General features: G+C 40.4%; 214 protein-coding genes, 5 tRNA genes and 9 pseudogenes (1 of these 228 cut by a window edge). 52 read left to right on the top strand and 176 right to left on the bottom strand.

Annotated features, from left to right (window positions below):
* A protein-coding gene (locus NST85_RS07840; RefSeq protein WP_307394315.1) for a glucose-6-phosphate isomerase crosses the window boundary here: on the bottom strand, positions 1 to 50 show its 5' portion. Its footprint begins 1,306 nt before the window's first position; the window shows 50 of its 1,356 coding nt (coding positions 1–50); its start codon is at positions 48 to 50; its stop codon lies off the left edge, out of view.
* A 168-nt stretch (positions 51 to 218) separates the two neighbouring features.
* Between NST85_RS07840 and NST85_RS07835 the strand changes: the two genes are divergently transcribed.
* Positions 219 to 1,115: an NAD(P)-dependent oxidoreductase gene (locus NST85_RS07835; RefSeq protein ID WP_127194938.1), complete on the top strand. Its 897-nt coding sequence runs from the start codon at positions 219 to 221 to the stop codon at positions 1,113 to 1,115.
* 99 nt (positions 1,116 to 1,214) lie between these two features.
* Here NST85_RS07835 and ppnP read toward each other — a convergent pair whose 3' ends face one another.
* The 12 genes from ppnP to NST85_RS07775 form a co-directional block, all read right to left on the bottom strand.
* Positions 1,215 to 1,535, bottom strand: coding sequence for a pyrimidine/purine nucleoside phosphorylase (gene ppnP, locus NST85_RS07830; RefSeq protein WP_127194937.1), 321 nt, complete (start codon positions 1,533 to 1,535; stop codon positions 1,215 to 1,217).
* Positions 1,536 to 1,556: 21 nt separating this feature from the next.
* Positions 1,557 to 3,581: a transketolase gene (gene tkt, locus NST85_RS07825; protein WP_127194936.1), complete on the bottom strand. Its 2,025-nt coding sequence runs from the start codon at positions 3,579 to 3,581 to the stop codon at positions 1,557 to 1,559.
* A gap of 693 nt (positions 3,582 to 4,274) precedes the next feature.
* A complete protein-coding gene (locus tag NST85_RS07820; RefSeq protein ID WP_341189022.1) occupies positions 4,275 to 7,181 on the bottom strand; it encodes a VWA domain-containing protein in 2,907 nt (968 codons plus the stop codon).
* Entirely contained in the window at positions 7,165 to 9,162 is a 1,998-nt protein-coding gene (locus tag NST85_RS07815; protein ID WP_341189021.1) for a vWA domain-containing protein, read from the bottom strand. The genes NST85_RS07820 and NST85_RS07815 overlap by 17 nt, the downstream gene beginning before the upstream one ends.
* A gap of 25 nt (positions 9,163 to 9,187) precedes the next feature.
* On the bottom strand, positions 9,188 to 10,123 hold the full coding sequence (locus tag NST85_RS07810) for a DUF58 domain-containing protein (RefSeq protein WP_341189020.1): 936 nt from the start codon (positions 10,121 to 10,123) through the stop codon (positions 9,188 to 9,190).
* Positions 10,120 to 11,109, bottom strand: a complete 990-nt coding sequence (locus NST85_RS07805; protein WP_341189019.1) for an AAA family ATPase — start codon at positions 11,107 to 11,109, stop codon at positions 10,120 to 10,122. Before NST85_RS07805 ends, NST85_RS07810 begins: the two co-directional genes overlap by 4 nt.
* Positions 11,110 to 11,136: 27 nt before the next feature.
* Positions 11,137 to 12,846: a phage tail tape measure protein gene (locus NST85_RS07800; protein ID WP_341189018.1), complete on the bottom strand. Its 1,710-nt coding sequence runs from the start codon at positions 12,844 to 12,846 to the stop codon at positions 11,137 to 11,139.
* Between the two features lie 41 nt (positions 12,847 to 12,887).
* The gene (locus tag NST85_RS07795) at positions 12,888 to 13,802 is read right to left on the bottom strand and encodes an ABC transporter permease (protein WP_127194930.1); all 915 of its coding nucleotides are present in this window, start codon (positions 13,800 to 13,802) and stop codon (positions 12,888 to 12,890) included.
* Positions 13,789 to 14,730: an ABC transporter ATP-binding protein gene (locus tag NST85_RS07790; protein ID WP_127194929.1), complete on the bottom strand. Its 942-nt coding sequence runs from the start codon at positions 14,728 to 14,730 to the stop codon at positions 13,789 to 13,791. The genes NST85_RS07795 and NST85_RS07790 overlap by 14 nt, the downstream gene beginning before the upstream one ends.
* Positions 14,731 to 14,733: 3 nt before the next feature.
* Entirely contained in the window at positions 14,734 to 17,151 is a 2,418-nt protein-coding gene (locus tag NST85_RS07785; RefSeq protein ID WP_341189017.1) for a DUF7408 domain-containing protein, read from the bottom strand.
* Positions 17,152 to 17,278: 127 nt separating this feature from the next.
* Entirely contained in the window at positions 17,279 to 18,178 is a 900-nt protein-coding gene (gene purU / locus NST85_RS07780) for a formyltetrahydrofolate deformylase (RefSeq protein ID WP_127191949.1), read from the bottom strand.
* A gap of 49 nt (positions 18,179 to 18,227) precedes the next feature.
* Positions 18,228 to 19,340 carry a deoxyribonuclease IV gene (locus NST85_RS07775; protein ID WP_127191950.1) on the bottom strand — a complete coding sequence of 371 codons (1,113 nt, stop codon included), beginning with the start codon at positions 19,338 to 19,340 and terminating at the stop codon, positions 18,228 to 18,230.
* Between the two features lie 598 nt (positions 19,341 to 19,938).
* Here NST85_RS07775 and NST85_RS07770 point away from each other — a divergent pair.
* The 3 genes from NST85_RS07770 to NST85_RS07760 all read left to right on the top strand — a co-directional run bounded on the left by NST85_RS07770 (position 19,939) and on the right by NST85_RS07760 (position 23,414).
* Positions 19,939 to 21,390, top strand: coding sequence for an IS1182 family transposase (locus NST85_RS07770; RefSeq protein WP_127195312.1), 1,452 nt, complete (start codon positions 19,939 to 19,941; stop codon positions 21,388 to 21,390).
* Between the two features lie 539 nt (positions 21,391 to 21,929).
* A complete protein-coding gene (locus NST85_RS07765) occupies positions 21,930 to 22,397 on the top strand; it encodes a DUF2621 domain-containing protein (protein ID WP_127191951.1) in 468 nt (155 codons plus the stop codon).
* A 105-nt stretch (positions 22,398 to 22,502) separates the two neighbouring features.
* Positions 22,503 to 23,414: a TIGR01777 family oxidoreductase gene (locus tag NST85_RS07760; RefSeq protein WP_341189016.1), complete on the top strand. Its 912-nt coding sequence runs from the start codon at positions 22,503 to 22,505 to the stop codon at positions 23,412 to 23,414.
* 42 nt (positions 23,415 to 23,456) lie between these two features.
* Here the strand turns inward: NST85_RS07760 and NST85_RS07755 are convergent, their stop codons facing one another.
* The 34 genes and pseudogenes from NST85_RS07755 to NST85_RS07590 all read right to left on the bottom strand — a co-directional run bounded on the left by NST85_RS07755 (position 23,457) and on the right by NST85_RS07590 (position 54,540).
* Positions 23,457 to 25,217 carry a DUF6382 domain-containing protein gene (locus tag NST85_RS07755; RefSeq protein WP_341189015.1) on the bottom strand — a complete coding sequence of 587 codons (1,761 nt, stop codon included), beginning with the start codon at positions 25,215 to 25,217 and terminating at the stop codon, positions 23,457 to 23,459.
* Positions 25,218 to 25,234: 17 nt separating this feature from the next.
* On the bottom strand, positions 25,235 to 25,741 hold the full coding sequence (locus NST85_RS07750; RefSeq protein WP_246054035.1) for an A24 family peptidase: 507 nt from the start codon (positions 25,739 to 25,741) through the stop codon (positions 25,235 to 25,237).
* Positions 25,742 to 25,849: 108 nt separating this feature from the next.
* Positions 25,850 to 26,824 (bottom strand): pilus assembly protein, encoded by a 975-nt coding sequence (locus NST85_RS07745; protein WP_341189014.1) that lies wholly within the window; start codon positions 26,822 to 26,824, stop codon positions 25,850 to 25,852.
* A complete protein-coding gene (locus tag NST85_RS07740; protein WP_341189013.1) occupies positions 26,793 to 29,018 on the bottom strand; it encodes a hypothetical protein in 2,226 nt (741 codons plus the stop codon). The genes NST85_RS07745 and NST85_RS07740 overlap by 32 nt, the downstream gene beginning before the upstream one ends.
* A gap of 45 nt (positions 29,019 to 29,063) precedes the next feature.
* The gene (locus tag NST85_RS07735; protein WP_341189012.1) at positions 29,064 to 29,717 is read right to left on the bottom strand and encodes a TadE/TadG family type IV pilus assembly protein; all 654 of its coding nucleotides are present in this window, start codon (positions 29,715 to 29,717) and stop codon (positions 29,064 to 29,066) included.
* On the bottom strand, positions 29,718 to 29,912 hold the full coding sequence (locus NST85_RS07730) for a Flp1 family type IVb pilin (protein WP_127191956.1): 195 nt from the start codon (positions 29,910 to 29,912) through the stop codon (positions 29,718 to 29,720). It abuts the gene before it with no gap.
* A 55-nt stretch (positions 29,913 to 29,967) separates the two neighbouring features.
* Complete coding sequence (locus NST85_RS07725; protein WP_341189011.1) at positions 29,968 to 30,843, bottom strand: type II secretion system F family protein; 876 nt, start codon at positions 30,841 to 30,843, stop codon at positions 29,968 to 29,970.
* A gap of 15 nt (positions 30,844 to 30,858) precedes the next feature.
* Positions 30,859 to 31,659, bottom strand: coding sequence for a type II secretion system F family protein (locus NST85_RS07720; protein WP_341189010.1), 801 nt, complete (start codon positions 31,657 to 31,659; stop codon positions 30,859 to 30,861).
* 10 nt (positions 31,660 to 31,669) lie between these two features.
* Positions 31,670 to 32,065: pseudogene (locus NST85_RS07715) on the bottom strand (ATPase, T2SS/T4P/T4SS family); the annotation flags it as partial.
* A 94-nt stretch (positions 32,066 to 32,159) separates the two neighbouring features.
* Positions 32,160 to 32,477, bottom strand: a complete 318-nt coding sequence (locus NST85_RS07710) for a hypothetical protein (protein ID WP_341189009.1) — start codon at positions 32,475 to 32,477, stop codon at positions 32,160 to 32,162.
* 105 nt (positions 32,478 to 32,582) lie between these two features.
* Positions 32,583 to 33,767, bottom strand: a complete 1,185-nt coding sequence (locus NST85_RS07705; protein ID WP_341189008.1) for an IS256 family transposase — start codon at positions 33,765 to 33,767, stop codon at positions 32,583 to 32,585.
* Positions 33,768 to 33,844: 77 nt separating this feature from the next.
* Positions 33,845 to 35,554, bottom strand: coding sequence for a caspase family protein (locus tag NST85_RS07700; protein WP_341189007.1), 1,710 nt, complete (start codon positions 35,552 to 35,554; stop codon positions 33,845 to 33,847).
* Positions 35,555 to 35,602: 48 nt separating this feature from the next.
* A complete protein-coding gene (locus NST85_RS07695; protein ID WP_341189006.1) occupies positions 35,603 to 37,387 on the bottom strand; it encodes a recombinase family protein in 1,785 nt (594 codons plus the stop codon).
* 447 nt (positions 37,388 to 37,834) lie between these two features.
* Positions 37,835 to 38,251 (bottom strand): hypothetical protein, encoded by a 417-nt coding sequence (locus NST85_RS07690; protein ID WP_341189005.1) that lies wholly within the window; start codon positions 38,249 to 38,251, stop codon positions 37,835 to 37,837.
* 134 nt (positions 38,252 to 38,385) lie between these two features.
* Positions 38,386 to 38,508 (bottom strand): annotated as a pseudogene (locus tag NST85_RS07685) (transposase); the annotation flags it as partial.
* 40 nt (positions 38,509 to 38,548) lie between these two features.
* The gene (locus NST85_RS07680) at positions 38,549 to 39,055 is read right to left on the bottom strand and encodes a hypothetical protein (RefSeq protein ID WP_341189004.1); all 507 of its coding nucleotides are present in this window, start codon (positions 39,053 to 39,055) and stop codon (positions 38,549 to 38,551) included.
* A gap of 5 nt (positions 39,056 to 39,060) precedes the next feature.
* Positions 39,061 to 39,675, bottom strand: a complete 615-nt coding sequence (locus NST85_RS07675; RefSeq protein WP_341189003.1) for a recombinase family protein — start codon at positions 39,673 to 39,675, stop codon at positions 39,061 to 39,063.
* 269 nt (positions 39,676 to 39,944) lie between these two features.
* Entirely contained in the window at positions 39,945 to 40,799 is an 855-nt protein-coding gene (locus tag NST85_RS07670) for a restriction endonuclease (RefSeq protein ID WP_341189002.1), read from the bottom strand.
* Positions 40,800 to 41,283: 484 nt separating this feature from the next.
* On the bottom strand, positions 41,284 to 41,916 hold the full coding sequence (locus tag NST85_RS07665; protein WP_341189001.1) for a hypothetical protein: 633 nt from the start codon (positions 41,914 to 41,916) through the stop codon (positions 41,284 to 41,286).
* Positions 41,917 to 41,965: 49 nt separating this feature from the next.
* Positions 41,966 to 42,205 carry a hypothetical protein gene (locus tag NST85_RS07660; RefSeq protein ID WP_341189000.1) on the bottom strand — a complete coding sequence of 80 codons (240 nt, stop codon included), beginning with the start codon at positions 42,203 to 42,205 and terminating at the stop codon, positions 41,966 to 41,968.
* A gap of 360 nt (positions 42,206 to 42,565) precedes the next feature.
* Positions 42,566 to 44,662 (bottom strand): AAA family ATPase, encoded by a 2,097-nt coding sequence (locus NST85_RS07655; protein WP_341188999.1) that lies wholly within the window; start codon positions 44,660 to 44,662, stop codon positions 42,566 to 42,568.
* A gap of 37 nt (positions 44,663 to 44,699) precedes the next feature.
* Entirely contained in the window at positions 44,700 to 44,951 is a 252-nt protein-coding gene (locus tag NST85_RS07650; RefSeq protein ID WP_341188998.1) for a YolD-like family protein, read from the bottom strand.
* 96 nt (positions 44,952 to 45,047) lie between these two features.
* Positions 45,048 to 45,443, bottom strand: coding sequence for a tetratricopeptide repeat protein (locus NST85_RS07645; RefSeq protein WP_341188997.1), 396 nt, complete (start codon positions 45,441 to 45,443; stop codon positions 45,048 to 45,050).
* 36 nt (positions 45,444 to 45,479) lie between these two features.
* The gene (locus NST85_RS07640; protein WP_341188996.1) at positions 45,480 to 46,172 is read right to left on the bottom strand and encodes a hypothetical protein; all 693 of its coding nucleotides are present in this window, start codon (positions 46,170 to 46,172) and stop codon (positions 45,480 to 45,482) included.
* Between the two features lie 34 nt (positions 46,173 to 46,206).
* Positions 46,207 to 46,653 carry a hypothetical protein gene (locus NST85_RS07635; RefSeq protein ID WP_341188995.1) on the bottom strand — a complete coding sequence of 149 codons (447 nt, stop codon included), beginning with the start codon at positions 46,651 to 46,653 and terminating at the stop codon, positions 46,207 to 46,209.
* A 37-nt stretch (positions 46,654 to 46,690) separates the two neighbouring features.
* Complete coding sequence (locus NST85_RS07630) at positions 46,691 to 47,194, bottom strand: hypothetical protein (protein WP_341188994.1); 504 nt, start codon at positions 47,192 to 47,194, stop codon at positions 46,691 to 46,693.
* A 47-nt stretch (positions 47,195 to 47,241) separates the two neighbouring features.
* On the bottom strand, positions 47,242 to 47,517 hold the full coding sequence (locus NST85_RS07625) for a hypothetical protein (RefSeq protein ID WP_341188993.1): 276 nt from the start codon (positions 47,515 to 47,517) through the stop codon (positions 47,242 to 47,244).
* Positions 47,518 to 47,564: 47 nt separating this feature from the next.
* Positions 47,565 to 48,023 (bottom strand): hypothetical protein, encoded by a 459-nt coding sequence (locus NST85_RS07620; protein ID WP_341188992.1) that lies wholly within the window; start codon positions 48,021 to 48,023, stop codon positions 47,565 to 47,567.
* A gap of 43 nt (positions 48,024 to 48,066) precedes the next feature.
* Positions 48,067 to 48,525, bottom strand: coding sequence for a GIY-YIG nuclease family protein (locus tag NST85_RS07615; protein WP_341188991.1), 459 nt, complete (start codon positions 48,523 to 48,525; stop codon positions 48,067 to 48,069).
* Positions 48,526 to 48,957: 432 nt separating this feature from the next.
* Positions 48,958 to 51,303 carry a hypothetical protein gene (locus tag NST85_RS07610; RefSeq protein WP_341188990.1) on the bottom strand — a complete coding sequence of 782 codons (2,346 nt, stop codon included), beginning with the start codon at positions 51,301 to 51,303 and terminating at the stop codon, positions 48,958 to 48,960.
* 73 nt (positions 51,304 to 51,376) lie between these two features.
* Positions 51,377 to 51,595, bottom strand: coding sequence for a hypothetical protein (locus NST85_RS07605; protein ID WP_341188989.1), 219 nt, complete (start codon positions 51,593 to 51,595; stop codon positions 51,377 to 51,379).
* A gap of 12 nt (positions 51,596 to 51,607) precedes the next feature.
* Entirely contained in the window at positions 51,608 to 52,567 is a 960-nt protein-coding gene (locus NST85_RS07600) for a hypothetical protein (RefSeq protein ID WP_341188988.1), read from the bottom strand.
* Positions 52,568 to 52,675: 108 nt separating this feature from the next.
* Positions 52,676 to 53,491, bottom strand: a complete 816-nt coding sequence (locus NST85_RS07595; RefSeq protein ID WP_341188987.1) for a hypothetical protein — start codon at positions 53,489 to 53,491, stop codon at positions 52,676 to 52,678.
* Positions 53,492 to 54,111: 620 nt separating this feature from the next.
* The gene (locus NST85_RS07590; RefSeq protein ID WP_341188986.1) at positions 54,112 to 54,540 is read right to left on the bottom strand and encodes a hypothetical protein; all 429 of its coding nucleotides are present in this window, start codon (positions 54,538 to 54,540) and stop codon (positions 54,112 to 54,114) included.
* Positions 54,541 to 54,715: 175 nt separating this feature from the next.
* Here NST85_RS07590 and NST85_RS07585 point away from each other — a divergent pair, with 175 nt between their 5' ends.
* Positions 54,716 to 54,937: a helix-turn-helix domain-containing protein gene (locus NST85_RS07585; RefSeq protein WP_341188985.1), complete on the top strand. Its 222-nt coding sequence runs from the start codon at positions 54,716 to 54,718 to the stop codon at positions 54,935 to 54,937.
* 62 nt (positions 54,938 to 54,999) lie between these two features.
* Here the strand turns inward: NST85_RS07585 and NST85_RS07580 are convergent, their stop codons facing one another.
* Both NST85_RS07580 and NST85_RS07575 read right to left on the bottom strand, forming a co-directional pair.
* The gene (locus tag NST85_RS07580) at positions 55,000 to 55,203 is read right to left on the bottom strand and encodes a hypothetical protein (RefSeq protein WP_341188984.1); all 204 of its coding nucleotides are present in this window, start codon (positions 55,201 to 55,203) and stop codon (positions 55,000 to 55,002) included.
* 49 nt (positions 55,204 to 55,252) lie between these two features.
* A complete protein-coding gene (locus NST85_RS07575; RefSeq protein ID WP_341188983.1) occupies positions 55,253 to 55,801 on the bottom strand; it encodes a hypothetical protein in 549 nt (182 codons plus the stop codon).
* Between the two features lie 70 nt (positions 55,802 to 55,871).
* On the opposite strand from NST85_RS07575, the gene NST85_RS07570 reads away from it, so the two are divergent.
* On the top strand, positions 55,872 to 56,123 hold the full coding sequence (locus tag NST85_RS07570; RefSeq protein WP_341188982.1) for a hypothetical protein: 252 nt from the start codon (positions 55,872 to 55,874) through the stop codon (positions 56,121 to 56,123).
* Positions 56,124 to 56,753: 630 nt separating this feature from the next.
* Here the strand turns inward: NST85_RS07570 and NST85_RS07565 are convergent.
* The 5 genes and pseudogenes from NST85_RS07565 to NST85_RS07545 all read right to left on the bottom strand — a co-directional run bounded on the left by NST85_RS07565 (position 56,754) and on the right by NST85_RS07545 (position 60,002).
* Positions 56,754 to 56,966 carry a hypothetical protein gene (locus tag NST85_RS07565; RefSeq protein WP_341188981.1) on the bottom strand — a complete coding sequence of 71 codons (213 nt, stop codon included), beginning with the start codon at positions 56,964 to 56,966 and terminating at the stop codon, positions 56,754 to 56,756.
* 52 nt (positions 56,967 to 57,018) lie between these two features.
* Positions 57,019 to 57,882, bottom strand: a pseudogene (locus tag NST85_RS07560) (CpaF family protein); the annotation flags it as partial.
* Positions 57,872 to 59,026 carry an AAA family ATPase gene (locus NST85_RS07555; RefSeq protein ID WP_341188980.1) on the bottom strand — a complete coding sequence of 385 codons (1,155 nt, stop codon included), beginning with the start codon at positions 59,024 to 59,026 and terminating at the stop codon, positions 57,872 to 57,874. The pseudogene NST85_RS07560 and the gene NST85_RS07555, both read right to left, overlap by 11 nt.
* Positions 59,027 to 59,188: 162 nt before the next feature.
* Positions 59,189 to 59,605, bottom strand: a complete 417-nt coding sequence (locus tag NST85_RS07550) for a thiol-disulfide oxidoreductase DCC family protein (RefSeq protein WP_307394929.1) — start codon at positions 59,603 to 59,605, stop codon at positions 59,189 to 59,191.
* 118 nt (positions 59,606 to 59,723) lie between these two features.
* A complete protein-coding gene (locus tag NST85_RS07545) occupies positions 59,724 to 60,002 on the bottom strand; it encodes a hypothetical protein (RefSeq protein ID WP_127191962.1) in 279 nt (92 codons plus the stop codon).
* Between the two features lie 226 nt (positions 60,003 to 60,228).
* Between NST85_RS07545 and NST85_RS07540 the strand changes: the two genes are divergently transcribed.
* Positions 60,229 to 61,578 (top strand): Nramp family divalent metal transporter, encoded by a 1,350-nt coding sequence (locus tag NST85_RS07540; RefSeq protein ID WP_127191963.1) that lies wholly within the window; start codon positions 60,229 to 60,231, stop codon positions 61,576 to 61,578.
* 66 nt (positions 61,579 to 61,644) lie between these two features.
* Here the strand turns inward: NST85_RS07540 and NST85_RS07535 are convergent, their stop codons facing one another.
* The 6 genes from NST85_RS07535 to NST85_RS07510 form a co-directional block, all read right to left on the bottom strand.
* Positions 61,645 to 62,505 (bottom strand): hypothetical protein, encoded by an 861-nt coding sequence (locus NST85_RS07535; RefSeq protein ID WP_341188979.1) that lies wholly within the window; start codon positions 62,503 to 62,505, stop codon positions 61,645 to 61,647.
* Positions 62,506 to 62,518: 13 nt separating this feature from the next.
* Entirely contained in the window at positions 62,519 to 63,742 is a 1,224-nt protein-coding gene (locus NST85_RS07530) for an ABC transporter permease (RefSeq protein WP_341188978.1), read from the bottom strand.
* The gene (locus NST85_RS07525; protein ID WP_307394368.1) at positions 63,714 to 64,421 is read right to left on the bottom strand and encodes an ABC transporter ATP-binding protein; all 708 of its coding nucleotides are present in this window, start codon (positions 64,419 to 64,421) and stop codon (positions 63,714 to 63,716) included. Before NST85_RS07525 ends, NST85_RS07530 begins: the two co-directional genes overlap by 29 nt.
* A 91-nt stretch (positions 64,422 to 64,512) precedes the next feature.
* Entirely contained in the window at positions 64,513 to 66,231 is a 1,719-nt protein-coding gene (locus NST85_RS07520; protein ID WP_341188977.1) for an alkaline phosphatase, read from the bottom strand.
* Between the two features lie 191 nt (positions 66,232 to 66,422).
* Positions 66,423 to 66,505, bottom strand: a tRNA-Leu gene (locus NST85_RS07515).
* Between the two features lie 62 nt (positions 66,506 to 66,567).
* On the bottom strand, positions 66,568 to 66,870 hold the full coding sequence (locus tag NST85_RS07510; protein ID WP_445671151.1) for a helix-turn-helix domain-containing protein: 303 nt from the start codon (positions 66,868 to 66,870) through the stop codon (positions 66,568 to 66,570).
* Positions 66,871 to 67,112: 242 nt separating this feature from the next.
* Between NST85_RS07510 and NST85_RS07505 the strand changes: the two genes are divergently transcribed.
* Entirely contained in the window at positions 67,113 to 67,424 is a 312-nt protein-coding gene (locus NST85_RS07505) for a hypothetical protein (protein ID WP_341188975.1), read from the top strand.
* A 276-nt stretch (positions 67,425 to 67,700) separates the two neighbouring features.
* On the opposite strand, the gene NST85_RS07500 is transcribed toward NST85_RS07505, so the two are convergent.
* From NST85_RS07500 to NST85_RS07445, 12 genes are all read right to left on the bottom strand, one after another.
* Positions 67,701 to 67,844 carry a hypothetical protein gene (locus NST85_RS07500; RefSeq protein ID WP_341188974.1) on the bottom strand — a complete coding sequence of 48 codons (144 nt, stop codon included), beginning with the start codon at positions 67,842 to 67,844 and terminating at the stop codon, positions 67,701 to 67,703.
* Between the two features lie 96 nt (positions 67,845 to 67,940).
* Entirely contained in the window at positions 67,941 to 69,677 is a 1,737-nt protein-coding gene (locus NST85_RS07495) for a cache domain-containing sensor histidine kinase (RefSeq protein WP_341188973.1), read from the bottom strand.
* Positions 69,678 to 69,688: 11 nt separating this feature from the next.
* Positions 69,689 to 71,260 carry a response regulator transcription factor gene (locus NST85_RS07490; protein ID WP_341188972.1) on the bottom strand — a complete coding sequence of 524 codons (1,572 nt, stop codon included), beginning with the start codon at positions 71,258 to 71,260 and terminating at the stop codon, positions 69,689 to 69,691.
* Between the two features lie 76 nt (positions 71,261 to 71,336).
* The gene (locus NST85_RS07485; RefSeq protein WP_341188971.1) at positions 71,337 to 73,052 is read right to left on the bottom strand and encodes an extracellular solute-binding protein; all 1,716 of its coding nucleotides are present in this window, start codon (positions 73,050 to 73,052) and stop codon (positions 71,337 to 71,339) included.
* 77 nt (positions 73,053 to 73,129) lie between these two features.
* Positions 73,130 to 74,017: a carbohydrate ABC transporter permease gene (locus NST85_RS07480; RefSeq protein ID WP_341191090.1), complete on the bottom strand. Its 888-nt coding sequence runs from the start codon at positions 74,015 to 74,017 to the stop codon at positions 73,130 to 73,132.
* A 33-nt stretch (positions 74,018 to 74,050) separates the two neighbouring features.
* On the bottom strand, positions 74,051 to 74,989 hold the full coding sequence (locus NST85_RS07475; RefSeq protein ID WP_246054049.1) for an ABC transporter permease: 939 nt from the start codon (positions 74,987 to 74,989) through the stop codon (positions 74,051 to 74,053).
* 310 nt (positions 74,990 to 75,299) lie between these two features.
* Positions 75,300 to 75,382: transfer RNA gene (locus tag NST85_RS07470), tRNA-Leu, on the bottom strand.
* Between the two features lie 31 nt (positions 75,383 to 75,413).
* Positions 75,414 to 75,488, bottom strand: a tRNA-Glu gene (locus NST85_RS07465).
* A 157-nt stretch (positions 75,489 to 75,645) separates the two neighbouring features.
* Positions 75,646 to 75,734: transfer RNA gene (locus tag NST85_RS07460), tRNA-Ser, on the bottom strand.
* Positions 75,735 to 75,740: 6 nt separating this feature from the next.
* A tRNA-Asn gene (locus tag NST85_RS07455) sits at positions 75,741 to 75,816 on the bottom strand.
* Positions 75,817 to 75,868: 52 nt separating this feature from the next.
* On the bottom strand, positions 75,869 to 76,105 hold the full coding sequence (locus NST85_RS07450; RefSeq protein ID WP_127191972.1) for a hypothetical protein: 237 nt from the start codon (positions 76,103 to 76,105) through the stop codon (positions 75,869 to 75,871).
* Positions 76,106 to 76,185: 80 nt separating this feature from the next.
* Positions 76,186 to 76,647 (bottom strand): SprT family protein, encoded by a 462-nt coding sequence (locus tag NST85_RS07445; RefSeq protein WP_307394379.1) that lies wholly within the window; start codon positions 76,645 to 76,647, stop codon positions 76,186 to 76,188.
* Between the two features lie 128 nt (positions 76,648 to 76,775).
* On the opposite strand from NST85_RS07445, the gene NST85_RS07440 reads away from it, so the two are divergent.
* Both NST85_RS07440 and cmpA read left to right on the top strand, forming a co-directional pair.
* Positions 76,776 to 77,129 carry a hydrolase/acyltransferase gene (locus NST85_RS07440; RefSeq protein WP_127191974.1) on the top strand — a complete coding sequence of 118 codons (354 nt, stop codon included), beginning with the start codon at positions 76,776 to 76,778 and terminating at the stop codon, positions 77,127 to 77,129.
* Positions 77,130 to 77,248: 119 nt separating this feature from the next.
* Positions 77,249 to 77,392, top strand: a complete 144-nt coding sequence (gene cmpA, locus NST85_RS07435; protein WP_127191975.1) for a cortex morphogenetic protein CmpA — start codon at positions 77,249 to 77,251, stop codon at positions 77,390 to 77,392.
* 99 nt (positions 77,393 to 77,491) lie between these two features.
* Here the strand turns inward: cmpA and NST85_RS07430 are convergent, their stop codons facing one another.
* The 15 genes from NST85_RS07430 to NST85_RS07360 form a co-directional block, all read right to left on the bottom strand.
* Positions 77,492 to 78,358 carry an IS3 family transposase gene (locus tag NST85_RS07430; protein WP_170220213.1) on the bottom strand — a complete coding sequence of 289 codons (867 nt, stop codon included), beginning with the start codon at positions 78,356 to 78,358 and terminating at the stop codon, positions 77,492 to 77,494.
* Positions 78,307 to 78,657, bottom strand: a complete 351-nt coding sequence (locus NST85_RS07425) for a helix-turn-helix domain-containing protein (protein WP_127193234.1) — start codon at positions 78,655 to 78,657, stop codon at positions 78,307 to 78,309. The genes NST85_RS07430 and NST85_RS07425 overlap by 52 nt, the downstream gene beginning before the upstream one ends.
* A 103-nt stretch (positions 78,658 to 78,760) precedes the next feature.
* A complete protein-coding gene (locus NST85_RS07420) occupies positions 78,761 to 80,959 on the bottom strand; it encodes a Tex family protein (RefSeq protein ID WP_445671173.1) in 2,199 nt (732 codons plus the stop codon).
* Between the two features lie 153 nt (positions 80,960 to 81,112).
* The gene (locus NST85_RS07415) at positions 81,113 to 81,469 is read right to left on the bottom strand and encodes a DUF4190 domain-containing protein (RefSeq protein WP_127191977.1); all 357 of its coding nucleotides are present in this window, start codon (positions 81,467 to 81,469) and stop codon (positions 81,113 to 81,115) included.
* Positions 81,470 to 81,697: 228 nt separating this feature from the next.
* Positions 81,698 to 82,048 (bottom strand): type II toxin-antitoxin system PemK/MazF family toxin, encoded by a 351-nt coding sequence (locus tag NST85_RS07410; RefSeq protein ID WP_127191978.1) that lies wholly within the window; start codon positions 82,046 to 82,048, stop codon positions 81,698 to 81,700.
* A gap of 3 nt (positions 82,049 to 82,051) precedes the next feature.
* On the bottom strand, positions 82,052 to 82,333 hold the full coding sequence (locus NST85_RS07405) for a CopG family ribbon-helix-helix protein (RefSeq protein ID WP_127191979.1): 282 nt from the start codon (positions 82,331 to 82,333) through the stop codon (positions 82,052 to 82,054).
* A 245-nt stretch (positions 82,334 to 82,578) separates the two neighbouring features.
* Positions 82,579 to 83,763 (bottom strand): alanine racemase, encoded by a 1,185-nt coding sequence (gene alr, locus NST85_RS07400; RefSeq protein WP_341188969.1) that lies wholly within the window; start codon positions 83,761 to 83,763, stop codon positions 82,579 to 82,581.
* A gap of 178 nt (positions 83,764 to 83,941) precedes the next feature.
* On the bottom strand, positions 83,942 to 85,048 hold the full coding sequence (locus NST85_RS07395; RefSeq protein ID WP_246054037.1) for a DUF4367 domain-containing protein: 1,107 nt from the start codon (positions 85,046 to 85,048) through the stop codon (positions 83,942 to 83,944).
* Between the two features lie 223 nt (positions 85,049 to 85,271).
* On the bottom strand, positions 85,272 to 86,303 hold the full coding sequence (locus NST85_RS07390; protein ID WP_127191982.1) for a serine hydrolase domain-containing protein: 1,032 nt from the start codon (positions 86,301 to 86,303) through the stop codon (positions 85,272 to 85,274).
* A 103-nt stretch (positions 86,304 to 86,406) separates the two neighbouring features.
* Complete coding sequence (locus NST85_RS07385; RefSeq protein ID WP_341191089.1) at positions 86,407 to 86,682, bottom strand: hypothetical protein; 276 nt, start codon at positions 86,680 to 86,682, stop codon at positions 86,407 to 86,409.
* Between the two features lie 74 nt (positions 86,683 to 86,756).
* Positions 86,757 to 87,662 carry a GNAT family N-acetyltransferase gene (locus NST85_RS07380; protein WP_246054038.1) on the bottom strand — a complete coding sequence of 302 codons (906 nt, stop codon included), beginning with the start codon at positions 87,660 to 87,662 and terminating at the stop codon, positions 86,757 to 86,759.
* Entirely contained in the window at positions 87,646 to 88,521 is an 876-nt protein-coding gene (locus tag NST85_RS07375) for a TrmH family RNA methyltransferase (RefSeq protein WP_127191985.1), read from the bottom strand. Before NST85_RS07375 ends, NST85_RS07380 begins: the two co-directional genes overlap by 17 nt.
* 153 nt (positions 88,522 to 88,674) lie before the next feature.
* The gene (locus tag NST85_RS07370; protein WP_127191986.1) at positions 88,675 to 88,941 is read right to left on the bottom strand and encodes a CD3324 family protein; all 267 of its coding nucleotides are present in this window, start codon (positions 88,939 to 88,941) and stop codon (positions 88,675 to 88,677) included.
* Between the two features lie 272 nt (positions 88,942 to 89,213).
* Entirely contained in the window at positions 89,214 to 90,437 is a 1,224-nt protein-coding gene (locus tag NST85_RS07365; RefSeq protein ID WP_127191987.1) for an MDR family MFS transporter, read from the bottom strand.
* Between the two features lie 43 nt (positions 90,438 to 90,480).
* Positions 90,481 to 91,494, bottom strand: coding sequence for a hypothetical protein (locus tag NST85_RS07360; RefSeq protein ID WP_127191988.1), 1,014 nt, complete (start codon positions 91,492 to 91,494; stop codon positions 90,481 to 90,483).
* 236 nt (positions 91,495 to 91,730) lie between these two features.
* Between NST85_RS07360 and NST85_RS07355 the strand changes: the two genes are divergently transcribed.
* Both NST85_RS07355 and NST85_RS07350 read left to right on the top strand, forming a co-directional pair.
* Positions 91,731 to 93,077 (top strand): amino acid permease, encoded by a 1,347-nt coding sequence (locus tag NST85_RS07355; protein ID WP_127191989.1) that lies wholly within the window; start codon positions 91,731 to 91,733, stop codon positions 93,075 to 93,077.
* Positions 93,078 to 93,145: 68 nt separating this feature from the next.
* On the top strand, positions 93,146 to 95,395 hold the full coding sequence (locus tag NST85_RS07350; RefSeq protein ID WP_127191990.1) for a poly(ethylene terephthalate) hydrolase family protein: 2,250 nt from the start codon (positions 93,146 to 93,148) through the stop codon (positions 95,393 to 95,395).
* Between the two features lie 51 nt (positions 95,396 to 95,446).
* Here NST85_RS07350 and NST85_RS07345 read toward each other — a convergent pair whose 3' ends face one another.
* The 6 genes from NST85_RS07345 to NST85_RS07320 form a co-directional block, all read right to left on the bottom strand.
* Entirely contained in the window at positions 95,447 to 96,310 is an 864-nt protein-coding gene (locus NST85_RS07345) for a carbohydrate ABC transporter permease (RefSeq protein WP_127191991.1), read from the bottom strand.
* 2 nt (positions 96,311 to 96,312) lie between these two features.
* Positions 96,313 to 97,188 carry a carbohydrate ABC transporter permease gene (locus tag NST85_RS07340; RefSeq protein WP_127191992.1) on the bottom strand — a complete coding sequence of 292 codons (876 nt, stop codon included), beginning with the start codon at positions 97,186 to 97,188 and terminating at the stop codon, positions 96,313 to 96,315.
* Between the two features lie 76 nt (positions 97,189 to 97,264).
* On the bottom strand, positions 97,265 to 98,575 hold the full coding sequence (locus tag NST85_RS07335; protein WP_127191993.1) for an ABC transporter substrate-binding protein: 1,311 nt from the start codon (positions 98,573 to 98,575) through the stop codon (positions 97,265 to 97,267).
* Between the two features lie 114 nt (positions 98,576 to 98,689).
* Entirely contained in the window at positions 98,690 to 100,348 is a 1,659-nt protein-coding gene (locus NST85_RS07330; protein ID WP_127191994.1) for a response regulator transcription factor, read from the bottom strand.
* Between the two features lie 54 nt (positions 100,349 to 100,402).
* Entirely contained in the window at positions 100,403 to 102,205 is a 1,803-nt protein-coding gene (locus tag NST85_RS07325) for a cache domain-containing sensor histidine kinase (RefSeq protein WP_127191995.1), read from the bottom strand.
* Between the two features lie 295 nt (positions 102,206 to 102,500).
* Positions 102,501 to 103,049, bottom strand: a complete 549-nt coding sequence (locus tag NST85_RS07320) for a GbsR/MarR family transcriptional regulator (protein WP_127191996.1) — start codon at positions 103,047 to 103,049, stop codon at positions 102,501 to 102,503.
* Between the two features lie 306 nt (positions 103,050 to 103,355).
* On the opposite strand from NST85_RS07320, the gene NST85_RS07315 reads away from it, so the two are divergent.
* Together NST85_RS07315 and NST85_RS07310 are read left to right on the top strand one after the other, a co-directional pair.
* Positions 103,356 to 104,498 carry a quaternary amine ABC transporter ATP-binding protein gene (locus NST85_RS07315; RefSeq protein ID WP_127192140.1) on the top strand — a complete coding sequence of 381 codons (1,143 nt, stop codon included), beginning with the start codon at positions 103,356 to 103,358 and terminating at the stop codon, positions 104,496 to 104,498.
* Positions 104,495 to 106,270, top strand: coding sequence for a glycine betaine ABC transporter substrate-binding protein (locus NST85_RS07310; protein ID WP_127191997.1), 1,776 nt, complete (start codon positions 104,495 to 104,497; stop codon positions 106,268 to 106,270). The genes NST85_RS07315 and NST85_RS07310 overlap by 4 nt, the downstream gene beginning before the upstream one ends.
* A 217-nt stretch (positions 106,271 to 106,487) precedes the next feature.
* On the opposite strand, the gene NST85_RS07305 is transcribed toward NST85_RS07310, so the two are convergent.
* The 4 genes from NST85_RS07305 to NST85_RS07290 form a co-directional block, all read right to left on the bottom strand.
* Positions 106,488 to 111,020, bottom strand: a complete 4,533-nt coding sequence (locus tag NST85_RS07305) for a SpaA isopeptide-forming pilin-related protein (RefSeq protein ID WP_127191998.1) — start codon at positions 111,018 to 111,020, stop codon at positions 106,488 to 106,490.
* Positions 111,021 to 111,354: 334 nt separating this feature from the next.
* Positions 111,355 to 112,008, bottom strand: a complete 654-nt coding sequence (locus NST85_RS07300; RefSeq protein WP_127191999.1) for a class D sortase — start codon at positions 112,006 to 112,008, stop codon at positions 111,355 to 111,357.
* Between the two features lie 34 nt (positions 112,009 to 112,042).
* Positions 112,043 to 113,188, bottom strand: a complete 1,146-nt coding sequence (locus NST85_RS07295; protein WP_341188968.1) for a response regulator — start codon at positions 113,186 to 113,188, stop codon at positions 112,043 to 112,045.
* A gap of 166 nt (positions 113,189 to 113,354) precedes the next feature.
* Positions 113,355 to 113,615 (bottom strand): hypothetical protein, encoded by a 261-nt coding sequence (locus NST85_RS07290; protein WP_127192000.1) that lies wholly within the window; start codon positions 113,613 to 113,615, stop codon positions 113,355 to 113,357.
* A 202-nt stretch (positions 113,616 to 113,817) separates the two neighbouring features.
* Between NST85_RS07290 and NST85_RS07285 the strand changes: the two genes are divergently transcribed.
* Both NST85_RS07285 and NST85_RS07280 read left to right on the top strand, forming a co-directional pair.
* Positions 113,818 to 114,954, top strand: a complete 1,137-nt coding sequence (locus tag NST85_RS07285) for a membrane lipoprotein lipid attachment site-containing protein (RefSeq protein ID WP_341188967.1) — start codon at positions 113,818 to 113,820, stop codon at positions 114,952 to 114,954.
* A gap of 329 nt (positions 114,955 to 115,283) precedes the next feature.
* Positions 115,284 to 115,823: an NADPH-dependent FMN reductase gene (locus NST85_RS07280; protein ID WP_127192002.1), complete on the top strand. Its 540-nt coding sequence runs from the start codon at positions 115,284 to 115,286 to the stop codon at positions 115,821 to 115,823.
* A gap of 85 nt (positions 115,824 to 115,908) precedes the next feature.
* Here NST85_RS07280 and NST85_RS07275 read toward each other — a convergent pair whose 3' ends face one another.
* The 9 genes from NST85_RS07275 to NST85_RS07235 all read right to left on the bottom strand — a co-directional run bounded on the left by NST85_RS07275 (position 115,909) and on the right by NST85_RS07235 (position 128,307).
* Positions 115,909 to 116,520: a hypothetical protein gene (locus NST85_RS07275; protein WP_341188966.1), complete on the bottom strand. Its 612-nt coding sequence runs from the start codon at positions 116,518 to 116,520 to the stop codon at positions 115,909 to 115,911.
* Positions 116,521 to 116,700: 180 nt separating this feature from the next.
* The gene (locus NST85_RS07270) at positions 116,701 to 118,449 is read right to left on the bottom strand and encodes a glycoside hydrolase family 35 protein (RefSeq protein WP_341188965.1); all 1,749 of its coding nucleotides are present in this window, start codon (positions 118,447 to 118,449) and stop codon (positions 116,701 to 116,703) included.
* Positions 118,450 to 118,480: 31 nt separating this feature from the next.
* Positions 118,481 to 120,115 (bottom strand): DUF4091 domain-containing protein, encoded by a 1,635-nt coding sequence (locus NST85_RS07265; RefSeq protein WP_341191088.1) that lies wholly within the window; start codon positions 120,113 to 120,115, stop codon positions 118,481 to 118,483.
* Positions 120,116 to 120,145: 30 nt separating this feature from the next.
* Entirely contained in the window at positions 120,146 to 121,423 is a 1,278-nt protein-coding gene (locus tag NST85_RS07260; protein ID WP_127192006.1) for a Gfo/Idh/MocA family protein, read from the bottom strand.
* 52 nt (positions 121,424 to 121,475) lie between these two features.
* Positions 121,476 to 122,366: a carbohydrate ABC transporter permease gene (locus NST85_RS07255; RefSeq protein WP_211350078.1), complete on the bottom strand. Its 891-nt coding sequence runs from the start codon at positions 122,364 to 122,366 to the stop codon at positions 121,476 to 121,478.
* 16 nt (positions 122,367 to 122,382) lie between these two features.
* A complete protein-coding gene (locus tag NST85_RS07250) occupies positions 122,383 to 123,273 on the bottom strand; it encodes an ABC transporter permease (protein WP_127192007.1) in 891 nt (296 codons plus the stop codon).
* Between the two features lie 90 nt (positions 123,274 to 123,363).
* Positions 123,364 to 125,097 carry an extracellular solute-binding protein gene (locus tag NST85_RS07245; RefSeq protein ID WP_341188964.1) on the bottom strand — a complete coding sequence of 578 codons (1,734 nt, stop codon included), beginning with the start codon at positions 125,095 to 125,097 and terminating at the stop codon, positions 123,364 to 123,366.
* 124 nt (positions 125,098 to 125,221) lie between these two features.
* Positions 125,222 to 126,562, bottom strand: coding sequence for a helix-turn-helix domain-containing protein (locus NST85_RS07240; protein ID WP_307394445.1), 1,341 nt, complete (start codon positions 126,560 to 126,562; stop codon positions 125,222 to 125,224).
* Between the two features lie 2 nt (positions 126,563 to 126,564).
* Entirely contained in the window at positions 126,565 to 128,307 is a 1,743-nt protein-coding gene (locus NST85_RS07235) for a sensor histidine kinase (protein WP_341188963.1), read from the bottom strand.
* A gap of 274 nt (positions 128,308 to 128,581) precedes the next feature.
* Here NST85_RS07235 and NST85_RS07230 point away from each other — a divergent pair, with 274 nt between their 5' ends.
* Positions 128,582 to 129,292: a 4'-phosphopantetheinyl transferase family protein gene (locus NST85_RS07230; RefSeq protein ID WP_341188962.1), complete on the top strand. Its 711-nt coding sequence runs from the start codon at positions 128,582 to 128,584 to the stop codon at positions 129,290 to 129,292.
* Positions 129,293 to 129,528: 236 nt separating this feature from the next.
* Here NST85_RS07230 and NST85_RS07225 read toward each other — a convergent pair whose 3' ends face one another.
* The 10 genes from NST85_RS07225 to NST85_RS07180 all read right to left on the bottom strand — a co-directional run bounded on the left by NST85_RS07225 (position 129,529) and on the right by NST85_RS07180 (position 141,673).
* Complete coding sequence (locus tag NST85_RS07225; protein WP_341188961.1) at positions 129,529 to 131,856, bottom strand: glycoside hydrolase family 66 protein; 2,328 nt, start codon at positions 131,854 to 131,856, stop codon at positions 129,529 to 129,531.
* A gap of 62 nt (positions 131,857 to 131,918) precedes the next feature.
* A complete protein-coding gene (locus NST85_RS07220) occupies positions 131,919 to 133,562 on the bottom strand; it encodes a glycoside hydrolase family 13 protein (protein WP_127192143.1) in 1,644 nt (547 codons plus the stop codon).
* Positions 133,563 to 133,570: 8 nt separating this feature from the next.
* A complete protein-coding gene (locus NST85_RS07215; RefSeq protein ID WP_127192013.1) occupies positions 133,571 to 134,404 on the bottom strand; it encodes a carbohydrate ABC transporter permease in 834 nt (277 codons plus the stop codon).
* 16 nt (positions 134,405 to 134,420) lie between these two features.
* A complete protein-coding gene (locus tag NST85_RS07210; protein WP_127192014.1) occupies positions 134,421 to 135,365 on the bottom strand; it encodes a carbohydrate ABC transporter permease in 945 nt (314 codons plus the stop codon).
* Between the two features lie 33 nt (positions 135,366 to 135,398).
* The gene (locus NST85_RS07205) at positions 135,399 to 136,670 is read right to left on the bottom strand and encodes an extracellular solute-binding protein (RefSeq protein WP_170220170.1); all 1,272 of its coding nucleotides are present in this window, start codon (positions 136,668 to 136,670) and stop codon (positions 135,399 to 135,401) included.
* A gap of 205 nt (positions 136,671 to 136,875) precedes the next feature.
* Entirely contained in the window at positions 136,876 to 137,880 is a 1,005-nt protein-coding gene (locus tag NST85_RS07200; protein WP_127192016.1) for a LacI family DNA-binding transcriptional regulator, read from the bottom strand.
* A gap of 299 nt (positions 137,881 to 138,179) precedes the next feature.
* A complete protein-coding gene (gene phnE / locus NST85_RS07195) occupies positions 138,180 to 138,986 on the bottom strand; it encodes a phosphonate ABC transporter, permease protein PhnE (protein WP_127192144.1) in 807 nt (268 codons plus the stop codon).
* Positions 138,987 to 138,997: 11 nt separating this feature from the next.
* On the bottom strand, positions 138,998 to 139,813 hold the full coding sequence (gene phnE / locus NST85_RS07190; protein WP_127192017.1) for a phosphonate ABC transporter, permease protein PhnE: 816 nt from the start codon (positions 139,811 to 139,813) through the stop codon (positions 138,998 to 139,000).
* Entirely contained in the window at positions 139,788 to 140,573 is a 786-nt protein-coding gene (gene phnC / locus NST85_RS07185; RefSeq protein ID WP_341188960.1) for a phosphonate ABC transporter ATP-binding protein, read from the bottom strand. Before phnC ends, phnE (NST85_RS07190) begins: the two co-directional genes overlap by 26 nt.
* Before the next feature lie 77 nt (positions 140,574 to 140,650).
* Entirely contained in the window at positions 140,651 to 141,673 is a 1,023-nt protein-coding gene (locus tag NST85_RS07180; protein WP_341188959.1) for a phosphate/phosphite/phosphonate ABC transporter substrate-binding protein, read from the bottom strand.
* A gap of 134 nt (positions 141,674 to 141,807) precedes the next feature.
* On the opposite strand from NST85_RS07180, the gene NST85_RS07175 reads away from it, so the two are divergent.
* Complete coding sequence (locus tag NST85_RS07175; RefSeq protein ID WP_246054041.1) at positions 141,808 to 143,364, top strand: bifunctional metallophosphatase/5'-nucleotidase; 1,557 nt, start codon at positions 141,808 to 141,810, stop codon at positions 143,362 to 143,364.
* Between the two features lie 85 nt (positions 143,365 to 143,449).
* Here NST85_RS07175 and NST85_RS07170 read toward each other — a convergent pair whose 3' ends face one another.
* On the bottom strand, positions 143,450 to 144,859 hold the full coding sequence (locus NST85_RS07170) for a glycoside hydrolase family 1 protein (protein WP_127192019.1): 1,410 nt from the start codon (positions 144,857 to 144,859) through the stop codon (positions 143,450 to 143,452).
* Positions 144,860 to 145,019: 160 nt separating this feature from the next.
* Between NST85_RS07170 and NST85_RS07165 the strand changes: the two are divergent.
* A pseudogene (locus NST85_RS07165) lies at positions 145,020 to 145,311 on the top strand (VOC family protein).
* 409 nt (positions 145,312 to 145,720) lie between these two features.
* Here NST85_RS07165 and NST85_RS07160 read toward each other — a convergent pair.
* Positions 145,721 to 146,446 (bottom strand): hypothetical protein, encoded by a 726-nt coding sequence (locus tag NST85_RS07160; protein ID WP_127192020.1) that lies wholly within the window; start codon positions 146,444 to 146,446, stop codon positions 145,721 to 145,723.
* Between the two features lie 108 nt (positions 146,447 to 146,554).
* On the opposite strand from NST85_RS07160, the gene NST85_RS07155 reads away from it, so the two are divergent.
* Positions 146,555 to 146,803 carry a hypothetical protein gene (locus tag NST85_RS07155; protein ID WP_341188958.1) on the top strand — a complete coding sequence of 83 codons (249 nt, stop codon included), beginning with the start codon at positions 146,555 to 146,557 and terminating at the stop codon, positions 146,801 to 146,803.
* Between the two features lie 250 nt (positions 146,804 to 147,053).
* Entirely contained in the window at positions 147,054 to 147,203 is a 150-nt protein-coding gene (locus tag NST85_RS07150) for a hypothetical protein (RefSeq protein WP_170220171.1), read from the top strand.
* 182 nt (positions 147,204 to 147,385) lie between these two features.
* Here NST85_RS07150 and NST85_RS07145 read toward each other — a convergent pair whose 3' ends face one another.
* Both NST85_RS07145 and NST85_RS07140 read right to left on the bottom strand, forming a co-directional pair.
* Positions 147,386 to 148,291: an IS3 family transposase gene (locus NST85_RS07145; RefSeq protein ID WP_246054466.1), complete on the bottom strand. Its 906-nt coding sequence runs from the start codon at positions 148,289 to 148,291 to the stop codon at positions 147,386 to 147,388.
* A complete protein-coding gene (locus NST85_RS07140) occupies positions 148,288 to 148,704 on the bottom strand; it encodes an HTH domain-containing protein (protein WP_246054465.1) in 417 nt (138 codons plus the stop codon). Before NST85_RS07140 ends, NST85_RS07145 begins: the two co-directional genes overlap by 4 nt.
* Positions 148,705 to 148,946: 242 nt before the next feature.
* Here NST85_RS07140 and NST85_RS07135 point away from each other — a divergent pair, with 242 nt between their 5' ends.
* A complete protein-coding gene (locus NST85_RS07135) occupies positions 148,947 to 149,138 on the top strand; it encodes a hypothetical protein (RefSeq protein ID WP_445671150.1) in 192 nt (63 codons plus the stop codon).
* A 138-nt stretch (positions 149,139 to 149,276) separates the two neighbouring features.
* Here the strand turns inward: NST85_RS07135 and NST85_RS29280 are convergent.
* The 3 genes and pseudogenes from NST85_RS29280 to NST85_RS07125 form a co-directional block, all read right to left on the bottom strand.
* Positions 149,277 to 149,414: pseudogene (locus NST85_RS29280) on the bottom strand (IS256 family transposase); the annotation flags it as partial.
* 234 nt (positions 149,415 to 149,648) lie between these two features.
* A complete protein-coding gene (locus NST85_RS07130) occupies positions 149,649 to 149,777 on the bottom strand; it encodes a hypothetical protein (RefSeq protein ID WP_341188957.1) in 129 nt (42 codons plus the stop codon).
* Between the two features lie 219 nt (positions 149,778 to 149,996).
* A complete protein-coding gene (locus NST85_RS07125) occupies positions 149,997 to 150,809 on the bottom strand; it encodes an MBL fold metallo-hydrolase (protein WP_127192022.1) in 813 nt (270 codons plus the stop codon).
* A gap of 565 nt (positions 150,810 to 151,374) precedes the next feature.
* Between NST85_RS07125 and NST85_RS07120 the strand changes: the two genes are divergently transcribed.
* The gene (locus NST85_RS07120) at positions 151,375 to 152,016 is read left to right on the top strand and encodes a lysoplasmalogenase (protein ID WP_341188956.1); all 642 of its coding nucleotides are present in this window, start codon (positions 151,375 to 151,377) and stop codon (positions 152,014 to 152,016) included.
* Between the two features lie 82 nt (positions 152,017 to 152,098).
* Here NST85_RS07120 and NST85_RS07115 read toward each other — a convergent pair whose 3' ends face one another.
* Together NST85_RS07115 and NST85_RS07110 are read right to left on the bottom strand one after the other, a co-directional pair.
* Entirely contained in the window at positions 152,099 to 153,307 is a 1,209-nt protein-coding gene (locus NST85_RS07115) for an MFS transporter (protein ID WP_341188955.1), read from the bottom strand.
* A 263-nt stretch (positions 153,308 to 153,570) separates the two neighbouring features.
* Positions 153,571 to 153,726: pseudogene (locus NST85_RS07110) on the bottom strand (DinB family protein); the annotation flags it as partial.
* Between the two features lie 184 nt (positions 153,727 to 153,910).
* Here NST85_RS07110 and NST85_RS07105 point away from each other — a divergent pair.
* The 4 genes from NST85_RS07105 to NST85_RS07090 all read left to right on the top strand — a co-directional run bounded on the left by NST85_RS07105 (position 153,911) and on the right by NST85_RS07090 (position 156,587).
* The gene (locus tag NST85_RS07105) at positions 153,911 to 154,888 is read left to right on the top strand and encodes a tRNA dihydrouridine synthase (protein WP_127192026.1); all 978 of its coding nucleotides are present in this window, start codon (positions 153,911 to 153,913) and stop codon (positions 154,886 to 154,888) included.
* A 522-nt stretch (positions 154,889 to 155,410) separates the two neighbouring features.
* Positions 155,411 to 155,713 (top strand): helix-turn-helix domain-containing protein, encoded by a 303-nt coding sequence (locus NST85_RS07100; protein ID WP_341188954.1) that lies wholly within the window; start codon positions 155,411 to 155,413, stop codon positions 155,711 to 155,713.
* Positions 155,683 to 156,165 carry an IS3 family transposase gene (locus tag NST85_RS07095; RefSeq protein ID WP_127192028.1) on the top strand — a complete coding sequence of 161 codons (483 nt, stop codon included), beginning with the start codon at positions 155,683 to 155,685 and terminating at the stop codon, positions 156,163 to 156,165. The genes NST85_RS07100 and NST85_RS07095 overlap by 31 nt, the downstream gene beginning before the upstream one ends.
* A complete protein-coding gene (locus NST85_RS07090; protein ID WP_341191087.1) occupies positions 156,054 to 156,587 on the top strand; it encodes an IS3 family transposase in 534 nt (177 codons plus the stop codon). Before NST85_RS07095 ends, NST85_RS07090 begins: the two co-directional genes overlap by 112 nt.
* Positions 156,588 to 156,667: 80 nt before the next feature.
* Here the strand turns inward: NST85_RS07090 and NST85_RS07085 are convergent, their stop codons facing one another.
* Positions 156,668 to 157,027, bottom strand: a complete 360-nt coding sequence (locus tag NST85_RS07085; protein ID WP_127192029.1) for a winged helix-turn-helix transcriptional regulator — start codon at positions 157,025 to 157,027, stop codon at positions 156,668 to 156,670.
* 153 nt (positions 157,028 to 157,180) lie between these two features.
* On the opposite strand from NST85_RS07085, the gene NST85_RS07080 reads away from it, so the two are divergent.
* Entirely contained in the window at positions 157,181 to 157,912 is a 732-nt protein-coding gene (locus NST85_RS07080) for an NADPH-dependent F420 reductase (protein WP_341188953.1), read from the top strand.
* A 183-nt stretch (positions 157,913 to 158,095) separates the two neighbouring features.
* On the opposite strand, the gene NST85_RS07075 is transcribed toward NST85_RS07080, so the two are convergent.
* Entirely contained in the window at positions 158,096 to 158,230 is a 135-nt protein-coding gene (locus NST85_RS07075) for a hypothetical protein (RefSeq protein ID WP_281278189.1), read from the bottom strand.
* Between the two features lie 589 nt (positions 158,231 to 158,819).
* On the opposite strand from NST85_RS07075, the gene NST85_RS07070 reads away from it, so the two are divergent.
* The gene (locus tag NST85_RS07070; protein ID WP_127192031.1) at positions 158,820 to 159,080 is read left to right on the top strand and encodes a hypothetical protein; all 261 of its coding nucleotides are present in this window, start codon (positions 158,820 to 158,822) and stop codon (positions 159,078 to 159,080) included.
* 255 nt (positions 159,081 to 159,335) lie between these two features.
* Here NST85_RS07070 and groEL read toward each other — a convergent pair.
* The 9 genes and pseudogenes from groEL to NST85_RS07030 form a co-directional block, all read right to left on the bottom strand.
* A pseudogene (gene groEL / locus NST85_RS07065) lies at positions 159,336 to 159,503 on the bottom strand (chaperonin GroEL); the annotation flags it as partial.
* Positions 159,504 to 159,714: 211 nt separating this feature from the next.
* Positions 159,715 to 159,885: pseudogene (locus NST85_RS07060) on the bottom strand (GMP synthase (glutamine-hydrolyzing)); the annotation flags it as partial.
* Positions 159,886 to 160,011: 126 nt separating this feature from the next.
* A complete protein-coding gene (locus NST85_RS07055) occupies positions 160,012 to 160,623 on the bottom strand; it encodes a hypothetical protein (protein ID WP_341188952.1) in 612 nt (203 codons plus the stop codon).
* A gap of 41 nt (positions 160,624 to 160,664) precedes the next feature.
* On the bottom strand, positions 160,665 to 162,476 hold the full coding sequence (locus NST85_RS07050) for a hypothetical protein (RefSeq protein ID WP_341188951.1): 1,812 nt from the start codon (positions 162,474 to 162,476) through the stop codon (positions 160,665 to 160,667).
* A 118-nt stretch (positions 162,477 to 162,594) separates the two neighbouring features.
* Positions 162,595 to 162,717 carry a hypothetical protein gene (locus NST85_RS29275; protein WP_445671149.1) on the bottom strand — a complete coding sequence of 41 codons (123 nt, stop codon included), beginning with the start codon at positions 162,715 to 162,717 and terminating at the stop codon, positions 162,595 to 162,597.
* A 605-nt stretch (positions 162,718 to 163,322) separates the two neighbouring features.
* Positions 163,323 to 164,087, bottom strand: a complete 765-nt coding sequence (locus tag NST85_RS07045; protein WP_341188950.1) for a hypothetical protein — start codon at positions 164,085 to 164,087, stop codon at positions 163,323 to 163,325.
* A gap of 223 nt (positions 164,088 to 164,310) precedes the next feature.
* On the bottom strand, positions 164,311 to 165,471 hold the full coding sequence (locus NST85_RS07040) for a hypothetical protein (RefSeq protein ID WP_341188949.1): 1,161 nt from the start codon (positions 165,469 to 165,471) through the stop codon (positions 164,311 to 164,313).
* A 139-nt stretch (positions 165,472 to 165,610) separates the two neighbouring features.
* Positions 165,611 to 166,021: a hypothetical protein gene (locus NST85_RS07035; protein ID WP_341188948.1), complete on the bottom strand. Its 411-nt coding sequence runs from the start codon at positions 166,019 to 166,021 to the stop codon at positions 165,611 to 165,613.
* 198 nt (positions 166,022 to 166,219) lie between these two features.
* The gene (locus NST85_RS07030) at positions 166,220 to 167,143 is read right to left on the bottom strand and encodes an HNH endonuclease (RefSeq protein WP_341188947.1); all 924 of its coding nucleotides are present in this window, start codon (positions 167,141 to 167,143) and stop codon (positions 166,220 to 166,222) included.
* A gap of 578 nt (positions 167,144 to 167,721) precedes the next feature.
* Here NST85_RS07030 and NST85_RS07025 point away from each other — a divergent pair.
* Positions 167,722 to 167,805, top strand: a complete 84-nt coding sequence (locus NST85_RS07025; RefSeq protein WP_341191086.1) for a putative holin-like toxin — start codon at positions 167,722 to 167,724, stop codon at positions 167,803 to 167,805.
* Positions 167,806 to 168,099: 294 nt separating this feature from the next.
* Here NST85_RS07025 and NST85_RS07020 read toward each other — a convergent pair whose 3' ends face one another.
* Positions 168,100 to 169,227 carry a Fic family protein gene (locus NST85_RS07020; protein ID WP_341188946.1) on the bottom strand — a complete coding sequence of 376 codons (1,128 nt, stop codon included), beginning with the start codon at positions 169,225 to 169,227 and terminating at the stop codon, positions 168,100 to 168,102.
* 891 nt (positions 169,228 to 170,118) lie between these two features.
* On the opposite strand from NST85_RS07020, the gene NST85_RS07015 reads away from it, so the two are divergent.
* Positions 170,119 to 170,991, top strand: coding sequence for a tyrosine-type recombinase/integrase (locus tag NST85_RS07015; protein ID WP_341188945.1), 873 nt, complete (start codon positions 170,119 to 170,121; stop codon positions 170,989 to 170,991).
* Positions 170,992 to 171,099: 108 nt separating this feature from the next.
* Here the strand turns inward: NST85_RS07015 and NST85_RS07010 are convergent, their stop codons facing one another.
* Complete coding sequence (locus NST85_RS07010; RefSeq protein ID WP_341188944.1) at positions 171,100 to 171,960, bottom strand: HNH endonuclease; 861 nt, start codon at positions 171,958 to 171,960, stop codon at positions 171,100 to 171,102.
* Positions 171,957 to 174,005: a DUF4062 domain-containing protein gene (locus NST85_RS07005; protein ID WP_341188943.1), complete on the bottom strand. Its 2,049-nt coding sequence runs from the start codon at positions 174,003 to 174,005 to the stop codon at positions 171,957 to 171,959. The genes NST85_RS07010 and NST85_RS07005 overlap by 4 nt, the downstream gene beginning before the upstream one ends.
* A gap of 309 nt (positions 174,006 to 174,314) precedes the next feature.
* Between NST85_RS07005 and NST85_RS07000 the strand changes: the two genes are divergently transcribed.
* Entirely contained in the window at positions 174,315 to 174,731 is a 417-nt protein-coding gene (locus tag NST85_RS07000; protein WP_341188942.1) for a hypothetical protein, read from the top strand.
* A 525-nt stretch (positions 174,732 to 175,256) separates the two neighbouring features.
* On the opposite strand, the gene NST85_RS06995 is transcribed toward NST85_RS07000, so the two are convergent.
* The 14 genes from NST85_RS06995 to NST85_RS06930 all read right to left on the bottom strand — a co-directional run bounded on the left by NST85_RS06995 (position 175,257) and on the right by NST85_RS06930 (position 185,414).
* Positions 175,257 to 176,246: a hypothetical protein gene (locus NST85_RS06995; RefSeq protein WP_341188941.1), complete on the bottom strand. Its 990-nt coding sequence runs from the start codon at positions 176,244 to 176,246 to the stop codon at positions 175,257 to 175,259.
* A 58-nt stretch (positions 176,247 to 176,304) separates the two neighbouring features.
* A complete protein-coding gene (locus NST85_RS06990) occupies positions 176,305 to 176,514 on the bottom strand; it encodes a hypothetical protein (RefSeq protein WP_341188940.1) in 210 nt (69 codons plus the stop codon).
* 84 nt (positions 176,515 to 176,598) lie between these two features.
* Positions 176,599 to 177,438, bottom strand: coding sequence for a hypothetical protein (locus tag NST85_RS06985; RefSeq protein WP_341188939.1), 840 nt, complete (start codon positions 177,436 to 177,438; stop codon positions 176,599 to 176,601).
* A gap of 110 nt (positions 177,439 to 177,548) precedes the next feature.
* Complete coding sequence (locus NST85_RS06980) at positions 177,549 to 178,013, bottom strand: hypothetical protein (protein WP_341188938.1); 465 nt, start codon at positions 178,011 to 178,013, stop codon at positions 177,549 to 177,551.
* Position 178,014: 1 nt separating this feature from the next.
* Complete coding sequence (locus tag NST85_RS06975) at positions 178,015 to 178,623, bottom strand: hypothetical protein (protein ID WP_341188937.1); 609 nt, start codon at positions 178,621 to 178,623, stop codon at positions 178,015 to 178,017.
* Complete coding sequence (locus tag NST85_RS06970) at positions 178,620 to 178,829, bottom strand: helix-turn-helix domain-containing protein (protein ID WP_341188936.1); 210 nt, start codon at positions 178,827 to 178,829, stop codon at positions 178,620 to 178,622. Before NST85_RS06970 ends, NST85_RS06975 begins: the two co-directional genes overlap by 4 nt.
* 378 nt (positions 178,830 to 179,207) lie before the next feature.
* Entirely contained in the window at positions 179,208 to 180,119 is a 912-nt protein-coding gene (locus NST85_RS06965; protein WP_341188935.1) for a tyrosine-type recombinase/integrase, read from the bottom strand.
* 148 nt (positions 180,120 to 180,267) lie between these two features.
* Entirely contained in the window at positions 180,268 to 181,896 is a 1,629-nt protein-coding gene (gene groL / locus NST85_RS06960) for a chaperonin GroEL (RefSeq protein ID WP_127192032.1), read from the bottom strand.
* Positions 181,897 to 181,934: 38 nt separating this feature from the next.
* The gene (groES, locus tag NST85_RS06955) at positions 181,935 to 182,216 is read right to left on the bottom strand and encodes a co-chaperone GroES (RefSeq protein WP_127192033.1); all 282 of its coding nucleotides are present in this window, start codon (positions 182,214 to 182,216) and stop codon (positions 181,935 to 181,937) included.
* 264 nt (positions 182,217 to 182,480) lie between these two features.
* Entirely contained in the window at positions 182,481 to 183,239 is a 759-nt protein-coding gene (tatC, locus tag NST85_RS06950) for a twin-arginine translocase subunit TatC (protein ID WP_127192034.1), read from the bottom strand.
* Positions 183,240 to 183,333: 94 nt separating this feature from the next.
* The gene (gene tatA / locus NST85_RS06945) at positions 183,334 to 183,555 is read right to left on the bottom strand and encodes a twin-arginine translocase TatA/TatE family subunit (protein WP_307394484.1); all 222 of its coding nucleotides are present in this window, start codon (positions 183,553 to 183,555) and stop codon (positions 183,334 to 183,336) included.
* Between the two features lie 188 nt (positions 183,556 to 183,743).
* Positions 183,744 to 184,229, bottom strand: a complete 486-nt coding sequence (locus NST85_RS06940) for a MogA/MoaB family molybdenum cofactor biosynthesis protein (protein ID WP_127192036.1) — start codon at positions 184,227 to 184,229, stop codon at positions 183,744 to 183,746.
* Between the two features lie 59 nt (positions 184,230 to 184,288).
* Positions 184,289 to 184,780, bottom strand: a complete 492-nt coding sequence (gene moaC, locus NST85_RS06935; RefSeq protein WP_127192147.1) for a cyclic pyranopterin monophosphate synthase MoaC — start codon at positions 184,778 to 184,780, stop codon at positions 184,289 to 184,291.
* Between the two features lie 4 nt (positions 184,781 to 184,784).
* Entirely contained in the window at positions 184,785 to 185,414 is a 630-nt protein-coding gene (locus NST85_RS06930; protein ID WP_341188934.1) for a 5-formyltetrahydrofolate cyclo-ligase, read from the bottom strand.
* Between the two features lie 256 nt (positions 185,415 to 185,670).
* On the opposite strand from NST85_RS06930, the gene NST85_RS06925 reads away from it, so the two are divergent.
* Positions 185,671 to 187,632 carry an ABC-F family ATP-binding cassette domain-containing protein gene (locus NST85_RS06925; RefSeq protein WP_341188933.1) on the top strand — a complete coding sequence of 654 codons (1,962 nt, stop codon included), beginning with the start codon at positions 185,671 to 185,673 and terminating at the stop codon, positions 187,630 to 187,632.
* A 476-nt stretch (positions 187,633 to 188,108) separates the two neighbouring features.
* Here the strand turns inward: NST85_RS06925 and NST85_RS06920 are convergent, their stop codons facing one another.
* The gene (locus tag NST85_RS06920; RefSeq protein ID WP_307394491.1) at positions 188,109 to 188,618 is read right to left on the bottom strand and encodes a hypothetical protein; all 510 of its coding nucleotides are present in this window, start codon (positions 188,616 to 188,618) and stop codon (positions 188,109 to 188,111) included.
* Entirely contained in the window at positions 188,605 to 189,111 is a 507-nt protein-coding gene (locus tag NST85_RS06915) for a hypothetical protein (protein WP_341188932.1), read from the bottom strand. Before NST85_RS06915 ends, NST85_RS06920 begins: the two co-directional genes overlap by 14 nt.
* A gap of 212 nt (positions 189,112 to 189,323) precedes the next feature.
* Here NST85_RS06915 and cysK point away from each other — a divergent pair, with 212 nt between their 5' ends.
* Together cysK and NST85_RS06905 are read left to right on the top strand one after the other, a co-directional pair.
* Positions 189,324 to 190,247, top strand: coding sequence for a cysteine synthase A (gene cysK / locus NST85_RS06910; protein WP_341188931.1), 924 nt, complete (start codon positions 189,324 to 189,326; stop codon positions 190,245 to 190,247).
* Between the two features lie 61 nt (positions 190,248 to 190,308).
* A complete protein-coding gene (locus tag NST85_RS06905; protein ID WP_341188930.1) occupies positions 190,309 to 190,686 on the top strand; it encodes a rhodanese-like domain-containing protein in 378 nt (125 codons plus the stop codon).
* A 99-nt stretch (positions 190,687 to 190,785) separates the two neighbouring features.
* Here NST85_RS06905 and NST85_RS06900 read toward each other — a convergent pair whose 3' ends face one another.
* Together NST85_RS06900 and NST85_RS06895 are read right to left on the bottom strand one after the other, a co-directional pair.
* Positions 190,786 to 191,604, bottom strand: a complete 819-nt coding sequence (locus NST85_RS06900) for a VanW family protein (protein WP_341188929.1) — start codon at positions 191,602 to 191,604, stop codon at positions 190,786 to 190,788.
* Positions 191,605 to 191,721: 117 nt separating this feature from the next.
* Complete coding sequence (locus tag NST85_RS06895) at positions 191,722 to 192,810, bottom strand: ParM/StbA family protein (RefSeq protein ID WP_341188928.1); 1,089 nt, start codon at positions 192,808 to 192,810, stop codon at positions 191,722 to 191,724.
* A 249-nt stretch (positions 192,811 to 193,059) separates the two neighbouring features.
* Here NST85_RS06895 and NST85_RS06890 point away from each other — a divergent pair, with 249 nt between their 5' ends.
* Complete coding sequence (locus NST85_RS06890; protein WP_341188927.1) at positions 193,060 to 194,085, top strand: M23 family metallopeptidase; 1,026 nt, start codon at positions 193,060 to 193,062, stop codon at positions 194,083 to 194,085.
* Positions 194,085 to 194,561 carry a bactofilin family protein gene (locus NST85_RS06885; RefSeq protein WP_341188926.1) on the top strand — a complete coding sequence of 159 codons (477 nt, stop codon included), beginning with the start codon at positions 194,085 to 194,087 and terminating at the stop codon, positions 194,559 to 194,561. Before NST85_RS06890 ends, NST85_RS06885 begins: the two co-directional genes overlap by 1 nt.
* Before the next feature lie 128 nt (positions 194,562 to 194,689).
* Here NST85_RS06885 and tsaD read toward each other — a convergent pair whose 3' ends face one another.
* Genes tsaD through tsaE form a run of 4 tightly spaced genes read right to left on the bottom strand, consistent with a single transcriptional unit; the run spans position 194,690 to position 197,606 of the window.
* Positions 194,690 to 195,754 carry a tRNA (adenosine(37)-N6)-threonylcarbamoyltransferase complex transferase subunit TsaD gene (tsaD, locus tag NST85_RS06880; RefSeq protein ID WP_341191085.1) on the bottom strand — a complete coding sequence of 355 codons (1,065 nt, stop codon included), beginning with the start codon at positions 195,752 to 195,754 and terminating at the stop codon, positions 194,690 to 194,692.
* Positions 195,754 to 196,269 (bottom strand): ribosomal protein S18-alanine N-acetyltransferase, encoded by a 516-nt coding sequence (gene rimI, locus NST85_RS06875; protein ID WP_341188925.1) that lies wholly within the window; start codon positions 196,267 to 196,269, stop codon positions 195,754 to 195,756. Before rimI ends, tsaD begins: the two co-directional genes overlap by 1 nt.
* A 14-nt stretch (positions 196,270 to 196,283) precedes the next feature.
* The gene (gene tsaB / locus NST85_RS06870) at positions 196,284 to 197,114 is read right to left on the bottom strand and encodes a tRNA (adenosine(37)-N6)-threonylcarbamoyltransferase complex dimerization subunit type 1 TsaB (protein WP_341188924.1); all 831 of its coding nucleotides are present in this window, start codon (positions 197,112 to 197,114) and stop codon (positions 196,284 to 196,286) included.
* A 6-nt stretch (positions 197,115 to 197,120) separates the two neighbouring features.
* On the bottom strand, positions 197,121 to 197,606 hold the full coding sequence (gene tsaE / locus NST85_RS06865) for a tRNA (adenosine(37)-N6)-threonylcarbamoyltransferase complex ATPase subunit type 1 TsaE (protein ID WP_127192048.1): 486 nt from the start codon (positions 197,604 to 197,606) through the stop codon (positions 197,121 to 197,123).
* A 243-nt stretch (positions 197,607 to 197,849) separates the two neighbouring features.
* On the opposite strand from tsaE, the gene ku reads away from it, so the two are divergent.
* Positions 197,850 to 198,773 carry a non-homologous end joining protein Ku gene (gene ku, locus NST85_RS06860; RefSeq protein ID WP_127192049.1) on the top strand — a complete coding sequence of 308 codons (924 nt, stop codon included), beginning with the start codon at positions 197,850 to 197,852 and terminating at the stop codon, positions 198,771 to 198,773.
* Between the two features lie 7 nt (positions 198,774 to 198,780).
* Here the strand turns inward: ku and NST85_RS06855 are convergent, their stop codons facing one another.
* A complete protein-coding gene (locus tag NST85_RS06855; RefSeq protein WP_127192050.1) occupies positions 198,781 to 199,728 on the bottom strand; it encodes an ATP-dependent DNA ligase in 948 nt (315 codons plus the stop codon).
* Between the two features lie 183 nt (positions 199,729 to 199,911).
* Here NST85_RS06855 and ligD point away from each other — a divergent pair, with 183 nt between their 5' ends.
* Positions 199,912 to 200,811 (top strand): non-homologous end-joining DNA ligase, encoded by a 900-nt coding sequence (gene ligD, locus NST85_RS06850; RefSeq protein ID WP_341188923.1) that lies wholly within the window; start codon positions 199,912 to 199,914, stop codon positions 200,809 to 200,811.
* A gap of 16 nt (positions 200,812 to 200,827) precedes the next feature.
* Here ligD and cls read toward each other — a convergent pair whose 3' ends face one another.
* Complete coding sequence (cls, locus tag NST85_RS06845; RefSeq protein ID WP_127192052.1) at positions 200,828 to 202,258, bottom strand: cardiolipin synthase; 1,431 nt, start codon at positions 202,256 to 202,258, stop codon at positions 200,828 to 200,830.
* A 158-nt stretch (positions 202,259 to 202,416) separates the two neighbouring features.
* Between cls and NST85_RS06840 the strand changes: the two genes are divergently transcribed.
* Together NST85_RS06840 and NST85_RS06835 are read left to right on the top strand one after the other, a co-directional pair.
* Entirely contained in the window at positions 202,417 to 203,394 is a 978-nt protein-coding gene (locus NST85_RS06840; protein ID WP_341188922.1) for a peptidoglycan DD-metalloendopeptidase family protein, read from the top strand.
* A gap of 29 nt (positions 203,395 to 203,423) precedes the next feature.
* Complete coding sequence (locus tag NST85_RS06835) at positions 203,424 to 203,831, top strand: bactofilin family protein (protein WP_127192054.1); 408 nt, start codon at positions 203,424 to 203,426, stop codon at positions 203,829 to 203,831.
* A 54-nt stretch (positions 203,832 to 203,885) separates the two neighbouring features.
* On the opposite strand, the gene NST85_RS06830 is transcribed toward NST85_RS06835, so the two are convergent.
* The 5 genes from NST85_RS06830 to NST85_RS06810 all read right to left on the bottom strand — a co-directional run bounded on the left by NST85_RS06830 (position 203,886) and on the right by NST85_RS06810 (position 213,435).
* Positions 203,886 to 204,677, bottom strand: coding sequence for an ABC transporter permease (locus tag NST85_RS06830; protein WP_341188921.1), 792 nt, complete (start codon positions 204,675 to 204,677; stop codon positions 203,886 to 203,888).
* The gene (locus NST85_RS06825) at positions 204,661 to 205,569 is read right to left on the bottom strand and encodes an ABC transporter ATP-binding protein (protein WP_341188920.1); all 909 of its coding nucleotides are present in this window, start codon (positions 205,567 to 205,569) and stop codon (positions 204,661 to 204,663) included. The genes NST85_RS06830 and NST85_RS06825 overlap by 17 nt, the downstream gene beginning before the upstream one ends.
* Before the next feature lie 192 nt (positions 205,570 to 205,761).
* Positions 205,762 to 210,357, bottom strand: a complete 4,596-nt coding sequence (gene gltB, locus NST85_RS06820; RefSeq protein ID WP_341188919.1) for a glutamate synthase large subunit — start codon at positions 210,355 to 210,357, stop codon at positions 205,762 to 205,764.
* 234 nt (positions 210,358 to 210,591) lie between these two features.
* The gene (locus NST85_RS06815; RefSeq protein WP_341188918.1) at positions 210,592 to 212,775 is read right to left on the bottom strand and encodes a YhgE/Pip domain-containing protein; all 2,184 of its coding nucleotides are present in this window, start codon (positions 212,773 to 212,775) and stop codon (positions 210,592 to 210,594) included.
* Positions 212,776 to 212,856: 81 nt separating this feature from the next.
* Positions 212,857 to 213,435, bottom strand: a complete 579-nt coding sequence (locus NST85_RS06810; protein WP_127192059.1) for a TetR/AcrR family transcriptional regulator — start codon at positions 213,433 to 213,435, stop codon at positions 212,857 to 212,859.
* Positions 213,436 to 213,768: 333 nt separating this feature from the next.
* Here NST85_RS06810 and NST85_RS06805 point away from each other — a divergent pair, with 333 nt between their 5' ends.
* Entirely contained in the window at positions 213,769 to 214,944 is a 1,176-nt protein-coding gene (locus NST85_RS06805) for an MGDG synthase family glycosyltransferase (RefSeq protein WP_341188917.1), read from the top strand.
* Between the two features lie 174 nt (positions 214,945 to 215,118).
* Positions 215,119 to 216,813, top strand: coding sequence for a methyl-accepting chemotaxis protein (locus tag NST85_RS06800; protein ID WP_341188916.1), 1,695 nt, complete (start codon positions 215,119 to 215,121; stop codon positions 216,811 to 216,813).
* A gap of 65 nt (positions 216,814 to 216,878) precedes the next feature.
* Here the strand turns inward: NST85_RS06800 and NST85_RS06795 are convergent, their stop codons facing one another.
* From NST85_RS06795 to tatA (NST85_RS06785), 3 genes are all read right to left on the bottom strand, one after another.
* Positions 216,879 to 217,343 (bottom strand): Dps family protein, encoded by a 465-nt coding sequence (locus NST85_RS06795; protein WP_127192062.1) that lies wholly within the window; start codon positions 217,341 to 217,343, stop codon positions 216,879 to 216,881.
* Positions 217,344 to 217,597: 254 nt separating this feature from the next.
* Positions 217,598 to 217,978, bottom strand: coding sequence for a DivIVA domain-containing protein (locus tag NST85_RS06790; RefSeq protein ID WP_307394556.1), 381 nt, complete (start codon positions 217,976 to 217,978; stop codon positions 217,598 to 217,600).
* Between the two features lie 183 nt (positions 217,979 to 218,161).
* Positions 218,162 to 218,359 carry a twin-arginine translocase TatA/TatE family subunit gene (tatA, locus tag NST85_RS06785; protein WP_127192064.1) on the bottom strand — a complete coding sequence of 66 codons (198 nt, stop codon included), beginning with the start codon at positions 218,357 to 218,359 and terminating at the stop codon, positions 218,162 to 218,164.
* A gap of 145 nt (positions 218,360 to 218,504) precedes the next feature.
* Here tatA (NST85_RS06785) and ytaF point away from each other — a divergent pair, with 145 nt between their 5' ends.
* A complete protein-coding gene (gene ytaF, locus NST85_RS06780; RefSeq protein ID WP_127192065.1) occupies positions 218,505 to 219,122 on the top strand; it encodes a sporulation membrane protein YtaF in 618 nt (205 codons plus the stop codon).
* A 39-nt stretch (positions 219,123 to 219,161) separates the two neighbouring features.
* Here ytaF and NST85_RS06775 read toward each other — a convergent pair.
* Positions 219,162 to 219,245, bottom strand: a pseudogene (locus tag NST85_RS06775) (short-chain dehydrogenase); the annotation flags it as partial.
* A gap of 97 nt (positions 219,246 to 219,342) precedes the next feature.
* Between NST85_RS06775 and NST85_RS06770 the strand changes: the two are divergent.
* Together NST85_RS06770 and NST85_RS06765 are read left to right on the top strand one after the other, a co-directional pair.
* A complete protein-coding gene (locus NST85_RS06770) occupies positions 219,343 to 220,284 on the top strand; it encodes a hypothetical protein (RefSeq protein ID WP_341188915.1) in 942 nt (313 codons plus the stop codon).
* 77 nt (positions 220,285 to 220,361) lie between these two features.
* Positions 220,362 to 220,607 (top strand): NHLP leader peptide family RiPP precursor, encoded by a 246-nt coding sequence (locus tag NST85_RS06765; protein ID WP_307394563.1) that lies wholly within the window; start codon positions 220,362 to 220,364, stop codon positions 220,605 to 220,607.
* 55 nt (positions 220,608 to 220,662) lie between these two features.
* On the opposite strand, the gene NST85_RS06760 is transcribed toward NST85_RS06765, so the two are convergent.
* On the bottom strand, positions 220,663 to 222,561 hold the full coding sequence (locus NST85_RS06760) for an ATP-binding protein (RefSeq protein WP_341188914.1): 1,899 nt from the start codon (positions 222,559 to 222,561) through the stop codon (positions 220,663 to 220,665).
* A gap of 368 nt (positions 222,562 to 222,929) precedes the next feature.
* On the opposite strand from NST85_RS06760, the gene NST85_RS06755 reads away from it, so the two are divergent.
* Entirely contained in the window at positions 222,930 to 223,244 is a 315-nt protein-coding gene (locus NST85_RS06755) for a hypothetical protein (protein ID WP_341188913.1), read from the top strand.
* An 82-nt stretch (positions 223,245 to 223,326) separates the two neighbouring features.
* On the opposite strand, the gene NST85_RS06750 is transcribed toward NST85_RS06755, so the two are convergent.
* Both NST85_RS06750 and NST85_RS06745 read right to left on the bottom strand, forming a co-directional pair.
* The gene (locus NST85_RS06750) at positions 223,327 to 225,309 is read right to left on the bottom strand and encodes a methyl-accepting chemotaxis protein (protein WP_341188912.1); all 1,983 of its coding nucleotides are present in this window, start codon (positions 225,307 to 225,309) and stop codon (positions 223,327 to 223,329) included.
* A 185-nt stretch (positions 225,310 to 225,494) separates the two neighbouring features.
* Entirely contained in the window at positions 225,495 to 226,568 is a 1,074-nt protein-coding gene (locus NST85_RS06745; RefSeq protein WP_341188911.1) for a GGDEF domain-containing protein, read from the bottom strand.
* A gap of 215 nt (positions 226,569 to 226,783) precedes the next feature.
* Between NST85_RS06745 and NST85_RS06740 the strand changes: the two genes are divergently transcribed.
* The 3 genes from NST85_RS06740 to NST85_RS06730 all read left to right on the top strand — a co-directional run bounded on the left by NST85_RS06740 (position 226,784) and on the right by NST85_RS06730 (position 228,415).
* The gene (locus tag NST85_RS06740) at positions 226,784 to 227,122 is read left to right on the top strand and encodes a L,D-transpeptidase (RefSeq protein ID WP_341191084.1); all 339 of its coding nucleotides are present in this window, start codon (positions 226,784 to 226,786) and stop codon (positions 227,120 to 227,122) included.
* A gap of 65 nt (positions 227,123 to 227,187) precedes the next feature.
* Positions 227,188 to 227,946: a threonine/serine exporter family protein gene (locus NST85_RS06735; protein WP_341188910.1), complete on the top strand. Its 759-nt coding sequence runs from the start codon at positions 227,188 to 227,190 to the stop codon at positions 227,944 to 227,946.
* 25 nt (positions 227,947 to 227,971) lie between these two features.
* Positions 227,972 to 228,415: a threonine/serine exporter family protein gene (locus NST85_RS06730; protein WP_127192074.1), complete on the top strand. Its 444-nt coding sequence runs from the start codon at positions 227,972 to 227,974 to the stop codon at positions 228,413 to 228,415.
* Between the two features lie 91 nt (positions 228,416 to 228,506).
* Here the strand turns inward: NST85_RS06730 and NST85_RS06725 are convergent, their stop codons facing one another.
* Positions 228,507 to 228,704: a hypothetical protein gene (locus tag NST85_RS06725; protein ID WP_341188909.1), complete on the bottom strand. Its 198-nt coding sequence runs from the start codon at positions 228,702 to 228,704 to the stop codon at positions 228,507 to 228,509.
* Between the two features lie 394 nt (positions 228,705 to 229,098).
* Between NST85_RS06725 and NST85_RS06720 the strand changes: the two genes are divergently transcribed.
* Positions 229,099 to 229,737 carry a LemA family protein gene (locus NST85_RS06720; RefSeq protein ID WP_341188908.1) on the top strand — a complete coding sequence of 213 codons (639 nt, stop codon included), beginning with the start codon at positions 229,099 to 229,101 and terminating at the stop codon, positions 229,735 to 229,737.
* A gap of 74 nt (positions 229,738 to 229,811) precedes the next feature.
* On the top strand, positions 229,812 to 230,567 hold the full coding sequence (locus NST85_RS06715; protein WP_341188907.1) for a TPM domain-containing protein: 756 nt from the start codon (positions 229,812 to 229,814) through the stop codon (positions 230,565 to 230,567).
* Positions 230,568 to 230,686: the final 119 nt, after the last annotated feature.

Raw genomic sequence — 230,686 nt, 5'->3', positions numbered from 1 at the left:
CCAACAAATTGCAGGGCTTTGCTGTAATCAAAAGTTACTGTTTTAGACATTACAATAAAAACCTCCATCTATTTATATTTATATGATCTCACTGCCTATCCTCGTTAGAACTAGAATACTGTAATTTTGAGGTGAAGACAAGGGCACAATATACACTATCTTTCCCCTTATGCTAAAATAAATAAATGCTGTTTAATTCCTAATAGAAGGTGACTATCATGAAAAAAATCGGATTTATTGGACTAGGCACCATGGGCGCCCCTATGGCTGCCAATCTCCTGAAACAAGGTTATGAAGTAATTGTGTATAATCGTACCTCCGCCAAAAGTGAAGCCTTAGCCGAGCAAGGCGCGACTATAGCTACTACACCAAGAGATGCTGCAAATGCTGTTGATACTGTCATCACCATGGTTAGTGACGACGCTTCAATTGCCGCTGTATACGAAGGCAAGGACGGTCTCCTTGCAGGACTCCAAGCTGGAACCACGGTCATCGACTGCAGTACCATTTCACCAGCGCTTGTGAAGCAGCTTGCGGAAAGTATTAAGTCCCTTGGATGCACCTTCCTTGATGCTCCTGTAACAGGAAGCTCTCCAGCCGCGATCAGTGGCACCTTAGTGTTCATGGTAGGCGGAGATGCTGAGGTATTAGCTGCTCAGACGGACATCTTCGATACCCTGGGTAAAAAGATCCTACATATGGGACCTAACGGTAGCGGGGCTGTTGCTAAGCTTGCGCATAATACGATTGTTGGTATTAACAATCTAGCGCTTGCCGAAGGATTCGCCATCGCTGCAAAATCTGGCCTACCTGCTGATGCATTTCTAGAGCTTGTTCAGCTCGGATCTGCAGGCAGCAAAGCTGCCGAACTTAAAGGACGTAAAATTATCGAACATGATTTCACCAATCAGTTCTCACTCGCACTAATGCTGAAGGACCTCAAACTTGCTTCTTCACTTACGGACGAATCCAGTATTCCATCCCCCATGCTGAATATGGCAAAGAGTTTGTTCCAAGCAGGACAAGCCGAAGGATTTGGTGACGAGGATCTCTCAGCCGTTGTGAAACTGTATGAGTCCTGGATTGGTAAAAAGATGGGCGACCCATCCATTTAAAGAGCTACCACTAAAATTTTAATAAAAAGGCAGATATAACGCTCATCCGCGGATATCTGCCTCTTTTTATGTTACTTGATATTCAACCTATAGTACGTTCTAAATTTCTGTGCTATAGGAGCAGCAATAATCAGTCACACTGCGTACTTCCAGCTTGAAGGAAGTGTGAGCGGGAACAGTGAAGGTTCCCTGGCCGCTAATCTCGATCCATTCTGTCTGTTCAGGAAGTAATACTTTCAAATCACCCGATAGAATTTCCATCACTTCCACCGTATCCGTACCAAACTCGTACTCCCCAGGAAGCATGATTCCAAGGGTAATCTTATTTCCATCCTGAAGCCAGACACTTCGGCTTGTTACCTTGCCATCAAAATAAATGTTGGCGGCCTTCTCCACTGTTACATTACTTAATTGCGTCACCGTCTCCACTCCCCTCAGAGCTTATTTCAATTGTTCTTTAACGTGATTCACAACATTTTCTACCGTAAAGCCGTACTCTTCAATGACCTTATCGCCAGGCGCAGAAGCTCCGAAGATATCGATTCCGATAACGGAACCTTTCTCACCAGCATAACGCTCCCAACCAAATGGATGTGCCATTTCTACAGCAACGCGAGCTTTAACACTTGGTAGAATAACGGAATCTTTATAAGCTTGATCTTGTTTATCGAATAGATCCCAGCTTGGTAAGCTTACAACACGAACATGAATGCCTTCTTCCGCTAATGCGGCTTGTGCTTTCACAGCAAGCTGTACTTCAGAACCGGAAGCAATGATTTGTGCTACTGGGTTACCATCCTTCGCATCAGATACTACATATCCGCCGCGTCTCACACCTTCACGAGCAAGTTCTGCACTCTTCTCAAGAATTGGTAGGTTTTGACGAGTCAATACGAGTGCTACTGGGTTGGCTTTATTCTCAACAGCGTATGCCCAAGCAGCAGATGTTTCATTACCATCAGCAGGACGAATAACCGTCAGACCCGGGATAATACGCAAGGAAGCAAGCTGTTCGATCGGTTCATGTGTAGGTCCATCTTCACCCACTGCAATACTATCATGCGTTAGCACGTAGGTTACAGGCAGTTTCATAATGGAAGCTAGACGAATTGCTGGACGAAGATAGTCTGTGAAGACGAAGAACGTTCCTCCGAATATTTTGAGTCCGCTGTGTAGTGCAACACCGTTCATTGCTGCTGCCATTGCGAATTCACGAACGCCATAATACAAGTTGCGTCCATCACGGTTCTCTGCGTTATAAACCGTCAAACCTTTTAGATGTGTCATCGTAGAGCTCTCTAGGTCAGCAGATCCACCTAGTAGTTGTGGTACACGTGCTGCTAATCCATTCAGTGCATTACCAGAAGCAATACGAGTGGATACAGCTTTATCTTCAGCGCTATATTTCGGAAGTTCAGCATCGAAATCTGCAGGAACATCGCCAGCAATAGCCGTTTCAAATTGCGCCGCAAGTTCTGGATACTGAGCTTTGTATTTAGCAAAAGACTCATCCCAGGCTTTGTTAGCTGCGATTCCACGTTCTTTAACTTTAGCGAAATGCTCGCGAACTTCTTCAGGAACGTAGAAATCTTCTTCATATACCCATTTGTAGAAGTCCTTCGTCAACTTAGCTTCTTCTGAACCTAGTGGGGAACCGTGAGTACCACCATGGCCGCCTTTACCTTGTTTGTTCGGGCTTCCGTAACCAATTACGGTTTTTACTTCAATCAATGTTGGACGTGTGGTGTCCGCTTTTGCTTCGGCAATTGCCGCTTCAATCGCAGCCAAATCGTTGCCATCCTCAACACGAAGTGATTGCCAGCCATAAGCTTCAAAACGTTTACCTACATCTTCGGAGAAGCTGAGGTTCAGCTTACCATCAAGTGAGATATCGTTGGAATCATATAGGAAGATCAATTTGCCCAGTTTCAGATGACCTGCAAGGGAAGCAGCCTCACTAGCAACACCTTCCATCAAGTCTCCGTCACCACAAATGCCGTACGTATAATGATCAACAACCTTGAAGTCGTCTTTATTGTAAGTTGCAGCTAGCTGAGTTTCAGCAAGTGCCATCCCAACAGCCATAGCCAATCCTTGGCCCAGAGGACCTGTAGTAGCATCTACACCAGCCGTGTGACCAAACTCTGGATGACCCGGTGTTTTACTTCCCCATTGACGGAATTGTTTGATCTCTTCCATTGGAAGATCGTATCCACTCAAATGTAACAAGCTGTACAGCAACATCGAACCGTGACCAGCAGATAGTACAAAACGGTCCCGATTGATCCAAGTTGGGTGATCCGGATTATGATTCATCGTTTTAGCGAACAATTGGTAACCCATCGGTGCCGAACCCATCGGCATACCAGGGTGACCGGAATTTGCTTTCTCAATAGCATCGATCGCCAACGTACGAATCGTAGTAATCGATAGATTGTCAATGGTGTTGTTGTCTGATAATGGCATGCTAATTTCCTCCTCAATATTGAAAGCTAACTGGTTCTAGATACATATTCACTCATTCATAAATCAAAACATTCAATTTGAATAGATCATTTCGACTTTATCCATTGTACCACTTCATTACCATCATTTCCATACGTTTTTCGATGCGACTTTCCTATCCTTTATTCTTACTTCTACCCCATCTGTATCAAAGTGAACATGATATTCCTTATCTCATACCCTGCCCTGAAAAGAAGTCATTTTATGCATAAGCGCTTAGTTTAGCATTGCAATTTAACTTTGCAATTCATAGATCTGAGATCTTCTATACAACCTTACCAATCCGTTCAATAGTTGTACAAACTACATTTATCTAGAGGGAACACAGGTGAAGTTGAGAAATAGATGTATATAGTGCATTTAAAAAGAACTTATCGGCAAAAAGTGGTAGCTTCATAATCATTAGTTGTACTTGGTGCAATTAAACTGATGCCCTGCATCAGTAGGCCAAATTTAGTTGTATTATGTGCACTTAGCACTTTAATGATCTAAGTTCATCTATGACCTTGGAATAACGTTAGCGCTCTTTCAAGTAATAATCTAGAACTGTCTTGAATGTAAAGAAAAACGCCGATTGGCGTTTTCCCTGATGCAATAGTTATAAAGCGCTGCAATAGCAGCGGCGCAAGACATGGCGGACGCTTACTAGATAGACTAGCGCTTGCCTCGGCGCTTGGCATCCAGCAGGCGGCCAAGCCGCTCTGCCCCCGGCGCGGCTTCCTCCTGCGGAGGGGAAGCCGGTGGCGGGGTCTTCGCTTGCGGCTGCGCAGCGCGCGCGGACCCCGCGAGCTCGCCCGCCGCCCCACCTATTGGTGGGCGGGCGGGCGGTGCCTGCGCCTTCGGCGGAGCGGCGTCCCCGCCCGCGCCGCCGTAGAAGGCAGCGGCGCGGGACTTGCGCGCCGCGAGCCGGGCGAGCCCGGCGTCCGCCTCTGCGGACGCTCCGGGCTGCCCTTGGCCTGCTGCCGCGCGCGAATCCGCGCGGCGACGCCAAGGCATGGCGGCGAGTAACGCCTCCGCCATGCGGCCCCATGGCAACGCTAGACGTCGCACAGCGATGTCGACGAGCCATAGCATCAACGCTGCGACCAGCAGCGCATAGTCCCAATCGCGAAGCGATTTGTACGGCTTGGTCGTAAACTCAAAGACCGCTTGCGGATTCTCCCAAGTCAATACTCTACCGCCCGTAAGCTCGGCAAGCGTCTGAAGCTTCTCTTGTGAATCTTCAGTGCGGAGGTGATATTCCGGTGAATAAGGGATAACAAACCCCGTACCTGTTCCCCCATCGATTGATTCTCCACCACTTTTACCCTGCAAGTTAATCAGGAAAGATCCTGAACTACTAACTTCCATTATTCCAGTGTACACACCCGGAGAGCTCTGAACTAATGGAATTCGCGTCTCCTGAGAATCTTCTCCGGCTACTACCGCTTCCAATTCCTCCGGCACCATGTCCCCTTCTGCCTTTACTTCAAAATGAACCTCGTTACCCTGAACCACGGTATTTACTTCATAAGGTGAAGCCGTAAATTGAGGGAACGTCCATTTCACCATCTCCGTAAACAAGTCAGAGAATTTCGCCCATTCCACCCAATCTCGTGACCATTTCCCCGTTAGATCACTTGTCCAAGCCACGCTTCGCCCCGATCCATATTGCCATCTTGCAAGTAGCGGGTCTGGCTCTGGACTAGCCAGTACGGTCTGTGCCGTGGATTTTGCCGTTGCTGCCACATAACCATAAATTTTCGGTAATCCTCCCGAGAGTAAATCTTGCCAATCTCCCGTTTGCACAAGTGCTGGCACAAATGGTTTGTCCACGATATACGTTCTAGCAATCATCGCCGCTTCTCGGCTAAAGATAGCCGGTAATGTCGTAGCATCCTTAACGAGATAATATCGGCCTTTTGCACCTTTAGCTAGCGTTTGCAGCAACTGCACGTCCGCATCATCACCTACGGCGACAGTGGACATCGTTATTTTCTCCTCATTCATCGTAGTCAAAAGATCGTTATACCCCGAATTTAAAGCAGACTGCCCATCGGTGAGGAGGATAATATGTTTACGCTGTGCCGAAATATCTAATATTTTCTCAGTCGCACTCGCAACTGCTGGATAGATATCCGTTCCTCCCGCGCTCGGAATACTTCCAATCTTCGCGATCACGCTATCTTTATCATCCAATTTCTGCGGTTCCACGACCCACCAAGGCTGATCATCGAACGCCACGACTCCAACCGTATCCTTAGGTCTCAATAATTCAACCGTCCGCATAGCTGATTCCTTAGCAAGCTCTATCTTGTCACCGGACATACTGCCAGAACGGTCAATAACGAGAATAAGTCCCAGCGACGGAATCTCTCTTTTGCCTTCTAGCTCCATAGAGACGGGGAGCAGCTTCTCGATAGGTGTCTTATAATACCCACCCATGCCAAAGCTATCTTCGCCGCCAACCATCATAAATCCAATCCCATAAGAACGAACGGCTCCTTCGATCATCTCCATCTGTTTGCCGCCAACTTGATCACCCGAGACGTTGTTAAAAATAATGCTATCATAGGCTGCGTACTTAGCCATTTCCGAAGGGAGTAACCCCGGATCTATGACAGAATAATCGATTAATCCTGATTGAAGAACATTCTCCAGATTAGAAGAGGTACCACTCTTTCCTTCTACGATCAATACCTTAGGGCTTCCCGACACCCGGGTAAAAGCATAATTTGCATTATTAGCGGACTGCTCATCACCCTCGGCAAAGATTTCCGCCCGATAGCGATGAAGTCCCGGTGCTCGAGCCATCCCCTGCAGTGCAAAGCGATTCTCACCCTGTTCTAACGCTACTGTCTTTCTCCCGATTTCAGTATTATCTTCATACAGCCGAAGTTCTCCAGTCCCAGAATATGTACTACTAATCAATACATCAAAAGTGAAAGATTCAGCCAAATATAATTTCTCTGGTATCTGAAGTGATTCTACCGAAACATCCTTCCGATCGGGTTCGTCGTATGGCAATACATCTACCGTAATTCCTCGTTCCTTCAGTAGCTTAGCACCATTTAGAACTTCGCCTATATTTTCTTCCCCATCTGAAATGAGCACCACATGTCGGTTACCTTGCCCACCAAATAGGCTTGCTGCAAGCTGAAGACCTTTCTCCAAATGAGTAAAACCAGGATTGACCTTGCCACCAAGCGACCCTTCGGTGAGAAGAGATGTGTCCAGATTTTTTTCTACAACCGCATCGAGTCCTAAGGATACTGCCCCAATACTGTCTTTCGGTTCTTTCCCTTCACTAGCTTTCATCATCCACGCTGATACCGAGCTGGATTCTCTCATACTAGCGGACCGATCACTTAAGAAGACGACTTCTTTATCTTTGACTAGCGTGTAAGTACGAAGTCCAGCAAGTAGTAGAATAAGTAGCGTCACGATCGTAATTCGAAGACCTATAGCCCATTTCTTCCGACCACCAAGTAATCTGAAATCAGAGCGATACGCATATCGTGCACCAAAGACTAGAGGAATCAAGAGTAATAACAACAAAGGATGATCAAATTGAACGCCCACGTTGATACACCCCCCACTCCGCTAGAATAACAATCAATGCCAGCCATGCAGCTAAATAAACCAAAGAAAGACGTGATTTCGATGGCTGGATATCCCCCTGCAATTTGTCGCCTACCTCACTATTTCCATTCACTACTTGCTGTGTACCATCAGCACTATTCAGCGGAAGTGGTTCACTTTCATAAATAACTGACTCCATTGAATCCGCAGCTACCTCTACATTAAATCCTGGCAGAACTGCCCCACTCTCATCACGCATTTCAAACTTCCATAATCCTGGTATAGCTGGGGTCTCCTGCTGCGATGCAATATTCTGCCCTACACGCTGCACCGGTATTGAACTCGCCCCTAACGAAACTGCATAACCATCCTTTGGTACCCATGAAGCATCCACTGCTGATGCAGTTACTGGAACATCTATGATCTTTCCGGCGGTCACACGCCCAAGTCCAGTCATGCGTCCTGACTGCAACCACTGCACAGCATTATTCACAAGAATCGGAAATTCGGGCCGTAGCGGTAAATCCCCTTCCGTCAGCGAGAAGAGAAATCTTAAACGTGGAACCCCAGATTCCATTCCGGCATACATCACCGGAAGTCCGTCCATTTTTAGAATTGGCTTAGCCCATGTTGGGACGGTTTCCTTCTGAATCTCTCCAGCCGGTGGCTCTGTTAGAGATAAATACCGGATTACCGGGTGACTTTCCACCTTCATCTCTCCACTGGAAGGTTGAACTCGTTCTCCCTCGCCACCTAATGTCCAGAGCGGTGTCTCCCTGAGTAGTAAGGCCCATTCGTCTTCTTTAAGGAACGCCGGAGTCTCACCATCAACAATGACGATATCTGGGCTCTGTGTTGGCAATTTTCGTGTCTCTGTATTGTCAGTTTGTCCGACACTAGCATGTTCAGAATCGAGATCCATCAAAGTCACGCGCGCTCCAGAGAGTTGCAATGCCTTCTCCAAAAATAAATTTCCAGCAGATAATAGCAAGACATTGGGTACCCCCCCCTGTTCCCGAAATGCAAAGACTTCGTTATCTGGGGCATAGTCATCTTCTGGACTTAGTTTCAGCTTATAGACATCACCGATAGGTAACCCATCGAAGGACACCGTAGTTCTCTTCCCGCCTTCAAGTACTGTTTGCTTGGAAGCAGCTAATTTCCCATCACTATATAAATCTAAGGTCACTTCTATCGGAGAAGTACCATAATTCCGAACGACAGCCACACCAAGACCCTCAGTTGAAGACTCTTCATTCTTAACTCCGAATTGTTCAACACCTACATTTATTGCAGTCCCTTTTCTATCATTCAGAGACACCACCTCTACAGGAACGTCAAAGACGATATCTGCAGATGACTCATTCCATTGTCCATCTGTATAGAGAATTACATTAGCCTTCGGATCATCCTGTGTTAGTGCAGCCGCTAGAGACAAAGTCTCCCTGTAAGCTGCTTTGCCATAATCGACAGATAAAGATTCGATCACTTTCCGCAGTGACTTTCCGTTCGTCTCCCGGGATAGCAATACCTCTGGCTCACTTCCGAGCTTCACGAGTGTTACCTCATTTCCCCGCTCAAGCGAGTCAGCGTATTGGATTAACTGTTCTTTCAATCCATGAAGTCGATTCTCTAGCTTATCGTGTTTGCCTGGACTTGTGGCATCATTCCATCTTGCGCTCATGCTGGCCGACGTATCGACAATGATGACCGTATGACCTTGCGTACTTCCGTGAACCCACACGAAGGGCAGCATCAGCGCAAATACGAGCAGTGCGGCAACTAACAATTGTAACCAAAGCAACAGACGATTCTGAAGTTTTTGCCATGGACGATTCGCCTCGATATTGCGTAAGACTTGATTCCACAACAAATGGCTGGGAACGACCGTGTCGAGATATTTTCGTTTGAACAAATACATCAGTACAATAACCGGAATGGTTAGACCAAACCACAATCCTGCCCAAGACGAAATCCCCATGACGTCCCCTCCTTGTTTATTATTCCTAAGATCCTACTACCCCAGCGCCGCGCAACGTCTCGAAGATTCCCTTCTCGAGTGGCAAATCAGTTGTAGCCTGCACATAACGAATTCCTCGATCACTACAGAAGCGGGCGATCTCTTCTCGATATTGTTCCAGTGCATTACCGTATCTCTCCAGCACTTTACCCGTCAGCGCAATTTCTTTGCCCGTTCCTAGTTCACTATCAAGTAACCGTAAATCTCCACTAAGTTTAGGAAGGATTTCTTCGGGTGATAGCACCTGTACAAGTACTATCTCCTGGCCCGTAGCGAGTAGCCAAGATAGCGTTTCTCCTAAGGAGTCAATCCCGCCTTCCAACCAGAAATCAGAGAAAATCCAGGTCATCCCAGCCTGCCTTGGCATGGATTGAGGACGCCTTAACGCAGTAGCTAAGTCACCTACTCCACCTACCTTGGCATCCTGCAGGAATGTAAACAATCTAGCTGCTGAAGCCTTCCCCCGAATCGGTGGTAGTTTCCCGTCCACTTCACTTGCAAAAAGAGTAGTTTGGACTCGGTCGTATCCCGCTAATGCCATGTAGCCTACAGCAGCAGCCAGCGATTTAGCATAGTGTAATTTATTCTCAGCATGGGGAACTCCGGTTCCTTCCGCTCCAATAGAGCGATTCCCTCCGAAATCCATGGACGCCGAAACATCTAAATAAAGATTGACATGTAATTCTTGCTCATCCCAATATTGCCGGACAAATGGCCTGCCCGTTCGCGCATAAACTCCCCAATCGAAACGCCGGATATCATCTCCTGGTGCATACTCCCGGTAATCGGCGAATTCTAGAGAAGCGCCCAAACGACCCGAGCGGCGTTTCCCCTGCGTTGTTCCTCTAACTCTGCGTTTGGAAGCAATAGATAACCGCTCCAAACGAGGTATGAGAGACGGTGGAAGTAGCGGATCGATCATCTTGAACCCTCCAACGCCGATAAAATATCCTCTACCAATCGATCAGTAGACACGCCCATCGCCTGACCTTCAAAATTAAGAAACAGCCTATGACGCAGCGCAGGGATGGCCACAGCGGCAATATCACCTGTCGATAAATGCATACGTCCCTTGGATATCGCTCTTACTTTCCCTACCGAAATCATCGACTGAATACCGCGAGGCCCCGAACCATATGCAACATATTTACGCACAGATTCCGGCGCAGAAGGATCATCTGGATGGGTCATCATTAAGAGTCGAACTCCATATTCCAGGACATCATCGGATAAGAGTACTTCTTTCGCTATCTGCCGGATTTTCAGCATTTCTTCTGAAGATGCCAGCTTATTAACAGTGGTTGAATTTACTGCCGTAGTGCGACGTACAATCTCCTTCAACTCCTCTGGGGAAGGATAGGTCACATTAATTTTGAGCAAAAACCGATCGAGCTGTGCTTCGGGTAATGGATACGTCCCCTCATTCTCCAATGGGTTCTGCGTCGCCAGTACAAAGAAGGGCTGTGGCAGATTCCGAGTGTCTCCAGCAACCGTTACCGTCTGCTCCTGCATCGCCTCAAGTAAAGCACTCTGAGTTTTTGGAGTGGCTCGGTTAATCTCGTCTGCAAGTACGATGCTGCTAAACACTGGACCTGGTTGAAACACCGTGTCAGCCGCACCTTGCGGTCCGAATCGAATCACATTCGTACCTGTAATATCACTCGGCATCAGATCCGGTGTGAACTGGATACGCGAGAAAGACAGATCTAGCGTATCGGCGATCGTGCGAACCAACATCGTTTTGCCAAGTCCAGGTATCCCCTCCAACAAGGCATGTCCACCTGCAAAGACACACCAGAGTAGTTCTTCTACTACATCTTGCTGCCCCACGATGACACGGGCAATTTCTTCCCGTACCGCTGATATTGTATTTTTGCAATATTCCATCTGCTCTTTTGGATCCAACATCTCTTGTCCTCCTCATCCATTCCTAACTCATGACCCGGGATCAATCTCAGTAAAATAACTTTCTACTAAGCTCTGCATGCTTTGCGGAAGATCTGTCCGCTCCAAGGATCGTTTAGCCTCCGATGCATAATCACTATATACCTCTTCGTAGGGTCGGCTTGCCCCATCAAATACAGGGGAAGTTCCCCCTTTTTGCACACTACCTCCACTAGTTGGACCACCATCATTCTGAATATTTCCATTGCCTTTGTAATCTCTAGGTGTCGTCACTAAGTTCCGTCCCCCAGTACCCAATCCGGCACCCGAACCCGAACCAGCGCCGCTCCCAGATCCTGAACCTGAGGCAGAACCAGATCCACCTCCAGATCCGGAGCCGCTCCCACTACCAGCACCACTCCCAGATCCTGAACCACTGCCTGCACCTTGTCCTTCTCCAGATCCTTGTCCTTCTCCGGCACCTTGACCCTCGCCTTGTCCTGCTCCCTCTCCAGCCTCTCCTTGACCGCTCGCAGGAGTACTCGAAGTAGCTAACTGTTCCGCACTGCCACCCATGCTCCAAGTATTCGATACGGCAAGTCCTGATGCTGCCATATTCTCCGCCAAATCCAATCCTTGTTTGGCAAGAGCAGAAGCTAGCTCCGCAGCATTCTCGGCTTGCTGAGAGCTGCTTCCTGCAGCCTTCGCCGCTTGCTGCAATGCCTCATCCAAGTTCTGAAGCGCCTGCTCCATCCCAGCTTGTTCACCCTTAGCAATAGCTTCTGCAGCTTGCTGTAACGCTTCTGCTAGCTTCTGCGCATCCGGATCATCTATTGGCGCTGTCTCTGCTAGCTGCTTCAACTCATCCGCTAGTCGTTGCCGCTCTTCAGGAGTTGAACTGACCATTTCTTTGCGAAGCGTCTCCATTTGTTCTGTAAGAGATTCGGTATCCTTCTTCTCTAAAGCCTCACTCAATCCCTTGGAGGTCGGATTTGTCTTCCATGATTCAAGCCACTTTGACTGCTCCTGTTGTTTCAACTCAAGCTTGTCTGACATTTCTTTGAGTTGCTTCATGGCTTGCTCCATACTGGCTAGCGCTTCATCAGGTTTAGAGCTATCTTCCAGCGCTTGTCTCAAGCTACTTAGTTCTTTGGCCAACGGATCACTCACAAGCGGTTCCAGGTTACGTTCTTCTAATTCCTTGGCCAGTTTATCCGTATCTTTCTTCTGCTCATCTACCCATTGCTGTTCTAGCTTTTTCTGCGCAATAACCTCATTCATAGGGTTCGGGAGTACAGCAAGCAATATGACTACCAGTAATCCTGCCGCAATAGGAATCCACATCTTACGCTTGAACGGAAAAGGAAGGCGTTCCTTGAGATCACGGATATAAGCCCCACCGTATTCTATTGCCTGGTTTCGCTGTAAGGAAGCAGCCGGGACATCAGCAGCAGCAAATTCTAGTGATGTTGTCATTGCATCCAAACGCTCTACTCCACTTTCCGTACGATCCATCTCACGTGCAACTTCGATATAGGAAATTGGCATAAGTAATCCTCTTACCAGACCAGTGATCGTGAGGATAACGAAACTTCCAAAGGCATACCATAGAAGCCCTTCAACTGGCCACAGTCGTCCGGCCGCAAACCAAAGGATCGCAGCAACCATTCCTACCATCAGGCCGATCCTTGCACCCTTCCATCCTCGGAACCATCGTAACCGCGTACGAACCTTATTGAGTTGGCTATATATCTGCTCCACTTTTCCGCCTCCTTCCCGCAATCATTTAACGTCTACATCCCTTACTCTATTGGGTCCATTATTGGACTCGATTTCACTCTATTCCTTCTAACCGGACGGATATAACGGATGGCTAGCCACAGCGCAATAACGATCACTACACTATATACAATTAAAAACTGTTGCCATAATTCAATCGGCGCATCTGCATTTCCACCGTTCACTTGAAACACCGAATCTGAGAACGACGGCTCTAGTATACTAATCAATGCCCCAGCAGGATTAAGCCCTAGTATATAACCGATCCACGAATAACTAGAATAGCTAGAAGGTCCACCTGAACTATACATTTGCGTCTGCACAATGCCCATTGCAAAAATATAGGCTATCCCTGTTGCAAGAAAAATTACCAGCCCTACACCATATGTCATGATGACGGATACCATCGTTTTTTTGAAAATGGTGGAGAAGAATACGCCTAGCGCTCCCAACAGTAGCATAATGAACAAATAGAACAAGAACACGAAAATTAGCTGCTTTGGAGAAACCCCGCCGTATAGAAAAACAATGCTATAAACTGGCAACGTAGCTAAAATGACTAGTGTCATGAAGCTAAGTGAAGCTGCTAGCTTACTCAGAATAATCGTAGCTGAGCTCTGCTGTGTAGTCAGTAGCATGTTCAACGTCTGCTTCTCTCTTTCGCCGCTGATTACCCCGGCGGTCAACGCCGGCGTCATAAATGCAATCAGCACAAGCTGCGCTAGACTAAGTGCATAGAACATCAGACGACTGGTAGTTGGGTCTAGGCGTCCTCTACTCCCCATCCCGCTCGCTGTCATCACATAAATAATTCCCATACCAAGCAGCCCCATCACTAGAACATATATGAGCACCGAATAAGCTGCCCGGGGAGTCCGCATGCGTAGTACAAATTCTTTATCCAATACAGGATTGATCCATTTTCTACGCCAATTCATCACCGGATGTACCCCCTTTCGTAATTTCCAGGAATACATCTTCTAAATTAGTTTGAGCCTCATTAAAAGATACTACCTGATAACCCGATTCCATTATTCTACCTAATAGCCCCGACTGCTCAGCATCCCCGCCGCTAAAGTGAGCATGTATACCATACGAGTCACTCATAACCTGGCTGACATATGCCTCATCTCGCAATTGTTCAGCTAGTTCCTCCGAACGTTCTAGTACCCGAATATGGAGTACACGCTTGACGCGAAGACTATCTTGAATATCTGCCACCTTGCCTTGAGCTACCATGACCCCATGTTCGATTACACCGATTTCATCCACCATTTCCGCTAGCTCTGGCAAAATATGTGAGGAAATGATAATCGTCTTACCCATCAGTTTCAGTTCTTTCAATATTTCTCTCATTTCAATTCTAGCCCGTGGGTCGAGACCAGAAGCGGGTTCATCCAAAATAAGCACATCGGGATCATGTACGAGACAGCGAGCAAGACAAAGACGTTGTTTCATACCTCGAGATAAACTATCTACGTATGCATCTTTTTTATCATTCAAATTAACGAGTTCTAGCAACTGTGGAATCAGTTTCTCGCGTTCATGTCGCGGGATCCCATAACTGGCCCCATAGAAATGCAAATATTCGGTCGTCTTGAATTGATCATATACGCCAAAGAAGTCCGGCATGTACCCTATTCTTTTACGAACCTCATGTGGTTGTTCCGTCACTTCAAATCCACCAACACTCGCGCTACCTGAAGTAGGTAGAACTAGCGTGGCTAAGATGGACATTGTCGTCGATTTACCGGCCCCATTGGGTCCAACAAAACCAAATACCGTCCCTTTGGCGATAGATAGATTAACCGATTTCAAAGCTTCGAAGCTACCATAGGATTTCGTCAAATTCCTTATCTCGATCATCGGCTATTTCCTTCCTTTCAGGGAGATTTCCGGCAATGCAAAGTTAGACCAATCCGTTGTAGTAATCCGAATTTGCAACATTCCGCCTGCATTAATATAAGAATTAATATTTTCGTTGAACTCTACTTTACCATTGTTCCAGCTTAACACTTCCCACTCTTCACTATCGTTGTTCCAGAACTCCGTTGTCATGGCGCCGTTGATGTCACTTTGCATGATAGCTAGATAGGAATATTCGATACTCTCATCCTTAGGCAAAATATAATCAAAGACTGTCTCACCTTCGGACATTTGAACTCTTCCTGGACCATTTGCACTCAATTCATTAGCTGTTGTACTGCTAGCACTGCCACTGATTAGTCCATAAGGGATGTTCACATTACCATTCGCCTCAAACTTCGGTGATACTGATTGAACCCACATATTCAGGTCTTCCGATGCCACACTTTTTCCATCCACTTTATAATCACTTAATTTATCCTTATTCCATGCGAGAAACACATTATTTACCGTTGCATTGGAGCGTCCAAAATAATTATTTATAATACCTCTTTCCCGTTCCCACTCGTCGATATTACCGTAGCTAACACCGTAAGGAAAAAGAGTCGATCCATAATCACCATAGTTAGGCATACTCGTAGCTGCTGGTATAGACAAGCTCTTATTTTTTGGTAGATCTCCAAGTATAAACACTTTGCCACCTAAAATTAACGCAGCATTACTTAAATCTGATGTTGTATTGTTCGTTATATTACCCATTGGATTTCCCTGATCATCATAGCTAATATCGATATCTACTTTGCCGAACTCCCTAGTTTCTGGAGTATCGAGCCACATCTTAGCCATAGATCGATGGGTCATATCCTTCAATTTCAAAGTGGTTTTCTCATCCTGAACACTAATATATTGTCGATCTGGACCTCCAGTTTGACCCCCACTAAGTAGGCCATCCTCTCGTCCTACTAATAAATGAGTACCTGCTGCAAATTCCAGATTATAATCACCTGCACGAGGTACAAACAGGGCGGATCCAGCTATTCGATTGGCATGCCCTTTTCCATCCAGCTCCATAATACTTATATTATGTGCAAGAATTGATGATTTGCCAGATGTCCCCGCAATATAGATGCCCCCACTCGCAAGCACGGCAATCAAGGGTATGAATAGCCATGCCCATTCCCGCTTATCTAATTTCTTCAGAACATAGTACAAAATGGGTGCTACTAGAATGGCGTAAGCGAGAAGTAACCATACCAATAAAGAGAATGGTGGAAGCGTTAAGGATGGAAAATAATCTAGAATGTAATCCAATCCGGACATAAATCCACTTTGAGAGCCATATATCCCTTGAAGATTAGGTAATATGGAAAGTTTCTGGCCCAGCTCTGTACTCCATACTTCCCCATGACCACTCCATGAGTTCAAAGGCTCCATCGCCACATCATAAGCTGCATAATGAACTTCACCTTTGCCTACTAACCATGAAGCAAATAGCGGATCTTCTTCAGCTTGAAGCGAAACATTCGCTCCTTCTTTGGGTTTGGCTTGTGATATTGGAAACGGAGATTCAAATTTCAACGGCTTATCCCCGCCAATTATCGCTAATTGAGGGAGCGAAGTTACATCCGTTTGACCTATGTATTCAACTGGAGATATGTCTTCTAGTCCCTTAACCGTCTTAGCATAGCCAGAGCCACCTGCCAATACGAGAGTTCCTCCCTTAACCACCCAAGAACGAATTGCTGTAATTTGCTTGGAGCTAAGGCTGTCAGTTGAAAAATTATTAACTACAATAATATCTAAAGGATCCAGCAATGTGCTATCATCAGGAATTTGCTCCCCATTAAGCGGAATCACCGTTAAATCTCGACCCTGACTTTGTTGGTTTAGCGTTTTCAAGAAATTTAGACTGTCCGGATCTTGAGCAAGCACACCGATCAGTGTACTTGCCGTAGCACTTGATGCTAAATATGACTGACCCACTGTAAAAGGAATGTATTCACCTGACTGGGCAGTTCCTTTATAGAATCGGATCGTATTATTTCCTTTGTTAAAAGAAGCACCAGGAATCCCCAGTATCACCTTCTTCGACGTTCCGGCAGGTAGATCTACCTTTTTAACATAAGAACCACTACCATTTATATAGGAATACTCTGTCTGAACAACAATTTCCCCGGATACGTCAACATCACTTTTCAAGGTAATCGTAAGCGGGTTCCACTCACCATCTTTGATATACCCGTTATATCCCATTTCGCTTTGAATACTAATCGCTGGCTGAGCCGCATAAGCCGACTGTGGCAACACCCCAGCAAGAATTATCATGACTGCTAGCCAAAGTGAAACCAAGCTAGTTATCCGTTTTACATGAGGAAGAAACAAGTGATTCTCTCCTTTCTGAATTAAAAGTACCTTTGCCAACTATAACGACTTCTAAATAGGTAAAGTTACATAGATTGCTATTTTCCACAGTAAAACAAAAACCGCCTAGCGAGACAGATGCCTTGCTGTGGCGGTATTTGACTAAGATTTATCTATCTTATTTTAACTAATTAAACACAACCGTTTTGTTCTGATGAACGAGAATCCGATCCTCAATATGCCACTTCACTGCCCGGGCCAATACAACACGTTCAATGGTTCGACCAATCCGCTTCAACTCACTAACATCATCACGGTGACTTACGCGCTGAACGTCCTGCTCAATAATCGGACCGCCGTCTAGCTCTTCCGTCACATAGTGAGCGGTTGCGCCAATAATTTTTACACCGCGTTCATATGCCTGAGCATACGGTTTACCACCCACAAATGCAGGAAGGAAGGAGTGATGAATATTGATAATCCGGTTGCGATACGGTCCAATTAGCGCCGGGGATACGATCTGCATATATCTGGCGAGTACGATGAGATCGACTTTACCATTAACGAGATCAAGTTGTCTTTGCTCCGCTTCTAACTTCGTATTCGCTGTTACCGGGATATGATGATAAGGAATTCCGAAAGACTCTACAAATTCCTTCATATCAGGATGATTACTGATAACCATCGAAATCTCAGCATCCAGATCACCTGCTTGCCATTGCCATAGTAGTTCCACCAAACAATGGTCTTCCTTGGAGACAAAGATGGCCAGTTTCTTCTTGTAACTTAGCTGATGAATATTCCATTTCATCTGAAACTTATCTGCAATTACGGAGAAATCTTTCTCCAATGCGACAAGCTTCTCCCCCAGCAGATCAAGATCGAATTCCACCCGCATGAAGAACATTCCGCCCTCTGGATCCATCGTATACTGATCCGATTGTACAATATTAGCGCCATGTTCATGCAGAAAGTGTGAAACCGCTGCTACAATACCTGGTCCATCCGGACATGAAATTAACATCCGAGCACGATTATTTTCATAAGGTTTGACAGGTCTTCCGCCTGCCTTTATATGCGTATCCATCTTTCTCTCCATTCCCCCTGCATCATTGTGAGTTCTATTACGTTAAATATTAAACTCTAGCAGCCAACCACGCCACCAGAAGTTGATTCACTCGTTCCTCTGAGTGATCTGGGAATAGATTTGCTTCCATCACAAGATCATATAGTCGTTCTAACGGTTCACGTGGATCCGCTTTTTTAGCCTTGGCATCGTTTTTAAGAAGATCCCAAGTATCTAATACAAAGGCACGTTGCTGAAGATCACGCTTAGCAAAGAATTCACTTAGCTGTTCAACTTCTGCCACGAATGTAGCTCCTAGTCGTTCAGCAACTTGTCCTCTAAGAAGCGCGATTTCCACTTCATACATCGGACGTTGAGTCTTAGGATTCTTACCAATCCAAGGTGTCTCTAGAATGAAAGGTCTACCTTGTAGCGCTTCATGATGAACCAAAGCATGGATAGCTTCGAAACCTATCCAACCTGATCCAATTGGTGTATGGCGGTCTTTGCCCGCCCCAACTGGATTTTTGCTGTCATTAATGTGCACTACGGCGATCCGGTTCAGTCCAATAGTCTCATCAAAATGACGCAACACTCCATCCAGATCATTTACAATATCATAGCCCGCATCATGAATATGGCAAGTATCCAAACATACCGTCAATCGTTCATTATGCTCTACCTTATTAATAATCGCAGCAAGCTCTTCAAAGCTTCGGCCTATTTCAGTACCTTTGCCAGCCATTGTCTCTAAGGCAATGTTAACATCGGTTTCATTCGTACCATTTAACACTTGATTCAAACCTGCGGCAATTCTATCGATACCATACTCCGCATCTTTGTCCGTGAATGCACCGGGATGAAGCACAATGTTGCGGACACCAAGTGCGTGCGTACGACGGATTTCTTCCTGCAGGAAGTCAACTGCTAGCTCGTAGGTATTGGTCTTATATGAACCCAGATTGATAATGTATGGTGCATGAACGACGATCTCATCAATTCCTGCAGCCCCCATGGCGGTCTTACCTTCTTCGATAAACATCGACTCTATGGGTTTACGCCGTGTATTCTGCGGTGCTCCAGTATATATCATGAATGAGTTGGAACCGTAAGAAGCAGCCTCTGCTGTTGCGCTTAACAACCCTTTATCTGAGAACGAAACATGTGAACCTATTTTTAACATTTAATCTCCTCCTTCTAAACACCTCTTATTTTATCCTCAATAACGAAAATAATCTAGGTGAGTTGAAAAACGAAGGCATGTAGTCCAAAGTATCTTTCCTCAACTAAAAAATTTTTCACTACTCTTATTGGCTTATCTCTCAATCTATTTACATCCGTTAGCCCGTCCAATCAAAGATGGTTTGAGGATCATAAATTGTATAAAAAAAGGAGGTTATCATTATGTCTTCGAGAAAAAAAGTAATAGTAGTAAGACTCCATCCTGGACAAAAAGCGATTGTTATTTGTAGACATCGAAAGAATCAACGGAACCGGAACAATCGGAACACTCAAAATATTCAACCCATTCAGAATACTCCGAATTTTCCTTGCTAATGAAATGCACGAACGCTCATTTGAGCGTTCTTTTTTTAGTTCTTCTATTCAGGTTAACTAGGGCTTCACTGACTTTATCACTGGAAAAATAAAAAACACCCTCGATTATTCGAGGCCACTGAAAAAGTCCATATTATATAAAAAGCATAATGCTTCTCGAATTTTGAGGAGAATTATGCTTTTTTTCTATATAATTAAGGTACTAATCCGAGTAGGTGAATGTAATGATTAAACAACAACAAACCTTGGCTTTAAGCCCCTATATAGAACTTTATAACTTAGTGATTCCCAAAGATAATATGTTGCGGCAAATCAATGAACTTGTCGACTTTTCTTTTGTTTATGAAGAACTGAAAGAGCGTTACTGCTTAGTTAATGGCCGAAATGCGGTCGACCCGATTCGAATGTTTAAGTATTTGCTCTTAAAAACAATTTTTGAGTTGTCTGACATAGATATCGTCGAGCGTTCGAAGTACGACATGTCATTCAAATATTTTCTAGATATGGCTCCTGAAGATCCAGTGATTGATGCAAGTTCATTAACCAAATTCAGAAAGCTGCGGCTGAAAGACTTGAATTTGCTGGACATGCTCGTAGGCAAAACAGTTGAAATTGCACTCGAAAAGGGCATTATTAAAAGCAAATCCATCATCGTCGATGCAACCCATACAAAAGCACGCTACAACCAGAAATCGCCTCGGGAAATCTTGCTGAATCGTTCCCGAAAGTTGAGAAAGGCGGTCTACAAGGCGGAGGAATCCCTAAAATCCAAGTTCCCGGTCAAGAATACCAGCGATGTACTTGAGGAAGAGATTGACTACTGTCAAAAACTCATTGCCGTGCTTGAAGCCGAAGGTGGCATCTGTGAATTACCCAAAATAAAAGAGCCCTTGAATCTCTTGAAAGAAACGGTCACGGATGACCTGGAGCAACTGAGGATCTCCGAAGATCAGGATGCCAAGATAGGCCACAAGAGCGCAGATTCCTCGTTCTTTGGCTACAAGACCCATATTGCCATGACGGAGGAACGGATCATTACGGCAGCCATTGTCACGACAGGCGAAAAGAATGACGGTAAGCAATTGCAAACGCTGATTGAAAAAAGTAAGGCAGCAGGTATGGAAATTAGATCCATAATCGGAGATACTGCTTACTCCGAAAAGGACAACATTGTTTACACTAAAGACAATGAAATTGAACTTATCGCCAAACTTAATCCTCGTATTACACAAGGCGCTCGCAAGAGAGAAGATGAGTTTCAATTTAATAAAGATGCGGGTATGTACGTGTGTAAGGCCGGGCATATGGCGATCCGAAAAGCGCGCGGAGGAAAGAAAGCCATCGGGAGCAACCAAGTCGATACGTACTACTTTGAAGTAGAGCAATGTAAAAGATGCCCGTTTAAAGAAGGTTGCTATAAAGATGGAGCAAAAAGTAAAACCTACTCGGTGAGTATTAAATCTACCGAACATTCAGAACAAACGACGTTCCAAGAAAGTGAGTACTTTAAAGAGAAAGCAAAGGAACGCTACAAAATAGAAGCAAAGAATAGTGAACTCAAGCACAGACACGGGTATGATGTAGCCACTTCCTCGGGTCTATTAGGGATGGAGCTTCAAGGCGCTATGGCTATATTCACGGTTAATCTAAAACGAATTATGAAGCTGTTGAAGTAAGAAGCTAGCCGTATAGGCCTGCTTAAATAACGCAAAGACGACCTTCACCCCGAAATACGGGAAAAAAGGTCGTCTTTTTATTAGTCTAACTTTAGCAGTTCTGAAAAACTACAAGTTCTTCAGTGGCCTCCGATTATTCAAGCGTGTTCCACTATCTCTGCCCTTTTCCGGGTTGATTATATTCTTATAACATTCGCATCTTGAACCGTAACCCCCGCTGAATACGGTAAGGCCGATTCAAGATGCGCTATAAGTTGCCCTCGTCGCCTGTAATCAAGCTGTACCCATGACATTCATCACTAGATCCTAACTTTGGTCAGGCAATGCTTCCCAAGATGCTCCTTATACCCAGTTCTACGTTTCACTATCTTGAATCGTTTCAAATAAAGTTACTTTTTCTTCCTGCACTATCTCCTCTGGGGTGTATAGTAATAATTGTCATTGACATCCTATATGAACTCTCGAAAATAATCTTGAAATAAGGTATACTTCTTATCAGATTGAGGTGTTATAAGAGTATAGATGAGGTGATAATAACCATGTGGCACTCTACTTTGTACACGCTTACCACGTCTGGACCAAATCGTTGGTTTATGAATTCCATTGTGTTCTGGGGATTTATCATGCTTGGAGCCATGACGATTGGCGGATTCTTTATGTTTCGTAAATTCATAAAGGTGCTTCCTAAGGCTGATGGTATGTCCAAACTCGATTGGCAGAATCATTGGGTAGAGAAAAGTCGTCATTTATGGACGGATGACGCTAAATCCTTCCTCGAATTACTCGTGGCACCTGTTCCGAGTGCGTTCAGAGATATTGCCAAACACTCCATTGCCGCCGAAATCGGCAAAATCGCATTACAAGATAGCGCGGAAGAAGTGACTCGAGACCACTGCATCAAAGGTTATATCGTTGCGACACCTCAGAGAGATAATAAGTTTCTCGTTCGTTTCTTAGAGAAGAATCAAATCGATTATAGTCCTTATCAACATCTGCTGAACAAATAAATTACCGAACTTCCCATCCGGCCCTGACATTCTTGATTCAGTCAGTGGACGGATGTTTTTTTATTATTAATACAATTCGGTCTAGCTCAAGGGAGGAAGATGATATTGAAGATCGTCATTTTCGGAGGAACGGGATTTATTGGTAGTGCATTAATGTCATTTTGGTTGGAAAAGGGATATGAAGTTATCATTGTAACGCGAAAACAAACAAAAAGAATGCTTGCTCAAGAACATCCTGCACTTTCCTACTTAACATGGAATGAGCTTGAGAATAATGTGACTTCCCCACACGATGTGAGCGCAGTGGTTAATCTAGCTGGTGCCACTATCAATCAACGTTGGACTCCTAGCGCCAAGGTGAACATTTTGAAGTCGCGATTGACAGCCACAGAGTCGGTAGCACGCTGGGTTAAATCTTTAGACTGCAAACCGGAGGTTGTTATACAGGGGTCTGCTGTAGGGATTTATGGAACTTCTCTTGAGGAGGAGTTTGACGAGAATTCAAAGACTTCCTCCCATGATTATTTGGCGAATGTGACTAGACAGTGGGAGAATGCTGCAGATCATGGTTTTCAAAACATTCGTCTGGTTAAACTTCGGACAGGTGTTGTACTCGGAAATAACGGCGGTGCCTATCCGCTCATGGCTCTTCCCTATAAAATCGGAATCGGAGGCCGAATAGGAAGCGGAAAGCAATGGATTCCGTGGATTCACCTTTCGGATTTGGTTTCTTTAATCGACTTTTGTATCTCCCACCGTGATGTCGCCGGTCCAGTTAACGCGGTTAGTCCTAATCCCGTCACCAATAATGAATTCGGTAATACTATCAGTTCTGTATACCATAGACCACACTGGCTTCCGCTTCCGGAATTTTTCCTAAAAACTGCGTTAGGGGATATGTCCTCGCTCCTACTAGAAGGCCAGAAAGTGATGCCACATGCCGCACTGCGTTACGGCTTTGAATTTACCTATCCTACATTGCATGAAGCGTTAGTCGATCTGAAAATGAAATCGTAGCCTATTGAAGAATCTCATGCAGAAAATCCATTGGTTTGCTGATTACATTCCTTCTTTGCAACACTTAAAGGAAATATCAGCGATCGAAAATACATCTCCCGCCTCAAGTGGGTAGTCTTTATAGGGAGCAATAAGCTCTCCTTTTAGTTTAGTGCCATTCTTAGAACCCAGATCTTTCAGGCTACAACCCTTTGTCGTAATCATCAGCTCAACATGAGCTCGTGATGCCCCTACTGCTTTCTCCACATACTGAACAATTTCTTCCGACCGACCTATCACAAAACTTCCCGTCTTCAGAGCAATACGCTGAGTTCCTCCTCCTGTGGAGTCATAACGTTCCAAATAGCTAAGCGTCGCTGGCAGAGGCAAAGAATAACTATCCCGATCCTGAACCATAGGTCTCTTCAGTAATACAGTTGCTGGGTTAACAGGGGGACCTATTACTTTTCCTACTACCGAGTCATTGTATTTCTCCTTCGGGGTAGCGTAAGGGATCTGAGTTGGATAAGGTTCTTGGATAGGATTCGATACGTAAGTTGGATAATCAATCTGAGTTGAATAGGCTTCCTGAGTTGGTCGAGGTGATTGCGGTTGCTGTTTATGCGCATTTTCTGGATTCTCTCTTGGAGCATTAGGGAAAGTGACGTCCCCCACGTCATTCCATCTCCACTTCTCATCAAATTCTGCGATGTTCGGCTTGCCCCACTGGCCCTTCTTGCCCTTCCATGTCATCTCTTCCTGCTTCTGATCTTGATCATCAAAATTAGTTGAATTAGATTGAGCTAACTCCTTAGCCAGTCCTTTCACTGGTAGCTGCAGCTTACCCGCCCTTATGAGCAGAACGGCAACACCAAATATAAGAGTCAGTCCCATACATATATATAAATTCAAGCTTACAGGGTGATCTAAGTATAGAAGCTTCCAGCATAATGCATCGATAAGTATTGCTCCAACTATGTAATAAAAAAGCTTGGGAGAGCCCAAACCACTTTCATCTGAATCCGCAAGTGTATCATTATCATCAGAATGAAATAATTGCGGAGACTTCCATATTGGAGACTCGTTAGATTCATTTCTCCTCAGGGAGCTATACTCTAATCCAACTCTCTCACTAGCAACTGCCGATTGGGAATACGATGGTAAATATTCTTTTATTACGGCTCTAGATTCCTCATATTTACTTTGCATCTGTAACTCATGGCTAGATTTATGGCGCACTGTTGGTTCATCATCAGCCAGTAACTCAATTAGCATCCTCTTCAATGCCGGAATAGAGAATAAGTCATCCCGACAAAAGGATAATATTTTCTGGATTCCATTACCCTCCATATGCGAGATACTGGTCATGAGTCTTGTGATCAAACCCAACAGCATGATATGAACCGGATCTACAATTAAAGGTTCCTTCAATGGAACATAGGTGAGATAGAGTATACCGCTAGTTAAGGGTTCTTCTACAAAAATAAACTCCTCTTCCAAAATGTAATTTCCCGGAGATAACATATATCCTTTACTATCATCCAACACAGTAATGATCTGGAGAAGGAGGCTGTAAAACTCCGGCATACTCATCTTATCGCTCTTCAAACATTGAGATAACATTCTTCTGCCCGTAATATCATAGTGAAGACTAACCTTGTAATCTACTTCTCGAATGTCCAGCCGCAATAATCCAGGTACAGAAATTGACATCAGCATCTCCTTCTGTACCAGATTGATCCGTTGGGGTTCTATATGACCTTCCGCTCTCAAAATCATAAATGTTCCGCCATCCCTGACATAGTCAACATGTAAACCCATCATTAGCTCTCCCCCTTACTTTAGAAATAGTAGAACGCCATGACAGCACCTGGCAGCACAGCAAGCATGAACGGGAACTGCAGATGCCCTTTGGCATTCGCTTGGATCGGCAATAGGCTCTTCAGAATGACGGCTCCAAGCACGCTATTTAGAACTCCACGTACCCTAGTAAACATTTCCCTTCTCCAAATCAAAATGATCAAACCAATACATCCAGCAGCAAAGATAGAGTACATCATCGTGGACAGAGTTAAACTCATACCACACCATGCGCCAACCCCACCGAAAAGCTTCACATCGCCCCCGCCTACAGCTCCTACCCAGTAAAGGATCATCATCAGTCCAAAACCGACACCAAACCCTTTGAGTGCAAAAACAGTTCCCGCACTTCCTTCCAACAATGTATGAACTAAGATTCCAAGAATCATACCGCTCACCGTGATCACATTTGGTATCTTCATTGACCTGATATCAGTTATGAATGCGATAATAAGCAAAAGAAAACAACCCCAAGCCCAATATTCCACATCGTATCCCCCTTAAAGTTTTGTAGCGTTACTTCAAAGATTACGGTTCGTACAAAACTGCCTCGAAAGCATACGCTAAGTTTTGTTAGCGTTACTTCCATGATTACACTATTTGTTGTTTGGACTGACTACGTCAAATACCTCTGTCGTACGTAACCCCTCCTGTGTCTCGAGGACGATCGTCCATGTTCCAGGTGTAGTGTTCCCACCGACCAGCCACTCCCAATCTACGATTCCACTAGCATCTGCCGTTGCTTCCCCAAGATATTTAGCCTTACTGGTACCACTCTTGTAATATACAGTTAGCTTTGCTGTTGTAAAGGGTTCAATTTTTGCAGAGACCTTAGCCTTATGCCCTGCATAGGCAGGATCAGGTTTAGAGAGAATTACGGCATGTTGTCCTTGCTCTACTTCCCCTTCTCCGGCATTTTCATTTAATTCTCCGGTATCTCCAATCCAAAGACGCTCCTCGGCTCTCGATTGAAGTACCAATTTCCGGTTCGTAAAAGGGACTTTGACAGGCAATTCATAACTAATTTCTATTCCAAAATAGGGATTACTCCCTGTCCTTAAATCAGGAACGGTTACACGACTGACATGCAGTCGCTCTTCATGAAGCAATGTTCCTTCAAGAAAAGGGTGCAACAGAGGTTTCATCACCGGATCAAGTACGCTTTCGAGCACACTATTCTTCAAATCCTGAAGTGGTTCGTCTCCTTTAACCGCAGCTTCTCTAATCCATTCATTTAGCGGGGAGGGTAAGTCAGCTGCATATTGATCGGCCCAGTCCACTAATGATAGCTTGGGTATCTTAAGGTTAGATGCATTCTCAGTCTCATTCACATTCTCTTTGGCATGCGCCTCCACTGCTAACGCTACTGGGTAAATATGTGAAGAGACGAGTTTCACTGCATTAGAAGCCAACGTATTCATTTGCGTTGTTAGTAGAGTCATCTGAACCATATAGATAAAGAAAAACACAACGATTATAAATACTGGCATAACCAAGGCAGCCTCAAGCACAATACTCCCCTTTGATCCCACTATCTCTTTAGTACGAGAAGTCCGCTTGTTTATCGACATAATATCGGCTTCCTTCCACTCTCCCATTCAATGCCCCAACCGATCCCATGGCTTTGGCGACACCAGGTAAGAACCACAAAGTCATTGCTGTAGTAACTTCCCCTTTCGCATACGTTGCTCTCTCATCCGGATTAATTCCGGTTTCCATACGAATAATGGAGAGCATACGTGATAACCTCTTATCGCTCCTTCCATGTAAGAAGAGAAAGATTCGTAAATGATCTTTATACGTTAATTCAATCTTCATAAAATCACTAAGTGGGATACTCCCCTTCTGGGCAAGAGTCACCATGTCCTCTATCGCCTTCTCAACCCCATATAGTAGAGCAGAGACCAGAATGAGCAGCGGGTTTCCTTTATTTACGTTCTTAATAAAACCTTCCATTGTTCTGATAGCTAGGCGCATAGTGAAAATCTCCCCATACGCAGCTGCGATATTTCCAGTTGGATTATTGAATCCGTACAGTATGTACTCCACTTCCTGCTTATCATAAGCAAACTGTTCACTTAAAGCTTCCAACTTCCCAGTACCGCTACCCTTCAGCAGCTCATCCAGTGTGCTCACATCAAAATATTGAAAATAATTTGCGATATATTCACTCTGAAAACAACTATCAGACATTCCACTCATAACACCGGATAATCCACCATAAAAGGTGTCCATACTTCCCATAGCATCTTCTCCAGCGTCATATGGATCCTGTGATAATGAAGATCCTTCCGTTCCTTCCGCGGAAGAGGCATCTTGATTAAGTGTTCGATTTTCACTGAAGTAAGATTCCAATTGATCAAATTGCTCCTGATATTGACTCAATTTATTCTTTAGTTCCTTAAGTTGGGTAAGTATGTTGCTCGCGTCCTTTAATTTAGCTCCGGCTTGATTCTCTAGTTGTTTGCGTTCATTATCATATGAACGATATCTCTCAAGTGTTGCTGCATTTTCTTCCAATATATTGCTAGATCCATGATCCACATATTTCTGCAAAAAAACTTCTACTTCTCGACTTGCTGTCACTACAACCGACTTCATCGAGCCACTCGATGATGAGGCCGACATTATGGAGCTCTCTTCAGCAAGCATAGAACTCATCTCACTTTGTAGTTGAGTCAACTGTAAGGCTTGTCCATCAATATCAGATTTAAAATCTGCAATTAAATCATCTGGAAGTAATAACGATCGACTTTGCTCACGTATTTTTGCGATTTCTTGGTTTCCAACAACACTCTCTTTGCCTCCGGTACTCTGCCCTTCAGATACAGAATTATAGCCATCTTGTGCTGATCTTTGCTCTGATTGCTCGATAATCACTTTCATCTGTTCATTAATTTCCGAAACTTCACTCAACAAATTCCTAGCATTCGCCAAGGAATCCCGATGTTTTACTTGCGCATTCATTATGGACCGTCCCGCTTCGCTGAAGATATTTGATGCGCCAAGTTGATAAAATCCTATACTCATACCGTGCACTCGTTCCAACAATTCTCGTTCACGATCTGCTTCAACCATGCTCTGATAATCAGCATATTGCGATGCCAGGTCAGCAGCAGTGCGAGGTATACCACTAACAGACTCATCCGATAGAGAAAGAGAAGGAGAGCGTGGTAACAATGACGAAAATGATTCCACAGTTAACGCTGCCTTCTTTTGATTGTCTAGCAACTCATCAAGCTTTGCTTCTCTTTTGTCATACAGCTTCTGTAATTTACCAAGTAAATCTACCGTATTAGACGTCTCCTTCATTACCTGTGCCATCGGCTTGAATCGATTTATGATATCTATTGCAAAATCGATAGGCGCTTTATACTTCATTTCCTCTCGTATTTGTGATTCAAAAACAGAATATATCCCAAGTGGTCGTAATAATTCAACAGAGGATGAGTCCAATTTTGCTCTCAGTAAGGGTAGATCATCGCTTCGAACCGCAAGATCTAAGTTATCCTGCAGCACTTTAGACATAATATAGTTCTCATCCGTCTCTCCATATGCGAATAGACCGTATTGCTCTACTAGCTCCTTATCAAAAGCTGACAGGAGGGAGCGAGCTGCGGCATGAGTTAGCGCTTCCGTCTTCGTCTGCAGAGCATACATCCGAGCGAAGTCAATGAAGATCGCAACAAATGTAAAAATGGCTGTGAAGGTCACAATTAGAAAAATCGTTACTGCACCATTCTCTGACCTGTCTCTATTAAACATTCTGATTAGATTCCCCCTCCCTTAAGTCAGCACAAATTTATTTGATCATTTGCCAAACATTTCGAGCGCATCACCAGCCTCGTTCTTATCTACATGATCTTTTCCAGAACCTTTGAATTTCGCGCCATAATATCGTGCCAGGTCCACAGTCCGAATCCACTCTACCGGTTCAACAATGTAGGAAGTGGACTGGCCTCTCTGAGTCACATCACCAATCACTCGCTCCAATGGGGCAAAAGGTATAAGTCGGTTCATGGAAACCGTGATTTTACGAAATAATAATTTATTGTCATATCGCATTACTCCATTGACCCCTTGCGGAATTTCGTCACCCGTATGGCTTAACTTCTGTAGGGGCAATGGACCATCAGAATTAACTCCACTAGGTAATTGCAAGATTGAAGGTGAAGATTGACCACCCCATCCAAATAGCGCCTGCATCATCCCATCATCACTCATTCGCCAATATAAGGAATCGCGTTCTTCAATCTGGAAGGCTCCCGTCCGAGGACTACGATGACTGTTATCCCAGGTGTAAGCACTCCGTTCTGCCGCTACGGTTGCCATATGACCAAGCAGCACATTCTGATATAAATACAAACAGAAGAACAACATTATCAATATGAAGGTGAAGATAGTCGGGAATACTAGTGAGGCTTCCAACGTGAAACTTCCTTCCCGATTTCGAAATAGATTCATCTAGTTCCCGTCCATAAATTCATCTGTCTTACTCGACGCCTTACCAAGTAAATTTTCAACAATCTCTTTCAACTGATCTCTGAATATAACCGCGATGATCACAATCACCGCAATAATCAATATCATTTCTAACATCCCAAGCCCATCTTCATTACGCCATAATCCCTTGGCCTTTACACGAATCATTTCCAACATTAGATACCCCTCCTAAATAGATAAAATAAATGAATAGTGACCCTCTTCTCTCAAATTACAAGTCCATGATCATAAACGCTGGGGCGCCTACTAATACAATGATGACTAAAAATAGTAACATCATCGGGAACATAAGCTTCGAAGATGCATGTTCTCCCAGCGTCCGACTAACCACCTTACGCTTCTCCCATAGTGTGTGGGACAATTCATGTAATGCCAGAGCAAGATCATTACCCCCACGACGAAAATTAAGTAACACCGAAGTAGTAAATGCAGACACCTCCTGGATCCCGCAACGTTTACTGAATCCCTCTAATGCTTGTTGAAAAGGATCCCCACTCTCCCACTCCCGTTGCATTTGAAATAGTTCACGGTACAAAGGGTGACTCTCTTCCCCACGTTTTCGTTCAAGACATTGTTTGATCGCCTGCTGAACCGTGGATCCAGCCCCGACTAGCAGTATGATTTTATTTAGTAGTTCCGGTAACTCCAGAATTACCTCATGCTCTCTTTTAACTACTTTTCGATGAAGATCATTCAAAAGAGCGGCCGGAAGCAGAACAGCAAGTGCAGTTCCCATTATGAGCACAGTATTATCCCCACCCATGAGCAAAGAGAATAAACATCCCGAGGTTAGCAGTAACCAGCTATAAGTGAGCATTTCGGCTAGAAATAGCAGTGTGAATTCACCACTACGGCGGTCTCCGCAGATTTTCTGTACGGATCGTTGTATTTTGTAGAAAAAAATGGGACACCTGCGTGACAAAGAGATCAACATAAGCAAATACAACATGGGCGGTGCTAATTTTTGAAGTCTCAGTCCTTCCATAACCATTCCAGCACTATCGCCATATTGCCCAATTGAGCGTATGAATAAGAGTCCCCATCCCGATATCATCACGAGCAAGAGGCCTCCCGTGAACCACATCATTTATATCCACTCCTTTCACACTTTGATGTCCATAATCTTCATCATTAGCCAGGCACATAAAGCAAAAACTATCAACGCTACAGCCGAGATCACCAATCCTATGCCACTATGCATCGGTGACATATAATCTGGAGAAGACATATCCATAAATACAAGAAAGAACAACGGAGAAACCATCATTACCTTGGATTCAAATCGTTTCTGAGCAATCATGACGCCGATCTCCTGACTAATCTCCAGCTTCTCGCTAATAATGGCCGAGGTCCTTCTAATGATCTCTACGAGATCCCCTCCCGAACGCTTACACGTTGTAAATACATCTGCAAAATTTCCTATGTCCTCACTCCCCGCTCGGTCACTGAAATCCTGTAGTGCTACTTCAATTGGTTGGCCGTATTCCAACCTCGTACAAATAATCCCGAGTTCCATCATTAAATCGTTGTCCCCACCCGGATACAAAAGCCTTAAATCCTCAATCGCATCCCGGAATCCATTCTCCACCGAGCGCCCTGCCGCGAGTGAAGAGGATAGTGAATAGAGTGCCTGTTTAAAGTTCAGACTGAGTGCATCCCTTCTTCGGCTCAGCAAATATTGACTCCAATATTTTGGTATAAAGGCCGCACCCCCCGTCATGACTAGCGCGAACCAAAATGAATGAAAAAAAACGTAGCCTATACAGTAGAGCCCTATGCCACTGGCTAGCAAGCATGCCCACTTCTGCCTCACAGAAAGAACATAAACTTTATAATCTGGCAGCTTCCCCAGGGAACTAGCTACGCTTGTCCCCTGTCGCCTTAACAATGCCTTCATACCCATCCTCCTCCCCTCAGATGCTGCCAGAAGTCATCCCCGCCATCCGCAGCTTATCGTCATGCAGCAGTCTATTGCCCGTTTCAGTCAATCGACCGACAATTTTACCCTCGATCTCCGCTTCCTCTTTGAAAACATAAAGATGATTAAGTATCACCTCCCCACCCTGGATACCAGCTACTTCAGAGATTTCCGTCACCCGTCTAGAACGATCACGAAGTCTAGATAAATGAACAAAGATATCGATCGCCGACGCAATCTGTCCACGAACAACCGCCAGCGGCAATTCCGCCCCACTTAATACCATCGTCTCCAACCTACTGATCATGTCTGCAGTCCCGTTTGCATGCCCAGTAGATAGAGATCCATCATGTCCAGTATTCATCGCCTGTAGCATGTCAATTAAATAGGACAACAAAAAAAGGGCTATTCCCATTGTAGATAAAACTACTTTTGGGATAGTCCCTTTTTTGTTTAATAAATTTATATTTTGATAATAAATATTATTACTTCCATACTAATATTTTCCCCGTTTCTGTTACCCCAGCCAAGCAAGTATTATCATGATTTATAGAAGTGCTTACAAATCTACTTTCAGTATGATATAAAGCTCTTTCACCTGTATGAATATTACCAACATAAAAGTACATCTTATCTTTATGATTATATTCTTTACTATATTCAATTACTATTTGATTTTCTATCATATTACCAGATTGGTCATTAATAGAATACCCTTCATCCAACATTCCCACAGTGTAAGTATTATCACGATCTTGTATATTAACTAGTTTATATTTTGTATCTTTTTTAGAGATAATCAAATTATTATCTATTATTTCTATATATCCTTCATTTATAAGAGTTTCTTTTTGGGAGCGTCAAGAATTTTGTGTAAATGAAAATATACCTCTCTTGTAGAAGTTCGTTTAGTTTTTGTTAGAGAACATTGCTAGCAGTTCTGATCGAGCTTGATCGAAGCCAATATGACAACGGGTAGCAAAGCGTTGGTTATAGCTTTCAAACTGTGAAACCAAGAATTTTTCTAGTGCCTCTTCATGGGGAAATTGTTCTTTACGATTAGTGTATTTCTTAATCTGTTTGTTAAAGGATTCTATTAAATTCGTTGAATAAATGCTTCTCCAGATCGGCTTAGGAAAGCTGTAAAACGTGAAGATATAGGGATTTTCTCGCAGGGATTTAGTGACCTTAGGATATGCTGTTTTCCATTTATCACAGAAGGTTGCCAGCGCCGCTTTACCAGCTGCTTCATCGTCAGATCGATAGACGGATTTGAAGTCTTCACAGATCTCTGCTCGATCTGAGACACGAACTTTATGGGCAATATTACGTGCTAAATGAACACAGCATGTTTGGTACTTCGCCTGCGGGTAGATCTCCTGAATCGCATTCACAATACCTGTGAGTCCATCGGAGATAAACAGAAGGATTTGTTCCGTGCCACGCTGTTTCACGTCCTGAAGGAGTTCTTTCCAAATGTAAGCTGATTCGGTCGGTGCAACGGCGTACGTAAGAACTTCCTTGGAGCCATCCTCACGAATTCCCACGGCAATGTAGACCGCTTCCTTAGATACCGTTTCACGTTTAACGGCGATATAGGTCGCATCAATATAGACGCACACATAGCGCTCCTCAAGAGGTCGTTTCATAAACGCATCGACATGCTCTACCATCACTTTTGTCATGTTCGATATGGTTTGTGGTGTGTAGTGGTGACCGTACATTCTCTCGATTAGGTCGGCAATCTCCGTCATCGTGACACCCTTTTGAAACATGTGGATGACAAAGGATTCTAGCGTATCATTCGAGCGTTTGTACGGTGCTACAGTCTGTTGCTTAAACTCTCCGTTACGATCTCGAGGAATGTTGAGTTGCAGGTCCCCATACTCGGTATGAAGCGTTCGGCAGTAGCCACCGTTTCGAGAATTCCCTGAATTCATACCTATACGGTCATATTTTTCATAGTCTAGGAATGCAGTAAGCTCCGTCTCTAACAGGTGATTCATAGCACACTCTAAGTGACTGCGAAATACTTCCGTTACATCTTGTTTTGTGACTAGAGCTTGGACTAAATCTGTTGTAAAATGATTCATAGGGAAGACCTCTCTTTGAATTGTTGTGTGGTAACTCAATTCTACAAGAAAAGGTCTTCCTTTTTCTATTTATCTATTTACACAAAATATTTTACGCTCTCTTCTTTTTTCTGAAGAACAAATTGCTTATCATAAGTGAATAAAAAATTATCTAAATAGACTAATATGTCTTCATTTAATTCCTTAATAAGGGGTATTCCTTTTTTCAAAAACGATCTTTTGAATTCAATAGTCTTCTTTAAATTCTCAGATATCAATGTCATACTTTTGTGATTATATAATATTAAAAATTCATCAGACTTAGAAAGATAAATATTCCCCATTTCACCAACAGTTTCAATTATTTTTGACTCCCCATCAGATTCATGATAAGACCATTCCAATTTATGGTCATAATAACTTAATATAATTAATGAATCTTTGGTAAAACAATATTTTACTTGCGTGATATCTCTATTTTCTTGATCTTTAAGTCTGAAAGAAGATATACAACTTATTGAATCCATGTCCCATTTACTAACTCTTAAATTGTCATCAATAGCCACAAGAATATTTTTATCTTCAGCAAACTTATTCCAAATGTACTTTGCGCCATTTTCAGTAGGTAACTCTAATTGATGATTTCTCGAATGTATCCCCATTAATTCAATACTTTCTTCTTTAATGTAAATTTCAGCCTTTTTGATCCGAATGTCATTGTTACAAAGAAAGAGCATAATTGATACAGTAAGCTCTTTATTATTGATCATTTCATATACCAGTTCAGCCTGTCGTCTCGTTAATATAGCCGTATAAGACGTAAAAGGAGCGATATTCGAATCCATTACCCAGTTGAACCACTCAATATTCAAAAAGAAGACATTATCATTAATGATATGTTTTTCTATTTTCTTAATCTTTCCTGCATGCAGAAAAATTTCAAGATACTCTTGAACTCCTTTAATAAAATGTTCATTATCTATATAGTTTCTTCTATTAAAAAATTTATTTAAAATTTCTATTTGTTGTCTGTTACCTCTAGATAGAGAATGCATTTCGCTTCTTTTTGCAATATCTGAATTTGTTGCTTTTAACTTCAAGACTAATCTACCTTCCAATGATGCTTTTAAACATGGAATTTGCTTATATTGAGCATCCTCCATATCACGTACTACGGAGGAATAAAGCTCGGTTATATCAATTTCATCTCTTATTTGATTATCAATAAAATCTTGCAGTTGATTAACTAAAATAGAGGTAAATATTCCATTGCTATTATCAGAAAGATTGTACGCCGCATTTATATCATTTGTTGCTGTAATTATAACTTTTCCCTTTCCGTTTATATCTAACTCTTTATTCATAACCTTAGAAATATCATTCTGGTTTCTTGCTAGAATACCACTATAACAACAATCAACTATGAATAATACTGATTTTGCATTGCACTCTTGAATCCATTCATTTAAATCTTGCATAGATATTTTATCGTTTGCATTTGAATAAGTGGAATTATATGTAATTAAATATCCTCTGTTGTCAATAATATCACCATGTCCTGCCCAGTATAAAACTAGGGTATCACTAGTGCCACAATTCATAAAAAAGTCCCTTAATTTCACATCTACTTTTACGCTATTCACATCTTCGCCCAAAAATATACTAATCTGAGCATCAAAATTCTGATCAAAAATATCCTTCATTGCTGTTATATCTTCTTCTACACTTACTAAATTTGAATATTCTGAATTATTCTTGTAAACAGATGCACCGATTAAAAGTACATTAATTTTTGTTCCCACACTCATTATCTTCCTCTTTCTAAATACGTATATTTTAGAGAAGCATATCAATGATTAAAGCAACGGAAGACCTATACCCTTCTCAATTTCCCTATCTTTTAGGTAATCCTCTATTGCCATTTCTTCCGGATAGTCATTCATTACTTTAAAAAATAAATCCCTCGAAATATCCCCCTCCGAAACACCCATAAAGTTCCAATATATCTCTTTTTTATATGGCTCAAAATAATTTCCATGAATGAAAGATATATGATCTTCTTCTTCATATGTCGTACATTCAATTTTATCAATAATCCTTCTCAAAACAACATTTGATAAGTTATCGGTATCTATATCATTTAAAAATTTCAAAAATTCTTCATACTTGTCTCTTAGATTTTTCAATTCACGCTCTATATTAACTAACTGGTCTAACTTTGACTCAGTATCACGGTAATCGTCATTAATGCGCTTATGACGGCTTTCAAATTCTTTCTCGCTAAAAATGTTTCTTGTATAGAATTTAAAATTAGCGTCCCTTTCGATCCCTAAATCGTTCAATTTTTTTTTAAAAATATCTATTTTTTGATCAAGATTATTCATGTCATATTTAGTCTTAATAATGTTATTGAGATTATTTTTATGTCCCCGATTATTTTTCTTATACTTTTCAACTTCTGCCTTAACCCAAGCTATTAGTTCTCCTTCTGTTTGTCTGTTACGATATGAACAAACAAGTTTCCCCATTGAATCATTGTTACGACACACCCAATAAATATGAGATTGTTTATTTGTTTTCTGCACCTTTCTTCTTAAGCTCCCGCCGCAGTTTCCACACTTAAGTATATTAGAAAAGATATGTACAGATGAATACCTACCATTCGCACGATTAATCTTTCTAACCTTCTTCTCCACAATATTTCCTTCCACATCTTCAAATTGGTTTTCAGTATAAGAAAATTGACCAAACTGAACTAATCGCTTCTCTTTCTCAATTTGTACAAGTCTAAAAGTTTCATCATCAATAAGCCTTAGAGTTTCATCTTGTTTAACTATCTGATCTTCTAAAGGTATCTTTTTGATAGTCCCTCTATTTATGTCCGTTTTTTGTGTTCTATGTAACCGTATTTCACCAGTATAGATTCCATTTTTAAGAACTTTACTTATCAAGCTCTTATCCCAGGCTTTTATTCTCAATTTGGTTGGAACCCTTTTCTCAGTTAGTACTTTCGCAATTTGTCCTAAACCTTTACCTTCATGTAAGTAAAGTCTAAAGATTTCTTTAACTATTTCCGCCTCTTCTTCATTAACCATTAACTTTCCGTTATTTATATTATATCCATAAGGTTCTCTTCCACCCCAAATCCCCTTTTCATATCCTTGTTTTTTTCCAAACTGCACGCTATCTGACTTTGCCCTAGACTCCTCTTCAGCGAGAGCAGCAAATATTGTAATTTTAATGTCATCCGTCCTATCTAAGGTGTTTATGTTCACATCTTCAAAATATACTCCTATACCCAACTCTCTTAAGTCTGCGATATATCTAAGAATTTCTTGAACATTACGACCAAAACGACTGATATTCTTTGTGAATATGATGTCAAATTTTTTTGCCTTTGCATCTCTAATCATTTGTTGAAAGGCTTTTCTATATCTTGCAGATTTAGCTCCAGAAAAGCCCTCATCAATGTATCCCTTTCTTGGTCTTATCGAACCATCACGTTTACAAAAAACTCCACAGTCAGCAAATTGATATTCCTTCTTCACAATATACTCCTCAAAAAAGGAAACCTGATTATCTATTGAATTTTTTTGTTCATCTGTATCGGTTGAACACCTAGCATAGAAAGTAGCTCTCATATAATATCCCCCCAAATTATGTATATCACATCTATTATAGAGGTTATCATTCGAATACTCTTGATGCAACAAAAATAGCCGTATATCTGCCTCCCCATACGACTACTTTTCAAGCAATTTTGAATTACTCTAATTATTAATCACAAATTTATAACCTCTCCCTGTGGCTAGATGTGAAGCGGGCCTCACCGAATAGTGGAATCATTTTTCAGATTTAAACCTACCCCCACTATCTTCTCTTAAATCTTCCTCACACTCTGCATGAAATGCAGTTTTCATAGCCTCTAATACTGAAAATAAAGAAGGCATATCATTACCCTAGCAAATACACCAAGGAAACAGGATACCTTCTCATTTTATTGTCTATTATGTAGATTTGATGTTTAGATTTGATGCTATGTTATGTTATAGTGAACCCTTACCACCAACTATTCCCCTATTAATCTATTATGCTTTTCCTGCCTCCCAATTATGACCACACTTCAAACAGGTAATTTTTACTTTTTTACTTCCAACGATGCCACCAAGCAAACCAACTGGCCCAAGTATCAAGCCTCCAACGGCTGCCTTGCCTAATCCAAATCCTTTGTTTCCAGCGGTTATTTGAGTTGATTTGCACTTAGGACATTTTATTAGGTCTTCTTCTTCAACATTATTAGTCATTATATTAACACTGATTGTTTCATTACCTTTGTCAAGCACCTTAATTTCTGTAGAAGAGTTTCCACAACGACAACTTACCACAGAATTAATACTATATCCATTTAAAGACTCTTCACAATCATTTTTTGAAACCGCTTGTCTTTTACCGCAAACTCTACAACGAACAAAATAATAATTATCATCCTCAATAACGTATAGCATATCATATGCACCACCCTATTTTTTCCATAATTCTAACATTATCGCCAAAATAGGTCTATGGCATTAGAAAGAATTATTTACTAATGGTCATAAGCTACTAGGGAGGTCACCCTGTGAGAGGTGTTTCAGCTCTTTTAAAGTCTATCCATCTTCTCTAGCATCTTCTGCTTACTTGGATTTGTGTACATCAAAGTTGTATGGATGTTACTGTGTCCAGCTTGATTTGCTACTTCATGAACTGACATATCATTTTCTATCTAATTTTTTTATGGGTCAGATTTTCATCTGGTTATGTATTTATTTAAGTAGTCTTAAAAAGATAGAGTTCATCCAATAAAAGTTGACAACCTTTGTGGTAAACTCTAATTCTCTTGATTCTTGTTTTAATATAAATCTAAATTCATCATTTGTTATTATCTTATCATTGTATCTATCAACCAGATCCAATAAATTCTCTAGAAAAGTTCTATGTTTATTATTAAAAACTGTCTTTTTATTTTCAATCAACAAGTCTCTAATTTTCACTAACCTTTCATTGGGTATTTGTTTCTTAAATTCCGCAAATACTTGGAACCTATCTACTTCATTCTTTATTGAAGTTAATGCATCCACTTCGAGAGAGCCCTTAATTTTAAAGATTGTCAATAATATCAATTGATATAAAGTATAGGCAAAAACATACTGTCTCAATATTTCCAACAAACCAACCTTAAAGCTAATTACTCCATTAATCCCCCAAACTATGAGGGTTGTAACAAGAAACATTTCAAAAAAGTAAAGTAATACATGCCTTGTTAATTTCATAGAGCTTAGCCTACTTTCTGTACCTCATATTCTTTAACTCTTCTATAAAATGTATTAGGTTTCATGTCTACCCGTTTCATTGCTTCAACTGCCGTGATATTCCCATTCTTCCATTCCGTATATACTTGTATAAACTCTTCGTTTATAGTTTTCTTTGGTCTACCGAACACTACACCATTGTTTAATGCTGTTGCTATTCCTTCCTTTTGTCTTCCGTTTATTTTCTCTCTCTCACGTTCTGCCATGTATGATAATAGTTCAAGCACAATACTTGATATAAGCTTTTCTAATCCATTCTGATACTGTCTAGTATCAAGGATAGGCATATCAAGTATGACTATGTGGGCGCCTATACCCTCTGTGATTTCTTGCCACTCCCGTTTTATATCCTGTGCATTACGTCCTAGCCGATCAAGTTCCTTAATGAATAAGATATCCCCTTTTCTAAGTCCATTTTTCATAGATTGGTATCCAAATCTATTCGTGTCCTTACCGCTCTGCTTATCTATGTACATATCACGGTCTAGTATCCCTAAGTCTTTCATAGCTTCCAATTGTCTAGCTTCGTTCTGGTCTTTACTGGATACTCTTATGTAACCAAAGTGTCTAATATCACCCATGTTCTATCACTCTTTCTTTGTATGTCATAATAATATTATACTTTATCCATGTCAAAATGTATATACGTTTTATGACACATTTCAATGATTATTTTGTATATTTTGACACGTCTCATAATATATAGTTCAATAATTATGACACATAATTCAAATAGTATACTTTTCGACATAGAAAAACTCTCCATTTAAAATTACTGGAGAGTTCCATCACATATATCAATGGGTGTAATGTTGTTTTGCTAATAGATGAGTAGACTCTAATGGAACAACTAAAACAATTCACTGATATCCTTATAGCAGTTACCTTCTTCAGCTAGGCACCTTATTTTCAATTCTAATACTGTTTTAAAATCAGTTTTTCTTTCTAACATAAATGCCAACTCTTTGCCATCCATTAAAACAATGTGTACTTTTCTACCAGAATTAAATGTTTCAACCGCTTGCGGAGAATAGCCATTATGACTAATAAATAAGCCTCTTGTATAAGCTGATTTAGAGCTTACCTTTTCATTAAAAATAACCAAATCATTTTTATTTGTTTGGGAAGACTGCCATTTTGCTTCTAACAAATAAATTTCATTATTAAGGCAAAAGCTCCCATCAATTTGTTCCCCATGGATTTTAAAACTTTCTCGGGGTTCTAAATTATTCTGCTTAAACAGATTATATAGATACTTCTCAAACTCATATCCTCTTTGCTGAGCATTCTTATTAGTTAATATTTTGAAATAAGAATTAAAGCTTTCATCAAAGTCAAAATTAAATTTATCTGTTATTGGTACAGATTTTACTTTCGGTAACATACTTTTCCCCATCAACCTTTTGCTGATTTCCACACATTTGAAAAATAACGCCTTTTCATCATCTAAAATTTTCATATGTAATTTTTTGTAATCTAGAAGTTGCAAAAATAACTTTCCCACGCGCACATTGTCGTACTCTTCGATAATTTTCCTAAGAATTTTCGCCTTTGATAAACTACCATATTTATTATATATATCTATCTCTAATGAATCTTGTATAAATCTTCTAAAAGATTCATTAGAAAAATTTAATACGTACCCTCCCTCCATATCCAATATCTCCTCAATAAATTTTTGTTCATTAAAGTTTAGTTTTGACATGCACACTCACCTCAAGTTGTTTTCTGCTCCTCTTCAGAGTTTTGCATCACGTATTCTAATATTTCTCTCATTTTTAACTCCCTTCAAAAAAAGTATATCGTAAAGCCCTTTATTTTCAACGTTTTCTGCTTTTTGGCTAATTCCCGCCGCCAGATGAAGCATAAAAATCCATTGATAGAAAAGGGATTTTAACCAACCATAAAAAAAGTAAAAATACCAAAAAGTTAATCGTAATGTATATCGTATAAGCTCAATGATTTCAAGGCTTTGTTGATAATTTACATATTATGTAATAAAAAACCATTTAAAATCCCTTGATAAATAAGGCTTTTTTAATTTAATAATTTGTGCAAAAAAATGGTTATCGAATCGTATAGTAACACTACCATCTATTTCAATGTGTTAAATAGATAATCACCCATATAGAATTTACTCACAACAAAAAAGAAACTTTCATCCCCTCTGTTTAAAACTTTGCGTTTCATCAAGAATCCTCATCATCTTCATAATCTCTTAGTTCTCTTTCTTCTTCGTATCGCATCATTCCATAAGTCTCGGCCATGTCGCTCATATAATCATCAACAGTAACTTGATACCTAGCTTCAGCAATTTTAGCCTCAAGGTCTTCAATGTGTAAACCAAAGAACTGAATTGATAATTCATAACCCACTCTTAGTTTGTCGAGTAATTTTAGCATTTCCTCATCTTCAAGTTTAATTTCATAATGCATAAATTCATTGCGTATTTTATTTAAATATTCTATAGAGGCTTCCAATTTAGGTTCAATAGTTAAATTGCATAGATATTTTATTCTACTTATAGACTCGATTAGGGAAACTGTTTTCAATTTTGAATTTACTTCGAATACATTAGTTTCCCCCTCAACTATCATCTTTCTTTTAGCAAGCATATACTTATCCAAATCACTAAAAATGAGATATTCATTTTTATCTTTTAGTATCAACTTCAATAGTATCTCAATACCATGATTTAACGAGAAGACAGCATCTTTAAGTTTATGGTCAATACCTGACTGTAAATTCGGAATTTCTTCCATAATCATATAAGCTGACTTCAGAGAGTCTACGCCATTCTCTAATAAGTTCATTTTTATCATTAATCAACCATCTCCTTTCTGCTATATAACTCTGTGTGATAGAACCATTTCATATAGATTCGGCAGCTAACAACTCTTTAACACGATCAATTTCTTCTTTAGTATGAACGGTTCCACCAGAATTGAATTCGATATACCATTGAAGAACTTCTTTTCTAGTTTGAAGATTATTAATATTCACCCTAATATCATGCGCCATTCTTGGGCTTCCTTCAATTTCCTTGAAATAATATCCGAACACTTCAATTTCATTGTTAACAAATTTTTTAATCGCTGTATATCTTTGCAACCCATCAACACAAACGAAATACTCTGGACTATCACACCTTGTTTGCCAATGATTACTATTTAAATATATGACTCTAGCGTTTTTCCCCCTTTTAAGAAAAATTCGAGATAATCAATTTGTTGCTGCTCAGTCCATACATGACCTCGTTAAAAATCTGGATTTATCTGTAATCCATATTCTCTTTCGTTTCTCTTCAATGAATTTGATAAATGAAGTTATTGAATAGTTACATTCCCATGACCCATGTGTTATAAATTGTGGTATTTCACTCCAATGCATATAAATCATTCCTCCTTTACTTAAAATAAAACAGTCATTTCATGGGCGCTATGAAAATATAGATTCATAACGCCCATGTTTTTATTGAATTTGAATTTTTTCAAATATTTCTTTCCATTTGTCTATAAATTTCTGCTCGATACTAGTTCGATTTTTACTTAATGATGTCTTGGCTCTTTTTGCCAACTCTACCTTCCAACCCTTTTTTAGTTCAATATTATTTATTCTGGCGTATTCTTCAATCTGCGGTAATATTGGAAGATTGTCTTTATAAACGTCTATAAAGTCATCTTCAGTATCTTCAGGTCTCGGAAGAAAATTTGTGGATATCCCCGACAAAAACTGACCCGAAAGTAAGTCTTCAATTTCGGCATTATCAAGTTCTAAAATTTCGTTCATTAACAGAACTCGATCTTCTTGACCTAAATATATATTTTCTTTGAGTTTTTTTGCTAATCCCTGTCCGGATTGATCACCATCCAACATACAGAAGGGGAGTGATTGATTCTTACCCGCCATAATGGATACAACTGCTTGCATACCCTTTATTCCTCCAGATGGTAAGAATACAACTTCACGATTTGGAGTAATTAAACCTTTTCCTATTAGATAGTTTTTTATTGCGCTAAGATATATTTGGTCTGAAGGGCCTTCTACTATAACAGCATAGCACCCCTGTAATAAAGCGTCTGACACTGAAAGACCTAATGCGGCATGAACTGGGTAAATAGATTGTGTTTGGTATGAACTCTTTTCTCCTGCTCTTAGATCAGAAGAAACTGAAGTCGAGCCATTTTCGTCTACATAAACTGCCTTAACCCTGTTTAATTGATTTGAATTGACCATGAATGGGGAGTGAGTTGTATATAATATCTGGTTTGTTGTGGCTAGACTCTCAAAGAAAACAGCTAAATCTCTTTGTGCGATAGGATGCAAAGAGACTCCTGGCTCATCTAATAACAAAACAGAATTCTTATGAGACCCTTGTCCTTCAACAAGAAATACTAAATAAAAACTTAGAAACCATTGCAACCCCGTACTCCGACTTTCCAATTCAATGTCCTCTGGACGCCTGTCGTCTGATACCCATATCCGAAAATAATTACCATCTGCTTGAAACCTAAAACGATAGTTCCCCTGTTTCCACCAATCACGAAACTTTCCTGTCAACTCAGTGCCAGCAGATTGTAAAAGAATGTCTCTCTCTTTTTTATTCTCTGCTACATCTTTGATTTGTTTTTCACTAGGATTGGAACCGAGTTGAAAATCTTCTCCTAATTCTAGGATTTCTTGCGGCTTCAGTCTAACAAAATCAAACAAAACTTTTAACGTTCTCGCTTTGGCTCCTTCTTTTATACCAACGTCTGTTCTAGTCATATTCTCAATTATTTGTGGCAAATAGATTTCAGAATCTAAATTCCCATAATTAGAGTAATAAACGAATTTTGGAAGGCTATCAATTACGATTTCTATTACGTTATCATTTTCTTCAGGTAGTGGCATTTCCAAAAAAGATATTATTTCTTCAAATTTATCAATCACTTGACCAAATCTCGGCACTATTGTTGAGCGCTTCGCTCCTTTGGATAAATCAATATGGTCAAATTCTTTCTTAATTCTTTTTAAGTCTTCAATGCTAACAAATCCTTCAGAGTCTCCTGAGCTAAATCTATCTTGTTTTAACGATAGTATTACTTCATTCTTAATTTGCTCTTCTGCTTTCACGGCGCATTCCAATGATTGGATATCCTGAAGGGCCGAGTTGCAAATTTCAATTATATCTATTGTCTTTGGTCTAATATTTTGTGTTATGTGGGGGAAGTTCAAACGATAATTTCCCGAATAGTCACGACTCACAATAACTTCTGTTAATTCTTCAGTATTTCTGCTTGTCAAATCGGCAATTGTTAAAATCAATTCATCATTTAATCGAAATCTCACCTCTATAAAAGTGGGTTTAGTTTTCATTTCTCTAATTATACCGTATCTATCTCTTGGGTAATCTTGAATTGGATTTATTTCACCATCTTTTGCTGGGTTGAATTTCCATAAAGGCACTAAGAGATTTGTCTTCCCTGATTCATTTGTCCCTATAAATGCAGTGATTTCTTCTGTTTCAATCCAACCGCTATCTTCGACTGATCTAAAATCACGTACTCTGTAGCAAAGCAGTTCCACCTAACTCACTCCCTATAAAATAGTTATCTGATTAAAATTAATCTCTCGGATAATTTACTTGCATGATATCCATAAAAGGAACCTTAGTAATTACACCATTTTGCTTAATATGTATTCTACCTGTTCGGGAGTCCATTTGATCAATCTGCCCTCTAACTGTCTCTTCCCATCCCCACACGGTAAGTTCAATCGCAGATTCCTCTTGGTAAGCTTCTGTAAGTTGATTTCCGAGTTCTTCTAATACAAATTCATCTCTAGTAGGTCTCTTAGCTACCTTTGCTTTTGCCATTGTTAAGATCCTCCTGTTGTCCAAAAATAATAATAACCTGTCATAATGTCCTTCAGCAAATTACCCCTGCCTGTTATACTTAAAATTCACCTTTAATTATAAAAGCTTCGTAGCATTAACTAAGCGTTCTTTGAATTTTGCTAATTTCGGATCACGATCTGAACGTTCTTTACTCACTTTTCCAAACACTCCTATTGCCTCTTCAAGAACTCTGATTTCATCAGCAATCTTACCTTGCTTCCTGTAAATTACACAGAGTCTGTCATATGGATGATTCCCATCAAAACCTTTTTCAACATTCATCTCATAAAGTTCAATCGCTTCTTCAATCCTGCCTCTCTTCTCCAGTTCAATTCCCTTAAGATTACGGTCTACCTTCATATTAAACGAATCTCTTGTTCTATTTCTCTGTTTTGTATTATAATTTTTCTTAGGTGTTTCAACGTTTGTTTGGTTTGAAGAAGTAAACAATTTCTTCAAAAAAGATACCATAGGTATATCTCCTTCCACTTAAAAGTAAACTATCATTCATTTAGAATTAATTACATAATGTTTAGGAAGCCTTTTTCCACTACCTTTTGTGTACGGTTTTATAAAAGTAATCTTTCCATCTTTATAATGCCTAAAGTGTCCACGAACCCCCCATGATTCCTTATGCCTTATGAATGTGCTTCGTTTTGATAAAGCAATAAATTTATCGAACGTATAAATTGTTCGAGAGAAAGAAATCTTTCTACTCTTCCCTTTTCTCCCTCTTGGTTTCTTAGTAATATGCCTACGTTCTTTTGTAACACTAATGACGTTGGGATCTGCTTGGATTTGTTCAATATATGACATAATATAAGAAAAGGAATTTACAATAAATGATAAGGATTGAAAAATTACTTCTTTGCTCTCTTCAATTGATAATTCATCGAATACTCCTTCTCTCGTCATATCTAAACAGTCGATAGACACAGAGCCATTCTCATCAATTAAAAATTCAATCGGTCTATTTATAATTTTAAAAAATATACCATTATCTCTAAAATTAAAGTATAGTTCAATCTTAACCATATCTTCGTTAGGCAATTTTGTATCGAATTCAATTATCGCTTCATTTAAAAATTGCTGAATATCTTGAGACTCCATATCTAGTTTACTTCCCCAATTATTAATTGCTTGGAAAGTATCGAAATCAATAACAATTCTATCAATTTTTAAAAAATCTATTTGTTCCACTTCCTCTCTTTAAATGAAATTCAGGTTTCATTTGCTATTTTATTTTATTGTACTTCTCTATATTGAATTGGTTCAAAATGTCATAATAGCTTATCAGGGAGTCAGGTACAAGATCCCTACCATATTTATAAGCATAGAGTTCACCTTCAAGAATAAACTCATTGGTCGCATCGTCAACATGTATTTCTCTGTATAACTTCCTATTCGGGTTTGCAATGTAATCAAGATGATGTCCTATTTCGTGATAAACTGCTATTTCAAAGAACTCCTCCAATGAAAGATGTATTAATTCAGGAATTTGACTCTTATTAAGTTCGTACATTGGTAAATTATATGCTATAAGTTTTTCGCCCAAGTTATAACCCATAAACATTGTGGTTTTCTCATAGTAGTCATTATCAAGTTTTATTAGAGGCAGACCTGTATGACAATGAACCAACATTTTCATTTTTTCTAGGAACAGTCCATTCAACGATTCCATCTCATCCTCCCAGATAAATCAGCTCTTTCATGTCAATTTAATGCTCGCCGTAAACCTCATAATTCGGCATATTATCCAAAATATTAGTCCAACGCAACCCTGATACCTCTGGCATCACTTGATTAAATAACCCCCAGTTGAGGATATGAACATTGTGCAAATCATGATGAGGGACTGTTTGAAGACTCATTGAATTAAATGCTGGCTTGTGAGCATAAATCAGCAGTCTTTCTGCTAAGTCAATTTCATGCACCCAAATCTCATTAGATGGAGTATTGCTTCCTGCCAATCTACCAACATGAAATTTAATATCGCCATAATTATTTGTGTTTTCCCACTTTTCTTGGAGAATCCTTTTCCCAAACGTTTGATTACCCGTTTTCCCGATATAAAGTAGAACATCTTTCCCGTAAACTGGATGAGTACCATATACCTGATAGATACCTTTTTCTGTTTTACTATCCATAAGCCCCTTAAGCTGATCTAATGAATATGGGCCATCCCAATCTATATGGATAATTAACTGCTGCTGAGTACTCAAATTTAACCTTCTCTCAATAAAACTAGTATTTTTTTATCTTATGTCTACTATAAATTATCCACTTTCTTTACGACTCTAAATTCGTATTTTCTAAGTTCTTCATCAAACTTTGCTTCAACACTTAGGACATAATCTTTATACTCTTCAGTGTTGTATGATTTAAATATCGTTGAATACCTTTTTTCTGGGTAGTGATTGTAGCATATATCAAAATACCATCTTGTATCAGTATCTTCTATGCTCTTTACAAAATCTAAAATTTGATACCAACACTGACAATTGTCCTTAAACTCATCCTTAGTTTTATAAGCTTCCCACATCATTCGCATTTCTCCTTTAAAGGTGATGAAACCAATCTTTCATTGACTATTTATCTTATCCCAAGGTGCTTAAACATAGGTCTAAGAGTTAATAGTGTTTGCTGTAATGGATAATCATTTGTCATCCATACTATATTTGTTGTTAGATGATCTACAATAACAATTGTCAGCGCATCAAGATTAATTATTGCACTTAGAAAATCTTCAATCGAATCATCAGGGATTTCACTTTCATAATTTATGACAGATTCGATATTAAAGCCCCATATGAATTTGTCGCCTTCTAGATAAGCCTTTATGTTTGTTAAAACTGTGTCTTCACTTGTCTTTCCTTTTAGTGGCTCATACAACCAACTCTCACATTTAGCAACGAATATTAATTCCTGCTTACCATCAGGAAATTCAGTAAAATACGGTTGAAATGAATTAACTGGTGCATTCGCAATTTCTTCTCCATAGCTATTCTTAAGCCACCGTTCAAACTTTTTGATGTTAAAGTTGTCTCTCACATTCAATCCTCCAATTTGTATGAAATCTCCGTTTTATCAGAAATCACTTGTGTGATCTCGAATTAGTTTTAGCGTTATAGATGGGTTCATATTTCATAATCAAAAACTCTTCTACCTCTAGTCTTCCGACATGCACTACCGCAAAAGATACGGTTAAAAATTTTGAACAATATTCATTGATTAATGATTCAATACTTGGAGCAAACTTCTTCTTAGAGGTCGCTGGATAATACTCTGAGTGATTGGAGTAGTGATATTTACCAATATTTCTTCTAATAGTATGGTTTTGTGTATTCTTCATATCTTTTTTCATTCTGTCTTTGATATTTGCGGTCTCTCCGACATACACAATTTTTTCTCCATTTCGAATAATGTAAATACCCGCATACGAAGGTAATTCCTTAGTCCAATTATCAGAATATAGACTATATTTCTTCGATTGTAATAATTGATTTTCTATCTCTTCTATCAATCCTTCTAGGGCATCAATCGAATTAATCATCCTCAAATCTCCTCATGAAATCAGTTTTTTATCCGCTTAGCAATTTCCCAACCCAAAACCGTTATTTGACTTTCAGGAATTAAATCCGAAGAGCTTAATGACTTTCTTATGTCTTTCATTCGGGCGTTCACGAACGATTGTTTTTTATTAACTTACAATCTTGAGTTTATGTTAATATCTGAATTATACCATCAACACTTCCGTTATAATCCAAATATTAACACACCAAACTTGCAAAAAGAGTGAGAATTAAATCATCTCACCCTACATTAACTACTTAAATTGTATTTGTCTCTTCCTATTAAAACCGTCAACTAAAATCATGTCGGTAACCACCTCATATCTTTTCATTCTTTTGTCTACTGATATGACCCGTTGAGTGACGATGATTTAGTTGACAGTTAATCAAATAATTAATATTAAACTTAAACTCTAACTACTCTTCAATACATTAGAAACATACTGCCTACTACATTTAACAATACTAGCAATCTTACTATTCGATAAACTTGAATCCTCTGCCTTAAGCCTCTTTATATGAGTAGCCTTGTCCTCAATATGTATAGTATCAATATCCTGTCCAATAATTTGATCTGTGTGATACACGTAACCATTTATGTTTTCAGGAATATCCAATACTCTTCTTAATTCCTTATTAATTCTCGACTTTTTGAGTCCAGAATGATATGTAATTCCAGGCATGTTAATCCTTAGCTTTTTCATTATAAAATTGCGATACCATTTCAACATTTTGCTATCATTGTCTTTAATATGCATTGAATCAATAGCTTCAGACTCTTTCCTTTTTATGTATTTAAATGTATCTTTAAACCCTTGTTTAATATCAAAGTTAGGAATGACAAGATTTTCAGCAATTTCGCTGTCATTTGTCCAGCCTTTTGCTTCTATAAAATAAGTAACGAGTGTCTGTACCTCTTGAGTTATTGACTTATTAATGTCTGATACTTCTTCATCAATCCGATCTGGAAACACTCGATCAGCTTCTTCGCTGCCACAAAGCCTTATTAATTGTTCTCGATTGAATCCTGATAATGTCATGTGTCTTTGATAAAAAAATTCCGCCATTTCTTCAGCTAGTATAAGCCGATCTGTATCTAAACTTACGATCTCATAATACCTAGCTAAGTGTTTATAAAGAGCTACCTTTCCATTCCGCTCTTTATCCTTTTCTTGAAACTCTTTAGCTTTTCTTTGAAGCTCATCAGGTAACTGATCTAATCCAATACAATTTAGTATGTACATAAAAATCATGATAACCGCTTTTGTATTTGCATTGTCTATGTTGTTAAGACCTGATCCTGTATTATTTAATATCTCATTAACCACCATATTCATCGGAGCAAATACAATAGCATTATTCATATCTGCTACTTTGGATAATTGTGGCAACTTACGTCTAGCTAACTCATGAATTTGAATAAGTAATCCCATTGTGCCTTTTGTATCTAGAAACTTAGTTAAATATGGGTAACTCTGACGCAACTCAACATCATATCTAAATCGCTCGATGATGTCTAAATTAATATCAATAAGTTGCTCTTGCTCAATCTGCCAATCAATTTTATTTTCAGCGATATTATATATTTGTTTAAGGTAGTCAAAAGCTTTATGTACTGGAAGACCTGTTAATCTCTCAACAATCTGAATTATGTCATAATGCACACCGCAACTGGAGCTATGACACTTGTAAAAGTATTTATCTTCATGTACATAGATACTTCCACTGCTTGGGTTACTACTTTGATGGAACAGGCAAAAAAATCGTTTTGATTCAAGACCAAGAAAATCCATTAAATTTTGACGTTTTAAATATTGCCGAATATCGGAACGATCAATGTAACATAAATCCTCTTGATGGTTTAAATCTAATCTCATCTTTAGCTCGTTTAAACCTTCAAACCCTTTACTTATTAACGAAATGTTTCCTAATCTAAACGAAGAATAATCAATGCCTTTCCTTGATGGTAATCCCCCGATTTTAGGAATCAGTTTAGACTTATACAAAGGTTTTTTAAGAGGATTTACGAATAGCAACGATTTCTGTTCCTTGTGATCTTGAAGATCACTTAAAGCCGTTATCAGGCTGTCTGGATCATATCTTCTCTCAGGGTTCCATTCCTTTATTTCAATCGTATATGGATCACTTGGATTCTTTAAATGCTGAGTCTCTGGAACTCTCAACAATCTTGCTGGATTTTTAACAGCCAAATCACCATTGAGACAATAAATAAGTAATCCTTCTATCGTTTCAAATTGTTCTTTTTGAGTTCCTGTATTCAAAAAATAATATGCATGAAAACCATTTTTAGTTTCAGTTATAGCGCTCGGCGGAATTCCATTATGTTTTAATGCATTCACTCGATCCATAAAAATCTGTTTATATTTAAGTCTTTCAACATCAGATATGCATTGAAATTTATCTGTCACAAGTTTTTTCAATTCATCATTTTCACCTTTAAAGCCGCTACTGATAATCTCATGCATTATCTCATCCTTAATATCTAGATCGGAAAAACAGGAACGATATTCTGCAATCTCAGTATCTTTATATCCTCCACCGTTTGGAACAAAATAGATTCCATATCCTTTAGAATTCCATTCTTTAAACTCTGAAATAGCCGCCTTACTGTAATACTTCATTTTACTCTTATGAGGAAAGTTACCCACTGATTTCCCTTGCTCATATATGTACTCAAAATTGAGTTTCTGCCCGTTACTAATTGTGTTAAAAAATTCCTTTGTGTTTATCTTATTCAAAAATAGCGTTCCTCCCTATATGAGAAGGAGAGCAGGATCAATGCTCTCCCGCCCGTTTATATAAACAAACTTATTACATGATCCATCTATCAAGTGAATATTTTTTCAATTTCTTCTCAGTTTCCCAAGGGATGACAACGTCAGACAATTCGTTTGAATCCTTGTATTTCCAGTGTTGCTCATTTGTAGATTCATTGAAACCTGTCTCTATGTGTCTATAGCCCTTTGATCTTAAACATTTGACTAACTCCAGATCAGTTATGTATATATAACGTGGATTATCTTGTTTCATAAAAATTGTCTCCTATTCGAATAAGTACTCTTGTCCATTAACCTTAAATTTTCCAATGGAATTAATTTCTATATCCCCATTATTTCTGATGCGGATGAATGAACCGTTATCATGTCCAATTACCACATCACCCGTTTCAGAGCTTAGCTCTACACCCTCATCTTGCATGATCAATCTTCGCTCTCTACCATAATTACTGTTATTGTAAACAAAACTCCACAGGCCGTTAGGCTTATTAATATTGGCGACTCCTGATTTATTGGTGCCATCATGGTTAAGGATGATTCCGTCTCCTTGACCATGCTTCAAATGAGGGAAAGAATCCTCAAGCTTACTAATCACTTTATGGTCAGGGATTGGAGCAGATTTTTCAATTAAACCTTTGTTAGTAAAGGCAACGTAATGCATCGTCCCGCCACAACCTGAATCAGCGGCTTCAGAATAGGCCTTAAGAAAGGTTTTAAAAACGCTATTCTTGTTGGCGTTGCTGTCATTGAGTGCCTTCTGCAATATTGGTTGAGCAATATGTAACCCCTTGCCTATGGCAAAGGTATATACTTCGTCTGTGTCGGCAGAATATATATACGGTTTAAAGGCATTCTCATTATCGAAATAGATGACTCTCCACAATCCATTTTCTCGCACAGGAATTACAAATTGTAGTGTGTGCTTAAAGTCCATAATTGCAGGATTCTTTTTTATATGTTTGGTATATGTTTTTTCTAGTATCTCTAGAATGGAATATGTATGTAGGTACCCTTCTTCTAATTGCAAAACTTGCTCAGCAACTTCTTTGCTCATCTCTGCTTCGCCTGAGCAATAAAAACAGAGTCCCTTACCGTTGCTGTAAAGCTTCTCCATGTCATCTGATATTTGATATTGAATACCGTCAATTACGGTACAAGCCCTTGTATCTGCTGCTATTGCAATCTCCTGGTTGTTGTTAAAAAAAGCTGCGCAAAATAAACTCATTTATAAATTATCCTCTCTAATTATATTAGGAGGGCGGGAAGCAGGTAACTCCCCCGCCCCCAATATGTATTATTATGTATCAGTACTTCAACTAGTTATGTATTACTCTTACTTTCTACCCAATCGTATCCCGCCAGTATTAAAGCTTGAGACTTCATCAACTATTAAATATTCTTGATTCGTATCTAGATTAACTAAGAATCTCTGGTAATGTGTTTCTAATCTATATAGTGGTTTTTCACTTTTATGTAATGCTCCATCTTTACTTTGGAGGATTATTTGTGTGTTATTGCCAACGTCTTGGATGATTCCTTCGTCAATATTTTTAATTAAACTATATGGGATATCACGATCTATGAGTATCTGTTTCAAGTCTTTTTTACTAGGCACATCAACAACTTCAGCGCTACTCATTTGTTTGTTTTTTATAATCCATACTTCGCATGGCTTACTTGCACCCATCAATTTATTCTCGCCTAATGGTTTAACCCTTATGTTCTCCCGTGAATAATGGCCATTAGGATTGATACGATCCACCGAAGGTTTGTCATTAAGGTCACCAGTTTCAAGATAAATATCAACTTGTTTTTTCCAGTCTTCCATCCAATCTTTATTGTGCTCTAAGTAATTCATAAAATCACTTGGACTTTCCCACTCACAAAGTATCTTTTCGTAGGGTGAAACAGTATAATCTGGTTGACCTCGATAATAAGCATTGTGAACTGAGCTATACAATGAATAAATATATGGATCTTCCTTAAACTTCTGTTTTCTCCAATTGGCTAAATAATCATTGCGACATGCTTTACACCAAATATCCTTTCCGTCCTTACTATTTTTTCTGTCTTGAAAACTAGCTAATGGTAACAAATCAATACATTTTGCACATTCTTTCACTTCCGATTTATTGTCCGTATCAATCATCCATTCATCTCCCGATATTTTTTGTAATAGATCTCCTAGTCTAGTCTCATCTCAACTCAGCTATCTATGTAAACACGTATTTAAAAACGTGGAATTTTAATGATTTAGGAACTTGACTTTCATCTAAAATGAACATATAATCCGTATATAATATAATTATACACGGGTTTATGGATACTACTGGTAAATAGATATTCGAATTTAGAAGATTCTGCTTCATCACCAAGATTAAATTAAATAGAAAAGCAAGAATAGATGATAGAGAATCCACCTATTCTTTTCAACCTTATCATTTTGGAATCCAAAAAGTCAAGGTTGTTTTGTGTTTTTAAATATTTTCTCCCTTGTCCATTCTAATTCAAACACCTACTCGCCGTAAAGGCTGCATATTATTTATTCACTTTGTACTAAGTTTACAGTGACCTCTCAGTCCTTAATTCCCTTCTGTTTTTCGTCAATTCTGCCCGAATCTCTATTCGTCTGTCAATGGCTATATCCCTCCTGCAACCTTCCTTTACTAAACAATCCATTCTAACCCTAATGTTACCAATGCTGCCTTTATCAATAAAGTAAGACGTGATTGGACTACTCTTCAAAATTTACCCTCCTATTTCATATAATCAGTTTGATGTTGAAGTATTTAACTTCTCCTCGTAAAGCGCTCTGTTTGCCTTCTCTAAGTCGTCAGAAGAGAATTGCTTTCTATGTAGTGGCTCAGAATTACGACCAGCACAACCCCACTGAAACCATTTAAATGGTAATCCCATTGCTTCAGCCTTCTCCTCAATTAGTATTTGGTGTTGAGGAGTTATTTTCATCACTGGTAGGAAAAAGATACCCAGTTTATCGAATATACCATCAATGATTAGCTTAGCTTCAACATAGATTCCATCGTTTTGCCATGAAACTTCTATAAAGGTTGACTTGCTTTCGATGATTTCCTTCATGTTGAACTCTGTCACTGGAAAATGTGTTGATAGATCATGCTTGATTGCGTTAAATAGATCTTTTGTGGAAACTCGGTTAATGATATTTTGTTGTGTGGTCATTTTGGTTCCTCCTTAAAAATAGGTATAGGAAAGCAAGGAAATATGTGTACATTCCTTTTGAGTGATGTTATAATCTTCTAGTAAATATTATTCGCTAATGCGAATATTTCTTATATTCACTATATTATTCTCTAATGCGAATATTGTCAACCTATTTTTAGGAGGTCTATTTATTATGCTTATATTAAATATCAAACTAAAAGAGGTTTTAAAAAAGAATGGAATGACACAGATGCAATTATCAGAAAAGTCGGGGGTCAATCAAGCGAGAATATCGCAGCTATGCAGCCCTAAAACTAAAAGAAAAGAAGTGAACTTAGAGATGCTTGAGAAAATAGCACTTGCTTTAAATATCAAAGATATTTCTGAGTTAATGCAATTTGAGGAAGTTAATTAATCATTCAGTGTCATGCATTAAGAGCAAAAAAGCCCCTGAGGTATTGTCTCAAGGGCTTAAATTTACATGTATGATTTCACAAAAAAATCCTTCACTGCCTGCATTCCCTCTTTATGTTCTTCAGGATCACCAGACACCTCTATATATATTTTAAAACCTCTTTTGTTCCTCTCTTTCGATATGATTTTCGAACCATCTATATTTTCAACATAATCATAATGTTCCCCATCAAATAAAATAGTGTAAGTTGCACTTTTAGCTTCCATTATACGTTAATTACCTCCGTTAATTTATAATGACATGCAACCATTTATCTTAATTTGATTCTCCGTGGCTTTTTCGATTAACATCATTTCCCTTTCCCAATGACTCCAAAACTATTTGTGGTATTACACATTCATTTAAAATTATTTCTATTGCTGTTTCTGCCAAATCATCTAGATATGTTAAGCTAGGTATAATCATTGTTACTTTTAAGGGGTTCTTCTTAGATTTTTTGGGTTCAGATTCGACTTTATTAATTTGTATCTTGATCATATTTAGTACTTCTAAAGTTTCACCTTGTATACCTACAGCCATCAGGTTTATTCCATTTTGAGTAATAATATTTTCAATTTTTTGTATTTGGAAAGAAAGTAAATTATGGATTTTATCTTCCATTGTGTTATTATTTTTAGCGTCAATATCTGGAATGTTAAGCATATAGATTCTCGAGTAGTCATCTAAAAGAGACTCATGAAAGCTAACGGTTAGATTATATTCATTTCCTTGTTCAAATGCGTCCATTGTGGTCATCATAGCATTATTCAATTTATCTGCGAGAGTCGTATCAAAGATATCTATATCTTGTAAAATGTATTCCATTTAAATCACACTCCACAGTATAAATTTTTACTATACTTTATCATCTTAAAGATTATATTCCAATAATAAATTGATTCATAAAGCAAGTTTAAAAACTATAGCTGAGAATATTGAACGTAGAGGTGAAGCCGAAAGTGACCCAATCAGGAAGGGGAGGATCGCTGGTTTTTTGAAGGAGTATTGGGGAATAAAAAATGGCGGAGATAGAAAATCAGTAGACCATAACGGACTTCTGAAGACAACTTTAGATATTGCTAAATACATAGATGAATCAGTTACGAATACCAGAAGTCTCCTTAAACTTAAACTCCCCAATTCCTGAATTAAAGCTCTCCTTCACGATGCAGGAGACACAGAGGGAATTGCTTAACTTGTAAAGCTGTCCATATAGTCGTATGCAAAGGATGGATAGGATAATGATCGACATGAGTTGCAACGTATTGTCGGAACGTCTGGGACGGTCATAGAACCCTGTAACATATTAGTAGTTATGTATTCATGTTCACGGTTCCCACACTCCATACAGGGCATTTTGAGACACATGTCGATTAGTGTTTGTTTGTCTTCATTGGTCATGGTATCAACTCCTCCTATGAAGTAATTATACCAGCAGGTTTCAACATCAATACACTTACATTTATACAATAATCAATAAATAGAGAATCTATTCTATTCTTTAGTGTAATTTGCTTGGGTGAACATGTTCCTTCTCTTTTTATAAGAAGATATAAAAAAAACTATCCTCTATAGGATGATTATATAGTCTCTGTAACCGTGTAGGGGCTCTTCTTATACGCTTAGAGCCATTTTCCTTGCGTTGATCCTTCAGCGGCCTCTACAGGCTCTCTGAGCGAATATGTGTATGGTTAACTCATCGCATGAGCGACTCTGATCAGCAATTGCACATACTGATTGCTTTGTATGTTGCATTGCTAATAAAGAAACAAATAGCCTATTTATCATCAACCCTCATAAACCCATAAACCTTAATTTGATTAGTTGAGACAAGTTCGAACAGCCCAACCTTTTCCTTAGCCTCTTCACACATTGTGTTAATATTATCTAAATCAGCGTTTATGCTCACTATTGTTGATTTGGTTTGCAATGAAAACTTGCCAGTTCCAACAAGGTACAGAAAACTGTAGCTAACAATTATTTTTATCAAAATAAATATCTCCTAACACATATTTTTTGTGTTTATAAATGTCCTATATAATAGATATCGCCTGTAGCATGTCAAGAGCCTCTCCACCCCGGACTTCACCCACAACGATCCGATTAGGCCGCATCCGAAGAGAAGAACGGATTAAGTCCCTTACGGAAATCTCCCCTTTACCTTCGGTATTCGCGTTACGTGTCTCGAGCGATACCAGATTAGGAACGGTGACTATTTGTAACTCTGCTGAGTCTTCGATTGTAATGATCCGTTCATCGGGTGGTATGTATTGGGAGAGTGCATTGAGGAATGTGGTCTTACCGGACCCCGTACCACCGCTTATAAAAATATTGTATTTGCTTCGAACCAGCGTCTGAAGAAATGCCGCTGCCTCAGTGCTGAGTGAATCCCAAGCAACTAACTGCTCCATCGTCATAGGTCGATCTGGAAATTTACGAATCGTCATAGTCGGCCCCTTTAGTGCAACAGGTGGAAGCACAATGTTGACCCGTGAACCATTCTTTAGTCTCGCATCCACAATGGGTGATGATTCGTTGACTACCCTATTCACTCCTGAAACGATACTTTGAATAATGTCTTCAAGTTTCTCTCTAGATTCAAATTTCGTAGGAAGACGATAGACCTCTCCAGCTCGCTCAACAAAGATTTCCTCATGGCTATTTATCATAATCTCAGTCACAGATCGATCATCTACAAGTGGCTGCAATGCATCCAAACCACGAAATGAATCATATAATCTTCGCACCCATTTCCGTTTATCCGCAGCCGTTAAATCAACCAACTTGTCTTCTTCCAGTACACGCCGTTCGATATAGTCCAGCAATTGATCATCACTTAACGAATAGGTTACATCAAGACCACAGCGAATCTCGCCCCGCAGGTGTGTAAACAAGTCATCTGTCACCCGCTAGCCCTCCCTGACCCACAAACTCTCTATTGTTGAATACATCACGGCATAACCTCAGCACATCACGTTGAAATAGGGGCGAGTGAAGTAAAGCTCCCTGCTGTATGCCTGGGTTCCATGAAGAGATGTGAGAAAGAGTTGCCTCCACGGTCATCCCTTTTCTTGGCAAAGCAGCTGACATCTCCCCAGAATATCGATTTACAGCAAAAAATGTTTTACCCATAATCGAGTTGAATAATGTTGAATTAGACCGCTCCAGATGGGCCAACCAAAGTTCCGTCTTCTGCATACCACTCCAATCATCCGTTAGTAGCCACACTAATTTGTCTGACCTTTCCATCACCGCCCTACTCCTACTGTTTGGAGATGAATCGGTATCCACGATTACAGCATCATAGAGACCACTATCAGCAATGTAATCCATCAACTTGATCGTATCTTGCTCTTCCATCTCAAGAATTTCATTTAGATTATCCACTGGGCCAAATGTATCACTTTGCAAAATTGAATGTTTGAGCGCATAGGTTGAAACCGAAGGCATAACTGTCTGCTGCCTCTGTTCATCTCCCTTAAGGTCATATAGAAGTCGAGCGAGTCCAGCACGCTGACTCCCAGCGCGAGTCTCTCCCTGAAATAGGAGTCCGGCATTCACCGTCTCTAAATTCAAATAAAACATTCGCTTTCCTTGCATTGCCAACTGTTTTGCCATATTCAATGCGACCGTTGTCTTCCCCGAACCACCGAGGGTAGAATATACTCCTATAACAGGACAATTTCCTTCAGTAGGTATTCTCGCTTGTCCTCCTCCTCTGTATAAATCTAGAACGGACGACAACAACGAGTGTAGTGGCTGATACTTCGGTAACTTTCCTATGAAATGTTTCTCTACTCCTTCTTCTCCAAGACAAATCCAAGGAATCTGACGGGCATCCTGACTAGATTTATCTCCTATGAAGTAAGGCTCAGCCAATACAACATGCACAAGATCACCGGACTCTTCCATGTAGCGTAAAAAAGCATCTTGTCTGCTGAACGCTGTTACAACCAATCTCCTTTGAAAATCACTACAAAGAACATAATGCAGGAAGGGCTCAATGTACTGTTCATCTCGAACAGCCAATACGAGTCTGATTGGAACCATGCCATCACTATCCTTTCGAGAACATGCAAAAAAAGCACCGCCCAAAAACCGAATATCGGTTCTTGAACGGTGCTTCCGCTCTCAATTCCTTAAATTTACAGTTAGAATAACATAGTTATTACAGTCAAGCAAGTCCCTTTATTGGATTCCTTCACTCATGCTTTAGCCATCCTTCAAAAAACGTTTACTGAGCTCCTCCGTGGGAACAAGACAAGTCTCATCCTTACCAAACAGCCTATAACGGTTTGCAGCAACTAAGCGGTACACCGCATCCCGAATAAAACGTGGTACGATGATCAATCCATATAACAGCGGCCATGGAAAACGGAGTCTCTTCGCTATACGCAGCGCTCCAGTCGAGCGAATATAGTAGTTGTCTTTTTCTAATACTATGATGGTACCCAAATGTTCCACATGCACACCCTTCTCCTCCAACAGCCGACGCCCGGCCTCAGATTGTAGGGATGCAAAATGGAAACGGCCCGTAGGATCGCGCTTAATCAAGAATTTGACTACACCTTGACATAGGTGGCAAACACCGTCAAACAATATAACAGCATCCGGCTCCGAATGTTCCATATCCATTGACGATAACACCTCCACATAACCATTATAACGAACTCTATAAGTCAATAAAATGTGAAATGAAAAAAGCACGAGGAATATTCCCCGTGCCTATCAGTATTCATTGCCCTGCTTATTCGGCCAATGCTTTGTCGAACCATTGTCCCTCATGCATTTGGCTAGCGATTACTCCCGAAAAATTGTCCATGCATTTGCAGATAAAATCTTTGCGGCAGATAGGACAAGGAGACTGTTGCAGACGGCTAATGTTGGTAAGCCGCCATTCCGGATAACGGCTGTAGAATACACGGCATGCCGTGCCATCAACCATTTTAACGACAAACTCGTACAATCCGTCTTTCTCGTTGCTTCCGGCTTTGGTCACGTTCTCAACACTTGGTCTGTAAGACATGGTCATCACCCGTATTATCAAATTTCAATCGTGTTTTAGTACTTAGACATATTAATTAATTTTCAGTCCTATGTCAACTTGGAAGCACATGACAATTCATAAAAATCATAACTTTCTAACATTAAAGCACTCGTTTTCACGAAAAAGTTTCCCTAGACAAAAAATCTTGCAGGTGTACAATATAAATTAAATCAAATTTTATTCTTCTTCGAATAAGGGTGATAGTATGAAAAACAATCAAGATACTACTGAAACTCCTCAAAAAGGGTGGAGAATGAATGGCGAGCAACCCTCCCTACCGGAAGCTCACCGTTCAATGCGGATCCCTACCAACGGTTCATGGTTCAGAAAATTTCTCGCGTTTGCCGGTCCTGGTTATATGGTGGCGGTCGGTTATATGGATCCTGGTAACTGGGCTACTGATATAGAGGGTGGATCACGCTTCGGCTATACTTTATTATCTGTCGTTCTAATATCCAACCTTATGGCAGTTGTACTACAGGCACTCTCAGGTAAACTTGGGATCGTAACCGGAAAAGATTTGGCACAGGCTTGTCGAGACAATTACTCCAAACCAACCGTCATTGCACTGTGGTTACTCTGCGAATTGGCCATTGCCGCAACTGACCTTGCGGAAGTCATTGGCGCAGCAATAGCCTTAAATTTACTATTTGGTCTCCCGATCATATATGGGGTTATGATTACCGCCGTTGATGTATTACTCATTCTACTATTACAAAATAAGGGATTTCGTTCGCTGGAGATTTTTGTTGTAGTGCTCATTGCTACGATTGGCATTTGCTTCGGTATTGATTTATTTCTCACCAAACCTGATCTCGGTAGTGTAGCCTTGGGATATATTCCAAGTGCACAAATTTTAAGTAATCCGCAAATGCTCTACATCGCTATTGGTATTCTAGGGGCCACTGTTATGCCTCATAATCTATATCTGCACTCTTCCATTGTCCAAACTAGACAATTTGATTTGAGCCCTACTGGGAAGCGGCAGGCGATCAAGTACGCGACATGGGATTCCAGTATTGCGCTAACCTTTGCCCTATTTATCAACTCGGCGATTCTGATCCTCTCGGCAGCGGCATTTCACAAGACAGGGTTAACGCAAGTAGCGGATATCTCGGATGCGTATCATTTACTTACACCGATTGTCGGAACTACACTTGCTAGCGTATTGTTTGCCGTAGCCTTACTCGCTTCTGGGCAAAACTCCACACTAACAGGTACGCTTGCAGGTCAGATTGTAATGGAGGGCTTTGTTAATATCAGGCTGACACCATGGCTCAGACGGTTGATTACCCGATTAATTGCGATCATCCCTGCAGTCATCGTTACAGCCATCTACGGCGAGCGTGGTACGCAAGATCTACTGATTTTCAGCCAGGTTATCCTCTCATTACAACTTCCCTTTGCAGTCATCCCTTTGGTCAAATTTACGTCCAGTAAGGCAAAGATGGGAGAATTCGCCAATAAGACTTGGTTGAACATTTTGGCATGGTTCATCGCCGGAGTCATCGTAATCCTAAACATCTATCTGCTAGTACAAACCATAACTTCATAAATCATTTTATTGCTCCACTACAATCACCCCGTTATCAGCCTAACCAACTGTTATCGGGGTATTCTTCTATTCTTTAATTTCTTTAAAAGAAGCATCATATAACCGGAACATTGTTTTGTAGCCTGATTCATCTATTTTAATACCCACATCTAGACGTCCTGTTATTTGTAATGGCTCTGATTTATATCTAAGCTTTACGTCATCCGGTACGAAAACCATCATTATTTTGTTCCAATAGGTCTCATCCCCGTTATCAAACGGACATTCCGCTCCAGGCTGTGGTATCAATAGAAACCAATGTTTCTCGAAGGATAACACCTCCCCCATAAACCCTTTGATCGTTACTGTGGAATCATCCAAGTCCCAGAATTGATCTGAAGGAGTGGTCTGATCCTCCCCATCAAAAAATTGCGACCAACCGATAGATTCAATTCCACTTTTTACTACATCAGGAGTCTTCTCAGCTACTTTTCTCTCTACTATAACTGGTTTATTGTCCTCTTTAACGATGAGCTCCTGATCTGCTACTAATTCATTTTTTGTAGATTTTGTGTCATTTTTTTTATTCGGATCCTTTTTTATATTTTCGTCAGCTGTTTTTCCTATATTTCCCTTCCCTTCTACCTCCACTTTTTCTACTAACGTTACTTTCTCTTCTACCGTTGCTTTCTCATCTACCTTTTCCTGCTCATTCTGCAGTGATTGTTCCTTATCTCCACTCTCTTCCTTCATATCAGCTACAACAATCAACTTCTTCTCTTCTAAAGTGTTTAGCTTATTCTGGTCTGTATCAGGGGACTCGATCGACTGAGCAGCAAGGCCAAATGAGCCTGCCTCATTTTGTTTCATATCATTTTGCCCACATGCTTGAAGAAGCAGGAGTACTGCAAACATCAAAATGGACAACACTACATTTTTCCTATTCAAAAGAACTACCTCCTTATGCCTTAAATAGGGTTAATGGATCCATTCTATATACCCTAAATGCCGGTCCCATTGAAGCGACGAACCCGATCAGAATCGTCCCACCCGCTATATAAAAATGATCTTGAGTCCAAAGGAACGGATTGATTTGAATCCCCCCGTAGGTGAATAGTAGATCTTTCAAAAAATAACTTCCGACATGACCAACAAGTAAACCTATCAACAGCCCTGAGACCGTAATGATCAATCCCTCGCCTATCAATGTCATCCATACATAGATCTTTGATTTACCAAGCAGACGCAGCAATCCAACATCTTTAGTTCGTTCATTCGCAGCTGCAACAAGGGATAAGAGGATAGATATTGCCGCTAAAATGACGCATAACAGAGTAACGATTTCAATAATCTCTGATCCCCGATCTACGAGATTAACAACATCCGCAACGACCTTACTCGTATAAACAGCCTGAACTTTATTCATCTGATCAAGCTTACTCTGTAACTCATGTGCGCCCAGTAAGGTCTTTGGCTTCACAAGAATTGCTGTAATCTCTCGATCTGCATTCAACTCACCATGAACAAACCATGCATAGTCGAGCGTTGTAAACATAGCGCGATCATCTGGGGTGTTCAGCTCGGGAAGGATCCCCTTGACTGTATAGAGAAAACTCTGATGAGCATTATGCTCGTCATGTTCTGCTCCCTCAGTATCACCCTCCAGTTCTACATCAAGGGCGTCCTTAACCAATCCATGTGCACCGGAAAAGGTGTCTCCTACTTGAAGATGGAGTAATCGTGCTGCATACGACCCAACGACCACTTCACCAGTGTGTCCATATAGCGTTCCTGCACTTAGTTTTCGGTCGCCATACCTAGTCATGAAATACTGCGGATTAATACCCACGATAGGATAGCCATTGTAGTTATCACCTGTTGTCATCGCATAGGCCTGCTCCACACCTTTATCTTGCAGGACCACTTTAAGAGTCTCCTCGGGAATATTCCCGGTAGGAGATCCAACGTGATAGAAAGTATTCAGTACAAGTGTAGTCTCGCTGCCTTCAGCTCCAATCACGACATCAAATGGACCATACCCCTTCTCTGTTCCTTGTTCTACGCTGGCTTTAGATAACGAGAGTATGATGATAAATGCTACTGTCGCTGTTACAGAAAGTAACGTCAGCAAAGATAGAAATTTACGATGAAGAATATTACGAACTAATAAATGGAACAGGCTCATATGACCGACTCCTCGCACTTCTTAATTCGTTAATTTCGTGAATATGAACACATTTTTCAAAACGATCTGCCATATTGAGATCATGAGTGACCACGATTAACGTATGATCTTTGCTGGCACACAAATCGAGCAGTAGCCCCGTAACTTCATCCGCCGTCTCCCAATCTAGGCTTCCTGTAGGCTCATCAGCCAATACTAGCTTCGGTTCATTAATTAACGCCCTAATCATTGCTACACGCTGCTGCTGCCCCCTGGACAGTTGTGATGGTAGATGACGACTCCGATCACTCAGACCAACCTTCTCAAACCAGAAGTCGATAAGTTCCCGCCGTTCTGTCTTACTTCGATTACCTGACATTACAATTTCAACATTCTGCCTAGCCATTAGGGAAGGAATCAGATGAAAGTCCTGTAAAATATATCCGATATTCTCCGCACGAAAGCGATCCCTGACAGACTCACTCATTTGATGGAGGGCCATTTCCCTCATTATGATTTCACCTTTATCTGGCGAGAGAATGCCACTGATCAAATGAAGTAAGGTGCTTTTCCCCGAACCACTCGGTCCGATCATTGCGAGTTTCTCACCTTGACTGACTGTCCATTCCGGGATATTTAGGATTGGAACGTCCTTTCCTGCCACTTGAAAGCCTTTCTTCAATCCTTGAATATGTAACATAGTATCCACACTCCTTTGCGAACCAAAATGCAGAAAAACAGGAGAAGCGACTTCTCCTGTTTATTCTTCCACCTATCGTGGCTTACTTAGCTTATTTCAATTGGATACGTTCAGATAACGAATCCCATTTCAACGTTGTACCCGTCAATTGATTGAAGGCAGCCAGTGGAAGATACAATGTCCCATTATCCAGTTCCACAGTGAAAGATGCCGCCTTACCATTTACCTTAGCAGTGCTTGCGCCGAGGTCTATGGTAATAGTTGCTCCTTTACCACTAAGCGTTGCTATGCTACTACTAGCTTGATATTTACCATTAAGTGCTAGTGTTAAGGCTTTAGCCGGATATAAGACTTCCTTATCACGATTGATTTTGAATTTAGGATATACATATTTTGCTTGCATAGCCGCCGTTACTTTGTCTAAATCGACTCCAATCACCGCAGCAGCAGCCTTCGCAATCTGCGTATTATCGATTTGTCCCTTCACTTTGTCAGCAATGGGGCCATATGCCCAAACCCCAACATCAACTGCAGAGTGACCATGTCCGGACCAACCGACCAACAAGCGCTTAGACACTACAGCGTTATATCCGCCCTCGCGATTGTAGGATGAGCCGTCCCCATCTAGAATAAGTTGAGCTTCTTCATCGCTTAAATCATTAATTCCCGTGTTGTCAGCAACGATCTTTTTCACATCTGCTAATGTTTTAGCATCATTTAAAGATCCGATGAGGTATTCAGAAGAATGCTTCTGTTTATCCCACAGATCAATGTTCATTTCATAAATATTGTCCCGTGATAGGGAAAGACCCCCGGTCTCATGATCCGCTGTAACAATAACAGACGTATTTCCTTGCTTCTTAGCGAAATCAATGGCCGTCTTAAATGCTGCATCGAAATCAAGTGTTTCTTGAACCATCGTTGGCAGATCGTTAGCATGCCCAGCATGGTCAATTCGGCCGCCTTCGATCATCATGACAAATCCATTCTTGTCAGCGGACAAGATTTCTAGAGCTTTAGAAGTCATCTGAGCCAAACTTGGCGTCTCAGCAGTCCGATCCGGTACATAAGCAACATGTGAACTACCGAATAAACCGAGCGCCTTCGTATTTTTAGACGATAGAGCTTTTAAACTCTGCGCCGTTTTAACTACGGTATAACCTTTAGCTTCAAATTCAGGCAGCAGGTTTTTATCTGTTCTCTTCCCCTTTTCTTCCTTCGTAACAAAGAAAGATTCTCCACCACCGAACAATACATCCACTCCACTTGTCAGGTACTGGGAGGCAATGGCACTCTCGTTGTCTCTACTACGGACATGAGAGGCGTATACAGCTGGAGTAGCATGGGTAATACGCGCTGTTGTGACTAAACCCGTAGCTTTCCCACTGACTTCAGCAGCTTCGATTATAGATGCAAAAGGTTTCGAGACATCTTCATTAGATACACTGATACCGGCATTATAAGTTTTATGCCCTGTAGCAAAAGCGGTACCTGCTGATGCCGAGTCAGTGACAACACCTGAAACAACCGTGCCACCGTCTTCTCCGCGATCTGCAAAGGTTGTCGCTTGACCAACATAATAAGGATCCAGGTTCAAATGCGTAATGTTTTTCTCATATTGTTGGAAATAACGTGTAGCTGATACCTGAGCTGGTCCCATGCCATCCCCGATTAGAACAATCAAGTTTTGCGGTTGGGATTTCTTTGTTTCTTTTGCCGAGACCGTATCTTTGGATGTTGCAAAGGATCCCGCCGTCACGACTGTCAGTGCCAGACCGCTAACCGCTAAGCCCTTCCATAACTTCTTCATCTATTTCCCTCCAATTGTATAAGAACTAAGATAAGCTTAGAGGGAGAATATTTGGTAGATGTTAACAGATTATTATTTATAGGTAAAATTTTACTATTCGTCAAGTTTCTCATTTACAAAAGTCTACATTAAAATAACAAAAAAATCCCTTGCAATAGCAAGAGATTTTCTCGGTGACGCTGTTCATTTGATGCGGTCGAGAGGACTCGAACCTCCACGGGGTTGCCCCCACTACCCCCTCAAGGTAGCGTGTCTGCCATTCCACCACGACCGCGTAGTGTTTCTAAAGCGAACATTTAACATTATACCTACGGCGAATCCAAATGTAAAGAAAAACTATTTTTCTTTCTCCGCTTTCTTCCTCCTCAACATTTTTCGATGTTGAGTAAAATGAATATACTCACGAATAAATGCCTTTTCATGGGCAGATAATTTAACCGTCCAATCTATGGATGAAACATCTACCAAATAAACTTCAAGGCGCTCGTGGATTTTCTCTACTTGTCGTTCACGTCCAGTCATAAGCCAATCTAAGCTCACATCAAAATACATGGCGATATCGATTAGTTTATTACTACCCGGAGTCGATTTCCCACGTTTCCAATCTCCTAAATTCCCCGTACTTATTCCAAGATCCATACAAAACTTCTTTTTGGTTATTTTCTTGTTCTTAATTAAGATTTCGATTCTATCATAAATGGACAACGAAATTCCGACCTTTCTTCAACGCACAAGAAAATACGCATTTAAGTTGTTGTACTGTTGTAAGGTAACGCACTTACGTATATAATAAAATTTATGACCTTGCGTGTTATATATACATAAGTATTATATCGTAATTTTTTCCAATTATAATCTTATACTATAGGAGTGCGCTAATCGTGATCGAGATGTCTTCTGTATGGCATGACGCCGTCCATTCATTAAACCAGAGCATAGCTATCATTGCTCCAGACGGCACCCTACAACTCGTTAATCAGAGTTGGGCAACTCAAGCATCCAGACACGGTTTGTCTCCTGATTGGGATCGACCAGGGATCAACCTGCTTCATGTCTTCGCTGCCAATAGGCACAATTCAACCCTCTCTTACAACATCTCCTACAAAACTTTAATAACATATTGCATGGAGATCATCCTTACTTCAAAACAGAATTCTACTGGGACTTACCTCAAGGAAAATCCTGGTTTCTAGCTGAAGTTATTCCCTTTACTAAACAGGGATCGACACAGATCAGAGGTATCACTCTTACATGCTCCGATATCACAGAATTTAAGAACAGTGAATTACAGCTAAAAGAAGTTATTTCCAAAATATCCACTCTAGAAGGACTTCTCCCCATTTGTGCCGTCTGCAAAAAAATTAAAGACGATCATAATGTATGGAACCCCATCGAAAATTATTTAAACCAACATACCTGCGTTGAGTTTACTCACGATATTTGTCCCGATTGCATCCGTTTGCTATATCCTAAGTACTCATCAATCCTTGACCACCCAGATAATTCAGAACAGAATCCCCATAAAACCTGTCTCTGTCACGAACATCCTGATCATCCAAATAATCCATAAATTTCTTCAGTACAAGCTCGATAGATTGTAACATATTTAACAATGAAATACTGTAAATATTCTATGCTTCTTAGCTCATTTTTCAAGCAGCAGCACAAGTAAGCCCCTGTCACCGACAGGGGCTTACTTCATTGAATCATTATCGATTGAATTTAGGGAAACGGATTCGTACAGTTGTCCCCTCCCCAACTGAACTTGTTATGGACACCCCATACGCTTTGCCAAACTGGAGTTTAATCCTCTGATCGACGTTGCGAATTCCATAGCCGACCCCTTTCTCCGAAAGGGTCAATATTTGCTCGATCAATTCTTCTTTCATGCCAATACCGTTGTCTTGCACCTCCATGCAAATCTCATCACCTTCAAAGAATAAGCGAATGACCACATGAATTTCATCATCATACCAGGCATGCTCCAATATATTTTCCACAAATGGTTGAAGGATAAATTTCACTGTCTCGTATTTCAAAGTCTCTTCGCAAACTTCATAATTAACGATAACTCTATCCGCGAATTTTATTCTCTGAATATCGACGTAGGATTGAATAATTTGCAGTTCTTTTTCAATGGAGATAATCATCTCACCTTTATTCAAGGAAAGCCGATAGAATTTGGCCAGTTCACGCACCATCTCATGCATCTTTTCGATTTCTCCCAGCTGCGCCATCCGACTTATAGAAGAAAACGTATTGTAGAGGAAATGAGGATTCATCTGCGAATGAAGTACCTGAAGCTCAACATCCTTTTTCTCTAGCTTGCTTAAATAAACCTCGTCAATTAGCTTCTCCATATTAGAAGCCATGTCGTTAAACGCCTCGCCAATCTGCGAGAATTCATCTTTCCCCTGCACAGGCATCCGCTTTTGGAAATTCCCTTCCTTAAATGTCTTCAGAGATCGAATCAACTTCAATATCCGTTTGGAAAAATATCGCGATATCGTCCAACTGATCAAGGTAAGTACAAGCAAACTTGCTAAGCAGATGAGAATTGTAATATTGCGCACCTTCTGGGAGTTCTCCTGAAATGAGGAATTAGGAATCCAGGCGATAATACTTGCATTCATATTCGATATGGGTTGTTTGATTTGCATGTAGCCTTCCGGCTGGTTAACTGAACTGCCTTGTGCAAATGGTAGAAGTTTCGAATCACTTCGCGAGCTTGTATATAACAGATGATTATTCCCGTCCACGACAAATAACAAGCTATCTTTACCTAGTTTGGTGAAATCCACATCGTAGAATACATCTTGAAGCTTAACGTTAAAATTCATTAACCCAATTGGAGATAACGTATGATAATTGATGATAGGTCGTAATAACGAAATTCTGGCGTTGGTAGCGTCACTATCAATTTGCTTCCACTCTATAGTTTCATAATTCATATACTCATTCATATCTTTATACCACTTGGAGTTAGAAATTCTATCTAAATGAAAAATCGAATACTGGAGGCTATCGCCGGGGTTAACAACCCGATCAAGATAATAAAACTCACTTATATTCGTATTGCTCAAATAGACTGATAACTTAACATCGATGTTCGGTAAATTCGCCGCCGATTCTATCTTTGGCAAAATATATTGTGAAGTGATCGTATATTTTTCATAATCCAAATAATATCCTGATAAAATACCCGATAATGGTTGATCCGCATATATATCCTCCGAACCACGAATAACGTCCGCCAAACGATAATCTACATTGTTACCAATCTGTTTGACAGCAATTTCAAGGTTACTACGAGTATGCTGCTCACTTGAATTCACCGAAGACACATAAGCGAAGCTCCCAATCACGATAACAGGCGTCATGACCATCAACAAATAAGATATAAACAATTTATAGCTCAGGGGGATATAGCTATTTGATTTCTTCATTGGCATTACTATCAACCCTGCTTTCGATAGTCTCCCGGAGTAAACCCATAGTGCTCCCGAAATAACCTACTGAAATATGCCAAGCTCTTATAACCGACCTGATCTGCCACCTCGTAGATTTTATACTTCGGCTCTAGCAGAAGTTCCTTTGCTTTTTCCATCCGATTACGTACCAAATATTCATTAAAGCTCTCACCGGTCTGCTCCTTAAATAAATACCCCATATGATTTGGAGAATAAGAGAACTTATTGGCGATTTCTCTCAAGGTGATATCTTCAGCAAGTCGGCTATGGATATATTGTTCAATGGGTTCAATTAGACGCCGACTCTTGCTCTGTTTTTTCATGAACAAACGCTCGGAAATTTCAAACGATGTCTTGCGAAGCCATGATTTAATATCATCTACCGTTTCGAATTCGCGGATAACGTCTAAATGCTCAAAGCCCCACCCAAGTAAGCTTTCGAATGTTTCATTGACCGTACTAAGATGCGCCTCCAGTTTCGTAGCAATATGAATGGAGAAACTATATACTTTCACTGGATGCTCGAAACCTCTCACATTATCAAATAAGTCATCCATACAATCGCAAATTTTAACGAGATCATATCCCGCAATAGCTACAAACATCGCATCTAAAATACTATTCAAATCTTTGGCATCCTTGACGATCTGAAGCTTGGCTAGTCGAGGGGGAATTACCCTATTCTTGCCAAGAAACATTTTGTTACCTATCAGTTCTTTGGCTTGTATAAAAGATTGGGAAATCTCCTCAGGAAATGCTACAGGGTCCCCATAGCTTGCGGTTATGGTAAACTGTGTATTTCTATGTATATGTTGATTCAGATCAGCTAAAGCATCCTCCAACCGCTCAGGAGTGTCCTGATAAATAAAAGCAAACTGTGAAGTGGATAGCTCGCACCACGCACCTAGCTTTTGTTCTTCTATATAGGAAATAATCAAATCTGAAGCTGTACGTAATTGCTCTTGCCAAGCATCTGGTGCTTGTTTGTTCTTCCATAATACATCATCCAACTCAATGATCACTGCACTCGCGAAGCCAGTTGGAGATGCCAATGGATAACGTTCCAAGAAGGTCGGCAACGTCTCATGATTGATGCTACCTTCTAGCAAATGCTGCACAAAATCTTTTTTTATAAAAGCAAAGGTTTCCGTGAATTGAGACTGCTCCTGAATACTTTTTCGTTCCAACTCAATTTCATTTACTACTTTTTTGAGCAGTTCCACAATTTCATCATCATCGACCGGTTTTAAGAGATATCCGTCTGCCTTGAGGTGGAGTGCCTCTTTAGCATATTCAAAGTCCTGGTAACCACTAATGAAGATAGTCTTCAGATGTGGATTCCTCTCTAGTGCCTTTCTTGACAGCTCCAAACCTGTAAGAACTGGCATTTTGATATCGGTTACAAGAATGTCTATCGAGTGATTATCAATATAGCTTAAGGCTGCAAAAGGTCTACTTTCACTACAAACCACTTCAATCTGCAGATCATTCCATGGAATAAGTTGACGCAAGCCTTCCAGATCATACTTTTCGTCATCTACCAATACAGCTCTATACATAGACATGCGCTCCTTTATGTGGAAAGAGAAGGTACACTAAGTATACCCTCTCTTACAACTCACTTAATATATTTTTTTACTGACCCTTCAGCTTTTGGAGATTCGCTTGCCACACACTCGTTTTCCATGTCAGCACCTTGTCATAACCAAACTTAGTTGCCTCTTTGTCAGCTTGTTCTATCAAACTAAGAACTTCTTCATCACTCTTCGCGAAGAAAAGCTTCGGAATAAGTTTCTTATATTGATCTTTCAACCGTTGAACAATTATACCTTCTTCAGATGTTGGAGATGGTTCCAAATTGGAGAACTCTGTAATATCCTTCGAAGTTTTGAACGAGACATTAGCCTGCCCTACTGTCGTCCAATCTTGAGCCTCTTGTGGAAGCAACAATTCGCGTTTAGCTTTGGTGCCATCAACATAAGCAGTATTACCATTCCAGTTGAATTCACCAATTTTGAGCTCATCATATTTCTTAAGATCACGATTAATGTACGCATCGTTCGGGATTGGTACGCCGTCCTCTACTTTATCGTAGAAGAGACCTTCAGGCCCAAAGAACAATACTTGTTGACCTTGCGGACTGGATGCCCAGTTCATATAAGAGAAAATCGCTTCTGGATCTTTAGCATTGGTCGTAATCACGTTTACATTCCAACCTAGTGTATTAAATCCTGATGGGTATACTTTGTTCTTATCTACACCAGCTTTGTGTACAGGCCAGATAACATCATATCCATCTTCTGGATCCTTAGCTGACAATAAGTTGTTAGCTTCGCGTCCAATTCCCTCAACTACCGCATCATAAGCGCCGAAGACAGCGATTTTACCTGTTTTTAATTTTTCAAGAATTTGATCACGGGTCTGAGTGAACATATCGCTAGATGTCAGCCCTTGGCGGAACAACTTACTACTATACATTGCTGCGTCCTTAAAGCTTTGATTCTTATAGATAGATTCCAAGGAATCACCACTCGGAACACCAAACATGGCTGCTGGAGAGATGAAACCTGGTGTCATATCATCAGCTGCACCACTAAAAAGCATGCCTAGCATTTGAATGTCACCGTCACGAACCTCGCCGAAATCAAGCGGAACGATATCCGGATATTTCTCTTTAACCAATTTCAGATATGCTTCTAGGTCATCCCATGTTTCAAGTGCAGGAGAACCTAGCGCTTTGTAAATCTTCTTCTCTACGAGATAAGCCGCATTTCCGTTACCATTCTCGCCATTGATGAACCAGTTTGGCATTTGGTAGAGTTTGCCGTCGCTACTGCGAAGCATATTTATTGTTTGTTCTCCAACCGTCTTCACGAATTCTGGATATTTCTCAAGATAAGGATCAAGTGCAACTAGTTTGCCAGCCTCTTGAAGACGGTCTACATCTTTTCCTCTATCACTTACAATTACATCTGGTAGTTGATTAGATACAATCATTGTGTTCAACTTTTGCGTTGCTGCTCCATTAGATTGAATCGGATTCAGAGTTACTTTCAAGTTATCAGTAATCCATTTGCCATGTGGGCGTTCAAGCCAAGTTGGTGCCGTATACCAATCATAGTTAACAAACAAGGAGAAATCCACAGGTTTTACCTTCGCTTGGGTAGCGCCCTCTGCTACAGCTGGGTCCGGAGCGTTATCCGGAGCAGTGGTCGCTGCCGCGTCATTTGTAGCGTTTGCCGCTGGGGAGGCAGTTGGACTATTGTTCTTACTGTTAGAGCAAGCCGAGAGCACCAAGCTAAGGGTAAGTAAACTAACCACTAGCAGGCTCGAACTTTTCTTCATATTCATGTCTTTTCCCCTCTCTTCAAATACATTATATATGTCATCAGCGGAAGTCGCATGCTGACCCCGCGAATAACCACAATCTACTCTTTCAAAGACCCAACCAATGCACCTTTAACGAAATATTTTTGCAGAAATGGGTAGATAAAGAGAATCGGTAATGTAGCGACCATCATCGTCGCCATTTGTAGCGCCTTGACGGTTACGGAATTCTGTACCGCACTCTGTGCATAGGTATTCAAATTCTGAATGAGACTCGCCGTTGTACCAGCGTTAACAATCTGTACCAGTAGCGTCTGCAACGGGATTAGATTCTGATCACTGATAAATACCGCCGGTGTAAACCAATCGTTCCATAAGCCAACTGCGGTAAAAAGTCCCAATGTAGCTACAACTGGACCAGAGATCGGTAGTACAATCTTGAAGAAAACCCCAAAGTTCGAGCATCCATCAATTCTCGCTGATTCTTCCAAGCCATCAGGGAGCTCTGCGAAGAAAGTTCTAAAGATAATCATGTTGTAGACGTTGACCATACCGTGAATAATCAAGAACGTAAATGTATTATAAAGATGAAGATTATACACGAGTATGAAGTACGGAATGAGTCCACCGCTGAAATACATGGTTACGATACATATAATCATGTAACCCTCTTTAAACACGATACCTTTCTTTGATAAAGCGTAGGCGAATAAGGAAGTGAAGAACATGGACACAAATGTTCCGATAAGCGTACGGGCAATTGTTACTCCATATGCAGTGAAAATTTGCTTCTCCTTAAACACAATCTGATAGTTTTCCAGCGTAAATGCTCTTGGCCAGAAGGTTACCCCACCGAGTGACGTATCACTTCCTACGTTAAAGGACATAACTAACGAATTCCAAAATGGATAGAACGTTATAAACGACAATAGGATTAGCACGAAATAAATAATTACCTGTAACACCTTGTCAGAGAAATTTAGTTTCATCATATCGCTTCCATTCTAAGAGATGGGATTACTTTACCAGAGACTTGCTTTCCCTAATTTACGGGCAATGCCGTTTGCAATAAACAACAACGTTACACTGATAATAGACTTGAACAGTCCTGCCGCCGTCGCGTATGAGAACCTCTGGTTCATAATTCCCATTTGATATACATAGGTATCGATGACTTCCGCATAAGGCATGACGATTCCATTAGTCAGGTTTTTCGTCATTAAGAGGATATCTTCGAATCCCGCATTTAGGATATTACCAATACCTAAGATTAGGAAAATAATAATTACAGGAGTTATGCTAGGAATCGTAATGAGAAAGATTTGTTTGATTCTATTGGCTCCGTCCATTGCTGCTGCTTCATACAATGCCGGATCGATCCCTGCAATAGCTGCTAAATAAACAATAGAACCGAAACCTATCTCTTTCCAAACCCCTACCGAAACGAGAATTCCCCAGAAGTACTCTGGAATGGAGAGCCAGTTGATGGGTTCCTTAATTAGATTGAATTGTAGAAGAACATCATTGACCGGACCATTATCCGCAGCTAACATCGAGAATACTAAACCCGAGACAACAACCCAGGAAATAAAATGTGGGATGTAGGTTACGGTCTGTACTACTCTCTTAAATGCCATATTTCGAATCTCATTCAGCATTAATGCCAGAATGATCGGCGCCGGGAAAGCGAAAGCTAGCTTTAGCAAGCTAATGGCTAATGTGTTGCGCATGATGGTCCAGAACTCAGGAGATTCGAAGAACATCTTAAAATGCGTAAATCCTACCCAAGGGCTCGCACTGAACCCAGTAAATAGGTTGTAATCTTTGAAAGAAATCATGACACCCCACATTGGTATGTAACTGAATACGATAATGAACGCGATAGACGGGAGAATCATAAGTTGGTAATCCCACTGTCGAAAGAAGCGCGCCCATACCCCGTTATTCTTAGACTTTTGCATAGGAGCTAATCCTTTATCGTTCAGCATTGAAGTTGCGTCACTTTTCATTTCATCACCACCTTCACATTGTTTGTAACTTTATGCTAAAGGAAATTGAATGCGGTTTCTACGCAAGTGATTAACGATTGTTTTACTAAATCAACGAACATCTTAAGTTTGGAAAATAACTAAAAAAAGAAGCTTGCCAGCAGCAGAAGATACTCTACTATTGATAAGCTTCTCTCAAATAATCACGTTAGGACCTTTTTATCATTCAATGGAAAATAAAAGAGCCCTTGCTTAGCAAGGGCTCCAGAATTGACACTTGTGATGCGGTCGAGAGGACTCGAACCTCCACGGGTATACACCCACTACCCCCTCAAGGTAGCGTGTCTGCCATTCCACCACGACCGCACATAAAATTAAAACTACGAGGAAATAAAATTGGTGACCCGTAGGGGAATCGAACCCCTGTTACCTCCGTGAAAGGGAGGTGTCTTAACCGCTTGACCAACGGGCCTCATTAGTGTTTATTGACGTCTTTTTATTTGTGACGGCAAGAATTAGTATAGCAAAAACAGTTGGACATGGCAATACCTTCGAATTAATTTTTTTATGGAAAAATAAAACAAGTCGGGAGCATTTCTGCACCCGACTTGCTTCATTACAATATTCAACGGAGAGAGAGGGATTCGAACCCTCGCACCGCTTACGCAGTCTAACCCCTTAGCAGAGGGTCCCCTTATAGCCACTTGGGTATCTCTCCAACATATGGCTCCCCGAACAGGACTCGAACCTGTGACAACTCGATTAACAGTCGAGTGCTCTACCAACTGAGCTATCAGGGAATATAAATAACAACCAGAATACAAATTAATTTATCATGTTTATATAGCAAAGTCAAGAAATCTGCACACTAATGAAAGGGCTTCCCGATCCGGAAAATAAAAAAGAACCATCGTCTCCATAAATAGAGTCATGGTTCCTATGTTTGATGCAACTTAGCTGCTCAAGCTTCGTTTTAGTTCTCCTAGTTCTCATGTCAGTAGTAGCAAACGGGCTGCGACTTAACTCAGGATTTCGTTTCCCTTCTCTAGCTAATTTCTGGCGCAGTTTCTTAGCTTTGGTTGTGGCCAATTCAATCACTCCTTTAATGTTCTTCATGATCAGTATAACATGATGATTTATCTAATGCTGCATAACAACTAGATAATAGGCTAAAGGTTGATCAGCTTCAAACTCCCCGCACATTTTCCACAGCGGTAACGCTTAGGATCCATCTGGCGCTTACGGAGATATTCCATTCCACAACTAGTGCAGACTAACTTATAGCGGTAAGGAAGCGTACGTCTTGCCGTACTACCCGGTATAGACTGACAATAACGGCTCCCCTTCACTCTTTTTAACAATACCTTAAAATCTTGATCCCGATGTCGATGGCCTTTCCCCGCTAAGTGAAGATGATAATGGCATAGTTCATGCTTGATGATCTTCTCCACTTCCTCCTTACCAAAGGCCGTAAGCTGATGCGGATTGATGTCTATATCATGTGATTTCATAAAGTACCGCCCACCTGTTGTTCGCAAACGAGAGTTAAACTTGGCACAATGGCGAAAAGGGATGCCAAAGTGAGTAAGCGAAATCTCTTCTACCCAGGCCTGAAGCTCGTCATTGTCCATTTATATTCCTCCTTCTCGTTGTCTTTGTGGCTTTTCATACCAAATTCCTTCACTCATGTACTTGAATTTTAACTTATCATTACGCTACACTGTCAAGTAGGAATGATAGAAAAGGAGACTGTTGTCCCATGCCTTTAATGAGATATGTTATTTTACAGCAAAATCAGGATTTGCAATTTGTAGAGATGCCAAGCGACTATGCTTATCAATTAAGTGCCCTAAATCTTCGTCTAAATAAGGAGATTCTGAAACTAACGGCTGATCAAATTCCGACGTTACCCCTCGCAATTGCCGAATGCGATAAACTTGACCTGTTACAGGAAACGCTTCGGATCACCGGAGGACTTGATTATATCAATGAACTTGAGGCTTCATTCTCAGCGATCCAGGAAGAGAATTACCCACTCGTCTCATTATTAACGGAAATTCGTGCATTACAGGCTCAGCTGGAACAATGGTACGAGGAAGAAGGAGTTATCTGATTTACTTCGTGCTCAGGTAGATAACTTTTTGAGCCACCTTTTAGTGTAAGACTTGCACTTTTCACGGCCTCTGCCCATATGCTAACGTACAAATGGGATGCCAGAGGAGGAGATCTTTCTTGCCTAAATGGCTTAGCAATCAAATTATGAACGCCTTTCATAAGCGGGACTCTCGACAAATTCGATTGCTTAATGATTGTTGGTTCTTTTATTATAGCCGCCGTGACATAAACCCCGAATCCATAACACGAACTCCACTTTAAGGTGGGGTTCGTGTTTTTATTATGCTTGTAATTGGACCAAACAAAGAAGCCGAGCAGCTAATTGGTCAAGACCCCAATTAGTAGACACTGTAAAAACACCTAGGACACAAGCTGGTTCCTGTACTCAACAGGAGTCAGCTTGTTTAATTTTCGTTGTGCTCTATCTTCGTTATAAAAACGAATAAATTCTTCAATTCTTCTTTGTGCCTCATCGGTACTTCGTATATCATAAGGGTAGAGTGCTTCGACTTTAAGATGAGAGAAGAAGCTCTCGATTGAGGCGTTGTCATAACAATTCCCTCGACGTGACATGCTGATTTGGGCTCCAACCTGTGGCAGCATGTCATGGTAAGCATGAGACGTGTACTGGCTTCCTTGATCGCTGTGAACGATCAGCCCGGTCACGTCTTTATGCTTTTCAAACGCCTTTCGAAACGTCTCTAAGACAAGCGGATTGTCATTATTCCTACTAATGTGGTATCCGACGATTTCGTTATTCCACAGATCTTTAATGGCAGATAAGTAAATCTTGTCATCAAAAACACGATATTGCGTAACGTCTGTTGCCCATTTCAGATTAGGTTTATCGGCTTTAAAGTCTCGGTTCAACAAGTTCTCTGCGATCCTTCCATCCGAAACAGCCGCCTCATGACTTGTTCTATGGACGTACTTACGGCGTATAATCGCTTGAATACCTAGTTCCTGCATGAGTCGTAGAACCTTCTTATGATTCACTACAAGACGATATTGGCGATACAATTCATCCTGTATACGACGGTATCCTACAGTCTTGTTACGTTGCTCATAAATGATACGGATCTTAAGCTTCAAATCCTCGTCAATATGCTTATTCTTGCGCTTTAAATAAGCATAGTAACCGCTTCTGCTAATCCCCAAATATACACAGAGCTCCTTTACGGTTTGTTTATGCTTAAGTTCGTCGATGACGACATATCTATCCTGCAACCCTCCCGATTCAAGATTTGTAACCACTTTTTTAGGACATCTACCTCCAACTGCAAACGACGCAACTCACGCTCTTGCTCTGTTTCAGCCTTGTGTGGATCTCCACGTCTATCTTCAAATGCAGCTTGTCCTTCTGTCCGATACTTCCTCACCCAAACCTTAACACGGTTTTTATCGTTTATTTCTAAGTGTTCTGCAATCTTTCTGTAGCACCATCCATCCTCAATAAACAGTCCTACCGCTTCTACTTTAAGAGACTCAGGATAATGCTTAAACTTCTGACCCTTCTTTGCTGGCATAAAAAATGCACCCCCTAGAATTTCATCGGCTAAACCCGGGGGTTTTTCCAATGTCTATTCTAAGGGGTGCACTTCAAATCGCTGTTCGGCTTCTTTACTGATTCTATTTCGGCTGACGCATGGTCAGTCCTACTCGTCCTTTATTTGTGTCCACATTCAGCACCCACACAGTAACATTGTCTCCAACCGATACAACATCCATCGGATGCTTTACAAAACCATTACTGAGCTGGGAAATATGCACTAGACCATCATTCTTAATCCCAATATCAACAAATGCTCCGAAGTCGATTACATTGCGCACGGTGCCTTGTAACTCCATACCCGGTGTCAAATCCTCTAACTTCAGTACATCCGTACGGAAAATCGGCAGTGGTAACTCCTCGCGCGGATCACGGCCTGGACGCTGTAAGCTGTCCAGAATGTCACGTAACGTCGGTACGCCGACCCCGAGTTCCACAGCTAGCTCCTCTGGCTCTAACGCCGCCAACTGCGCGGCAAGCTCCTTGGTACCAAGCTGGGTCAGCTCCACTCGCAGTTCCTTAAATAGACGATTTACCACGTCATATGATTCCGGGTGAATTGGCGTGCGATCCAGCGGGAAATCCCCCTCACTAATACGCAGGAATCCAATACATTGTTCAAATGTCTTAGCCCCTAAACGCGGGACCTTCTGTAATTGCTTCCGGCTCTTAAATTTACCGTTCTCCTCCCGGAATTTCACAATGTTCTTAGCCGTAGTAGCATTCACACCAGATACGTACGACAATAGTGCAGGAGATGCAGTATTAACGTCAACACCAACATGGTTAACAGCCGATTCTACTACCGTTTTCAAACTCTCATCTAAGTTCTTCTGAGTTACATCATGCTGATATTGTCCTACACCAATCGCTTTTGGTTCAATTTTAACGAGTTCTGCCAAAGGATCCTGTATTCTACGTGCAATGGATACGGCACTGCGCTCTGCAACGTCGAGATCCGGGAATTCTTCCTGTGCCAGTTTGGAAGCTGAATATACACTCGCCCCAGCTTCATTCACGATCAGGTATGCCAGATCCTTGTCTTGTCGTTCTGCGATTATCTCAGCGACAAACTGCTCACTCTCACGGGAGGCCGTTCCGTTACCGATAACAATAAGTCCTACTGCATATTTATCAATAAGTTCGTGAAACTTGGCTGCAGCTTCTTGCTTCTTATTATGAGGTGGGGTTGGATAAGTAACAGCTACCTCTAGCAGTTTACCTGTATCATCAACGACGGCAAGCTTACAGCCTGTCCGATACGCCGGGTCAACACCAAGTACATTTTTCCCCCTCACAGGTGGTTGCAACAAAAGACTACGTAAATTCCCCGCAAAGATAGAAATCGCCTGATTTTCAGCCTTCTCTGTCAATTCCCCCCGGACTTCCCGTTCTATTGAAGGAGCAATTAATCTTTTGTACGCATCAGCGATGACCGTTTGCAAGATAACTTCAACTGAAGAGGAACCTTTGATCAACCTACCCGCAATATATCGATGTATGGGATCGACTTCTACCTCTAACGTTACCTTGAGAATATTCTCTCGTTCCCCCCGGTTCATTGCGAGAATACGGTGAGGAGGAATTTTCTTAGTAGGTTCACGGTAATTGTAATACATTTCATACACAGATTCTTCCTCCGGCGATTTCGCCTCAGAGACTAGTATCCCTTGGTCCATCGTATACCGTCGTACCCATGCCCGGGTAGGAGCTTCATCTGCTACCTGCTCAGCTATAATGTCCATTGCCCCCTGCAGAGCTTCCTCTGCCGTCTCCACAGCTTTCTCCGCATTTACATACTTAGCGGCTTCGGTCAGCGGATCTCCTTGCTTCGGCTGTGACAACACCCATTCAGCTAATGGCTCTAAACCTTTTTCCTTCGCCACACTTGCCCGTGTCTTACGTTTCTGACGATAAGGCCGGTATAAATCTTCGACCTCTTGAAGCTTCACCGCTTTAGTAATAGCAGTCTCTAATTCTACGGTCAACTTGTCTTGTTCCGCAATAATACGAATAACTTCCCGTTTACGCTCTTCCAAATTACGAAGATAATGCACCCGTTCCTCGATATCACGAAGTTGATTCTCATCCAACTCCCCAGTCATTTCCTTACGATAACGAGCGATAAACGGAATGGTGTTCCCTTCATTCAGCAATCCAACAGTCGTTCTTACTTGCTTCAAAGACAGTCCAAGCTCCTTGGAAATTTGTACAGTAATCCGTTCAAGCACTTCTGCCGTGAGTTTCCCCTGGCCTGTTGTCTCTACGTTCTCATCCAATTGTGACAATGATATCCCTCTTTCATTCGATAAATTCGCTATCCCTATTATCACAAACTTTGATCATCTTTTCCAGCAGGTGAAATGTGATACGTTCTATTGAAATGACAAAACACCGCGCCGGAAAGGCAACGGTGTTCTGTGAAGCTTAATTTAAAAATTAGAATAATTATAACTATCCACGGATGAAAAAGCGAGAACGGCCAAAACAACAATTAAAATAATGATTCCCCATAGCACAGTACCAACGATTCCACATACGAGCCCTGCGATAGACAATCCTTTACCTTGTTCATTTGTTCTCTTGATTTCCTTAAAAGACAGGCTAGAGAATACAATCGCTATAATTCCCATAAGAAAACCAACGTAAGGAATCATAACTGAAAGGATGCCCAATACAAGCGCAGCAATGGATTTGCCATTTGTCTTCGCTGGAGCAGGTGGGTAATTCGGCGGATAATCATTAAGCGTACTATATTGATAAGATTGTTCAGTTGAATTCTGATTCATTAAAAAAGGTCCTCCTAAGGTATGTATTAATTCAATTATAGCAGATAACAGGCCTAAATCTAATTATATTTATTAAATTAATTCCGATTTATGGAAGTGTGTAAATCAATTATAGTTGGCTTTACGAGGGTGGCCTCCTTACTATATCCGTATCACTCAAAAAAAGAAAGACACCCCAAAATACTTGGAGCGTCAATAAAACGGACCTTCGAGTCCGGTTAGGTTATTCTAAAAGTCTATCAAACCAAGACTGATAAGCAGCGAGTCGTTTACCTTCTTCATCGTCTCATCATCCAAATGCGTTATTTTATCAGTTAGCCTTTGCTTATCAATCGTACGAATCTGTTCAAGTAAAATAACAGAGTCACGATCAAAGCCATGTGTAGCCGCTTCAATCTCTACGTGAGTTGGAAGTTTGGCTTTTTGAATTTGAGCCGTTATAGCAGCAACTATAGCGGTAGGGCTAAATCGGTTACCAATATCGTTCTGGATGATAAGTACAGGTCTTACCCCTCCCTGTTCAGAACCTACTACAGGAGAAAGGTCTGCAAAAAATACGTCTCCGCGCTTGACAATCAATGTTTACACCCCGCTCACTAGGCGGTCCAGAGTGATGTCTGCATCTTCCTCCGCATGGAATGCTTCTGAGGCCATGGTTAAGTTGATCTTTGCCATCTCCATATAACCACGTTGCATCGAATCACGGATAAAGCGTTTCTTCCGTTCATTCAAATACAACTTCATAGCCTGTCTAATCAACTCGCTACGGTTGGAGTTCTCCATCGCAACAATTCCATCCACTTCTTGCAAAAGATGATCCGGCAAACTGATCATAATCCTTTTGGTGCTATGCATATTGGCCATCCTTACATCCACCCCCAAAACCTTGTCGAACCCTGTCCCTTTGAATCAGTATATCATTATTCAAGGAAATATATACAAAGGAAATATATGCTGCCAGTATATCAAGTATGCTGCATATCATTATAAACAAAAATGACATTGCCGTACATACCTGATCATTTCCATGTCTATTACCATTCGATAACCAGACAGGAATTCCTTCATACAGGGGAAAAAGTTTTGTAGTTTTTTGTCAATTGTTGTAATTAAGACAACAGTGGGCTTATCAGGATATCAGGCGCACCGGTACGTTTATATACCCGGGACACACGATGAGCCAACATACATATCAATTCATAGTGGATGGTTCCCATTTCGGATGCCAGTTCGCCTGCAGAGATAACCCCGCCTGACTGCTGGCCGATGAGCACAACTTCCTCGCCGACTTTAATTTCTTCAGCCTCTTCAGCTAAAGCTTGTAGCGAAACCATACATTGGTCCATACAGATTGTTCCGACGACAGGAACGCGGCGACCGCGTATTAGTACTTGCGCCTTACCACCAAGTAATCTGGAGTATCCGTCCGCATAACCGATTGGTAATGTGGCGATTATTTCCTCTTGGTCCGTCACATATCTCGCCCCATAACTAATTGAGGAATGAGGTGGCAGTGACTTTACAAATACCACTTCCGTCTTAAGTGACAGAACCGGAGTTAATTTAACCTGTTCAAATGAAACCTCATCAGAGGGATACAGACCGTATAACGAAATGCCGATCCGCACCATATGGCAGGAAATTTCCGGTATATCAATGGCGATAGCGCTGTTACCAGTATGTATAATCGGGATATTTATTCCATTCTCCCGTAGCGCGTCCACCACACCCTGAAACCGTCGGTACTGCTCCAATGTATAGCTCTTGTTTTCTTCATCCGCTGTGGCGTAGTGGGTAAATAACCCTTCCACTTCCACCTGCGGAATTTGCAATGCTCTTTGAACAAAATCAACTACCTCTTCTCCTGGTAATAGGCCAATACGTCCCATACCGGAGTCGATCTTGATGTGGACCTTTAACTTATGCGGAAATTCCAAAGGATCGAGGGATTCAATCGCCCCCAAAGTTTCCCCGCTGAACACAGTCAAGGTAATGTTGTGTTCCCATGCAGTGCGTATGCCATGTTCCGGTGTATATCCCAGTACAAGTATCGGCATTGTAATGCCAGATTGGCGCAGTTCCAAGGCTTCTTCCAAAAAAGCTACACTGAGATAATCCGCTCCAAACTGCTCCAACTCTCTTGCTACAGGTACAGCACCATGTCCATATGCATTAGCCTTTACGCATGCGAGTAGCTTCATATCTTTCGGTAGTCTTGTTCGAAACGCTAAATAATTGGAATGTAGCGCATCGATATCGATTTCCGCTTGAGTAGGTCGATACTTCACTTGCACTTGTAGGTCACCTTCTCCACTGATTGTGAGTATATCCTTCTACGATACACTAATGGTAATATTCCTGAAGGCCACTGTCAATTCAGCAAGATAAAGGATTTATACAAGAAGAGGCGGACGGAGTGCTATGATTGGATATTGTATCCAATCATAACAGTCGCAATCCGCCCCTCTTGTATTATTTACCCGTTTGGTCCTGCATAGAACCGGCGATTTTTACCATTTCATTTACGGGTAAATCACCGCTAGTAATTCGGAATTCAAGACCGTCTATCGTCCATGTTAACGTTTGAAGAGAATCTCCTGTAAGCAGACCCGCTGTAAAACCTAAATCGATCACTTCACCTGATACAAGTGAGGCAGTTCGATCTGGCGAACGGGACTCTGTCAACGTGAACTGATATGTACCGTCATATCGTAGAAGCACTGTGCTTCGCTCACTATCCTCCACAATCTTATCATCACTATATTCTACCCCACTAGGTAGATACGTTGGGATGATTACTCCAAATGGTTCTGACAATGCTGGAGTGGATATCTCTGCCCCAGAAATATCGGTACCATCTACGGCCACATCAGATGGATCTGGCTTTTCAACGAGTACACCAGACTCATCAACTTCGAGCAACGTTCCTTGTGCACCTGGAGCAGCAGCATCCAGATTGTGTTGCATATCAAAAGAATTTTTATCAAACTTCGTTCCGAAGGCGAATTTATCAAACTTCACCTCTACAACAACCTTTGCCTCTGCATCCGATACCTGCACCTGTTTCGGTGCATAGTCACCCTTATTGAGCCAAATCTTCTGCCGTACTAGCGAATGGGTGTTATAGTTCGCAGCTACTTCGAATACATAACTATCCTTATCGCTTACGAACTGCCGTGAGTTATCACTTACAATACTTCTTACCAGAGTTTGATACAAATACACCTGACCTTGATTCTCTGGCCAATCACTTTGGAACCGGAAACTCTTGTTTAAGCTTGGTGTGAGAACATATACCCCTTGATCATTACGAAGTACGATCTGAGTAATGTTCTTCTGCGCATTTGTAAGCGCAATCCGGTAATATGACGGATTTTGGTACCATACTTCCACTTTGTATTCCTGTGGATTGTCACCCGTATACAACGTCATCGTTCCAGAACCTTGATAACTCTCCAACTTTGTAACGACTTTATCCAAATCTTTGACAACACCGGCGGCGTCCTTCTTCCCGCAACCAGCCAACATGACGCTTAACACTATCACGATGGTTAGCACCCATGTGATCCGTCGACGCATGAGATCATCCCCTCTGCAGTTTGATTTCCTAAACTGATACATATCTATGAGGGAACTTGGCCATTTATGCGGACTGGTTTGACAAGCTGGGGGGCTTGGATACTATAGGGTGGATTATTAATGGTGAAATGCCGCGTCAGGAGTGGGTTTCGGCAAAAAAAAGTCTCCTCTTTGATCTTTACAGATCTTCTAGAGGAGGCTTTACATTACTGATAATTTCGAATTATCCGCGAAACTCATTGTGGATTATCTCATCAATTTTGAGCGCAATCATACCAGCACCTTTATTAATATTTCCTAGAATATGAGCATGTGTATTGTCTTTCGCATATACCGATGATTGCATGATTACTCCAGGATCACTGCCCATTACAAAATACTTGAAAATCTCGTTCTCTTTCATCAATATCCAGACGCCATACCCATAATGTAATTCTTCATTCTCACTTGCGTGCGGGGTCAGCAAAATATCAGTATACTCTTTAGACAATAATCTATTGTCAAATAATGCATTCCAAAACTTCACTAAATCGTGAACGGTTGTATAGGAACCTCCATCAGGACCACCTACAATAGGAACTGAGTATATATTGGTTTTCCAACCTAATTTATGATCTATGTAACCAACAGCAGTTCTCTCCGATAATTGATCCATTCGAAAATAACTTGAGTCCATCATCCCACAAGGTTGAAATATGTTCTTCTCAATATACGCCGGAAAACTCAAACCCGACAATTGTTCAACAATAAGACCTAAAAGTATGTATCCAGCATTGTTGTAAGAGAATCTATCTCCTGGAGCAAACTTCATCTCCCCATTCTGAAATAACGGCAAAAAATCTTGTGGAGCATTCATGTTATAGACGGGTAGATCCTTCCACAAGTCTGCGAAATCGCTCATGAATTCTTCATCAAAGTAATCCGGAACACCTGAACTATGAGTTAATAAATGATGTATTGTGATATCTGGATTAAAATGTGGAAAAGGAAAATTCAAGCAATCTTTTAGATACGTATCAAATGTAACTACGCCTTCTTGTACCAGTTGGCAAATGGCTACCGCCGTTAAAATTTTACTTCCTGATGCGATAGCAAACCTAGTGCTAATAGTATTAGCTATTTTTTCGCTTCGATTTGCGTACCCATATCCACGTTCAAATATTTTCTCTTCCCCTTCTACAAATACTGCACCTGAAAAAGGTAGATCTTGGTTGTGTTGATTCATTGCTTCTTCTATTTTTAGAGTAAGATTCATTGTCATAACATCCTTTCGTTGCTTGTCCATACTATTGACTAGTACAAAGGCCGATGGACAAATGCCAGCAGCCTTTGTAAGTGGATCTTTGAATAAACTGATCTTAAAAAACTCTTCTACGTATTATTCTCCGTCTTCTTTGCAGCAATATAATCGCGAGCAAATCAAACAGAACAAGCGGTATAATAAACGGTACAAATGTGGCATGAGCTCCGCTACCTTTGCTGTGGGCAGCAGATACTTTAAGATACAGTTTTTTACCGCTGACTTTGACGATGGTTCCGTATAGAACTGCACCTGTTTTCGTTCTGATTTTAACTGGTTTGTTCAAATAGCTTTTTGCCTGCTTAAACCGTGAAATAGTTGCCAAAAGGTCCACCTCCTGATAATCATGCCACAATATACGCGACACGTTCTAATGAGGTGTGGGCAGTAAAGGAATAATGTGTCGTACTATGTGTTCTTAACCTTTTTCCATGGATGTATTTTGAAATCAGGTTCAAAACCGATGCTACGATAAAATGGTTGATCTGCACCCACGTACACCTTACCAACTCCCATCCCTTTAAGACGATTGAAGCCCTCATAAATTACAGCCTTTCCTAACCCTCTTCGCCTGTAATCTTTGTGTGTTCCCACAGGTTCCAGAATTGCAACTTTGTTGACTTCATCCAGCCAGATTCCGCAAAATGAAACTACTTCATCAGCCTTATTCAATATGAATAAATCAAGCTCTGGCCTGTAGTCGGGAGCGTTCTTAATATTACCGTAGTACTTCCTAGTTAGCTCAGCATGAGGTGATCCTTCATAATCAAAAGCCATAATATGTCCCTGTGCCTTACTTAGATCACCTACTTCCGATCCAGCCTTAAGCTTGAATCCCTCAGGAATTCCCATTTTAAAATCCCTCTCAAGGTAAATAGATATCATGATATCGTCCCATTCCATGCTAATGTATCCTCTGTTCTTTGCCACTCTTTCCATCCCTGCCATGCCCTCAGTAATTGCAAGATGATTGGTACTTACTCCATTTTCATAGGTCAACAGATACTCCTCTGCATACTGAAACAATTCATCTATCAATTCATCACTCGGTTCAAATGTATCTAGTAAAAAGTAAACATCTCCATCATCACATGCTACTGCTGCCAAATCACCGTTACTGTATTCCCATAAGCCAATGCGGTCCTGCCAGCGCCGTTTGAGATGACTGTTTCTTGCTTCCTGGAAAAATTCAAGAAACTCCCAGCGGTCTATTCCCCAACTATTTGGTCGCCCTAATTTGGAATATGTTTGAATTAAAAAATCACGCACTTTCAAAAAATCATTCGTCATATAGGGCCTAAAGTTTGTTTTCATATTCATCACCTCCCAGTGCCTTTTTCCTCAAACATATTTCATAGGTAAGAATTGAAGCGGCAACACCTACGTTTAATGAATCACAGGAACCTGACATCGGAATCGTTAAAGTTTGTACGGGATGGTTATACCATTCCTGCGATATCCCATATCGTTCGCTTCCTAGAACCAAGGCCGTATTTCCTCCATAGACACGGTTACCATAGAATGACCTAGCCTCCGAATCAGCCAAATAAATGTGGAAACGGTGATTTTTCAACCATGTAATACATTCTGAAGGATGTTCAAAGTACACAATAGGCACTGTAAATACAGCTCCCATACTGGCTTTGATCAGTTTGGGGTTGTTAACGCGCGCTTTAGGGTTACAGATGATTACCGCATCAACCCCAGCTCCGTCACAAGAGCGCAAGATCGTCCCGATATTTCCTGGGCTTTCCAGCCCATCCAATATCACAATTACGGCATCATCCCGTATTCCAAGGTCCTCTTTGTGATAGACAGGTAATATACCGACTGATATGAATCCATCTGGGTCATCACGATCACTAAGTCTTTGAAATGTTTTTGGAGATACTACATAAATATCATCGGTACTGTTCATAAACGCTTCCACAAGCTCTATTGCTTCATTGCTATACATCATTTCAGGGCAAAACAAGCAGTATTCGATATGGATATCGGTCATCCGTAGCTTGTGATGTGCCCACATCCCTTCAGTTACAAAGCGTCTCTCAACTGAGTTAAGGGTATTATGTAAGATAGATCTGATCTCAACTACCTTCTCATTTTGTGGACCTAACCTTTTTATTTTCCACTGATACTTTTCCAGCAATTGATTTAGTTTAAGAGTATTCATTGTATTCGGATCCCATTTCTACCTTGGCTTTATATTTAAATTATAAAGAAATGAGCTCCTCCAAAATATATCAAAAACAATTCCTAATCGTTCTTTACACAAATTAAAAACCCGTAAGAGTTGGTTTCTCCCACGGGTTTGAATGAATATCAGTTATTTTTTGCTATACACTATTTTCTTGATGCTGTCATAGGACAGACTGAAGGTGTCAACCAGTTGATCTATCGTAGCCCCTTCGAGAAATTGATCACAAATCTTAGTGTTACGATGATCCAATTGTTCACGATTTCCGGAGTTTTCACCCCATCTTTTGCGAATCCCTTCAGGTTTGGGAATATAAATCATTTCCCCCTGCACATATTTCTGTATTTCTTTCAATAAATTTTCCGGAAAAATTACATTTGCTTGTATATATTTCATTCGCTCTTCGCTCCTTAAAATCATTTGGCATTTTAAGGTAGCAAAGCCTGCGTAACCACTTCTCACCCCTTAGGATGAAAGAAGGCGATTATTATTTAGCTCCATGCAAAGAATCGCCGCGTTGATCTTGCAGACTTTGCATGGAGCGAACCCAATACGAAATCGATAACCCAATACATAGTATCCCTCCTTTATGTAATCCAGTAATTTCATTTTGAGGGTATTATCCCCTCACAGTGATAAGAAGTCAATAGTTCCTCTACGACTAAAATTCAAACGATTCTGTGTGCTTCTGCTGCAGACAGGTGCCGATGTGCTGATAGCAAGAAAGGAATACCACAAGCTGAACTTACAGCTATGATGGAAAAGATAAGAAGTGGAGATTGTACACCTATTGCATCTAGCAGAAATCCACCTAGCAAGGGGGCGATGACATTACCCAAGTTGTTGAACCCAAACATACCGAAGTATGTACCACGTAGTTCAGGCTTAGCAATTTTGTCGACAAGCACATCTGTCATCGTAAACATCAGAACCTCTCCGATCGTAAACAATATAACGCTAAGCATGAATGCTACCACCGATTCAAAAAGACCAAATATCAGCAAGCTGCATGATACAAATGCACTCCCCACAATCAACGGAATAATTGGTGAAAAACGACTTGCGAATTTCACAACAGGAAATTGTACAATTAATACAACAAGCGCATTTAGAGTCAACATATAACTAAACCATTTGACTCCGTCCTGGATCCTTGGATTTATCTCCATAAATTGCCCCACTGTAGAACCGAAATGTCCATACCCAAGTACGCAAAATATCATACCAAGCAAGACTGATATAAAGATCCGATCCTTACCTGTCACTCTTAGAGCACCCATTAACGTCAGTCGGTTACCTAGATGTTTAGTCGCCGTCCCAATTTCCTTATTATTCAGGAATTGTACGATCAACACTAGCCCGTAACAGAAATAGACCAGACCGGCAATGTAGAAAACTCCATTAGAATTTGCTACTCCCATTTGCAGTCCCAATAAAGGGCCCACCACAGCTCCCAGATTGATTGCTGCATATCGGAGATTAAATACCAGAAGTTTGCTCTCCTTCGGTGTAATGTCGGCAAGCAATGCCCGTGAAGTTGGTTCGAACATAGAACGACATAATCCATTTAATGCGTTCATTAAAAAAAAGATCCATATCCGGTCCGCCAGAGCAAAACCAACAAATACAAGACTCCAACCAAAAATGGAGATTAGCATGACCTTTTTACGTCCAATGACGTCGGAAATATATCCTCCATAGAAACTAGCAAATACCCCGATTAGAGAACTAACCGCTACAACAAAACCAGTTTGCGACGGAGAGGCCCCCATCGATTTGATTAAATAGATAGAGAGAAACGGAATACTCATGGTTGTTGCCATCCGGCCAAAAATCGTGCCTATAATAATAGTCCAAGATAAAGGATGAATTTGTTTTAAGTTTGTTTTCATATGTCGCCTTCTTTGCTAAAGTAAACTCGTACTAAATGAATTATCACGGACCTGGCCAAATAAACATCGCTCCTGCAGGACTAACCATCATGAGTATGATGATAGGTTGTAGCCCTCCAATGACGGAGCTTAATAGTCCGGCTTTATTTAAAGATCGATGCACTTTGGATGAGGCTAACACAATTAAACCACCTATAATACCAAACAGAACGGAAACAATGGATAGAAATATAAACGCAAAGGCCATTAGATAACCGACCCCCGCTCCAGCGCTAGGGTCATCTGGATTACTCAACGTACGTGCAAACATAAATAACAGTAAATAAATCCCTAAGGGAAGATTAGCAATTACACCACAGATCAAACTGATGATCGCCGGTGCTTTTGTTGGAGGTACCTCTTTCGTACGAGACTCAGTGGAATTAGATTCATTATCAACTTCAACTTCAACTTCATTGGAATCCTGATGGGATGCCAGATCCGTAGAAATATCTAGGTTTGAGGATAGTCTATGAACTCTACTAATATAAACCATCATTGTAACCACACTGATCATAGAGAAAACAAATAAAGCCAGCTCCATCCAACCTACATAACGATTCTGCAGTAGATTGAACACCCGGTAGCACACAGAAATCAGTGCGAACAAGAAATATCCGAACCCCAGCATTCTGACCTTCTTAACTAGTTCTGGCTTCTTGTCACTCACCATCCCAATAATTCCACGTCCAACCACATATACAAGGATTACCTGGAAGGCGATCGTCACTAGATCAATAAAAGGTACGATGGTGTTAAAATCAAACGGATCGTTTTGTATGGAAGAACTCGAAACCATATCTTTTTGAAAAACCGAGATATTAAATATGTACTTGAACAACACCCAACCTAGCATAATGAGTGATGTATAAAATCCTGTATGGAAGAAAGAATTTCTCTGCTTAAGTGAATACAGCCCTGTGCAGATTATGATAATTCCCAAGATATCCGGTATGAAGTCTTTTCCATAAAGTTTGAAATCAAACATGAATGGAATGCCCCAAAACAAATAATTCAATGCCCCATCCCCCTTCTCTCTTTAACTCTCGCCCTCGTGCTTCAAACTATAGTATTCACACATTATCACAAAATGAAAAAATTGTCAGACGGAATCGAATCTTCGACTATTCAAACAATAGTCACATTCCTGGACACTTTCATTATGCATTCATATCTTAGAGATTAAATTTATTGTAATATAGAGCAGTGTTTATCTTAAATCACGAATTTCATCTCATCAGGAGGCATTCTACTGTGAAATCTAATCAATCCCCTTTACAAAAAAAATTACTACCGAGGCATATCAGTTTTATGGCGATGGGCGGGGTCATCGGCACGGGTATCTTTAAAGGTAGCGCGGAAACTGTAAGCATTGCTGGACCTGGAGTTATTTTCTCCTATGTATTCGCAGGACTCCTACTCCTTGTCGTTATGGGAGCCATCGCTGAAATGGCTACCGTCTATCCCAACATGAATATGAAAGAATTCATCCGCAAAGCTCTTGGAGAGCGGGTTTCATTTATAGTTGGTTGGTTGTACTGTTTCATGTGGTTAGCCGTTTGCGTAATTGAAGTTATTGCTGCCGGAAGTTTTCTGCAATTCTGGATACCAGATGTTCCCTTGTGGATTCTCAGTCTCGCAAGCGCAGCCTTCATAATTGGTGTGAACTCAATGAGCGTCAGTGGTTACGGTGAGTTTGAATTTTGGTTGGCCGGGATCAAAATCGCTATGATCGTTGTGTTCATTGTACTCGGCGGAAGCCTCCTATTTGGGTTGTTACCAGGAGCAGAAGCCCCTTTCCTGCATAATTTTACAGAGTACGGTGGATTTGTCCCGAATGGTTGGACCTCTATCTTCTCAGCGCTACTGATCGTCATGTTCTCTTATGGGGGCTCAGAACTCATCGGACTAACCTTGACGGAAGCACAGGATGCAGAAAAGGTACTTCCTAAAGTGGTGAAGGGTTTCATTCTGCGGGTCATTCTCTTCTATTCCCTGCCTATTCTGATCATCTGTGGGCTTATTCCATGGAATCAACTAGATGAGCATACCAGTCCCTTTGTTCAGGTCCTGACTTCGACCGGAATGCAAGGCGCGGCCCATCTAATGAATTTCATCCTGATTACAGCCGTGTTATCTGCGGCGAACTCAGGAATTTACGGTGCTACACGGATGCTTCATTCTCTAGCCAAGGACGGAGAAGCACCTCAATCGCTCGCTCGCATTTCCGCTAAAGGTGTTCCTGTGAATAGTCTAAAGCTTTGTGCTGTTATTCTATTTCTTGGTTCAATGATCGCCTACTTTGCCCAAGAAAGAGTCTTTACTCTATTGATGGCAGTGCCTGGATTCGTAGTTGTGATCGTTTGGATTGCGATATGCCTAGCTCAGTTAAAGCTCCGCAAATCTTATCCTGTACAGCCAACTTTCAAGGTATGGGGATATCCTTACCTCACCATCATCACGACCCTGTGTCTATCCATAATTGCCGTGACTTTCTTATTTGATGCAGCGAATCGGATTAGTATTGGTGTATGTATTGGTGTCATGATCCTGCTCGCCGTATGGTCAATATTCCGGTTCAAATCAAGCCGCATTCCATAATTCTACTCATTCCCCCATTGCACTTGGCATGATACAATATATTGAGAAAATCCAAGGTGGGGGAAGCTATGCAACTTCAAGTGCAAACAGAATATGTCTTACAGAAGCCCCCTCTTATTTCTAGACTAGTAAATCGCATCAAACACACATACCAATATGATACCGCCTTTTGGCGGATAGCGATCGCCGGCCCCTGGGGGGCTGGCCTTTTCGCATTTGTCCTACTCGCACTTGGTGTCCCTACAGGATCGGGTACCTTCTTCGATATACTGTTATTTACCACTGCGGGAACCTTCTCTTTCTTTGTTCTGGGAAATATAGTAGCCATTCTACTAGCGTTGATAGGATTACGGATTCCCCGACTTTTTATCGGTACGGTATTGTTCGATCTCATTGCGGTATTCTTTATCTTTTATTTAGATGATGTTGAACTTGTTATTGCAGCTATTGTCTCGGTTATAGTGACACTCGGCGGCATTCTCACAGGACTTGTCATCGGGTTGCTCTCCAGCCGTGGTATCAGCTCACGAATTAAGTTAGGTCTAGTCGCGCTGCTCGCTGTTCTATGCCTCAGTACGGCCTTATGGCTGCAGGATCAATCAGCATCTCAAAGTGAACATCAGTTGACCTCCTCTGTAACGCCCATTAATACGGTAAGTCCAGCTGAACCGGGATCTTATTCCGTTGATTACTTTACTTATGGTAGTGGAGAAGATCCACGTCAGACAGAATTTGGCCATCATGTCGATCTTCTATCTGAGTCCGTGGACGCATCACAATATATAACAAAGTGGTCCAAGTTAAGAACACTATTCTGGGGGTATGATGAAAAATCACTGCCCCTTAACGGCCGTGTATGGATGCCTCAAGGTTCAGGTCCTTTTCCAATTGTCTTGATTGTTCATGGTAATCATTTAATGGAGGATTATTCGGATGACGGTTACGCCTATCTGGGAAAATTACTCGCAAGCCGAGGGTTCATTACTGTATCAGTTGACGAGAATTTCCTGAATTACTCCATTTGGACTGGTATACCGAACAATGATATGAAGGTAAGGGCCTGGGTTCTACTCAAACATTTAGAGCAAATTGATCAATTTGCTAGTTCACCAGATAATCCATTCTATGAAAAGATTGATTATGAACAAGTTGCACTTATAGGACACTCTCGAGGTGGGCAGGCCGTAGCTATGGCTGCTGATGCCGATCAATGGTTTAGCACTGATGATACCTTAGGCGATTTCAGAAAGTTTCAGATTCAAGCGGTCGCAGCTATAGCACCTACAGATAAAAAAGTTGATGAAAAACAAGCCAAATTACACGATATTAGTTACTTAACCCTTCAGGGAGCACAAGACGGTGATGTCAGCGATTTTGACGGAGAACGGCAATATGCCCGAACCACCTTCTCATCTGGGTCTACGAATTTCAAATCAACCCTATACATTTCAAATGCTAACCATAGCCAATTCAACAGTGGATGGGGTGATCGGGATATCGCTTACCCTCTGGGGATTTTGTTAAGTAAAAAAGATATGTTGAGCGCTCCCGAACAGCGGTCGATCTCCAAGGTATATATTTGCGCTTTCTTAGAGGCCACCCTCCATGGGGAGCAGCAATATATTCCTCTATTCCGTGATTACCGAAATGGTCTTAGGTGGCTTCCAGAAACCTCATACTATAACCGCTTCGAGAGCGGGGAGTTTACCTCTTGGGCCTCGTTTGATGAGGATATGAACCGAGTAAGTCTACCCGGTGCCGGTAAGGCAACAGGTACAGATTTGATATGGCTGGAAGAAGAATATAAGAACCGACATAACTCTAACAAAGGTACTCGTGGAATCGTCCTGAGTTGGGAGAGTAAGGAATCAACAGAGCCTTCGTATAGTCTAAGTTGGGAACAGGGGGCTAAAGCTCCACGATCAGGAGAAGCTTCAATACTCGCCTTCTCGCTCAGCAACCGTAGCTTCGAACTAACAGTAGAGGAAACATCCGAGGAATCGCTAATGAGGTCGTTCGAGATCGAAGTAGAGATTCAGGATACAAGTGGTGTCTCTGTACGTCTTCCTTTGTCCTCCTTCATGGCTGTACCTTCATTACCTGAGACGAACTTCACCCTGCATCCTTGGTTAGATCAGCGTCTTTCTGACGGTAAGTACAAACACCCAACAGAGACGGTATTTCAAACGTTCCAGTTACCGTTAAGTGAGTATACTGCGGTCGATCCCGAGCTGGACCCTACTAGCATCCAAAGATTAACTTTCCATATGGGTGAGGGACGCGGGAAAATTATGCTAGATGATATCGGAGTATATTAAGCAAAAAGGGAAGCCCGGGGGCTCCCCTTTTTGCTAATGATAAATTGTCTCTTACCCTTTAATAGCTCCTTCGGTGATCCCGGAGAAAATAAACTTTTGGAGCAAAAGATAGATGATAATCGTCGGGAGCAATACGATCAGAATAGCTGCCGATAATAATCCATAATCCGAGGCCCTCTGACCCACAAAGGTCATTAATGCTGTCGAGAGGGTATGTAGTTCTTTGGACGGCATATATAAATATGGAATATACATATCATTCATAATATCTACTGCCTTAATAATAGCTAAAGTTGCCGAAGCTGGAATCAGCAGTGGGAAGATAATGCGGAAGAATATTTTAAAGTAAGAGGCTCCATCAATCATTGCACTTTCATCAAGCTGATTCGAAATTTTCTCTATAAACTGCAGGTAAATGAAAATTTGCAGCAAATCCGTTCCAGCATAGATTAATAGAGGAGCAGACATGCTATCGTACAGCCCAAGCGATTTAATAATCTGAAATCTGGATACCTCAGTTGTATAGAACGGAATCACCATCGCAACCGTGAACATCGCCATAATGATTTTCTTAGCTCCAAATTGAAACCGGTTCAGCGTATAAGCCGTCATAGAGCCTAATACGGTGTTAAGTAAGACGCTGACCACGACAAGAATCGCTGTGTTTTTAAACCCGACGAGCATGTTCCCCATGTTGAACGCCGTCTTAATATTCGTGAATTGCCACGAATCCGGAAGTGCCAGGGGAGAATTCTTCATTAGCTCCGGGCCCGTCTTAAACGCTGTAAAGATGTTTATTAGTACCGGGAACATTACAATCAGACCAATTATGACAAACAATAGATAGAGCAGGAATGAATTCAAACGCTGACGTGTTCGATAGCTTACTAGGGAGTTCGGTAAGTTGACTTTCATTGTTATTCCTCCCTCCCCTTAAACAATCTGCTCTGTAGCATACTGAATACAATGATGATTGTCATCAGGATAACAGCTAAAGTTGAAGCCAAACCGTAATTGTTATATTTAAATGCAGTCTGAATGGTATACACCGTAAAAGTTGTACTTGCCGTACCCGGTCCACCTTGTGTCATGAGGAATGGAATATCAAAGACTTGTAGTGCCCCTCGGACGTTGAGGAAGAGCACAATCTCTATAACCCGGCTAATACCTGGCGCAGTAATATAACGGAATTTTTGAAACCCACTAGCTCCATCAATGGTCGCTGCTTCATACAAATCAGCAGGGACAGATTGTAGACCCGCCAAGAACAAAATAACGTGAAATCCACTAAATCTCCAAAGTGACACGGCGACCAAAGAATAGTTGACCACGCTCGAATCACTGAGCCAGTTGCGAATTAGAAATTCAAGATTCATATCTCCTAGCAGTGCATTTAACGGACCATTAATCGGATTGTATAAATAGCTGAAAATGTAAGCTACCGCTACGCCATTGAGAATATACGGCATAAACACGATCGACCGAAAAAAGTTACTGCCTTTGATTTTATTGTTAAGGAATACAGCCACCATTATTTCAAGCGGAATAAAGATGACATGAAGAATGAAATATAGAAAGTTATTGCCTAATGCAGTCCATACCTCTGGTGTTTGAAAGGCTGTAATATAATTCTTTAACCCTGTATATTCAAAGCTTTCAGAAATACCGTTCCAATTCGTGAAGCTAAATTGAAATAGCTTAACTGTTGGATAGAGTAGAAATAAAACAAGTAATCCCACAGGAATACAAAGAAATGAGAAAATAACAAGCCGCTTCTGGACAGTATATCTCATCCACGAACCTCCTCCGAATGGGTCTGTCTAGGTCGCCCTGATCCGGACGACCTATCAACCCTATTTCTATGTTGTACTATTTAGCGCTTCGAGCCTTAGACCATTTTCCATCCAAATCCTTGCTAATCTCATCCACTGTCTTACCAGCCATCATCTCTTGACCTAGCGCCTTTACATCCAATTGAATGGCATTCGCCAAATCTGTATAAGCTGCGTTACCTGGGATGTAGAGGAACGGTTCATTCTTATTGTTATTATAAAAATCTTGTAGGAACGGTACGTTAGCTTCAATTCCCTCATAAGCAGAACCAAGCTGCGCGTGGTCGATATAATCCTGATATACTTCAGGTGAATAGAACCATTCCATGAACGCCTTTGCTTCATCAGCATATTTAGTGGATGCACTAATGCCATAGAAATGATCTGTAAATGTCATAAGTTTCAATGGAGTATCTTCGTTCTGACGATAAGGCATTGGGAACGCCGCCAAATCATCGGTACTTCCTGTCTTCGAGGCATAAGTCGGTACGAACCAAAGACCTGATGCTACTACAGCTGCCTGTTTGGATACAAACAGGTCTGTCGCCTGATCCCAGCCCACGCCAAGTGGATCCGGACCCATTACTTTAGCGTCATACAACTGTGCGATCTGACTGAACCCTTCATAGAAAGCTGTACCTTGTGCAAAAGGTGCATCTTCTTCAGCCATTGCGCTTAAATAATTCTCATCATCTGAAAGAATATGTGGCAAGAATTCGTTAAACGGATAATCTGGCCATGCATCTTTACCGCCCATGGCATATGGTATATAAGTGCCATTCTCCTTGATTTTGTTCAGCACATCCAGGAACTGCGGCCAAGTTGTTGGTACTTCAAGGTTCAACTCTTTGAACACGCTAGGATGATAATACACAAGTTCTGGGAATGAGACGGAAGGAACAGCTAAGACTTTCCCATCTACTTTGTATTTATCTGCGTATTTATTACTGCTTACAAAACCCAGTCCATCAAGTGGCATTAGTTGTTCTTTGAAATCACTCAGCCAGTTTGGCTTTAACTCGATGATGTCTGGTAATGCATTACCACCTGCACGTACCTTCACTGCCTGCAAGTAATCAGAATCGCTTTTGAAGGACTCTAGCTCAATCGTCACGTTTGATTTCACTTTGCTGTATTCCTTAACCTTGTCATTTAAAAATGTGATAAAGTCATTATTTGAATCCCACATCACCATTTTGAGTGTTACAGCCTTAGCTGAACTATCTGGTTTGCTCTCACTTCCTGACGTATTATCCACCTTATTACTTCCTCCAGATGCACAACCGCTTAGAACAGATATCAGTAACGCTGTCACAGCAATCCAAATTCCAAGTTTTCCTTTTCTCATACAATGACCTCCTCTATGTGCTTGTTATAAATTAATTGTAAGGTCACTGAATACGCTTTCATATGTACATTTTTGTTGTTTTCTTCTCTCTTTTTGCACAGGTTCACAATCTTCTCATCCCTCTTCAATTTCTTGTTGTAACTGTTCCCGGTATTCTGCTGGGGCAATGCCCGTCACCTTCTTGAACACTTTGGTGAAATGTCCCTGATTGGGATAACCCACCTTTTCCCCGATCTCATACAACTTCATCCCACTATGCATCATCCCGATCGCCTTCTCAATTCGGATACGAGTAACATACTCAACAAAGGTTTCACCCATCTCTTTGGAAAATAGTTTACTGAGATAAGTCTCACTAATTCCCGCTTCCTCACTTGCTAATGTTAAGGAAATCGGCTCATGATAATGAACCTGGATCCATCTTCTTACCTTCTCCACCGGTCGTTCTACTGTATCTAGAGCATATTTTGCAGAGAAAACCGTTGCAGCTGCCCTTTCAGCGATCTCTATCATTTGCTGGTTCACTTCTTGAAGTGAATCGATCTTGCTTAGCAACTGTGATGCTGATAATTCCACACCCTTGACACTAGACCAAGCGATTCCCTTGCTGTAAAGCATGGTATTCATCTCCTGAAGCAGCGAACGGTACGGATCCAGCATCTGATCAATTGTTGCTCTACGGCTAAGGGAGAATTGACCCAGCAGGACACTCAGTTCTTTGCGCCAATGATCATCATCACGAGCAAGCGCTTGAATAAACTCCGACATGCTCCTAGAATCCGCAGCTTGCTGATAACGCCCCTCCTGACTAGGTAACACAGCATCCTCCGGGAAATATACCATTCCACTTCCGCTGAAAAAACGATATTGTGCTAAATATACCGCTTGCTCATATCGTGTTCTCCATAACCCCTTATCATCACAGGGTTCAGCGATCCCGATGCCTCCACGCACATTCACATATAGCTCCAAGTGACTCATCGCCTTGGTTATGATCTCATGCAGCAATTCCCTTTCAGCTAGCCCGCTAACATGCCGGGGAATTAAGACAAGTAAGGCATATTCCAATGGCCCTATCCTACTCATCACAATTTCATAGCCATATCCTTCAATGACTTGTCTTACCGTATGCATCACAAATCGTTGCTTCTGCCCTTGATCCTCCAACGTATCCTTATAACTTCGATCAATTAACAGCGACCCGATAATATGGCGATATCCTGATAACCCCTTTGACCAAGATTCCAATCCATGTTCCCCATGAGATGATAGCTGTACATTCCTCAAGTCACCTAATTGTGGTCTTAAAATCCCCATGAACCATTGATCCTTTAATTGTTGTAGCACGGAGCGGGCTTCACTCTCTTTACGTTCACTTTCATTCATTCTTTCACGTAGCAAGTTTACTGCCTTATCTATAACTTTTCCTACTTTCTCTTCCTCCAAATCATCCTTAATAATATAGTCATAGACACCATACAAAAAGGATTCACGCACATATTCATAATTACGGTAAGCACTGAGCACGATGACTCCTGTCTTAGCGCCTTCTGGTAAGTCGCGTAGCTCTTTGATGAATTCAATTCCGGTCATGATAGGCATCTGCATATCTACCAATACCAAATCAATATTGCTGCTCCGGATCATTCGCAGCGCTTCTCGACCATTCGACGCTTCCCCGGCAATTTCACACCCATAGCTATCCCACAAGATGATCTCACGAAGTGCAATTCTCACAATCGGCTCATCGTCCACGATCAGTACTTTTAACATAAATCGCCCTCCTCTCCTCTTAAAGCTGAATAATCTCAAACCCTTAATCTCGGCTTATTTCGAATCTGTATGGTACATCAATGGAATACGAAGTGTTACTGTAGTGCCCTGCTCCTGATTGCTTTCAATAACCATCCCGTAATTAGACCCATAATTAAGCGAAATACGGTCTTGAACATTTCTTAAACCAATTCCGTTGAATCTTTCTCGATTCGTTTCATGTCCTTCACGGAGCTCAGAAAGTGCCTCTAATGACATTCCAACTCCATCATCATGGATCGTAAATAAGCATGCTTCTTTATCTACAATTCCCCCGGTAATAACAATTTTGCCTCGACTCTCTTTCTCGTGCATGCCATGTATAATTGCATTTTCCACAATAGGCTGCAACATTAATTTAGGGATTAATGCCTGCTCCAGAGCGGGGTCGATGACACATTCCATATCGAATAAATCCCCATAACGAATCTTCATGATCTGTACATAATAATCTAGAAGCACCATTTCCTCACCAATCGTTGAATACATACCCCCTTGGTTAAAAGCTGAAGACAACAGTTTGGTTAATGCCTCTGTCATTCGCTGTATATTACTAACCTTGGAGATCGATGCCATCAGCTTGATTGTATTTAAAGTATTGAGCAAAAAATGAGGATTGATTTGCGACTGTAGCGCCGTTATTTCTGCGATTCGTTTCTGTCGCTCCTTTTCTTTTACCTCATGTAATAACCCTTCCATATTCGACATCATTTCATTAAATGCATTGCCAAGCACAAAAATTTCAAGGGGGCCCGAAGGTGTGATACTGACGCTAAGATTGCCCGATTTCACTTGCGCCATCTGCCGGAACAAAGCAACAATAGGCTTCACTATACTTCGTACAAAGAAATAAGACATCAGCAGGAAAATAATGAGTCCAATCGCAGAAACCAGTATCGTACGATGAAATACACTTGTAACCTGTGCCATGATCCCTTCATACGGAACAACTTGGATAAACTTCCATCCAAGATCACCTTCTGTATATACAATATAAGACTCCTTTCCATCTACTTGATGAACATAACTACCATGAGTTCCTTGCTTAGCAGCATCTAGAAAAGAGTACTGTACCCCCTCCATTCCTTCCCTCAAAGCATCATTATTCGTGGAAGCAATTAAATCGCCTCCCTCTCCAACTACATAAATATCCCCTGCGCCGGAATTTTTCGTCTCCAATAACTGGATAAATTTGCTCGCCCGAAATACAAGATAAATCATATCCACATCATAGAATATCGGACTATATTTTGGAGATATTGCCGCAGTAATGTACATCCCATCTTCTGGTACAGAAGGTGTACTGTGCTCGATCCCCATTAGTTCCACCCTGTTCTTGGAGGCAGACACCGACTTATACCATTCTTGATTATGATAAAATGAAGCGTTCTGTCCTAAACTTCGCTTATATTCATACATCTTCTGATCTTTAAAGAAAAACAGAACGCTAGCCACGTCACCCGTATAATGAAAATAACTCCCTACCTGCGTATCAAGCTTCTTACTCATTTGTAAGTGTTCCTGTGAATTCTCAGCGCTACTTACTGCTGAAGCCGTGGCAATTAATTCATCATCGTTGCCCATCGTTGAGAGCGTATTCATAATCATCTGAGCTTCAGATTGGAAGGTGTAGGACACCTGTTCCAACGTCTGTAAGGCTTGAGATGTCGTGTTTTTCACCAATATCGAATTAAATGACCTCACAGAATACAAAGTAACAAGAAACAGTGGCAATGAAATCATTAAGAAAAAAGATATATTTAAAATCTGAGCGATTCTCCATCTCCGCCTTGGAGCAAACTGCTTGAAAAGTGCCATGATATGCCCGCCTTTGCCCGTATGTATTGTTAGGAGGTGTATCGAAGATAGAAATTCCTATCTTATTCTAGTCTATTATATTTGAAAGCGCTTGTATTGACGTATATTTGTTATTTTCTTATTCAATCTTGCACTAGAATGGCGTATCCCAGGAGGACGCTCCGCGAACGGACCGTTCCTACAATCGCTGTGGTCTCTACGCTACTTCGAGCATAAAGCAACAATGGGCCGAAAACGTCAAATGGCAAGCCTCCTATAAACCGGAGACTTGCCATTTTTTAATTTAGAAGGGTTATTAAGATTTAGGAATCATCTTGTAAATTTCGCCACTTTCCATTGCATCAATCAGCTTGTCCAACCATTCATAATATCGAACAGCTTCACTCATCTTCCGCTGATCCTCCAAAAGAATCTCATGTATAGGACCCTCTGGTTGAGATTGAAGTTGATTGTTCAACTCCTCGATGGATCGGCGGAACACAAGAATATTACTTTCAACAGCTTTTCTCCATTTAATTGCGAAGAAGTCAGTAAACGTTTGATGCCAATCGTTTTCAACCTCATATAAATCCTTACGCGAGCCCTTTTCCCATACCTTATTGACCATCTTTAAATCAAGTAAGGTTCTAACTCCTGTACTCATGCTTGTCTTGCTCATACTCATTTCTAGGCCCATATCATCCAATGTCATCGGTTTATCTGCAAAAAATAACAGCCCATATAAATGACCTGTTGATAATGGGATACCGTATAAATCCATGTTTCTTCCAATCGCTTCTATAACACGCTTACGTATCTTTAATAGTGCGGAATGTTGTTCCGGTGTCAGCTGGTCCAAGCTCATGCTTGTAACCTCCTATCGCAATTTCTCTTCTATATTAAAAAAAGCATACCGAAATGTAAAGAAAACATCTCATAAGCATTTTAAAGCATACGGCAGAATAAGTCACATTCTTTCTGTACAGTTTTTTCTGTTTATACTTTACGTACAGTTTTTACGTTTGTAAAAATTAATGTCTTTTGTTACACTAGAGACCACGAATAGACTTCCAAGTATTTGGGCTAAAATTGAATTAAAGGGGTTGATGGTTTGAAGGATTCTATATTAGAAGTCCGAAACGTCACCAAAGTGTTTGGTCCCAATCAAGAAATGGGTCTGCAACTTTTGGAACAAGGTCATACTAAAGAAAGTCTTGCTAGTAAAGGGATTACCGTAGGCGTGAACAAAGTTAGTCTCGATATACGCCAAGGTGAAATATTTGTCATTATGGGGCTGTCCGGTAGCGGGAAGTCTACTTTAGTTCGGATGCTCAATCGACTGATTGATCCCACTTCGGGTCAAGTACTGATCCATGGAAAAGATCTACTTAAGATGAACAAAGCACAATTAAGGGAAGTGCGGCAGAAAAGCATCAGTATGGTATTCCAGAAATTCGGACTTTTCCCCCATCGTACTGTACTACAGAACGTAGAATACGGCCTGGAAATTCAGAAGATGGATAAAGAAACACGCAGAGAAAAGGCTCTAGAGGCACTGGAACTGGTCGGACTTAAAGGTTGGGGAGATAAACTGCCGGATGAATTAAGTGGGGGCATGCAGCAACGGGTAGGTCTTGCACGTGCTTTGGCTAACGATCCTGAGATCCTACTCATGGATGAGGCATTTAGCGCACTCGATCCATTAATTCGGCGCGATATGCAAGATGAATTACTTGAATTGCAAGAAAAGATGAAGAAGACGATTATCTTCATTACCCATGATCTTGATGAAGCACTGCGAATTGGTGATCGGATCGCCTTAATGAAGGACGGCTCTTTGGTGCAAATCGGCACACCAGAGGAAATGTTGACGCAACCAGCCAATCGCTATGTGGAACGTTTCATTGAAGATGTCGATCTTTCTAAAGTACTCACAGCTGCCCATGTTATGCGGCGTCCAGAGACGACTACACTAGACAGAGGTCCCCGTGTTGCTCTAGAGCTGATGCGTGAACTTGGGATATCTAATCTGTTTGTCATAAACCGTTCCAAAATACTGCTTGGTGTTATTACTGCCGAAGATGCTTCAATTGCGGCTAAGACAGGTAAGTCACTATCCGACATTCTGATTACAGATGTACCAAGAGTTCAACCGGATACATTACTCGGTGACTTGTTTGAACTGACGAGTTCAGCCAAAGTTCCAGTTTCAGTTGTAGATGAGCAAGGTAAATTGATGGGCGTCATTATCCGCGGTGCTCTACTAGGTGCTCTTGCTGGAAATCACCCAACAGATGGAGGTGATTGGAAATGACACCAAAAATTCCGTTAGCTGATTGGATCGATTGGATCGTAGCTTGGATGGAGAATTATCTAGGTGGCTTCTTTGATGCTATATCAACAGTTATTGAAAACATTGTCACCTTCATCTCTTGGATATTTCTCCTCCCACATCCGTTGCTTTTTATTGCCATCATCGGCATATTAGCATTTGCAATCGGACGTCTGCCATTGATGTTCTTCACTGTCATTGGCTTTCTGATTATTGATAACTTCGGATATTGGACCCATACGATGGATACTCTAGGTCTTGTTATCACTTCAGGACTTATCTCTATCCTACTCGGGATTCCGATCGGGATCTGGAGTGCTTATAGCAAGACAGCCCATCGCATCATCTCACCGGCACTAGATTTCATGCAAACCATGCCGGCCTTCGTCTATTTGCTTCCTGCCGTGACGTTCTTCAGTCTTGGCGTGGTACCAGGCGTAATTGCTTCCGTGATCTTTGCGATTCCACCAACTATTCGTTTGACCTATCTAGGAATCAAGCAAGTATCCGAGGAGCTCAATGAAGCGGCGGATGCTTTCGGCTCAACATCATGGCAAAAGTTGTTCAAAGTGGAACTTCCCCTTGCCATGCCTACAATGATGGCTGGAATAAACCAGACTATCATGTTGTCCCTGTCGATGGTTGTTATCGCTTCGATGATTGGTGCACAGGGTATTGGAGCTGAGGTATATCGCGCTGTAACTCAATTGAAGATCGGCCAAGGTTTTGAAGCAGGTCTCGCCGTCGTCGTATTGGCGATTGTCCTTGATCGCTTTACACAAAGCCTGCTGAAGCCAAGGCGCAAGAAAGTCATTGCTCCCGGAGAAAAAGCATCTCGCCGTAGATGGATTATCCCCGCAGCACTAATTATCGTAATTGTTTGCGGTGGAATACTTCAGGCAATACTACAGCAGGGCGGAGAAACTTCATCTAAAACTTCACCGGAGAATTCTGTTGGTAGTCTCTTTGATTACAAAATTATCGGAATCGATCCAGGTTCCGGCATCATGAAATCAACTGCACAAGCCATCCAAGATTATGATCTTGAGGGATGGACTTTAATTGAAGGTTCTAGTGCAGCCATGACCGCAGCAATGGATAAAGCGATACGTGAAGAACAACCGATTATCATCACAGGTTGGACTCCACACTGGATGTTCAACAAATATGATCTCAAATATTTAGAAGATCCACTTAAATCGTATGGTGACGCGGAGGAAATACACACCGTCGTACGCCTTGGACTAGCTGAAGATCACCCGTCTGCCTATGAATTCCTCGACCGATTCCAGTGGTCATCCGATGAAATGGGCGAGATTATGACTGCTATGCAGGAAGGACAAGCCCCAGACAAAGCCGCTGCCGAGTGGGCAAATGCTCATAAAGACCGCGTGGATGAATGGACAAAGGGCATTGCACCTGTGAACGGTGACAAACTGACGCTAAGTTACGTAGCTTGGGATTCCGAGATAGCCAGCACCCATCTACTCCAATATATCCTTGAACAAAAGCTGGGTTACAAAGTAAACACACTTCAAGTAGAAGCTGGGCCGATGTGGACCGGTGTCGCTAGTGGCGATGTAGATGCCACAGCTGCTGCTTGGTTACCCCTGACCCACGGTGATTATTGGGAGAAATATAGTGATAAACTTGAGGATCTTGGTCCTAACATGACAGGTGTCAGAACCGGACTAGTTGTACCTAGCTATGTAGATCTCGATTCGATAGAAGATTTAAAGAAATCGTTAGAATAACTGTTTGAAACAAGACTTCAAAACGCCCGAAGACCCCATCCCTACGAGGGATGGGGTCTTCATATATATTAATAAGAAGAGGGGTTACTCTTACTATATAGCCCGTTCCTTAAAAGCACCTTACCCTGACCTGAAAATTAGATTAAAAATATGGACTACCCCCTAGTCATTCTCGTGACATTGGGAGTAGTCCATATTCGCGCGGAAATTTCTCTCCTTATTTATGCAGCAATCGTTTCTTTCTTAAGATCAATAATGCTGTACCCAGAATAACAAGGCTTAAACCAGCCAACTGAAGTGGTAACTGACTAGATTCTCCTGTTTTCGGAAGCGTCTTTCCTGTACCAGTTGACGAAGCAGTATCACCCGTTGTCCCATCTTTAGGCAATACATCAACCTCTACCGCATACACCTCTTCATTTCCGTCTTTATCTGTAACTTTGATCTTAAATGAATCTTCACCAACATAATCTTTATCCGGCGTATATACCCATTTTCCTTCCGGATCTACAGTAACCTTACCATGCTTAGGTTTCTCGCTAACCTTTGGTGTCTTGTCCTTCGGAACTCCAATTTTACCCTTTACAGGAGTTTGCTTCGGTGTGGTCACCTTCTCTTTAGGTTTCGCAGGTTTTTCTGGCTCAGGACTCACTGGTGTGCCCGGATTTGGGTCAACTGGCTCCGTTGGATCCGGTGTTGGTATTGGAGTCGGCCCTGGTGTCGGTGTAGGAGTTGGGCTCGGTGTCGGCGTAATTCCGCCGCCTCCGCCACCTCCTCCTCCACCTGTGGTTGGGATTCTGTTGTTTGTTTTTTCAACTAATATAGACTCAGTTTGCTTATCCGTAATCACAAATGCTACGGGTGTTGGGTCTAATAAGTAACCTGCAGGCGCCTTAATTTCGATCAATTGATATTTATTGGGTGCTAAATTCCCTAAGAATAGTTCTCCATTTTGATCTGTTGTTAACTGGGACTCATCGATTCCTGCAACAACATCAAATAAGTAGTTACCATTTTGATCAAAAATGATGGACTGTTCTCTTAATTCAAAGACAGCTCCCTGGACCCTTTGGCTCTTATTAGAGTTCCATTTTGTTAATTTAACAGAACGATCATTTTCCTTGTTTTCGATCGTCTTGAGTGTCGTTGACTGCTTAATTGGAACTAAAGTAATTGCTTGTTCAATTACGAAACCATCCGCTTTTGTCTCTACCAATGAATAATTTCCGTATCGTAGATTCTTAAACTCGATTACACCATTTACATCCGTTGTACCTTTGTCAACGACTGTATTCGAACTATCATGAAGTTCAAATTCTATCCCTTCTATGACAGATTGATCCTTCGCATTGACCTTGGTTACAATCAGCTTGCCATCCGTTCCCCATACATTAGATATGTCTCTTTGCACGATTGTAGTTTGATTAGCAACAATTTTTATTTGGATAGGGGTCGGATCTACTACATAAAATTCAGGAGCTGTAATCTCAACTAAATTGTAATCACCCGGTGCCAAATCACCTTGTGCAATTCTTCCATTCTCGTCCGAAATTAATACGCCAATCGGCAGGTTTGGCTGACCATCCCTGGTTAATACAAAGGTTGCTCCGGCTAACTTTTTATTTGAATCTACAGCGTCAACCTTCGTAAATTCAAAGCCTTGGCGAATAATTTTATTCGTAATCTTTAATGGTACAGCAGGATCTTTGAATAAAATATCTTTCCCTTTCCCCGTGCCATACGCAGGATCAATTACATAACCACTTGGTGCTGACTTTTCTTTGAGCTTATAAGGAAAACCATTCGTTTTATCATTATATTTATAGCTTCGAACGGTTGTAGCTTCCCCTTTTACATCCGTAGTCAGTGTTTCCAAGAGTATAGTTCCGGCAGCGTTGTATAATTCAAATATAACCCCTTGTAGTGGACGGTCTTCATCATCTACTTTGGAAATTTTCAATTGACCAAGACCAGTAGATGCTCCTCCTCCAGCTCCAGCCAAAGAGACTTTTATGCCATCCTGACCACCATCGCCTTGAACAGAAACAGATTTACCAGCGAACTGAACTTCATTTTCGATTCTGTCGCCCGATTCAGCAGTAATAAAAGATTTATATTCCAAGATATAAGCGGTTTTTAAATCCTTTTTAAAGGTTAGCGTGAATTTATTTCCTTCTACCACTAATTCATATTCACTTTCATCTACCAACGTATTGCTACGTTGAATATCGCCAGAATTATTACTAGGTAAATCTGCTTCATACAGCATTAATGAGTCAGCCAATAATAAATGTCCTGCCCCTAATGTATCAGTTACAACAGAACCTGCTGCCACAAAGGACTGGCTTGGGTTAATCGTAACTGTCCATGAAGCGGTGTCAGACTGACCGTCTTGAGTACCTGTTTTGTAAAGTAGTTCCCCGCCGTGCTTAGGTGTTACAGTAGCTTTTTGTTCAAATAGAAACGGCTTTATTCCATCTTGCATCGTCGCATGATTGGAATACGTATCTTCAATCGGAAAATTCCCCTCAAGGCTTGTTCTATATTTGATTTGATATGCAGTCGGACCAATCTTACCAAGTTTCAATTCAAAGCTTTTACTATCATTATTCACTTTCAATTCATAATCATCAGCCTCAATTAAATCACCAAGAGTTACGTTATTATTATCGAGGTCAAGCTTGAGCTTATTCACTTCTAAAGAACCGTTTACGTAAGCTTGGTTTCCTTCTAATGAATCTTTGATTATCGCATCTTCAATATCAAATAGATTGTAGTTTACAATAATCGTCCAAGTAATTTCTTTATCCTTAGCGCTATATACACCTATTTTGGTACCATTGTTGTTCGTTTTGTCTTCTGGTTGTACAAAGGCTTCTTTCTTAAGTACATGTGGACCATTAAAATCGTTCCAGTTTAATGTTGCTACATTCTTATAAAGATTATCTTTTGGCTTACCAGCCTTAGGATCAAATGTGGTTACATAAGTAATTGTAACTTCATCATTAATTTTCTCTCCAGCTTTTAGTTTAATTACGAATCCTTCACTATAATCAGCTGATCCTACCAACTCAAATTTAGAATCCTCTAATTTTACTCCATCAACCTTTATACTTGTAGGATCCAAATTCATATATCTATCTTTGTATTCATCACTGATTACGATATCAGTCATTTCCACCTTATCTTTGTTGAGAACAAGTTGCCATTCAATTTTCTTTCCACTGAAGTCCTCATTCTTTACACTCTTCGCAAAGATAACTTCTTTGAGCGGTTGTGAAGCAGGTTTAGTCATGCTACTGATCTTTACATGATTGGACACATCTTGATCTTCGTAAATGCGATCTTGTGCTTCAGTTGTATACTCTATTTCATAGGCTTTGGTTACTCCATGGTCGAATTCCAATTTAAAACCACCATCGAAATCAGTACCTAGCCCTGTTAAAGCATATTCACTCTCATTAATAGGGATATTAGTAGCACGTGTAGCCTTACCACTACTGTCGATCAGCATTTCATACACATTCACTTTACGATCAACTAGCTTATGCTTTGTCTTATTAGATGCATCAAGTGTATCCTCGATCCAAGCGTCAGACTTAGCGATCGTCTGCTGATTAAAGTTATATTCGATTTTCCAAGTGACCCTTTGTTTAGAGCCAACTATTTGAGATCCAATAGCTTTCTTATTCAGCGGTTCATTGAAACTAATTTTTACAGTCCCTGTCTTTTCTTCCTTGTAACCACTATCCCCGGTAAGTGTAACCTTGTTATTAATTGGCCGATCCTTAAAAGGCTCAGCAATCGGAGCATTAACACTCGTTGTGTAGGTTACGCGATATGCTTTATCAATATCCCCAAAGCTTATAGGAAACGTAGTTTCTGTTCGACTTAAAGGACCCTCTTTTAATGTTCCATCTACTTGAATGATTAACTGACGAATCTCAATATCTCCTTTAACTGTCAAGCCAGCGTCGGGAGAATCCGTAAGCACTGCATTTATAATCGTTTTTTCACCTTGGTTAAAATCAACGGTCCATTTAATTTCATCTGAGTTAAACTTGTTTTTATTGGCCTCCCCAGTTTTCACGAGCCCATCTGTAGCATTATTCTCAAAATTGACTTTGATCTCTCCCTGACCTACAGAATTGAAATCAATTTTTTGCTCCAGTCCCTCTGCAAATTCGCTTTGATCAAACGATATCCATACGAAGAACTGACCATCAAAACCTTGACCATTCTCAATTTTTTCATTAAATGTCAAAGTTACTGTTTTATCTGTATCTACCACATAATTTCCAACGCCACCTGTTAGTGTGCCTGATAATTTAGTTGGTACTTTGAACTCTTTTGGTAGAGAAAAGGTATAGAACGAACCAAGATCATAAGAATGATCATAGGCTAACTCCCAATCAAGGATTATAGCCACTTCTTTATTAGCGTTGGCCCGATATCCCGCATCATCTAATTTATTCCCACCTGGGATAATGTCCCCATCTGCATCAACAAGAGGCTTTTTATCATACAATTCTACTTTTGTGATCGAAAACTTATCTGTTATCTCAGTGCCAGTAGCGCTCAGCAAACTCATTTTGTCTTTGCCATACACATCATCCGTCACACTCTGCTGAGTCGTTACCGCAGGATCCTCTGACTCACCCTCGGCGCGGGTTAAAGAAGAAGGTACCACAATATTTAGCATTAATATAAATACTAAAAATAAGAACACCGTTTTTTTAAACTTACTCATGTTAGAAACCTCACCTCACATTTTTAATCAAAGCACAAACCGATAACTCTAAATTTCACAATCTTCCAGTTGAATCGACAAAAAGCTTCCATCTCTCGAATCAACCACTGTCAATCCAAGTCGATACTTATCAAATAAATATAAATTATCTCACTGAATTTATTCTGAATATGTGGTAATAGAAAAAGCCGATGACCTCTTTTCAAGAGATCTATCGGCTTTAGTGGTTGTTTGCCCAATACACAAACCCAGTGAAGTGGACGGAATCGTTCTGAAGAAGAGGCAGCGCTCGTAAGAATGATCAGTCAGCGTAACGGGCTTTTATGGAAATCGTTTAATCTACTATTTTCCCTTTAATAATGAGTCGATGAGTTGGATTTACCATAGGGTCACAGGTGACCAAGGTAATCTCTTTATCTTTGTTATTCGCTTCCAATACCCACACTTCTTCAGGCTTAACTCTGAACTTTTCCGTCACCGTATATTCGAATTGGGCATCTCCGCTGTCCACTTCAATCGTATCCCCTATTTCTAATTCATCAAGTCTATTGAAGTTTCTGCCGAATGTACGATTCCGGTGACCCGCTATTCCATAATTACCAACTTCTCCAGCTTTACCGGTATCTAGAATACTAGCCACCGTAGTCTTCATATTGTCCTTCGTTGCACCGTGAAGAATAGGTAGAAGTAAATCTATTTTATCGATTACCAAAATGCCTTCCATGTTCTCATAACTGCTAAAATCCGGTTTAGGATCTTCAGCGTTTGTTTCATCCTCCACGTGGGCAATCGCAGCAGTATCGGTAAATTCGATCTCATTACTCACCTCAGAGGTATCCTCGCCATTATGAATAATTTCAAGACTATTCTTCCATTCCTTAACTAGCTTTTGTTGCTGATAATCGTGATATACTTCAGAAATTTTAGGATAACATATTACAAAAATCCCAATAACAATTAGCAACACGGATATGATCTTGATTTTCATATTATGTTCATTCCAATCTCCCTAGTAATCAGACTTACAAACCGCTTAACCATTCCTGATACCAATCCATAAGCTCCTTGCTAGGAGTCACATCAAATTCCTCTAGTAACTTGTTCGATATGAGTTGGAACTGTTTCCTAACTTCTAGTTGATGATTTAATTTGGAATAAATAATCATTAACCCAAAGTAACCATCTTCCATATGTGGCAATCTATCCACAACCTTTTGGTACAATACCATAGCCTCTGTATATTGTTCAAGTGATGCGTAATACTCCGCTACTTGCTTAACATGATTCAACCAAATCAAACGGATTCGTTCCTGCTCATACTCCGCCCACATATATCGATGTTCTACCAGAAAGTCTCCACTGTACAGCGCCATAATCGCCAAGTGTTGTTCCAATGTATCAGGAGTCACTACAGAAGCCAGCCGTACACAGCGCTCCCACTCCTCAACATCCAACGTTAATTCACCTAATACAAAACTATATCCGCCATCCTTATACTTAAGCTCAAGATCAAACAATCCAACTTCTTTAATTATTTTACGAATTTGATAAATTGCAGTATGTAATTGAGTAGTTGACCTTTCAATGTCGTAATCTGGCCATAATAAATCCATTAGCGTTTGTTTATTCACCGTTTTATCATGATGATAGACAAGGTAAGCGAATAACTCAGGTGCTTTTAAAGTTTTCCATGGAAAAGACTGCGCCGATCCAGACTCATCTAAATAATGAACATTTTGCAAAAGACATAGTTTTGGGAGAACCTTCTCTTTATTGATTTCTGAAGTTCTTGTGGCCGATACCGCAACTCGTTGCAGTGTTATCGCCAATCTACTTTGATTTACAGGCTTCAACAAGTAATCCAGCGCATTCAATTCAAATGCCTTCACAGCATATTCTTGATACGCAGTAGTAAAGACAATTTGCAGCTGCGGCTGAATTTCCAGCAATCGATTAGCCAATTCAAATCCATCAATCTCCGACATCTCAATATCTAAAAAAGCCAAATCCAATGTTTCTCGCTTAGCTACTTCTAGTGCAGCATATGGATCTACAAAAGTTCCAATCAAATCTAGACTACCATCTAATTCGACCTGTTCATTTAATAGTTTCTCCATTTTTTTTAAAGCAAGGCGCTCATCATCGACAATAATTACTTTTAAACTCATCTCTCTCATATACCCTCCTTTCCATCTATTTTCCATTTTAGCAAGTATAGTCTGATAAAAATAGTCTGTTTCAAGCCACACTTATTGATTTATATTAAAAAGAGAATTATCCTCTACTTAGTTGTTCTAAGTATAGACAATCCCCGATTATTATAAATGTGAATAATTAACTACTCACTTTACTTTCAAGTAACTTCTTCGACACTTCATAACACTCTGGATCTAAACCCTCTAGTTGCTGCGGAGACAGCCCGAACTTTTCGTTTATTGCCGGTAGCAGTTGTAGTAACATAGCTATATCTGCCGCTGCATCAACACCTGGCAGGGGAACTGCTGCAACTCCACCTGAAGCTACCGCTCTTCCTGTAACCATTTTCTTACACTGTTTTCTTAATACTTCTAACTCTTCTATTGAACTAGCTAACATATCTATCCTCCCAAAGTTGACTATTTAGAATTAGTATAAATTACCTAGTTAATATTGACCAGATAAATATTAATAACGAGATTCGACACTTATTTATGCTAAAATATGTTTATACATAAACAATACCTATAGAAATATACTAAAAAACTTCGAAGAATAAGCAAATACTTCAGCCGATGGAGACCTTAAGGGATGTTTTATTTTGAAAAGGATTATTTTACTTCTAACACTGTCTATAGTACTAGCTGGCTGTAATAATTCTGATCCAAAAGAATCGGAATCATCCACGAATAACTCCATTCCAATCAACATAACTTCAGACACTAGTAATCAAGATATTGCAAAAGATCAAGATACTACTAAAGTTCAAACAACAAACAAATCTAAAGATGCTGTGACTTACACCAGCTATGATGACGCCAAATTTTCCCTTTCCTATCCTTCAACGTGGCAATCAGTAGACGTAGCTACATTTAACAATCCTGTGATTAAATATGCAGTTTCAAATCCCCATCCAAAGGCACCATTTGCAGATAATATAAACGTTGTCATTGAGCCAAATACCTCCAAAGCCGCCTCGGCAAAAGCTATTATAGATGGAGTAGTCGAATATTTCACCCAATATGGTGAGGGTGCTGGAATCACAGATTATGAACAAATAGATTTTAAAGCAAAAAAATATGCTAACTACAAAGCGGGTATATTAACAGGAAAATATAAACATAGTACTGGTGTAGACGTAATAATGACCCAATACGTAATTCCAACCGAAGCAGAGGTTTATAGCATCACCCTAACTTTTTCCAAGGAATATTATGATGAAGAAGGACAAGATGTCATTGATCAAGTGATTGATTCTGTAAAAATCATTCCCTCAGAAAGTGCTACTGTCACATCTATAATAGATGGTAAATCTTCAGATATCGGCGATTTGGTGTGGAATACCTCGAATATTGACGCCGAGACGAATGGAAATATACAGGTTGCCCTGGAATACTTGTTAACGTCCTCCCCTTTATCAAAAGGGAAGCAAGTTGATAATGAGAAGGTATATAAAGCTCCTTGGGAATATTATGGTAAAGCACTCACATTCTCTGGATACGTAAACATAGCCGATGACTATCCTCCAACTGGGGATTCATATTTACAGTCTGAGGTAGTTATAATTACTGATGACGATGTCATAGTTGACTTTATTGGAACGGTACCTAGTGGAGACATCAAAATTAATGATTATGTATCTATAACCGGATTAGTGGTTGGACGAACAGAAGTAGATAATACAACGGGAGGAACGTATACTCACCTTATCGTTGTAACGAATAATATGGACCAATAATCTCAAATATTTCTATGGAGAGGTTCCCTAATAGGGAGCCTCTTTTTGATTGCAGTAAATTTTTAGGACTAACTATTATAAAGTTGCTTGACAAAGGGAATTAGATTCGTTATTATTATCTCATGTTAAAGATACTTAATTTAAAGGCATCTAGAGTGTGATTAAAGTTCGAGAATAACTTCTCCTCATTTATGGAATTATTATCATCTTAGAGGGAGATTATATTTCAACAAATTGGTTATATTTTATTGGCTTTAGAAATGGCGGTGTAGGATTTGGGTTTTTTAGACAAAATATTAGGTAGAACAATTACTAAGGAGGAAACAACAATGTCAAAATTAAACATCGGTATTATTTTAGGAAGCACGCGTCAAGGTCGGTTAAGTCCACAAGTAGGGGAATGGGTTAAACGTGTTGCTGATGAGCGGGGAGATGCCAATTACGAAATCGTAGATATCGCTGACTTCAAACTTCCTCTATTAGGAGAAGCTGATGCTACAGAACAAGCGACAGCTTGGAATACCAAACTCGCTAGCTTGGATGGATTCGTATTTATCGTTCAAGAATATAACCACAGCATATCCGCATCTTTGAAAAATGCCCTAGATTATGCACGTGATGCATGGAACAACAAAGCAGCAGGTATCGTTAGTTATGGTTCTGTTGGCGGCGCTCGTGCAGCAGAACATCTACGTGGAATCTTGGGAGAATTATCCGTAGCGGACGTTCGTGTACACCCAGCATTGTCACTATTCACTGACTTTGAGAACGGAACTGTTTTCAAACCAGCTGACCTTCACCTTACCAATGTAAATGGCATGCTTGACCAAGTGCTTGCTTGGAGCGGAGCATTGAAGACTTTACGTTAATATCAATCTGATAAATAGCAAGGAAAAGAGGCATGTAATGAGTTCTTGAGCTCATTATATGCCTCTCTTTACAATTAGAATCTCTTCAATTATGATCTCGAGCGAATTTAAAATCCGAAATCATAATCCTATTGCCTTCTTCAGAAGAACTCACACTCATTATAAAGATCTTAGTCAACTCGTCTTGATCAATCGGTAACTTAGGTAGCAACTTTAAATAAGATTCATCGTTAATTTTATGTAGATAATAATCTGTATATCTATCGTCAGAAAAGCTTGGTTTGCCATACGCATATTCAAATTCCTGACGGGAATTTAACACTCCCATATCTCTTGCCGTAACATACCTAGATGAGTCCTCAGATAATGAAATAGCTACAACCTGATCCAAGCGATATTTGATATTTAAATTATCAGCGTACACAGTTAATCTCATAAATTCCTTTTCTTCAACACCATCGCCTAGAATCTTATCAACCTCATCCTTCTTCATTCCGATATACAACATTTTACCGGTCTTTGTATCGAATACTCCCAAATCTTCTATCGTGAAATCACCTATAGTATAGTGATAAGTCGGCTTTTTTGCTCCATATGAAATGAAACCGTACTTGTCATTTAATAACCAACCTATACCTGCAGTTAGTACGATGATAATACTGATAAATACAATCATAATAGCTTTACTCTTTCTCACATAGTCATCCCCTGTTACTAATTATAGTTAGAATTTAGGCCTCCGACTATTTTCGTCATCATTTCGCTTTATTCCTTCTAGAACAAATAAAATTATACGATCACGTATTAAATAATTCATCATTACAACACAAACAACCTGCGGAATATTAATCCTCCACAGGTTGTTCTCCCCTTCATCCTATCCTATATCGGGTTGATCCACGAATGTAACAGCTACTTCCGAAGTGCCATGCAATTCAAAGATTACAATCTCATTGTCGCCTTGCTTCAATAATGGACTCGGCACATACAATGTTTTCTGCGGACCAACATTCCAATAGCGTCCAAGATTATAACCGTTGATAAACACTACCCCTTTGGTCCAACCTTCCATGCTCAAGAAAGTATCAGCAGGATCATCCACAACTAAGGCTCCACGGAAGAAGCTAGGTTCTGCTTGTTCGGAAAGACCATCAAATACCAGACCAGATAAATCAGTTAATGGCAACGTATATGTCGTCCATTCCGACAAGAACTGTCGACCATAACGTACCCCTTCTGTAATCCCTTTGCAATCTCTCATAAAAGGACCATAGTTGACGCGACCTAAGTTCTCCACAAGTATACTTACATGTAACCCATCAGCCGGAACCTCGAATTCTAGTTTTACTTCTGGCCGGGTACGATCTAAGGTTGCTGCCAATTGTCCATTCAGAAAGACTTGTGCACGATCATGTAAATCTTGTATGAAGAACTCATCTTTCGGACGAGGTCCTGAAATGAACGTAGTATAAAGAATAAATCCATAATCCTGGCCCAATTTCTCCATCGTCTCAGGATATGCCGAGTAAATAGGTGCTGAAATACGTTCTAAGTTTGCTGTTAGTGCAGTTTGCTCCTTCATCTCAACCCGCCCATAGGCTTTCTTCTCGATGGGAGCCGGCAGCTCACATGGTCCGAGATCCACATATTTCGAAATGACTTCACGAACTGCAAAATATTTAGGTGTCGGTTCACCCGATTCATTCAATAATGAATCATAGTCATAGCTTGTAGTCGTTGGTTCATAGCTATCGAACGTATGGCCGTTTGCTCCGTTGTAGAAGCCAAAGTTGGTTCCACCGTGGAACATATAGAAATTAACGGATGCACCTAAACTAAGCATTTCATCCAACACTTCTGCAACATTCTCCGCAGGACGGGTATGATGCTCCTCATGCCAATGATCAAACCAACCATTCCAGTACTCCATACACATGATTGGAGCATCCGGTTGATATTCACGCAGCTTGTTAAAAGCTTCTACTGACCGTGACCCAAAGTTTACTGTCTCCAATACACCAGGTACCATGCCCCCTTGAATCATTGCGTCTTCAGGTCCATCAGACGTAAATAATAGAACATCCACCCCACGTGATATCATGCTGTCTTTCAGATGAGTCAAATAACGTTTATCATTACCATAACTTCCATACTCATTTTCAATCTGCATGGCAATGATTGGCCCACCATTTGTGCATAACAACGGTTTTAACATAGGAAGTAAGACATCATAATATGCATCGACATGGTCTAGAAACGGCTCATGATAGCAACGAAGACGCATTTCCGAATCTGCCAGGAGCCAAGATGGCAACCCACCAAATTCCCATTCTGCACAAATATAAGGTGCGGGACGGACAATCACATGTAAGCCCAAATCCCCTGCCAGTTCAATAAACCGAACTAAATCTGCCATGCCTTCAAAATGAAATTCGCCCTTTTTCGGCTCATGTAAATTCCATGCTACATAAGTTTCAACCGTATTGAAGCCGCATGCCTGTAACTTTATAAGACGATCTTGCCAATACTCAGGTACAGTCCGAAAGTAATGGATGGCTCCTGAAATTAGTCGTACCGGCTGATCATTGTAATAAAATGAGGATCCTGAATAATTAAAGGTTGCCATGTTTTCTCCGCCTTGTAAATTATTGTGTATGCTAAGCATAATGACTAGCTAATGCTTGATTAATCCGCTCTCTTGCCGCTAACAGCCACGCCCCATGGCCCCTTGGATATTCAGTGAACGTCAGAGGATTACTGAGACCTTCTTCCATAATGGCTATTGTCTGTTCCTTGCCAATTTTCTGCTCTAGTAGCTCAAGTGCACGCAAATCCTGCAATCCTTCATACAGAACTTCCAATCGAATCGATTCGATCGGGCCTTCTTCACCTGGATAGACCAAGTACGCATCCCCTGAAGGGAAGGCATGCATTGCATCCGTCGTACGATACGGATCAAGCTGCTGATTCAATGAATATTGTGAATACCAGAAGTTATAACCCCAATGCAGAAAGCCTTGTAATCCGAATTTATACAATTGGAATCCAATGATACGATTTCTTGCAGACGGCATGTTAAAAAAACGGTTGGATACTTGTTCACCCTGGGCGCAGCAATAATACGTCCAAAGGTCTGGCACTTGATGCTCTAAGAATGGTTCAATATGTGTATTCGCTGGAATTGGTCTCTTCACTAGCCCCTGCTCATATAACTCCAAATCGGATAAGGCGTCCATAATCGGATAACCTGACAAATGCTTATGAAGCATCTCACTTGCAGCTCGGTACGACTCCAAATGTTCCTGACCTGGCTCATCTGAAATATGGAACCAGCTTTGCTGATCTAGTCCATGCTCTTTCAAATATCGATCCAAACAAGGTAAGAATTGATCTAAGAAATCTCGATAAGCCGCTGAAGATGCATCCGTCTCCCAACCAAATATCTTTTGCTCTTCTCCATGAATGGTTGCCATAATCTTCGGCGCGCATTTCGCGCCCCATTGTGTGAATAAATGAGAGAACTCAAAGTACTTGAAGCCAAGCCGATGGCACATCGCTACCCACCGCGTAAGTCGATCAAATCCAAACTCATAGGTATCCCCTACGGCGGTTACGGATACGAGTTGAACCGTTGGGCGTTCTCCACCAACGAGTGTGTCTAAGGGTGGAGTGAACAACGGTGTCAAGATCATATTCATTCCGTGCTTGACCATAGTGTCTGCATAGCATTCAATCAGTGCCCAGTGAGCTTCACTAAATACTTCGACATGATACTGTGTTGCAAGGCAATCGACATGAAACCATTCTGTATGAATTAACTGTTGCGGTGGCAGAGCAGCAGGGATGACATGTAACTCAAATATCTCGGATTCCCCTAACACCTGTCCTTCAGATGATCTAAAGATAATTTGTATAGGATGCATCCCCGCAGTTACACTTTCATCCACCTCGATCGTCACCCATATTGAGCGCCATTGACCAGGGATTGAAGAAACAGATTGCTGATCTAACTTATATAATGGATCTGGATATAGTCCCGGTGTGGTACGTAACACATCCGTATCATGATTATTGAAGCAAGGCATTTCCGAGGGAACAAGTCCAACAGATCTGATCAATATTTGGTCGGAAAGAGCTGACTTGATATTGATGTCTATGTTTTTTAGGAGTGTGTCTGAGGTATAGGCCACTTGGAAGGAAAATGTCTCTCCAAAAAGTGCGGTTGCACGACTATAAGATTCATTATTTGGCCTCTCATCTGCAAACACCTTAGTCAACGAACTTAATAACATCGTCTGAAATGACTGCGGGACATGTGTCACTTATTTCACCTCTTCAGCAGTATGGAAACTATGTGCAAAGTCCTTCAGAATAATACTGTTTCCCTCTATTCTTGACTGCTCCGCTGCGAAAGCCATTAAATGACTCTGAACGGAATGATTAGCTGATGTAAGGCCTTGAATTTTCCCATCTGCTCGAACCAACTTAACAAAATCTTTGACTAAACCCATATCGCCGCCACCATGGCCTACATGTCCTCCCGCATTCTCGAACGAGATTCTCTCAACCTTACCACTGCCAAAATGAATAACTTCGATTTCATTCTTCTCCATGGCACCTCGAATTTCTCCCTTGGTACCCATGAGCTTAAGAGTGCGACTTACGTCTTTAGTGAATGCACTCATCGTAAATGCTATAGTTACGGAATTAGCGAATTCTAGATTTACCACTTGATGATCAACGACATCATTATCACAATGATAGACACATCGACCATAAGGTCCTTCTTGAAGTGCCTTCAAGCGAGCATCATAACTTGGATCATCACTAATTGCCGAAGTTGGCCAATCCGTATTATCCGTCAAATATTGGTTAGGAGCATAATAGAGACACGTATCTGCTACTGGGCATCCATCCGTGCAACGTAGTGGCGCACCTTCCGGTGCCTCACTAGATTTGAAATGCGATAGTGAGCCGAAGGAAGATACTCGAACACACTCTGAATCTGTTAACCAAGAAAGGATGTCCAGATCATGACAAGACTTCGCTAGAATCATCGGACTGGACTCTTCCTTGTTTCGCCAATTGCCTCTTACGAAGCTATGGGCTTGATGCCAGTAACCTACGTTCTCATTATGTTGGATAGACATCAATTGTCCGATTGCACCACGCTCTAACAATTCCTTGATCGTAGAGAAGAAATTTGTATATCTCAACACGTGGCAAATCGAAAATACACGATTTACTTTAGAGGCCATTTCCCCCATAAGTACACATTCTTTAGCATCAGGAGACATTGGCTTCTCCAGAAGAACATGATATCCTGCCTCTAGTGCTTTCATTGTAGGTACATAATGCTGATTATCTTGAGTACAGATGAAAACTGCATCTGCTACTTTCGGTGACGCAAAGAATTCATCCCAATTCGCAAAGCACACGTCATCTGATAGTTTATGTCTTGCCTTGAATTTATTTCTTCTATCAACATTCGGTTCTGCAACAGCTACAACTTGAAGCTCCTCTGGATGCTGAATCGCATATTCTGAATAATTAATCCCGCGTAGCCCCGCTCCAATTAACGCAACAGTAATTTTTTTCATCTCATCTGCTCCTATCTTCATCTCTGACTTATTCTATGACGTTATTCTGTCTCTACTCTTTAACACTACCAACCGTCATACCTTTCACAAAATATCTTTGCAAGAACGGATATACGACCATAATTGGCAACGCGCCCATGAATATTTGCGCCGTTCTGATGGTCTTCTCACTTAGATTCTCCATCACCTTGAGTTGCTCAACAGACATTGATGACATCTGAGCATTGATGGACATGATCAATGTAGAAAGATAAGTCTGCAGCGGATAATGCTCAGGCGAATTTAGGTATAGAATACCGTCAAACCAAGCGTTCCAATGCCCTACAATGGTGAACAATCCAATGGTTGCGATGGAGGGGAGTGATACGGGTAAATAAATTTGCCAAAGCACTCTCCAATGTCCAGCACCATCAATTGTGGCTGCTTCATCCAACTCCCTAGGAATGGATCTGAAGAAGTTAAGCATCAGAACCATATTCCATACATTCAATGCACCTGGTAAAATAAGCGCCCATATCGAATCGATTAAGCCTGTATTTTTCACTATGATGTACGAAGGAATTAAGCCGCCCCCGAAGAACATCGTAATTGCAAATATCCACACATATAGGGTTCTAAATTTAAACTGATCATTTGATTTGGAAAGCGGAAAAGCAGTAATAAATACTAGAAGCAAGTTAACTATTGAGCCAAGCACTACCCGCTTAACTGAGACTCCCAAAGAACGGAAGAACTCTACCTTTTCTCCTAAATATACATATGCATCCCATGAAAAACCGACGGGCCACAGCTTCACTTCTCCAGCCATCGCGGCTGTATTCGAGCTTAGTGAGATGGAGAGTAAGTGAACAAACGGGATAATGCCGAGTATGGTGATGAAAGTTAACAACAGCGTATTGAACACGACAAATAACTTTCTACTAAATGATTGTTTGTGCAGCATAATACTTCTCCACCTCCTAGAATATGCGGTAATTGTTAAATTTGTAGGCTGCATAGTAAGTCGTTGATACCATGAATAAAGATATTACCGATTTAAAGAGCCCAACTGCTGCCGCAGGTCCAAATTGTTGGCTGAACATCCCCAATCGATAGACAAATGTATCAATTATATCTGCGCCTGCATATACAGTCGGATTATACATAATCAAGATCTGCTCAAAACCTGCGTTAAGAATACCACCAAGACCTAATACACTTAGTAGAATAATAATCGGCGCTATTCCTGGAAGCGTAATGTTAAGCATTTGCTTCCATTTCCCTGCACCATCTACCTCTGCCGCTTCATACAGCGTCGCATTAATTCCTGTGATAGCCGCAAGCATGATGATCATATTGTAGCCCATGCCTTTCCAGACATCCGACCCGATGATAATTCCTCTAAACCAACCATTATCAAGCATGAACATAATAGGTTCCAAGCCAATAGAGGAAATCAAACCATTAATAGGTCCATTCAGAGAGAATAATTCAATAATGACGCCTCCAAGTACGGTCCAAGAAAGGAAGAACGGAAGGAAAATAGCGGATTGAATAAAGCCTGCAAACCATTTCTTAGTAATCTCATTTAGTAATAAAGCTAGAATGAGAGGGACAAGCAGGGACAAGACCATTTTGATGATGGCTATAACAAGCGTATTCCAAAGCACTTGCTTGAAATCCGGTAAATTAAATACATAACGGAAGTTATCTAGTCCGACAAAATCGGATTTAAAGAACCCGGATAACGGCTCAAATTGTTGAAACGCCATAACCAGGCCGGCCATTGGACCGTAAGCATAAATCAATGTAACAATAACACCCGGTATTAACATGATATGAAGCGGATATTCTTTCTTCAGTGATTTCACAGATGACCCTCCTCACCAACTACTCATTTTGAAAACGGGAGGTGCGCCGGGTTTACCCGACTCACCTCACCCGCTTACTGTTCCTATGATTTATTTCGTAGCTTCCGTGCTATACCATTCATTGACCTCATCGATAATTTGATTACCGCCAAGTGCCTTCCAGCTATCAACAAATTTATCGAAATCATCAATGGAACCGCCCATGATTATCTTGGTAAAGGACTCTTGCATCAACTTATCTAGCTGACCACCCTTCTCCACTACTGTTGCTGTCGGAAGACCATAGAATTCGTTATACACGAACTGTTGATTTTCTTTAATTTGACGTGTTAATCCCCAACCACCGTCTTTCGCAGCTCGGCTATAGTATTGGCCCCAGTTTACGCCTTTGGAAGCGTTGGTTGTGTCGCCAGCTAGGAAGTCTTTTGTCGCTTTAAAGGTATCCGCAACGGTCTTATAATTTGCATCGTCTATTGTAATTTCAGTCTGATTGGCATCGAGTGCTTTGTTCACTTCAGTGTAAATCGTATCAATATCAGCAGGGTTGGCGATACGTGGGTTAAACCAGTTGTATACATAACCATCTGCCGCTTGGTTCTTATCTTTGTATTTCTTATTCCCAACTTCAATGTAGAAATTGAGCATCTTAATCGCTGCTTCTGGATTCTTCATCTTTTTGTTCACGACGAAAATTTTATTACTGCGGATTTTTGGAACGAGCGATTTAGCTGGACCATCAATCCCTGGAAGTTGAATAGCGATCCAATCCGCCTTCGGATCTTTGTCTACGCTCGAGTTAAGCGGCCAGTTCGGATACCACCATTCTCCGTAGGAAATACCCACTTTACCTGCTGTCAGATCTTCTACCGCTTTATTCTCATCCTTAAGTGCGAACTCTTTATCAATAATTCCATCTTTGTACCATTGTTGTAGCTTGCCAAGTGCAGTCTTCACTTCTGGTTGGATCAGCCCTGGTAGTAATTTGTCATCACTGCCTTTAACCCAAGCAGATTGATTATCACCAACGGAAGGAAATGCTCCGAATCCATTAAAGAAACCTCTGACATCAAATCCCCAGAAGAACAGACTCTTTTGCATCGCAATACCATAGGTGTCATTCTTACCATTCTGATCTGGGTCATTATTCGTAAATGCTTGTGCAACTTTCTCAAGCTCATCGATCGTCTTCGGTGCTTGTAAACCTAGGTTATTAAGCCAATCTTGACGAATCCATAGTAACTGCGTGGATAGGAAAGGATCTTCAAATGCAGGAATACCCAATTGCTTACCATCTGCACTAAATGTCTTCATCGCGAATCCACCGTCAGAATCCATGTATGCCTTAAGAGCCGGTGATGCATATTGGTCATATGCTTCTGTCAAATCAGCAAGCATATCTTGTTTTTTTAGCTTCTCATAGGTCTTCTGATCAACTTCTATCACATCTGGTAGATCTCCCGATGCCATGGCAAGCGAGAACTTTTGCTCAAACTGCGCAGAAGGAACTGTCCATTTGTATTTCACTTCGATGTTCATCATCTCTTTGAGATCTTTCAGATAGGCATTCTGCTCAGGCGTAATTCCACTTGGCGTTCTTGGATCTTCTGGTGGATTATATCCGAGTACTTCTGTAACAGTAACCGTTTCTGCATATTTCCCTAGTGGATCAGGTGGTGTGGCATTGTCTGTCGCACTATTCGTAGCGTCCTCCTTCGGCGTGGTTGGAGCATTAGCATTTCCATTCCCTTGACTTCCACATGCTGACAATAATGAAAGGATCATCGTTACTGCCAAAATCATTTTCCATGGTCTAATTTTATTCATTTGAACGCTTTCCCCCTTTGTATGCTGTAATTCATGGCGTTATCTGTGTTCCTAGTTATCATTTTAGGCACACGGGAATGCGCTTACAATTTCGTTTTCTTTACATCACTTTCACTTTATTTACTCATTTTGAATTTCGATATTCTTGTGGTGAAAGGCCCATCTTTCGCTTAAAGAATGTTGTAAAGTAGGATGGTGATTCAAAACCCACCCTTATGGCAATTTCATTTAATTTTAAAGCTGTATTCTCCATCAGTTGAAGAGCGACATGGAGTTTCGTCGACTGGATATACTCTAATAAATTTTGACCGGTCGTCTGTTTATAATAACGGGATAAATACGATGGATTAAGATGCACCTCTTCGGCAATCGAAGTAAGAGATACATCGCCCGATAGATTCTCCTGTACAAATTGGTGAACTTGTTCAATGATTAACGTCTTGAAATCATCCTGTTCAAATCCTCCGACCTTATGGACCGTATCTTCATGTTGACTTAGTTTCTCTAGGTCTAAGATAAGCATATGCTGTCCTAACAATGTTCTCTTGCTGATCAAGGTATGTACAGCCTCAACTTGGAGGTGGATCGATTCCCAATAGTTTTGTAGGTTCCCAGATATTCCAAACGAAACACAAGCACCTAACAGCTCTTCACACTCATTTTGAACAAGCTCCAAAATCCCCCTCATATACGCAACAATTCCATTCCAGTTCAATCCCAAATCAGGATAACCACCACAGAAGCGATTCAGCAAACCTTCATCCGGTTGAAGTAGCCATACAAACACACGATCATCATAGATCACTTCCTCACAGGCAATAGACACAGGCAGATGATCACGAAAAATTCGCTTAACAGACGGAGGTATCTTAAATTTAAGATCATCCAATCTATCTACTATTCCAACAAGAAAGAACGAAGGTCGATCAAATGCAATACTAAAATCTACGTCCTTATATCGTGAGTCGGATAATAAAGAAGCAATTGACTCACCACCTAGCATTCGTTCCATTAACTCTCCCTTTAAAAAGGAATTAGCAATTTGATAGTGCATCTGTGCCCTTTCCAATTGAAGTCTACGACGGTTCTCTTCTTCCAGCTTGTCGACTGCCGATTTTACGGCCTGGAAGATAGGCTCCATCCCTTCGGTTTTCAGAATGTAATTGTCCACATTCTTACGAATTGCCTCATATACATAATCAAATTCGCTATATCCTGTAAGAAAAATAACTCGGCACAAAGGCCAATAATAGATAATTTCATCTACAAGCTGGAGCCCGTTCTTCTGTGGCATGCGAATATCACTAATTAAGATATCTAATTTGGTTTTCTTCGCTATTTCAAGCGCTTCGCTTGAGGAATACGCTTTACATATATCAAAGTCAAACTGTGGATCCTCTTGAAAGAGATGAACTAGGCCATTTACAATAACAGGCTCGTCATCTACGATTAATAGTCGATACATGGTTATGCCTCCTTGACGTTGTCATAATTAACAATAAGCTCTACCTTCAGTCCGCCATATTTGCTCCGCGAGACAAACAGACCACTACCTGCACCATATTTCAGTTGGAGTCTATTGTTAACATTGATCAGTCCTGTCTTCTCAACTTGTTTCAACCCCATAGCAAGCTTATCTCGTAACTGTTCTATTCCCTCGTTCGTAAATAGACTCCCGTTATCTTCTACCGCGATGCGTACCACTCCGTCATGGCAATCCGCACTGATGTAGACCACGCCGTCCATGTTACCGTCCTCGAACGCATGCTCAAACACATTTTCGACGATCGGCTGAATGATCAGCCTCGGAACGAGTATAGTGTTGGATGAATTAGACAGTTCCTCGTATTCATACCGGATACGGTTCGAGAAGCGAATACACTGAATCTCACAATAGTCCAGTGCATGCTGATATTCTTTAAAGAAAGGCACCTCATCCGACCCACTTCTCGTAATGTACTGATAGTAGCTCCCTAGCTTCTGTGAGAGCTCGGCCGCACTGTCTGAATCGCCTACTTTACACATCATATATATATTAAAGAAGCTGTTATAGAGAAAATGTGGGTTAATCTGCGACTGCAACTGCTTCAATTGCGAATGCTGCAGTGCTATTTTCTGCTCATAATTCTCCTCTATAGAACGCTTCAGTCTATAAGCCATACGATTAAAGCTATGAAAGATATAGTGGAATTCGTCCCTTGTCCTTGACTCAATAACTATATCAAGATTATCCGTTTCCACCATACGAAATGTCTTAACTAGTTTCGATAGTGGTCTATGAATCATTAAATTAACCGAATAAGAATAGAGTATCATCACCGCTATGGCGATAACGAACGAGATGTAGAGCAACGTGTTAAACTGACTTAATGGACGTGTAATTTCATTCTGGTTCACATACATAATTAATGATAGATTCATTGAACTGATGAAGTTATGGGCAATAAAGTAACTTGTACCATTCACCTTATTCATTTCGGGAATGTCCGAGTTAGAGTTATCCTGTTTGGCGATGAGGTCAAGAACTGCAGTAGATACCATAGTATCCTTTGTTGTAGATAACACATTCCCCATATCACTGCTCCCGAGAAATACCTCTGACTCTTGATATAAGGTTGCTATTTGACTTAATGCCTCTAATAACTTCGCTGTAGAGATTTCGATATACGACCACAAACCCGCATTATCCCCTGTTTCAATAAGGAAAATCGCATCACCATCCCTATAGAATGAAGGCTTCTGCTTAACGTTAAGCAACGAGGAAATATTCTCATACTCTTCATTAGGTATGTCTGTGACACCCGTCTTACCGGAGATCGTTTTACCCAACGACTTAACATATACCCCCGCATTAACCACATAATCGCTTGAGGCAATAATCCGATTCAACAGATCTCTAGCATTATCGATTAGTTCTACCTCTTCATATTTCTCTAAACTTCCACCGCGGAAGCTTAGTTTCTGTATATTTTTATCTTCTTGAAATTGTAATTGTTGATTACGGATAAAGTACATTTCTTTATCTAGTTGCTTAGAATAGAATGACGCCCCCGCTAATGATGAGTCCAGGATTGCGTTCCTCGTAAAAGACATCCCTTTGTAATTCACCCAAATATTCATCGATAAAAGTGGAATCAGAAAGACGATAAATAAGATGACAATTTTCTGGTAGACGAACCATTTTACTTTACCCGTTGCCCGCAGCTTCATACTAAACCTCCATTTTTATTGCAAAGTTCATTACAATTTAAAATAACGAACTTAACTTTTTCACTTACCCCCACTAAAGTATGCGCTTCCATAGTAAGATTACTACCTATTAACTAAATATTCTAGTTTAAGTATGTAGTTTTTTAGCGAAACATATATCATTTTGTCGAATCTCATATCATTACATGACTATTCCACCAGTTTCATCGGTGTCTCGCAGGAATCCAAGTTGTTTTGTCCAATTACTCTATAGTGAGGAGGCGAATATAATATAATGACGGAAATCGTCTCATTAAGGGTGCCTGAATTCATTGATTCGGACTGCTATAGTCTACTATTATCAAAAATTAGTAAAGAAAAAAACGCGAGAATTGGAAGATATAAGCGGATAAGCGATGCTTACCGTTCACTTCTGGGTGAACTCCTCCTACGCGCCACAATTTGCGACTACACAGGTATAAGTAACGATGATATCAGTTTTGTATACAATAATTACGGTAAGCCGTCCCTTGCCAAAGGTAAAGGCTCCCCTTTCTCGTTCAATCTATCACATTCAGGTAACTGGGTTGTCCTGATTTACAGCGATAAGCACCTTGCTTTGGGGATAGACGTTGAAGAGATCAAACCTATGGATATGGGGATAGCAGAAAGGTTTTTTTGCCCACAAGAATACATAGATCTCATAGCGAAACAGGGAGAAGAACAATTGGAATACTTCTATAGGCTCTGGACCTTGAAAGAGAGTTATGTTAAAGCACTCGGGAAAGGCTTGTCTATTCCACTTGATGGGTTCTCGTTATCTCACCAAAGTGGGGATGTCTGGTTCTCACCTGAGGCAAGCAACTTCCATTTCAAAAGTTTCAGAATGGATGAGCAGCATATTATATCAGCTTGTTCCGAGTTGGACGACTTGCCCAATAACATTAGGGAGATATCTTTCGTGGATTTGTGTCATTACTTTGAGGAGAACAATTGTGGAAAATGACGACTATCTTGTTGATTATTACGGTTTCGAACAAGTGATTGAACAGAATATTATTGAAAAAGCCGAGCTTAGTGGATTTTACGAGTCAAAATAAGGTTCAAGACATTAATAAAGAAGCTTCCCAAAAGTTCAAGTTCGATGGTTTCAGATCGATACCAATTGACCTTACTTATGTTCATTCAATTATACAGTTAAGGGATACTCAATTTGAGTATCCCTTAACTGTATAAACCTATCTATTCAACTTTTTTCAGTTCGATCTTTTCGATCTCAAGATTAGAGCCTAAAATGCTCTCATGGTGAATTGTGATCTTCAGTCGTCCGTTTCTAACTCGCACTTCTTGTGTGATAGTATCTGTAGATTCTGCGACTGGCAAATCGACGAACACATTCGGATAACCTGTTCCTGTTAATTCTAAACGCGAGATATGCGCCTTCATCCCATACTGCTTACCCGTAAAACTTACTTCATATATACCGTCTTCTAATTCGGTCACCGTTTGGTCAATACTTTGTGCGAAATGTAACCCTTCAAAGTTAACTTTTCCTTCTTTTACTTCTGCAACATCATTGTATAAGTTCCAATGATCTAGTCCATTTTTGAAATCGCCATTGGCTAGTTCGCCTTCTGTTTCGAAAAGGTCGACTTTACCAATACTTTCGTTATTTTCAGAAGCGGGTGCCTCTGCTTCAGAAAAGAACACCATGTTCCAATATTCTAACGAAGGTACAGTCAATTCCACAAAAGACCCATTTGTATCAGATCCTTTTGTAAAATCAAGTTTGTGTGAACGAGAATCGTAGGCTGGATCCGGTGAAGTCACCCAAGCCGATTGAATATTTCTCTCTGAATAGTACTTCACTTTAACATCCGTCAGCATACGAGGCGTGTCTTTCTCGCCTTCATTCGCACGCCAATCGTTGGTACTCACATCGACTAAATTAATCATTTGCATGGTATCATATTTAGCATCCGATTTGCTGTAAGCCCAGATCGTTTGCGCTTGACCATCGATACTTGTATCGTAATTCGCTATTTCGATGAGATTTCCATTATCCTCTTGCCCATCTCGCAATAAGTTTTGATAGGCAACGATGAAATCTTGTAACGCAGACTGTCTTTTTACATGTTCCGGTGTCATATATAAATTTTTATATGGGAAATACTCATTCGAGAGCATGTTCTCCCCATCACCTAATTCAATCCGTGATCCCCCGGCTGCGTATACAGCAGCATCTGTTAACAACACGGAGGACATATTAAACGGCACGCTTGAATTTCGTTCCGCATAATCATATTCCATGTAGGCAGGGATAATTAAAGACTTGCCGCCACTTTCTTGTCTGGATTGATCAATTTCTCGTTTTAATCCCATATAGGTGTCATATTGATTTCCTTCACTGTCGTGATCCCAAGGCCACATTTCTGTATACAGCACGTCTACCTTCGATTTATTAACATTCTCAATCCCTTGAGCACCTACAGGGTTAAAAGCTAGGTATTTATCTTCTCCCAACATGTCTTTGGCTTTATTCAAAAATTCCGTATAGCCATCTTTGACATATAGGGTTTCAGCTTCATTGCCACGATGTTCATTCGTCCACATTTTACCCCATTCTCCGACTGTATCTCCATGCCATCCGTCAAAACCCATCGTATGAATGGCTTCAATATTTTTCTTAATGATAAAATCTTGCCATTCTTCATTCTCGATATCAAAGAAGTATAAATCGGATTGACCGGACGGGCTTGCTCCCATATGGAATGTAAAGCGATCTCCTTTGGCTTTGCCAGGTCCACCATGATTTTCTGCATACCATAGACCCCATTCGTCTTTCACACCAAAATCCGCAAAATTATTAGTTGCTGCGTAAATCATATTGTAGGACATGTTGACCATATTACGGTCCTTTGCTGCAGAAATATATTCTTTGACCGTCTGTCCTGAAATCTTTCTTCCCGCCCAATCTTCCCATTCCATAGAACCGTCGGCCGGAACAGGTTGATGATGCAGGTACTTCCAGTCATAGTATTCAATTGCATTGAGACGGAAATCTTTAAGTGTTTCCATCACTTTTTCCGTATCTACTTTGTCGTTATATTCCGTCACATAGCCATAACGAGGAAACTTCGTCCAGTCGGAAGAGACATCGACACCCATCGTTTCGGAAGCCACCCTGTTACCTTTGTTATCTTTCATTTGGAAATCAAACAAGTAACCTTTGTAATCCTCATTTGGAGCTGTCCATGGGATTTCAATATTCGTAGATTCATGGCCAGCGACTGAAAAATTCCCTTCAATCGCTTCACCCACTTGTTGTTCCAGGTGACTAACGGTTAATGTATATTTCCCTTTCACATTCTTATCCGTTACATTTTCTAATTTAACGATTACTTTTACTTCAGCATTGGGATCATACATAGCTTTATCTGTTGTTAATTGAATAATTTGCAAACCATTCTTATCTAATTGACCCTTATCTGACACATTTCCACATCCTGACACTAAACCTATTGTTAATAAACAAGCTGAAACGATACTCACGATTTTGAGCAATCTCATACTCTACCTCCAAGATTTACTTATGAAAAGAGCTCACACAAAGAACATGTGAGCTTTAACATTTAAACCCTTACAGCAAATATCTCATACGGCTTTAACGTCACAGATTTCACAACAATTTCTTGACGATTGTAGTTACTTATAATGATTTCTGTGACCTCTTCATCCACTGAAAATTCATTCTTCTGCGAAGAAATATTAGCAACGATTAGCCATCTTTGGCCATCATATTTACGATAGTATGCAAACACATCTTCAGGCGTATGTTCGATCAGCTCAAAATCTCCCCACACGATAATCGGATTATGTTGACGAAGCTGGATTAAACGTCGATACGTATGGAAAATAGAATCTTTATTCTCCAGGTTATGTTTTACATTGATCTGTTTATAATTTGGATTCACATGTAACCAAGGAGTTCCTATCGTAAACCCGGCATTGTCACTGTCATCCCATTGGATCGGTGTACGTGCATTGTCTCGCCCTTTTGCGTTAATGGATGCAATGATATCTTCCACCGCATACCCATTCGCTAAGCGATCATGATACATATTCACTGATTCTATATCTTCAACTTCATCAATCGTTGTGACGGGATAATTGGTCATGCCAATTTCTTCGCCTTGATAAATGTAAGGGGTACCCTTCATCATGTGCAAGAGAACGGCAAACATTTTGGCACTTTGATCATGGAATTGTTGATCATTACCCCATCTCGATACAATACGAGGTAGGTCATGGTTATTCCAGAATAGACTATTCCAGCCTTCGTCACCCAATGACGTTTGCCACTTCACTAAAACCCTCTTCAAGTCTGCAACACGCAGCGGCTTTAAATCCCACTTCTCTTTACCTTCTTGTTGATCCAAACTTACATGTTCGAATTGGAACACCATAGATAGCTCTTTTCGTTTGGGATCAGAATAAAGTTTTGCAATTTCAGGTGTTGCGCCCCATGTTTCGCCTACAGTAAGAACATCATGAGAACCAAAGGTTGTTTGATTCATTTCTTGAAGGTAATCGTGTAATTTCGGACCATTCCCCGTAATTTCTTGATCAGGGATTTTTCCGACTAAATCAATCACATCCATACGGAAGCCCCCAACACCTTTATCCAACCAAAAATTCATCATATCGTAGATTTCTTGACGAACTTTTTCATTTTCCCAGTTCAAATCTGGCTGGCGCTTGCTAAATAAATGTAAGAAATACTGTCCGCTTGCTTCATCTAATTCCCACGCAGAACCACTGAATGTAGAAGTTAAACCATTAGGAGCTCCTCCATCTACAGGATCACGCCAGATATAGTAATCGCGGTATTCGTTATCTCGACTTTTTCTAGCTTCGATAAACCATTTGTGTTCATCCGATGTATGATTTACGACTAAGTCCATGATCATTTTAATACCTGCATCATTAGCTTTCGTGATTAATTCTTCCATATCTTCCATCGTTCCGAATTCATCCATAATATCTTGATAGTCACTAATATCGTAACCATTATCGTCATTAGGGGATTTATAGACGGGTGATAACCAAATCGCAGTAATTCCTAAGTATTTCAAGTAATCAATACGATTAATTATTCCTCTTAAATCGCCAATCCCATCTCCATCACTATCCTGAAAACTTCGTGGATATATTTGGTATACCACAGCAGTCTGCCACCATTTCACTTCTTTTTCTACAGTTATGGTCTCTCTCATCATTTCCATTATCCTTTCACACCACCATCATCAGTTTCTTTAATAAAGTATTTTTGGAACGTAATATAAATAATCAGAATTGGAATCAAAGCAATGAGTGCGGCTGCAAATACAAGGCCCCATTGGGTTGCATTTTGTCCTTGAAACAAGCGAATCGCAATCGGTAAAGTACGTTTGGAGGCCGTCTTAATGATTGTTAACGCCGCGAAGAATTCATCCCATGTCCCCATGAACGATAGAATAGCTAACGTCGCAATCGAAGGTCGACATAACGGTAGAATGATTCGACTGAACACGGTAAAGCGACTTCCCCCGTCAATCATGACGGATTCTTCATAATCATTCGGTAATTGTTCAATAAACCCTTTGAGAAAATAGGTGTTTCCCGCTATACCACCACTAATATAGAGTAAAATTAGCCCACGGTAAGTATCGATTAAATTCAAACCGTTCAATACCGTATATTGAGATACTAAGGCAAGTACGGCTGGAATCATCATCGAGAACAGATACACATTAAAAATTACATTTCTACCCCGGAAGCGTAGCTTCGCAAATCCATAAGCGGAGGCTGTTGAAATCGCAAGTGTTAACACCATCGTTACTAATGAAACAAACAAACTGTTTAAGAAGTAACGCGAGAAACTATTGGATGTCCACGCAGAAACAAAATTACCTGTATAGAATTCTTTTGGTATCAAAATAGGAGGGTTTGGCATCGTATAAGTATCTTTCGTTAAAGCAGTCGCCAGCATATATAGGAAAGGCATGATAGCAAGAATGGATGCCCCTATAAGCAATACTTGTAGACCTAGTTGCATTGCTATTTTTTTCTTTTTCATAGGTATTCCATCCTTTCTATTGCCCTTCTTTAAATGCTCTACGTTGAATTAGTGTAATTCCAATGACCACGATTCCCATTACAATAGATACTGCTGATGCATAACCAAACTTGAATTGTGAGAACGCCTGCGAATACATGTAACTATTCAGCGTCTCCGTCTTACCCATAGGACCTCCACCGGTGATCATAATCACTTGAATCATAATGCCGAATGCACCAATGGTTAGTTGAACGATCGAATAGATGGTTGTTTCTTTAAGTAACGGGATGGTAATTTTAAAGAAAGTTTGAATCGCATTCGCACCTTCGATTTTCGCTACTTCGTACATACTTTTGGGTACGGATTGAAGAGCAGCTGTGTAAATAATCATGACCCAACCCACGCCTTTCCAAATACACAAAGCCCAAATTACGATATTTGCAGTAGTCGCATTTTGTAACCAAGCAATGGGAGTATCAATCAGATTCGCCTGGATAAGTGCATAGTTAACTAGCGCGCCTTTTGTATCTTGAAAAATATACTTAAATAAAACTGATACAACGATCCAACTCGAAATAACCGGAATATAGAGCAAAATCTTGTAGAGAAGACGACCTCGAGTAAGATTATGAATGAGGGTTGCGAGCATCACACCTAGGATCAGCTGTCCGGGGACGGTTATGATAACCGCCCACAGACTGTTTTTAAAAGCTACCCAGAAATATTTACTTTCACCCAAAGCACCATCTGAAATGAACATCGTTCTAAAGTTTTCTAGTCCAATAAATCTACTTGGCTGACCGGGGAGGATATTGTACTCTGTAAAAGCCATATAGAAGTTTTTGACTTGTGGATACAATACGAATACCAAGAATAGTACAACACCAATACCTGTGAATAGCCACGCATCTCTTGTCTCAGACCAGCTGTATTTATTTTTTTTCGAGTTTAATTTCTTTAATCGATCTGAAAACTCCATGGCTTGGTCCTCCTTTTAGTTCTTTAATGCTCTTTATTTTGCTAACAATGCATCCACTTGTTTTGCTGCATCATCTAATAGGGCTTTTGGTGTTTCATCTGTTTTAATGGCTGCTTCAAATGCTTTTGTGATGACGTTATTGATTACAGTCCATTCTGGTGATGGTACACGAGATACAGCCGTCTTCAATTGTTCCATGTAAAGACTCAACATTTCATCGTTCTTAACAAATTCTTTTTCTCCCGTTTTTGTATTAACAGGCATCATGCGTAGTTCTTCACCAAATATGGTCTGCGCTTCATCAGAAGCTAAAAATTTAGCAAATGTGAATGCTGCTTCTTTATGTTTACTAGAGTTGAAGATAACCGTATTTTCTCCACCGTTGGTTTCGATACTGCCCGCTGATCCTGCAGGAAATAATGCAAATTCCATGTTATCTTTTACATCTTGATTGGCAGATGCGAACCATGGGCCATCATCAATCATCATGTAGTTATCACCTTTGAAGCCTTCCCAAGAACCCAAGCCACCTTCAAATGACTTACCAATCAATCCTTCTTTATTCCAAGCTACTAATTGTTCAAGCGCTTTCACACTTGAGTCACTATTTAAATGACCTGTTGCTTTCGTGTAATCTTCATTTGTATACGTTCCACCAAGGGAGAAGAAGTATGGCATCGTTCCCCAAACCTCGATATTTTGTGGAGCAAAGCCAAATGTTTCATCATTCGTGATTTTTTTAGCAGCTTCAACTAATTCATCAAATGTTTTTGGTGCTTCCGTCAACCCAGCTTTATCTAAAAGTTTTTTATTATAAATTGCAATTTTGGTGTTGGTGTCGAGTGGTAAACCATAGTATTTTCCATTATAGAAGTTAGAAGACATGGGACCTTCGAACATCTCACTCTTGATCTCATCAAATCCTTCATATCCATCCAGTGGCTCTAGAGCACCAAGCTTGGCATATCTAGGAACATCTACAATATCCATACGAGCTAAGTCAGGCGCACTACTTCCCGAAACAGCTTGTACTAATTGCTGATTGAACTCATCACCAGCTGGCATACGCGTTGCATCAATCTTGATGTTGGGATGCTCTTCATTAAATTTCGCAATGACTTTCTTTTCAAATACTTCTGTTTCTACATCACTAAAGGTATGCCACATCGTTAAAGTGAATTTTTCGTCACTAGGAACATTATTATTGTCTGAAACGGATGGACTATTATCACTGCCACAAGCTGTAACCATACTCATTAACAATGCCGTTGAAGCAAATAGTGCTAATATTTTTCTATTCTTCATAAAATATTTCCTCCAATTTATCTTTTGTTTATGCAGTTTAGTCTTAAACTCAGTGATTGAAAGCATTAATTAGATTACGTAAACCTATTACAGTAAATTTTGTCTAATGCCTTTATGGTCAATCATTTTTTCTCCTTTCAGATATGTTATTTTGGGTAGATTCAGATTAAGTAAACGTTTACGTAATTTATAAAAAAATATCTTTTTAAGATATTTTTTTTACGGACTGACGAACAACCAATTCATGTGGAATAACTTCTGACTCAATATTAGTTTTATTTTGAATCGAACCTATCAATTTCAAACAGCCTTCTTTCCCCATTTTATAAAAGGGTTGTGCTACGGTTGTAAGGGGAGGGATCGACATATAAGAAACAGTAGAATTATCATATCCTACTAATGAAATATCATTAGGTACGCTAATACCATTCTCAAAACAAATTGAAATGATACCTAAAGCAGCTTCATCACTTGCACAGAATACTGCTGTAATAGGAGCTTTATCCTCAATAAATTGCTGCATTGCTGATTTACCTGACTCAAAACTAAAATCCCCAGCCTTAATTAGATTCAAGTCTACTTTTATCCCATGATCTGTTAAAGCTTGAATGTATCCATTAATTCTTGGTGTTCCTGCTATAGGATCCACAGGATTAGCTCCTGCCATACCAATGACTCGATGGTTATTCTCAATGAGATAATTTACGGCTGTATAAGCAGCACTAAAATCATCAACTTTGATGTAAGGTGTATCCTCACGATTTGTTTTTGTAGAGAGCAAGATAAAGGGAATGTCGAGAGACGTCAATGATTCTATCTCTGCTTCGTGTAATTCGACAGAAACAATAATGATTCCATCTACCCTGCGTTCCCCCATTAAATTCAAACTCTCATTAATTCGGCAACCATTAATACCTGCATGGGTTAATATAACGCTGTATCCGTACTCATAAGAAGCATCTTCTATACCATTTACAATGTCACCATAAAAATTCGTAGCAACATCAGGCATAATCACACCGATTATGTTTGTTGATTTTTGCACCAGACTCCTGGCACTTTCATTTTTTCTATATCCTAATGCTTTTGCCACAGCCATAACTTTTTTCTCGGTTTCTTCATTGTATCCGCCAAGATTATTAATTACTCGAGAAACTGTTGCGGTTGATACACCAGCAACCCTTCCAATATCCTTAATAGTAGCAGCCATATATCCACCCCTCATAAGTAAACGTTTACTTATTTTAAAAGGCAATAGAAATAATCTATAATTCACCTTTGGTTAAACGTTTACGTAACATAGATTACCACCCTTCTTTTTTTTTGTCAATATGTTTAAAGCGCTTTTTTTCACCAGTCCATGCGATGGACATTAGAGGTTTGTATAGATAACGGGTTCTTTTAACTCATCGTTCCGAAAAACTCTCATAATCAAAAAAAACGCCTCCAAGGAGTTCTAAAGAACCCATGAAATGCGTCTTATATAGGTTTGCTCAACGTGATTATCTATTATCCATTTACTAATTTATTGCGAACTTTATTCGAAACATATTCCACAATTAAAATCAGTACAATAAGACCAATTAGGATAGATCCTACCTCCGGCCAGCGATACGCATTCATCGCAAAAATAAGTGGGGCACCTATCCCTCCTGCTCCAACTATTCCGAGAATAGCAGCATCACGCAGATTCATATCAAATCGATAAATAACGATGGACGTAAACAAAGCAGATAATTGTGGTAAGATACCATAACGAATTTTCTCCATTGTGGTACAACCAATGGATTCCATGGATTCAAGCACCGATGTATCTAACTCTTCAATAACATCAACATATAGCTTAGATAACATGCCGACACTTATTAAAGACATCGTGAGTACACCTGTAAATGGTCCTTGCCCTGTCACACGAATGAACATTAATCCATACACAATTGCTGGAATTGTCCGAATAATAATTAATAAGAAGCGAACAACAAAGGCTACTGGTTTCGGCACAATATTGGACGCCGATAGAAAAGCAAGCGGAATAGCTATCACTGCCCCAACAATCGTTCCTAAAAAGGCGATTGCCATAGTTTCAAGCAATAAATATAAGACACCGCCTGTAGTCAAGTTAAACAGCAGTCCCGTATCTGGTTGAACTAGTCCCATTAGAATATTCTTCGCGATGGAAAATCCATTTTCTGTTATATTATCCAATTGCACTGCTGATGTTGACCACAAAAAAATAATGAGGACTATCACAGTGATTATAAACTTAGGCAGACGACGGTTAGTGGCTTTTTGTAATTGTTGGTCTATAGTATTCATCATTTCTTCACCTACATCAGTTTCTTTCGGAAATATTCACTGAGCGTCTCAATCACGAAAACTGTACAAACAAGCATCAACAAAATCATGCCTACATTCGCATAGTTTCTCCATCCAAGACTCTCATTTAACAATAAGCCAATTCCACCTGCACCAACGTATCCTAATATAGAAGCATACCGAACATTACCTTCGAAACAGAACAATGATGTCGATAAATAGTTAGGTAACACTTGTGGAAATATGGCATATCGGAACGACTGAATCGTCGTTAAACCCATCGCATTCATGGCCTCATAAGCACCCATATTCGCATTTTCGATCTGCTCGTAGAGCAATTTACCTATATAAGCAATCGTAAACAAGAAGATCGCAACGGTTCCTGCCATTGTTCCTAACCCAAAAATAAAGGTAGCGATCAGTGCTACAACTAAAGTCGGTAAGGTTCGCAGTATACTCAGTATAAATTTCGTAACAGCAGGAATCCAACGACTGCGATTAATATTGCTTGCTGCTAACATCGCTATTGGCAATGCAACAATGGCACCAAGCACAGAACCGAATAAAGACATTTTTATGGTTGCAACTAATGGTTCCCAAAGTTTTGGCATATACTCCCATGTTGGGGGGACCATATCTTTTAAAATGAAAAAGAACTGATTAATTCGTTTAGCCAATCTTTGCAGGTCAAAATCTGTGATTTGTACGGAAATATAGATCAGCACAATAAAAGCTAATATTGTGATCGGTGTCATCGATCGTTTTTGGATCACAACTTTACCATTGGGAAGCTCTATTGTTTTAGGTGGAAACAGCTTCGTTAGCATGGCTAGTGCTGCCTCCTTTATCTACTTGACCATTGTAAATAAGCTGTAGCACTTGATCGTTCACATCTTGAGAAGGACCATCATATTCAATTTCACCGGCCCGTATTCCGATGACACGTGTGGCATAAGCCAATGCTAATTCGACATGATGAATATTAATAATTACGGTCATATTCATCTCTTGGTTAATTCGTCTGAAATCTTCCATTACTTGATTGGCAGTAACCGGATCTAAGGAAGCTACCGGTTCATCTGCTAGAATAATCCCCGGGTTCTGTGCTAGTGTTCTTGCCAAAGCAACACGTTGCTGTTGTCCTCCAGATAATTGATCTACACGTACGTAAGCCTTATCTAGAATGCCGACTTGATCTAGCGACATCAGTGCTCTTTTCTTCTCATCAACTGTAAATATCCCTAACGTCTTACGCCAAAACGGCATTTCAGGTACGAACGCTACGAGTACATTATTAATAACGGAAATTCTTGTCACTAAGTTAAAGGATTGAAAGATCATTCCGATCTTTCGACGCAACTGACGGATACCTTTTCCTTTGAGCTTACTAATCTCTACACCCTCAACCGTCAATGTACCTTCCGAAATATCATGCATTCGATTAATGCAACGTAATAATGTTGACTTACCAGCGCCTGACAAACCTATAATGGCAACATATTCACCCTGCTTAATTTTCAAATTGATATCTTTCAATGCTACTAATCCGTTCAGATATTGCTTCTGTACCTGCTTAAATTCAATCATATACGTACTCCAATCAGTGAAAAATGAGAACATGACAACATGTTCCCATTTTTAGTAAATTTAAGTTGTTAGAATGATTATTTTAATTGTTGTACTAGTTCTTGCGCTTTACGTTCATTGTCATAATCAGTATCCTTTGCTTCTTGGTAACCGCCATGACTATAAATAGCTATTACCTCTTTACCTTCATCCGTATTGCCAATATTGATAAAAGCTTGTTGTAATGCAGCTTTTAAACTCTCATCCATGATTTCAGAGTTTTTGCTTACACTTACTGTATCGTTATAGATCGCTGGCATTACACCGATTAGATCAGTTTCATCCCAAATGGAAGCTTTGCGATCAAATTCAGTTGTCCAAGTTGCTTCATAATCACGACGAGCATCTGCATAAGTAACAAGCACATCGGTTTGACCAGCAGCAAGACGAGCAAATGCACTTGCATATGAATCCGCCTGTACGACTTTAGATAGATCAGTGATTGTTTTACCAAAATTCTCTTTCAGCCATAGCGCCGGATAAATGTAACCAGCTGGTGATGAGGATGACATAACGTTCCAAGAAACATTATCTAAATCCTCAAATGTCAGTGCTTCACCATTATTTACTTTTGCAGCTAATGCTTTTCCCTTCTCAGAAGGACCAGCGACAAGGATTGCACGATAAGAAGTCGCTTGATTGGTGGTTGCTTCTGTAGGTTCATTCTTATTCCAATCCACAGGGTTATCAGAATCATTACTTAACCCAGCACGAGTTGCAGTTAGAATAACCTCTGCTCCATCATCATACAGAACATAAGTACCACCCGGTATCAACCCAACATCGACTGTACCCGCAGATAATCCTTCACCAACACCTTCATAACTTGTGCCAACCATAATATCAACTTCACCTACATCATAACCAAGCCCTGCAAGTTCTTTCGTTAGTAATGCTTTTAGAGGCTCGGTCGCTGTAACGATTTCTGCTGGATCACGTGATGGTACGAATCCTACAGATAGCTTCTTAATTTCTTTATTAGATGTTCCTTCTTTTGTGGCATTTCCAGCATTATTGGTAGATTCCCCATTACCACAAGCAGCTAATACAAATAAAAGCAATAATGATACACTTAACAATCCCAATTTTGATATTGTTAAACCATTTATTTCAAACAATTCATTTGATAAATTGACATCCTACACTCTATTGACCTTATAATAAAATACTATTAAAAAATTAAGAGGTGTAACTTGTGTCTACAGAACAAATTCAAATACTCGTAACAAGTGATGTCCATGGATATCTCATGCCTACAACTTACCGTGGTATAACCGAACCCGTTGGTCTTGCTAAAGCCGCGAGCCTCATTGAAAACTTACGACAACAACGTCCGACCATATTGATTGATAATGGAGACCTTATTCAAGGAAGTCCTTTAACGTATTACCATCAAAGATTTCACCCTGAACAGTCCAACCCCATCATCAATGCTGCGAATGCGCTTCGCTATGATTTAGCCATATTTGGCAATCACGAATTTAATTACGGTTTACCTGTATTAGAGAACACGATTCAAGCTTCACAATTTCCCTGGCTATCAGCCAATATATATACCAAAGACGGATCAACCTGGATGCAGCCTTATGTTATTCAAGAAGTTGCAGGTATTCGAATCGGCATCATTGGCATCACTACTCAACTTGTCCCTTTATGGGAGGACCCTAGTCATATTGAGGGCTTGATATTTGAGGATTCCTTTGAAAGTGCTAAAAAGTGGTTGGGTATTATGAAAGAACAGGAGAACGTTGATATTACTGTAATATGCTATCATGGGGGCTTTGCTCATGATCTAACATCAGGTAGCTTACTTGAGCCAGATACAGGGGAAAATGTAGGCTATCGCATGTGTAAAGAGCTAGATTTCGATATTATGATTACAGGGCACCAACACCGTGAAATATGCACCCAAGCATTCGGGAAATCGATCGTACAGCCAGGAACCAAAGCTGTCTGCATAGCTGGAATTACCATCGATGTGGAGATGATCAACGGTACAATATCATCTATTCAGCATGAGCCTAACTTATATTATGTGGATGATCAGACACCGCTTGATGAGCGAGTAGTACGTGAAGCTCAGGAAATGCATGATTTAACGGAACAATGGTTAGATGAACCGATTGGCCACATTCATGGAAATCTGCGATATAACAATGCTTTTGATGTAAGACTACACAAACATCCCTATATTGAATTTTTACAACATGTACAAATGCATGTGACGAATGCGCCCATTTCCTGCACATCTCTATTTCATGATCAACCAGGCGGATTTAATGAACAAGTAACGATGCGTGATATTGTCACGAATTATATTTATCCCAACACGTTGAAAGTACTGCAGGTGACGGGGCAGCATATTCATGATGCTCTTGAACAGTGTGCATCCTATTTCACCATTCAAGATGGTCAATTAACAATTGATCCCTCTTTCCTTCACCCAAAAGCACAGCCATATAACTATGATATGTGGGAAGGAATTGAGTATGTGATAGATGTGCGACAGCCCGTTGGTCATCGTATCTTGAGCATCAACTATCAAGGGAAACCATTAGATATGCATGGCAGTTACGAAGTGGCTATGAATAATTATCGAGCAACCGGCGCTGGAAATTTTCCGTACTTCGCAGACTGTCCCGTCGTAAAAGATATTCAGACCGATATGACAGAAATTATTGCTGATTATTTCGCTGAATTCCCTGTAATACAAGCTACTTGCGTACCGAACTGGAAAGTTATATGGGAATAATTCACACGTTCCTTTATTAACACCCATACTGGGCGCACGACAAAAAGAGCATCTCATTCGATGAATGAGATGCTCTTCATTTACTTTACAGCTCTTCTCCTCGCGTCTCAATAATATGCTTATACCAATGATACGACAGCTTCTTCTTACGGTTTAAGTTATTATTATGATCCACGTAAATAAATCCGTACTGCTTTTTATACCCATTTAACCAACTTAATAGATCAATCACTGACCATGCGTAATACCCTTTTAAATGAATACCTTCTTCAATTGCACGCTTAATCACTTGTAAGTGTTGCTCTATATATTTAATACGAGGAACATCCACTACTTCGCCATCAATAATCGGATCCTCATCACCAAGACCATTTTCTGTTACGTACATTTTAACATCACCATAGCGCTCTTTTAACATATGCAGTCCGTCTAGAAATCCTTGAGGTGAGATTTCCCATCCCCATCTTGTATATGTTTTATCTTCCATTTTTACGGTCCGATAAAAACCATCAAAGGACGGGAGGCCTGGAGTTAGAGTAGATGTTTCTCTTGAATGTTCCATAGATGAAACAGCTTCGTGATTTTTTGCTACTCGAATCGGCTGGTAATAATTAAGTCCTATAAAATCATTCTTTCCGGCATTCCTTTTTAACGTTGCTAGTTCTTCTTCTGTCCAACTTGGCGTCCAGCCTTTCTCCTGAAGTTGCCGAGCCACATACGTCGGATATTCTCCTTTTAAAATAGGGTCATAATACCAGAAGGTTTCATATTCATTGGCATGTCTGGCGGCTAATACATTCTCTTTGTTATCATCTACGCTGTAAGCCGGTAAGAACACATGTGTAATACCAATTTCACCGTAATGATTCAATGCCTTATAAACTTCTACGGCTTTGGCATGTGCATAAAATACGTAATGTGTCGCTTGAAAATACTTCTTCTCATCGTTTTGGATACCAGGAGGATGTGCCCCTTTTAAATAACCTAGTCCGCAAAACATAACCGTTTCATTAAAAGTAATCCAATGTTTGACGCGGTCACCAAATGACCGAAAACAAATTTCCGCATACTGGACGAAGGCTTCAGCTGTTCGCTTATTCGTCCATCCCCCATCTTCCTCAAGTGTCAGAGGCAAATCCCAGTGATACAGCGTAACAAATGGAACAATCCCATATTTTAAACATTCATTAATTACATCATTATAAAATTCCAAGCCTTTTTCATTGACTTCTCCGTCTCCTGTTGGCAAAATACGTGCCCATGAAATCGAGAATCGGTACGACTCAAGTCCCATCTCGGCCATTAATTTAATATCTTCTTTATATCGATGATAATGATCTATCGCTACATCTCCGTTTGTGCCCTCATACGTTTTCCCAGGAATCTTTGAAAAGACATCCCAATTCGTTAACCCTTTACCGTCTTCATTCCATGCTCCTTCTATTTGATAAGAAGCCGATGCTGCTCCAAATAAAAAATCATGTGGAAACTTCATTTATAAATCCTCCATTTTTATGCCAATTCATATAATTCATTACTATGTATTTAGCTTATAGGTACAAATCACAACGAGAATGTACACTTATTATCGACATTTAACAAATGGACTATACCAATTCATCCCAGCAGTTCAGTAAACTATCAGACACTCTTAAATTAGGAATGAGTTCAATGGGGAAGTTTATGTTGATGTAAATAACCAGAACGAGTTGTCAAAATTTTGGACAGAAAAAGCAGGGTTCTCCTCTGAGACAGATACCGGTAATTAGTTTCAAAGACGTCGCCTGAAGTCAATCTGGGAACCCCTTCATTATTGTATTTTTCGGATGACCTTAATCAAATATATAAAGATTTTTCAGATAAAAAAATAACCCTCGGAGAAATTTCAATGTGCCTGATGGAAGAGTATTTAACTTTGCTGATGTTGCTATAATAGAAAAAAAGTAATCAATAAAAATATATTATAGCAGGGTTTCCTTTAATAGAAGCCTTTTTCACTAAGAAACAAGATTGAGCATAAATCGATTTTGACTAAGAATACTGTCAGTTCTCAATATTCAGTTACAACTAAAGGAGGCTTCTCATGAAGTTTAATTACGTATGATGAGTTGGTGGTCAATTGTGGTCAGCGATGTGTCTAGATATATTAAAACGCCCTTCTCCATCAGCTCTCCTCACTTCCATAAGCCAGCCATAAGTTTCTCATCCAGGACTACTCATATACTGGAGAGTTAGGTATTTCTAAATCAATACTGTAAAGCGAAGTATTTATGTTTATATCTATGTCGCCGCAAATAAAACTAAACAAGCTGACTCCGGTTGAGACCGAAGCCAGCTTGTCGGGTAGGATTTTTTATCAAATTCCAAAAGTAATATTGTAGCCCTGGGGACCAGTATCATATCTATTGTAACTATCACCGCCAAGTGTAAATCCAAAAAACTTAAGATCTACACCCATGGATTCTGTAGTTGTTGTCTTAAACACAACAGTACCCGTTGTTGTCATTTTGTTACAAGGAAATTTGTTTGTTGATCCAGTTGGAACGGTAGTAGCGTGAGGAGATTCTAGATCGAAGTTTCCGCTTCCAGCAATAGGAGACCAGTAGGTATCCTCTACAGAGTTAATTTGGGCAAAGGAACCTTCCTGCCAGCATGTATAAACAGTGTAAAGTCTTGCACCTGCAAAATGCTTATCGTTATAACCTTTATCATAAAATGTTTGATAAGTAGTTCTCGAAGTATACGTCCCAGAAATTTTAGGGGTCACTCCTCCAGCAAGTTTATTTGGAGTGGCTTTGTACTCAACGATTTCCCCATAATCTGTAACAATCTTTCCTGTTAATTTTTCTATAACTATTACTTTAACACCATTATCAATCTCTTCTCTCACAAAATTGTATAATTTCGGACTATAAGGTGTTTCAATTGTAAAACCTTCTAATTTCAGTTTATATACCACTTTTCCATTCTTCTCAGTTGCTCCTATTGGATTGTCAATACTCTTTGCAGATGCCCCCATTACTGAACATAGAAGTAACAATACAGCAAGACTTAGTGAAAAAAATAACTTACTATTCCTCATTTATACAATTCCTCCTTTTTTTGTATAATTAAATACAAAATATAACATCTAATAGATTTATTGTAAATACAAAAATAATATGTTACTCTTAACCCAGTCAAATATTTTATGAAGGGAATGGATAAATTGGATGATTCCGAGATTGATTACAAACAGCAATTAATCAATGTAGCTAATCAAGTTAGTAATGTCAGTTCAACGGTTAGTAGTGGTTCATATCAAATATCGAGTAATATTAATAAAGTAGACAATAGTCTAGGTACCACTAATCTTCTTTTATTTATTTTAATTATAGTTATAGCTTTCAATACTTTAGTTAAATGGAAAATCGCTACAAAAAAAGAACAGGGAAAATAGTATTTTATTGCTTCTTAAATTCACTTATAATTATGCTTACTGTATACAACATTGACCTTATGGTGATTCTCAAAATGAATTTTACACTTAATCATTTTGCAGAATTATCTTATTCAAGCAAATATCGGTACGGTTACCTTGACTATAACCCGTAGGATAGACACTCAAAGTGTCCTACGGGTCATTTTTCTTTTAATCAAGATATTGAATAGCTAGAGATGGGGTATGATCATAAACGGGGGGAATACTAATGAGTAGATTGTATCGGAGAATGCAATCACGTAAGCACCAGCATTTAAGATTGCAGCAGCTACCCGTACAAGGAAGGTCAAACTCCACGGGAGACATTCCTTCGATCCGCTTTGACTTGACTATCATAAATAGCATCTATATAAATTAATAAAATTACGAATAAGGGTAGTGGCACGCTCTTAAGAAGCTGAATATTCACTTCGAGGATACTCTCAAAAACTATGTTCACAGAAAATGTGGCGTTTTTGTGACTTGCTATATAAAAAAGGACCCCAAGGGGTCTCTGAACTGTGACCTTATTTGTAGACAGTTCTGAAAAAGAGCCTTTCGTTAGGCAGTCAACAGATGACTTCTGAATTCATCAGGAGTCATCTGTTTTAATGTCCACTGGTAACGCTCCGTATTGTAATATTCCATATAGTCATTTACTCGAACTCGTAATTCCTGAATGGTCGTACACGATTTATACTCTAGCTCATCCTTCATATGACCGAAGAATGTCTCCATCGAGGCATTATCCCAGCAATTCCCTTTGCGGGACATGGACTGCTTAATGCCAGCCTTATTGACGAGAAGATGAAACTTTGGGTGAGTATAATGCATCCCTTGGTCAGAGTGTAAAATGGCCTCAGGATGAATATTGCTATCCAGTCGATCCAGCAACCTTTCCATAGTCCGTTCCACTAGCGATAGGGCCAAAGAGGAGGAGAGATAATGAGCCAAAACTTGTCTCGTCGATCCATCCTTCACCACGGACAGATAGGCACATTGTCCATGCCCATAGTGCATATAGGTTATATCCGTCAGCAGTACCTTCTCAGGCTCTCCTTGGTCAAACTCACGCTTTAGTAGATTTGGACATGTTTGGTGCTCTTTTGTAGCTTTCGCCATCTTACGATAGGGATTGGCTTGCCGAATCGTAGCAATAAGGTTATATTTTCGCATTAATCTTCGAATCTTCTTGTGGTTCATGACAACGCTGCTCTTCCGTTCAAGTCTCATCTTCACTACTAAGGCTCCAGCTTTACCATTCAAATCGTCAAAGTGCTTTTGGATAAGGAAAGCGTCACGCTCATCTGCTTCCTCTCGTAACTGTCTGGATTCCTCAGCCGCAAGCCAGCGGTAATAACCGCTTAAACTCACATGGGCCAACTTGCATAGGTAGCGCGTCATACGCTGTAGGCCGTGCTTGCGGATGGTGTGGTTAATGATCTGGAAGCGCTCGGAGGGTGTCAACGTTTCCTCAGCATTTTCTGCTTTTCGAGCGCCTCGAGCTTTTTTAAAAAGTCATTCTCCATCTCAAGTAGCTTGATTCGTGCTTCCGCACGTTTTAGTTTTTCTTCGGTGGAGAGTTCTCCTGCAGGTCTTCTGCCCGTAGATCCTTTTCCCCGATGATTCTCAAGCAGTCCATCTTCTCCATGAGCCTGGTAAGAATTACGCCAACGGTTTAGGCAATGCTTGGGTTTCTTACGACCGATAATATCCATATTAAATCCGGCTTTGAGGAAAATCTCCATCGGGGTTTGTCCCTCTTTATAGGCCTTAACTGCTGCAAGTTTAAACGTAGGTGAATACGTAATACTCTTCTCCGTCACGTTCTCGACATTTGGATTCCCCTCTAGCTGTTTAATCTCATTTTCGTTGAACATCTTTAAATCACCTCTCGTTTTATTGATGAGTTCTTCCACGGTTTTGTTTCAATAGTTCGATTAAAACACAAATGACCCGTAAGAGGGTCACTTTTTTCAAAGTTTCCATCTTACGGGTCACAGTTCACTCCCAGGCTGTCGAGACTTTCTCGACAGCCTTCTTTATGACCTAATTATTTAAGACGACACCGCGTTAACGTTGTATAATATAGGTAACTATTATAGAACGGATGGTATTCTACATGCTACGTTCCAACCGAGAAAAACAACAAGTCTACGAGTTTGATTCCATGGAAGATTTGGTCCCGCAAGATCATTTGCTGCGCAAAGTAGATAAACATATCGACTTTTCCTTTATCGATGAACAAGTTCGGCCCTTGTATTGTGCGGATAATGGACGACTGAGATTGACCCTGTTGTTTTATTTAAGATGATATTTCTCGAATACTTTTATGGCATTGGTAGCGTCAAGAAGTTTGTGTAAGCTTGGTAGAGGTATCTCTTCGGATTGTTAAGTGGTGATGTTCTTTGGGGTGGGGAGAAGCCCCACCCCAAAGAACACCCAACCTTAGTTACGCTTGCATAAGTGAAGCTGGATAACGTGTCTCAAACATCTCGTTCAATTTCTTCCTAACCTCCAGATCTCCAAACCCACGAATGACTCGTTCCGCAAAACGTTCGTTGTAGTACATGACGTCGAGGTAGGTCAAATTATGTTGTATGTAAATAACCAGGATGAGTCAGCAATTTTTAATGCGAGGATAGCTAAATTCTATGTACTCAGCATGAATGGATCAGATCATCCTTTTAATCGTATACAACAACCCCAGTGCCTATGTAGCATTGGGGTTGTTGTTACTGAATCAGTATTCGTTTTGCAAAGCTTTCTATCAAGTGCTTTTTTTATTCTTATTTATTACCTTTTTCTACATAATCCATATCATTTACTCAACTGTGTACTTGCCATCATCATATATTATCTTTGATATATTCGCATTAGCAAGTCCAGCTTCCAGTTCATCTAGAGATTCTGGTTCTATTGAATAGAATAATAATGCCATGAGTGATTCCATGAGATACTACCGAAACATCTTCAGCATTTTCTGCCGTTTGCTTGTATCAATTCTTTTATTGGTATCAAGCAAAATATCAACATCAAAAATTTCCATAAACTCATTTATACTCATATTATTTGCTTCTGCAAGATCAGCTTAAAAATGTGAAGCATAGAACCAGTAAGACAACCACGGACATCACAGCAATAACTTCAATTCATGAGTGTAGACCTGGATTCATATATCCAGTTGCATCCCATCAAATGCAACTATAATACCTTTCGGTTCAAAAATTTGCATCAAATCTTCATGTAGCAGATGGGCATTATGAGAGAAATGAGTTACCACGATTTTCCCTTCCACTTTCATAACATTATTCTGGGCCAACCAATCCCGTGTTTTTAGTGTATCCTTGACATTCATATGACCGTCGCATTGTTCGGCATTCCCCGTTGTACATTCCAGAATGGCAAGATCCAGCTTCTTCCCTTTCAACCAGTCCCAAGTCTGTTCAGGAAACCAACCACTGTCGTGACCATAAAATATAGTTTTGCCGTCCTTCTCTATTATGTACAATAAACAAGTTTCTTTAGGATCATGCTTGGCAAGCAATGGGGTAATCGTAGCTGTTTGTGCTTGTACGGTTTCAAACGGTTTCAAGTTGTGGAATTGGAAGCGATGCGATTCCGTGGCGAGCAATTGACTGCAGTGCTTAATAGGCAAGTCATGACCATACAGATGGAGCTCTTCCTCTTCAATAAATTGGGCATAACCAAACGCACGAATCAGTAAATCTTCAGGGTACAAATGATCGGAATGTGAATGTGTAAATAATAAATCACGAACCTTATCCATATCAACAGAATCACGGATGGAATGATGTAAGGTATCCGCCGGAAAGTCGATCTTTAGCACCTCATCAATCAAGACCGAAGTCCGTGTACGAATATTTTTCCCGCCAAGTACTTTGGCTTGCTTACAAGTCTCGCAATGGCAGAATAAAGAAGGAATTCCTTCAAATGCAGCTGTTCCATGAAAGTGAATTTTCATAAAAATTACCCCCTTGTAATAGAGTACAACAGGACGTTAGTCCTGCTGTTCTCCCTGAGTCATACTTTAAACTGGCTCACCTAATATTTGCATCATCCAAATACTGCAACCATTGCTTCTTATATTCGTCTTGAATCTTATCTAAACCTGCTTTGTTTTGCCTTTTCCATAAATATTCTCAGGCCACCCTCAACATCATCTACAAGACTAACATTCAGTGGATATAGATATTGTTTTCAAATTGTTCGACTGCCACTCTCTCTGCTTAAAATGGCAAGTACAGCATCGAAGCTCTTATCAAATATCAGTTCTCAAGAAATACAAAAACGAAGTACAAAACAAGAATACCTCATTAAAAAAGTACATCAAATTATTGAACAAGACTATTGCAATTCCAACCTGTGCTAAAATTCAATAGCAGACGAGTTCTCGATGTCTCCAATTCATTTGAGCCGGTTAATTAAACATTAACCACAAATGCACTATCTGATATAATTAGCGAAATGCGGATGAATAAAGCCACAGAGCTGCTAACTTTAAATCAAATATGCCGGGGGTATGAATAATGAAACGGTGGTTACCTGCAGCAATTCTGGTGATGGGGCTTGTTTATATTTTTGGGAGCTCTGCACTAATTTATAAATTAATTCCGATGTGGCTAATTCTGATTCATGCTTATTTACAGAAACCAAGTGTAAAAGATTTATATTCTTTAATTACACTTATCGGTTTATTCTTCTGTATGCTTGGTGACGGTCTTCTTCAATGGTTTATGATTGGACTGTCTGCATTTCTAATTGGTCATCTATTCTATACCGCGGCATTCATCACAAGATGGCAATTCTCTTGGTTAAGATTCCTGACTATCATTCCAATTCTTATATTTAGTGGGTTTATGGGATACCAGCTATATCATGCTCTAATAGATTCAGGTGACGGAGGATTAGTCATTCCCGTATTTATTTATCTCGTTGCTATTGCTTCGATGGGTTGGTTCTCTATTATGACAGGTAATAAATGGGCCATATTGGGTAGTTTATTGTTCATCACTTCAGACTCCATTTTATCCTGGAATATGTTTGTTTCAGATGTCGCCTATTCAGGTCCAATCATTATGTCAACCTATTACACCGCTCAATTCCTTATTAGTAAAAGCATAGGGCATGATAAGGTCAATTCCTATCATCAAAAGGACGTAGTAGCTTAATAACAGACGAAGAACCAAAGGCAAAGTGACACTTGCGCATGCTTCAAGTGCCACTTTGCCTTTGGTATTTTCGTTTACAACCTCACCCATTGGTATGATGTTGAACATTCGCCGTCGTTTGCCCTGGATGATCCAACCTACTGCATATCACCGCAATTGAACATGCCCCTATCGCCATAATGGCAGCAGCTATTGGAAGAGAGGTTAAGCCTCCATGCCGGACAACCACTCCACCAATAGCGGATCCTCCTGCGATTCCCACATTAGAGGCAACTGGATTCAACGATGCGGCAAGGTCCTTCGTTCTTGGTGCGAACTGCTTGGCCAAATCGATCAAATAGAGCTGTGCTGGTGCGCTCACAATACTCGACATTGTGGCTAGCACCATGAGTACGACCATTCCTAAAATTGGGATCGATGCGGTCATACTAAAGACGATATAGACTACCGTTTGTATAAGAAATACGAATCTTAGCTTGCTTACCGCATTCCCCGACGCAATCTTACCTCCTAGCCAGTTGCTAACAATCGTGGCAATCCCATATACCAGCAGCACACCGCTGACCGAACTCTTAGGAATATTCATCACTTGTTCCAGTAACGGTGTAATGTATGTATACATAACAAATACGGCACCCACAGCCATAACCGGAATAAAGAAAGCAAGAATGATGCGTCCATTCGTGAGCAGTTCGAACTGATCCTTGAGCGAGCTAGGCACAGGTTTCGGTAGTCCGCGTGGAATATACATATAATTTAGTACAATAGCAATTCCAGCTAATATTCCATTTAGAACAAATGCAGCCGGCCAAGTGAAAAACTGCCCTACTAATGTGCCAATCGGCACACCAAGCACGTTCGCAATCGCGAAACCACTCAGAATAGTAGCAATCCCTTTGCCTCTCTTGTCAGGGTCAACCACTTCGCTAGCTATCGTAATTGCTACAGACAGGACAAAGCCACACAGTACGGCTGTAACTATTCTCGTCACCAGTAGCATACTGTAAGATCCGGCTACAGCACTCCACAAATTCAGTAGCAGAATCAATACAAGAGTTACAAGAATCGTGATCCGTTTCGGAACACGGCTGCACAAGGACATCATTAGAGGTGTGCCAATCGCGTAAGAGATCGCGAAGCCTGATACCAATCCCCCGGCTGTCGCTAGCGTAACTCCAAGACTCGCGGATATTTCCGAGAGTAAGCCAACAATAATATACTCCGTCGTACCCAGAATAAAAGCCATAAACGTAAACGAGAAAATCAATGCGTTCTGTCGTGTTGTTTTCATGGTGCTCCCCTACCCATTTTTCTCTATATTTAAAAGAACATGCAATACTCATATTACTCATTTAGGCTATGTTGAGCAATCCTATTTTTCGTGCTCTTTCTTCCAGACATAATAAAAGAGCCTACGGATTCGCAGACTCTTACTTGGAATATTTCCGTTTGCGTATACGTTGTTGATTCGGAAGGGATTTAAAAAAAACAAGCGAGTCCATCCTTCAGAACGGCTCGCTCGGTTCAAACAGATATTGTATTAGCAAGCAGAGCTTACTGCATCTCTTTCGTCGGTCCCATCACGCCCGGCACCGTTAGGCCCGCCTGACGGAGCAATACCGTCATTTGACCACGATGATGTGTCTGATGATCGATGAGCATCCGCAAAAACTTGCCTCTGATCATCTTGCCTCCAAAAACGTTGATTTCTTACCTAAGCCAGCTCCAACAAATCCCTTGTATCAGCGTTCCTCAAACTTATGACATAATACCGCCCATGATATTAGGTGAGATTCTGTGCATCAAACGAAAAGAAATGATACTATGTATGATGGATAAAGGACTTCGCAATTGCTAAAAATCTTTTTTAGATGTTGCAACAGGAGGAGATAAAATGAGTAACGAACAGAACTTTTGGCTTGATTTACCGAAGCCATTTTTTATATTAGCGCCAATGGAAGATGTCACAGATGTTGTATTTCGTCACGTCATTAGTGAAGCTGCAAAACCCGACGTATTTTTCACGGAATTCACAAATACAGAAAGTTATTGTCACCCTGAAGGAAGACATAGTGTCCGTGGTCGGTTAACATTCACAGAAGATGAGCAACCGATTGTCGCTCATATTTGGGGCGATAAACCAGCATTTTTTGAACAGATGAGTATTGATATGAAAAAACTTGGTTTTCGTGGTATCGATTTAAACATGGGATGCCCAGCACCCAACGTCGCGCCCAACGGAAAAGGTGCTGGATTAATACAACGTCCTGAAGTTGCAGCAGAAATTATCCAAGCAGCAAAAGTAGGTGGATTACCAGTTAGTGTTAAAACAAGATTAGGTTACACTAATATTGACGAGTGGCGCAATTGGTTAGAACATTTATTTAAACAAGATATTGCGAATCTTTCCATTCACCTTCGTACAAAAAAAGAGATGAGTAAAGTAGATGCACACTGGGAGTTAATCCCTGAAATAAAAAAATTACGAGATGAAATTGCTCCAAATACGTTGTTAACTATTAATGGAGATATTCCTGACCGCGCAACAGGATTAAAATTAGTAGAACAATACGGCGTTGATGGTGTCATGATTGGCCGCGGTATTTTCACCAATCCATTTGCTTTTGAAAAAGATCATAAAGAACATAGCGCGAAGGATTTTCTCAATTTACTACTTTTACAGTTGGATCTTCACGATAAATATTCCATAGAAACCGAACCACGTCTATTTAAACCACTTCTTCGCTTTTTCAAAATCTATGTTCGTGGATTTAGAGGTGCAAACGAACTAAGAATCCAATTAATGGATACCTCTTCAACAGATGAAGTACGTCGTTTAGTAAAACGTGTTTTAGATGAAGAATTAGATTGAGACATACCCACCTTTTCCAGAATCCAAGTATTTAGACTTCACTCCGAAATGTTTGCGAAATCAATACGACTACATCAAAAATAATGAGAGACCTCCCAAAAGTTCAATGAACTCATGAAAGGTCTCTGATTATTGCGCTCCCTTCGCTAGAAGGGCTTTTATATAACTGTCTTTCTTCTTTTGTACGTCTATCGAGACAAAATGAGGAAGGACGAAATAACCCTATGACTCTATGTATTTCTTGCAACTATTTAGTTTCAAAAACTGTTCGCAGATGTCCAATCTGTGGAAGAAATTACGGCAAATTAAGTTGGCTTCGAGAGAGTCGAACATTTAATTTTTTTATGTTCTTAGTTACCGTTTCAATATGTTTAATATAAATTTTCGACTTACTTTGGTGAAAAAAAACATCCCCAATCATATCGATAATAAAGACCACTTAGGATATTGAAGTGCACCCCTTATAGTAGACATTGGAAAAACCCATATGGGAAACCGATGATACTTTAGGGGTGTATTTTTATGAGGAAAAGAGAGCAAACGAATAAATTGTATTCAAATGAAGTAAGGAAAGAAGCCGTGCGTTTACACGAGGAGGACAAATGGACGTACAAGCAGATTACAGAAAAGTATGGAATACAAGATAAAGATAGAGTTCGTAAACGTAAATGGGTGTATAAATTCAGGAAACTAGGCGAATACGGATTATTGGATAACAGAGGCCGCCGAGAAGAGTATATAGATAAGGATCGTTACAACCAACAACTTCAACGGGAGAATACGGTACTAAAAAAGTGCTTAGAAATCTGGAAACGGGAGGTGTAAAAGGCAAGTATGCAATTATCGAGGAGTTATCTGATCTGTACCCAGTGACTCTGCTATGTGAATTACTTGATGTATGGAGGAGCGTATACTATAGATATCTTAAGCGTAAGCAAGCAGACCCTGATGGCGTAATCAAGCAGCGGATAAAGGCGATTTATCTACAGCGTGAGCGAATTTACGGCTATAGGAGAATCCAAGGTGAGTTAGAACGTCAGTACAATGAAACGGTGAATCATAAGAAAGTATTACGTCTGATGCAAGAAATGGGTATTAGATCTATCATTCGTGCTAAGCGTCCCTATTTTAGTAATTATCAAACCGCGCAATCAGATGGCAGGGTATCTCCAAACCTCTTTATCGTGAATTCACTGCTACGAAACCAAACCTTAAATGGGTTACAGATATCACACAATACCGCGTTGGGGAGCAGCGTCTCTATCTGTCTGCCATAAAAGATTTGTGTGGGAATGTTATTGTAGCGTTTCATACTAACACTAGAAATGACAATGAGTTGGTGCTGAACACCTTTGCAAAAGCTTTTAAACAACACAAGGATGCTTCTGGTAAGATAGCTGATCTAATCGTTCATAGCGACCAGGGATCCCAATATACGTCCCACGAATACCACGATCTACTACCTAAGGTCGGCGCTCGAATCAGCATGTCTCGTCGGGGCAATTGTATAGACAACGCCGCAATGGAAAGTTTTTTCTCGCATCTAAAAACGGAAGCACTCTACCCCTATGATATTAGTTCAATTAGCGAGGCTCAACAACGAATTGAGGAGTTCATTCGATTTTATAATAATGAACGAATCCAAATTAAATTAAAAAAGAAGACTCCAGTTGAGTATCGACTACAATTCACATCATGAGTGTGTTAGATCAAAATCAAATGTTAGAACTGGACTTCATTAAGCTAATGGGCAATTTAATTTAAAAATACCCAATATAATTAATCTATTTTGTCTCCAAACTTCTTTCCGAATTCCTCCATTAGATCAATAATTGGAATCAATTTCTCCCCTTTTGATGTTAACGAATACTCAACACGCGGAGGTACTTCGGGATAAACTTTGCGATTAATTAAGCCATCCGCTTCTAATTCTCGAAGTTGCTTGGTTAGAGACCCTTGTGAAATCCCCCATAAAAGAGTCTTGATTTCATTGTATCGATGCGGTTTATACTTTAAAAACCATAGAATCAGGTACTTCCAACGTCCTGAAAGCATGTTTTGGGTATAGGCAATGCCATATACTTCTCTGTGATCCTTCTTACATTCTTCGTTAAATCCATCTTTGCTTATTCTAGACACCTTTCCACCTCAATCTGCTGTTTGGTACAAAAAAAAGTACTATGTCAATTTTAATTTCCCTCTTCAAAAATAAGAGCAATGTATATATATTAGTGCATGTATACAGTTTACTCAATCGACTCAATAATAAAGTAGAAAATAGGAGGAATGAAAATGAGATTTGGAATTATAGGTGCAGGACCAATTGGATCAAATATTGCGAAAAAATTGGTTGAGAATGGACATGATGTCAAGATTGCAGATGCTCGTGGGATTGAACGCTTGGAAGGGAAAAAACTTACAGGAATACCTGTAATCGTAGAAGATGTAATTAAAAATATTGATGTTCTTATAACATCAATCCCTTTCCACACGCTGCCAAGCATTCGCAACATTATTGATAAAGTTGGGGAGAAAGTAGTCGTTGTAGACACTTCAAATTATTATCCTCAAATAAGCAATAAGATCGAAGAGATTGAGAACGGGATGGTTGAAAGTGTGTGGGTATCCAATCATTTTGGTAGACCTATCATTAAAGCTTTCAACAATTTCTTAGCCTATACGTTAGAACATCATGGAACTCCCGAAGGGACTAATGGACGCATTGCCATAGCGATTGCTGGTGATGACCTATCCCATAAAAATAAAATTATGGGTCTAGCGAACAATCTAGGCTTCGACTCCGTAGATAGTGGTTCTTTAAGCGATTCGTGGAGACAACAGCCAGGAACCCCTGCGTACTGTACAGAACTTACAAAAGAGGAACTAACCATAGCCTTAAATAAAGCGAATAAAGAAAAAGCTCCATTTCTGCGTGATAAGGTGATGGAAAAGCTGTCAGCTTCTCCAGGTGCAATTTCAATTCAAGATGTTATTAAAGCAAATAGAGAAATATTTAATTCTTAAGTTAGAAACCCTTATTGAGGTAATTGGCGATCAACTAACGGGAGACGATAGTTAAATCATTGAAGCGGCTGACCAAATTCTAGTCTGCCGCTTTGTCATTTAAATAATTCAGTTTTATAGGGCTTTTTTCATTGTCTACAATATTGGGTCTTGACCATATACCTAGGTGGTCTTATGCTCATTCTATTTCTTCGTCTTTTGGGACGCTCCTTTATAGGCATCTGAATTTTCACCAGCAAATTCTGCATCAAGACTTGGAACACCTAGTTTCTTTTTTACTTGTTTGGAGCTATGCTTCGCATTATTCTTCTCATTCATCACAAATACACCTCCTCGTGTCGGTAGTATTATGTGGTGAGTAGCTTCACATTATTCGATGTGATGGTCGCGGAGTCCTGTTTTTGAGAAGTTTTTTATATAAGGAAAAAAGCCCACCGACCATACAGAACTGATACCTTGAAGGCAGTTCATATAGGTTAGTGGGCTTTAACTATATAAAAATCTCGCATTAATACATGAATAATTTAAACTATAGATTATTGAAATTTATCAGCAATCATTTTACGTTGTATTTGCCTAATTATTTCGTTATCCAGCATTTTCTTTTGCTGATCGATTTGCTGAGCGCGGGCTACGGGCATTAATTGCGTTCCTCAATGTAATCTACCTTAGTCTCGACTCGTGTTACACGTTGCAACGTTTCCAATTGCGATCCGGCATCCCCATTCCCCTGTTCTAATTTTTAATAGATATTCCTCACGTAACAGTGATGGCAAAGTAAAAAACATAATGGAAACCATTCGAAAATATTAACTACACACAAGAATAAAAAGGTAAATTATCCCAGTTTAGCGAATTACAATATAGATCGTTATTCCTATTAAATCAAAGAGAGGAGATAACAACCTTGAAATATCAAGGCGCTGTAGTTAAAGAACAAGGTGTAACCTTTGCTATTGTAATTGTAAAACCTCAAATTCTTAATTCTGCAGAACGCGAAATAGTGAGAAGTAGGTTTAGACCTTACTTTCCTCTCGGCATTCCAATTGTTTTGATGGCACAGAATCCCAATGGCATACCTACGTATCATGGAAAACAAGATATTGTTAATTTTTTAGCTAGCATTGATTTTCAGGGTATTTCTTGGAAGGAATACTCCATCGGATAGCCCCTGCCTTCATAGATTGAATTTTCAAATCAACATTCTCAGCATTGGAATTAAAGATCTAAATTCCATCACTTCACTTCCTTTAAATAACTCTGTGTCAAAAAAAATACGCCCTATACGGCGCCGTCTGCTTTCGATTTTTCTTCCACAGGTTGCTGAGCCCTCTCTATGATTGCCATTACGTGATTTTTAAGCAAAAACGGGACCCCTAAAGGTCCCGTTTTCCTTGATATATCAGGCTTTTTGATGTAATGATTACATCATGCCGCCCATTCCACCCATGCCGCCCATATCAGGCATACCTGGTTTTTCTGGTTCTGGTTTGTCAGCGATAACTGCTTCAGTTGTCAGGAATAGACCTGCTACGGAAGCTGCATGTTGTAGTGCAGAACGAGTTACTTTCGCTGGGTCAACGATACCTGACAAGGTTTTCAGAGCAAATATATCACCGTTATTAATAACAAATTTAGAGCAATGACCACTTCTTGCAATCATGCTTACATTTACATTGTAAAGTGGTGGTTGATCTATGTAAATACTCTCATCGAAAAACCAACTAATTTCAGACATAAAAAACTCCCTATCATCAACTTACTAAAGCGACTGAAAGAGAGTTTATTATAATTCAGTTAATTTATTCCCACTCAATCGTTGCAGGTGGTTTCGAAGTAACGTCGTAGACGATACGGTTTACGTTTTCCACTTCGTTTACGATACGAACAGAAATTTTCTCAAGCACATCCCATGGGATACGTGCCCAGTCAGCTGTCATACCGTCGATGGAAGTTACTGCGCGGATACCTACAACCTGCCTTAATAGAGTAAATTACTATTCAATTATCACGTTATTTTTGTATATCAATTGTAGCTGGTGAAGGCAATGTTTACAAGCTTACACAAAAACTAAACATCATCCGCATTCACGAGTAAATTATAAACTTTTGACACATCTATTAAGATTTCTTAGAACATCTTCAACAATTTCAAACAATTTGATTATGAAATCATTATCAAGTATTATTTCCTTTCTGTCTGATAATTTTATATGTGAACATTCCTCTATTTTATTTACTAATTCTGTAAAGTCCTTTTTTTCTATTACGCCGTTACTATGCATGATTCTATTACGAAGTTCTCGGACAAAATCAAGTTGAGCTATTTCGTCTTTTGTAACTACCTCACTCCCGAAACTTTCATTCAAATAATTGAGCTTATCAGTTAAATGCCTAGCATTAACATCACTAGAGAGTTTACTTTTTACATCATTATAAAAATCTATCATCTGAACTTCAAAAAAAGAATATATATTTATCAATATAGAATTGTTAGTAATTCTAGGCAGTGTCTCTCTCATTTGAATTATAATATCATAATGATAATCGACATACTCATCTTTATCTTCTTCATCAAGTCGGTCGATTTCTTCACCTATTTCATCTAAGTTACTTTTCCATGTCCGCTGAGTTTCTTCAAACAATGTTTTTAAATCTTCAAGATAACTTAACTCTATTATTTCATACCAGTTCAAATTATTAAAATGCATTATGTTGTCACCTCTTCTTCTTTGTTGTTGATTTCTTTATTTCACTTTTTCACTATTAAATGTCTAACATCACTTACAAAAAGATTGATGTCTTTTTCATGATAGTTTCTAGTCTTGTTAAATTCATCTAATGTTTTATTAAGGTTAAGTGTAGTTTCGTTATTTACTTTTGCAGATTCAACAACAAACATCTTCAGAGGTTCAATTAGATGATTAATCACATTATCCTGGCTGTCTTTAATTATTTTTAAGAGCAGTTCTCTTGTATTGTCTCTTAATGATCGATTTTCACTTAGTCTTAGTAACGTCTCTATCAAATTCCCATACTTATGAGTGATATAAATATAATCAACATCAAAGAAACCTAGACGAATCCTATCTAGTTTTTCTAGCCCCTCTAACCTCTCCTTTTCGGATAATCCTCGTTTTATTTCAAATTCATCGTCCAATGGCAAAATGGAAAAATCGCTATTCAGTTTAGTCTTCCCCATTAAGTAACGTTGGATGCTTCCCATCATTTTAAGATGATTATCAATAATAAAACCTTGACGAAAAAAATGAATCAAAGCATTTGTTCGTACTAAATTAATATAATCAAAATTAAAGTTCTCGTGCAATAACAACAAAATATCTTCTTCTATTGAAGCAGTCTTACTTATGGCTTTTCTTATTTTTTGAGGCGGAATTACTGTATTGTTTATCTCAAAATGATTGAGATTATCAATTATTAATTTACCGTTTGTATAGTCGCCCCATTTTCCAACAAGATCCAAAAATTCAAATATTAAATCAGCGTATATGTCATTATATTTTTCATTTAAGTAAAGGTAATTAAGCATCGAATCGATCTTCTGTTTCTCTTGAAATTCTCCAAAGTCTATGACTTGTCCATTATTGTCATCTAACTCTTTTAGTAACAAGTAACCATCTTTATTATTTGGATTTATATCTGGTCCATAAACTGCTATATATCCAATTACCTTCTCATCTGAACATATAAATAAATCTGGTGATTGTCTCAAACTGGTAAACTTATCAAATCTATTAATCCAGTTTATAAAAGTAACAATGACAATTCCTATTTCCTTATTAAAGTAGGGAGAGGTGAAGCTATCTAATAAAATCCTTAGTTCCTTTCCAATAGGTTCAAATTTCTTATTTACTTGAAATCCAATATACTTCCTTCTACTCAATAACGATAGTATTTCTTCACGTTTTAAGTTTATAAAAGTTCTATAAGATTCTAACTCATCGAGTCTTGTCTCATAACCATATACTATTTTAATTAGGTGATTAATTATTGATAATACCTGCGTGTCTACTTGCATTTTAAAGTAGTCATTAAAATCATCACCAAGTAAACCTTTTATATAGAGTCCCTTGATTGTTTGGGTAATTATTTTTACAATTATTTTTTTGGTCTCTGATTTCTCTTTCCCTTTCAAGCTATAGCAAAGAGGTCTTCTAAATCGTAAATCAAATGGCAAATCATCAAAATCACCATAATCTGTATTGAAAATACAGATTATTCTGTCCCAACCTAATACTTTGGCTGCATAACCTAGTTCTAGTAGCACGTTTGGATTTGGTGTTTTTCTATCCTTAGAGCCACAATTAATTATGCTAATATCAGCAATAAAAATTTTTGACTTCTCTATCTTTGAAAAAATTGTATTTACTATATCTGGTGTTCCTAGCTCATTCTTTGTATCTCTATCTAAATTTAAATCCAATTGAAATTCATTCGTCTTGCTCAATTCTTTTATTGATGCCACTATACAAGATTCTATAAATCCTCTATTTTCATTATTAGGCAGATCAGATTGCCACGAATAAAAGATATTATTATTCATTTTATCTCCTCACATACTTTATTCTCAATGCCATCCCGCTAGGTACCTTATATCTTATACTTTTTGGAAAACTTACTCTTTATTAGAGTATATTTATGTTAAATCTCCTTATCTCTTACTAATTGCTCTGTATAGGTTCAATAATGATGTTTCGTTCGAACTCCGCAAATACTGTCAGCAACCCGAAGAGAACCTTCCAAACAGATGAAGTAGTATCTATGTTGTCATTGGTTGAAATCAAGGTAACTCCTTAAGATTAAATCTCATCAAGAGATAGATATACAACAAGTGTATCACCTTCACCTAATATATCTAATTATATTTTGTAGCTGCTCTTCCTGTTATCTTTAGCACCGCTTGCACATTCTTGGAGTATCTTTTTGACTCAAAACTTGATTAACTCATCAAGTTGAAGATTTAGAATCTGATCTGCTGCTGATATACTTACATAACCTATTATCATTTATCTTCACCCTACACTGATAACTATATAGGGTAAATATACCATTAATAGATTTTGAGATGAGTATTGGTACATTCGGGATAAAATAAAAGCTATAATCGGAATCATCAAACTTGTATCTTAAATCGTATCAAAAACCTTGGTTTTTGAGATAAAAGTGATACTAACTCTAAATTATGTGTTTTGTAAATTTACAGGTTACAAAAAAGCTCTCATGACAGAAGAAAAGCACCATCGGAGGGATGATGTCTATGGCTTATAAAACTTCTCTTTTATGTATCATGTACCCTTCACTCAATCACGAAAATAATTCAACTTAACTCCTTTAAGCTCCCAGCGTGAATATTTACGAAGATCTCGACCTCTGAGAATTAGCTAATATATCATTTAGTAAGTCTTAATACTGCATGTACCGTGGATAAATAATAATGAAACATCCACTCATACCAAACTTTTTTATTGTACTCATCAAATTGCTTATCATTATTGTGCCTTATCTTGTAACTATTCACTATTCCAAAAATCATCTTATCATGTTCATTTGAAGTAAAATCCAACATTTTCTTTCTTAACGGTTCAAGGGCATCTGCTAATATATTTATCGCCTTCTTTTTTTGTTCATTGTTTGCAGAGAAATGAAAAAATAGATGTACAGCTGTTTCAATCTGTTCGATTACTTCATCATCTGTGTCTACTGGTAAATCCGTTTTTAAGAGCTCATTTAGACCAGTGTATGTTAAATTAGTAATCCCTCCGTCCTTTATTAACTTGTATCCATGCTCATAGTATCTCAAATATTGATTAATCATGTTTCTAAATTCTTTTTGTTCAGGTTCTACAAAACTAGTATGATCAACAAAATTTCTAATATGTTCATGCAAAATCTCAATCACAGTAAATAAGGTATTTTTATCATATTGAAGGTAATATTTTTCAATCGGAAAGACTTTACTATTTCCTGTATGAGCAAAAAAATATGCAACCGGATTTGGAGTCAACCTACGTTCCTTAAATTCACTTCCTTGAAACGCTGCCTCAAAATATCCTTTATCAAAAAAATACTTATACACGTCAAAAAAGTAACCATTCATAGCTTTTAAATCTATCGCACAAGTTTTTGTTAGCTTATTTCTCTCAATGTAGTACATAAATCTCACCTCTCTTAAATTGTTAGTTCTCTTAGAGAATTTCTGATAACGTTTAGCATTCCTGACTTTCAAACTGCTTAAGTGACTGTAGAGAACGGGTCATTTAGCTGGTTGAATGTGTCACCAGAAATACCTCTCTGAAAATCCCCTTGGCGACCAAGGAGCGAAGCAACTGCGTAGATCGGTGTTATGTGAAATGTCCACTTCTCCGAAGAACCCTAAATTAAACTAAATTAATTATCTCTTTTTCTTCTAATTGCAATGTGATTCTGTAGCACTCAGGACAAAGGTTAGTAATTATAAATGGAGACTCTCCTTTTGAAACTAGTTTTGGGAAATATCTTCTGAAGATCTTATTGTTTCTAACATCTATAGTAATATTCTTCTCCAGTTTATAATAATCTTTATTACAGCCTGAACATATATCTGTATTTATGTAGTCATCACAATTCACACAGTATTCGGCGTGTTCTGTTATGCCACTATCATAGTCGTAGTAGGCTTCTATAACTGAATTACAAGAGCATCTTGAACACTTCGTGCTTTGTAAATTACCACATTTAAAACACATTAGAGCATTCAATTTAGGATCATACCATGCATAATCAGCAGTATCACATTCAGGACAATCACAAAAATTACACTTTTCTTTTTCTTTTTCTTCCACAAAAGCTAGAAATAAATTTTCTTTCAAGTCTTCATCATCTATTGTATGAACAGCTTCAAAAATAGTCTTATATTTTTGTCCACAGTGAAGACACCTTAAACCTTCTCCGTCCTTTACAAGTTTCTCAATTGAACAAAATGCACATGGCAAGGCAATTGTTCCTATTTTGATTCCTTTTGCATTCCTATAGTAAGTTGTCTTTATTTCGTCCACATTAACAACTAATGACCAATTTTCAAGTACTGATGATAAAGTCTTCCCTTTAAACTCTTTAACAACTCTATCTAAAGAATATAGTGTTTCAGCAAATATTTTCTTTGGATTAGTATTTTCATCAAATATCACTTCTTTATGTATGATATTATTTCGAATGGTTCTAATAGCTTCGAAGTTTTCCCTATCGTGATTTGAAATTGTTTTTAATGTTGTTTCATAAGAAAAAACTTTATTAATTCTTGTAACAAGATTTTCTGCTGAAACAGTTTTCTCCTCTTTATCTAAATTTTCTCTAATAAATAAAGGATGTACGTCCTCTAAAAGGCTCTTTAATATTAGTTCACTTCCTGTCGCTAAAAATAAAATTGCATATTTGTATTCAAAATAGGTATCTTCTTCAATTGCTACTAAATACGAACTTATACTTCTATTCAAAAAATCTATTGCGTTATCGTAAAGTCTTAATTCTAATAAGGGCTTCTGTGAACTCGATTGATTCATTTATTTTCTTCCCCTCTTATTGGACATTTCTCATAACGTTCTTGTATCTACGAACCCGAGAGGCTTAAAGGAGCGCTAGCGACGATGCTGAATGCAGTGTTAGATGAAGTCCTCGACTTCCTGATCTACTTATATATTTTCAAATATCTCTCTTTATAAATGGTCTTACTTTTTCTTTCAAATTAATATTGTTTCCTGCCCAGAGTATCATCTCGACACCGTAAATACCCTCAGGATGAATATCTAAATTACAATCTTGTTCTTTAAAATTATCAACACCAATGTCTTTATCGAACTTAAGAATTATTTCGTCATTTAAATTTACTACTTCGCCATTGTGCATTGGGTAATCAATGGCTCCGATATTTGGTAAGTTTATAATATTACCATCTGTGTCTCTGTTCGTTATTCTAACGCCAATCCAATTACCAACATGATCATAGAGCAAAAAGCATCTTACTGATGATTCTCCTCCAATATTATCAACATATTTAGACTGTTCCTTTAAATAAATATAGACTAAATAGTTATCTTCAATGGTAATATGCATTGGCTTCTCCTTTGTGATTTCCGATTTTCCGAGGATTTCACCTAACGTTCCCGCATACGTGACCCAGCCTTAGGTAGCTCTTATCTTAGAGCGAAGTCTATTGAATTTCTAAATATCATATGGAGGTAGCCGTTTCGTGAATACTTTGTTATCGGATGGATGAGTCTTCGAAGGTAACCTAACCAAAATCACTACTTGTTAAGATAATATCTGATGATCCTCGATATATGTTCCTAAATCTATGTTCAATTCATGATAGTTACTGGATGTTTGTGTATCATTCTCAAGAATAAAGCCTAATCTTCTTAGTATGAGCATCTCTGAATCAATATAATATTTTGCATCAATATTAAACTTTTTACATGTTTCACTAATTGAATGAATCTTTCCTTCTTTAATACCCCAACGAAATCTTAAAGCATTCATTTTTTTCTTAACTTGTATAAATGATTCATCACTTGTTAACAACTCTACTAATTGTAAGACTAAGAAAAACATAAATTTATCCGTTTCAATGTCTTCAGTTTTTATAATTTTACAGTATTGCTCTTCTGTAGGAGCGAACCCTCGTTTATGATCAAAATAAAACCATAACGACACAAATCTTAATAAATCTTCAAGCATATCAAGATCAATCGTTTCAGGTTCATAAAATATTTCCTGAAACACAGGGGTTAAAAATTCATCCTCATATCTACTTCCTCTTTTTTTATTGCACGATTCACAAAGAAGCCTAATATTCCTTTCATCTGAGGAACCACCTTTAGACCAGGGAATAATATGATCAAAATTCATTTCTTCATCAAGTACATTTTTTTTACATTCTTGACAAACCTGATTATCTCTTCGCAATACTTTAAATTTAACTATTTGAGGAATATTTCTTGTTATATTCCTCAGCTTTTTAGTCTCAGTAAATGGTTCGGCAACAAAAAAAACGGGACATAGATGACCAAAAATTCTACAAAGTTGCTCCTCGTTTTCTGTAATAGGGAAATTTTCTACAAGGGGACCATAAGGACAATAGTTAAGCTCCCAACAAGGTTTACAAATTGCAGTAATTCTATTATTATTTTTTCTTTGTTTCCACTGTGTAAAAGCTTTATCCATTCTATCTGCCATAATCCTATCTCCTTAAGAATCATTGTTGGATGAATTGTATGATGTTACTCATCTTTCAGATAACTCCTAATCTACGATCTCGCATTTACCTCTCATATGGACGGATAGAAGAGTTTGTGTAATCGTCCTATGTAGTTAAATAGGTGAAGCTACTCGGCTGGCTCAAGGTCATGTCATCCTATCCAATGGACTCTGGATGCAACAGATATCTTTGATCTGATATGAGTCTATATACCTAGCGAACATAATCATACCATATATTGTAATTGGACTCCTTGATTAAATTTCACCCTTATCATATCGCAAAATTTCTCTCTTGGGTCGCTGGCTGGATGTGTTATGGTGCTTTCTCTCAGTAACATTGTTTAAGCAAAAACTATCACCCTATGCAGCAAAAGCCACCCATAAGAGTGGCTATTCGTTGTATAATCGTTCAACTGCATGCTGCTTATCTTCTTCACTTGGTATACTGTAACGTAGAATTATATCTGCTGAGCTATGACCGCTCTGACTCTGAATCACACTTATGTCTTCACCCGCACTTACAAGCCCTGTAATGAAGCTGTGGCGCGTGTCTGGTGAGCGTTTTTGAAGCGCTGAGTTTAATGTTCATTTTTGGAATGTTCATTCTCGCTTTACTCACATACCTAAAGAAAAAGTAGACCGCCCTCTGACAAAGGTACGCGATCTACTTTTCTTGTAATTCGTCACTTTTTGCTCAAGCCAACTGCCCTTAAAAGCAGCTATCGTGATGACCGTAGCTACTAACTACGGTCTTTCTTAATATATACATATTATAACATTTATATCCTATTGTTCCAATAAAGCTTTTCTACATTCTCACACAGCATGATCTTGAGCATGTGTGGATACGTCTTCAAGGTCTTTTCATCTGAATTATTTTGAACTAACCTCAAAAAAGCAAAGTAGTATCAGCTACATCAAAATGCAATATATCACTCACTATTATCAAAATCTATTCCAGTAATGAAGAAATACCTTTCGAAACTAGCCTCAATACATTCAATGATAAGCTGCGTTAATTTTTCTGTCTCCCCATTAGTGCTTGCAGTCTCCAGTGCATCGTAGTATCTCCAGCGATCAGCAACTCTTATTGTCGTTTCTGGATATCCATACTTAATTAGGATCAAGTTCATCAACAATCGGGCTGTATGTCCATTGCCATCTCTGAAAGGATATATAGATTCAAAACCGAAAAGAAACTGTGCGGCCAGTTCTACTGGATGAAGATGCATTTTAGCTGCATCATACCAAGAGATTAACTTCTCCATCTCAGATGGAACCTGCATATAATTAGGCGGCACATGTTCACTACCAAATAAAACAACTTTGGACATTCGATACGATCCAGCTGCTTCCTTATCGATGCCTTTCATAACCAAATAGTGAATGTTCTTTATCGTATCTTCACCAATCTCAGCATCGTTAACTATCGACATAACATATTCCAACGCTTCATAATGGTTCAATGCTTCAAGGTGTTCTCTAACAGTCTTGCCACCTATTGTGATTCCATCTTCGACGACAACCTTTGTCTCAATAAGTCTCAGAGTATTGCCTTCAATGGCATTCGAATTATATGTCATATCAACTGCAATTGCTTTTTGAAGGCTTTCTACTGACTCCTTTGGCAGTGGCCTATACGAATCGAGTTGCTGCTTAAGGCTGTCAATCCTATCGAACCTTCCCATATAATTATCTTCCTCAATAACTCCTTTTTCTCCACATGTCACTCCTTCCGTCTTAGTAAATGTTATACCTTTAAGTGCTTGAACTACATTTCCTTGGATCTGTTCAGCATCTACTACAGCTCCCTTGCCTTCCATTGTGTTATCGTAACATTCCAGCAAGAAGTCTACACCTACAGCTCCTACGAGCTGCATTAAACGATTGAACTCTTCTTCTTTACCTATCTTTGTCGCTTCTACCTTTGGTATTACAGCTGTTTTGTAGAACTTCGACTTTCCTGTTCTTTTAGCTTGGAAATCAAGGAACCACTTATGTGATTCCTCTGTATTAAAGTCGTTTTCGTTTACTTTAAAAACTATCATTGTGTTTATCATGATGTCACTCCTAGATATGAATATTACAACAAGTCACATGGTCTGCAACATTTAGATCACTCTAAAACGACATACTCTCATCTGTGAGCTAAGTAAATTGCTGACAGCTGATTGTGATCATCTAAAATTTACGTTTATTCCTCACGTTGGAATGATTCCTTAACGATATTATTACTCACAAATTCCAAAGTACGGGTACACCAAGGCATGAGTTCCCTTCTCTCTTAAGTAGTATGAAATATTCACTCTCTGTTAAAATAAAATCTGCTAGTCTTTTTTCAAAAAAAGTGTTTACAAGAGTGATAAATATTGATATAATAAATTTTATATGTTTTATTTCCGATTATACTATCACATTCGCAATTGATTTTCTATATTTTTTTTATAAAATAAAAACTTATTCGTTGAACAGATGTGCTACTCTCTTATACAGCCGCATCATAACATCAAAAGGTAAATAATATCCCCTATACAAAAAGCTGTAGATCTCCGTTAAGGTCTACAGCTTTTTATATAGGGGATCATCATTTCGTAGGGCTAGTTCATGTTGCTACATTCTAACTCCTTCACCCTCCGATAAAAAGTATTGGGCTTCATACTTATTACATTCATAGATCCTCTCAATATTCCATAAGTCGAGCTGCGGATGTGCCTAGCTCTCTCAGTAAACTAGACATAATCTAGAAAGTAATAAATATGCCCCTACCTACCAACATATGCTCCCTTGCCATAACCAGATAAAGTAATACCATCTCAATTCAAAAACCATTCATAATATAAATTATGTTTACTTTCATGATCACAAATGCTAGGATTAGGATGTAAAACCATACATAACTTATTGATAGCATAGCCAATTGGAAGTAAACATAATTTATGGGGGACTAGAATATGACCTTAATCCGCGGATTTATCGAGCAACTTCAAGAAGAAGACCGATCACTAAATACAATCTACAACTACCAATTAGCAATCAAAGACTTCTTCAAGTGGTTTGAAGGTTCATACGATAAAGAACCAACCGTTCTGTATGCACAAAACATCAAGGACTATGTTCAGCACCTACAAACCGTAAAAGGTCAAGGAGCAACTACAATCAATGCCAAGATCGCAGCACTTCAAAAATACAACGTGTACCTTGTCTCAATTGGTGTACAACCTGATATGGTCGTTACCAAGAGTAACCGACGAAAAGTACAACAACAATTTGCTTCCCCTGCTCAATTCACTGAAAAGGATGTAAACAAATTTATGCAAGCTGTGATTGAGAAGGGCAATTCAAGAGACTTCGCTCTTGTCACAATGCTAGCGTATACTGGTTGTCGCATTAGCGAAGCACTAAATATTATTATTGATACGGACTTACATCTTTCTTCTAATGAGTTGGTCATTCGTGAGGGCAAGGGCGATAAGGAAAGAACCATATTGTTGAATGGCAAAGTAGTCAATGCTATTAAGGATTATTTGAAGAACAGAAAGGAACACAAACATGCGGATAGTCCATATCTGTTTGTGTCTAACAAAAGGGAACGAATGAGTCGTATTACCGCTAATGATATGTTTACCCAATATAGTCTAAAAGCTGGACTTGAGCACGTTTTATCACCACATGATTTGCGCCATCACTTTTGCTCTAACGCACTTGAGAATGGCTTTGACGTTCATGAAGTGGCAAATATTGCTGGGCATAGTAACATTCACACAACTCTTTTATACACTAATCCTACACGTCAAAAGATGTTGGATAAGTTGAATAGGTTATAAGAACAGAACACAAGGACACTAAGTCTTGTGTTTATTACTTTAGACATATAGAACAAGCCAGAACCAAAGTGTAAGATTCTGACTCATTTTTAAGTATACTAATTATTTTCAACTTACTCTTAATTTATATATTCTTTCAAAAAACTCATCGCTTTCAATAATGGCTTCATAAAGTGATGACTTCCAATAGTTCTGTCCATATTTTCTAACAAAACTGTCTTTTTTTCTTCGCAAACTTTCAATATGTTCTTCTCGTGGTAAATGAGTATTATGAAGTATTTCATCATGAAGATTAGATAGTTCTTCTTCAACATATTCGGATAACTCGTTCAAGAGACCGAGTTCCTTATAATGACTTGTTATTAAACTGAACTGCTCTGGACCGATACCTGAATTGTTTTTTAACTCGAAAACTACTCTTGGCTCTTGAATAAGAGGATTTGAATCGAATATTAATTCCACATTTAAGAATTTCTCATTTGGAATATCATCGTAATAAAAGTTCAAAAACAATCTCTTCCCATTGTTAAGCCATTTAAAACTTTTTTTTCCATTACAATGTCCACAGCAGGGAATTAAATTAGGAGGGTAAATAGAAAATTCAGGGTAAATGCTCTTTGGTAAATAGTGATCTATAGTTCTTGGCTTATCCATCCCACAATATGGACAAGAGTTTTTATGTTGTGATGATTGTAAAGCAATAATCTCAGCTACTACTTCCCCTTCTAAATACCCATCCTTATTTCGGTTATAGCAGCTCCCTAATGCTTTAATGTCATTCTCATCAATAATGTTACTATCAGTCATCACTTCAAGGGTCGTTGCATTACTTTCATAAATTTCATACCTTGATAATACCAAATGCTCAATATTTTCTAACCTTAGCTTTTTATCTGCATCCCTAGCATTTTTCTTAACTCGCTTATAAACATTTAAAGAATCTAGTTGTGGAGGATTTAGGTTCTTCAAGACTCTCCCTCCTGCTCACTCTTATTGTGAAATAAAGAATTTAAATAAGTAAGAGCATTAAAACTTAAATCATTTTCAAATAAACCTATTATCTTCTCCTTGGTGTGTTCTTCTGACATTCTCTTCAACCATGTTTTATAGTTACTCTCATGCTCCCTCACTTCAAATACATCATTAGTAATTGTGCTAATATTCTCTCCAAAACACTCATTATATAGTGGCTCCACTACAGGCGTATTAGAAAATCTCGAAAATACATGCACATATTTAGAGGGAATCTCTTGAATAATGAGTGGTGAATGTGTTGATAATATAGCGTACGATTCAAACTCCTCTAAAATTTCATAAAACATTCGCATAAAGTTCGCTATAGCATTTGGATGAAGATGTATTTCAGGCTCATCGAATAATAGTATTGAATCCAATTCAATATTCGCTATCACTTCTGTCATAGTTGAAATCATAATGTTTTGACCTGAACTAAATAACGAATTTAAACTGTAGCGGCTTTGTCCTAACCGATTATCTTCTCTAATACTTTTGATTAAGTCCAAGCTTTCTTTTTCTAATACGTTACTCATTATTTTCGTCCATTGATCTTCTCTATCTTTATTTTTAACTTCATCAAAAGCCTTGAAAAAATTATCTTCTATATCTTTAAGTGACAATATCCCTTTTTTAGTTCTTAAACCACAATATACGTAACTAAAAAAGACAGTCTCTTCTTTTCTTGTTTTTTCAGTTTCCAAGATATCATCTTCTTCATCAGCATTTAAGACTTCTTTAAAAGGCTTAAACAATTCATCAAAAGCACTGTAAGATATAGCAATCACTTTACTGAAAGAAGGTCTCTCAGGATAAAAACTATCAGTTCGTACTGCCCCACTTAATCCACTTGCTAATTGAGTGAGTATTTTCGTTTTACCAGTAGCATTTTTACCGACAAAGGAATTTATTCTGTATGGCAGTTCAGATTTATTAAAATTTAAATTAACAATGTGTGGGGATGTTGCATTAGGAATCTTATAGTTGAAAATAAAGTCCAAATTTTTATCATCAATTACTCTTCCAAAATATTGTTTTGCCTCTTTTAATGCTTTACTTGCCTCACTCCAGCGTAATAATGAGTCTGTAAATCCCTTCTCTTCCCTAAAAGAAGAGTAAATCTCTTCATTTAATGCCGCATCATTAAGACATGCAAATTCCACTTCCGTAAATCCGACATCTCTTAATTTTTCATAAAATTCCACGTTTTGCCCTAGGGAACAATAATTTCTGTCTAGTCTTTTGAATGTATTTGGTATAGAAAACCTAGTTACATTATTCATCTTATTTAATATTTTATAAGCACCTATAAGCTCAAACGAATCAGGTTGATCTATGTAATAAAAGTGGAAATATGTTTCATACCCGTGGTCATTCCAAGTGTCACTCATTAACACTACACTTGGATACTCAGATACTTCTTTCGGAATAGAGAAATTTTTAGAAAAACCAGTTATGTAAAAATTCATTTTTTTCTTCTGTTCATTCCCTGATCCAATTCTAGATAAGTCAATACTACGTTCTATCCCTAGTAATGATTGAAATACTCTAAGTTCTATCTCCTTAGTATCATCAACAAAGCTAACCAATGTAGATGATATTATTCGTTCTCTAAAATCTTTATGCATTTGAGGGTTTTCTTGTTCAGCTGCATCCTTATATCCAATAAACTCAATTTTCTGTTGAATTGCATTTTCACTAAGAACGATAACGATTCTTGGTTTACCCAATTCCTCAGCATAGTCATATTCCCAATGGGTGTAACTTTTACCTGTCTCTCTATCAATAGAACCATAACGCCCGCCAAGAATTAACATAAACACATCTGATTCTTCAATCCAGCTCTTTGTCATTTCCTTTTGTGATTCATCCCCTGCTGTAAACAACTCCATTCCTACGGGAATATGTCCAACGTTTAAAACTGCCTGTACTGCAACTTGACGTTCTTCTTTCAAGTCTGTAAATGTGGAAGATATAAATACTTGCAGTTTTCTTTTCATAAAATCCCAATCCTATCTAAAGATATATTTTTATTGTTTAAATAACATCGTAATTATAATCACAATACTAAACGTAGTGGTACCTATTGTAAATGGATGTAATAAGAATTACGTTCTATGTCGCTATTACTTTGGAATCCCCTATAGACACACTAGAACCATTCAGAACCTAAATTTTTATATAAAGTCCACAGTTTCTCAATACAAAAGATTAATATACCATCAATAAAGCCCCAATTTTATCTATGGTAAGGTATATAATTCATACATATAACACCACTCAATCACTAATGAAATGGAGATGTTAACGTGCCAAAGGTCTACATAATTAACACCAACAAAGCAAATAATCCTCAAGATGAAACCGACATGATAAGCAATATGAAATGTTCAGCGTATTACAGTCCTTGGAAGCATTACATAGACACTATAGAAGCAAACGACATTGTGTATCTTTATAGTAGTGAGGTGGGCATAATTGCAAGGGGAATTGCTACAGGCATCGTAGAGATAGCTGATTACAAGGGTGACAAGGATGCAGAACACTATATGCATCTTGATCGTTTTCAATCATTGAAAGCACCACTAATTGCTAGTAAAGTTACAGATATTCTTAGCGAAGCCGCTGACGACAAATACAAAATACAATGGAATCAAACAATGATCTTAGTTGCATATTCACTAGGATTAAAAGTTTGGCAACATATCACTAAAGATTGTATATAAGTTGAAGTGTCCTATTTTATTGATAGAACACTCTTTAAGACAACATAAGTAACGAAACAGAACAGTAATTACGAGCTTAGAGGGAATCATTAGTAACTGACTAATCGGTTTCTTCTATTCATAGATGCTTTGTTAACGGCACGATAACGAAAAAATCCAATTGACTAAGCACTTCCAGAGAAATCACTATTAAATTACGCATTCTGATATCTCGCAATACCATAGCTCTTTCAAGTTCTATAGATCGGTAACGGCGTTTGTAACAGAGGACGAACTGTAGGAGTCATCTTAAAAGATTGGATTATCCGTGAGAAGCCGCGAGGTATCGGTACTTATACACAAGCCTGACTCCATATCACTTAATATAGACTTATTCTGACAGACTTCGTCACTCTTTTGAAAATCAAAAAGGTATGATATTCGGGGTTATTATTATATAAGTTATTTTATAAATTATCATATATATATATAATATTATATTTAATAACCCCAATAACCATACCTTTTAATATTCTTAATAACTTCTTAGAATGGCAATTCCGATTCAGAAACTTCTAACCCCTTCCTTACCCCAGTAGTCTTTACAGATTCCTCAGCATAAAGCTCGCTACGCAATATCTTATCCGTACTAATATGTAATACTCTTCTTTTCTTTCCCGGTGAACTCCCTTTTTCAAAAACATGAACTTTGTTAACTTCATATGTGTTTGGCTTTCTAAGATGATCAGGAATCCCAAATACATATGGCTGTTCGTGACAAACGATCATATTGTGTATTTTCAAACTTTCTAGATAAGTGTCCAAAGAGCTTGTCCTAATTCCTAATTCTTTATTGAATCGGGGTAGAGACACACAGGCGCCCTCACTGAACCGATCATTCAAAGATTTAAGATAAGAATAGATATAGAATCCAATTACACCAATATCCGCTTGTTCCATGCAATATATAAAAACTTCAAATGGAACTTGATGTGAATACGTCACATCGTAAAATGTACCATCAAGTTCTTTTTCGCTTAAGGACTCCAAAGTTCTATGAAACGCTTTGACAGGAAATTTCACTTTAAAGTTTCTATTACGAATTATTGATTTGAACTCTTTGTTGTCATTCTTAAATTCATTAATTGTGTGAAACATAATAAAGCCATCCTCTTCAATTTCCCAAAACGTCGGGTAATCAGTCGTTGTCTCTGTATACCCCAGTTCATCTGTAATACCACCTTTCTTAATAATATAGTTCAATGTCTTATTCGTGGAACTATATCCAAGCACTTCCTTGATTATTGATTGAGTAAACTTCGTGTTAACATCGTATTTACAATTTCTGTACAACCAGTAGCTAAAATAGATGTATGAGTAAGCAAATGCAATATGACTAGTACCACCTTGAAACAACTTCTTACAGCTAATCAAATCTTTGAATATTTCATTTGGCAAAAATACACTACCTATTTTGCCATCATTAATCAAGTGAACTTTCAAATCTAGTATCATTTCTAATTCTTTTCTTTCCAACTTACCTCAACTCCCTTTAAATTATCATCTTTAAGTACATACAAAATCAAAAAGGGTGCTATCCTTTGATAACACCCATTTCAAAACCTCGTTGCCTATATTCATCTAATGCTTGGATCAATTCAGGATCACGTTTGAATAACCAAAACTTACAATGACTCTCTACATGAAGGCCAACGCATATGTATTTTATATTCCTTCCCTGCCGCAAAAACTTAAACAAGTTTTCAGAATAGCAGAAAAAGAATCCTTGATTATCATTATTCACTTTACTCTATCTCTCCTCATTTTTGATATGAAAAATATTCCATCATGCTTTTGATTTGGATGCAAGAATTGGACACCAATTCATCTAATATGTATCAGTTCGCAGAATCTCAATCTTGAGAAGACCATCATTATGAATCCGAACTTTAAACATATTCTCTACCTCTTTAAGAGCTGGTAATTTGCTTACGTTCAAACTGCCAGTATCTATTCTCAAAACATCAAACTTGACATCGATTATCTCAGTTCTACTTCGGAGAGTATTCTTTGCTACAATGGTCATAGCAAAATCATTATCATAAGTTTCATATCTAAGTTGCTTAGTAGCTTTACCCTTGTAATTTCGTTTCTCCAGTTCTAATCCATATCGATCATTCACTAGCTGTACCATAGCTTCCACGCTCTTGCTCTCGAATAGTGTCAAAACACCTTCTAGGCAAGCAAATCCAATACATGCACAGCCAGCAGCGTTCGCTGTATTATCCTTAAACGGTAACGACACAATGTTGTTCTTTATGTATCCCAATTGAGGGTCTACTCTCTCCAGAGTCGGCCTCATTCGGTATTCCCTACCCGAATCTATGTATTGAATAAGATCCTCAAACCACAGATATACGAATGCTTTATTTTGAACATGATAGGATGCCATACCGTGACAGTCAACCAACCAATCATGACGCAGCCCGTAGTAGGTCTTATTAGACTTATCTCTTACCCTTTCAGTGCTTCTTTTGCATGAATTGACAAGCCAGTATAGCCCTTCAAGAGCTTCATAGCTCGTTAGTCTACGTGAGAGTTTGGTCATATCAAGGACATCACCGAGAACGTCCGATAAGACTTCCCTTGTAAATATATCGTCTTTCTTCGTAAATCTCTCTCCATAAACTTCTTTCAATTCATGAAGTTCTTTAACTTTAACAACCATATGTATTACCTCCTGATGATTTTTATAATCCTCCATATTCCTACTTTTAAAAGTAGTAATATACGACAAAAAGCCCATAATTGGGCTTATGTAATAACTAGAACTTTCTTCTATCCGAATACAGCTGTAACTCCCTTTACACGGGCCTCACTAAAATCCCAAATCCCTTGGGGAAATGCCTCATCTGATGACGTAAATATTAGGCAATCTCTATCAAAGTGCTTAAATGTCATATAATCAACACCATTGTAAATCTTGAAGTAGTTTGTACCGTTGTAATTTAACTCTAAATCCCCAAATTTACCGCCAATCTCAGCGAAATTATTTGGGTATCCCTTCTGATATATCTTTTCTGATGCCAAGTCAGTGGTATTTATATACTTCGCATCTATCATTCCAGCTTTGATCTGATCAGCTCTGATTGAGCCTGTGTACAGTCCAGTTGAAGTAATATGAGTTAGGCGTGGCGAATACTCCATAATCCCACCTAGTTGAGCAGCAGTAGGTTGATTCGATACCTGCCCCCAAGTAATTGTGGCATTCTGTCCCATTTGAACATTCCTACTAATTAACAATTCAAATCACCGCCTGATATATACTAGTTCCCTGTTCGTTTATGATGTGCATTGTCATCAATCCACCAACAGTTTTATCTGATCCACTAACATGCTTGAACGAGTTATATATCGTTTCACATGGTTCTGAACCATTGAAATGATTTAAGAAATACTCCAGCGCAGCTTCCTGTGAATACCCACTCGTTTGAACTGATGAGCCGATAATCTTATGTGGAGTATAACCATCAGATCTACACAACTTAATGTAACCGTTTTCATTTGTTTTCGTGTCAAAGAACCCTATAATAGTTGCCATATCTGTATGGTCATTCCCTTCAAAGTAACTAGGATACTTGAAATGGAAATCATTATGTATTCTTATGCTTTCTTCTTGTGCGATCAACGCAATCTCATCTACGCTCTTTTCTTTTGATCTTGATTGTACTGCTGATCTTAATTCCTCTGCACACGCTAAAACACCTGACGTAAAGATCGATATATGTTCATTGATGAGTGTTAACTTTTTAAAGTCATCTCCAGCCATCTCACCGTTCTTAGTTATTCTTCCATCAGATGCTATCACTAAATATTTCATATAAGGATTATTTGCTACAATACATAGGCTCATGATTGCCACTCCTTACATAACTCAATATATTTAATGAGTCGTTTCTTAGAAAAGTTCACCTTACCATTCTCCCACCTACTAACATGCTCAAGTTCGCAGCCGAGATGGTCAGCTACTTCTCTTAATTTAACTCTTTTCTTTAGCCTCGTCATACGGCATTCTTCTCTTATTGAACTCGTTTGTTCAGGTAACTTTGCATTATACATATTTTCTTCTCCTTTGTAGAAAGCAGAAAAGGCCTGCTGCAAACGCAGCAAGCTCAATGCTTCACTATTTAATGTGGCTTCAATATACTTCTTTCACCACTATTAAAGTATAACACAAATAGTTATTTATGTCAAATAATAGATATATTAAGCAAAGGTCATATATTTTTGACTTTCGTTCTCAAACAACTTGTTTAAATCAACATTGATCCATTCAAAGCCGTTCACTATATCAAACCAATACTTTATATCTTATTTAATCGGGAAGGTGATAGTTTAACAGTAGAATGATCTAAGAAATAGTAATCTTCAATCTCATCAGCTAATCGTTTCTTAAAAAAGAAGCAGTTTAAAGACACCGCTTCTTTTTTATTGACATTATATATCCAAATTGTTTAACGGATTATACTTATCATTCTGTTCTCGTAATTCATTCCCCCACATAGCAACATACCTCATCGTTACAGCTATATTTTGATGCCGCATTAACTTCTGAATTGCAAATGCACTCATACCTGACATAGCAAGTCTATGGCAAAATGTATGTCGAAAGGTATGACAGGATACTCTTATGTCAGAAAAATTCATCTTCTCTCTTAAATACTTAAACACTAGCGTCAACGAATTTTCTGTTAACTGCGTATAATCCCGTTTCGTAAAGGCATATTCGCTCCCCTTACCCCAGTGTTGTTTGCAAAATGTTTGATAGGCTCGAAGCTCTTTCGTTAGCTTCTCTGTCATCGGTAACGTCTCTTTACGTCTTGTCTTGCCAAAGATTGATATTGAATGATTTTCAAAATCAATATCAGACCATTTCAAATTTATGATTTCCCCTCTTCTAATTCCAGTACCTAATATCACAACAATAATCATATAGTCACGGTAAGCACAATAACTATTCTCTCTACGTTTAACTCTTCGATAAAAATTCAACATTTGATTAATTTGCTCATCACTAAATACTTCAACCTTCACATCATCTTTCAATAACTTTACTTTCTTAGCTGGACTACTCTTTATTACCTCACACTCGACCATGTAGTTGAAGAAAGCTCTCATCCTCATTAGCTTTGTGTTTACTGTACCTGCTTTATTTCCTTTGTCCTGACAATGAATCAAATAACTTTTCACATGGCTTTGTGAAATATCCTCTACATTGACTACTCCATGCTCGATGCAGTAATTGATAAACTCACCGAGCAATGTTTGATAGTTAGTGATGTTCACCTTAGTTGTATTCTTAAATCTACGGTCATCCAGAAAATCCTTAAATGCAAACTTTAACAACAAAAAAACCACTCCTTAATAAATTTATTAAGAAGTGGTCTTTGCTTTATTTATTATTTCTAACAGTGACTGCTTCACAAACTGAGGTCTAAACAACCTCAATTTCAGAAGCTTCATGATAGACATACAAGGCTGTAAAGCCTTGTCAGTCCTACATCATGCCGCCCATTCCACCCATGCCGCCCATATCAGGCATACCTGGTTTTTCTGGTTCTGGTTTGTCAGCGATAACTGCTTCAGTTGTCAGGAACAAACCTGCTACGGAAGCTGCATGTTGTAGTGCAGAACGAGTTACTTTCGCTGGGTCAACGATACCTGCTTCAATCATGTTTACCCATTCGCCAGTAGCTGCGTTGAATCCGATACCTGGTTGTTCTTTTTTCAGACGATCCACGATTACGGAACCCTCTTCACCAGCATTTGCTGCGATAGTGCGAATTGGTTCTTCCAACGCGCGAAGCACGATGCTTACGCCTGTCTTCTCATCGCCAGTAACATCGATTGCTGCTACTGCATTGTATACATTCACAAGTGCTACACCGCCACCTGATACGATACCTTCTTCAACTGCTGCACGAGTAGCGTTCAAAGCATCTTCAATGCGAAGTTTGCGTTCTTTCAATTCTGTTTCTGTAGCTGCCCCGACTTTGATTACTGCTACGCCGCCAGCCAATTTAGCTAGACGCTCTTGCAGTTTTTCTTTGTCGAACTCGGAAGTTGTATCTTCCAGTTGTGCACGGATTTGGTTCACGCGAGCTGTAATGTCGCCTTTATCACCACTACCGTCTACGATGGTTGTGTTCTCTTTAGTTACACGCACTTGACGAGTTGTACCCAATTGCTCGATAGTCGTGCTCTTCAAGTCAAGGCCGAGTTTCTCAGTGATCACTTGACCACCAGTCAAAGCAGCGATATCTTGCAGCATTGCTTCACGACGGTCGCCAAAGCCTGGAGCTTTTACAGCTACAGCGTTGAACGTGCCACGTAGTTTGTTAACGATCAACATCGCTTGTGCTTCGCCTTCGATATCTTCAGCGATAATCAAGAGCGGACGAGCTTGTTGTACGATTTTCTCTAGAAGTGGTAAAATTTCTTGCGTGCTGCTGATTTTCTTATCCGTGATCAAGATATACGGATTGTCCAGAACAGCTTCCATCTTGTCAGTATCTGTGATCATGTAAGGGGAAATGTATCCGCGATCGAATTGCATTCCTTCTACAACTTCCAATTCGGTTGCGAATCCACGGGATTCTTCAACGGTAATTACGCCGTCTTTCCCGACTTTCTCCATTGCTTCAGCGATCAATTCGCCCACTTCTTCGTCGCCAGCAGAAATTGCAGCCACTTGAGCGATCGATTGTTTGTCTTCAATAGTTTTGGAGATCTTTTGCAATTCAGTTACCGCAGCTTTAACAGCTTTGTCGATACCTTTGCGAAGACCAATTGGGCTAGCACCTGCAGTTACGTTTTTCAAGCCTTCACGAATCAAAGCTTGAGCAAGAACTGTTGCAGTAGTAGTACCGTCACCGGCTACATCATTTGTTTTAGTTGCTACTTCTTTAACTAGTTGAGCACCCATGTTCTCGAATGCATCTTCTAGTTCGATTTCTTTAGCAATTGTTACGCCATCATTTGTAATTAATGGGCTACCATATTTTTTCTCCAGTACCACGTTGCGACCTTTAGGTCCCAATGTTACTTTTACTGCGTTTGCCAAAGCATCTACACCACGAAGCATCGCGCGACGCGCGTCTTCACTAAATTTTATATCCTTTGCCATTGTTAATTACCTCCCTATATAATTTAAGCGAATATTTCTTAACCGATAATCGCGTGAATGTCGCTTTCTTTCATTATCAGATATTCTTTACCTTCGTATTTAACTTCTGTTCCAGCGTATTTAGAGAACAATACACGGTCGCCTTCTTTAACTTCTAGAGGAACCCGAACCCCGTCTTTCAATGCACCGCTACCAACAGCAACAACTACACCTTCTTGTGGTTTTTCCTTGGATGAGTCTGGAAGCACGATACCGAAAGCTGTTGTTTGCTCTTGCTCAATTGCTTCTACCAATACGCGTTCACCTAAAGGTTTGATCATGAATAATGTCCTCCTTTGAATATGTTGGTGTTAATCTAATAGTTGTAATCCTCGTGATTAGCACTCGACATGCCTCAGTGCTAACAACCAATATTTATGATACTCAACTTGAGCCAAAATTTCAAGTTTCTTTGAATATTTTTTACCTACTTTTTTAAAAACAACCTCAAAGCACTCCTTCATCTTTCCTCCGTACTCACCTATATTACCCTTTTACTTACAAAAAAAACGCGCTTATTAAGAAAAGTAGCGCGTTGAAATAATCTATTTATATTTTTCCTTACGTTCCGCATCTGCAGCTAATTGCCGACGATGTACACGACTAGATAGCAGCACACTAAACTCATACAACACAATAAGCGGAACCAGTACGAGAAATGCCGAGAAGAAATCAGCTGGTGTAATCATAACTGAAATAACAACCAGTGCAAAATAAGCCACACGTCTCATTTTTCGCAACTTGAGTGGGTTTAAAATCCTTATATGAGTTAGGAATAAAATGACAACCGGGAGCTCGAATAATAGAGAGATCGGTAACACAATGTTAATTAAGAACTTGAAGTAATCAGCCATGCCATACGTCTCTATTAAACCTAACTCCTTATTTAAGGAACCTGTAAACGTCATCGCAAGCGGAAAGACGACAAAATAGCCAAATGCAACACCTAATAGAAAACAAATAAATACAAATGGAATATATCTCAACGTCGCTTTGCGTTCCTTAGGCTTCAGACCAGGACTGACGAACGCCCAAATTTGAAATAGGGTAAACGGTAGTGTAATGCCAAGCGCTACCATCATCGCAATTTTCATATAGACTCCGACGCCGTCCCAGAAAGAGAACGCATTCAGTTCAATCTGCACTCCTGAGATTACATTTACCGTCAAATAATGATAGATAGGTTTAACAACAAAGAAGGCTGCTACGAGAACTACTGTAAACACCAGTAAGGTGAAGAATAATCGCCGGCGAAGTTCCGACAAATGATCGATCACGCTCAACTGCTCCTGCCCCTGAGCCATACTCCGCCCCCTTTAGTCCTTGTTTACTCCTACATCATACAAAATCCCCTCAAAAAAGAAGGGATTGTTCTTCGTATAGAGATCTCCAGTTCAACTATTCAGGTAATCGCCGGTCATCAGGTTTCGGAGACTCACTCTTTACAGCAGCAGATGCTTCTGGCTTCTTCACCTCAGGTCCATCATCTACGATATCCCGAGTCGCCTCTTTGAATTCACGGTAAGTACGACCCACAGCTCTCCCTAATTCAGGCAGCTTGTTAGGCCCAAATAACAGCAATGCTGCAATAATGATCAATAGCAATCCACCAGCGCCCATGATAGTTTCCCCTTCCGAAACAACAAATAGATAAGGTAGTTCATCATCACGTTTCCTGCATACGCCCACATCATACCATAACTAATGTCACAGTTATAGCCTGATTATTCGACACATTTAACATATTTACAGAAAAGACGATCGTTATTTCGCTGGTGAAAATACATTGATTCATTCTTACCCATCATTTACAAACGAAATTGTCCTGTTACCATCAATAATGCTTCAGGTAGTTGATTCATAATTGCAGCTAAATTCTCATGCACACCTTTCGGTGTACCAGGTAAATTAACGATTAATGTACGTCCGCGAATACCAACAATGCCCCGGAACAGCATGGCACCTGGATTTTTCTGCATTGCTGAATATCGCATCGCTTCGGCCATCCCCGGTACCTCTCGCTCAATAACCCGCCTTGTCGCTTCCGGAGTTACGTCCCGAATGGCTAATTCTGTACCCCCTGTTGTAAGAACAAGATCGGCGTGGAAATAATCAGTCATTTCAATCAAAGCGGCAATGATCTCATCGGGTTCATCTGGAACGATGCGATACTCGATAATCTCGCCACCCAATTCTTCCTCAACCAATTCCCGGATAACCTGGGCGCTCGTATCTTCACGTTCACCTCTGGCTCCTTTGTCACTTGCCGTAAGGATTGCAGTCTTCCAAACCAAGTGCTCACCCCCTCATCCATTTAGGAACTCCCGTTCCGATAATATTAGCTCTCTCTCTGCTAAGACCGGGTATAATCCCCGCTCTTGCCACCCATTTTGGATCGTAACAGTGTAGGTCCGATCACCATATCCTTCTGCAGCGCTTTGCACATATCGTATACCGTCAGTGCTGCTGCTGATACCGCTGTCAGCGCCTCCATTTCTACGCCAGTTTTACCCTCCGTTTTAACCGAGGCTTCTATGTAAAGTTCATCAAGTCCATTATCGGTAAAAACAATATTCACACCTGTTAGCGGTAGCGGATGACACAGAGGAATCCATTGTGATGTTGCCTTTGCCCCCTGAATACCAGCAATCTGGGCAACTGCAAGCACGTCCCCCTTACCAATCTTACCTTGCTTAATGGCTTCGAGTGTGGATGGATCCATAGTTACCATAGAGCTGGCTATAGCCACACGAACGGATATGTCCTTCTCTGATATATCTACCATGTGCGCTCTACCTTGATCATTAAAATGAGTCAGTTCCCCTTGAACTGCAGCCGAATCCATAGCTTTATTCACTACTTTCTTTCCTATATATAACGCCGGACGCCGTAAACAGCATGTCCAGTCTAAAATCATGATCTTCCATGGGAATATCCCTGGCAATAAATTGTTCCTTTAGTGCCAATGCTGCAAGTTTAGTATGATTATGTCCCAGGTCTCTAAGTTTGGCAATAAAACGATCGTAGTATCCTCCCCCGAAACCGATTCGGCCACCTTGATCGTCGAATGCAAGTCCTGGTACAAGTACTACATCAATTTCATTCCAGCGGGAAACGGGCCAAACTGCCGCATCCTCACCTGGTTCGAGAATTCCCCAAACGCCAGGGACAAGGCTTTGCTCATCAACGTATTCATGCAGTACTAGCGAAGCGTTGGGGGCTATTTTGGGCACCAGTACCCGATCACCTCGGATCAGACTATTCTGGATAAAATAACGCGTATCAGGTTCGTCACGAAACGATACGTAACTGAACACGGTTAGTCTTCCCCCTCTGAGTTCTCGAAGAGGGCCTAGCACCTCATGCTCAGCCCGAAGGCATGCCTCTTCTGACTGTTCCCTTCGGGAAGATTCAGTTACCCGGGACCGAGTATCTATCATCTGATGTCTTAATGTTTGTTTCAAATCTGCGATATCCAAGTTACTCCTCCTTACCACCTTCGAAGATTGGAGTTCCCTTGTTCTGAATAGCCATCCCTAGTTCATCTCTTCACCTAGTGTATCATTGTTAGCACAAAATGAAAACTGATCATCAAACCCTTATTGAGCCTCTGTTAAGCGATAACAATGAGCGGTGCACTAAGCCCTCTTTTCATGTACACTAATAGAAGATAAATTAATACGGATAACCTATAAATGATTAAGGTTCCTAACGATATGGAGGATCAATATAGTTATGCTGCTTCAAGCAACGGACATTACAAAATTATACGGTGTTACTAGTGTGCTCAATGGGATTAGCCTGCAGATTTTAGAGCGGGACCGCATCGGTCTTGTTGGAGTCAACGGCGCGGGTAAATCGACTCTTCTACAAATTTTAGCCAATGAAATGTCCTATGATGGCGGACAAATTTTCAAAGCTAAAGAAACGACGATTGGCTATCTTGCCCAAAATAGCGGCTTACAATCAGAGAACACGATATGGGAGGAAATGCTCAGCGTATTTGCCCCATTAATCGAAACGGAACGTGAGTTACGCCAAATGGAAATACAGATCGCCGGTCCGAATCAAGCTGCTAACGAAAAAGCTTATCAAAACTTACTTGAACGTTACGCCGTGAAGTCCGACTGGTTTAAGGATAATGGTGGATATGAAATGGAGACTCGGATCCGAAGCATTCTTCACGGAATGGGCTTTGGCAACTTCGCACCTGACACGGTCATTTCTACACTAAGTGGCGGTCAGAAAACGAGGCTTGCGTTGGCTCGGATCTTGCTACAAGCTCCGGACCTACTCATGCTCGATGAGCCAACAAACCATTTGGATATTGAAACATTGACATGGTTGGAAGACTATCTTCGGAATTACTCTGGTGCCTTGCTGGTGGTCTCACATGACCGCTATTTTCTTGATCGACTTGTCACTGCAATTGTCGAAATCGAACGCAATCAATCCCGTAGATATACGGGAAATTACAGTCGTTATATCGATCTCAAAGCTGCAGAATATGAGAGCCAAATGAAACTATTCGAGAAACAACAGGATGAAATTGAGCGAATGGAAACCTTCATTCAACGCAATATTGTCCGTGCCTCCACCACCAAACGTGCGCAAAGCAGACGTAAAGCACTGGAGAAAATGGATGTTATGGATCGACCACTCGGCGACCTCAAGAAAGCTAGCTTCTCATTTGAAGCAGAGGTAATGACTGGCAAGGAAGTCTTACAAGCAAGCGATCTCTCTTACTCCTTCGGAGATAATAAAGCTCCCTTGTTCCAAGACGTCTCCTTCGACATGAAGCGAGGGGAAACAATTGCACTGATTGGCCCTAATGGGGTCGGTAAATCCACACTACTCAAACTGCTTATTGGTGACCTTGAACCTTCCACAGGTACGATTAAATGGGGAAGTAAAGTCAAAATCGGATATTACGATCAGGAGCAAACTCATTTAAATCCGCGAAATACAATTTTGGAAGAAGTCTGGAGTACGTTCCCCCATCTGGAGGAGACACGTATTCGCAGTGTGCTAGGTAATTTCTTATTCAGTGGTGAAGATGTACTCAAGAAAATTGCGGCACTTAGTGGTGGCGAAAAGGCTCGTGTAGCACTGACCAAATTAATGCTCCAACAAGCCAATGTTCTTATTCTCGATGAGCCAACGAACCATTTAGATTTGTACAGCAAAGAAGTGTTGGAATCTGCTCTACTTGATTACGATGGAACACTCTTCTTTATCTCTCACGACCGTTATTTTCTCAACAAAATGGCCGAGCGAATTGTCGAGCTTCATCCCCGTGGCTCACAACATTTCCTAGGAAATTATGACGATTATGTAGCGAAAAAACAGGAACTCTTGGAGATCGCCGCTGAGAAGGCTGCAGCTGAGGCCACCAAAAAGACAAGTCGCTCAGCTGCAGATTTGGAGTCCTCGGTCGCTAAGACAGGGGCTGCTTCCTTTGAAGCAGACAAACAAGCTAAACGGGAAGAACGAAGCCGTCTCCGTCGTATTGAGCAGTTGGAACAACTCATCGCGAAACTGGAGAGTGAAATTACTGAGCTTGAGATTCAATTAACACTCCCTGAGGTATATCAAGACTATGTAGCTATTCAAGAACGTCAGACAGAAATCGATAAGAATAAAGCAGAGGTGTTGGCTGCTTATGAAGAATGGGAGACATTAGCTGAGCAGGGATAAGCCTAAAAAATATTTTTTTACACCGCCTTAACAATCCCGGCTTTTATTCACATAGATATCCACACACGAAGAATTCAGCTCGGCATCAAAAGCGACCTATTAGGTCGTTTTTTTTACGGGTACATAGCCAATTTCCTAAATTTTCATGTCTTATCCACCGAGTTATGCACACTATCCACAGTTTTCTGAAAAAAGTGACTTGTTTTTCGTAAAAATGTTCAAACTCTTGGTACGCAAGCTTTCATCTTTTTTTCATTAATTCTATCGACAATCTGTGGATAACCTTGTACACAGCTTGACAAATCCATAACATTAAATTAACAAAATATCCTCCTTGGATGTTGTTACCTTCTATTTCATGCAAACGAATATAAAAATAGAGAAGTCCCCGAATGTTAGCTTGGCAACATTCACGGTACTTCTCTCCTTGTTCTTAAATCTTAATTATCTCACTATGATTCAACCTTCAACCCAAGTCACTTGCCTGTTACATCAACTTCAATTCCTTCGTCGGCTTCAATTGAGATATTTATCTTAGCTTTTGCCCCGTTTCCCACCAATTTAATCCGGTAAGTCCCCTTCTTAACATGGAGTACGTTGTCACCCTTGGCTGTCCCCTCCGAAAGAACGTTAACCATTTGATCAGGATCAACAGCTACGAGTTTGAATTTCCCTTTATACACTTCTTGATCATAATGAATGGTCACATTTCCTTCTTCTTTCACAGAGAATGTCCATACTGTATCCATTCCATTAAAACGTGAGAAAGATTTCTCAAGTCCCCCATCTTGGGTAACTCCGCCCAACTGACTCCCGTAACTGTATGTATCGCCTTCAGATGATATTTCTGCTACATCATCATAGACTCCCTTCTGCCGATCCGTAGCACCGCAACCGCTAAGTAGTGACAACAAGATCAATCCACAAATCAGCATAGCAAGCCCGACTCTACCTTTACTGGCTCTATCTATATTAACTGGCAACATGTTTTGTTCCCCCATGAATAAGTGTTGAATTAGATTTGGTGTAATAACTACTGACAGATGGCAACAAAGTCACAGCTTGAATAGCTAGTCCGAGCGTTATATAAACAATATGAATGGTAGATATTTCGCTAACGATATAGACTTGCACCGTAATCCAAATAATAAGTGCAAATCCGATATAAAGTGAAAATGCCCATGACCAGTGTAGCTGCTTGAATACATTCAACTTCTCTCCTATTTTCCAGTCCCATTTTATAATGAGAGCCGACATAACGATCAGTGGAAACACACCTAGTGCTAACAGCAGAATGATTCCTGGAATCAGAAAATCAGGAAATATCGTCACCTTCATGAGCTCAATAGACATCCCCATCATATTACCGCTAGGATCAAAAACCAGAAATAAGCCACCCACCATGGCTCCTATACCAAGAAAAGCTTGAAGTGCAATTAACAACCAACCCGTAAAAGTACGTTTTGATGCAGCAACCATTCAATATCATCTCCTTAATACAAACTTGAATCTTGTGAAATATATCACTAATATTTTTAGAAATGCCCTCTACCAATATCTTCTATATGATTAGGAATACTTTAACATATACCGAACTATTTGAAAATTACGAAGCCTTTGGGCTTACTTGAAAGTGACGAATTTAACAGATAATATATACACACAAGCGGCTTAAGAAAGGTGGATGTAAATTGACCCGTAAAGTGGTAAACAGCATCACGGAGTTGGTCGGCGATACACCTGCCGTCAAGTTAAACCGTCTGATTGGAGAAATGGACGCCGAAGTCTACGTCAAGCTCGAGTATTTCAATCCAAGCGGAAGCGTCAAAGATCGCGCAGCCTCTTATATGATCACAGAAGCAGAACGAGCAGGCATGCTGAAGCCGGGTGCTACGATCATTGAGCCTACTAGCGGTAATACTGGTATTGGGTTAGCTATGAATGCGGCTGCCAAAGGATATAAAGCAATTCTGATCATGCCTGACAATATGACTAAAGAGCGGATTAATATACTCAAAGCCTATGGTGCAGAGGTTATACTTACCCCCGCTGCGAAACGGATGAGTGGTTCCATCGATAAGGCATTAGAATTACTAGAGAAAATTCCAGGAAGCTTCATGCCTCAACAATTTCAAAATGCTGCGAATCCGCAAATTCACCGACTTACGACCGGACCAGAAATATTCCGGCAAATGGACGGACGTTTGGATATGTTTGTGGCTACTTCTGGAACAGGTGGAACCATAACAGGAACAGGTGAATATCTCCGCGAACATATTCCAGGTATTTCAGTTATTGTCGTCGAACCACAAGGATCTCCTGTTCTTTCTGGCGGCCAACCCGGACCTCATAAACTCGTAGGAACAAGTCCTGGATTTATCCCGTCGGTACTAAATACTGAGGTTTACGACGAGATTGTCCAAGTCAAAGATGAAGATGCGCTCGAAACTACCCGAAAGCTCGCTGCCTTGGAGGGCATCCTTGTTGGTCCATCGGCTGGAGCTTCTGTATGGACAGCGCTTCAGTTCGCCCGCAAACTCGGTAAGGGTAAACGCATTTTGTGCATCGCCCCTGATACCGGAGAACGATACCTTAGTATGGATGTATTTCAGTGAGAGAGTCCGATCAATCGAGTCGCCGTAACATAAACTAACTATAAAGTGAGGTGCGTCGCAAATGAGTACAATAATCGATGGTATATCCCACATTGACACTAACGAGCTTCATGAAATAATTCAGGACCCCGCAAATCGAACCCTGATCATTGATGTCAGAGAGCCTCATGAATATATCGGAGCACATATTCCCGGTATCCCATTAATACCAATGGGGGAAATCGCAAGTTATATCCATGATCTTGATAAAGAAAGAGAATATGTATTTGTCTGCCGAAGCGGATACAGAAGCTTTCAGGTAGCGAACTACTTCAAACATTTCGGCTTCGAACAAGTTCATAACTACGAAGGTGGCATGCTGAACTGGGAACATGAAGTTACCTCAGGCCCAGAGAATATTATCACAACGTTCGAACCACAGAAACTTGAAAGAAACTGATCTCTTTCCCCTCATAAGAAGAGGCTGATTACACAAGTAAACACCCTTGTAAATCAGCCTCTTTACTCATCACAGAATTTTTCCGCAACAAGGATATATCTATTCATTCACTGTTGTGACTCCAGATTCAAGCAAGGGTTCGTACATCATTAGCGCATGATTCTCCGTTACGTAAGTATCTTCGATTAATACTTGATCCAAAGAATAAGTCCTTCGATAAATCAAATTGTGCCGCACATGCCCACCCCAATATTCACGAGTGATTCTATGTTGCTTCTCATAGACTTCATAACGATGAATTGGCTTCATCTTAGATCTAATCTCCCCAAGTAGGTCCGTATCAGTTAACCTGATACATAATTGAAGTGGATGATCCGTTGGGTTATATAATCTCAGATCCAAATAATTGTATGAACAGGTAGCCCCGCTTCCAAATGGCTGACTCCGAGATGAATCCGGAAACACATCATAACTGTGACGATGACGTTCCTTGATCTCCAACGGAGAATGCAAACTCATCCAATAGAGTAGATTTGTAAGTTGACATAAACCGCCACCTACACCGTGCTTAAACTTCCCATAATGAAGAATCATACCATCGACGTACCCTTTTCTCCTTGTCGGCTTGCCTACCAAACGCCAGAAAGAGAACGTTTGTCCAGGATCAATAATCAACCCATCTATCTTTTGCACGGCTATCTTCAGATTAATAATTTTGTTATGCTGCAACTGCATATCTACATCCTTCAGCTGCCTGAGTAGAATTGTTTGATGCTGCGCTATGTGTTCTTGGAAAAGTTCGCTTTCTCGCTTTGTAGCCCATTTATCGTCGCCGAATATCCATTTTAAATGTCGTTTACACCGAAAATACCTTGTGCCTACCCACATTCTAATCTTGGACCGTTTGATAGGTTTCACTTGCTCTCCTCCATTTATTGGATTTTCAGCTTCATTCCTCCCAGAGTATACTTCAATCCTATAAAAAAAGAACCCCATTGGATGTTTGACTCTATCCACTGGGGTTTGCTATATACATTAGTTCTGTACTTGACCTGCCTTGTTCTTGGCAAGTTTCAAGTAGCCATGAACATTTAACAGTTCGCTATTCTCTTCAAACCGCAAGCGCATAGTCCCAGCGGATTCAACCATATACGTCCGCAGGGCAGACGCACCTCCACCTAGAACATAGAAGCATTCAATATCCGGGTATTTCTTCCACCGTTTTTTGATCAGATCAACGAGCTTCTGTGCTGCCCTGCCGAAATATACATCAACTATTGGACGAATATCAGCCTTCCCTTCACCCACACGTTGGATGGTAAATTCCCGATTACGTATCCGTTGGATTAATTTCGCGCGGCTTGGAAAGCGATAGCCGTACTTATCCTCTACTTCGCGGATAATGGAGTCCAAATAAGTAGCAAGTCCGAACTGTTCGCCAGTACTGAACTGGTTATCGATATTCATCCGCTTCACAACAGGGAAATCTGTAGTCAAAGCACCAATCTCACAGACCCCGATGATGCCATTATGCAATTCTTCATTTCTTATCTGCAGATTATCATTCGTTGCCAAATGGAATAGTGCCGCTGCTCCTTCAACCGATACAACTGCTCGGCGAACGATCACTCGCACCGTCTTTCCGCGAAGCTCAGGAGTGGATAAGAACGTCACTTCATGTTCACCTACAAGGCGCTCCTCAAAGGCTTTATGGAAAGAAACAAAAGTACGGACAGGTAAACCGGTCCCGATTATGTATTCCACCTCTTCCTTCCCTCCATCAGTAGAAGGATAGGCTTTGCCCGTAAGTGCAGCAAGAGCAAGTGCTGTTAATGCTATGACCAGCGATTGGTCACTGGTTGCTTTATTATCTGTCTCTTCAAGCTCTGAGTTATCCTGATCCTCAATGGCCAGTAATCCAACAAAATATCGCTCATTGCTCTTCTTCAATTTGGGACTGTAAATTCTTACGTCCAAAGCCTTAATTGGAGAATCTTCCTCTTGTAACACATGCCGATCATAACCGGGTGAGACTATACTTGGAATAATAATGGGCTGCTGCGAGCCGTCGACTACTACTTTGACACTATCATTCCCTACGTCAATTCCGGCAAACCTAATCATAAATTCCCTCCTCGTTAAATGTACAGTACTTAAAGACACAAAGTTAAATACTCATTTCATGTAATTCCGCTTTTATTCGACAAAATCCTTCTTTTGCCAAAAATTCTGGAACATTTTTTTCGAAATAGAAGGTATTTCAGACTATTTGCCGAATAAAGTTAAGTGGCGCAAGGAAATTAATCCCACAAAGTATAGTTAAATGGTGTTCATCATTGACTCATCACCGATGTATTCAGGAGGAAATGTACAATGAAATTGAGGTTTAAACCTACTAACAAGCGGTATACCATTATGATTGTGCCAGAGGGCACGAACCCGGTATTCCGTTTTAAACTACGTTCAACTACCCTGATAGTAGCCTCTACCACAGTGATAGTTCTGTTCATCATATCCATGGTATTGTTATCCATAAATAGAGGTAACTCAAATGTAATTACTTCTCTAGAAACGGAACTCTCTCGTTCCTCAGATCGTCTTCAAACTACAGTTGACGACAAAGAAAAGGCCATTGATAAATTGCTATCCGAATTACTCGAGCTTTCCGAGAAGTCCAAGAGTATCGAAGCAAAAATGATTGAACTGGAGACGCTTGAAGCTGAACTGAAATCCATCACTAGTGGTAGTAGTACGGATAAACTAGCTAGCTCAAATGTTAAACTCTCCTCAGAACCTTCTCAAGATTCTCTGGAGGAAAGTGATGGGATGGGCGGTGAAGATATCCCTTTATCCGATGAGGATGTTCTTTCCCTGATCCAAGAGACGAAAGAGAGCATTAGTAATTCACTGACTGAAATGCCTGACTTACAAGCTCGATTGGAGAAGGCAAAAGTAACCATCGAAGACTACAAGAAAATGATGACCATTCTCCCAACCTTCTGGCCTACGATTTCAACAAGAACTACATCTGACTTTGGAAGTCGTAAAGATCCCTTCACCGGAAGGCTTACACTCCACAGTGGACTGGATATTGGTGGACAAACCGGGGATCCCATATACGCTGCTGCAAACGGAACGGTTACGGAAGTTGGATATAGCTCCGCTCGCGGAAATTTTGTAACGATCTCTCATCCTTCAGGACTAGAGACCAATTACCTTCATATGAAAATCGTTACAACAACCAAAGGAACGAAGGTCAACCAAGGTGATACCATAGGACAACTTGGTTCAACGGGTCGAAGCACAGGGCCTCACTTGCATTTTGAAGTTGTTAAGAACGGATCAACAATTAACCCCGAAATATACTTAAGTAAGCCTGGAGAGGACGTTGGATTGTAATGTTTAAGAGTAAAAGTAAAAGTAAGGATGTAAAGCTGGACCCTAATACGACGGATACGATAATTGGTACAGGGAGTATTTTTGAAGGAAAAATTAAATCCGATGCTGGGATTCGGGTAGAAGGACAAATTACTGGAGATATCGATTGCGAGGGTGATGTCACTGTCGGCGAGAATGGACAAGTCCACTCCAATATTATTGCTAGAAATATCATTATTGCTGGTACTGTGACCGGAAACGTGCAAGCAAGAAGCAAGTTATCCATTACTTCCAAAGGCAAGCTATATGGCAACATCAAATCAACTACTCTTTCTATAGAGGAAGGTAGTATATTTGAAGGAAATAGCCAGATGGAGAACTTAACTCAATCCGAAGCAGCTAAGTTAGAAGTCGCCGCAGCAATCGCCGAACCTGCCGCCCCTGTGAAAGGGAATGCTAAACAGGTAGAAGAAGAAGTTACTTATAAGACTTGGTAGTCAAACTGTTTCAACCCCTAATTGTTAATTATGATGCCTGACAAATTGAAAGAGGCTCGCACAACGGTTCTCCAACCGAATGCGGGCCTCTTTTACATCTATTGAACAAGATGATTTAGACAAATTAACTATGTTGCTACCGACCATTCCTCTAACGATAGCGAAGGCTCCGCCTTAAGCGCTAGGTTTGAGAATTCACCATTCTTCCATTTCAAGTAAGCCGCAGCACCAATCATAGCAGCGTTATCTGTGCAGTAGACAAGTGGTGGAATCAAGAGTGGGATTTTTTCCTGCTCACAACGCTCGCTCAAGGCTGTACGCAGACCACGGTTAGCTGCAACCCCGCCACACAATAGAAGCTGTACCGCACTAGTCTCTCGTATTGCTCGGACGGCCTTTTCCACTAACACTTCAATCACGGATTCCTGGAATCCGCGTGCAATAGCCGGATGAAACTCATCCTCCCCGCGCATCCGGTGCTGATTAACCGTGTTCAACACAGCCGATTTCAGACCACTGAAGCTAAAATCATAACTACCTGGTTCGAGCCAAGCGCGCGGTAAAGTTTCTACTTCCTCAGATTCACAAGCAAGCTTGTCTACATAGGGTCCTCCTGGATAAGGGAATCCGAGGGCTCGTGCGACTTTATCATAGGCTTCTCCTACAGCATCATCTCGGGTCCGGCCGATAAGCTTAAAGCTTCCTTCTTTCTCCATCAATACAAGTTCCGTATGCCCACCAGACACAACAAGCGCCATACAAGGATAGAGAATCTCATTGGTTAGTTGATTTGCATAGATATGACCCGCAATATGATGCGTTCCTATCAGTGGTTTGTCGAGTGCGAAAGCAAGACTTTTTGCAGCCATAATCCCAACGAGCAATGCACCTACAAGTCCCGGACCTTCCGTAACTGCGATAGCTGACAGTTTCTCTGGTGGGATCCCTGCCTGCTGAATCGCCTCTTCTAGAATCAGAGTAATGCTCTCCACGTGCTTACGTGAAGCTACCTCCGGCACAACCCCACCAAAGGCTTTGTGTGTTTCAATCTGACTTGCAATTACATTCGACAATACCACGTTCCCATTCTTTACAACGGCTGCTGAAGTTTCATCACAGCTTGTCTCGACCGCCAGAATATAGCAGTCTTGTTGCTCATCTATGTTCATCTCAACAGCTGATTCTAAATTCATTAGTCCCATTCGCTTCCTTCCTCTTCTTCACCGTACTCCCGCTGTGGTAGTTCACACCACATGATCACCGCGTCCTCATGATTATCGGAATAATAGCCCTTCCGAGTGCCCACAGGATAGAAACCAAACTTACTATACAATGATTGGGCGGCTATATTAGAAATTCGCACTTCCAACGTCATCCGAAGCATACCGAGTTCAATCGCCCAATCCATCATTGCTCTTAGGAGTCTTTTACCTAAACCTAGTCCACGATAGACGGTCCTTATTGCAATATTCGTAACGTGAGATTCATCCACGATATTCCACATGCCTGCATATCCAATCAGGCTACCTTCATGTTCCATCACAAGGTAACGTGCAAAATGATTATGCGTCAATTCATTGCGGAAGGCTTCCTCACTCCAAGGCAATGAAAATGCTTCATGCTCAATGAGCATAATATCCGGTATATCTTCCATCGTCATATTACGGAGAATAATATCTTCTGGATCTATTGCCTTTAACGCGGCCATACTTCAATTCCTCCCTATGCGTTGCGAAGCCGAACAGCTTCCGCCTCAGCCAATTGAGTATAATTAGGCTCCAAAGAATGTACATCTGCTCTTTCGCCCGTTAAGAAGTGATCCGCACCACAAAGTCCAACCCATATACCCTCTAACTCATAAGACATAATATGAAGGCTTTCTCCTAGCAGATTACGTAGTTCTTCCGCTGCAGCTTCATGCTGCGCAGTTTCGCCAACAAACCATACAGTGCTTGGTCTTTGCTCCGGGGTCAGCGCCATAATCCTTGCAGCCAGTTCCTGACACCAAACGTCCATGAGCCGGACCGCATCTTTCTCCAAACGACGTGGTAAATTTCCTTCCTTCGCAGCAAAGAGTGCAGTATATACTTGCCCACGCCTTGCATCTACTAGAGGTATGATCCAGTCCTCATCCGAATGGGTTACCCCATCATCCACGTTCGACTCAACAGGCAGTGGCTTGATGCTCGTTGCATCCTGCTTCGTACCGTTCGCCCAGCCGCCAAGCGCTGTTGATTCCAAACTTGATAACCCAATTACGGGCAGTTGTAACGCCCATGCCAGTGTCTTAGCCGTAGTTACCGCAATCCGGATCCCTGTGTATGAACCTGGACCCACGCCTACAGCAATTCCATCCAAGTCTCTTCGGCTTACCCCTGCTGCATCCAGACAATCTTGAATTGCAGTAACTAAGAATGCTGAATGATTACGTTCAGCAAGGATATTCACTTGCGCTAGCAGCCTGTCATTCTCCATAACGGCAACCGCCAAAGAGGACGTCGATGTATCAAACGCCAATAACCGCTGCAGCGGTTGTTGTTCGTGATTATTCATTTTTTGTTAAACCCCATTTTCTTTCAGAATCTTCGTCCATTGTTCATAGCGTTTACCACGCCCGATCAAAGTCATCCGCCGCTTATTCTCTGTCACCGTCTCCACATAAATGTGCAGTATCTCCGGTGGAAGAATATCCTCAATCAGACTAGCCCATTCCACCAGCGTCACACCATGTCCATAAAAATATTCATCCAGCCCAAGTTCATCTGCTTCTGCCTGGGACAGCCGATAGACATCCATATGATAAAAAGGCAATCGGCCTTCATATTCCTTAATCAGTGTAAAAGTTGGACTGTTCACTGTGTCCTTTACGTTCAAATGCTTAGCGAACAACTGGGCAAAGGCCGTTTTCCCTGCTCCTAAATCCCCATCCAGCGCAATAACAGTCCCTGGTTCAGCTTTGTTCGCAAGAAACGCCGCCAACTTCTCCGTTCCATTCAAATCTTGCGCTTCATATACAAATTGTGCAGAAGCTTTATCAAATTCCATTTCCGTTTTTACCACCTTTTAATCAACCGCCAACTAAAGTGAGAATACCCTCTTAGCGGTTTACTGAAATGCTTACCGTACTAACAAAAAAACGTATGTCCCCATTATATCGGTCCATCGCAGGACCCGCAAGGACCGAAGCAATCAGTACACTCGGCAACCCAGAACATAGAAATACATTTTGTAACCATACTAATGAAGACAACTAATCAAATCATCCTTTAAGAAAGGGGTTCCGTCTATATGCACACCGTCTGGAAAGGAGCCATCAGCTTTGGGCTAGTACATGTTCCAGTTAAAATGTTCTCTGCAACTGAAGACAAAGACATTTCAATGAAATACATTCATAAAAAATGCGGCAGCCCCCTTGCCTATGTCAGACGTTGCCCAACTTGTGATGTCGATGTCGAATGGGGTGAAATTTCAAAGGGGTATGAATACGAAAAGGGGAAATACGTACTATTTGAAAAGGAAGAATTAGAGCAACTCTCCGCTCAATCCCAGAAGAGTATCACCATCTTGGATTTTGTTGATTTGGAAGAAATTGATCCAATCTACTTCCAGAAGACGTATTACCTTTCTCCCGATCAAGCCGGTTCGAATGCCTATCAACTCCTGCTCGAAGCCATGCGGCAAAGTGGTAAGATTGGCATCGCCAAAATCGCCATTCGCTCCAAAAGTAGCCTAGCAGCCATTCGTGTCATGGACGGATGTTTGGCGGTGGAGACTATTTTCTACCCGGATGAAATTCGGCCTATTTCACAAGTGCCTAATCTGCCTGAAGGTGCCGTTGTCAATGAAAAGGAACTATCCATGGCTAAGCTACTAATTGAGCAACTGTCTACTCCGTTTCATCCGGATAAATATACCGATGATTATCGGGGAAGTTTGTTGAAGCTTATTGAACAAAAAGTGGCTGGTGAAGAGATTAGTCTTGCCCCTGCCAAACCGGAGAGTAATGTAATTGACTTGATGGCCGCGCTACAAGCTAGCATTCAAGCCGTCAAACCCGTCATTGCCACTGACCCCGGTCCCGCCCCGAAAAAGCGGACACGTAAAGCAGCAACTACGAAATCCGCTGAAGCTGATACAGACCAAAAAGCCGCCATAGTCCCCAAACCCAAACGCAGGACTGGAAGCAAGGCGGCTAACAAAACAATCTCATAAACAAAGGTTACTCTATTTGTGTAACGACACACATCTCCGGTGGCACAGTAGCCATTCCCTGAATAACAGGATGACGCATGGTCCCACCGGGGGTCCATTCCATAAATTGCACCTTTACACTAAGGGTCGGTTGAACCCATATGGCCCCTTTAACACGCTGAGGTTGATTAACAAACGGAGCGGTTTCTCTAATCATGGTTTGGATGATCTCCGTAAGCTCACGCAAATCCGCAACTTTTAACTTACCGCCTCCAGCATGTCCAATATAAATAAAATTCCCTTCTTGGTTGTATAGTCCAAGCAATAGAGCATTCACGATCCCATCTCGATAAGTCACGCCACCAATTACTGCATACAAATCGTAACCGAGCTTTAACTTCTGCCATCTGGAATCCTTCCCACCAATCAGGTAGCTACTATCCAATCGCTTGCAAACCATGCCCTCCCAGCCTCGCTCCTTCATCACAGTAAACAGAGCCTCACCATCCTGTACATTAGGAACGAGTTGTAACGCAGAATGCGGAGTGATTATATTTTGCAGCAGCTGTTGTCGATGTTCAAGTGTCTCATTCGTTACCCATTGCCCGTTATAATACAAAATATCAAATATCATATATATAGCCAAAGTCCGCCCTACAGCGAATGAAATTTCCTGTTCCCTCCGCAAACTGTCGCGTTTCATAATCTCGTGAAAAGACGGTTTCCCTCCTGCCAAAGCGATCATCTCTCCGTCCAAAATGACGGAATGTGCCTGACAATATGATGGTACATCGATAAATTCAGGATACTGCCTACTACGCTCGTTCCCTTTGCGATTAATGAGCCGGGTCTCATGTCCATCATAGTAGGTTAGTATTCTTACACCATCCCACTTAACCTGAGCAACCCAGTTGCTTCCACTGGGGATCACCTCAGTACGCAACGGCTCAAAAGGAGTTACTGGCTTCAATTCCATACCTCAACACCTCATACTCATCCCTATTTCCCAAAAGTTTGCCCTTGGCTCCGGATTTCCATTCCCTCATCCCTACTCATAGTTTTCCGTTCAACAGGTCACCCTACATTCAAAGCATTGATCCTTCCATAATTAGCGTTCAAAAAATCAAAAAGCTCTGAGAACTTGAAAGGAGTTAGCTACATGCCAAGAAGTATAAAAGGCACCATCACCATCGAAGGCGAAGAGGTATCGGTAACTAATCCAGATAAGTTGTTATGGCCCGAGGTTGGGATTAGCAAAATGATTTATTTAGAAAAGCTTACCGAACTATCCCCCTATTTACTCCGCTACTGTCATAATCGCCTCTTAACGACGATCCGGTATCCCGGAGGAATACACAGTAAATTTTTCTATCAGAAGAACGCACCAGAACCCTTACCTCTTTACGTAAAAACAATTCTGCACGAGAACATTCGTTATGTCGTAATGAATAACCTTCCCACCCTATTATGGCTGGGAAATTTGGCCTCTATTGAGTTTCATCCATCCTTGCATTTTGTCGGAGAGACGCTACCTTGTGAGTGGATCATTGACCTAGATCCTTCAGTAGAGGATGAGCCTCGGATCATGGAAGCCGCCCTCCATGTCGGAGAAGTTCTATCTTCATTAGGACTTAGCTCTGTACCCAAAACTTCAGGAGCCACGGGAGTCCAGATTATCGTCCCCGTCAAGTACGGAGTCACCTTTGAGCAGCTCCGTTCCATTGGCCATTTCGTGGCCCGCTATGTAACCGAGAAACATCCTAAATTGTTCACTATCGAACGATTCAAGAAGGACCGCGGCGATAAAATCTACTTCGACTATTTACAGCATTACGCAGGAAAAACATTGGCATCTCCTTATACCCCTCGCGCCCGCGTTGCTGCAAGTGTCTCAACACCTTTAACTTGGGAGGAAGTAGCACTTGATCCCCATCCTGCTGAATTCAACTTGCTCAATATAGGTGAACGTTTAAAAGTTCATGGAGATCTATTCCAATCGGTCGCGCCACAATCGGTTGAACTCATATTGAAGCATCTACAAAATTTGTCCCATTCCTAATCAGGGGAATCGCAGGTTATAGGAGAGGAGACAGCAGTCTTGCTAGCATCTCCGCTCCCTTCTGTAGACGCCGGCGACGCGAGAATTCTCGTGAAGTAATTGGACGGCACTCTGTCAGATCATTCTGAAAGTCCCACACCAGTTTCTCAATTGGAACAGCATCAAACAGAATCGCGATCATTTCAAAGTTATAGAAGAAACTGCGCATATCCATGTTAGCCGTACCGACCGTGGCCATTAAATCGTCCACTATCATCACCTTGGCATGAATAAACCCTTGAGTGTACTGATAAAACTTCACTCCAACTTGTAGTAGTTCTTCCACATAAGAGAGTGATGCTAGATGCACTAACCAACTATCTGAGTGATATGGAATAATAATTATCACCTCTACACCACTAACAGCTGCCACTTTCAGAGCAGTGCGAATACTAGGGTCAGGGATGAAATAGGGCGAAGTAATCCAAATACGCTGTTTTGCTGCGGCAATCGCCCCAAAGATCAATTCTTGGATAGCATCCCAATGTTGATCTGGCCCGCTGGTCAAGACTTGTGCCCGCTCGTTTCTGACACATTGGTGTTCAGGATATAGTTTGGGATCATACACCTTTTCACCAGAAGCAAGTTGCCAATCCGCTAGAAATGTATTTTGTAGAAAATAGACCGCATCGCCGTTCATTTGAAGATGAGTATCTCGCCAATAACCAAGCTTCGATGCCAACCCTAAATATTCATCACCCACATTAAGCCCACCAACAAATCCAACCGTTCCATCGACCACCAATATTTTACGGTGATTGCGATAATTCACCCTACGGTCTAGAATCGCAATCCAAGGCGGAAGAAACAAATGTATCTCTATCCCCGCTTCCTCAAGTTGTTTAATAAAGTAGTGTTTCAGATTATAGCTTCCTAATCCATCGCATATCATCCGTACCTTCACACCTTCTCTAGCCTTACGAATCATGACCTCCTGAAAGCGAGTACCGATAACATCACTTCGAAAGATATAGAACTCCATGTGTATATGATCTTTAGCTGCCTCCATCGCAGCAATCATTGCCGCATAAGCCTTCTCTACTTGACTCAAGATCACCGTTTCGTTACATCCCGTAATCGGACTTTCGGATACATGAGTGAGTAGTTCAAATAGTCGACCTTGACTAGTAAAGTCGGGATTGGTCATCTCTTCAGGAGAAGTCACAATCGTCGATTGCTTCCATAATACAGGCTTTATTTCCTGGAATATTCGTGTTCCTTGACGACGAAGTTTTCTCCGTTTCTTATAATCCTGTGCCACGAAATAGTAGAGGATGAAACCAATAAACGGGACCAGAAACAGAATAAACATCCAAGCCATAGCTTTAGGAGGATTGCGAAATTCCAAGAATAAGATTGTAGCTATCTGATAAATAAAACCAAGTAAAATTATGATCAGCCAAACCATCCACTTCGCCTCCCCTTCAATAAGCATTAACCACCGTTTATAAATTATTCATTTCCCTAGCTGCTGTGGGTATTCGATATCTCTTTTTTTTGACATGTTTTAAGAGACCCGAGAATAGATAAGTTATAGAAGCTATTAAAGTATGGGAAGGAGATGCCATGAAAAGTGCTAGTTTATCAAATCAGATGACGTTGCTAGTTCTCCGAGACGCAAATCAGCCTGTCAAACAAGTCCGTGTATCCAAGCCGCTTATCGTCGCAGTCCCGATGGTTGCCCTACTATCTATCTCTGGTCTAATCGTCAGTATGCATATAAATTCGAACCGTACCATTACACAGCTTGAGGGCCAACTACAACAACAGAGCATCCAGTTCGAAGCAGTTGTAACTGACCGAGACGAAGCTATTCAGCGACTCCAGAACGAGGTTGTTACACTATCCGGACAATCGAAAGGGATGATGGACCGGATGGAAAAGGTTGTAGAACTTGAGGCTGAACTCCAAGAATTTATAAACAAATACGGTACACAGGGGGACCTCAGCAATTTATCCGCCTTATCCTTGGATGATACGGATTCATTAGGTATCGGGGGAGAATACATCGCTGTCCATGACAACGAAATTGACGACTTAGCTAAGGAGACTGGCGACGATTTTCGCGAAATGAATTCCATGCTGGATGAGATGGAGAAAAATGTTCCCGTGACGCTCATAAGAGCTACACAAACTCAATACTCTCTGACGGGGAACCCTTCGGAATGGCCTACTCCTTCCAAGAGGCTAACCTCTAGCTTCGGCTACCGCACCGATCCATTCACGGGTAAAGCCGCCTTTCATTCGGGTATCGACATCTCAGGTAAGATTGGCGATCCCGTATATGCCGCCGGTGCTGGTCAAGTCTTAACGACAGATAGAGATAGTTCGCACGGTAAATATATCGTCATACAGCACCCCGATGGACTTGAAAGCTGGTATTTACATCTCAGCGATATCGACGTCTCTGCAGGGGACATCGTAACCAAGGGACAAACCATTGGAAAAGTTGGTAATACGGGAAGAAGTACAGGATCCCATCTGCATTTCGAAATCGTTAAACAGAATAAGCCTATTGATCCTATGCCCTTCCTTAAACAATAAATCTGATTTATAAGAGAGGATAATGCACATTGTTTAAACAAAATAAAAAAATATATCAGACTACGGATACATTAATTGGCCAAGGTAGTAGCGCCGAAGGTAAACTTGAATGTGATGCCAACTTACGGATTGAGGGTAATTTTCAGGGGGAGATTCATTGCGCCGGGGATGTCATTGTTGGTGAGACCGGAGAAGCCATATCCAATATCATAGCTGCGAATGTAATTGTTGCTGGGAAAGTGAGTGGAGATATCTCAACACAAGGAAGACTGACGATTACAAAAAACGGTAAGATCGTTGGAAATGTGCATGTTAATAATCTCATTATTTTAGAAGGCGGCATTCTCAATGGGAGTAGCAAAATGGAGAACGCACCCACCCCTGTTCCGAATATCAAAGAAAAGAAAAAAAAAGAAGTTCAGTCCGAAGCAGGATAATTCCTTGCTTCGAACTGAACTGATTAAACTGGGCACCGTAAACCCTAGAATCGTTTAAGCGGCAACATCTCTCTTTTTGAACACAATCCATGAGATAACTAAGAACAGTAGCACATAGGCCGCCAGTATCCAGGAGGAGAACGCTAGGCTCATACCCGCCGCTGGTGTAATAGCGCCTTGCCCCATATATTGGCCTAGATCCATATTGACAAACAAAACATATTTCGCCCATGAATACCGTGCTGGACTAAACAGCATAGTAAAAATATTTCCCGTAAACAGAATAAACATCGATAGCCCGATGGCGATTCCACCCGACCGAAATACCGTGGAGATCATAAACGAGAACACGGTAATGACTACGAGATCGATATATTTGTACAACAAACTCTCCATAATATATCGCAACGGGCTGTCTCCTTGAGCAAAGATATCTGAAGACTCTTTATGAAAAAGAAGAAACGAGATCGCCATCGCCGCGATCATAAATACAACCGTTAACGCAATCGTAAATAGCAGTACCGCTATTAGCTTGGATAGTAGCACTTTGGTACGAGTCCACGGACGAATAAGCAACAGCTTGATGGTCCCCCAAGTAAACTCACCGGCCACAATGTCAGAAGCAACAATAACAGAGAAAATAGTGGCGAGAAAATAGAGAAAGAACAACTGTGATATGACATCCCAAGCGCTCAAGACCGTGGAACCACCCTCAAGAGAAAACAATACTCCGAACATTATCGTAAGTAACGCGGTTAGTCCAAACATGATCCAGGTGCGCAACCGACGATAAATTTTCATATTCTCATTCTGTACAAGCTTTAGAAAATCACCCAATATGCCCACCCCCTGTTATCTCCAAAAACTGATCTTCCAGTGAGTGTTTAACAGTATATATTCCAAATACTGAAATACCCGACATAACCAACTTCGCATTAATCTCGGGTGTTGACTCCCGTTTCGCATTTACAATAAGACGGTTCTCTTCGATTCTACCTTCCCCGATAATCGCTTTTGCTCGCTGTGGATCATTGACTTCGAAAGCAATTTCATGCAGTTCGTTCTCACTGTCTCCTGATTTAAGTTCTTTGATATCAATAAGACGCCCTTGTTGAATGACAGCAACCGTATCACACATTAGCTCCATTTCCGACAGTAAATGGCTTGATACAAAAACCGTGGTTCCCTCTTCCCTCGACAATTCTCTTAAATAATCACGAAGCTCGCGAATACCTTGCGGATCAAGACCATTGGTAGGCTCGTCCAGAATCAAGAGCTTGGGTTTGTGTAAAATAGCCTGAGCCACACCTAGCCGCTGGCGCATGCCAAGCGAATAGGTCTTCACTTTATCGTGAATTCGATGCTGCATACCCACGCGCTCTACTGCTTCCATAATCCTCTGCTCAGTAACCCCGGGTGACATCCGGGCATAATGCAGTAGATTCTGATAACCCGTAAGAAACTTATACATTTCAGGATTCTCAACAATAGCACCTACATGGGATATGGCCTGCTCAAATTCCTCCTTAATACTGGAACCTTGAATCAGGATATCCCCCTGGGTAATGGACATTAACCCCACCATCATCCGAATGGTTGTTGTCTTCCCGGCCCCATTAGGACCCAGAAATCCAAACACCTGACCCGCTGGAATATCTAGCGTTAAATTATCAATTAGCGTTTTGGAACCTATCCTTTTACTTACACCTTTGATCTGGACGACAGGTTTTTTCTGCATTCTATATTTCACACTCCCTACCTTGGTGAGATTTACACTCACTCATAAACATCATTCTTGCCAGTTTATCATATATTGAATGCAAATTAAAAAAACGAGCAGTCCTATATCTAAAACGCACAAACCGAAGACACCTCGACCTTATTAAGGGCAGGGTATCTCCGGTTTGTAATTTCTTGTCTATTTATCTGCTTATTTTCCCGAGCAAGCTAATTCCCGAGTACTTGCTTCAAAGGCAGCAAGCAGTGCAGCTTCTCCTTGTAAACCATCGTCCTGAAATTTACGAATTTGCTCTAGCATCACTTTATAGTCCTTAGGAATAACACGTACGAACTTCGGAAGATACTCGTTCCAGTTATCCAACACCTGCTGACCCACTGGACTATCTGTGTAGAGAGTATGACGACTAATTAGTCTTTGAATTTCTTCGGCTTCGGCAGTATCTTGAACTCTCTCCAATAATACCATTTCATGATTGCACCGATTGACTAGCTCACCATCCGTATCTAGTACGTAGGCAATACCACCCGACATGCCGGCAGCAAAGTTACGGCCTGTTCCCCCAAGAACAACCACTACTCCACCGGTCATATACTCGCAGCCATGGTCCCCAACACCTTCAACGACGATGTTCGCACCTGAGTTACGTACCGCAAACCGTTCTCCAGCAATACCACGTACATAAGCCTCGCCACTAGTCGCTCCATAAAACGAAGTGTTACCAACAATAATATTCTCTTCTGCGGCAAACGTTGCATGAACTGAAGGTTTCACGATCACCTTCCCGCCCGACAGTCCTTTACCAGTATAATCATTGGTATCGCCCTCTACAGTAAGTGTCATGCCTTTGGGCACGAATGCACCAAAGCTTAAACCTGCTGATCCTTCGAAAGAGAATTGGATCGTGTCCTCTGGCAAACCTGCTGCGCCGTAGATACGTGTCACTTCACTGCCTAATAGAGTCCCTGTAGCCCGATTCACGTTACAGATCGACAAGTTAGCGCTAACGGCTTCCCCGCGCTCTAATGCAGGCGCAGCTAGATCTAATAACTTTGTAACATCAAGCGTCTCATTCAGTGCATGATTCTGTTGTTGTGTACAATAGCGACTACTTCCTTCACTCTGTACTGGCACATGCAACAGTGGTGTGAGATCTACCCCCTTCTTCTTCCAATGATCAACCGCCTTAACCGCGCTCAAACAATCGGTACGGCCAATCATGTCTTGCAGACTTCGGAACCCGAGTTCAGACATCCATTCACGTAAATCTTCGGCTACAAAGGTCATAAAATTAACCACATGCTGTGGGTCCCCAGCAAAGTTCTTCCGCAGCTCTGGATTCTGCGTTGCCACTCCAACCGGACAAGTATCCAATTGACAGACACGCATCATAATGCAGCCCACTGCTACAAGCGGTGCTGTGGAGAAGCCGTATTCTTCTGCACCAAGTAAAGCAGCAACAGCGATATCACGGCCACTAAGCATTTTACCATCTGTCTCCAGCACGACACGATCACGCAAATTGTTCAACATAAGCGTCTGATGTGTCTCAGCCAGACCTAGTTCCCATGGTAGACCTGCGTGACGGATCGAACTCTGCGGCGAAGCACCCGTACCGCCATCATAACCACTCACGAGAATTACATCTGCACGTCCCTTTGCTACACCAGCTGCGATCGTACCCACTCCAGCTTCAGACACGAGCTTCACGTTGATACGAGCACGCTGATTCGCGTTCTTCAGATCGTAGATTAGTTCAGCTAAGTCTTCAATGGAATAAATGTCATGATGTGGAGGAGGCGATATGAGCCCAACCCCAGGGGTTGACCCACGTACTTCCGCTACCCAAGGATATACCTTTTTACCCGGAAGTTGCCCACCTTCGCCCGGTTTCGCTCCCTGTGCCATCTTGATTTGTATTTCATCTGCATTCACTAAATAGTGCGACGTTACCCCAAATCGCCCTGATGCCACCTGCTTAATAGCACTCCGACGTAAATCCCCATTGCTATCAGGTATAAATCGTGCCGGATCCTCCCCGCCTTCCCCCGTATTGCTCTTGCCACCGATGCGGTTCATCGCGATAGCTATCGTCTCATGTGCTTCCTTACTAATTGAGCCGAAAGACATCGCACCTGTCTTAAAGCGACGCACAATTGAAGCGGCCGATTCTACTTCTTCAATCGGTACTTTTGGGCCCACCGGTTTCAGATCAAGTAAAGAACGTAGAGTTAGATGCTTCTTATCCTCACCCTGTACGAGACTGGCGAATTTCTTGTACAATTCATAATCACCAGTGCGAACGGATTGTTGCAGTAAATGGACGGTTTGTGGATTAAATAAGTGTTCCTCTCCGTCACTTCTCCATTGGAAATTCCCACCGGAATCAAGTACTTTATCATTTCCATCTTTATCTGTGAAAGCTCTGAAGTGATGAGTAAGTGTCTCCTCAGCAACTTCTTCAAGACCAATCCCACCAATGCGGGTTGGGGTCCAAGTGAAGTATTTATCCACGAACGAATCATTGAGACCAACAGCCTCAAATATTTGCGCTCCCCGGTACGATTGAATCGTCGATATCCCCATCTTCGACAATGTTTTGATAACACCCTTGGTCGCGGCTTTGATAAAGTTCTTAATCGCCTTTTCATGTGAAATGCCTTGTAACATTCGCTGCGAAATCATATCGCCCAGTGTCTCAAATGCTAAATAAGGATTCACTGCGCTGACTCCATAGCCTAACAATAGCGCAAAGTGATGAACTTCCCGTGGTTCCCCAGTTTCGAGCAAGATGCTGACTTTGGTTCTTGTCTCTTGAAGAATAAGATGATGATGCAAACTAGATACAGCCAGCAATGCAGGAATAGCAGCATTCTCCATATCCATACCACGATCGGATAAGATTAGAATGTTATGACCATTGGCAATAGCTTGATCCGCCGCTTCACAAAGTGAAGTAATAGCCACCGCAAGCCCTTCTGCTCCTTCATTTGCTGGAAACAAAATCGGAAACGTCATCGAATTAAATCCCGGACGCTGAACATGACGTAGCTTCGCAAAATCTTCATTGGATAAAATAGGACCGTCCAGTGTAATTTGTCGACAACTCTCCGGCTCTGGATTGAGCAGGTTTCGCTCAGGACCTATCGTTGTTATAGTCGAAGTCACAAGTTCCTCCCGAATGGCATCAATAGGAGGGTTCGTTACTTGAGCGAACATTTGCTTGAAATAATTGTAAAGTCTTTGCGGACGATCCGACAATACAGCAAGTGGTGCATCATATCCCATGGATGCTAGACCTTCGACTCCAGTCAACGCCATGGGCTCCAACACTTTACGCAAATCTTCAAAAGTAAATCCAAATGCCATCTGACGACGTACGATATCGTCATGTCCTCCCTGCGGAAGTTCCGGAGCTGCCGGTAGATCCTTCAGTGCAATAAGATGCTCATCAAGCCACTGACGATACGGGTTCTCTCTAGCGATAGAAGTTTTCACCTCTTCATCCGAGATAATCCGTCCTTCTTTGGTGTCTACAAGTAACATACGCCCCGGACGAAGACGGTCTTTATACAGCACATTTTCCGCCGGAATATCGAGTACTCCTACCTCCGAAGACAATACGATCAAATCGTCCTTTGTTACATAATAACGCGCAGGTCGGAGTCCGTTCCGATCTAGAATCGCCCCGATTTGGACCCCATCCGTGAACCCCATAGCCGCAGGCCCGTCCCATGGCTCCATCAGCGAGCTATGATATTCGTAGAACGCTTTTTTATCTTTATCCATATAACTATCCGTACTCCACGGCTCCGGTACCATCATCATAGCGACATGGGGCAGGGAGCGTCCACTAAGGTATAGAAACTCAAATGTATTATCAAACATCGCGGTATCCGAACCGTCCGGATTAATGACAGGTTTGACCTTATCCAGATCATCACCAAAAGCTTCGGTTGCAAACATCGACTGCCGTGCATGCATCCAATTCACATTACCGCGAAGTGTATTAATTTCACCGTTATGAATCATAAACCGATATGGATGTGCTCGTTCCCAACTTGGAAACGTATTTGTGCTGAAACGGGAATGGACCATAGCGATCGCTGATTCTAATTTTTCATCCTGTAAGTCAAGATAGAACTCCCCAACCTGCTCAGTTGTGAGCATGCCTTTGTAGACTACTTTCTGACAAGATAAACTTGATACGTAGAATGAATCTCCTTGATCCGCTCCACCATACCGAATCGTAAGTTCAGCACGACGACGAATCACATACAACTTACGTTCAAAATCGAGATTATTGCTTAGCCCAGCACCGCGGGCAATAAAGACCTGGCTAACGAACGGCTTTGCTTCCTTTGCCGATTTACCGAGCATGTCATCACGTGTTGGAACGGTACGAAAACCGAGCAGGTGTTGCCCTTCCTCCTCAATAATCTTAGCGAGTTGTGCTTCCTGTACTTTGCGGATAGTCTCATCCTGTGGCAGAAATAACATCCCTACTCCATACTCTCCTGGCCCAGGCAAAGTAAAACCGAGCCCTTTTGTTTCTTCTGCGAAAAACAGATGAGGGATTTGCAGTAATATACCTGCACCGTCGCCTGAATTGGGTTCACTCCCCTGTCCACCGCGGTGCTCCATGTTACTTAACATTGTCAGTGCTTGGCTCACGATCTCATGAGACGCCTCACCTTTAATATGGGCCACAAATCCCATGCCGCATGCGTCTTTTTCAAATGAAGGATTATAAAGTCCCTGTCGTGATGGGTTCACAGTATGTTTCATTTTGAACACTACCTTTCTCTACATCAAATAAATCCGGTTTGCCTTTGTTTTAATTCTAACGGAAAATAGCTCCATAGTTTTTGCACTATTTTCTCTTTCTTTTGCACTAATGGATACAATTTTACGGCGAATTTGTTGACAACTTCACAAGAAACGAAAAAGGCCCGTTCGCTGGCTTTAACACCAGTAAACGGACCTTTCATAATCCTATAACTTTTTTCTTTTCCTTTTTAATTAAGCACTCAATATCGCTTCGTTGCCAACTTCTTCCTCACTACGATCATGACGTAGGAAGTATACCAGTGTTAGTGCTAGGAACAGCAGTCCAAATATCATAAGAATGCCCATGTGACCCCAAGCGACACCGAATTGACCACTCGAGATAACCGCTTTGTACCCACTAACACTATACGTCATTGGTAACCAAGGGTTAAATACTTTCATCCAGTTAGGAATTAGTTCCAGTGGGAACGTACCCGCGCTGGTCGTTAATTGGAAGATTAGCATCAGGATTGCTAAGAACCGTCCTGGATTTTCAAGCCAAGTTACAAGCGCTTGAGTGATAAACATGTAACATAAACTCGTGACGAAAGTGAACAAATAGAAGAGTGGAACACTTTGTACTTCTAGACCTAATACATACAACACCAGAATAGCGGCTAGAATTGATTGAATCAAACTCATCAAACTAAAAGCTAACACTCGGCTAACAAAACGATTCCATCCGGTTGCATCTGCAACAGCAGATCCCCGCATTGGAACTACTAGTGTAGAGATAAGTGCACCTATAAAGAGTCCCAATGATAAGAAATAAGGTGAGAATCCAGTACCGTAGTTCGGTACTTCATCAATTTTATGTTCCTCAATTTCGATCGGTTGAGCGTACATGTTTACAAGTGCATCGGTTTTCTTCACGCTCGAAGTTTTATCCGCAGCTTCGTTCAGCTTAGTAGCCAATTCTCCTGAACCTTCTGTAAGCTTATCCATACCATCTTTCAATTCGCCAGCGCCACTGTCCAATTGTTTAGAACCACTAGCAAGCGTACCTACGCCACCAGATAATTGGTCCATACCATCTTGGATTTGCTGTGCACCAATACTGAGCTTACCAGAACCATCGGCAAGCTTTTTCCCACCAGTTGCAGCTTCTGACAATTTACCATTAAACTGCTTCAATCCAGCTGCAAGTTGCTCTTGTCCTGCTGACACTTGCGTTGCACCTTGTAGCAATTGTTCCTGTCCTTGAGAGAGCTTCTGACTGCCTTGTAGTAATTGCTGTTGTGCACCATTCAAATCTTTGCTGCCTTGCAACAATTGTTGTTGTCCTTGAAGCACTTGTTCACTACCCGTTGCAACCGCTTGGCTCGCTGCCAACAGTTTTTGCACTGCAGGGTTACTTGCAAGCTCTGGACTTGCTTTTGTTAGTTGCTCCAACCCTTGTGCTACTGCTTTGGCACCTTCAGTTACTTTTCCAGTTCCTTGCACTGAAGATTCGAGACCCGCTACTAACTTCTCACTACCCTCGCCAGAAGATTTCAATCCGGCACTAAGTGTATTCGCACCTTCCAAGGAAGATTGCAGACCTGCCTGTAATTGCTTACCGCCAGCACTAGCCTTCACAGCACCATCTTCTAGTTGCAGACCTGCCGCAGTTAACTGATATAACCCACTTGCTAGAGTAGAAGAACCTTTTTGAAGATCTTGAGCTCCTTGGCTTAGTGTACCTGCTCCATCTTTCAATGGAGTAATTCCAGATTCCAGCTTAGTTGTTCCATCAACTAATTTAGCCAAATTCTCTTTCAATTTCAGTGTACCGTCATCGAGTTTCACAGCTCCATCATTGAGTGTGTTGGCCCCGGTTCCTGCATCACCCAATCCACCGGAGATTTCCTCCACTTGATCGAACAAAGTTTCAGTATACGCTTCAGTCACTTTTGCAGAAACTTTGGTTTTGATTTCTTTAACAGCCGTACCACCAATTTGTGAGGCCAAGAAATTATAGCCCTCATTCGGCTCATAAATAAGTTGAGCTGGTTCTGGATTTTCATCCATCAAAGTTGTTGCCTTGGATGAGAAGTTTTCTGGAATAACGATTGTCATATAGTATTCGTTATTCTCCATCCCTTCCGCCGCTTCTTCACGGGTGACAAACCTCCAGGAGAAATCATCACTTTTCTTTAATTCTTCCACAAGGTCATTACCAACTTCGAGTGACTTACCCTCATAGTTAGCGCCCGTATCCTGATTAACAATAGCTACAGGAAGCTCATTCATTTTGCTATATGGATCCCAAAATGCAGTAAGAAACATTCCACTGTACAACACAGGAATAAACAAAACTACAATTATTGGAATAAATACCTTAGGCTTCTTAAAGGAAGCCTTTAAATCACTAAAAAATACCGACAACGATCTCATATGTTTTTCTCTCCTTGTTATAACCAATATATCTGTGATCCTATCACTTTGACGTGCAGGTCCCTTTAGGGCCAGCATCTCTTATTCTGGTGACAATCCGCCTGTTAGAAACATCTTGACGAACTCCTTGATTTGAGCCTCATTTAATGGCTCATGAAGCTTGTTCCAATCTGAAGTCAGTGCAACGTAAAGCTTCATTAAGATAAAAGAAATGACTTTTGGATCAAATGAGCGAATTTCTCCACGTTCTACTGCACGAGAAATTTGACGTTCCAAATAATCAAGAATTGCATTCTCAACCTTCTCCAGTCCTTCTCTTGCCTGCGGTGTGCCAAAATCACGTACTTCTTGAAAAAGCTTGATCAGTAATTCTTGCTCTCTTCTATAGACCAAAAGAGCATCCATACTTTGGTACAAGTTCTCAAAGAACGGTTTATCCTCGTGTACTTCCTGCTCTGATATCCGCTTCATATCCGCGATGATGGAGCGAAGAATTTCATCAAACAATTCCTCTTTATTTGTAAAAAATGTATAGATCGTACCCTTGGCCACATTAGCAATTCTTGCCACTTGGTCCATCGTCGTCGCTTTGTAGCCGAACAGGGCGAACGATTTCTCCGCCGCTTCGATGACTAGTTTCCGGCGATCTACCACAGCCATCTTATGCACCCCCTTTTCTTCCCTCTTCTTAAACATTAAATGACTAAAATACGATTTCGGTCATTTGGTCATAGCTCACTTTAACATTTTCATGAATGTAATGCAAGCATATTTCAAGAATTTTCATCTTTTTTCATTACATTAAACATTCCCCGACTAAAGTCCAGCAAAGGACCCGCCCGCAGGCTCTTACATGATCGTTATAAAAAAACTAAACTAGCAATACAGATATATAAGCGTGCCGATTATCATAGTTAGTTCAAATATGATGTAATTATAGGCTGACCGATCCACAGCGTGATCGGATAAAATTTGAAGTAGGTGATCAAAGCTATGACTAAAAAACGAGTACTTATCTTATCAGAAGGCTTCGGTAGTGGACATACTCAAGCTGGATATGCTCTAGCTGCTGGACTTAAGAAACTAAATCCACAGATCAAGACGAAAGTGCTGGAACTTGGTTCCTTTCTTAATCCCACAGTAGCACCTTTGATTCTGTCAGCTTACAAACTCACCATTAATACAAGCCCCGCCTTGGTAGGTTTACTCTATCGAAAGCAATATAAGAAACCATTGGGACGTCTCTCCACCTTAGCCCTTCATAAAATGTTCTACCATCATGCAGCTCAGGTAATTCGGCAGCTGAGACCCGACCTTATTATATGTACACATCCTATTCCTAATACGATCATCTCAAGACTCAAAGCGGCCGGACTCAATGTTCCATTATGTACTCTTATTACCGACTATGATGCACATGGTTCATGGATTACTCCAGAAGTCGAACATTATCTTGTTTCTACATTAGAGGTGCGTGATTTGCTAATCGGACGCGGAATAAGCCCAGAAGCCATTCAGGTGACCGGCATTCCCGTTCATCCGGAGTTCTGGAACATTCAGAACAAACAATCCGCAAGAGCAGAGCTTGGAATCAAAGATATGCCGACCGCTCTCATTATGGGTGGTGGATGGGGGCTACTCTTCAAGGAGGAGTTCATCAATCGACTCAGTTCCTGGAGAGATAGCGTTCAACTTGTATTCTGCATGGGGAGTAACGAGAAACTAGTTGCAAAACTACAGAAGCATCCCGCTCTTCGGCATCATAATATTACTGTGATGGGACACACATGTGAAATTAGCAAATGGATGGACGCCTCCGACTTGCTAATTACCAAACCCGGAGGGATGACCTGTACAGAGGCTCTCGCAAAGGGAATACCGATGCTGTTCTATGAAACTATCCCTGGGCAGGAAGAGAAGAATCGCGAATATTTTGTCAGTAAAGGTTATGGGGAGGTTCTCGCCTCAGGCGATATTCTAGACAAATGGCTTAAATCCATTTCAAATGAAGTTTCACGAAGAGAGTATTCCAAAAAAACGTCTCAGCTTCATCCCCTTTATAAACCTGAACGTTGTGCCATGGATGTTATGGAATTATTGCACTCTTCACTTGCTACAGTTCAGGTAGACAGACGTGCCTTAGGAATTGCCGGACTTAGAGCGAATTAATATGTGACCCCAAAAAGAGGCTATTGATCAACAATCCCCCATTCTTTTAATTAATACTTAAAATCTGTGATTTAAATCTCAATCACCGATGACACTTTAGAATTATAATGTAAGTTAGGTCTCAGGACTTAATTTCATACAATTCTATATAGAAAGATTTGGGGGAAACCAATTATGGGGTTTGCAAAAAAAATTACCGCAACCGTTATCGGAATTCTTATGCTTGTCGGTGCGCTAATCGGTGTATTCAGCTATCAAACAGCACAACGTCAAGTTTATGAATCCGTAGGGATTGAAGTGGTGGGTTGTGCAAATATCACTACAGGGCTCGTAACTCCGAGTGACATTGAGAAGTTGGCAGCAGGTGACTCCTCCGATCTCGCTAAGATTGAAGAACAACTGAACTGGACAGTTGATCATAAATCACTATTCAAGGAAGTGTTCATTCTCTCGCTTGACGGAAAAATTCTGGCTGCCGACCAACATTTGAAGCAACGTGGTTACAGCGCTGGACAAGCATTCTATTTCGATCAAGCCGATAAAGATATGATCACCACTATGAAACACACGGTTTATTCTAAGGTATATACATATGATGGAGTTGACCTCTTAACTGGTTATGGCCCCATTTATAAGGACCATGATCCAAATAAAGAAATCATCGCTCTTATGGCCATTAATTTTGATGCTTCCATTATTCATGATCGGACTTGGGAGATTATTACCTTGCCCTTCATTATTGGAGCTATCGTATTCCTTATTGCAGCCATCGTCCTCTACTTCCTCATTCATTGGATGATTCGTCCAATCGAGAAATTATCCACCCAAGTGAATCAGGTAGCAAAAGGTGATCTGACTGTGCAACCATTATCGCTGAATAGTAAGGATGAGGTCGGCAGGTTGGCACGCGATTTCGGGAATATGACAGTCAATCTTCGGGAACTAATTACGGAAGTTAATGATATGTCACTTCAGGTTTCCTCATCATCGCAACAATTATCTGCAAGCACGATGCAAACAGGTAAAGCGAGTGAACAAACTGCATTAATTACGCAAGAACTTGCCCAAGGTGCAGAGCAACAACTGCGTAGTTTGGAAGAAGGCTCCAAAGCATTACAAGAGATGGCACAGTTCATTACCCAAATCGCCCAGAACGCCCAGAATGTCTCCCAAGCAGCGCAGACTTCCTCATCTGCTTCGCAGCAAGGTAGCCACTCTATCAAACTTACGGTAGAGCAAATGAGTACAATGGAAGAAAAAATTCTTTTGCTCTCTAATAACGTTCAAGAACTGAGTAGCCATTCAAAGGAAATCCAAAGTATTCTTGATATCATAACCGGAATCTCAGCTGAAACTCATTTACTTGCCATCAACGCTGCAATTGAAGCGGCACATGCAGGTGAACAAGGTAGTGGCTTTGCTGTTGTAGCTTCCTCTGTCCGCAAGCTAGCGGAACGATCCACAGAATCGGCGAAGCAAATCGCTACACTGATTGATTTCACATTAAATAAAATGGAACAAACGAGTGATACGATGGATGAAGCTGCTAAAGAAGTCGCCCATGGTACACAACTGGTGCGTAGCGTAGGTGAATCCCTAACTGAAATCGAAAGTTCATCAGAGTATACTGCCAAAGCAATCAACAAATTATCAGGCACCGTTCGGCATTTATCTACCAACTCAGAGCTATTGGTACAATCGATAGAGAAGATCGTCGAAGTAGCGAATGAAACAACTGATAACGCTCAAAGCATGTCTGCAGCTTCAGAAGAACAATTAGCCTCTATGCAGGAAGTAGATGCATCCGCTAGTTTCCTTTCCAGTCTGTCTGACAAGCTTCAGACTCTTATCGAACGATTCAAGGTATAACCCCCCTGTTATTAGATAAAAAAAACGCCTCTTATCCATTGGATAAGGGGCATTTCATCATTAACTTATTTACTTGAGTAAGCATTCAACATCCATCTGTGCTTGTCTAATGCCGTTAGCATGCCCAACAGTAAGTCTGCAGAACCTTCGTCCTCTGCTTCTACTGCTGCTTCCATTCCTTGCTTAAGTTCTTCACTTATCGTTTCAAAATCAGCAATAACAGCAGCTACCATCTCTTCAGCACTTTCCTTGCCGTTTGCTTCTTTGATGGTTGCGATAGCCAAAGATTCTTTCAGTGTAGCAATCGGAGATCCTCCAATTGCAAGCAACCGCTCAGCAATTTCATCTAAATAACCAGTAGTTTCATTATACAATTCTTCAAATTTTTCATGTAGTGTAAAGAATTTAGCACCTTTTACATACCAGTGGAAGCTATGAAGTTTAGTGTAGAGCACCGTTAAGTTTGCGATCTGCAGATTCAATTTCCCTTGAAGTACTTGTTCACCTTGAGTTAGAATTTGATTTGCCATTTCTTGTTCCTCCATTCACCAATGTAATATACAGTTTGTCTAGAAAGCTTCAGAATTTAAATATTTTAAATTTAGACTAGATCTAAATCTTGTTAATATAATAGCACTTAACCTGCCCATAAGCAATCCCATATCACTGAAATGCAGTTTTTGTATCCTATGTTAAGTAAAGTTTGTGCCTTTTAATGACCTATTATTCAAAAAAACGAAAAAACCGACGCATAATCGCACCGGTTCCTCCCTTGTAATCAAATTCAGATCTGCTCGCGGATATGAAGCTTAAATTGCTCCAAACTCCGTTCGATTTGCCGAAGTCCATCTTCAACAATTCGACGATTTACAACATTCTCTGTTTCGAGTTTGGGCAGTCGGGCAAGGGACTTCTTCTCCTCTTCCCAATAGGCTTGACGACGCTGGATCTCTTTGTATTTATCCAGAAGATCCGTAATAATATCGTAGAAGCGCTCGTAATCGACGATAACATCATCGAGGAAGCGGTCAACTTCTTCCTTCTCATACCCTCGCATTTTCACATCGAAATCCTTCTCATGAATGCCTAGTGCATTTAACTTGATTCCGAGTTGTTTAAACAGACCTTTCTGGTCCTCCAGTTTTCGTGAATAATCATCTTGCATTGGTATCCCTCCGTACATAAGCTTACACCTGGTTATTAGTAATCCCGTTTATAATGTAACATATTCATAACCGTTTATCGATATTCGGCAGTTCATGAAGTAAATCCATCATCCTTGTTGTCATGGATCTTAACACAAAAAGGACGCCAGCTTCTGGCGCCTGCATGCAAGGATTATTTAAGTCTACTTACTATCCTCAACCGCTTTAATTTCCTGCGGTTTCTCTTCTTCCACATAATCACCACGGGCACCTTTTTTGAACTCTTTCAACATCGTGCCGAAGCTACGCCCGAGTTCAGGTAATTTGCTAGGACCAAATAACAGGAGCGCAGCAATTACCAACAACAGCAAATGTGTCGGTCGCAACAAATTTTCAAGCACATTTATCACTCCTTAGGTATATCTTAGTAAAAATTATACTACTTTTTACAGAATAAAGGGAAATATTTCTTATAAATTTAACCGAAACCAAAACAAACTTCTGGGCATATGCTGTTTCATCAAGCTATGCAAAGGGGAGAACATCATGAATTCTTACAATCTGTGGGCTATTATTGCCATCGGGTTGGCCTCCAACCTAGATAATGCAGGGGTCGGAATTGCATATGGGGTCCGAAAAATTCGTATTCCGTGGTATTCCAATTTAGCTATTTCCATCATTTCACTTCTTGCCACTTTAACTTCAGGTTTATTCGGGACTTGGATTTCCTCTTATATCGATCCCTGGATTGGCCAATTCATCGGAACGGTTGTCATCGTCGGGGTCGGGATTTGGGTACTGTTACAACCACTCACAGAAAAGAAAAAATCGCAGAAGGATGGCGATAGCGATACAAATGCGTTTACCCGCTTGCTCCGCAATCCTGAAGAAGCAGATAAAGACAGTTCCAAATCCATCAGTTTAACGGAATCTATACTGCTAGGTACCGCGCTGGCTATGAATGCATTGGCCGGTGGATTCAATGCGGGCATTACCCAGCTAGACATATGGTATACATCGCTATCTGTCGGGATTTTCAGTTTTCTATTACTATTATTATGTGCAGGATTTGGCGAGAAATATGCGGCTGAGAAGTTTGGTAATACCGCTACCGTTATATCAGGTTTACTGCTTATCGTAATCGGAATTAATCAAATGTTCTAATCTAATCCTGAACTCGCCAGATGAATGGCGGTTGTCTATAACTATCGATTTACCAAAGCCAGTCCCCCGGTCAATCCCAATATTCGTGGTAACCGCTCCGGGGTGAAGGCAATTGGCTGTAACTCAAGCTTTGTCAATATGATTGAATACCTATTTCATACAGTCTAATCTATAATATACATGTAAAGATAAAATATAATTAGAATAGGAGATATTTAATATGCAGTGGCTCTCCAACTATGAAGGAGAACTAGGACAAGCATTTACAAAAGCTGAACATATATTGTCCGCGCTACCCGATACCTTTAGCGGGCCTGCCCTAGAATACCTTGATAAGTTCCATGTATTAAAGGAAGATCGTTCGAAAAATTACATATGTTATCTTCTACCGTTCTGGTTACACGATAACTCCGGTGTTAGTATCCATGACTGTGAGAATTTTGCTGTAGCTAATATATTTGGAATGATGTATTACCATCTCATTGATGAGTTGATGGACGATCCGAGTTCACAATCTCCCCTACATCTTCCGCTTGCCAATTTCATTCAATATGAATTCATACAGAGTTATAGTAACTATTTCCCTTCAAACTCCCCGTTCTGGAGCTATTATAAGAAATACGTTACTGAATGGGCGGAAGCTGTGACGCATGAGCAACTTCGAGATTACTTTCAGGACAACCCGATAGCAATTGCCCACAAAGCAGCCCCTGTTAAACTATCTATCGTCAGCTCACTGTTATTAATAGAACGCAATGATAATCATAAGCTAATTCCACTCTTGGAGGATGCAGTAAATACGGTATTAATTACGCTTCAAATGCTGGATGATTGGGAAGATTGGGAGAAAGATTTACAGGAGGGCAGTTATAACTGTCTAATCTCCATGGTTCAGAATAACCTAGAGCTTAGAGGCGAACGGAGGCCAAACCCAGAGGAAATTAGACAAGCGCTGACTGCCTCGGATCTTCTATTGCAGTATGCGCAACGGGCCGAAACACATCATGAATCCCTTGAGGCGATACGGTCATATTCTCCGCATCTTTACGAATTTCATGACTTCCTATGCAAGAATCTACAGCAGGCTGCTAGGCAGTTGGAAAAAGAGCGAAGTTTGTTATATCAAGGCGGATTAGCGTATTGGTTATCTAAAAATACCTAAATATTCTAGATTTTTGACATTTTTCATGTTATACTTAATTCGGTAAATATTACATTATATTGCGAAAGGGTGATTTTATGACATCAGGAGCTTCCCTTCAAACACAAGTTATTCAAAAGGCTTGGCAAGATCCCAGTTTCAAAGCAAAGCTGTTATCTGAACCAAAGGCGGCAATCCAGGAGGCACTGGGCGTAATTCTCCCGGACCATATCGAAATTAGAGCGGTGGAAGAGAATTCTAATGAATTCTATATTGTCCTTCCTCCGAATCCATCCGGCGTTATTACAGCAGATGTGAAACCGAATGCAGTCTGGGGAGTATAAACCTCAATTTTAAAAAGTTCAGGGTAGGAACAGAAGTATTACTTTCGGAATTCCTTTAGACCTTCTTGGCTGATGGAAACCGAATGGTGACTTCCGTTCCTACCCCCTTTTTGCTTGTAAATGTAATTTTTCCATTCATGACCTCGATAATCCGAAAAGTAACCATTAAGCCTAATCCAGTTCCCTTTGTCTTATTGGAAAAATAAGGTTCTCCTAGACGAGTTAAAACCTCTTCATCCATTCCCTCACCGTTGTCTTTAATATGAATGCATACTTGATCCTTCTCTTCGTATGCCCAGAATACAATTTCTCCTTCACCGCTAAGCGCTTCAATGCTATTCTTAATAATGTTAACAAAAGCTTGCTTAAACTTCGATGAGTTTCCCAGTATATATAGTTCATTAGGGATACTGACAGTTATTCTACCACCTTGTAAGTTGGCCATCGGCACCAGAATCCCCTCAATATGAATGAATTCTTCCAATATATCCAATGTTGTCACATTGCCTGCTTCCGGTTTGGCAAAGGTGAGAAAATCCGTAATAATACCTGAAGCACGATCCAATTCTTCTAACGCCATATTCAAATAAACCTTTTCAGACTTCTTTTCTTGCTTCTCAGCCAAAAGTTGAATAAAACCTCGGGTTACCTGTAAAGGGTTTCGCACCTCGTGTGCAACCGAAGCCGCTAACTCACTGATGATTTCCATTTTTTCCGATCGTTGAAGCTCGTTATTGAATACTTCTAATTGTTTGGAATACTCCACCACTTGTAAATGAGTTCTGGCAAACTTTCGCCCCAGTATAATCATTAATGAAATTAAAAAGCTGATTACTCCCCACTTCCAGAGGAATAACTCATAATAACCCGACCTGGAATAAAACCATGTCAGTTCTGAAACACTTAACACCGTAAAAATCATAAAACCGGTGGTAAAAATAACAGCATCACGATTGCCCTTTATTGCGTAAATTATCGAAATACTAATCAATATAACGAACTGAATAATCATAATGAATCCCAATAAGTCAGCTGTAAAAAGGCTGTACAAGGAATAGTACTTATATCCTGACCATTCATTTATAATCATTAACACAAAGCAAAATAGAGAATAAACAACTTGGAATTTACGATATCTTTTTATGATAGAGAAATAACCATTTCCAAAAACACTCTCAAAAAAATAAGTAAAGGAAGGTAATAGGATAAATAAAGCACTATCAAATAATATTACAAACAACCTGCCTGAATCTTCATACCATGAATATAATAAAGGTGAATATGTCGCCACTATTAAGCCGCTAGACATAATCAAGGCACACAATGAGATCCAGCTTGACATGTGCTCGGTATGTAAGAATAACGAGCAAATAATCATAACGATCGCTATAAATATAAGTGCTGAACCTAATATTAGATCTGTAAGATTGCTACTGATAAAAGAATGCTCGAGATTATAGTAATCACCAACTCGAATTTGATCCTGAATACCCACTCTATGTTTAGATTGAATACCAACATAAAGCTTTGTATCATCCAACTTGGGGTTTATTGGAACTAGGATTCTATTTATTTCGTAATTATAATTTCGTCTGGACTCATAAATAATATTATCCCCATGCTTAACAACAACATGGTATCCATATATTTTCTCAAAAAGCACGGCCTGAGTACTAGAATTTAGCAGGGGAAGTTCTAGCTCGACCCACTGGGATGATTCCTTATTAGGTTTTAGGGATTGGGATGCTCCCAAGGTATAACTTTTCCACCCATCCAGATCCTCTAGTTGTTTTTTGCTAATATTTGTATCTAGTTGATCTGTCCAAACAATTTTTAACTGGTTAATTTTTGTTTCATTCGGATTCTCACGCTCAGAACCCTTCAAAAAAAAACTAGAAAAAATTATGGCTAACAATGCAACGAGGATAACCATGCCTTTATAAATGACTTTCATTACAGCACCCCTGCTAATAAAATAACAAAATGACAGCTACTCCATCACGACAATACAATTATATAATAACATTTCAATAATTTGGCAATTATATTATTCTATCATAATATGTAACATCGTTATTTTACCGTTATTAACTCACTAACGCTATCCATAGTTTTACAGTCTTAGTCCTTTATACATATATGCAACTTAATTCACAATAAAAAGTCATGATTATAGGATCATATCTTTTAAATCAACCCTATGTATTTACAATTTTTGTACCTGATCAAGTGCGTCGATTGAACTGCGGCTTTTGGGGTAAACTCCAAATAGGAACATTTGAAGTATATGCCTAATTCTGACACAGGAGGACAGAAACCATAATGGATGAGTTCAAGACAGCTGCTGACTATGAATATGAGCGATACGAAATATTGAAGGGATATCGTCCTGAGAATGACATTCCAGACGCCGATCTGTTACCACATGATACCCGAATTACACAAGGTATTAGCGAGGAGAGCGGACCCACCCATATCGCTTCTAGTGATAATAATCAATGGGTAGAACTTCAAGATGTACCTGATGCAGATGAGATCGAGATGAATACCCCAATTGACCCAGCAGCTCCCGATACAGAAGCTTTACATGGCACAGATTTGCTGAACGGTTATAGTGGTGACGATACGAATAGTTAAAGCATCATGTATAAACATAAAGAGAACCCTGGCAAAGTTAACAAATCTGCCAGGGTTCTCAAGTGTTAGAATAAGATTTTATTTAGTCTTTATATATTTTGAAGCGTCCCACCAATTGTTGTAATTGCTCTGCCAGACTACTAAGGTCCGTTGATGAGGAAGCGATTTCTTCTACAGACGCTAGTTGTTCCTCAGCCGCCGCAGATATGGTCTCCGTTGAACTTGCCGCCTCCTGCGAGAGACTACGAATGTGATGGATTGCCTGGGTTACAGTACTAGCTTCATCTGTCACATCATGCATTGCATCCGACGCCGATTGTATCACCTTGGCAGCACCGACTACGGATTCAGATATAAGTTTAAAGGAGCTTCCTGAAGTATCCACTGCTTCTATGCCCTGCGTAACTTTGTCTTTTACATCTTCCATCGTGTCTACAGCCTGCTTCATCTCTGTCTGAATATGTCCGATCAATTCCTTGATCTGATTTGCCGACTGAGCTGATCCTTCAGCAAGCTTACGGACTTCAGAGGCAACAATAGCAAATCCTCTACCCTGTTCCCCAGCTCTCGCTGCTTCAATTGAGGCGTTTAATGCCAACAAATTGGTCTGTTGCGAAATACCTGCCATGACACTAACAATTCCATCAATATGTTCGGCACGCCGATTCAACGACAGGATTACAGATGCAAGTTCTTCAACTGTCTGGTTAACACTTCGAATTTTCTCCTCCGTACTTGCAACCGCTGCAATACCATGATCAGCAGCATCTGTCGTCTGTGACATCGTCTTTGTTACCTCAAACATATGACCGGAGATATTCTCGACCTTGCGGGTCATAGAATCAATGGTCTTCATGCCTCCCTCAACGCTTTGCAGTTGTTGCTCGCTCCCCGTTGCTACTTCCTGTATAGCTACAGTTACATGCTCTATCGCCTTCGTCGTTTGTTCCGCCCCCGCCGAGAGCTCCTCCGCTGAAGAAGATACATTATCCGTCATCTCTCGGACACTTCCAACCATATTACGTAAATTATCGACCATGAGTTGAAAGTTATTCGCTAAATCACCAATCTCGTCTTGTCGGAAGTTATCTAACCGTTTGGTTAAGTCTCCCTCACTTAAAACGGCTGTTGCATCTTTCAATCTTCGAAGTGGTACGGTTACAGAACGGACATTAAAGAAGATCAATATCCCTGCTGCCAATATGGAGATAACGACGACAATAATCGCCGTATTTCGGATACCAACGGTCTTGCTTAGCACTTCATCTTGATTTAAACTACCGCCAATTCTCCAATTAGTTACCTCATTCTTCATGAATGCCATCTTATAATTGTTACCTTGATAAGTATAATTGAGTTCTCCAAGATCACTCGCGAACATCTCTTGGACGAAATTGTCTGTAGATTCCTCACCTATGTTACCACTAGGATTAACCAAGAATTTCTTACTATTATCTAAGATTGTAATATATCCATCTTGTCCAACCTTCATGTTTGTCATTTTCGTCAGAGCTGCTAGATCCAAGTTAAGTGAAATGACCCCATTGCCATCCGGAAGAACTTGTGAGATGGAGACAGCCATATTTCCATCGACCGAAAGAAACGACGGAGAAACAATCGGGCTTGTCCCTTGCTTAAAGGCCAGCGTATACCAATCTCTCTTTCGTGGATCATAATCAGAAGCCAGAGCATCATCTAGAGAACGCACGATTTTCCCATTGCTGGTTCCGATATACATATCAAGAACATCACTATGAACAGCCTTATATTCCTTAAACTTATCCTTTATCTCTCGCCCGTTTTCAGCTACCTCTTTATCGACAGCTTCTGAAGTAAATAACTTTGCATAATAAGAAATATCTAATAATTTATTCTCGATAGCTTGTGTAATGATCACATCGGCAGAATCTACACTTTCCAGTGCACTAGCCATCAATTCATCCTCAACGCGGTTACTTGCCACGGAATAGGTAATGGAAGCGATAATGATACTAGGAACCAACAGTACGATCAAATATGAAGCGATCATCCGGGTTCTAATTGAGCTTATTGTTTTTTTTCTCATACGTTCACTCCTCGAATCTACAGTATGTCAGCAAAAATATATACTTTATATATCGGTTATGGAATTTGATCCTTATAGTAACATTTCATGTAATTTACATAAATCGAGTCCTATAAACACTCTATTGTTTCATAAAAAATAAAACAAGCTGAGGATTTCTCCTCAGCTTGTTCTTTGAAAGGACTTTATGCACAAATACAAACACGATTCCTTCCCGACTCCTTGGCTTGATACAATGCTTGATCCGCCTTCTCAAGTAGCTGTTCTAGCATAACGTCAGGATAAGTTGCACAACCCACTGAGATCGTAATATGCAAATCTGTTCCGTCTGGTAGTCGGAATACGTGATCCTCCACATTACGGCGTAATCTCTCAGCGATCATCGTGATTTGTTCGTGATTACATCGATCTACAACAACAACGAACTCTTCTCCACCTTTACGTGCGATATGATCATTCGGCCGGAAAGAATCCCTAAGCACTTCCGCTAAATCAGCCAGTACTACATCACCAGCTGGATGTCCATATGTATCGTTCACACATTTGAAATGGTCAATATCCACCATCAGGAGCGTAAATGGTGTATTCGAATGGAGGGTTACTATCGACTTCTGTTCCATAAATGCTTCAAATGCTCTTGAATTGAACAGTCCCGTCAGAAAGTCTCGGTTTGCTGCTTCACTCATCAATCTCAACATATCATCAGATCGCTTCAAATATTGCAGCATATAATATGTGAACACACCACCCAAAATGTATACGACACTAAATAGCGCTATCGAAAACCACTTATCCTCTTGTATGGTAATCGCAAATATTGTACTTGCAGTTATCATGGTTAGTCCCAATGACCAACCCCATCTCTTAAAAGACAGCTTTCTTCCGCGTAACAATACCATAGCAATCCCTAAAGTCACAAATGCATTGATTGCAGCTAGTGCGGAAGACATATTGATTCCGCTAAGAAAAAACAATCGATAAATGGAGATGATAATCGCCGTTGCTACCCCAGCAGTCCCACCTCCAAGGTAAACGGAAATCAAAATAGGCAACTGACGGAAATCAGCTATTACCGTATTGCTAATGGGAAAGGAGAAGTACATCAGAACTACGCCAAATAAACCCAGCACAATACCAGGAATTATGTGGTTAGACTTTCTTTTCATACGATTCTCAGTCAGATATTTGCTTCTTACCATACTCCCAAAGAATAGAAATGTCGTAAGAATAGTGAAGTTGTTAACTAAACCCTCAAACATGGTGATATACCTCTCAGCTAGTTCTTCAGGTCGATTTATAAATCTAACCTGCAAATCAGGGGATATAGATAGAATATCTATGTACAAGCATATCACACAATTAATGCATCTCCCATGATTCTACATAAAATGTTCTGCCTTACATTTGAGTCGCGTAGGGCTAGTCCACTGAATATACATATTGTAGCTATAACTTCATCTAGGAGGAGATTACAATTCCAAATTATAGGATTATTGTTGATTTATCAGATCGACAGTTGTACTTACTTGACGATAATATAGTCGTCAGGGCATTCCCGGTCGGAATTGGTAAAATGTTAACTCAGACACCCGTTGGAGACTATGTAATCATCAATAAGCAACCTAATCCAGGTGGCCCATTCGGCGCATTTTGGATGGGTCTCTCCAAACCCCATTATGGTATCCATGGTACCAATGACCCTTCCTCAATAGGTAAAGAAGTATCCCACGGTTGCATCCGAATGCACAATGAAGATGTGCTAACACTCGCAGCGCTTGTTCCCATCGGAACTAGGGTAACAATCCGTCCTTGATGGATTCTCCTTTCTATAGTCCTCATGATATAATGACAGAAGAATATGGAAAAGGGTGAACAACGATGGACAACGGTGCCCTAGGCACAGGACAAGAACCCGTCAGGTTATGTCTCCTTGCGGGTAAAATCATGCAACAAAGTGGAGCAGAAACTTACCGAGTTGAAGATACAATGTCCCGGATGGCAACTGCTATGGGTCTGGTCTCTTCACATAGTTCCGTGACACCTACCGTGATTATGTTTCAAGCTGGGGATACGGGTTCGGCTCAGCTGATTCGGATTGCTGAACGAACGATCGATTTGCAGAAAGTCGCTGCAGTCAACGATATCTCCCGCAAACTAAGTAGTGGAGCCATTACAACCCAGGCGGCTCATGGGCTACTTGTAGAGATCGACTTGTCCAAGCATGCTTATCCTGTCTTCTTGCAGATTACAGCAGCTGCAATATCAACTGGCTGCTTCACATTAATGTTCAAAGGAGAATTATCTGACTTTATTCCCGGTGTACTATGTGGCGGCCTTGCTTTCTCGGCGTTCATTCTTCTCCATCGCCTCGTGAAAGTTAAATTTTTCGCTGAGTTTACAGCGTCATTATTAGTGGGTTTACTAGCCATGTTACTAGTGACTCTCGGAATTGGAGTCTCGTTGGACAAGATAATCATTGGCTCCGTTATGCCACTTGTTCCTGGGCTCGTCATTACGAACGCAGTTAGAGATCTTATGGCCGGACATCTAGTATCCGGCTTGTCCCGTGGAGCCGAAGCTTTTCTCACCGCTTTCGCCATCGGAGCAGGTATAGCGGTGATGTTCACATTTTTTTGAGGTGGAAGGACGGTTCTCGATCGATATGGCATTAATGATTCAGCTAATTACAAGTTTTATTGCATCTGCGGCTTTTGGCATCTTGTTTAACACGCCCAAGCGGACCTTATTGAAATGTGGATTATCCGGTATGTTGGGTTGGATGACTTACACGCTTGTGGGATTCTACCTAGATCCATTATTCTCTACAGTCATTGCCACTTTTATCGTCGGCGTCATTAGCCAGTTATTCGCACGTACCTGTAAGAAGCCCGTCATCATTTTCAGCGTTGCAGGCATTATTCCGCTAGTACCAGGTGGCCTTGCTTACGACGCCATGCGGAAGTTCGTGGAGAATGAATATAATATAGCTGTCCAACTTGCGGCGGAAGCCTTTCTTATCTCGGGATCGATAGCTATCGGTCTTGTATTGTCCGAGGTGCTCAATCAAATGATCACGAAGCTATTAGTTAAACGCCCTCGCGTATAACACTTCGAATATTTTACATACCTACCTAACTGTTTATTTCGTCCCAAGAAAAGGGAGATAACCTGCTGCGCAGGCTATCTCCCTTCATTCATTAACGATTATGATTTTCAAGTGTAGACCCTGTCTTCGCCTTCAACTCAAATTCCGTCTGAAAAAGTTCTCTCACCATTCTTCGAAGAAAATGGCCGTCTTGATTTCCCAATCCATATTGGTTTTCCCTGGTGATCATCACACCAATCCGTCGTTTCAACATTTCACTCCGACGTACCAACACATCATCATAAGCCAAGCAAGCCAACTCCTCTTTACTTTTTTGTAATACATATATAAGTATAAAGTCTTTATGCTCTAAGGGAAAACGTGCTCAAGGCTCTTATAACTAGCTGAGCAGGGGTCACTCCATGTCAGAGGATCTGACCAGAGGGATTCATACACATCCTCTTGGATCCTCCCAAATCATCCCACCTTACTTATTTTTACATATTTAACAACTTGAGCTTATTTCAATTGTCTTTATTACGAATATTGAAACCTTTTGGCTACCTATACCGTATCGTTTATTAAGTTTTAAGCTGTTCACATCATCTGAGTTTAGTTTCTGATTACGGGAATAATACTAAGAGATCGTGACTAGGATTAAACAGAACAAGCTTCATAATCATTTCATAGGGAGGAAGTTATGTATGAATTTCAAAGGAAAAGGCTGCCTCTTACCACTGATCATTGTCGTGGCAGTCATCGTCGTTCTCATTGCCGTGTTTGCAGGTAACTATAACAAATACGTTACGGCTGAAGAAACTGTGAATCAAGAGTGGAGTAAGATAGAGGTCCAATTGCAGCGTAGATTTGACCTGATCCCAAACCTCGTAAATACAGTAAAGGGATATGCGGCTCACGAAAAAGATGTCATCAAATCTGTGTCTGATGCACGTGCAGCTCTGGGTGGAGCGCGTACACCAAGTGAAGTTGCGCAAGCCGATGAACAGTTATCTGGTGCTTTGAGTCGTCTCCTTGTCGTCGTGGAGAATTATCCGAACCTGAAGGCAGATGCTCAGTTTACGCAATTAATGGATGAACTTTCGGGTACAGAGAACCGGATCGCTGTGGCACGCGCGGACTACAACAATGTAGTAGCGGATTACAACAAATTGATCAAGCGTTTCCCTGGTAACTTAGTGGCTGGAATGCTCGGATTCGAGAAGAAGGATTACTTCGAAACGACAGCAGAATCAAGAAATAATCCTGAAGTTGATTTCGGAACAGAGAATACGTCTCTACGCTTCGATATCAAAAGTGTAGATATAGCGAGAGCTGGGGCATGAAACACCTGAGACTCCCCTTCATAACTCGGGGCATCGCCCAGCGTCAAGGGTGGTGTCTCCGGGTATTCATCTTAATGTCCGTCCTGTTCATATCGCTCGCACCTATTGCTATGGCAGCTCCATCCATCCCTGAACCGCACGGTGATATCTACGTTCAGGATTTCGAGAACTTGCTGACAAGTGAGCAAACCAACGAACTGAACAGTCTGGGTCGAGCACTTGAGGATCGTACAAAAGCACAAATCGGAGTATTAACGGTACCTTCACTTGATGGATATACGGTAGAGGATTATGCTCTACAAGCGCTTAGACAATATGGACTTGGTGACAAAAAACTAAACAATGGCGTGTTACTTCTGTTATCGATGGAAGATGGGGAACCAGGTAACAGACCACTTCGTATTGAAGTTGGGTATGGACTTGAGGGGGCTTTGCCAGATGGCAAGGTGGGTCGGATTCTAGATCAAGTAACCATCCCCTATTTAGTCAATAATCAGCCTGGGGAGGCTATTGTTGAAACCTATAAGATGTTATATAACGAAGTGGCCAAAGAATACGGTGTAGAAGACCAGTTAACACCGCAAAATATAGTTGTTCCAAGTGCCACGGAGAGTGCTAGTGGCGATCTGCCACTCGGCTGGATCATCCTTATTGTTGTTTTACTCGCAATTGATTTCATTTTCTTCCGCGGTACTCTAACCTTCTTCCTTCTCTCTATGCTTAGTCGCGGCGGGCGTGGAGGCGGTGGCGGTGGATTTGGAGGAGGCGGTGGTTTTCGCGGAGGTGGCGGCGGTTCCTCTGGGGGCGGCGGTGCAAGTCGCAGGTTTTAAGCATACTAGAAGTAACTTTTATAGTAATCCTGTCGAAAAACAGCTGCTCCCGGTATAATAATCCCTAGTATATAAAGCGGATGCCAGACTAACCTAATTCCGCCGGAGGGAGAGAACCG

The sequence above is a fragment of the Paenibacillus sp. FSL K6-2524 genome, from assembly GCF_038005525.1.
GTDB classification, from domain to species: Bacteria; Bacillota; Bacilli; order Paenibacillales; family Paenibacillaceae; genus Fontibacillus; species Fontibacillus anaericanus.
Note: the sequence above shows the minus strand (reverse complement) of the source record. Positions and strands in the feature narration are given on the sequence as shown.

What these genes read in the sequence shown, in the direction of transcription:
- NST85_RS07615 (WP_341188991.1), bottom strand. Translation starts at nt 48,525, where the DNA reads ATGATTAATTCGATTGATGCCCTAGAAGGATTGATAGAAGAGATAGAA.
- NST85_RS07725 (WP_341189011.1), bottom strand. Translation starts at nt 30,843, where the DNA reads ATGATGTGGTTCACGGGAGGCCTCTTGCTCGTGATGATATCGGGATGG.
- ligD (WP_341188923.1), top strand. Translation starts at nt 199,912, where the DNA reads ATGCCAAGAAGTATAAAAGGCACCATCACCATCGAAGGCGAAGAGGTA.
- NST85_RS07480 (WP_341191090.1), bottom strand. Translation starts at nt 74,017, where the DNA reads ATGAAACTAAATTTCTCTGACAAGGTGTTACAGGTAATTATTTATTTC.
- tsaE (WP_127192048.1), bottom strand. Translation starts at nt 197,606, where the DNA reads ATGGAATTTGATAAAGCTTCTGCACAATTTGTATATGAAGCGCAAGAT.
- NST85_RS07495 (WP_341188973.1), bottom strand. Translation starts at nt 69,677, where the DNA reads ATGAAGAAATCAAATAGCTATATCCCCCTGAGCTATAAATTGTTTATA.
- NST85_RS07240 (WP_307394445.1), bottom strand. Translation starts at nt 126,562, where the DNA reads ATGTATCGACTATTAATCGTAGATGACGAGCCTGTTATTGTAAATGGC.
- phnC (WP_341188960.1), bottom strand. Translation starts at nt 140,573, where the DNA reads ATGATTGAATTTAAGCAGGTACAGAAGCAATATCTGAACGGATTAGTA.
- NST85_RS07280 (WP_127192002.1), top strand. Translation starts at nt 115,284, where the DNA reads ATGTCAAAATTAAACATCGGTATTATTTTAGGAAGCACGCGTCAAGGT.
- NST85_RS07155 (WP_341188958.1), top strand. Translation starts at nt 146,555, where the DNA reads ATGAAGGGAATGGATAAATTGGATGATTCCGAGATTGATTACAAACAG.
- NST85_RS07730 (WP_127191956.1), bottom strand. Translation starts at nt 29,912, where the DNA reads ATGTTGGAAATGATTCGTGTAAAGGCCAAGGGATTATGGCGTAATGAA.
- NST85_RS07125 (WP_127192022.1), bottom strand. Translation starts at nt 150,809, where the DNA reads ATGAAAATTCACTTTCATGGAACAGCTGCATTTGAAGGAATTCCTTCT.
- NST85_RS06890 (WP_341188927.1), top strand. Translation starts at nt 193,060, where the DNA reads ATGAAATTGAGGTTTAAACCTACTAACAAGCGGTATACCATTATGATT.
- NST85_RS07160 (WP_127192020.1), bottom strand. Translation starts at nt 146,446, where the DNA reads ATGAGGAATAGTAAGTTATTTTTTTCACTAAGTCTTGCTGTATTGTTA.
- NST85_RS06855 (WP_127192050.1), bottom strand. Translation starts at nt 199,728, where the DNA reads ATGGAATTGAAGCCAGTAACTCCTTTTGAGCCGTTGCGTACTGAGGTG.
- NST85_RS07675 (WP_341189003.1), bottom strand. Translation starts at nt 39,675, where the DNA reads ATGGGTGATATTAGACACTTTGGTTACATAAGAGTATCCAGTAAAGAC.
- tatC (WP_127192034.1), bottom strand. Translation starts at nt 183,239, where the DNA reads ATGGCTCAGGGGCAGGAGCAGTTGAGCGTGATCGATCATTTGTCGGAA.
- NST85_RS07135 (WP_445671150.1), top strand. Translation starts at nt 148,947, where the DNA reads ATGCTACGTTCCAACCGAGAAAAACAACAAGTCTACGAGTTTGATTCC.
- NST85_RS07075 (WP_281278189.1), bottom strand. Translation starts at nt 158,230, where the DNA reads ATGAATGAGAAGAATAATGCGAAGCATAGCTCCAAACAAGTAAAAAAG.
- groES (WP_127192033.1), bottom strand. Translation starts at nt 182,216, where the DNA reads ATGATCAAACCTTTAGGTGAACGCGTATTGGTAGAAGCAATTGAGCAA.
- NST85_RS07380 (WP_246054038.1), bottom strand. Translation starts at nt 87,662, where the DNA reads ATGAAAACAAACTTTAGGCCCTATATGACGAATGATTTTTTGAAAGTG.
- NST85_RS07700 (WP_341189007.1), bottom strand. Translation starts at nt 35,554, where the DNA reads ATGAGTGTGGGAACAAAAATTAATGTACTTTTAATCGGTGCATCTGTT.
- NST85_RS07170 (WP_127192019.1), bottom strand. Translation starts at nt 144,859, where the DNA reads ATGAAGTTTCCACATGATTTTTTATTTGGAGCAGCATCGGCTTCTTAT.
- NST85_RS06905 (WP_341188930.1), top strand. Translation starts at nt 190,309, where the DNA reads ATGAGTACAATAATCGATGGTATATCCCACATTGACACTAACGAGCTT.
- NST85_RS07650 (WP_341188998.1), bottom strand. Translation starts at nt 44,951, where the DNA reads ATGGCAAAAGCAAAGGTAGCTAAGAGACCTACTAGAGATGAATTTGTA.
- NST85_RS07335 (WP_127191993.1), bottom strand. Translation starts at nt 98,575, where the DNA reads ATGAGAAAAGGAAAACTTGGAATTTGGATTGCTGTGACAGCGTTACTG.
- NST85_RS07245 (WP_341188964.1), bottom strand. Translation starts at nt 125,097, where the DNA reads ATGAATAAAATTAGACCATGGAAAATGATTTTGGCAGTAACGATGATC.
- NST85_RS07580 (WP_341188984.1), bottom strand. Translation starts at nt 55,203, where the DNA reads ATGGAAGCTAAAAGTGCAACTTACACTATTTTATTTGATGGGGAACAT.
- NST85_RS06840 (WP_341188922.1), top strand. Translation starts at nt 202,417, where the DNA reads ATGAAAAGTGCTAGTTTATCAAATCAGATGACGTTGCTAGTTCTCCGA.
- tatA (WP_307394484.1), bottom strand. Translation starts at nt 183,555, where the DNA reads ATGGGCGCTGGTGGATTGCTATTGATCATTATTGCAGCATTGCTGTTA.
- NST85_RS07765 (WP_127191951.1), top strand. Translation starts at nt 21,930, where the DNA reads ATGTGGCACTCTACTTTGTACACGCTTACCACGTCTGGACCAAATCGT.
- NST85_RS07600 (WP_341188988.1), bottom strand. Translation starts at nt 52,567, where the DNA reads ATGAGTTTATTTTGCGCAGCTTTTTTTAACAACAACCAGGAGATTGCA.
- NST85_RS07485 (WP_341188971.1), bottom strand. Translation starts at nt 73,052, where the DNA reads ATGAATATGAAGAAAAGTTCGAGCCTGCTAGTGGTTAGTTTACTTACC.
- NST85_RS07665 (WP_341189001.1), bottom strand. Translation starts at nt 41,916, where the DNA reads ATGATAAAAATGAACTTATTAGAGAATGGCGTAGACTCTCTGAAGTCA.
- gltB (WP_341188919.1), bottom strand. Translation starts at nt 210,357, where the DNA reads ATGAAACATACTGTGAACCCATCACGACAGGGACTTTATAATCCTTCA.
- NST85_RS07770 (WP_127195312.1), top strand. Translation starts at nt 19,939, where the DNA reads ATGATTAAACAACAACAAACCTTGGCTTTAAGCCCCTATATAGAACTT.
- NST85_RS06765 (WP_307394563.1), top strand. Translation starts at nt 220,362, where the DNA reads ATGACATCAGGAGCTTCCCTTCAAACACAAGTTATTCAAAAGGCTTGG.
- NST85_RS07260 (WP_127192006.1), bottom strand. Translation starts at nt 121,423, where the DNA reads ATGAAAAAAATTACTGTTGCGTTAATTGGAGCGGGGCTACGCGGGATT.
- NST85_RS07370 (WP_127191986.1), bottom strand. Translation starts at nt 88,941, where the DNA reads ATGAAATATATACAAGCAAATGTAATTTTTCCGGAAAATTTATTGAAA.
- NST85_RS07795 (WP_127194930.1), bottom strand. Translation starts at nt 13,802, where the DNA reads ATGAATTGGCGTAGAAAATGGATCAATCCTGTATTGGATAAAGAATTT.
- NST85_RS07100 (WP_341188954.1), top strand. Translation starts at nt 155,411, where the DNA reads ATGAGGAAAAGAGAGCAAACGAATAAATTGTATTCAAATGAAGTAAGG.
- NST85_RS07150 (WP_170220171.1), top strand. Translation starts at nt 147,054, where the DNA reads ATGAGTAGATTGTATCGGAGAATGCAATCACGTAAGCACCAGCATTTA.
- NST85_RS07775 (WP_127191950.1), bottom strand. Translation starts at nt 19,340, where the DNA reads ATGTTAAAAATAGGTTCACATGTTTCGTTCTCAGATAAAGGGTTGTTA.
- ku (WP_127192049.1), top strand. Translation starts at nt 197,850, where the DNA reads ATGCACACCGTCTGGAAAGGAGCCATCAGCTTTGGGCTAGTACATGTT.
- NST85_RS07040 (WP_341188949.1), bottom strand. Translation starts at nt 165,471, where the DNA reads ATGAATCAATCGAGTTCACAGAAGCCCTTATTAGAATTAAGACTTTAC.
- NST85_RS07790 (WP_127194929.1), bottom strand. Translation starts at nt 14,730, where the DNA reads ATGATCGAGATAAGGAATTTGACGAAATCCTATGGTAGCTTCGAAGCT.
- moaC (WP_127192147.1), bottom strand. Translation starts at nt 184,780, where the DNA reads ATGGATTCGGCTGCAGTTCAAGGGGAACTGACTCATTTTAATGATCAA.
- NST85_RS07320 (WP_127191996.1), bottom strand. Translation starts at nt 103,049, where the DNA reads ATGAGCTTGGACCAGCTGACACCGGAACAACATTCCGCACTATTAAAG.
- NST85_RS06745 (WP_341188911.1), bottom strand. Translation starts at nt 226,568, where the DNA reads ATGTTTGAGGGTTTAGTTAACAACTTCACTATTCTTACGACATTTCTA.
- NST85_RS07415 (WP_127191977.1), bottom strand. Translation starts at nt 81,469, where the DNA reads ATGAATCAGAATTCAACTGAACAATCTTATCAATATAGTACGCTTAAT.
- tsaD (WP_341191085.1), bottom strand. Translation starts at nt 195,754, where the DNA reads ATGAATTTAGAATCAGCTGTTGAGATGAACATAGATGAGCAACAAGAC.
- NST85_RS07045 (WP_341188950.1), bottom strand. Translation starts at nt 164,087, where the DNA reads ATGTACTACATTGAGAGAAATAAGCTAACAAAAACTTGTGCGATAGAT.
- NST85_RS06975 (WP_341188937.1), bottom strand. Translation starts at nt 178,623, where the DNA reads ATGAGCCTATGTATTGTAGCAAATAATCCTTATATGAAATATTTAGTG.
- NST85_RS07230 (WP_341188962.1), top strand. Translation starts at nt 128,582, where the DNA reads ATGACGGAAATCGTCTCATTAAGGGTGCCTGAATTCATTGATTCGGAC.
- NST85_RS07315 (WP_127192140.1), top strand. Translation starts at nt 103,356, where the DNA reads ATGGGTCTGCAACTTTTGGAACAAGGTCATACTAAAGAAAGTCTTGCT.
- NST85_RS07445 (WP_307394379.1), bottom strand. Translation starts at nt 76,647, where the DNA reads ATGGACAATGACGAGCTTCAGGCCTGGGTAGAAGAGATTTCGCTTACT.
- NST85_RS07300 (WP_127191999.1), bottom strand. Translation starts at nt 112,008, where the DNA reads ATGAAAATCAAGATCATATCCGTGTTGCTAATTGTTATTGGGATTTTT.
- NST85_RS07555 (WP_341188980.1), bottom strand. Translation starts at nt 59,026, where the DNA reads ATGGTTCCAATCAGACTCGTATTGGCTGTTCGAGATGAACAGTACATT.
- NST85_RS07425 (WP_127193234.1), bottom strand. Translation starts at nt 78,657, where the DNA reads ATGCCAGCAAAGAAGGGTCAGAAGTTTAAGCATTATCCTGAGTCTCTT.
- NST85_RS07755 (WP_341189015.1), bottom strand. Translation starts at nt 25,217, where the DNA reads ATGATGGGTTTACATGTTGACTATGTCAGGGATGGCGGAACATTTATG.
- NST85_RS07080 (WP_341188953.1), top strand. Translation starts at nt 157,181, where the DNA reads ATGAGATTTGGAATTATAGGTGCAGGACCAATTGGATCAAATATTGCG.
- NST85_RS07440 (WP_127191974.1), top strand. Translation starts at nt 76,776, where the DNA reads ATGCCTTTAATGAGATATGTTATTTTACAGCAAAATCAGGATTTGCAA.
- NST85_RS06735 (WP_341188910.1), top strand. Translation starts at nt 227,188, where the DNA reads ATGGACAACGGTGCCCTAGGCACAGGACAAGAACCCGTCAGGTTATGT.
- phnE (WP_127192017.1), bottom strand. Translation starts at nt 139,813, where the DNA reads ATGCTAACGAAGCTGTTTCCACCTAAAACAATAGAGCTTCCCAATGGT.
- NST85_RS07510 (WP_445671151.1), bottom strand. Translation starts at nt 66,870, where the DNA reads ATGGATCTTGGAATAAGTACGGGGAATTTAGGAGATTGGAAACGTGGG.
- NST85_RS07035 (WP_341188948.1), bottom strand. Translation starts at nt 166,021, where the DNA reads ATGCATATTACCATTGAAGATAACTATTTAGTCTATATTTATTTAAAG.
- NST85_RS07815 (WP_341189021.1), bottom strand. Translation starts at nt 9,162, where the DNA reads ATGGGGATTTCGTCTTGGGCAGGATTGTGGTTTGGTCTAACCATTCCG.
- NST85_RS07735 (WP_341189012.1), bottom strand. Translation starts at nt 29,717, where the DNA reads ATGAATCTATTTCGAAATCGGGAAGGAAGTTTCACGTTGGAAGCCTCA.
- NST85_RS07575 (WP_341188983.1), bottom strand. Translation starts at nt 55,801, where the DNA reads ATGGAATACATTTTACAAGATATAGATATCTTTGATACGACTCTCGCA.
- NST85_RS07745 (WP_341189014.1), bottom strand. Translation starts at nt 26,824, where the DNA reads ATGTCGATAAACAAGCGGACTTCTCGTACTAAAGAGATAGTGGGATCA.
- NST85_RS07235 (WP_341188963.1), bottom strand. Translation starts at nt 128,307, where the DNA reads ATGAAGCTGCGGGCAACGGGTAAAGTAAAATGGTTCGTCTACCAGAAA.
- NST85_RS07475 (WP_246054049.1), bottom strand. Translation starts at nt 74,989, where the DNA reads ATGCAAAAGTCTAAGAATAACGGGGTATGGGCGCGCTTCTTTCGACAG.
- NST85_RS07325 (WP_127191995.1), bottom strand. Translation starts at nt 102,205, where the DNA reads ATGGCACTTTTCAAGCAGTTTGCTCCAAGGCGGAGATGGAGAATCGCT.
- NST85_RS07200 (WP_127192016.1), bottom strand. Translation starts at nt 137,880, where the DNA reads ATGGCTGCTACTATTAAGGATATTGGAAGGGTTGCTGGTGTATCAACC.
- NST85_RS07695 (WP_341189006.1), bottom strand. Translation starts at nt 37,387, where the DNA reads ATGAGAGCTACTTTCTATGCTAGGTGTTCAACCGATACAGATGAACAA.
- NST85_RS07720 (WP_341189010.1), bottom strand. Translation starts at nt 31,659, where the DNA reads ATGGGTATGAAGGCATTGTTAAGGCGACAGGGGACAAGCGTAGCTAGT.
- NST85_RS07215 (WP_127192013.1), bottom strand. Translation starts at nt 134,404, where the DNA reads ATGAAAAAGAAAAAAATAGCAATGCAACTAGGTCTACAAGTATTGCTT.
- NST85_RS07405 (WP_127191979.1), bottom strand. Translation starts at nt 82,333, where the DNA reads ATGGCCAATATGCATAGCACCAAAAGGATTATGATCAGTTTGCCGGAT.
- NST85_RS06925 (WP_341188933.1), top strand. Translation starts at nt 185,671, where the DNA reads ATGCTGCTTCAAGCAACGGACATTACAAAATTATACGGTGTTACTAGT.
- NST85_RS07540 (WP_127191963.1), top strand. Translation starts at nt 60,229, where the DNA reads ATGAAAAACAATCAAGATACTACTGAAACTCCTCAAAAAGGGTGGAGA.
- NST85_RS07625 (WP_341188993.1), bottom strand. Translation starts at nt 47,517, where the DNA reads ATGATGTGGGAAGCTTATAAAACTAAGGATGAGTTTAAGGACAATTGT.
- NST85_RS07265 (WP_341191088.1), bottom strand. Translation starts at nt 120,115, where the DNA reads ATGTTATTAAGTTCGTTGACTAAGGTGTTTGCAGATGAGAGGCCAAAT.
- NST85_RS07115 (WP_341188955.1), bottom strand. Translation starts at nt 153,307, where the DNA reads ATGAAAACAACACGACAGAACGCATTGATTTTCTCGTTTACGTTTATG.
- NST85_RS06895 (WP_341188928.1), bottom strand. Translation starts at nt 192,810, where the DNA reads ATGATTAGGTTTGCCGGAATTGACGTAGGGAATGATAGTGTCAAAGTA.
- NST85_RS06790 (WP_307394556.1), bottom strand. Translation starts at nt 217,978, where the DNA reads ATGCAAGATGATTATTCACGAAAACTGGAGGACCAGAAAGGTCTGTTT.
- NST85_RS06805 (WP_341188917.1), top strand. Translation starts at nt 213,769, where the DNA reads ATGACTAAAAAACGAGTACTTATCTTATCAGAAGGCTTCGGTAGTGGA.
- NST85_RS07740 (WP_341189013.1), bottom strand. Translation starts at nt 29,018, where the DNA reads ATGTTTAATAGAGACAGGTCAGAGAATGGTGCAGTAACGATTTTTCTA.
- NST85_RS07030 (WP_341188947.1), bottom strand. Translation starts at nt 167,143, where the DNA reads ATGGCAGATAGAATGGATAAAGCTTTTACACAGTGGAAACAAAGAAAA.
- purU (WP_127191949.1), bottom strand. Translation starts at nt 18,178, where the DNA reads ATGGATACGCATATAAAGGCAGGCGGAAGACCTGTCAAACCTTATGAA.
- NST85_RS07205 (WP_170220170.1), bottom strand. Translation starts at nt 136,670, where the DNA reads ATGAAGAATAGAAAAATATTAGCACTATTTGCTTCAACGGCATTGTTA.
- NST85_RS07670 (WP_341189002.1), bottom strand. Translation starts at nt 40,799, where the DNA reads ATGTCAAAACTAAACTTTAATGAACAAAAATTTATTGAGGAGATATTG.
- NST85_RS06825 (WP_341188920.1), bottom strand. Translation starts at nt 205,569, where the DNA reads ATGCAGAAAAAACCTGTCGTCCAGATCAAAGGTGTAAGTAAAAGGATA.
- NST85_RS06800 (WP_341188916.1), top strand. Translation starts at nt 215,119, where the DNA reads ATGGGGTTTGCAAAAAAAATTACCGCAACCGTTATCGGAATTCTTATG.
- NST85_RS07220 (WP_127192143.1), bottom strand. Translation starts at nt 133,562, where the DNA reads ATGAGAGAGACCATAACTGTAGAAAAAGAAGTGAAATGGTGGCAGACT.
- NST85_RS07105 (WP_127192026.1), top strand. Translation starts at nt 153,911, where the DNA reads ATGAGTAACGAACAGAACTTTTGGCTTGATTTACCGAAGCCATTTTTT.
- NST85_RS06920 (WP_307394491.1), bottom strand. Translation starts at nt 188,618, where the DNA reads ATGTTGCCAGTTAATATAGATAGAGCCAGTAAAGGTAGAGTCGGGCTT.
- NST85_RS07605 (WP_341188989.1), bottom strand. Translation starts at nt 51,595, where the DNA reads ATGAAACAAGATAATCCACGTTATATATACATAACTGATCTGGAGTTA.
- NST85_RS07690 (WP_341189005.1), bottom strand. Translation starts at nt 38,251, where the DNA reads ATGCTATACGTTATTGAGGATGATAATTATTATTTTGTTCGTTGTAGA.
- NST85_RS06815 (WP_341188918.1), bottom strand. Translation starts at nt 212,775, where the DNA reads ATGAGATCGTTGTCGGTATTTTTTAGTGATTTAAAGGCTTCCTTTAAG.
- NST85_RS07120 (WP_341188956.1), top strand. Translation starts at nt 151,375, where the DNA reads ATGAAACGGTGGTTACCTGCAGCAATTCTGGTGATGGGGCTTGTTTAT.
- NST85_RS07330 (WP_127191994.1), bottom strand. Translation starts at nt 100,348, where the DNA reads ATGTTAAAAGTACTGATCGTGGACGATGAGCCGATTGTGAGAATTGCA.
- NST85_RS07595 (WP_341188987.1), bottom strand. Translation starts at nt 53,491, where the DNA reads ATGATTGATACGGACAATAAATCGGAAGTGAAAGAATGTGCAAAATGT.
- NST85_RS06730 (WP_127192074.1), top strand. Translation starts at nt 227,972, where the DNA reads ATGGCATTAATGATTCAGCTAATTACAAGTTTTATTGCATCTGCGGCT.
- NST85_RS07390 (WP_127191982.1), bottom strand. Translation starts at nt 86,303, where the DNA reads ATGAATCTTACTCTAAAAATAGAAGAAGCAATGAATCAACACAACCAA.
- NST85_RS06715 (WP_341188907.1), top strand. Translation starts at nt 229,812, where the DNA reads ATGTCCGTCCTGTTCATATCGCTCGCACCTATTGCTATGGCAGCTCCA.
- NST85_RS07015 (WP_341188945.1), top strand. Translation starts at nt 170,119, where the DNA reads ATGACCTTAATCCGCGGATTTATCGAGCAACTTCAAGAAGAAGACCGA.
- NST85_RS07705 (WP_341189008.1), bottom strand. Translation starts at nt 33,767, where the DNA reads ATGAATCATTTTACAACAGATTTAGTCCAAGCTCTAGTCACAAAACAA.
- NST85_RS07525 (WP_307394368.1), bottom strand. Translation starts at nt 64,421, where the DNA reads ATGTTACATATTCAAGGATTGAAGAAAGGCTTTCAAGTGGCAGGAAAG.
- NST85_RS07585 (WP_341188985.1), top strand. Translation starts at nt 54,716, where the DNA reads ATGCTTATATTAAATATCAAACTAAAAGAGGTTTTAAAAAAGAATGGA.
- NST85_RS07590 (WP_341188986.1), bottom strand. Translation starts at nt 54,540, where the DNA reads ATGACCACACAACAAAATATCATTAACCGAGTTTCCACAAAAGATCTA.
- NST85_RS07395 (WP_246054037.1), bottom strand. Translation starts at nt 85,048, where the DNA reads ATGCGTCGACGGATCACATGGGTGCTAACCATCGTGATAGTGTTAAGC.
- NST85_RS07365 (WP_127191987.1), bottom strand. Translation starts at nt 90,437, where the DNA reads ATGAAAACAAACTTAAAACAAATTCATCCTTTATCTTGGACTATTATT.
- NST85_RS07130 (WP_341188957.1), bottom strand. Translation starts at nt 149,777, where the DNA reads ATGGAATCACTCATGGCATTATTATTCTATTCAATAGAACCAGAATCT.
- NST85_RS06985 (WP_341188939.1), bottom strand. Translation starts at nt 177,438, where the DNA reads ATGGTTGTTAAAGTTAAAGAACTTCATGAATTGAAAGAAGTTTATGGA.
- NST85_RS07005 (WP_341188943.1), bottom strand. Translation starts at nt 174,005, where the DNA reads ATGAAAAGAAAACTGCAAGTATTTATATCTTCCACATTTACAGACTTG.
- NST85_RS07050 (WP_341188951.1), bottom strand. Translation starts at nt 162,476, where the DNA reads ATGAATAATAATATCTTTTATTCGTGGCAATCTGATCTGCCTAATAAT.
- NST85_RS07290 (WP_127192000.1), bottom strand. Translation starts at nt 113,615, where the DNA reads ATGTTAGCTAGTTCAATAGAAGAGTTAGAAGTATTAAGAAAACAGTGT.
- NST85_RS06810 (WP_127192059.1), bottom strand. Translation starts at nt 213,435, where the DNA reads ATGGCTGTGGTAGATCGCCGGAAACTAGTCATCGAAGCGGCGGAGAAA.
- NST85_RS07225 (WP_341188961.1), bottom strand. Translation starts at nt 131,856, where the DNA reads ATGAGATTGCTCAAAATCGTGAGTATCGTTTCAGCTTGTTTATTAACA.
- NST85_RS06915 (WP_341188932.1), bottom strand. Translation starts at nt 189,111, where the DNA reads ATGGTTGCTGCATCAAAACGTACTTTTACGGGTTGGTTGTTAATTGCA.
- NST85_RS07635 (WP_341188995.1), bottom strand. Translation starts at nt 46,653, where the DNA reads ATGGAATCGTTGAATGGACTGTTCCTAGAAAAAATGAAAATGTTGGTT.
- tkt (WP_127194936.1), bottom strand. Translation starts at nt 3,581, where the DNA reads ATGCCATTATCAGACAACAACACCATTGACAATCTATCGATTACTACG.
- NST85_RS06970 (WP_341188936.1), bottom strand. Translation starts at nt 178,829, where the DNA reads ATGTATAATGCAAAGTTACCTGAACAAACGAGTTCAATAAGAGAAGAA.
- NST85_RS07350 (WP_127191990.1), top strand. Translation starts at nt 93,146, where the DNA reads ATGCAACTTCAAGTGCAAACAGAATATGTCTTACAGAAGCCCCCTCTT.
- cls (WP_127192052.1), bottom strand. Translation starts at nt 202,258, where the DNA reads ATGGTTTGGCTGATCATAATTTTACTTGGTTTTATTTATCAGATAGCT.
- NST85_RS07550 (WP_307394929.1), bottom strand. Translation starts at nt 59,605, where the DNA reads ATGGAACATTCGGAGCCGGATGCTGTTATATTGTTTGACGGTGTTTGC.
- NST85_RS07305 (WP_127191998.1), bottom strand. Translation starts at nt 111,020, where the DNA reads ATGAGTAAGTTTAAAAAAACGGTGTTCTTATTTTTAGTATTTATATTA.
- NST85_RS07530 (WP_341188978.1), bottom strand. Translation starts at nt 63,742, where the DNA reads ATGAGCCTGTTCCATTTATTAGTTCGTAATATTCTTCATCGTAAATTT.
- NST85_RS07210 (WP_127192014.1), bottom strand. Translation starts at nt 135,365, where the DNA reads ATGGAGTTTTCAGATCGATTAAAGAAATTAAACTCGAAAAAAAATAAA.
- NST85_RS07520 (WP_341188977.1), bottom strand. Translation starts at nt 66,231, where the DNA reads ATGAAGAAGTTATGGAAGGGCTTAGCGGTTAGCGGTCTGGCACTGACA.
- groL (WP_127192032.1), bottom strand. Translation starts at nt 181,896, where the DNA reads ATGGCAAAGGATATAAAATTTAGTGAAGACGCGCGTCGCGCGATGCTT.
- NST85_RS07255 (WP_211350078.1), bottom strand. Translation starts at nt 122,366, where the DNA reads ATGCTGCACAAACAATCATTTAGTAGAAAGTTATTTGTCGTGTTCAAT.
- NST85_RS07340 (WP_127191992.1), bottom strand. Translation starts at nt 97,188, where the DNA reads ATGAGATATACTGTCCAGAAGCGGCTTGTTATTTTCTCATTTCTTTGT.
- phnE (WP_127192144.1), bottom strand. Translation starts at nt 138,986, where the DNA reads ATGAATACTATAGACCAACAATTACAAAAAGCCACTAACCGTCGTCTG.
- rimI (WP_341188925.1), bottom strand. Translation starts at nt 196,269, where the DNA reads ATGGCCGCGTTAAAGGCAATAGATCCAGAAGATATTATTCTCCGTAAT.
- tsaB (WP_341188924.1), bottom strand. Translation starts at nt 197,114, where the DNA reads ATGAATAATCACGAACAACAACCGCTGCAGCGGTTATTGGCGTTTGAT.
- NST85_RS06795 (WP_127192062.1), bottom strand. Translation starts at nt 217,343, where the DNA reads ATGGCAAATCAAATTCTAACTCAAGGTGAACAAGTACTTCAAGGGAAA.
- NST85_RS06720 (WP_341188908.1), top strand. Translation starts at nt 229,099, where the DNA reads ATGAATTTCAAAGGAAAAGGCTGCCTCTTACCACTGATCATTGTCGTG.
- NST85_RS07805 (WP_341189019.1), bottom strand. Translation starts at nt 11,109, where the DNA reads ATGTTGGATCCAAAAGAGCAGATGGAATATTGCAAAAATACAATATCA.
- NST85_RS07645 (WP_341188997.1), bottom strand. Translation starts at nt 45,443, where the DNA reads ATGGTATCTTTTTTGAAGAAATTGTTTACTTCTTCAAACCAAACAAAC.
- ytaF (WP_127192065.1), top strand. Translation starts at nt 218,505, where the DNA reads ATGAATTCTTACAATCTGTGGGCTATTATTGCCATCGGGTTGGCCTCC.
- NST85_RS07375 (WP_127191985.1), bottom strand. Translation starts at nt 88,521, where the DNA reads ATGAATACTCTTAAACTAAATCAATTGCTGGAAAAGTATCAGTGGAAA.
- NST85_RS06770 (WP_341188915.1), top strand. Translation starts at nt 219,343, where the DNA reads ATGCAGTGGCTCTCCAACTATGAAGGAGAACTAGGACAAGCATTTACA.
- NST85_RS06760 (WP_341188914.1), bottom strand. Translation starts at nt 222,561, where the DNA reads ATGAAAGTCATTTATAAAGGCATGGTTATCCTCGTTGCATTGTTAGCC.
- NST85_RS06885 (WP_341188926.1), top strand. Translation starts at nt 194,085, where the DNA reads ATGTTTAAGAGTAAAAGTAAAAGTAAGGATGTAAAGCTGGACCCTAAT.
- NST85_RS07140 (WP_246054465.1), bottom strand. Translation starts at nt 148,704, where the DNA reads ATGTTCAACGAAAATGAGATTAAACAGCTAGAGGGGAATCCAAATGTC.
- NST85_RS07055 (WP_341188952.1), bottom strand. Translation starts at nt 160,623, where the DNA reads ATGCATTTTAATAATTTGAACTGGTATGAAATAATAGAGTTAAGTTAT.
- NST85_RS07490 (WP_341188972.1), bottom strand. Translation starts at nt 71,260, where the DNA reads ATGTATAGAGCTGTATTGGTAGATGACGAAAAGTATGATCTGGAAGGC.
- NST85_RS07835 (WP_127194938.1), top strand. Translation starts at nt 219, where the DNA reads ATGAAAAAAATCGGATTTATTGGACTAGGCACCATGGGCGCCCCTATG.
- NST85_RS06755 (WP_341188913.1), top strand. Translation starts at nt 222,930, where the DNA reads ATGGATGAGTTCAAGACAGCTGCTGACTATGAATATGAGCGATACGAA.
- NST85_RS06750 (WP_341188912.1), bottom strand. Translation starts at nt 225,309, where the DNA reads ATGAGAAAAAAAACAATAAGCTCAATTAGAACCCGGATGATCGCTTCA.
- NST85_RS07020 (WP_341188946.1), bottom strand. Translation starts at nt 169,227, where the DNA reads ATGATAAACACAATGATAGTTTTTAAAGTAAACGAAAACGACTTTAAT.
- NST85_RS07545 (WP_127191962.1), bottom strand. Translation starts at nt 60,002, where the DNA reads ATGTCTTACAGACCAAGTGTTGAGAACGTGACCAAAGCCGGAAGCAAC.
- NST85_RS07295 (WP_341188968.1), bottom strand. Translation starts at nt 113,188, where the DNA reads ATGAGTTTAAAAGTAATTATTGTCGATGATGAGCGCCTTGCTTTAAAA.
- NST85_RS07270 (WP_341188965.1), bottom strand. Translation starts at nt 118,449, where the DNA reads ATGGCAACCTTTAATTATTCAGGATCCTCATTTTATTACAATGATCAG.
- NST85_RS07680 (WP_341189004.1), bottom strand. Translation starts at nt 39,055, where the DNA reads ATGAAATTAACAAGGCATGTATTACTTTACTTTTTTGAAATGTTTCTT.
- NST85_RS07345 (WP_127191991.1), bottom strand. Translation starts at nt 96,310, where the DNA reads ATGAAAGTCAACTTACCGAACTCCCTAGTAAGCTATCGAACACGTCAG.
- NST85_RS07310 (WP_127191997.1), top strand. Translation starts at nt 104,495, where the DNA reads ATGACACCAAAAATTCCGTTAGCTGATTGGATCGATTGGATCGTAGCT.
- NST85_RS07810 (WP_341189020.1), bottom strand. Translation starts at nt 10,123, where the DNA reads ATGATCGATCCGCTACTTCCACCGTCTCTCATACCTCGTTTGGAGCGG.